The 228868-nt window shown below is 68.5% G+C and carries 222 protein-coding genes, 1 tRNA gene and 1 pseudogene (1 of these 224 only partly in view); 120 read left to right on the top strand and 104 right to left on the bottom strand.

From position 1 onward, the window contains the following. From ET475_RS05525 to ET475_RS05480, 10 genes are all read left to right on the top strand, one after another. Nucleotides 1-630, top strand: the 3' portion of a protein-coding gene (locus ET475_RS05525) for a metal ABC transporter solute-binding protein, Zn/Mn family (RefSeq protein WP_340638604.1). 348 nt of this gene lie to the left of the window's left edge; the window shows 630 of its 978 coding nt (coding positions 349-978); its start codon lies off the left edge, out of view; its stop codon occupies nt 628-630. 288 nt (nt 631-918) lie between these two features. Continuing rightward, nucleotides 919-1674: a metal ABC transporter ATP-binding protein gene (locus tag ET475_RS05520; protein WP_340638603.1), complete on the top strand. Its 756-nt coding sequence runs from the start codon at nt 919-921 to the stop codon at nt 1672-1674. Then, entirely contained in the window at nt 1671-2534 is an 864-nt protein-coding gene (locus tag ET475_RS05515) for a metal ABC transporter permease (RefSeq protein WP_129386932.1), read from the top strand. Before ET475_RS05520 ends, ET475_RS05515 begins: the two co-directional genes overlap by 4 nt. Nucleotides 2535-3748: 1214 nt before the next feature. Beyond that, complete coding sequence (gene efeU / locus ET475_RS05510; protein ID WP_165310772.1) at nt 3749-5326, top strand: iron uptake transporter permease EfeU; 1578 nt, start codon at nt 3749-3751, stop codon at nt 5324-5326. Next, complete coding sequence (efeO, locus tag ET475_RS05505) at nt 5313-6539, top strand: iron uptake system protein EfeO (RefSeq protein WP_129386926.1); 1227 nt, start codon at nt 5313-5315, stop codon at nt 6537-6539. The genes efeU and efeO overlap by 14 nt, the downstream gene beginning before the upstream one ends. Continuing rightward, nucleotides 6536-7834, top strand: a complete 1299-nt coding sequence (locus tag ET475_RS05500) for a Dyp-type peroxidase (protein WP_129386923.1) — start codon at nt 6536-6538, stop codon at nt 7832-7834. Before efeO ends, ET475_RS05500 begins: the two co-directional genes overlap by 4 nt. 161 nt (nt 7835-7995) lie before the next feature. Beyond that, on the top strand, nt 7996-8415 hold the full coding sequence (locus ET475_RS05495) for a Fur family transcriptional regulator (RefSeq protein WP_129386920.1): 420 nt from the start codon (nt 7996-7998) through the stop codon (nt 8413-8415). A 1-nt stretch (nt 8416) separates the two neighbouring features. Next, nucleotides 8417-9454 (top strand): permease, encoded by a 1038-nt coding sequence (locus tag ET475_RS05490; RefSeq protein ID WP_129386917.1) that lies wholly within the window; start codon nt 8417-8419, stop codon nt 9452-9454. Then, nucleotides 9444-10322, top strand: coding sequence for a TIGR03943 family putative permease subunit (locus ET475_RS05485; protein ID WP_242497781.1), 879 nt, complete (start codon nt 9444-9446; stop codon nt 10320-10322). The genes ET475_RS05490 and ET475_RS05485 overlap by 11 nt, the downstream gene beginning before the upstream one ends. Beyond that, nucleotides 10312-11781, top strand: coding sequence for a hypothetical protein (locus tag ET475_RS05480; protein WP_129386914.1), 1470 nt, complete (start codon nt 10312-10314; stop codon nt 11779-11781). The genes ET475_RS05485 and ET475_RS05480 overlap by 11 nt, the downstream gene beginning before the upstream one ends. A gap of 3 nt (nt 11782-11784) precedes the next feature. Here ET475_RS05480 and ET475_RS05475 read toward each other — a convergent pair whose 3' ends face one another. Beyond that, nucleotides 11785-12504: a glutamine amidotransferase-related protein gene (locus tag ET475_RS05475; RefSeq protein ID WP_129386911.1), complete on the bottom strand. Its 720-nt coding sequence runs from the start codon at nt 12502-12504 to the stop codon at nt 11785-11787. A gap of 259 nt (nt 12505-12763) precedes the next feature. On the opposite strand from ET475_RS05475, the gene ET475_RS05470 reads away from it, so the two are divergent. Further along, nucleotides 12764-13564 carry a DNA-3-methyladenine glycosylase gene (locus tag ET475_RS05470; protein WP_129386908.1) on the top strand — a complete coding sequence of 267 codons (801 nt, stop codon included), beginning with the start codon at nt 12764-12766 and terminating at the stop codon, nt 13562-13564. A 302-nt stretch (nt 13565-13866) separates the two neighbouring features. Here ET475_RS05470 and ET475_RS05465 read toward each other — a convergent pair whose 3' ends face one another. Then, a complete protein-coding gene (locus ET475_RS05465) occupies nt 13867-14706 on the bottom strand; it encodes a helix-turn-helix transcriptional regulator (RefSeq protein ID WP_129386905.1) in 840 nt (279 codons plus the stop codon). Between the two features lie 102 nt (nt 14707-14808). Between ET475_RS05465 and ET475_RS05460 the strand changes: the two genes are divergently transcribed. From ET475_RS05460 to ET475_RS05435, 6 genes are all read left to right on the top strand, one after another. Then, nucleotides 14809-15570 carry an SDR family oxidoreductase gene (locus ET475_RS05460; protein WP_129386902.1) on the top strand — a complete coding sequence of 254 codons (762 nt, stop codon included), beginning with the start codon at nt 14809-14811 and terminating at the stop codon, nt 15568-15570. Nucleotides 15571-16666: 1096 nt separating this feature from the next. Continuing rightward, on the top strand, nt 16667-16903 hold the full coding sequence (gene rpmB, locus ET475_RS05455; RefSeq protein ID WP_055987914.1) for a 50S ribosomal protein L28: 237 nt from the start codon (nt 16667-16669) through the stop codon (nt 16901-16903). After that, entirely contained in the window at nt 16903-17073 is a 171-nt protein-coding gene (gene rpmG, locus ET475_RS05450) for a 50S ribosomal protein L33 (protein WP_029145259.1), read from the top strand. Before rpmB ends, rpmG begins: the two co-directional genes overlap by 1 nt. Before the next feature lie 4 nt (nt 17074-17077). Continuing rightward, nucleotides 17078-17383 (top strand): 30S ribosomal protein S14, encoded by a 306-nt coding sequence (gene rpsN / locus ET475_RS05445; protein ID WP_129386898.1) that lies wholly within the window; start codon nt 17078-17080, stop codon nt 17381-17383. A 263-nt stretch (nt 17384-17646) separates the two neighbouring features. Beyond that, the gene (locus ET475_RS05440; protein WP_129386895.1) at nt 17647-17934 is read left to right on the top strand and encodes an HU family DNA-binding protein; all 288 of its coding nucleotides are present in this window, start codon (nt 17647-17649) and stop codon (nt 17932-17934) included. Between the two features lie 146 nt (nt 17935-18080). Further along, nucleotides 18081-20087, top strand: coding sequence for a bifunctional copper resistance protein CopD/cytochrome c oxidase assembly protein (locus ET475_RS05435; RefSeq protein WP_129393704.1), 2007 nt, complete (start codon nt 18081-18083; stop codon nt 20085-20087). Nucleotides 20088-20099: 12 nt separating this feature from the next. Here ET475_RS05435 and ET475_RS05430 read toward each other — a convergent pair whose 3' ends face one another. Further along, nucleotides 20100-21293: a hypothetical protein gene (locus tag ET475_RS05430; RefSeq protein WP_242497780.1), complete on the bottom strand. Its 1194-nt coding sequence runs from the start codon at nt 21291-21293 to the stop codon at nt 20100-20102. A gap of 99 nt (nt 21294-21392) precedes the next feature. Here ET475_RS05430 and ET475_RS05425 point away from each other — a divergent pair, with 99 nt between their 5' ends. Next, entirely contained in the window at nt 21393-22760 is a 1368-nt protein-coding gene (locus ET475_RS05425) for an ATP-dependent DNA helicase (RefSeq protein ID WP_129393700.1), read from the top strand. Nucleotides 22761-22781: 21 nt separating this feature from the next. Here the strand turns inward: ET475_RS05425 and ET475_RS05420 are convergent, their stop codons facing one another. Both ET475_RS05420 and ET475_RS05415 read right to left on the bottom strand, forming a co-directional pair. Then, nucleotides 22782-23435: a biliverdin-producing heme oxygenase gene (locus tag ET475_RS05420; RefSeq protein WP_129386892.1), complete on the bottom strand. Its 654-nt coding sequence runs from the start codon at nt 23433-23435 to the stop codon at nt 22782-22784. A gap of 81 nt (nt 23436-23516) precedes the next feature. Further along, nucleotides 23517-23822 (bottom strand): DUF2470 domain-containing protein, encoded by a 306-nt coding sequence (locus ET475_RS05415; protein WP_129386889.1) that lies wholly within the window; start codon nt 23820-23822, stop codon nt 23517-23519. A 101-nt stretch (nt 23823-23923) separates the two neighbouring features. Here ET475_RS05415 and ET475_RS05410 point away from each other — a divergent pair, with 101 nt between their 5' ends. From ET475_RS05410 to ET475_RS05400, 3 genes are all read left to right on the top strand, one after another. Continuing rightward, the gene (locus ET475_RS05410) at nt 23924-25216 is read left to right on the top strand and encodes a serine hydrolase domain-containing protein (protein ID WP_129386886.1); all 1293 of its coding nucleotides are present in this window, start codon (nt 23924-23926) and stop codon (nt 25214-25216) included. Further along, nucleotides 25213-26241, top strand: coding sequence for an EamA family transporter (locus ET475_RS05405; RefSeq protein ID WP_242497779.1), 1029 nt, complete (start codon nt 25213-25215; stop codon nt 26239-26241). Before ET475_RS05410 ends, ET475_RS05405 begins: the two co-directional genes overlap by 4 nt. Nucleotides 26242-26375: 134 nt before the next feature. Next, the gene (locus tag ET475_RS05400; protein ID WP_129386883.1) at nt 26376-27002 is read left to right on the top strand and encodes an NADPH-dependent F420 reductase; all 627 of its coding nucleotides are present in this window, start codon (nt 26376-26378) and stop codon (nt 27000-27002) included. A gap of 76 nt (nt 27003-27078) precedes the next feature. Here the strand turns inward: ET475_RS05400 and ET475_RS05395 are convergent, their stop codons facing one another. Genes ET475_RS05395 through ET475_RS05385 form a run of 3 tightly spaced genes read right to left on the bottom strand, consistent with a single transcriptional unit; the run spans nt 27079 to nt 28909 of the window. Then, nucleotides 27079-27864, bottom strand: a complete 786-nt coding sequence (locus tag ET475_RS05395; RefSeq protein ID WP_242497778.1) for a hypothetical protein — start codon at nt 27862-27864, stop codon at nt 27079-27081. Then, nucleotides 27861-28322 carry a DUF6114 domain-containing protein gene (locus ET475_RS05390; RefSeq protein WP_242497777.1) on the bottom strand — a complete coding sequence of 154 codons (462 nt, stop codon included), beginning with the start codon at nt 28320-28322 and terminating at the stop codon, nt 27861-27863. The genes ET475_RS05395 and ET475_RS05390 overlap by 4 nt, the downstream gene beginning before the upstream one ends. Next, nucleotides 28313-28909, bottom strand: a complete 597-nt coding sequence (locus tag ET475_RS05385; RefSeq protein WP_129386880.1) for a DUF6230 family protein — start codon at nt 28907-28909, stop codon at nt 28313-28315. The genes ET475_RS05390 and ET475_RS05385 overlap by 10 nt, the downstream gene beginning before the upstream one ends. Nucleotides 28910-29010: 101 nt before the next feature. Between ET475_RS05385 and ET475_RS05380 the strand changes: the two genes are divergently transcribed. The 5 genes from ET475_RS05380 (at nt 29011) to ET475_RS05360 (ending at nt 32994) form a co-directional block, all read left to right on the top strand. After that, entirely contained in the window at nt 29011-29607 is a 597-nt protein-coding gene (locus ET475_RS05380; protein ID WP_129386878.1) for a TetR/AcrR family transcriptional regulator, read from the top strand. A gap of 131 nt (nt 29608-29738) precedes the next feature. Continuing rightward, entirely contained in the window at nt 29739-30239 is a 501-nt protein-coding gene (locus tag ET475_RS05375; protein ID WP_242497776.1) for a universal stress protein, read from the top strand. Next, nucleotides 30236-30685 carry a fluoride efflux transporter FluC gene (locus ET475_RS05370; protein WP_129393694.1) on the top strand — a complete coding sequence of 150 codons (450 nt, stop codon included), beginning with the start codon at nt 30236-30238 and terminating at the stop codon, nt 30683-30685. The genes ET475_RS05375 and ET475_RS05370 overlap by 4 nt, the downstream gene beginning before the upstream one ends. Then, nucleotides 30682-31074, top strand: coding sequence for a fluoride efflux transporter FluC (locus ET475_RS05365; protein WP_129386873.1), 393 nt, complete (start codon nt 30682-30684; stop codon nt 31072-31074). Before ET475_RS05370 ends, ET475_RS05365 begins: the two co-directional genes overlap by 4 nt. Nucleotides 31075-31107: 33 nt before the next feature. Beyond that, nucleotides 31108-32994 carry a penicillin-binding transpeptidase domain-containing protein gene (locus tag ET475_RS05360; RefSeq protein WP_129386870.1) on the top strand — a complete coding sequence of 629 codons (1887 nt, stop codon included), beginning with the start codon at nt 31108-31110 and terminating at the stop codon, nt 32992-32994. Between the two features lie 57 nt (nt 32995-33051). On the opposite strand, the gene ET475_RS05355 is transcribed toward ET475_RS05360, so the two are convergent. Further along, entirely contained in the window at nt 33052-33444 is a 393-nt protein-coding gene (locus ET475_RS05355; RefSeq protein ID WP_129386867.1) for a HepT-like ribonuclease domain-containing protein, read from the bottom strand. Then, nucleotides 33441-33905 carry an XRE family transcriptional regulator gene (locus ET475_RS05350; protein WP_129386864.1) on the bottom strand — a complete coding sequence of 155 codons (465 nt, stop codon included), beginning with the start codon at nt 33903-33905 and terminating at the stop codon, nt 33441-33443. Before ET475_RS05350 ends, ET475_RS05355 begins: the two co-directional genes overlap by 4 nt. Before the next feature lie 63 nt (nt 33906-33968). Between ET475_RS05350 and ET475_RS05345 the strand changes: the two genes are divergently transcribed. Next, on the top strand, nt 33969-34829 hold the full coding sequence (locus ET475_RS05345; RefSeq protein ID WP_129386861.1) for a phosphotransferase family protein: 861 nt from the start codon (nt 33969-33971) through the stop codon (nt 34827-34829). Nucleotides 34830-35974: 1145 nt separating this feature from the next. Here the strand turns inward: ET475_RS05345 and ET475_RS05340 are convergent. The 8 genes from ET475_RS05340 to ET475_RS05305 form a co-directional block, all read right to left on the bottom strand. Beyond that, nucleotides 35975-36586: an alkylhydroperoxidase domain protein gene (locus ET475_RS05340; RefSeq protein WP_129386857.1), complete on the bottom strand. Its 612-nt coding sequence runs from the start codon at nt 36584-36586 to the stop codon at nt 35975-35977. Nucleotide 36587: 1 nt separating this feature from the next. Beyond that, on the bottom strand, nt 36588-37175 hold the full coding sequence (locus ET475_RS05335) for a CMD domain protein (protein WP_129386853.1): 588 nt from the start codon (nt 37173-37175) through the stop codon (nt 36588-36590). Next, nucleotides 37168-38199 (bottom strand): putative FMN-dependent luciferase-like monooxygenase, encoded by a 1032-nt coding sequence (locus ET475_RS05330; RefSeq protein ID WP_129386850.1) that lies wholly within the window; start codon nt 38197-38199, stop codon nt 37168-37170. The genes ET475_RS05335 and ET475_RS05330 overlap by 8 nt, the downstream gene beginning before the upstream one ends. Continuing rightward, nucleotides 38196-38924 (bottom strand): ABC transporter ATP-binding protein, encoded by a 729-nt coding sequence (locus ET475_RS05325; RefSeq protein WP_129386847.1) that lies wholly within the window; start codon nt 38922-38924, stop codon nt 38196-38198. The genes ET475_RS05330 and ET475_RS05325 overlap by 4 nt, the downstream gene beginning before the upstream one ends. Continuing rightward, nucleotides 38921-39778: an ABC transporter ATP-binding protein gene (locus ET475_RS05320; RefSeq protein WP_129386843.1), complete on the bottom strand. Its 858-nt coding sequence runs from the start codon at nt 39776-39778 to the stop codon at nt 38921-38923. The genes ET475_RS05325 and ET475_RS05320 overlap by 4 nt, the downstream gene beginning before the upstream one ends. After that, on the bottom strand, nt 39775-41577 hold the full coding sequence (locus ET475_RS05315; protein ID WP_129386840.1) for an ABC transporter permease: 1803 nt from the start codon (nt 41575-41577) through the stop codon (nt 39775-39777). The genes ET475_RS05320 and ET475_RS05315 overlap by 4 nt, the downstream gene beginning before the upstream one ends. 19 nt (nt 41578-41596) lie before the next feature. Beyond that, nucleotides 41597-42766, bottom strand: coding sequence for an ABC transporter substrate-binding protein (locus ET475_RS05310; protein ID WP_129386837.1), 1170 nt, complete (start codon nt 42764-42766; stop codon nt 41597-41599). Nucleotides 42767-43202: 436 nt separating this feature from the next. After that, nucleotides 43203-43982, bottom strand: coding sequence for a helix-turn-helix transcriptional regulator (locus ET475_RS05305; RefSeq protein WP_129386834.1), 780 nt, complete (start codon nt 43980-43982; stop codon nt 43203-43205). Between the two features lie 77 nt (nt 43983-44059). Between ET475_RS05305 and ilvD the strand changes: the two genes are divergently transcribed. Continuing rightward, the gene (ilvD, locus tag ET475_RS05300; RefSeq protein ID WP_129386831.1) at nt 44060-45976 is read left to right on the top strand and encodes a dihydroxy-acid dehydratase; all 1917 of its coding nucleotides are present in this window, start codon (nt 44060-44062) and stop codon (nt 45974-45976) included. 9 nt (nt 45977-45985) lie between these two features. Here ilvD and ET475_RS05295 read toward each other — a convergent pair whose 3' ends face one another. Next, a complete protein-coding gene (locus ET475_RS05295) occupies nt 45986-46438 on the bottom strand; it encodes a MarR family winged helix-turn-helix transcriptional regulator (protein WP_165310770.1) in 453 nt (150 codons plus the stop codon). A gap of 88 nt (nt 46439-46526) precedes the next feature. Between ET475_RS05295 and ET475_RS05290 the strand changes: the two genes are divergently transcribed. Further along, entirely contained in the window at nt 46527-47135 is a 609-nt protein-coding gene (locus ET475_RS05290) for an NADPH-dependent F420 reductase (protein WP_129386825.1), read from the top strand. Between the two features lie 46 nt (nt 47136-47181). On the opposite strand, the gene ET475_RS05285 is transcribed toward ET475_RS05290, so the two are convergent. Further along, complete coding sequence (locus ET475_RS05285) at nt 47182-47433, bottom strand: DUF2249 domain-containing protein (protein ID WP_207205415.1); 252 nt, start codon at nt 47431-47433, stop codon at nt 47182-47184. Beyond that, a complete protein-coding gene (locus ET475_RS05280) occupies nt 47430-48263 on the bottom strand; it encodes a class I SAM-dependent methyltransferase (protein ID WP_129386822.1) in 834 nt (277 codons plus the stop codon). Before ET475_RS05280 ends, ET475_RS05285 begins: the two co-directional genes overlap by 4 nt. A gap of 59 nt (nt 48264-48322) precedes the next feature. Between ET475_RS05280 and ET475_RS05275 the strand changes: the two genes are divergently transcribed. Further along, complete coding sequence (locus ET475_RS05275; protein WP_242497775.1) at nt 48323-48916, top strand: YdcF family protein; 594 nt, start codon at nt 48323-48325, stop codon at nt 48914-48916. A 30-nt stretch (nt 48917-48946) separates the two neighbouring features. Here ET475_RS05275 and ET475_RS05270 read toward each other — a convergent pair whose 3' ends face one another. Then, nucleotides 48947-49561, bottom strand: coding sequence for a TetR/AcrR family transcriptional regulator (locus ET475_RS05270; RefSeq protein ID WP_129386819.1), 615 nt, complete (start codon nt 49559-49561; stop codon nt 48947-48949). 145 nt (nt 49562-49706) lie between these two features. Between ET475_RS05270 and ET475_RS05265 the strand changes: the two genes are divergently transcribed. After that, on the top strand, nt 49707-51191 hold the full coding sequence (locus ET475_RS05265; RefSeq protein ID WP_207205414.1) for an FAD-dependent oxidoreductase: 1485 nt from the start codon (nt 49707-49709) through the stop codon (nt 51189-51191). A gap of 56 nt (nt 51192-51247) precedes the next feature. Here ET475_RS05265 and ET475_RS05260 read toward each other — a convergent pair whose 3' ends face one another. Beyond that, nucleotides 51248-52117 carry a LysR family transcriptional regulator gene (locus ET475_RS05260; protein ID WP_129386816.1) on the bottom strand — a complete coding sequence of 290 codons (870 nt, stop codon included), beginning with the start codon at nt 52115-52117 and terminating at the stop codon, nt 51248-51250. 78 nt (nt 52118-52195) lie between these two features. On the opposite strand from ET475_RS05260, the gene ET475_RS05255 reads away from it, so the two are divergent. Beyond that, entirely contained in the window at nt 52196-53413 is a 1218-nt protein-coding gene (locus ET475_RS05255) for an MFS transporter (RefSeq protein WP_165310768.1), read from the top strand. A 66-nt stretch (nt 53414-53479) separates the two neighbouring features. Here ET475_RS05255 and ET475_RS05250 read toward each other — a convergent pair whose 3' ends face one another. The 3 genes and pseudogenes from ET475_RS05250 to ET475_RS18070 form a co-directional block, all read right to left on the bottom strand. After that, nucleotides 53480-54172 carry a class I SAM-dependent methyltransferase gene (locus ET475_RS05250; protein WP_129386810.1) on the bottom strand — a complete coding sequence of 231 codons (693 nt, stop codon included), beginning with the start codon at nt 54170-54172 and terminating at the stop codon, nt 53480-53482. A gap of 333 nt (nt 54173-54505) precedes the next feature. Further along, the gene (locus ET475_RS18075; protein WP_242497881.1) at nt 54506-54976 is read right to left on the bottom strand and encodes a hypothetical protein; all 471 of its coding nucleotides are present in this window, start codon (nt 54974-54976) and stop codon (nt 54506-54508) included. A 140-nt stretch (nt 54977-55116) separates the two neighbouring features. Beyond that, nucleotides 55117-55386, bottom strand: a pseudogene (locus tag ET475_RS18070) (Panacea domain-containing protein); the annotation flags it as partial. 442 nt (nt 55387-55828) lie between these two features. On the opposite strand from ET475_RS18070, the gene ET475_RS17795 reads away from it, so the two are divergent. After that, nucleotides 55829-55999 carry a hypothetical protein gene (locus tag ET475_RS17795; RefSeq protein ID WP_165310766.1) on the top strand — a complete coding sequence of 57 codons (171 nt, stop codon included), beginning with the start codon at nt 55829-55831 and terminating at the stop codon, nt 55997-55999. Between the two features lie 91 nt (nt 56000-56090). Here the strand turns inward: ET475_RS17795 and ET475_RS05240 are convergent, their stop codons facing one another. Further along, nucleotides 56091-56756, bottom strand: a complete 666-nt coding sequence (locus ET475_RS05240; protein WP_129386804.1) for a hypothetical protein — start codon at nt 56754-56756, stop codon at nt 56091-56093. A 391-nt stretch (nt 56757-57147) separates the two neighbouring features. Here ET475_RS05240 and ET475_RS05235 point away from each other — a divergent pair, with 391 nt between their 5' ends. After that, complete coding sequence (locus ET475_RS05235) at nt 57148-57303, top strand: helix-turn-helix transcriptional regulator (protein ID WP_165310764.1); 156 nt, start codon at nt 57148-57150, stop codon at nt 57301-57303. A 536-nt stretch (nt 57304-57839) separates the two neighbouring features. On the opposite strand, the gene ET475_RS05230 is transcribed toward ET475_RS05235, so the two are convergent. After that, the gene (locus ET475_RS05230) at nt 57840-58190 is read right to left on the bottom strand and encodes a hypothetical protein (protein WP_129386797.1); all 351 of its coding nucleotides are present in this window, start codon (nt 58188-58190) and stop codon (nt 57840-57842) included. Between the two features lie 17 nt (nt 58191-58207). Beyond that, nucleotides 58208-58447: a helix-turn-helix domain-containing protein gene (locus ET475_RS18395; protein WP_129386794.1), complete on the bottom strand. Its 240-nt coding sequence runs from the start codon at nt 58445-58447 to the stop codon at nt 58208-58210. Nucleotides 58448-58591: 144 nt separating this feature from the next. On the opposite strand from ET475_RS18395, the gene ET475_RS17790 reads away from it, so the two are divergent. Then, the gene (locus ET475_RS17790) at nt 58592-58753 is read left to right on the top strand and encodes a hypothetical protein (RefSeq protein ID WP_165310762.1); all 162 of its coding nucleotides are present in this window, start codon (nt 58592-58594) and stop codon (nt 58751-58753) included. A 165-nt stretch (nt 58754-58918) separates the two neighbouring features. On the opposite strand, the gene ET475_RS05220 is transcribed toward ET475_RS17790, so the two are convergent. Continuing rightward, on the bottom strand, nt 58919-59215 hold the full coding sequence (locus tag ET475_RS05220; RefSeq protein ID WP_129386790.1) for a hypothetical protein: 297 nt from the start codon (nt 59213-59215) through the stop codon (nt 58919-58921). Here ET475_RS05220 and ET475_RS17785 point away from each other — a divergent pair. Then, nucleotides 59158-59463: a hypothetical protein gene (locus ET475_RS17785; RefSeq protein ID WP_479724280.1), complete on the top strand. Its 306-nt coding sequence runs from the start codon at nt 59158-59160 to the stop codon at nt 59461-59463. The genes ET475_RS05220 and ET475_RS17785 overlap by 58 nt on opposite strands. Before the next feature lie 219 nt (nt 59464-59682). On the opposite strand, the gene ET475_RS05215 is transcribed toward ET475_RS17785, so the two are convergent. Beyond that, nucleotides 59683-59756 (bottom strand) — tRNA-Gly (locus ET475_RS05215). A gap of 187 nt (nt 59757-59943) precedes the next feature. On the opposite strand from ET475_RS05215, the gene ET475_RS05210 reads away from it, so the two are divergent. Then, the gene (locus tag ET475_RS05210) at nt 59944-60780 is read left to right on the top strand and encodes an SDR family NAD(P)-dependent oxidoreductase (RefSeq protein WP_165310758.1); all 837 of its coding nucleotides are present in this window, start codon (nt 59944-59946) and stop codon (nt 60778-60780) included. Here ET475_RS05210 and ET475_RS05205 read toward each other — a convergent pair. Next, nucleotides 60720-61436: a TetR/AcrR family transcriptional regulator C-terminal domain-containing protein gene (locus tag ET475_RS05205; RefSeq protein WP_129386784.1), complete on the bottom strand. Its 717-nt coding sequence runs from the start codon at nt 61434-61436 to the stop codon at nt 60720-60722. The genes ET475_RS05210 and ET475_RS05205 overlap by 61 nt on opposite strands. A gap of 74 nt (nt 61437-61510) precedes the next feature. Between ET475_RS05205 and ET475_RS05200 the strand changes: the two genes are divergently transcribed. Together ET475_RS05200 and dcd are read left to right on the top strand one after the other, a co-directional pair. Then, on the top strand, nt 61511-62287 hold the full coding sequence (locus ET475_RS05200) for a tyrosine-protein phosphatase (RefSeq protein WP_129386781.1): 777 nt from the start codon (nt 61511-61513) through the stop codon (nt 62285-62287). A 42-nt stretch (nt 62288-62329) separates the two neighbouring features. Further along, nucleotides 62330-62935 (top strand): dCTP deaminase, encoded by a 606-nt coding sequence (gene dcd, locus ET475_RS05195; protein WP_129386778.1) that lies wholly within the window; start codon nt 62330-62332, stop codon nt 62933-62935. 3 nt (nt 62936-62938) lie between these two features. Here the strand turns inward: dcd and ET475_RS05190 are convergent, their stop codons facing one another. The 13 genes from ET475_RS05190 to ET475_RS05130 form a co-directional block, all read right to left on the bottom strand. Then, nucleotides 62939-63352, bottom strand: coding sequence for a type II toxin-antitoxin system VapC family toxin (locus ET475_RS05190; RefSeq protein WP_129386775.1), 414 nt, complete (start codon nt 63350-63352; stop codon nt 62939-62941). After that, nucleotides 63352-63588 carry a type II toxin-antitoxin system Phd/YefM family antitoxin gene (locus tag ET475_RS05185; RefSeq protein ID WP_129386772.1) on the bottom strand — a complete coding sequence of 79 codons (237 nt, stop codon included), beginning with the start codon at nt 63586-63588 and terminating at the stop codon, nt 63352-63354. The genes ET475_RS05190 and ET475_RS05185 overlap by 1 nt, the downstream gene beginning before the upstream one ends. A gap of 119 nt (nt 63589-63707) precedes the next feature. Beyond that, nucleotides 63708-64628, bottom strand: coding sequence for an NAD(P)/FAD-dependent oxidoreductase (locus ET475_RS05180; RefSeq protein ID WP_129386769.1), 921 nt, complete (start codon nt 64626-64628; stop codon nt 63708-63710). 2 nt (nt 64629-64630) lie between these two features. Next, nucleotides 64631-64951 (bottom strand): ferredoxin, encoded by a 321-nt coding sequence (gene fdxA, locus ET475_RS05175; RefSeq protein WP_129386766.1) that lies wholly within the window; start codon nt 64949-64951, stop codon nt 64631-64633. Next, nucleotides 64948-66306: an FAD-dependent oxidoreductase gene (locus ET475_RS05170; RefSeq protein ID WP_242497774.1), complete on the bottom strand. Its 1359-nt coding sequence runs from the start codon at nt 66304-66306 to the stop codon at nt 64948-64950. Before ET475_RS05170 ends, fdxA begins: the two co-directional genes overlap by 4 nt. Before the next feature lie 31 nt (nt 66307-66337). Next, nucleotides 66338-67099: a uroporphyrinogen-III C-methyltransferase gene (gene cobA, locus ET475_RS05165; RefSeq protein WP_129386760.1), complete on the bottom strand. Its 762-nt coding sequence runs from the start codon at nt 67097-67099 to the stop codon at nt 66338-66340. Continuing rightward, nucleotides 67096-68397 carry a sulfate adenylyltransferase subunit 1 gene (locus ET475_RS05160; RefSeq protein ID WP_129386757.1) on the bottom strand — a complete coding sequence of 434 codons (1302 nt, stop codon included), beginning with the start codon at nt 68395-68397 and terminating at the stop codon, nt 67096-67098. The genes cobA and ET475_RS05160 overlap by 4 nt, the downstream gene beginning before the upstream one ends. Beyond that, nucleotides 68397-69356 (bottom strand): sulfate adenylyltransferase subunit CysD, encoded by a 960-nt coding sequence (gene cysD / locus ET475_RS05155; protein ID WP_129386754.1) that lies wholly within the window; start codon nt 69354-69356, stop codon nt 68397-68399. Before cysD ends, ET475_RS05160 begins: the two co-directional genes overlap by 1 nt. Next, entirely contained in the window at nt 69353-70108 is a 756-nt protein-coding gene (locus ET475_RS05150) for a phosphoadenylyl-sulfate reductase (RefSeq protein WP_207205413.1), read from the bottom strand. Before ET475_RS05150 ends, cysD begins: the two co-directional genes overlap by 4 nt. After that, nucleotides 70105-71844: a nitrite/sulfite reductase gene (locus tag ET475_RS05145; RefSeq protein WP_422879940.1), complete on the bottom strand. Its 1740-nt coding sequence runs from the start codon at nt 71842-71844 to the stop codon at nt 70105-70107. The genes ET475_RS05150 and ET475_RS05145 overlap by 4 nt, the downstream gene beginning before the upstream one ends. 147 nt (nt 71845-71991) lie before the next feature. After that, complete coding sequence (locus ET475_RS05140; protein WP_129386748.1) at nt 71992-72666, bottom strand: sirohydrochlorin chelatase; 675 nt, start codon at nt 72664-72666, stop codon at nt 71992-71994. Between the two features lie 83 nt (nt 72667-72749). Then, the gene (locus ET475_RS05135) at nt 72750-73064 is read right to left on the bottom strand and encodes an NIPSNAP family protein (protein ID WP_129386745.1); all 315 of its coding nucleotides are present in this window, start codon (nt 73062-73064) and stop codon (nt 72750-72752) included. Next, a complete protein-coding gene (locus ET475_RS05130) occupies nt 73061-74026 on the bottom strand; it encodes an NADP-dependent oxidoreductase (RefSeq protein WP_129386742.1) in 966 nt (321 codons plus the stop codon). The genes ET475_RS05135 and ET475_RS05130 overlap by 4 nt, the downstream gene beginning before the upstream one ends. 108 nt (nt 74027-74134) lie before the next feature. Here ET475_RS05130 and ET475_RS05125 point away from each other — a divergent pair, with 108 nt between their 5' ends. Continuing rightward, nucleotides 74135-74527, top strand: coding sequence for a winged helix-turn-helix transcriptional regulator (locus ET475_RS05125; RefSeq protein WP_242497773.1), 393 nt, complete (start codon nt 74135-74137; stop codon nt 74525-74527). A gap of 98 nt (nt 74528-74625) precedes the next feature. Here the strand turns inward: ET475_RS05125 and ET475_RS05120 are convergent, their stop codons facing one another. Further along, nucleotides 74626-75504 (bottom strand): MarR family winged helix-turn-helix transcriptional regulator, encoded by an 879-nt coding sequence (locus tag ET475_RS05120; RefSeq protein ID WP_129386736.1) that lies wholly within the window; start codon nt 75502-75504, stop codon nt 74626-74628. 118 nt (nt 75505-75622) lie between these two features. Between ET475_RS05120 and ET475_RS05115 the strand changes: the two genes are divergently transcribed. Then, a complete protein-coding gene (locus ET475_RS05115; RefSeq protein WP_129386733.1) occupies nt 75623-76204 on the top strand; it encodes a MarR family winged helix-turn-helix transcriptional regulator in 582 nt (193 codons plus the stop codon). 18 nt (nt 76205-76222) lie between these two features. Here ET475_RS05115 and ET475_RS05110 read toward each other — a convergent pair whose 3' ends face one another. The 6 genes from ET475_RS05110 to ET475_RS05085 all read right to left on the bottom strand — a co-directional run bounded on the left by ET475_RS05110 (nt 76223) and on the right by ET475_RS05085 (nt 83654). Continuing rightward, complete coding sequence (locus tag ET475_RS05110; protein WP_129386730.1) at nt 76223-77641, bottom strand: DUF6716 putative glycosyltransferase; 1419 nt, start codon at nt 77639-77641, stop codon at nt 76223-76225. Then, nucleotides 77638-78510 (bottom strand): N-acetylneuraminate synthase family protein, encoded by an 873-nt coding sequence (locus ET475_RS05105; protein ID WP_129386727.1) that lies wholly within the window; start codon nt 78508-78510, stop codon nt 77638-77640. Before ET475_RS05105 ends, ET475_RS05110 begins: the two co-directional genes overlap by 4 nt. 91 nt (nt 78511-78601) lie before the next feature. After that, nucleotides 78602-79750, bottom strand: coding sequence for an acylneuraminate cytidylyltransferase (locus ET475_RS05100; protein WP_129386724.1), 1149 nt, complete (start codon nt 79748-79750; stop codon nt 78602-78604). Next, nucleotides 79747-81096 carry a polysialyltransferase family glycosyltransferase gene (locus ET475_RS05095; protein WP_129386721.1) on the bottom strand — a complete coding sequence of 450 codons (1350 nt, stop codon included), beginning with the start codon at nt 81094-81096 and terminating at the stop codon, nt 79747-79749. The genes ET475_RS05100 and ET475_RS05095 overlap by 4 nt, the downstream gene beginning before the upstream one ends. Continuing rightward, nucleotides 81093-82070: a glycosyltransferase family 2 protein gene (locus ET475_RS05090; protein WP_129386718.1), complete on the bottom strand. Its 978-nt coding sequence runs from the start codon at nt 82068-82070 to the stop codon at nt 81093-81095. Before ET475_RS05090 ends, ET475_RS05095 begins: the two co-directional genes overlap by 4 nt. 192 nt (nt 82071-82262) lie before the next feature. Then, the gene (locus ET475_RS05085) at nt 82263-83654 is read right to left on the bottom strand and encodes an MFS transporter (protein WP_422879939.1); all 1392 of its coding nucleotides are present in this window, start codon (nt 83652-83654) and stop codon (nt 82263-82265) included. A 348-nt stretch (nt 83655-84002) separates the two neighbouring features. On the opposite strand from ET475_RS05085, the gene dnaK reads away from it, so the two are divergent. The 6 genes from dnaK (at nt 84003) to ET475_RS05055 (ending at nt 89633) form a co-directional block, all read left to right on the top strand. Continuing rightward, nucleotides 84003-85895 carry a molecular chaperone DnaK gene (gene dnaK / locus ET475_RS05080; protein ID WP_129386715.1) on the top strand — a complete coding sequence of 631 codons (1893 nt, stop codon included), beginning with the start codon at nt 84003-84005 and terminating at the stop codon, nt 85893-85895. A gap of 4 nt (nt 85896-85899) precedes the next feature. Further along, nucleotides 85900-86529, top strand: coding sequence for a nucleotide exchange factor GrpE (locus ET475_RS05075; RefSeq protein ID WP_129386712.1), 630 nt, complete (start codon nt 85900-85902; stop codon nt 86527-86529). Nucleotides 86530-86546: 17 nt separating this feature from the next. After that, nucleotides 86547-87554, top strand: a complete 1008-nt coding sequence (locus tag ET475_RS05070) for a DnaJ C-terminal domain-containing protein (protein WP_129386709.1) — start codon at nt 86547-86549, stop codon at nt 87552-87554. Between the two features lie 93 nt (nt 87555-87647). Next, nucleotides 87648-88085, top strand: a complete 438-nt coding sequence (locus tag ET475_RS05065) for a heat shock protein transcriptional repressor HspR (RefSeq protein WP_129386706.1) — start codon at nt 87648-87650, stop codon at nt 88083-88085. Continuing rightward, nucleotides 88082-88279 (top strand): hypothetical protein, encoded by a 198-nt coding sequence (locus tag ET475_RS05060; protein WP_129386703.1) that lies wholly within the window; start codon nt 88082-88084, stop codon nt 88277-88279. The genes ET475_RS05065 and ET475_RS05060 overlap by 4 nt, the downstream gene beginning before the upstream one ends. A 511-nt stretch (nt 88280-88790) precedes the next feature. After that, on the top strand, nt 88791-89633 hold the full coding sequence (locus tag ET475_RS05055; RefSeq protein ID WP_129386699.1) for a helix-turn-helix domain-containing protein: 843 nt from the start codon (nt 88791-88793) through the stop codon (nt 89631-89633). A gap of 34 nt (nt 89634-89667) precedes the next feature. On the opposite strand, the gene ET475_RS05050 is transcribed toward ET475_RS05055, so the two are convergent. Then, nucleotides 89668-90861: an MFS transporter gene (locus tag ET475_RS05050; RefSeq protein WP_129386696.1), complete on the bottom strand. Its 1194-nt coding sequence runs from the start codon at nt 90859-90861 to the stop codon at nt 89668-89670. A 153-nt stretch (nt 90862-91014) separates the two neighbouring features. Between ET475_RS05050 and ET475_RS05045 the strand changes: the two genes are divergently transcribed. From ET475_RS05045 to ET475_RS05025, 5 genes are all read left to right on the top strand, one after another. Next, nucleotides 91015-92058 (top strand): phosphotransferase family protein, encoded by a 1044-nt coding sequence (locus ET475_RS05045; protein WP_129386693.1) that lies wholly within the window; start codon nt 91015-91017, stop codon nt 92056-92058. Beyond that, nucleotides 92058-93260, top strand: a complete 1203-nt coding sequence (locus tag ET475_RS05040; protein WP_129386689.1) for an acyl-CoA dehydrogenase family protein — start codon at nt 92058-92060, stop codon at nt 93258-93260. The genes ET475_RS05045 and ET475_RS05040 overlap by 1 nt, the downstream gene beginning before the upstream one ends. Before the next feature lie 640 nt (nt 93261-93900). Continuing rightward, a complete protein-coding gene (locus ET475_RS05035) occupies nt 93901-95247 on the top strand; it encodes an extracellular solute-binding protein (protein WP_129386686.1) in 1347 nt (448 codons plus the stop codon). Nucleotides 95248-95318: 71 nt separating this feature from the next. Continuing rightward, entirely contained in the window at nt 95319-96275 is a 957-nt protein-coding gene (locus ET475_RS05030) for a carbohydrate ABC transporter permease (protein ID WP_242497772.1), read from the top strand. Nucleotide 96276: 1 nt separating this feature from the next. After that, nucleotides 96277-97152 (top strand): carbohydrate ABC transporter permease, encoded by an 876-nt coding sequence (locus ET475_RS05025; protein ID WP_129386682.1) that lies wholly within the window; start codon nt 96277-96279, stop codon nt 97150-97152. A 119-nt stretch (nt 97153-97271) separates the two neighbouring features. On the opposite strand, the gene ET475_RS05020 is transcribed toward ET475_RS05025, so the two are convergent. The 3 genes from ET475_RS05020 to ET475_RS05010 are packed head-to-tail and all read right to left on the bottom strand — an operon-like array spanning nt 97272 to nt 99135. Next, nucleotides 97272-97883, bottom strand: coding sequence for an energy-coupling factor transporter transmembrane component T family protein (locus ET475_RS05020; RefSeq protein ID WP_129386679.1), 612 nt, complete (start codon nt 97881-97883; stop codon nt 97272-97274). After that, entirely contained in the window at nt 97877-98578 is a 702-nt protein-coding gene (locus ET475_RS05015; RefSeq protein ID WP_129386676.1) for an energy-coupling factor ABC transporter ATP-binding protein, read from the bottom strand. Before ET475_RS05015 ends, ET475_RS05020 begins: the two co-directional genes overlap by 7 nt. After that, nucleotides 98572-99135, bottom strand: a complete 564-nt coding sequence (locus ET475_RS05010; protein ID WP_129393681.1) for a biotin transporter BioY — start codon at nt 99133-99135, stop codon at nt 98572-98574. Before ET475_RS05010 ends, ET475_RS05015 begins: the two co-directional genes overlap by 7 nt. A gap of 73 nt (nt 99136-99208) precedes the next feature. Between ET475_RS05010 and ET475_RS05005 the strand changes: the two genes are divergently transcribed. The 3 genes from ET475_RS05005 to ET475_RS04995 are packed head-to-tail and all read left to right on the top strand — an operon-like array spanning nt 99209 to nt 100477. Then, a complete protein-coding gene (locus tag ET475_RS05005) occupies nt 99209-99796 on the top strand; it encodes a TetR family transcriptional regulator (protein WP_129386674.1) in 588 nt (195 codons plus the stop codon). Nucleotides 99797-99830: 34 nt separating this feature from the next. Further along, nucleotides 99831-100082 carry a type II toxin-antitoxin system Phd/YefM family antitoxin gene (locus tag ET475_RS05000; protein WP_129386671.1) on the top strand — a complete coding sequence of 84 codons (252 nt, stop codon included), beginning with the start codon at nt 99831-99833 and terminating at the stop codon, nt 100080-100082. Then, complete coding sequence (locus tag ET475_RS04995; protein ID WP_242497771.1) at nt 100079-100477, top strand: PIN domain-containing protein; 399 nt, start codon at nt 100079-100081, stop codon at nt 100475-100477. Before ET475_RS05000 ends, ET475_RS04995 begins: the two co-directional genes overlap by 4 nt. Before the next feature lie 85 nt (nt 100478-100562). On the opposite strand, the gene ET475_RS04990 is transcribed toward ET475_RS04995, so the two are convergent. Both ET475_RS04990 and ET475_RS04985 read right to left on the bottom strand, forming a co-directional pair. Beyond that, nucleotides 100563-102164, bottom strand: a complete 1602-nt coding sequence (locus ET475_RS04990) for a DUF4185 domain-containing protein (protein ID WP_129386664.1) — start codon at nt 102162-102164, stop codon at nt 100563-100565. 98 nt (nt 102165-102262) lie between these two features. Further along, complete coding sequence (locus ET475_RS04985) at nt 102263-103342, bottom strand: glycoside hydrolase family 172 protein (RefSeq protein WP_242497770.1); 1080 nt, start codon at nt 103340-103342, stop codon at nt 102263-102265. Nucleotides 103343-103394: 52 nt separating this feature from the next. Between ET475_RS04985 and ET475_RS04980 the strand changes: the two genes are divergently transcribed. The 5 genes from ET475_RS04980 (at nt 103395) to ET475_RS04960 (ending at nt 111335) form a co-directional block, all read left to right on the top strand. After that, nucleotides 103395-104486, top strand: a complete 1092-nt coding sequence (locus ET475_RS04980) for a LacI family DNA-binding transcriptional regulator (protein ID WP_242497769.1) — start codon at nt 103395-103397, stop codon at nt 104484-104486. Nucleotides 104487-104697: 211 nt separating this feature from the next. Then, entirely contained in the window at nt 104698-106182 is a 1485-nt protein-coding gene (locus ET475_RS04975) for an FGGY-family carbohydrate kinase (protein ID WP_129386658.1), read from the top strand. Then, nucleotides 106182-108719, top strand: coding sequence for a GH116 family glycosyl-hydrolase (locus ET475_RS04970; RefSeq protein WP_129393677.1), 2538 nt, complete (start codon nt 106182-106184; stop codon nt 108717-108719). Before ET475_RS04975 ends, ET475_RS04970 begins: the two co-directional genes overlap by 1 nt. Continuing rightward, nucleotides 108716-110350 (top strand): fucose isomerase, encoded by a 1635-nt coding sequence (locus ET475_RS04965; RefSeq protein ID WP_129386655.1) that lies wholly within the window; start codon nt 108716-108718, stop codon nt 110348-110350. The genes ET475_RS04970 and ET475_RS04965 overlap by 4 nt, the downstream gene beginning before the upstream one ends. Nucleotides 110351-110405: 55 nt before the next feature. Then, on the top strand, nt 110406-111335 hold the full coding sequence (locus tag ET475_RS04960) for a hypothetical protein (RefSeq protein WP_129386652.1): 930 nt from the start codon (nt 110406-110408) through the stop codon (nt 111333-111335). 135 nt (nt 111336-111470) lie between these two features. Here the strand turns inward: ET475_RS04960 and mgtE are convergent, their stop codons facing one another. The 8 genes from mgtE to hemE all read right to left on the bottom strand — a co-directional run bounded on the left by mgtE (nt 111471) and on the right by hemE (nt 121292). Next, complete coding sequence (gene mgtE, locus ET475_RS04955; protein WP_129386649.1) at nt 111471-112820, bottom strand: magnesium transporter; 1350 nt, start codon at nt 112818-112820, stop codon at nt 111471-111473. Between the two features lie 259 nt (nt 112821-113079). Beyond that, nucleotides 113080-114393 carry a glutamate-1-semialdehyde 2,1-aminomutase gene (gene hemL, locus ET475_RS04950; RefSeq protein ID WP_129386646.1) on the bottom strand — a complete coding sequence of 438 codons (1314 nt, stop codon included), beginning with the start codon at nt 114391-114393 and terminating at the stop codon, nt 113080-113082. 148 nt (nt 114394-114541) lie between these two features. Further along, entirely contained in the window at nt 114542-115528 is a 987-nt protein-coding gene (gene hemB / locus ET475_RS04945; protein ID WP_129386642.1) for a porphobilinogen synthase, read from the bottom strand. Nucleotides 115529-115570: 42 nt separating this feature from the next. Beyond that, the gene (hemC, locus tag ET475_RS04940; protein ID WP_129386639.1) at nt 115571-116482 is read right to left on the bottom strand and encodes a hydroxymethylbilane synthase; all 912 of its coding nucleotides are present in this window, start codon (nt 116480-116482) and stop codon (nt 115571-115573) included. Beyond that, on the bottom strand, nt 116479-117507 hold the full coding sequence (locus ET475_RS04935) for a ferrochelatase (protein ID WP_207205412.1): 1029 nt from the start codon (nt 117505-117507) through the stop codon (nt 116479-116481). Before ET475_RS04935 ends, hemC begins: the two co-directional genes overlap by 4 nt. After that, nucleotides 117504-118223: a hydrogen peroxide-dependent heme synthase gene (gene hemQ, locus ET475_RS04930; protein ID WP_207205411.1), complete on the bottom strand. Its 720-nt coding sequence runs from the start codon at nt 118221-118223 to the stop codon at nt 117504-117506. Before hemQ ends, ET475_RS04935 begins: the two co-directional genes overlap by 4 nt. A 370-nt stretch (nt 118224-118593) precedes the next feature. Next, nucleotides 118594-120195 (bottom strand): protoporphyrinogen/coproporphyrinogen oxidase, encoded by a 1602-nt coding sequence (locus tag ET475_RS04925; protein ID WP_129386630.1) that lies wholly within the window; start codon nt 120193-120195, stop codon nt 118594-118596. Continuing rightward, entirely contained in the window at nt 120192-121292 is a 1101-nt protein-coding gene (gene hemE, locus ET475_RS04920) for a uroporphyrinogen decarboxylase (protein ID WP_242497768.1), read from the bottom strand. Before hemE ends, ET475_RS04925 begins: the two co-directional genes overlap by 4 nt. A gap of 494 nt (nt 121293-121786) precedes the next feature. On the opposite strand from hemE, the gene ET475_RS04915 reads away from it, so the two are divergent. Together ET475_RS04915 and ET475_RS04910 are read left to right on the top strand one after the other, a co-directional pair. After that, nucleotides 121787-123100 carry a glutamyl-tRNA reductase gene (locus ET475_RS04915; RefSeq protein WP_129386623.1) on the top strand — a complete coding sequence of 438 codons (1314 nt, stop codon included), beginning with the start codon at nt 121787-121789 and terminating at the stop codon, nt 123098-123100. A gap of 85 nt (nt 123101-123185) precedes the next feature. Continuing rightward, nucleotides 123186-123593 carry a hypothetical protein gene (locus ET475_RS04910; RefSeq protein WP_129386619.1) on the top strand — a complete coding sequence of 136 codons (408 nt, stop codon included), beginning with the start codon at nt 123186-123188 and terminating at the stop codon, nt 123591-123593. A gap of 306 nt (nt 123594-123899) precedes the next feature. On the opposite strand, the gene ET475_RS04905 is transcribed toward ET475_RS04910, so the two are convergent. After that, nucleotides 123900-125285 carry a DUF2252 domain-containing protein gene (locus ET475_RS04905; protein WP_129386616.1) on the bottom strand — a complete coding sequence of 462 codons (1386 nt, stop codon included), beginning with the start codon at nt 125283-125285 and terminating at the stop codon, nt 123900-123902. A gap of 45 nt (nt 125286-125330) precedes the next feature. On the opposite strand from ET475_RS04905, the gene ET475_RS04900 reads away from it, so the two are divergent. After that, on the top strand, nt 125331-126479 hold the full coding sequence (locus ET475_RS04900; RefSeq protein WP_129386613.1) for an AI-2E family transporter: 1149 nt from the start codon (nt 125331-125333) through the stop codon (nt 126477-126479). Here the strand turns inward: ET475_RS04900 and ET475_RS04895 are convergent. Continuing rightward, the gene (locus tag ET475_RS04895; protein ID WP_129386610.1) at nt 126436-127026 is read right to left on the bottom strand and encodes a hypothetical protein; all 591 of its coding nucleotides are present in this window, start codon (nt 127024-127026) and stop codon (nt 126436-126438) included. The genes ET475_RS04900 and ET475_RS04895 overlap by 44 nt on opposite strands. A 130-nt stretch (nt 127027-127156) precedes the next feature. On the opposite strand from ET475_RS04895, the gene ET475_RS04890 reads away from it, so the two are divergent. Together ET475_RS04890 and ET475_RS04885 are read left to right on the top strand one after the other, a co-directional pair. Beyond that, a complete protein-coding gene (locus ET475_RS04890) occupies nt 127157-128338 on the top strand; it encodes a glycosyltransferase (protein WP_129386607.1) in 1182 nt (393 codons plus the stop codon). Continuing rightward, nucleotides 128338-129441, top strand: coding sequence for a glycosyltransferase (locus ET475_RS04885; RefSeq protein WP_129386604.1), 1104 nt, complete (start codon nt 128338-128340; stop codon nt 129439-129441). The genes ET475_RS04890 and ET475_RS04885 overlap by 1 nt, the downstream gene beginning before the upstream one ends. Here ET475_RS04885 and ET475_RS17780 read toward each other — a convergent pair. Next, the gene (locus ET475_RS17780) at nt 129435-129608 is read right to left on the bottom strand and encodes a hypothetical protein (protein WP_165310756.1); all 174 of its coding nucleotides are present in this window, start codon (nt 129606-129608) and stop codon (nt 129435-129437) included. The two genes, ET475_RS04885 and ET475_RS17780, sit on opposite strands and share 7 nt — an antisense overlap. A gap of 385 nt (nt 129609-129993) precedes the next feature. Here ET475_RS17780 and ET475_RS04880 point away from each other — a divergent pair, with 385 nt between their 5' ends. After that, nucleotides 129994-132192, top strand: coding sequence for an ATP-dependent Clp protease ATP-binding subunit (locus ET475_RS04880; RefSeq protein ID WP_129386601.1), 2199 nt, complete (start codon nt 129994-129996; stop codon nt 132190-132192). 10 nt (nt 132193-132202) lie between these two features. On the opposite strand, the gene ET475_RS18390 is transcribed toward ET475_RS04880, so the two are convergent. Both ET475_RS18390 and ET475_RS17775 read right to left on the bottom strand, forming a co-directional pair. Beyond that, nucleotides 132203-132541 (bottom strand): type II toxin-antitoxin system RelE/ParE family toxin, encoded by a 339-nt coding sequence (locus tag ET475_RS18390; protein ID WP_129386598.1) that lies wholly within the window; start codon nt 132539-132541, stop codon nt 132203-132205. Further along, complete coding sequence (locus ET475_RS17775) at nt 132542-132718, bottom strand: hypothetical protein (protein ID WP_165310754.1); 177 nt, start codon at nt 132716-132718, stop codon at nt 132542-132544. Between the two features lie 98 nt (nt 132719-132816). Between ET475_RS17775 and ET475_RS04870 the strand changes: the two genes are divergently transcribed. After that, a complete protein-coding gene (locus tag ET475_RS04870) occupies nt 132817-133689 on the top strand; it encodes a hypothetical protein (protein WP_129386595.1) in 873 nt (290 codons plus the stop codon). Nucleotides 133690-133758: 69 nt separating this feature from the next. On the opposite strand, the gene ET475_RS04865 is transcribed toward ET475_RS04870, so the two are convergent. Then, nucleotides 133759-135132 (bottom strand): glucose-6-phosphate dehydrogenase, encoded by a 1374-nt coding sequence (locus ET475_RS04865; RefSeq protein ID WP_129386592.1) that lies wholly within the window; start codon nt 135130-135132, stop codon nt 133759-133761. Nucleotides 135133-135196: 64 nt separating this feature from the next. Between ET475_RS04865 and ET475_RS04860 the strand changes: the two genes are divergently transcribed. Continuing rightward, nucleotides 135197-136993 (top strand): glycoside hydrolase family 15 protein, encoded by a 1797-nt coding sequence (locus ET475_RS04860; RefSeq protein WP_129386589.1) that lies wholly within the window; start codon nt 135197-135199, stop codon nt 136991-136993. An 8-nt stretch (nt 136994-137001) separates the two neighbouring features. On the opposite strand, the gene ET475_RS04855 is transcribed toward ET475_RS04860, so the two are convergent. From ET475_RS04855 to ET475_RS04840, 4 genes are all read right to left on the bottom strand, one after another. Next, complete coding sequence (locus ET475_RS04855; RefSeq protein WP_129386586.1) at nt 137002-138093, bottom strand: ABC transporter permease; 1092 nt, start codon at nt 138091-138093, stop codon at nt 137002-137004. Beyond that, entirely contained in the window at nt 138090-138974 is an 885-nt protein-coding gene (locus ET475_RS04850) for an ABC transporter ATP-binding protein (RefSeq protein ID WP_129386582.1), read from the bottom strand. The genes ET475_RS04855 and ET475_RS04850 overlap by 4 nt, the downstream gene beginning before the upstream one ends. Nucleotides 138975-139049: 75 nt before the next feature. Continuing rightward, nucleotides 139050-139760, bottom strand: a complete 711-nt coding sequence (locus tag ET475_RS04845; protein ID WP_129386578.1) for a response regulator transcription factor — start codon at nt 139758-139760, stop codon at nt 139050-139052. Next, entirely contained in the window at nt 139747-141000 is a 1254-nt protein-coding gene (locus tag ET475_RS04840; RefSeq protein WP_129386575.1) for a sensor histidine kinase, read from the bottom strand. Before ET475_RS04840 ends, ET475_RS04845 begins: the two co-directional genes overlap by 14 nt. Before the next feature lie 170 nt (nt 141001-141170). On the opposite strand from ET475_RS04840, the gene ET475_RS04835 reads away from it, so the two are divergent. The 3 genes from ET475_RS04835 to ET475_RS04825 all read left to right on the top strand — a co-directional run bounded on the left by ET475_RS04835 (nt 141171) and on the right by ET475_RS04825 (nt 143167). Continuing rightward, nucleotides 141171-141749 carry an NADPH-dependent FMN reductase gene (locus tag ET475_RS04835; RefSeq protein ID WP_129386572.1) on the top strand — a complete coding sequence of 193 codons (579 nt, stop codon included), beginning with the start codon at nt 141171-141173 and terminating at the stop codon, nt 141747-141749. Between the two features lie 281 nt (nt 141750-142030). Then, nucleotides 142031-142471, top strand: coding sequence for a VOC family protein (locus tag ET475_RS04830; RefSeq protein WP_129386569.1), 441 nt, complete (start codon nt 142031-142033; stop codon nt 142469-142471). Then, nucleotides 142472-143167, top strand: coding sequence for a winged helix-turn-helix transcriptional regulator (locus tag ET475_RS04825; RefSeq protein ID WP_129386566.1), 696 nt, complete (start codon nt 142472-142474; stop codon nt 143165-143167). It abuts the gene before it with no gap. On the opposite strand, the gene ET475_RS04820 is transcribed toward ET475_RS04825, so the two are convergent. The 4 genes from ET475_RS04820 to ET475_RS04805 form a co-directional block, all read right to left on the bottom strand. After that, nucleotides 143168-144010, bottom strand: coding sequence for an exodeoxyribonuclease III (locus ET475_RS04820; protein WP_129386563.1), 843 nt, complete (start codon nt 144008-144010; stop codon nt 143168-143170). It lies immediately after the preceding gene. Nucleotides 144011-144052: 42 nt separating this feature from the next. Continuing rightward, nucleotides 144053-144589, bottom strand: a complete 537-nt coding sequence (locus tag ET475_RS04815) for a YbhB/YbcL family Raf kinase inhibitor-like protein (protein ID WP_129386560.1) — start codon at nt 144587-144589, stop codon at nt 144053-144055. 168 nt (nt 144590-144757) lie between these two features. Beyond that, nucleotides 144758-146170: a Re/Si-specific NAD(P)(+) transhydrogenase subunit beta gene (gene pntB / locus ET475_RS04810; RefSeq protein WP_207205410.1), complete on the bottom strand. Its 1413-nt coding sequence runs from the start codon at nt 146168-146170 to the stop codon at nt 144758-144760. Further along, a complete protein-coding gene (locus ET475_RS04805; RefSeq protein WP_129386557.1) occupies nt 146167-147705 on the bottom strand; it encodes a Re/Si-specific NAD(P)(+) transhydrogenase subunit alpha in 1539 nt (512 codons plus the stop codon). Before ET475_RS04805 ends, pntB begins: the two co-directional genes overlap by 4 nt. A gap of 797 nt (nt 147706-148502) precedes the next feature. Between ET475_RS04805 and pyrE the strand changes: the two genes are divergently transcribed. Continuing rightward, nucleotides 148503-149081, top strand: coding sequence for an orotate phosphoribosyltransferase (gene pyrE / locus ET475_RS04800; protein WP_129386554.1), 579 nt, complete (start codon nt 148503-148505; stop codon nt 149079-149081). A gap of 14 nt (nt 149082-149095) precedes the next feature. On the opposite strand, the gene ET475_RS04795 is transcribed toward pyrE, so the two are convergent. Together ET475_RS04795 and ET475_RS04790 are read right to left on the bottom strand one after the other, a co-directional pair. Beyond that, nucleotides 149096-150136, bottom strand: a complete 1041-nt coding sequence (locus tag ET475_RS04795; RefSeq protein WP_129386551.1) for a PLP-dependent cysteine synthase family protein — start codon at nt 150134-150136, stop codon at nt 149096-149098. After that, the gene (locus ET475_RS04790; protein WP_165310752.1) at nt 150133-151038 is read right to left on the bottom strand and encodes an alpha/beta hydrolase; all 906 of its coding nucleotides are present in this window, start codon (nt 151036-151038) and stop codon (nt 150133-150135) included. Before ET475_RS04790 ends, ET475_RS04795 begins: the two co-directional genes overlap by 4 nt. 197 nt (nt 151039-151235) lie before the next feature. On the opposite strand from ET475_RS04790, the gene ET475_RS04785 reads away from it, so the two are divergent. From ET475_RS04785 to ET475_RS04735, 11 genes are all read left to right on the top strand, one after another. After that, nucleotides 151236-152099, top strand: coding sequence for an LLM class flavin-dependent oxidoreductase (locus ET475_RS04785; RefSeq protein ID WP_129386545.1), 864 nt, complete (start codon nt 151236-151238; stop codon nt 152097-152099). Beyond that, nucleotides 152096-153205 carry an LLM class flavin-dependent oxidoreductase gene (locus ET475_RS04780; protein ID WP_129386542.1) on the top strand — a complete coding sequence of 370 codons (1110 nt, stop codon included), beginning with the start codon at nt 152096-152098 and terminating at the stop codon, nt 153203-153205. The genes ET475_RS04785 and ET475_RS04780 overlap by 4 nt, the downstream gene beginning before the upstream one ends. Next, the gene (locus ET475_RS04775) at nt 153177-154052 is read left to right on the top strand and encodes a DUF1684 domain-containing protein (RefSeq protein WP_165310750.1); all 876 of its coding nucleotides are present in this window, start codon (nt 153177-153179) and stop codon (nt 154050-154052) included. The genes ET475_RS04780 and ET475_RS04775 overlap by 29 nt, the downstream gene beginning before the upstream one ends. Continuing rightward, nucleotides 154049-155047 (top strand): NrtA/SsuA/CpmA family ABC transporter substrate-binding protein, encoded by a 999-nt coding sequence (locus tag ET475_RS04770; RefSeq protein ID WP_129386536.1) that lies wholly within the window; start codon nt 154049-154051, stop codon nt 155045-155047. Before ET475_RS04775 ends, ET475_RS04770 begins: the two co-directional genes overlap by 4 nt. A 4-nt stretch (nt 155048-155051) precedes the next feature. After that, nucleotides 155052-155972: an ABC transporter permease gene (locus tag ET475_RS04765; protein WP_129386532.1), complete on the top strand. Its 921-nt coding sequence runs from the start codon at nt 155052-155054 to the stop codon at nt 155970-155972. Beyond that, the gene (locus ET475_RS04760; protein WP_129386529.1) at nt 155969-156745 is read left to right on the top strand and encodes an ABC transporter ATP-binding protein; all 777 of its coding nucleotides are present in this window, start codon (nt 155969-155971) and stop codon (nt 156743-156745) included. The genes ET475_RS04765 and ET475_RS04760 overlap by 4 nt, the downstream gene beginning before the upstream one ends. A gap of 224 nt (nt 156746-156969) precedes the next feature. Then, a complete protein-coding gene (locus ET475_RS04755) occupies nt 156970-158028 on the top strand; it encodes a LacI family DNA-binding transcriptional regulator (RefSeq protein WP_165310748.1) in 1059 nt (352 codons plus the stop codon). 109 nt (nt 158029-158137) lie between these two features. Then, on the top strand, nt 158138-159424 hold the full coding sequence (locus ET475_RS04750) for an ABC transporter substrate-binding protein (protein ID WP_129386523.1): 1287 nt from the start codon (nt 158138-158140) through the stop codon (nt 159422-159424). A gap of 67 nt (nt 159425-159491) precedes the next feature. After that, the gene (locus ET475_RS04745) at nt 159492-160382 is read left to right on the top strand and encodes a carbohydrate ABC transporter permease (RefSeq protein ID WP_129386520.1); all 891 of its coding nucleotides are present in this window, start codon (nt 159492-159494) and stop codon (nt 160380-160382) included. Next, nucleotides 160379-161296 (top strand): carbohydrate ABC transporter permease, encoded by a 918-nt coding sequence (locus ET475_RS04740; protein ID WP_129386517.1) that lies wholly within the window; start codon nt 160379-160381, stop codon nt 161294-161296. The genes ET475_RS04745 and ET475_RS04740 overlap by 4 nt, the downstream gene beginning before the upstream one ends. Further along, nucleotides 161293-162198, top strand: a complete 906-nt coding sequence (locus ET475_RS04735) for an ROK family protein (RefSeq protein ID WP_129386514.1) — start codon at nt 161293-161295, stop codon at nt 162196-162198. Before ET475_RS04740 ends, ET475_RS04735 begins: the two co-directional genes overlap by 4 nt. A 1051-nt stretch (nt 162199-163249) precedes the next feature. Here ET475_RS04735 and ET475_RS04730 read toward each other — a convergent pair. Continuing rightward, entirely contained in the window at nt 163250-164026 is a 777-nt protein-coding gene (locus tag ET475_RS04730; protein WP_129386511.1) for an HAD-IIA family hydrolase, read from the bottom strand. Between the two features lie 221 nt (nt 164027-164247). Between ET475_RS04730 and ET475_RS04725 the strand changes: the two genes are divergently transcribed. Both ET475_RS04725 and ET475_RS04720 read left to right on the top strand, forming a co-directional pair. Then, nucleotides 164248-165267 carry an SDR family NAD(P)-dependent oxidoreductase gene (locus ET475_RS04725; protein WP_129386508.1) on the top strand — a complete coding sequence of 340 codons (1020 nt, stop codon included), beginning with the start codon at nt 164248-164250 and terminating at the stop codon, nt 165265-165267. Continuing rightward, nucleotides 165267-165956, top strand: a complete 690-nt coding sequence (locus tag ET475_RS04720) for a VIT1/CCC1 transporter family protein (RefSeq protein ID WP_129386505.1) — start codon at nt 165267-165269, stop codon at nt 165954-165956. The genes ET475_RS04725 and ET475_RS04720 overlap by 1 nt, the downstream gene beginning before the upstream one ends. Before the next feature lie 39 nt (nt 165957-165995). Here the strand turns inward: ET475_RS04720 and ET475_RS04715 are convergent, their stop codons facing one another. Together ET475_RS04715 and ET475_RS04710 are read right to left on the bottom strand one after the other, a co-directional pair. After that, nucleotides 165996-166631 carry a metal-dependent transcriptional regulator gene (locus tag ET475_RS04715; RefSeq protein ID WP_129386502.1) on the bottom strand — a complete coding sequence of 212 codons (636 nt, stop codon included), beginning with the start codon at nt 166629-166631 and terminating at the stop codon, nt 165996-165998. Nucleotides 166632-166648: 17 nt separating this feature from the next. After that, nucleotides 166649-167917, bottom strand: coding sequence for an Nramp family divalent metal transporter (locus ET475_RS04710; protein ID WP_277985765.1), 1269 nt, complete (start codon nt 167915-167917; stop codon nt 166649-166651). A gap of 191 nt (nt 167918-168108) precedes the next feature. Between ET475_RS04710 and ET475_RS04705 the strand changes: the two genes are divergently transcribed. Then, the gene (locus ET475_RS04705) at nt 168109-168792 is read left to right on the top strand and encodes a TrmH family RNA methyltransferase (RefSeq protein WP_129386496.1); all 684 of its coding nucleotides are present in this window, start codon (nt 168109-168111) and stop codon (nt 168790-168792) included. On the opposite strand, the gene ET475_RS04700 is transcribed toward ET475_RS04705, so the two are convergent. After that, complete coding sequence (locus ET475_RS04700) at nt 168793-169089, bottom strand: hypothetical protein (protein WP_242497766.1); 297 nt, start codon at nt 169087-169089, stop codon at nt 168793-168795. It lies immediately after the preceding gene. Between the two features lie 159 nt (nt 169090-169248). After that, nucleotides 169249-170553, bottom strand: coding sequence for an MATE family efflux transporter (locus ET475_RS04695; RefSeq protein ID WP_129393671.1), 1305 nt, complete (start codon nt 170551-170553; stop codon nt 169249-169251). Nucleotides 170554-170846: 293 nt separating this feature from the next. On the opposite strand from ET475_RS04695, the gene ET475_RS04690 reads away from it, so the two are divergent. The 8 genes from ET475_RS04690 to ET475_RS04655 all read left to right on the top strand — a co-directional run bounded on the left by ET475_RS04690 (nt 170847) and on the right by ET475_RS04655 (nt 181295). Beyond that, entirely contained in the window at nt 170847-172166 is a 1320-nt protein-coding gene (locus ET475_RS04690; protein WP_207205409.1) for an ABC transporter substrate-binding protein, read from the top strand. Nucleotides 172167-172191: 25 nt separating this feature from the next. After that, a complete protein-coding gene (locus tag ET475_RS04685; RefSeq protein ID WP_129386489.1) occupies nt 172192-173157 on the top strand; it encodes a carbohydrate ABC transporter permease in 966 nt (321 codons plus the stop codon). Nucleotide 173158: 1 nt separating this feature from the next. Then, nucleotides 173159-173992 (top strand): carbohydrate ABC transporter permease, encoded by an 834-nt coding sequence (locus tag ET475_RS04680; protein ID WP_129386486.1) that lies wholly within the window; start codon nt 173159-173161, stop codon nt 173990-173992. Between the two features lie 118 nt (nt 173993-174110). Beyond that, nucleotides 174111-175847 carry a lipase family protein gene (locus ET475_RS04675; RefSeq protein ID WP_242497765.1) on the top strand — a complete coding sequence of 579 codons (1737 nt, stop codon included), beginning with the start codon at nt 174111-174113 and terminating at the stop codon, nt 175845-175847. Between the two features lie 19 nt (nt 175848-175866). Next, nucleotides 175867-177831: a M13 family metallopeptidase gene (locus tag ET475_RS04670; protein ID WP_129386481.1), complete on the top strand. Its 1965-nt coding sequence runs from the start codon at nt 175867-175869 to the stop codon at nt 177829-177831. Between the two features lie 265 nt (nt 177832-178096). Next, entirely contained in the window at nt 178097-178858 is a 762-nt protein-coding gene (locus ET475_RS04665; RefSeq protein WP_242497764.1) for a serine hydrolase, read from the top strand. A gap of 190 nt (nt 178859-179048) precedes the next feature. Then, on the top strand, nt 179049-180332 hold the full coding sequence (locus ET475_RS04660; RefSeq protein WP_129386476.1) for an MFS transporter: 1284 nt from the start codon (nt 179049-179051) through the stop codon (nt 180330-180332). A gap of 57 nt (nt 180333-180389) precedes the next feature. Further along, the gene (locus ET475_RS04655; RefSeq protein WP_129386474.1) at nt 180390-181295 is read left to right on the top strand and encodes a LysR family transcriptional regulator; all 906 of its coding nucleotides are present in this window, start codon (nt 180390-180392) and stop codon (nt 181293-181295) included. A gap of 4 nt (nt 181296-181299) precedes the next feature. On the opposite strand, the gene ET475_RS04650 is transcribed toward ET475_RS04655, so the two are convergent. Next, the gene (locus tag ET475_RS04650; RefSeq protein ID WP_129386471.1) at nt 181300-182535 is read right to left on the bottom strand and encodes a glycoside hydrolase family 1 protein; all 1236 of its coding nucleotides are present in this window, start codon (nt 182533-182535) and stop codon (nt 181300-181302) included. Between the two features lie 168 nt (nt 182536-182703). Between ET475_RS04650 and ET475_RS04645 the strand changes: the two genes are divergently transcribed. Both ET475_RS04645 and ET475_RS04640 read left to right on the top strand, forming a co-directional pair. Then, nucleotides 182704-183261, top strand: a complete 558-nt coding sequence (locus tag ET475_RS04645) for a quercetin 2,3-dioxygenase (protein ID WP_129386470.1) — start codon at nt 182704-182706, stop codon at nt 183259-183261. Next, the gene (locus tag ET475_RS04640; protein ID WP_129386469.1) at nt 183254-184039 is read left to right on the top strand and encodes an alpha/beta hydrolase; all 786 of its coding nucleotides are present in this window, start codon (nt 183254-183256) and stop codon (nt 184037-184039) included. The genes ET475_RS04645 and ET475_RS04640 overlap by 8 nt, the downstream gene beginning before the upstream one ends. 5 nt (nt 184040-184044) lie before the next feature. Here ET475_RS04640 and ET475_RS04635 read toward each other — a convergent pair whose 3' ends face one another. Together ET475_RS04635 and ET475_RS04630 are read right to left on the bottom strand one after the other, a co-directional pair. After that, nucleotides 184045-184854 (bottom strand): IclR family transcriptional regulator, encoded by an 810-nt coding sequence (locus ET475_RS04635; protein WP_129386468.1) that lies wholly within the window; start codon nt 184852-184854, stop codon nt 184045-184047. 39 nt (nt 184855-184893) lie between these two features. Beyond that, complete coding sequence (locus tag ET475_RS04630; RefSeq protein WP_242497763.1) at nt 184894-185490, bottom strand: carboxymuconolactone decarboxylase family protein; 597 nt, start codon at nt 185488-185490, stop codon at nt 184894-184896. A 41-nt stretch (nt 185491-185531) separates the two neighbouring features. Between ET475_RS04630 and ET475_RS04625 the strand changes: the two genes are divergently transcribed. The 7 genes from ET475_RS04625 to ET475_RS04595 all read left to right on the top strand — a co-directional run bounded on the left by ET475_RS04625 (nt 185532) and on the right by ET475_RS04595 (nt 194291). Then, a complete protein-coding gene (locus tag ET475_RS04625) occupies nt 185532-186428 on the top strand; it encodes an alpha/beta hydrolase fold domain-containing protein (protein WP_207205407.1) in 897 nt (298 codons plus the stop codon). A gap of 68 nt (nt 186429-186496) precedes the next feature. Continuing rightward, the gene (locus ET475_RS04620) at nt 186497-187309 is read left to right on the top strand and encodes an SDR family NAD(P)-dependent oxidoreductase (protein ID WP_207205406.1); all 813 of its coding nucleotides are present in this window, start codon (nt 186497-186499) and stop codon (nt 187307-187309) included. Nucleotides 187310-187339: 30 nt separating this feature from the next. Then, entirely contained in the window at nt 187340-188119 is a 780-nt protein-coding gene (locus tag ET475_RS04615) for an SDR family NAD(P)-dependent oxidoreductase (RefSeq protein WP_129386466.1), read from the top strand. Nucleotides 188120-188198: 79 nt separating this feature from the next. Further along, entirely contained in the window at nt 188199-189074 is an 876-nt protein-coding gene (locus ET475_RS04610) for a fumarylacetoacetate hydrolase family protein (RefSeq protein WP_129386464.1), read from the top strand. Between the two features lie 4 nt (nt 189075-189078). Then, a complete protein-coding gene (locus ET475_RS04605) occupies nt 189079-189921 on the top strand; it encodes a fumarylacetoacetate hydrolase family protein (protein ID WP_129386462.1) in 843 nt (280 codons plus the stop codon). 15 nt (nt 189922-189936) lie between these two features. Further along, nucleotides 189937-192633, top strand: coding sequence for a family 78 glycoside hydrolase catalytic domain (locus ET475_RS04600; RefSeq protein WP_129386459.1), 2697 nt, complete (start codon nt 189937-189939; stop codon nt 192631-192633). A 188-nt stretch (nt 192634-192821) separates the two neighbouring features. Next, nucleotides 192822-194291 (top strand): MFS transporter, encoded by a 1470-nt coding sequence (locus ET475_RS04595; protein WP_129386457.1) that lies wholly within the window; start codon nt 192822-192824, stop codon nt 194289-194291. A 15-nt stretch (nt 194292-194306) separates the two neighbouring features. Here the strand turns inward: ET475_RS04595 and ET475_RS04590 are convergent, their stop codons facing one another. From ET475_RS04590 to ET475_RS04565, 6 genes are all read right to left on the bottom strand, one after another. Beyond that, nucleotides 194307-194909 (bottom strand): PadR family transcriptional regulator, encoded by a 603-nt coding sequence (locus tag ET475_RS04590; protein ID WP_129386455.1) that lies wholly within the window; start codon nt 194907-194909, stop codon nt 194307-194309. A gap of 168 nt (nt 194910-195077) precedes the next feature. Next, a complete protein-coding gene (ligM, locus tag ET475_RS04585; RefSeq protein WP_129386453.1) occupies nt 195078-196481 on the bottom strand; it encodes a vanillate/3-O-methylgallate O-demethylase in 1404 nt (467 codons plus the stop codon). A gap of 71 nt (nt 196482-196552) precedes the next feature. Then, nucleotides 196553-197428: a formyltetrahydrofolate deformylase gene (gene purU / locus ET475_RS04580; RefSeq protein ID WP_129386451.1), complete on the bottom strand. Its 876-nt coding sequence runs from the start codon at nt 197426-197428 to the stop codon at nt 196553-196555. A gap of 11 nt (nt 197429-197439) precedes the next feature. Next, nucleotides 197440-198246, bottom strand: coding sequence for a methylenetetrahydrofolate reductase (locus tag ET475_RS04575; protein ID WP_129393664.1), 807 nt, complete (start codon nt 198244-198246; stop codon nt 197440-197442). A gap of 349 nt (nt 198247-198595) precedes the next feature. Next, a complete protein-coding gene (locus ET475_RS04570; protein ID WP_129386449.1) occupies nt 198596-200077 on the bottom strand; it encodes an aldehyde dehydrogenase family protein in 1482 nt (493 codons plus the stop codon). 33 nt (nt 200078-200110) lie between these two features. Further along, nucleotides 200111-201517, bottom strand: coding sequence for an alpha/beta hydrolase (locus tag ET475_RS04565; RefSeq protein WP_165310746.1), 1407 nt, complete (start codon nt 201515-201517; stop codon nt 200111-200113). Nucleotides 201518-201746: 229 nt separating this feature from the next. On the opposite strand from ET475_RS04565, the gene ET475_RS04555 reads away from it, so the two are divergent. The 6 genes from ET475_RS04555 to ET475_RS04530 are packed head-to-tail and all read left to right on the top strand — an operon-like array spanning nt 201747 to nt 206767. Then, entirely contained in the window at nt 201747-202961 is a 1215-nt protein-coding gene (locus ET475_RS04555) for an ABC transporter substrate-binding protein (protein ID WP_165310744.1), read from the top strand. Between the two features lie 2 nt (nt 202962-202963). After that, complete coding sequence (locus ET475_RS04550; RefSeq protein WP_129386441.1) at nt 202964-203725, top strand: ABC transporter ATP-binding protein; 762 nt, start codon at nt 202964-202966, stop codon at nt 203723-203725. Continuing rightward, nucleotides 203722-204399, top strand: a complete 678-nt coding sequence (locus ET475_RS04545; RefSeq protein ID WP_129386439.1) for an ABC transporter ATP-binding protein — start codon at nt 203722-203724, stop codon at nt 204397-204399. The genes ET475_RS04550 and ET475_RS04545 overlap by 4 nt, the downstream gene beginning before the upstream one ends. A 1-nt stretch (nt 204400) precedes the next feature. Next, on the top strand, nt 204401-205255 hold the full coding sequence (locus ET475_RS04540; RefSeq protein ID WP_129386437.1) for a branched-chain amino acid ABC transporter permease: 855 nt from the start codon (nt 204401-204403) through the stop codon (nt 205253-205255). After that, nucleotides 205252-206304 carry a branched-chain amino acid ABC transporter permease gene (locus tag ET475_RS04535; protein ID WP_129386435.1) on the top strand — a complete coding sequence of 351 codons (1053 nt, stop codon included), beginning with the start codon at nt 205252-205254 and terminating at the stop codon, nt 206302-206304. The genes ET475_RS04540 and ET475_RS04535 overlap by 4 nt, the downstream gene beginning before the upstream one ends. After that, complete coding sequence (locus ET475_RS04530; RefSeq protein WP_129386433.1) at nt 206294-206767, top strand: MarR family winged helix-turn-helix transcriptional regulator; 474 nt, start codon at nt 206294-206296, stop codon at nt 206765-206767. Before ET475_RS04535 ends, ET475_RS04530 begins: the two co-directional genes overlap by 11 nt. A gap of 818 nt (nt 206768-207585) precedes the next feature. Here the strand turns inward: ET475_RS04530 and menE are convergent. Genes menE through ET475_RS04505 form a run of 5 tightly spaced genes read right to left on the bottom strand, consistent with a single transcriptional unit; the run spans nt 207586 to nt 212677 of the window. Then, nucleotides 207586-209106 carry an o-succinylbenzoate--CoA ligase gene (gene menE, locus ET475_RS04525; RefSeq protein WP_129386431.1) on the bottom strand — a complete coding sequence of 507 codons (1521 nt, stop codon included), beginning with the start codon at nt 209104-209106 and terminating at the stop codon, nt 207586-207588. A gap of 45 nt (nt 209107-209151) precedes the next feature. Next, nucleotides 209152-209604, bottom strand: coding sequence for a MaoC family dehydratase (locus tag ET475_RS04520; protein WP_129386429.1), 453 nt, complete (start codon nt 209602-209604; stop codon nt 209152-209154). Between the two features lie 21 nt (nt 209605-209625). Then, entirely contained in the window at nt 209626-210816 is a 1191-nt protein-coding gene (locus ET475_RS04515; RefSeq protein ID WP_129386427.1) for an acyl-CoA dehydrogenase family protein, read from the bottom strand. Between the two features lies 1 nt (nt 210817). Further along, on the bottom strand, nt 210818-211705 hold the full coding sequence (locus tag ET475_RS04510) for an amidohydrolase family protein (RefSeq protein ID WP_129386425.1): 888 nt from the start codon (nt 211703-211705) through the stop codon (nt 210818-210820). A 54-nt stretch (nt 211706-211759) separates the two neighbouring features. Next, a complete protein-coding gene (locus ET475_RS04505) occupies nt 211760-212677 on the bottom strand; it encodes an SDR family NAD(P)-dependent oxidoreductase (RefSeq protein ID WP_129386423.1) in 918 nt (305 codons plus the stop codon). A gap of 96 nt (nt 212678-212773) precedes the next feature. Between ET475_RS04505 and ET475_RS04500 the strand changes: the two genes are divergently transcribed. Genes ET475_RS04500 through ET475_RS04490 form a run of 3 tightly spaced genes read left to right on the top strand, consistent with a single transcriptional unit; the run spans nt 212774 to nt 216408 of the window. Beyond that, nucleotides 212774-213235: a MarR family winged helix-turn-helix transcriptional regulator gene (locus ET475_RS04500; RefSeq protein ID WP_129386421.1), complete on the top strand. Its 462-nt coding sequence runs from the start codon at nt 212774-212776 to the stop codon at nt 213233-213235. Nucleotides 213236-213288: 53 nt separating this feature from the next. Beyond that, nucleotides 213289-214488: an MFS transporter gene (locus tag ET475_RS04495; RefSeq protein WP_129386419.1), complete on the top strand. Its 1200-nt coding sequence runs from the start codon at nt 213289-213291 to the stop codon at nt 214486-214488. Nucleotides 214489-214497: 9 nt separating this feature from the next. Then, complete coding sequence (locus tag ET475_RS04490) at nt 214498-216408, top strand: M3 family metallopeptidase (protein WP_129386417.1); 1911 nt, start codon at nt 214498-214500, stop codon at nt 216406-216408. Between the two features lie 10 nt (nt 216409-216418). Here the strand turns inward: ET475_RS04490 and ET475_RS18385 are convergent, their stop codons facing one another. Next, nucleotides 216419-217201, bottom strand: coding sequence for an IclR family transcriptional regulator (locus ET475_RS18385; RefSeq protein WP_129386415.1), 783 nt, complete (start codon nt 217199-217201; stop codon nt 216419-216421). Between the two features lie 136 nt (nt 217202-217337). Here ET475_RS18385 and accB point away from each other — a divergent pair, with 136 nt between their 5' ends. The 8 genes from accB to ET475_RS04445 are packed head-to-tail and all read left to right on the top strand — an operon-like array spanning nt 217338 to nt 226566. After that, nucleotides 217338-217844: an acetyl-CoA carboxylase biotin carboxyl carrier protein gene (gene accB, locus ET475_RS04480; protein ID WP_129386412.1), complete on the top strand. Its 507-nt coding sequence runs from the start codon at nt 217338-217340 to the stop codon at nt 217842-217844. Next, nucleotides 217777-219195 carry an acetyl-CoA carboxylase biotin carboxylase subunit gene (locus tag ET475_RS04475; protein ID WP_242497761.1) on the top strand — a complete coding sequence of 473 codons (1419 nt, stop codon included), beginning with the start codon at nt 217777-217779 and terminating at the stop codon, nt 219193-219195. Before accB ends, ET475_RS04475 begins: the two co-directional genes overlap by 68 nt. Next, nucleotides 219188-220651: a pyruvate/oxaloacetate carboxyltransferase gene (locus tag ET475_RS04470; protein WP_129393660.1), complete on the top strand. Its 1464-nt coding sequence runs from the start codon at nt 219188-219190 to the stop codon at nt 220649-220651. The genes ET475_RS04475 and ET475_RS04470 overlap by 8 nt, the downstream gene beginning before the upstream one ends. Continuing rightward, nucleotides 220648-221511, top strand: a complete 864-nt coding sequence (locus tag ET475_RS04465) for an HAD-IIA family hydrolase (protein WP_129386410.1) — start codon at nt 220648-220650, stop codon at nt 221509-221511. The genes ET475_RS04470 and ET475_RS04465 overlap by 4 nt, the downstream gene beginning before the upstream one ends. Before the next feature lie 12 nt (nt 221512-221523). Beyond that, a complete protein-coding gene (locus ET475_RS04460; RefSeq protein ID WP_129386408.1) occupies nt 221524-223335 on the top strand; it encodes a PEP-utilizing enzyme in 1812 nt (603 codons plus the stop codon). Beyond that, nucleotides 223332-224429: a PEP/pyruvate-binding domain-containing protein gene (locus ET475_RS04455; protein ID WP_129386406.1), complete on the top strand. Its 1098-nt coding sequence runs from the start codon at nt 223332-223334 to the stop codon at nt 224427-224429. Before ET475_RS04460 ends, ET475_RS04455 begins: the two co-directional genes overlap by 4 nt. Beyond that, entirely contained in the window at nt 224422-225747 is a 1326-nt protein-coding gene (locus ET475_RS04450) for a phenylacetate--CoA ligase family protein (RefSeq protein WP_129386404.1), read from the top strand. The genes ET475_RS04455 and ET475_RS04450 overlap by 8 nt, the downstream gene beginning before the upstream one ends. Before the next feature lie 15 nt (nt 225748-225762). Next, complete coding sequence (locus tag ET475_RS04445) at nt 225763-226566, top strand: SDR family NAD(P)-dependent oxidoreductase (protein WP_207205405.1); 804 nt, start codon at nt 225763-225765, stop codon at nt 226564-226566. 48 nt (nt 226567-226614) lie between these two features. On the opposite strand, the gene ET475_RS04440 is transcribed toward ET475_RS04445, so the two are convergent. Both ET475_RS04440 and ET475_RS04435 read right to left on the bottom strand, forming a co-directional pair. After that, a complete protein-coding gene (locus ET475_RS04440; RefSeq protein WP_129386402.1) occupies nt 226615-227799 on the bottom strand; it encodes a 4-hydroxybenzoate 3-monooxygenase in 1185 nt (394 codons plus the stop codon). A 230-nt stretch (nt 227800-228029) separates the two neighbouring features. Then, complete coding sequence (locus tag ET475_RS04435) at nt 228030-228776, bottom strand: IclR family transcriptional regulator (RefSeq protein ID WP_129386400.1); 747 nt, start codon at nt 228774-228776, stop codon at nt 228030-228032. Between the last annotated feature and the right edge of the window lie 92 nt (nt 228777-228868).

Genomic DNA, 228868 nt, shown 5'->3' with positions numbered 1-228868 from the left:
ACCGACGCGCAGGTCATCACCGCCGCCACACTCTCGCCCGAATACCCGGCCGACGGCGACCTCGACACACACGCCGACGACGCCGACCACGATCATGACCACCTCGAGGGCTTCAATGAGCACGTCTTCTACGACCCGGCCGTGATGGCCATGCTCGCCGAGAAGATCGCTGACGCCCTCGGCGAGATAGATCCCGGTGGGGCCGCGGCATACACGGCGAACGCGCAGACGTTCGCCAACGGCATCCAGCCCATCATCGGCGCCCTCGGGGATCTGAAGGCCGCGCATGAGGGCAACGGGGTGTTCGTCACCGAACCGCTGCCGCTCTACCTCACCGACGCGGCCGGCCTGGACAACAAGACGCCGTCGGAGTTCAGTGAAGCCGTCGAAGAAGGGCAGGATGTCGCGCCCGCGACGCTGCTGGACGCGCTGAAGATCATCTCGTCGAAGCAGGTGGCCGTCGTGATCATCAACGCGCAGGCCGCCGGGGCAGAGACCGACCGTGTCGTGCAAGAGGCGAAGGACAGCGGCATCCCGGTGCTGCAGTTCTCGGAACTGCTCCCCGACGGCGAGACCTACCTGACGTGGATGGCCGACAACGTCTCGCAGCTGGGCGACGCGCTGGGCTGACCCCGCCAACCCGCCGCACCGGTCTGCCGCAAACCCGCCGCACCGGCCGCCCGCAACCCGCAGCACCGGTCGCCCGCAATCCGCGCACGGGCCTTGCCGAGACAAGGGATTCCGGCCGAAACCGGGTGCGACGCCCCGGGTCTCGGCGAGAATCCCTTGTCTCGGCGAGAAGGGGTCGCTGGAGCCACACAGCATCAATGAGAACGGTTATCACTAAGGTGGAGGAGTGAGTACGTCCCCGAGCCGCCCCTCGTCATCGAGGGTGCCGCACTGCGCCGCGGCGATCGTGTGCTGTGGCACGACCTTGACCTGGTCGTGCAGCCCGGTGAGCTCATCGCCGTGCTCGGCCCGTCCGGGTCGGGCAAGACGACGATGTTGCGGGCGATCCTCGGGCTCGATCGGCTCAGTTCCGGCACCATCACCGTGCTCGGCGAGGGCGTGCGTCGCACCGGCAATCGCCGGGTCGGATACATCCCGCAGCAGCGTCCACTGCCCCGCGACACGTCGATGCGGGCGCGCGACCTTGTGCAGCTGGGCGTGGACGGACACCGCTTCGGCCTGCCGATCCCGCGCCGCGGCGAGCGTGCGCGCGTCGACGCGCTGCTGGCGGATGCCGCTGCCACCGATTTTGCCGACCGTCCGGTGGGGCTGCTCTCGGGCGGAGAGCAGCAGCGCCTGCGCGTCGCCCAAGCCCTGGCCGACGAGCCGCGGCTGCTGCTGGCCGATGAGCCGCTCACGAGTCTCGACCTGGCGAACCAAGAGGCCGTCGTGCGCATGATCGACCGGCACCGTCGCGCCCACGGCGCCGGCGTGCTCCTGGTCACGCACGACATCAATCCCGTGCTCGAGAAGGTCGACCGTATCCTGTACCTCGCCGGAGGGCGCTTCTCGCTCGGCTCGCCGCGCGAGGTGCTGCGCGCTGATGTGCTCAGCGACCTGTACGGCGCCGACGTCTTCGTCAAGCGCGCCGGGAATCGGCTCGTCGTGGTCGGCGCTCCCGACGCCGAAGAGACGCACCACCATCACGAGGACGACTACCTATGAGCTGGTCCGACATCTGGAACGCGATGTTCGGGGGCGCCGCCGACTACGGCGAGATCCTCGCCCTCGTGTCGAACTCGGTGTGGGCAGGCGCCGTGCTGGGCCTGGTCGGCGGACTCATCGGCGTGTTCGTGATGCAGCGCGACATGGCCTTCGCCGTGCACGGCATCAGCGAGCTCTCGTTCGCCGGTGCTGCCGGTGCCCTGTTGCTGGGGGCGGATGCTGTCACCGGATCGATCGTCGGATCACTCATCGCCGCGGGGATCATTGGGTGGCTCGGCGCTCGCGCTCGCGAGCGCAACTCGATCATCGGTGTGCTCATGCCGTTCGGCCTGGGCCTGGGCATCCTGTTCCTGTCTCTCTACCAGGGACGCAGCGCCAACCGCTTCAGCCTGTTGACCGGCCAGATCGTGACGGTGCAGAACGCACAGCTGGGGTGGCTCATCCTCATCAGTGCCGTGGTCCTGGTGGGGCTGCTGTTGATGTGGCGTCCGCTGCGGTTCGACTCTCTCGACCCGCAGGCCGCCGCCGCGCGCGGCGTGCCGGTGCGCTGGGTATCGCTGGTGTTCATGTTGCTGCTCGGACTCGTGGTCGCCGTCGCGGTGCACATCATCGGCGCGCTGCTCGTGCTTGCACTGGTGGTCACGCCCGCGGCGGCGGCAATGCGGATCTCGGCCGGGCCGGTCGCCGTGCCGGTGCTAGCCGCCGTGTTCGGCTTCGTCTCGGCGGTCGGCGGCATTCTGCTCGCCGTGATGGGGGAGTTGCCGGTCAGCCCGTACATCACGACGATCTCGTTCGTTATCTATGTCGTGTGCCGTCTGATCGGCCTGCGGCGCGACCGCGTAACCCGCTCGGCGGCGTAGCCGCAGCATCCAGCGGGGGGCTGGGCGGGCGGCGGCCTGGCGGAGCCGGCGGACGCCGTCTGGTTGTGTCGCTTCCTGGTGGGGAAGCGGCGATTTGGGCCGGCACGGAGGTGGGTGGCTTTGTCTGCCGTCCGGTTGTGTCGCTTCGCGGCGCGGAAGCGGCGACTTGGGCCGGCGTTTGGTGCGTGGGTGGGAGGCGACCTGGCGGAGCCGGCGGATGCCGTCTGGTTGTGTCGCTTCGTGGTGGGGAAGCGGCGATTCGGGCCGGCGTTTGGTGCGTGGGTGGGAGGCGATCTGGCGGAGCCGGCGGATGCCGTCTGGTTGTGTCGCTTCGCGGCGGGGAAGCGGCGATTTGGGCCGGCGTTGGGTGCGTGGGTGGGAGGCGAAACTGGCGGAGCTGGAGGCTGACGTCCGGTTGTGTCGCTTCGCGGCGCGGAAGCGGCGATTTGGGCCGGCGTTTGGTGCGTGGGTGGGAGGCGATCTGGCGGAGCTGGAGGCTGCCGTCCGGTTGTGTCGCTTCGTGGTGGGGAAGCGGCGATTTGGGCCGGCACGGAGGTGGGTGGCTTTGTCTGCCGTCCGGTTGTGTCGCTTCGTGGTGGGGAAGCGGCGATTTGGGCCGGCGTTTGGTGCGTGGGTGGGAGGCGATCTGGCGGAGCTGGAGGCTGCCGTCCGGTTGTGTCGCTTCGTGGTGGGGAAGCGGCGATTTGGGCCGGCACGGAGGTGGGTGGCTTTGTCTGCCGTCCGGTTGTGTCGCTTCGCGGCGCGGAAGCGGCGACTTGGGCCGGCGTTTGGTGCGTGGGTGGGAGGCGATCTGGCGGAGCCGGCGGATGCCGTCCGGTTGTGTCGCTTCGCGGCGCGGAAGCGACGATTTGGGCCGGCGTTTGGTGCGTGGGTGGGAGGCGATTTGGCGGGGCCGGCGGACGCCGTCCGGTTGTGTCGCTTCGCGGCGGGGAAGCGGCGATTTGGGCCGGCGTTTGGTGCGTGGGTGGGAGGCGATTTGGCGGGGCCGGCGGACGCCGTCCGGTTGTGTCGCTTCGCGGCGGGGAAGCGGCGATTTGGGCCGGCGTTGCGGTGGGCGGTTTTGTCTGCCGTCTGGTTGTGTCGCTTCGAGGTGCGCCCCCGCCGTCATACTTCGCCGTGGGCTGGACACCCCACCGGGGGTAAGGTTAGCCTTACCGTCGTTCCCCGCTCTCGCCCTCTCCCGGAAACCGCTCGTGCTCGCAACCTTCGTCATCGGCCTGCGTGAAGGCCTCGAGGCCGTGTTGGTCGTCAGCATCGTCGCGGCGTTCCTGAAGCGCAACGGCATCTCGCGGCGCCCGATGTGGCTGGGTGTGTTCGCGGCGGTGCTGATCTGCATCGGCGTGGGCGTGGGACTGCAGGCCTTCGAGCAGGCGCTGCCCCAAGCCCAGCAAGAAGGACTCGAGGCGATCATCGGCGTCGTCGCGGTGATCTTCGTGACCGCGATGATCGCCTGGATGGCCAAGAACGCCCGCGGGCTCAAGCGCGAGATCGAGGCCGAGGCCACGGAGGCGCTGGGCCGCGGCACCGGCTGGGCGCTGGCCGGTATGGCGTTCCTGGCGATCATCAAAGAGGGCTTCGAGACCGCCGTCTTCCTCCTGGCCACGCTGCAGGCCTCGACGAGCGTGTGGGCCGCCGGACTCGGCGCTCTGCTCGGCATCGCGGCCGCCTGCCTGGTCGGCTACGGGCTGTACACCGGCGGGGTCAAGCTCAACCTGGGCAAGTTCTTCCGCATCTCGAGCATCTTCCTGATCTTCGTCGCCGCCGGGCTCGTCCTGACGGCGCTGCGGCGCGCGCACGAAGCCGGCTGGATCACTATCGGCCAGCAGCACACCGTCGACCTGTCGTGGCTTGCCCCGATCGGTTCGATCCGGTCGGCACTGATCACCGGGGTGCTGGGCATCCCTGCCGATCCGCGCCTGATCGAGGTGCTCGGCTGGTTCGCGTACCTCGTGCCGATGCTGCTCATTGCGTTCTGGCCGCAGCGGTGGCGCCCGTCGCAGACAATGCGTCCGGTCGTGAAGTTCGCGGTCGCCGGGGGCCTGGCCGTCGCCGCGATCGTGCTCGCGCTGGTGATCCCGACCGGCACCGCCACGGTGCCCGCCACCGCGGCCCTGAGCCCCGCCGGCATCGCCACCCTGGCCGGCAACGGCGTTCCGACCCTGCACATCGCGGGAACCGCGGCATCCGACCCCGTCGTCTTCGGCAGCGCCGATGCGGCCGCCGACCAGAAGCACGGCGCCGCCGTCACCCGGTGGACGCAGAAGAGGGATGCCGCGACCGGCGACCGTCCGGCGACGGTGACCCTCGACGACCTGACGAAGCTGTTCGGCCGTATTCCGGTGGGCATCGACGCGCAGCAGAATCCCGGGCCGTTCGAGGCGGCCTGGACCGCGGCATCCACCACCGTCGCATGGACCGCGCACGGCGGCCTCGTGGATGCGAGCGAATCGCTGCACACGACCCTCACGCTGACCGGCGGAGGTCTGGCCGGTTCGCGCACCCTGACCCTGGACACGACGACGTGGTCGGTGCCCGAAGCCGTGGCGACCCAGCGCGCACGCGCGCTCGCCGCCGGCGACGTCCTGGCCCGCGAGCTCACCCTGTGGCGGGTGTGGCTGCCGCTGGCGCTTGGTGTCGCCGCCGCGCTGGTGGCCCTCTCGGCCTGGCGCGAACTGCGCGCCGCGCGCCGTGCGGCGCGGCAGGCGGCATCCCTCTCCGGCGCATCCGTGTCGGGGTCTGACCGAAGGAGCACCTCCTATGCCGTTCGTTGATCGCCGCTCGCGGCTCGTCGCCCTCTCCGCGGTGCTCGGCACCGCCTCTGCGCTGGCCCTGGCCGGGTGTTCCGGCACGTCGTCCACCGCCGACCCGAGCTCGAGCAGCGGCCCATCGACGGTCAACGTGACGCTCTCAGCGGGCTCCGACGGCGACGAATGCGCGGCCGACACGACCACGGCCAAGGCGGGTCCGGTCACCTTCTCGGTGACCAACGAGTCAGCCACCGGCATCATCGAGTTCGAGCTGCTGCAGGATCAGCGCATCGTCGGTGAGAAGGAGAACCTGGCGCCGGGCCTGGCCCCCGTCGAGTTCACCGTCACCCTCGACGGAGGCACCTACCAGCTGTACTGCCCGGGTGCCAGCAAAGAGCTCACCGACTTCACCGTGACCGGCAAGGCCGCGGCGGCCGCCACCGGCGACACCGCCGATCTGCTCACCGACGGTGCGACCGGATACGCGGGGTATGTCAGCGACCGGCTCGCCGACCTGCTCGACGGATCCAAGCAGCTGCAGGCGGCGATCGACGCCGGCGACCTCGACAAGGCCAAGACCGTTTACGCCGGCACGCGCCAGTTCTACGAGAAGGTGGAATCCGATGTGTCGGGCTTCATCAAGCCGGGGTCTGACCCGACCGACAACGCGGGCAACCTCGACTACCTGATCGATATGCGCGCATCGAACCTCGACCCCGAGGTCGGCTGGCACGGCTTCCACGCCATCGAGCGCGACCTGTTCCAGAGCGGCAAGATCACCGACGACACCAAGAAGCTGGCCGCCGAGCTCGTCGAGAACGTCACGACGCTGAACGACCTGTCCGGCGACCTGACCTTCAAGCCCGAAGACCTCGCCAATGGCGCCGCGGGCCTGCTCGAAGAGGTGCAGTCGAACAAGATCACCGGTGAAGAAGAGGCCTACAGCCACATCGACCTCGTCGACCTCGCCTCGAACGTCGAGGGCGCGCGCCAGGCGTTCGCCTACCTCGAACCGGGCCTGAAGAAGCTCAACGCCGATCTGACCGACCAGATCACGGCGCAGTTCGCCAACGTCGACGACGTGCTGGCCACCTACCGTGACGCGAACGCGCTGGGCGGCTACGTCAGCTACGACGACGCCACCAAGAAGGCCGCTGCGAACACTATCTCGCAGGCCGTGCAGGCGCTGCAGGATCCCCTCTCGCAGCTTGCGCAGAAGGTCGCCGCCGCCTCATGACCCGCACGCGTGACGACGCTCCGGCAGACGGCACAGAAGACGCCGTCCGTCGGGGCGTATCGCGCCGTGCGCTGCTCGGTGGGGGACTCGCCGCCGGCCTGGGCGTGGTCGCCGGGGTGGGCGGGGTGCTCGGCGCCCAGCAGATCTCAGCCGCGCACGCGACCGACGAGACGGTGGATCTGAGCCGCAGCATCCCGTTCTATGCGACGGCGACTCGGATGCCGCAGCCCGGCATTCGCACGATACCGCAGCGGTACTGCGTCTACATGACGTTCGACCTCGCGGCCGGGGCGGTCGCCCGCAGTCTGCAGGTGCTGCTCGCGCGCTGGTCTGCGGCCATAGCTCAGCTGCAGGCGGGCAAGACCGTGGGTTCGGTGGTGCCGGCCGCCGGCACCGGTGCGGGGCAAGACACCGGTGAAGCACTCGATCTGGGTCCGGCATCCCTCACCGTCACCGTGGGGCTGGGGCCCGGCGTCTTCGGCGACCGGTTCGGGCTGGCCGGCCACCGGCCCGCCACACTCGCCGAGCTTCCCGCGCTGCCCAGCGACCGGCTCGATCCGGCGCTGACGGGAGGCGATCTGTCGCTGCAGGCATGCGCCGACGACCCGCAGGTGGCGTACCACGCGATCCGCGACCTCGCCCGCATCGCCCGCGGCACCGCGACGGTGCGCTGGACGGTGCTCGGCTTCGGGCGCGCATCGGCAGGCCCTGATCAGACCACCCCGCGCAACCTGTTCGGCTTCAAGGACGGCACGCGCAACGTGTCCACAGATGCGGACTATGCGAAGTGGGTGCAGGCCGGCACCGACCAGGGCTGGATGGCCGGGGGCACGTATCAGATCGCCCGCAAGATCCAGATGAACATCGAGATCTGGGATGCCGACGACGTCGCCGACCAGCAGAAGATCTTCGGCCGCACCAAGGTCGACGGTTCGCCGCTGTCGGGCGGGCACGAGCACACCACCCCGGACTTCGCAGTGAAGGATGCCGCGGGCGCTTCCAAGATCGACGCACGGTCGCACATCGCCCTGGCCGCGCACGAGAACAACGACGGGGTGAAGATCCTGCGCCGCCCGTACAACTACACCGATGGGCTCAACCAGTACGGCCAGCTCGACGCCGGGCTGCTCTTTCTCACCTACACCAACGACCCCGACAACTTCGTGAGGCTGCAACGCCGGCTCGGGGCATCCGACCTTCTCAACGAGTACATCGCGCACGTCGGCTCGGCAGTGTTCGCGGTGCCCCCGGCCCCGGCCGCCGGCTCGTACATCGGCGAGGCGCTGTTCGCATGACCCGCCTCCACTTGTCTCTCGCCGCCGCCGCAGGCGCCGGTGCGGGTACAGCCGCAGCCGCAGCCACTGGCACCGGTGCGGTCGCCGCCACAGCCACAGCCACAGGCAGCCGAGGACCCGCTCCCAGGCCTTCCTCCGACAGTCCCGCCTAGACTCGGACCATGGCCCAGCGGAACACCTGGCAGCGCGAACGCGTGCGCGAGGCGCTCACCGACGCACGGGGGTTCGTCAGCGCGCAGACCCTGCACGCGACCCTGCGCGGGGAGAACACCGGCATCGGGCTGGCCACCGTGTATCGGGCGCTGGCCGACATGGCCTCGGCCGGCGACGCCGACTCGCTGCAGAGCCCCGAGGGCGAGAGCCTGTACCGCGCGTGCACGAGTCACGGTCACCACCACCACTTGATCTGCCGTTCGTGCGGACTGACCATCGAGATCGCCGGCAAGGGCGTCGAGGAATGGGCCCGCACCGCCGCTGCCGCACACGGCTTCACCGAGGCCGAGCACGTCGTCGACATCTTCGGACTGTGCCGGGAGTGCACCGCGACGCACGCCGAAGCGGCCGGGCCGGGCGAACACTGACGTGACACGTACGCAGGCCCCGGCATCCACCCCGCCGACGGCCCGGCTGTCGGCCACACCGGCGACCCGGCGCACCGTCGCGATCGGGCTCGGCATCGGCGCCATCGCCGCGCTGTTCGCCCTGGCCGCGCTCGTTCCCGGCTTCATGCCCGAGTTGCCCACCCGCGCGCAAAACGGCCTGACCCTTGCTCTCAGCGTGCTGATCGAGTCGCTGCCGTTCGTCGTGCTCGGGGTGGTGCTCTCGATCGTCGTGCAGGTGTGGATCCCGGCGGGGGCGATCGAGCGATGGATGCCGCGCCGCGCCTGGGCGCGCCGGGCGGTGCTGTCGCTGCTGGGCATGGTGATCCCGGTGTGCGAGTGCGGCAACGTGCCCTTCGCGCGCGGCCTGATGATGCGCGGGTTCAGCGTGCCCGAGACGCTGACGTTCCTGGTGGCAGCCCCGATCGTGAATCCCATCGTGATCATCACGACCCACCAGGCGTTCGGGTTCGGCGACGGCATCCTCATCGCGCGTCTTGTCGGCGGGTACCTCATCGCCAACCTCATCGGATGGATCTACAGCCGGCATCCCGACCCCGACGCGCTGGTGACCGAGCGGTTCCGCGACGCGTGCGAACTCGCCGCCGACGAACCCGGCGGCCGGTGGCGTCGCAGTCTCGCGCAACTCGTCGTCGAACTTCGGGCCGTGATGCCCGCGCTCGTGGTGGGATCGGCGGTCGCCGGGGCCGTGCAGGTGCTGGTGCCGCGCGACGCGCTGCTGGCGATCGGATCCAATCCGGTGTTCTCGATCGTCGCAATGGTGCTGCTGGCGATGATCGTGTCGATCTGCTCGAACGTCGACTCGTTCTTCGCGCTGTCGTTCGCCTCGACCTTCACGCCCGGCTCGATCGTCGCTTTTCTGCTGGTCGGGCCCCTCGTCGACGTGAAGATGCTGGCGCTGCTGCGCACCACTTTCACCACGAAGGTGCTCGTCGGCATGGTCGCAACCGTCTTGCTGGCGGCCTTCGCCATAGCGGTGGGGGTGAACCTTGTCGCGTAGAACCGCACTGTGGAACCGCTGGCTCGGGGTGGGACTGGCCTCGTGCCTGGCCGTGGTGACCCTGTGGCTGGCGGCGACCGGACGCCTCGCGCTCTACATCAACCCGTCGTCGAACTGGTTCGCCGTTCCGATGGCCGTGCTGCTGCTGGTGGGGGCGGCGCTGAGCTTTCTGCTGCCCCTGGGGGCCGAAGCCGACCACGGGCACGATCACCAGTTCGGGGGCGACCACGCCCACACGCCGCCCGCCACGCGAGAGCCGCAGGCCCGAGTCGACGCGTACCGGGAGGGGGTCGTTTCGACTCGCTCCGCTCGCTCAACGACCGGAGGGGGCACGGCTCACTCAACGACCGGGGGTCGCGCGGCTCGGCCGATGGGCGCCACGATCGGCGCGGTCGGCGGGGTCGCGGCATCCGCGGTCATGCTCTCGATCCTGCTGCTGCCGCCCGCGTCATTGTCGGCCGAGATCGCGCAGACCCGTGACGTGGGCGCGGCGCCCCTGTTCGCGGGGACGGATGTCGTGAACCTTGCGACGCGCGGAGACACGTCCGAGTTCGGCGTCGGCGACTGGGCGAGTGTGTTCGCCACCGCGACGAACCCCGATGCGTTCGAGGGCGACGCGGTCACCCTCACCGGATTCGTCACTCCCGGTGACGACGGCGCGTTCGACCTCACGCGCCTGGTCATCACCCACTGCGTGATCGACGCGCAGTCGGCGAGCGTGCCGATCGCTGCCGCGGTCGCGGCACCGGCGACCGGTGTGTGGGTCGAGGTGACCGGAACCGTACGGTCGACGACGGCCGGTGCGCTGCAGATCGCGGCGACCGCGGTGAAGCGCATCGCCGAGCCCAAGGATCCGTATGAGTACTGACGCCACGCGCAGCACCCGGCGCGCGGCGACGCGCCGGCGGCGCGGCCGATCGTTCCTGACCTCGTTCGCCGCCGTCCTGGGCGTGCTCGCCATCGTGGGGCTGGCCGGCGCGGCCGTCGGCGGCGCCCAAGGTCCCCGGGTCACCGGCGTACAAGTGGATGCCGCGGCCTCGGCTGCGGCATCCGGTTCCCGTTTGATCGTCACGATGAACCAGTCGCTGCACCCGATCACGGCCGACCAGGTCACCGTGACGCCCGCGGCCGACTTCACCGTCGACACCTCGGGTCGCAGCATGGGTGTGCGCTTCACCCTGCCGCTGCACGACGACACCGACTACACCGTGCGGTTCGCCGGTGTCACGGGCCTGGGCGGGGGCCCGGCCACGACGGTGACCCGCACTTTCCGCACGCCGCCGACGTCGGTCTATGTGCTGGCGCGCACCGGCGCCGACGACCGTATCGTGCGTACGCGGCTGGACGGATCCGATCCCGAGACGGTGTTCCGCACCGACCACATCGAGGACTTCCGCGCTACCAGCTCGCACCTGGTCATCTCAGTGCTCGACCAGCAGGGCCACGCCGTTCTCGTGGCCACCGATCTTGCGGGTCAGCATGCGCGCGAGCTGCCGCTCCCGGGCACCGGCACCATCACGCAGCTGCAGAGCGCCGATCGCGGCGAGCTCGTCGGGTACACCTACTCCGACGCGAACCTCGGCGAAGACGGCGCCCGCGAAAGCCGGCTGTTCACCGCGTCGCTGAAAGACAGCGCCGCCCAGACGTCGCCGACCGAGATCACAGTCGCGGGCGATGACCAGCGAGTCGCCGACTGGCGGTTCGTGCCCGACAGCGACAGCATGCTCGTCTTGAACTACGACGGGCGGATGCTGCTCGGCGACCCGTCGGGCGGCGGCACCACCGATCTCGGCACCGGCACCGCCATCGACGGGATAGCGCGCGGATCGTCGATCGCGGTCGTCCAACGCGCCGACGGCATGGTGACCGTCGATCTGACCGACGGAACGACCGCGCCGCTTGTCACCGCCCACGCCGACGGGCGCGCGGTGCCGGGGCATCTGGGCACAGTGACGCCGGTGCCCGGCACCGCGGGCGGCACGATCCGGCCGTACACCGTGCTCGACGTCGCCGGCGGATCGGGCGCGGGCGAAGGTGTGCCCGAGGGAACAATCGTCTACCGGGTCGACGCCGACGGCGCAGCCACTTCACTGCTCACGCTGTCGGTCGACGATGCCGTGCAGCAGATCTGCGTCTCACCGAGCGGGCAGTACGCGGCGGTCACCGTCGCGCCCGACAGCGTGCACAACGACTACGACGACTACCTTTCGCCGATGCCGCAGAAGCTTGTCACGCACGTGATCACGCTTGCCGACGGTGCCGAGGTGCACGCCTTCAGCGGCTTCGCGCCCTCGTGGTGTCAGGTGCCGCCCACGCTCGGGCAGTGAGGGTCACCCCCATGCGCGCACGAATGCGCGCAGCATCCGCCCGGGCTCGGTGACCGGAGTCGCGAGCACGCGCGCCGAGATCTCGTCGTAATCCTCGGCATCGAAGTATCCGCCGTCGCGGTAGAACGCCATGCGCTGGGTGAACGGCAGCGGAGTCGACTCGGGATGGAACTGCGTCGCGTACAGCCGGTCGCCCACGCGGTAGGCCTGTACGGGACAGACGGGGTTGGTCGCCAGCAGCAGCGCGCCCGGCGGAACGGCGCCCGAACCCTCCTTGTGCGCCGACAGAGCCACGAAGTGCGCGGGCAGATCGGCGGTGATCGGATCGCCGACGGCCGCTCCGGTGAGTCGCACCGGCGTCGGGCCGGTCGGCTCGGGGAAATCACGCGACACCTCGCCGCCGAGCATCCGGGTCACGACACCGATGCCGTAGCAGGTGAACAGGGCAGCGGTGTTCGCCGCCGCGGCTGCCGCCGCCACGACCTCGAGATCGGCTTCGACCCGGCGCTGGATCTCGCTTCTGGCGGTGTCGGTCACGTTGAAGGGGCTGCCGCCGACGAGGAATCCGGTCCATCGGTCGAGGGCGTCGGCGGGGAGGGGCTCGTGGGTGAGGTCGTGGAAATGCAGCGATGTCTCGGTGAGCCCGGACTCCGCCCGGAATGACGCGTACTCGGCGCGCGCCGCTTCGCGCTGCGGACGCACACACAGATAGACGAGCGGCATGGCGTGATTCTAGGCGGTGGCTCGCCGGCGGGGTGTGTCACAACTCAGTCTGTGTCGGTGCGGGCGTCGGGCTGGGTGGCGTGATTGCGCGGGTGGGTGGCGGCGCAGCAGGTTCGCAGACTGAGTTGTTGCACGGCTGGCGCCGCAGCCGCCGCCCGATGCCGCCCGGGGCCGGCCAGCGCCGGCCGATGCCGCCCGGGGCCGCCCGATGCCGGCCGGGGCCGGCGTATCGTGGACGCGGGCCCGTGCCCACCGCGCCATGAACGAACAGCTCCCTGACTCCGCCGCCCGCCGGGAGGGCGTCACCGTCTCTTCGCCGGCCGGTGTCGACACTTCCACAGGTGCCGCGCCGGTCGCACTCGCGCCCGCGCTGCGGCCTGCCACGCGCGAAGAGCTGACGGCGTTGCCGCTCGAAGTGGCACCGCGGCTGCTGGGCGGCATCCTCACCGTGACCATCGACGGGCAGAGGGCGGCTGTGCGCATCACCGAGGTCGAGGCGTACCACGGCAAGGGCACCGGCCCGGTGCCCGACCCCGGCTCGCACGCGCGCATGGGGTACACGAAGCGCAACGCGACGATGTGGGGCGAGCCGGGTCACTTGTATGTGTATTTGAGCCATGGCATCCACTCGTGCGCGAATGTCGTGTGCGGACCCGAGGGGGAAGCCGGCGGAATTCTGCTGCGCGCCGGTGAGGTCGTCGAAGGGCTCGAGCTCGCGCGTGCGCGCCGACCTGCCGCTCGCACCGACCGCGAACTCGCTCGTGGGCCCGGCCGGCTCGGCGACGCCTTGGGGCTGCGGCACGCTCTGCACGACGGCATCGACGTGGTCGACTCGACGCCGTTCGGCGGCGCCGTGGTGAGCCTGCAGATGCGCGACGAACCGCTTGCGGAGGTGGCATCCGGACCCCGTGTCGGCATCGCCGGTGTCGCCGGAACCGATGCGTTCCCCTGGCGATTCTGGATCCCCGGTGATCGCACGGTCTCGCCCTTCCGATGGGGGCGCGGGGCCGCCGAGGCCGCGGCGTCGGCGCGCCTGTCTCCTGGCGACCCCGGCCGTTGAGTGCCGGAGCGACTGACCCCGCCCGTTGGGCGCTGGAGCGACTGACCCCGCTCGTTGAGCGAGGGAGCGCCTGGCCCGGCCGTTGAGCGCCGGTTCGCCCGTCCCCGCCCGTTGGGCGCTGGAGCGCCTGACCCCGGCCGTTGCGCGAGGGAGCGGGTGACCCCGGCCGTTGAGTGCCGGAGCGCCTGGCCCGGCCGTTGAGCGCCGGTTCGCCCGCCCCGCCCGTTGAGCGAGGGAGCGCAGCGACCGAGTCGAAACGCGCCACGCAGCCCCCTCGCACTCCCGCTCTCCGCGCGGATGACTCAACCGCCGAAACGCTGCGTGCCGAGCACGGCCAGCAGCTCGAGCTTCTCGGCAGCCTCGGTGTGTGGCGCGGCGGTGAGCACGAGCAGTGCCTGCGACTGGTCTTCGGTGAACAGCACCTGACAATCGAGCTCGATAGCGCCCAGCTCGGGGTGGATGAGGGTCTTGTGGTCCTCGAAGCGCGCCGCGACCTCGTGCCTGGCCCAGAGCTCGGCGAACTCCGCGCTGGCCGTCTGCAGCGCGCGCACAAGTTCGCCGGCCCGGGAGCGGGGCCCCATGGCGCCGTAGGCGACGCGCAGGTTCGCAACGAGGGCACGGGCCTGCCGCGCGTGATCGTCCTCTGGATAGACAGCGCGCGAGGCCGGCTCGGTGAACCAGCGGTAGACGTCGCTGCGGTCCAGGCCGGTGCGTGCCGACACATCGCCGAACAACGACTGCGCCATCCGGTTCGCCACGAGGGGTTCGCCGAGATTCGAGAGGATGAGTGCCGGGGTGTCTTCGAGTCGGTCGAGCACGCGCAACAGGGCCGGAGCGACGTGCGGGAGTGAACTGCGTCGGTCGGGCGCCGAGTGCCCCGCCGTGCGGAAGAGGTAGTCGCGCTCGTCATCGGTCAGGCGCAGCGCCCTCGCCAGTGCGGCGAGCATCTGCTCGCTCGGTTGCGGGCCCCGACTCTGCTCGAGGCGTGTGTAGTAGTCAGCTGACATTCCCGTGAGCGCCGCGACTTCCTCGCGCCGCAGGCCCGGTGCCCGCCGCCGCGCACCGGAGGGCAAGCCGACATCGGTGGGCAGGAGCGCTGCGCGGCGACGGCGGAGGAAGTCGGCGAGTGCGGCGCGGTCCATCTGTCCAGTGTCCCGCGTGCAGGCGTCGTGAACCAGGGATCGCGGATCCCCTGATCATCGCGTCTCTTACGCCGCGAAGGGATGCCGCTGATCCTGGATCGCATGAACATCACAGGGAACACCATCTTCATCCCCGGCGCGACCAGTGGCATCGGACTCGCCCTCGCCATCCGCCTGCAGGCCGCCGGCAACATCGTGATCATCGGCGGTCGCCGCACCGAGGTGCTCGCCCAGCTCCGGATCGCGCATGGATTCGACGCCGTGCACATCGACACGGCGGATGCCGCAAGCATCCGCCGCGCGGCCGTCGAGGTGATCGCTGCGCATCCCGATCTGAACGTGCTCATCCCGATGGCCGGCATCATGCGCCTCGAGGACTGGCACGATGACGGCTTCCTGGCTGATGCCGAGCAGATCATCACGACGAACCTGCTCGGACCGATCCGCCTGATAGCGGCCTTCATCGAGCAGTTGCGCAGCCGACCCGATGCGACGATCGTCACGGTGTCGAGCGGTCTGGCGCATGCGCCGCTGCGGGTGACGCCGACGTACAACGCGACAAAGGCCGGCATCCATCAGCTGTCGGAGACGATCCGTCTGCAGCTTGCCGACACGAGCGTGAAGGTGCTGGAGCTCGTGCCCCCGGCTGTGGCGACCGAGATTCTGCCCGGGCAGAGCGGGAGCCCCTTCGCCATGCCCCTCGACGAGTTCGCCGATGAGACGATCCAGCTGATCGCCACGCAGCCCGACGCACACGAGATCCTCGTCGAGAACGTCAAGCTGTTGCGCTTCGGCGAGGTGCGCGGCGACTACGCGCAGACCGTCGAGATGCTGAATCGGTTCGACCCGCATGCGGCGGCGTGAGGGGCTTGGGCGCCAGAAACCCCAGGTCAGTTCGTAGGAAGTGACTTCCGGTCAGAAGTGGGCTATGGTCACTCGGAATACCCGCCAGCTTGATGAGGGAAGCGAGTATCACCATGGCAGACAAGCACAACGCCAAGAAGGCACCCCAGGCCACGCTCAAGGAGAAGCGTGCGCTGAAGAAGGGGAAGGCCGAAGAGAACACGGTCAAGGCGCGCAAGCGCTGACCGTCACGGCGGGGATGCCTGGTCTGTCGGGTGGGGCGACATTCCGGCATCCCCGACTCCCGGCGGGGGATGCTTCCGGTGGGGCGCGTGCTCTGGCGCGGTCGCTGTGGTGGGCGTCGGTGCCGCGCTGCCCCGCCGCCGCGCCGCAGCCGCGGGCTTGGCGCGTCGAGACTCATGGTTTCGCGTGAGACTTGGCGCAATGCGCGGTGTTTCGCGCGGTGGAGTGAGTTTCGCGGGGTGGGGGCGCGGAGCAGCGCCGGGAAGAGGGCTGAGTTCGCGTCGTGAACCGGTGGTGTGGCCGGCGAGGTGTTTTGGGTGGGCCGGTGGGCCAGGGCCCCGGGCTTTGCGCGTCGAGACTTATGGTTTCGCGCGAGACTGCGCGCAATGCGCGGTGTTTCGCGCGGTGGAGTGAGTTTCGCGGGGTGGGGGCGCGGAGCAGCGCCGGGAAGAGGGCTGAGTTCGCGTCGTGAACCGGCGGTGTGTTGCCGGCGAGGTGTTTTGGGTGGCCCGGTGGCCGGGTGGGCCAGGGCCGCGAGCTTGGCGCGTCGAGGCTCATGGTTTCGCGCGAGACTTGGCGCAATGCACGGTGTTTCGCGCGGTGGAGTGAGTTTCGCGGGGTGAAGCACCGCGCCGCGCAGCCCGTCGCGCAGCCGCGACCCGCGACCCCTGCCCCACGCCGGTCAAGGCGACACGCCCGGCCATGCTAAACTCGTTCTTTGTCTGCACGCACTCCAGCGCGCAGTTCGCGTTTCGTCTCACTTCGCTCAACAGGCGACCGGTGCATCCGGGCGCTGACGAGGGGTGTCGCGAGACGCAGACAAGGGATCTTGGGTGGCGCCGTCCGGCGTCACGGTACAGAAGGAGACATCACCATGGCTGCAGTGTGCCAGGTGACCGGAGCGGTTCCCGGCTTCGGTCACAACATCTCGCACTCGCACCGCCGGACGAAGCGCCGCTTCGACCCGAACGTGCAGAAGAAGACCTATTTCGTCCCGTCGCTGGGTCGTAAGATCACCCTCAACGTGTCCGCCAAGGGCATCAAGGTGATCGACGCCCGTGGCATCGAGTCGGTCGTGAAGGACCTCATCGCGAAGGGTGTGAAGCTCTGATGGCGAAGAAGGCCCAGGACGTCCGTCCGATCATCAAGCTGCGTTCGACCGCCGGCACCGGGTACACCTACGTGACGCGCAAGAACCGCCGCAACAACCCCGACCGCATCGTGCTGAAGAAGTACGACCCCGTCGTGCGCAAGCACGTTGAATTCCGAGAGGAGCGCTGATCGCATGGCCAAGAAGAGCAAGATCGCGCGCAACAACCAGCGCGCGGAGGTCGTCGCCCGTTACGCCGAGAAGCGTGCCGAGCTGAAGAAGCAGCTGGTCGACCCGGCCTCCACCGACGAGCAGCGCGAGGCCGCCCGTGTCGGCCTGCAGAAGCTGCCCCGCAACGCCTCGCCGGTGCGCCTGCGCAACCGCGACGTCATCGACGGCCGCCCGCGCGGCCACCTGTCGAAGTTCGGCGTCTCGCGCGTGCGCTTCCGCGACATGGCCCACCGTGGTGAGCTGCCCGGCGTGACCAAGTCGAGCTGGTAGAGCCCGATTCACCGAAGGCCGGAGCCCGTGTGGGTTCCGGCCTTCGTCATGCCTGCGGCATCCCGTCTGTCACATCAGTAACATCTGCCACACGAAAACCGCCGACACGCCGGGTGATTCTGCGACGGATGCCGCGAAATCCGCATGATTCCGCGGTTTCTTGGTACATTCGGACCCGGTCGCAAAGACCAGCCGGGGGGCACCAACGTCCTTCGGTTCCGTAGACAAAGGCGGCGGGTCCGCCGTCTGGAGGACACACCCATATGGCTGACAAGTCCATCACCAAGACCGAGCTCGTTGCGAGCATTGCCAGCGCGACCGGCCAGAGCCAGTCCACCGTCTCGAGCGTTCTGGACTCTCTCTTCGCCACGGTCTCCGAGGCCGTCGCCAAGGGCAGCAAGGTCTCGATCCCGGGCTGGATCGCCTTCGAGCAGGTCGCCACCGCGGCCCGCACCGGCCGCAACCCGCAGACCGGCGCCGAGATCAAGATCCCTGCCGGCAAGCGCGTGAAGGTCACCGCCGGTTCGAAGCTGAAGGCTGCCGTCAAGTAAGACGAACGCCGAAGAGGGGGATGCCGCAGGCCGCGGCATCCCCCTCTGGCACGCGAGCTCTGCCGAGGCGGCTGCACCGTCCCCGACCCGCTTAGGCTGGAGGGGTGACCCGCACATCCGCTTCCGCAGGCGTCGCCTCGGGAGGCATGGCACCCGCCCGCGCGCTGCGCATGGCCGGGCCTGCGCTCCTCGTCGTGGCCGCGCTTCTTGCGGCGCTGTGGGCGCTCGCCTACGGCGGGGGCGCCGCGCCGCTGCCGCTGGGAGACCCGGGGCCCTTCGTGCGCTGGGGACTGCCGCTGATCACGATGGTGGTGAACCTGTCGGCGGCAGGGCTCTGCGGCACGCTGGTGACCGCCCTGTTCGCCCTGCGCGCCGACGAGAAGCCCTTCGAACTCGCGCTGAGCGTGGCATCCCTCTCGGCCGCCATCTTCACTGTCGCCGCGGCCGCCACCGGGTTTCTCACCTTCGTCCTCACCTTCAACCCGACGGTGGGGCTCGACAACACGTTCGGCGGGCAGCTGGGCACCTGGCTGACCACGACCGAGGCCGGGCTGACCTGGCTGATCACAACGCTGGCCGGCGCGGTGCTGACGGTGCTGACCTTCGCCGTGCGCGGGTGGACGAGCACCCTGCTGGTGGCGATCGCGGCGCTGGCCGCGCTGATTCCGATGGCCACCCAGGGCCACTCCGGCGACCTGGCGTCGCACAACATCGCTGTGACGGCGATGGTCCTGCACATGGCGGGGGCCGCGGTGTGGGTCGGCGGCCTGGTGCTGCTGGTCATCGTGCGTCCGCTGCTTGACCGCGACCGCATGGCCGATGTGCTCGGGCGCTACTCGTCGATCGCCATCGTGGCCTTCGTCGTGGTCGCCGTCTCGGGCGTTGCGCGGGCTGTCATCGGCCTGGGCGATCTGAACGACCTGTTCGATTCGGGATATGGCACGCTCGTGCTGGTGAAGGCTTCAGCCCTCGTGCTGCTCGGTCTGCTGGGCACGGTGTACCGCACACGCCTGATCTCCCAGGTACGGCAGGATGCGGCATCCCGCCGTTTCTGGCGTTTCGTACTCGTCGAACTGGTGATCATGGGCATCGCGAGCGGTGCCGCTGTCGCCCTGGCCCGCACCCCACCGCCCGCGGGCGCTCAGGTGCCGTTGGCTGAGACGCCGGCCGAGATCCTCACCGGATCGCCCCTGCCCCCCGAGCTGACGATGGCACGCTGGTTCACCCAGTGGGACATCGACCTGCTGTGGGCGGTGCTGTGCGCGTTCGGTGCGTTCTTCTACCTTGCCGGGGTGTGGCGGCTGCACCGACGCGGCGACCGATGGCCGATCTATCGCACTGTGTTCTGGATTCTCGGCCTGGTGCTTCTCGCGTGGGTCACCAACGGGCCGCTGAACGCCTACCAGGACTACCTGTTCAGCGTGCACATGATGGGCCACATGCTGTTGACCATGGCGATCCCGATGCTCTTGGTGCCGGGGGCGCCGGTGACCCTGGCGCTGCGCGCCATTCAGAAGCGGCACGACGGCACGCGCGGAGCACGCGAGTGGATCATGTGGGCGGTGCACAGTCCGTTCGCGCGGGTGATCACCAACCCGATCGTGGCGGCGGTGATCTTCGCCGCGTCGCTGTGGGTGTTCTATTTCTCCGATCTGCTGCGCTGGGCGATGTACGACCATCTCGGGCACGAGTGGATGATCGTGCACTTTCTCATCTCGGGGTACCTTTTCGTGCAGTCGCTGATCGGCATCGATCCGGTCCCTTCGCGGCTGCCCTACGCCCTGCGGCTGGTCATTCTGATCCTCGTGATGGCCACGCACGCGTTCTTCGGCATCACGATCATGATGCACTCCGGACTCATGGTGGCCGAGTGGTTCGGGTCGATGGGGCGCACCTGGGGTGCCACGCCGCTGGCCGATCAGTATGTCGGCGGCGGCATCGCCTGGTCGGTCGGCGAGATTCCGACGCTCATCCTCGCGGTGATCGTCGGCATCTCGTGGGCGCGCGACGATGATCGCGTGCAGAAGCGCCGCGACCGGCATGCCGACCGCACCGGAGACGCCGAGCTCGTCGAATACAACGCGCGGCTGGCCGCCCTTGCCGAGCGCGATGCACACGCGGCCGACCGCGAGGCGCACCTGGGCTCGTCTTAGCGACGGGCAGCGTCAGCCGCCGGGCTCGCTCACCCGGATCGAGGCCGCGCCGTTCGCGCCGATGTCGATGGTGCCGACCATGGCGAACGGAACATCCTCGTCGATGTGCGTGATCGACCCGTCGTAGATCGACTGGATGTCGACGACGATGTGCGCGTCTCCCTTGGTCTCTGGGATCGCCCACCCCTCGCCGTCGGGCACGACGCTGACCTTGGGCGTCTTCTCGATCGACCACTGCGGCGGCTCCGCGATGCGGTTGTCGACGACGTACCCGAACGGGCACCCGGTCGGCTGCAGCACCTGCTGCGTGGCGCACTGATCGAGGAAGTCATCGACGCGGTCCTGCACGACGGCGACGAACTTGTCGGTCGGCGTCGTCTGCACCTGCACCGGCACGTTCTTCAGTGGGGCGTCCGAGAGCACGGCGACCCCTGCCGAGTACGAGATAGTGGTGTCCACGCGCACCGAATAGAGCCCGGGCGAGAAGACGAGCATCGGCACGGCATCGGCGGCCTGAACGGATGATCCGGCCAGGGCGAGTTGACGCTTGTCGAGCCGGAAGTTGTTGACCTGGAACGACATCGACCCATGCACCGTGAGGTCGATGACCGCGAGCGGGCTGCGGGCGAACCGCCAGGTGGGAACGAAACCGGCCCATCCCGACTGCTCCACCGAGAATGTCGTCGTGCCCGGGTATCGCTGGCCGGCCAGATATGACACGGTCACCTGGGTCACGTCTCCCGCCGTGGTCTCGGACTCGACGCGCACATCGGTCAGGGCCGACAGCGCCGAGCGGCGCAGCAGCGCCTCGGAGGAGTTCTTGGGCAGACCGGCCGCCTCGAGCTGAGACCGGTCGATGGCCACACCTGGAACGTGCAGCGCATCGGCGGCGTGCCCGGTCGACAGCAGCGACAGATAGTGCTGCACGAACGCCGACGGGCTGTACAGCGCCCGATAGAGAAAGAACCCACCCGTGCCCAGCGCGGCCAGCAACACCACCACGGTCACGACGATGGCGGTCAGATCGCGCGCGAGATGAGTGCGTCGGGGCGGGATGCCGGGGCCCGGGCGACTCGCCTGTGCGGTGGCTGTCGCGTCCCCGCCGAGTGCGCCCTCTCCGGCCTCGCGGACGGGAGGAATCGTGCCCGCGGGCGCGGCGGAGGAAGCGCCCGGGGGCGTCGATGCGTCCAGCGCCGCCTTCTCCACGGACCCAGTCTAAGAAAACCGGGCGTGCGCAGCCTGGGGAATGGCGCAAAGCGACAGCCTGTGGAGAATCTGCCGGGCCGCGGCATCCATCGCCGTACCATGGATCGGGTGAGCATCCCCGCCCTGTCCGCCGAGCAGGAGGAGGTGTACCGCCTCATCGAAGACACCCGCGACCATGTCTTCGTCACCGGACGGGCGGGCACCGGAAAATCGACGCTGCTGCAGCAGCTGGCCTGGACGACGAAGAAGCAGATCGCCGTGTGCGCACCGACCGGGGTGGCGGCGCTGAACGTCGAGGGGCAGACGATCCACTCGCTGTTCAAGTTGCCCATCGGCCTGATCGGCACCAAGGACGAACCGCAGTCCGACGCCACTCGCAAGCTGCTGAACGCCATCGACACGCTCGTGATCGACGAGATCTCGATGGTCAACGCGGATCTGATGGATGCCGTCGACCGTGCGCTGCGCACTGCCCGCGGGCGTCGTGCCGAACCGTTCGGCGGCGTGCAGGTGGTGATGTTCGGCGATCCCTACCAGCTGGCTCCGGTGCCGCCGCGCGGCGACGAGCGCCGGTACGTCGACGACCACTATCGCTCGTTCTGGTTCTTCGACGCGCACGTGTGGGCGGGGTCGGGTGCAGACGCCGACGGACTGCTGGATGTCGGCAACTACGGCGCCGAACTGCATATTCGCGAGCTGCGCGACATCCATCGGCAGTCCGACCCGGCGTTCAAGGCGATGCTCAACGCCGTGCGGCACGGTCGGGTGACCGCCGATATCGCGCAGGTGCTCAACGACACCGGCGCCCGCCGGCCGCCCGAGCCCGAGGCGGGCGAGCCGCCGATCATCACGCTGGCCACGCGCAACGACCGGGTCAACGCCATCAACCAGCGGCACCTGAACGCCCTGCCCGGGCGCGCGCAGACGGCGATGGCCGACATCAGCGGCGACTTCGGTCGGGGCGACGCGTACCCCGCCGACGTCGAGCTGCAGCTGAAGATCGGCGCGCAGGTGATGTTTCTGCGCAACGACGTCTCATCGCGCGGCGAGCCACCGCGGTGGGTGAACGGCACCATCGGCACGGTGACCCGCATCGCCGGCGATACCGTGCGCGTCGAGGTCGATGGCGAAGAGCATGACGTCGAGCCGACGGTGTGGGAGAAGTTCCGCTACGCGTATGACCCGAAGACCAAGGCGCTCACTCGCGACATCGCCGCGGAGTTCACGCAGTTTCCGCTGCGGCTGGCGTGGGCGGTGACGATCCACAAGTCACAGGGAAAGACGTACGACCGCGCGATCATCGACCTCGGTTCGGGTGCATTCGCACCCGGCCAGACATATGTGGCACTGTCGCGGCTGACCTCGCTGGAGGGCCTCTATCTCACGCGTCCGCTGCGGCCGCGCGACATTCAGGTCGACCCCGACGTGCAGCGGTTCATGGCCGGCGCGCGGGTCGCGGCATCCTGATCCCGCGGCGCCGAGGCGCGCTCAGGCGACGAGCTCGGCCTTGGCGCGAGCCAGGTCTTCGAACAGTTCGGTGTTGAAGCGGTAGGCCAGCAGCACCTCGTCGATGACGCGCTCGCGCTCCACGGCGTCCCAGGGGGCGGCATCCAGCTGCTCGCGGTAGACGTTCTTGAACTCGGCCGGATCGGCGATGTCATCGAAGAGGTAGAAACCGATGCCGTTGGTCTCGAAGCCGAATTGCCGCTTCATGACCTTGCCGATGTACAGACCGCCCGACAGGTCGCCGAGATAGCGCGTGTAGTGGTGAGCGACGAAGCCGCCTGCCCACACAGTGCCCACCTGCGAGATGCGCTCGACGTAGCGGCGGGTGGTCGGCAGCGGGGCGATGCTCTCACGCCAGTCGGACCCGATGAGGAACTCGAGGTCGGCTTCGAGTGCCGGGATGCGGGTGAGGCGGTCGCTGATGAACGGCGCCGCGATCGGGTCGTGGCGCATGCGCTCGGTCGCGGTCTCGAGCGCGGCGTAGATGTACCAGTGCTGCACAACCAGGGCCGTGTAGTCCTCGCGCGTGCCTTCGCCGCGCAGCAGGTCGGCCATGAATCCGGAGTGCTCGCTGCCGGAGTGGGCAGCGCCGGAGCGCTCGCGCAGGGCGGTGGAGAAGGAGATCGGATCGGTCATGCCTTCAATATAGCTGAAGATAAGGCATGCCTAAGCTAAGTTTCTGGATTCGGGATGCTGCGCCGGCCCGTGGCGCGACGCTCAGTGCGAGCGCGGCTCGAGCCCGAGGCGGGCGCACGCCTCGCGGTAGACGAGCACGACGGCCTTGCGCACCGCCGGGCGCTCCGCGATCGGGCCGTCCGGCCACGGCACGCGCACCGTCTGCGTCGCGGCATCCGGCGTGGTCGCCTCCCACTCGCCGGCATCGCCGTCCAATCCGATCATGCGGGCAGAGAAGGCGTCGGGTACGCCGAAGGCCCGCACGATGAGGAGGTTGTCGTCGGTGTGGTCGCCGTTCATGTGGCTCAGGATGGCGGTCACGGCGTCGGCTTCGAAACGATGGGGCATGTGGCAAGCCTACGAAACGCAGCGACACTCAAGCCCCGCTCAAGCCCAGACAGGGCCTGCGGGTGTGTTTGAATGCTTATGCACGATCACGGGGGGTGAGGATGCCGATCCGCACCGGAGTCAGACGCGTGGCCGCAGTGGCCGCGGTCGTCGTCGCGCTCACCCTTGGCGCAGCAGGGTGCTCGGGCGACCCCGCCGTGGCAGGTCTGGCCACGCTCGCTCCCGACCAGAAACTGCCCACCGACACGCAGAAGCAGCTCGAAAGCGCGGTCACCGACGCAATGGCGGCCACCGGCGCCTCGGGTGCGATCGTGGGGGTGTGGGTGCCCTGGAGCGGCTCATGGGTCGCCGGTGTGGGCACCGTGGCACCGGGCAGCAAGACCCCGGTCGACGACGACATGACGTTCCGTGCGGGTCCGGTGACCCGGGCGATGACGTGTGACGCACTGTATGAACTGGCCGCCGACGGAACCGTGCAGCTCGACGACTCGGTCACCGACTACGTCGGGGGGATCCCGAAGTACACCGACATCACGCTCGAGCAGCTGTGCGACAGCACGAGCGGCATCGGCTCGTACAACAGGATCCTGGGCGCGCAGTCGCTGACAAACCCGGCGCGCGAGTGGGACCCCCGCGAGCTGGTCGGCTACGGCGTGGGTCAGGTCTCCGGCGACATCGAGCCCGGAAACACCTTTCGCGACTCCGACGCCGGCTATCTGCTGCTCGGGCTCGCGCTCGAGCGCGCCAGCGGCAAGAGCGCGCAGCAGCTGTTCGACAAGCGCATCTTCGACCCGCTCGGGCTCGAGCACACCGCGCTGCCCGGCGACCAGTCGGCCGCGCCGGTGGTCGACTCGTCGACGCCGCTGCGCGGGTTCTACTTCGCATCCAAGACCAAATCGGGCGCCTACCAGTGTGACAAGGCGACCGAGATCACCGAGCAGTCGGCCAGCTACGGATTCACCGACTCGGGTGTGGTCACCGACATCCGCGACCTGGCCACGTATACCCGGGCGCTCGCCAGTCAGGCGCTGGTGAAGAGCAAGACCCGGTTCACCGAGGGCCTACCCCTCTCGTCGGGGTCGCCCTCGTGGTTCACCACCTCGGGTGGGGTGGTCGAGGCGGGCCCCCTCATCGGCCAGTACGGTTCCACGCGCGGGTACCTCACCAGCGCCTTCTCCGACCCCACCAGCGGCCTGACCGTGGCCGTCGTGCTGAACAACTCCGCAGCCGGACGGGGCGTGGTCGTCGACCTGGCCCGTGAGCTGGCCGCCATCGCGGCGCAGACGCCCGCCGCCGACGGAGAACAGGCGGTGGCCGTCGGGCTGCCGTGGACGGCCGAGCAATACCACACGACGATCGCTGACGCGGCGATCTGTACCACGGCGAAGAAGTGACCCGCAGTGCGCGCTCCGGCGCGTTCTGGGCGACCGGCCTGGTGGTCGCGGGGGAGCTGTGCATGGATGCCGGTGCGGCGATCGCCGTACTGGTCTTTCCCCGGGTCGGTCCCCTGGGGATGGTCATGCTGCGACTGGTGTTCTCGGCGCTGATCCTGCTCGCGCTCACCCGGCCGCGCCTGCGCGGGCACGGCCGTGACGACTGGCTGTCGGTGCTGGGCTACGGCGTGGTGCTGGCCACCATGAACTCACTCTTCTACCTTGCGCTGGAGCGGTTGCCGCTCGGCGTGACGGTGACGATCGAAGTGCTCGGCCCGCTCGTGCTCTCGATCGTCGCGAGCCGGCGGGCCTCGGCGTGGCTGTGGGCGGTCATAGCCTTCGCGGGGGTGCTCTGCCTGGGCGGTGGCGGATGGGATGCCATCGACCCGCTGGGCGTCGTGTTCGCGCTGGGAGCGGCCGCGAGCTGGGCGTTCTACATTCTCGCCGCCGCACGCGTCGGTCAGCGTTTCGCCAAGCTCGACGGCCTGGCGATTGCGATGAGCATCGGGGCACTGTTGTCGCTGCCCTTCGGCATTGTCGCCGCCGGGGCCGCGCTCGTGCGCCCCGAGGTGCTGGGGCTGGGTGCGGCGGTCGCGCTGCTGTCGAGCACCATTCCGTATGCCCTCGAACTCATCGCCCTGCGGCGGCTGCCCGCCTCGGCGTTCGCGATTCTGATGAGCATCTCGCCGGCCACCGCGGTGCTGGCCGGTTTTGTGCTGCTCGGCCAGCGGCTGACCGCACTCGAACTCGTCGGGATCGCCCTGGTGGTGGCCGCCGGCGTGGGCGCCGTGCGCGCCGGAGTCGCCGAGGCGGGGGCGCGGCATCCCAGCGCGGATGCCTCGACCGGGCCGCTGGCGACCCCCGGTGCCCTGGTGGCCGACCCGACCGGTCCGCTGGCCGCGCTCAACGGCCCGCTCACCGGCCCGATCGAGATGCTTCAGCCGCCGGACGAGCCCGAGGAACCCTTCGCCCAACCACTGGCGTGAGTCGGATTCTTCATCATCGCCGGAATAGGTGAGGCACCCCTCCGGTTCTACCTCCTTACCGGAGGCGCACCTCACCGTGACGTTCGCGATGGATGTTCGCCGGTCCACCGAAAGACACCGCAAAGGAGTTCGTCATGAGCAGCATCAGCATCATCGGCACCGGGAACATGGCCAAAGCGATCGGCGCTGCGTCCCTCAAGGGCGGCAACACCGTCGAGATCCTCGGCCGCGATCCGGGCAAGGCCGCGGCGCTGGCACGGGCACTCGGCGACGGTGCCACGGCAGGAACCTGGGGCGCCACCCCGACTGGAGACATCGTCATTCTCGCCGTGCTCTTCCCCGCCGCTGTGCCGGTGGTCACCGAGTACGGTGACGCGCTGGCCGACAAGATCGTCATCGACATCACCAACCCGTTCAGCGCGGATGTCACGGGTCTTGTCGTCCCCGATGACACCTCCGGAGCTCAGCTGATCGCCGAGGCAGCCCCTGCCAGCACCCATGTCGTGAAGGGGTTCAACACCCTGTTCCAGCCCATCGTGGCCTCGGGGCGCGCTGTGGATGTGTTCCTGGCCGGCGACGACCCGCAGGCCAAGGCGAGCGTTTCTGCGTTCATCACAAGCCTGGGGCTTCGTCCGCGGGATGCCGGTGGCCTGAACATGGCGCGCTGGCTGGAAGGCGCCGGGCTGCTGGAGGTCAACTTGGCACGCAACGGCGTGGGGTTCGACTTCTCGCTCGGCGTCAACGTCGGCGAGCCGAAGTGACGTTTCCGCGATCGGTCCGCGGGGCGGGCGCGTTCGCGGAACGGGGCGCCCGCCAGATCGCCTGACGGACGCCCCGTCACTCGTGCATGGTCTGGTCGGTGTTCGAGTAGCTGATCTCGTCGGCGGTCGAGCCGAGAAGGCCCAGCGTGACCCGGAGCAGCTTCGGGGTGAGGCCGTCGGCCGGCGGTGGGGTGTCGGCACCGAGCGTGAACGACTTTCCGCTCGGGGTGGTCGCTGTCAACGAGTTGACATACACGCTGACATCGCCGCGCAGGGTCATCTGGTCGGCGGTCGTGACGAGCTTGGGGCCGGTCTCGGCGCGCACGGTCAGGCTGAAACCGCTGATCGTGATGGTGTCGGCCCGCAGCCGGACAGCGGTCACGCGCGAACCGTCGGCCAGCTTGACCTTGACCAGGGCGATGCCCTTCAGCCCCGAGAATGACAGTGACTGAGAGCCCAGCTGTGCGGAAGGCTGGGTGAACACGGCGCTGTCGTCGTTCGTCACGATCGACCACGACGCGGAGTCGGCGGCATTCTTCGCGCCACCGGCGCCGTCGTCGCCTGCGTCATCCGGGGCGGTGCCGGAGCCCGGGTCGTCGCCCCGCGTGTCGGCGTCGCCGGGAGCGCCGTCACCGTTCGCGTCGCCCGCGCCGCCGCTGCCGCCGGGGTCGGCCGTGGCGCTCGCCGTCGCGGTGGGCGTGGCGCTGGGGGTGTCGGAGGGCGCGGGATCATCGCACGGCCAGATGATCGGGATGCAGATGTGAGCGGATGCCGGAGCCGCCGTGGCCACAGAAGACCCGGCCACAAGGCTGCCCACGACGGCGGCCACGCCGACCAGCGCAGTGGTACGGCGGCGCATCATGCGGCGGTGCCCGTCGTCGCCGAGTCCGCCTCGTGTGCCGCCCGCTCGTCATCCGCCGCACGGGCAGCCCGCGGCATCCACGCCACCACCAGCACGCCGCCGATGCAGCCCAGCAGCATTCCGAGCACGAAACCACCGAGGTTCACCCCGATGAGGGAGTACACCGCCACCACCAGCGCCAATACGCCGTAGAACACGTGGTGGGCGGGCATCGCGATCGCCAGCAGCCCGAGCAGCACGAGGGCGATCGGGATGACGGTGGCCTGGAAGCCCTCGATGCCCAGCTGCACGTGGATGTGGCCCATGTCGAGCTGACCCGAGAAGAACATCTCGATGCCGGCGAGTGCCACCAGTGCGCCGCCGATAAAGGGACGGCGGCGACGCCAGGCGCCGAACCGGCTCCACACGGACGGGGCCGCGGCGTCACGGCGGCGCTGCGGCGTCCTAATCAGAAGCATCCCTTCGATCCGTCCGTCAGCTTCATCGTCATCCCGCTGAGCGTGAACACCGAGGCCTGCGTGCTCCAGGCGGTCTGCTCGAGGTTGGTGATCTTCACCGTGTCGGCATCTTGGGCGAAGTCGCCGGCGGCGCCCTTGGCCTTCGTGTTAACGGTGGAGGCGTCGACGCCGATGCGGATGTCGCCGAACTCGGAGTCGCCCTTCAGCCCGGTCATCCCGATCTGCAGATCGGATGCCGTCGCCGGGGTCTTTCCGCCGCCGGCGGTGATGAGCAGCCCGACCTTGCCCAGAGGGGTGTCGGTGATGACCGACTGGCACAGATCGGTCAGGGTCGCGGACTTGATGTTCGCGATCGCCACGGCGTGGTTCGCTCCCTCGGTGTCTTGCGCGACACCCGCGTACTGCGAGAACCCGGTGCCGTTCAGCTGCGAGGCGCTGATCTGAAACTGCGTGCCCGACACCGCGAACGAGACGGGCACCGCACCCTGGGCGACCCCGGTCGTCAGCAGTGTGACAGCGGCGGCGACGGGGACGGCGGTGAGAACGACCCGCCCGGTGTGCGAGCGGGCGAAGGAACGAAACGACATCGAGGCCTCCTGGATCACGGCGCGGCATCGTTGCTGCGCACCCCACCGAGCCTAAGAGTTATTGACCACCAGTCAATAAGAACGGGGATTAGTCTTCTTTCATGTCCGCCGATCGCCGCCGCCGGCTGACGCCCGACGAGCGCCGCGCGCAACTTGTCGCCCTCGGCGTCAACTACCTCGCCGAGCACCCGCTTGATGAGCTCACCATCGACGAGCTCTCGGTGCAGGCCGGCGTGTCACGCGGGCTGGTCTTCCATTACTTCGGCTCGCGGCAGGGACTGCACCACGACGTCGTGCTCACCGCGCGCGACAGTCTGCTGCGGGCAAGCGAGCCACGGCCCGAACTGGCCGCACCCGAGCGGCTGCATGACACCCTCACCCGCATCGTCATCTTCGTGCGCGAACACCGCGGCACCTTCTACTCGCTCGTGCGCGGCGTCGCCAGCGGCGACCCCGCCATTCGTGAGGTCATCGACCAGTCGCGCGATGAGAACGCACGCCGGCTGCTGGAGGTCTTCCTCGAACTGGGCACCGACGAAACCGAGCTGCTGCGCGTGGCCGTGCGCTCCTGGGTGGGCTTCGCCGAAGAGGTGCTCGTCGAGCTGGCCGTGGAGGCAGACCACCCCGTCGACGAGATCGTCGGCTTTCTCGAGCGCACCGTGCGCGGCGTGGTCGCCGCCGTCGGGCATGCGCACTGAGCCGCTGTGGCACACTGGACTCAGGCGGTGGTGGGGCTCACCGCGAACAACCTCGGCGCCGCCGACAACGGTCCCTGTCTTGATCGCCGCACGTCTGCGGCCAGACAGGAGCGCGAATGAGGAAGGACCCCATGACCGAAGGCACGATCCTCGTCGGAGTGCAGAAGGGCTTGCCCGATGCCGTGTTGCGCGAAGCAGCACGCCTGGCACGCGACCTCGGTCTCGACCTCGTCTGTGCACACGTCGACCTCGAGCGGTTCACCGTCGGTGAGCGGCTCGACGGCTCGGCGCTGACCCGGTCGATCGACCCCGATCTGCCCGACGAGCGTGAGGGCGAGTTCGACGCGTCGCTTGCCGGGCACATCGACGATGTGCTCACCGGCAGCGGTGTGGAGTGGACCGGCCGCGAACTCGCGGGCGATCCCGGGCGCGCGCTCGGCCACCTCGCCGAGGTCGTCAACGCCCGATACATCGTGGTCGGCACCCGTGAGGCATCCATGCGCGAGACCTTGCGCGAGTTCTTCCAGGGGTCGGTGGCCAGCCACCTCGCCCATCGGCAGCATCGCCCGGTGCTCGTGGTGCCGCTCAAGCCGATCGCCGACGACGAGCCCCTTCCGTGGGACGTCGCGTGACCGCCTCGGCCACGACCCGCCCGGTGCATCTGCGTTGGTCGTCGGTCGGTCTGGTCGTGGTCGGAGGCTTTCTGGGTACGCTCGCACGCTACCTGCTGTCGATCACCCTGCCCGAGTGGGGTGGGATGCCGTGGCCCATCTTCCTCATCAACGTGGTGGGGGCGTTCATCCTGGGGTGGCTGTTGGAGTTCCTCGCGCGTGGGGGCCCCGACGCCGGACGCCGCCGTGCCATGCGCCTGTTCGCCGGCACCGGTGTGCTGGGCGGGTTCACCACCTACTCGACCTTCGCGGTGGGCACCGATGGGTTGTTCGTGACCGGGGACGTCTGGCCCGGGATCGTGTATGCCGTGGCGACAGTGCTCGTCGGAGCCGCGGCATCCATCGCCGGCATTCTCTTGGGCGCGCGCAGCTCACGTGCCCGCGGCGTCGCGGAACCTGACTCGTGACGGGCGTGTGGCTCGCGCTGGTTGTTGCACTCGCCGGCGGGGTGGGCGCCGCGTGCCGCATGGTGCTCGACGGGGCGATGAAGAGGGCCGTGCGTGTGGCGTATCCGCTGGGAACGACCGTCATCAACGTGTCAGGGTCGCTCGTGCTGGGCTTCGTCACGGCGCTGGGCGCGGGGCTCGGCCCGTGGGCGGTCGTGCTCGGAACCGGCTTGATCGGTGGGTACACGACGTTCTCGACCGCCAGCTACGAGACGGTGCGGCTCGCCCAGGAAGGGCGCTGGCGCGCCGCCGTGGGCAACGCGTTCGGGATGCTGGTGGTCGCACTGGGCGCGGCGGCCCTGGGCCTGTGGCTCGGGTGGCTGGTGGCCGGCAGCGGCGTCGGGTTTTGACTTAGGATGAGCCGCTGCACAAGCATTACCCATATGCCGAAGAACTCTGCGTCCCGTTGGACCGTGCGACTGGTTGCGGCTGCGATCATGTGTGTGCTCGCCTCGTCGCTGTCGGCATGCAGCTTCACGGATCAGCCGGAGACGACGGCACTGCGTGACGCGCTCGTGTCCGGAGACTTCAGCCATGTATTGCTGAACGGGGCGTCGGTGCAGCAGGTGGGCACGGAGTACGCAGACATCGTGGCGGGCCTGAACAAGATGAAGCCCACCGTGAAGATCGACGCGCCGAAGGTCGAGGACGACCGCGGCACCTCCCTCGTGCACTGGAGCTGGCCCACAGGCGGCGAGAACTGGACCTACACGACGACGGTCACGACCACGAAGAAGTCCGACAAGTGGTACGTCGACTGGGCGCCGGCGGTCATCCAGGGCGACCTCGTCGCCGGTGACGTGCTGCGCGTCACGACCCATGCGCCCGAGCGTGCCGACATCCTCGGCGGCGATGGCAGCCCCCTGATCACGAGCCGGCCGGTCGTGATCTTCGGCATCGACAAGAGCCACGTCACAGCCGACCAGGCGGTGACCTCGGCGGGGGCGCTGGCGAAAGTGGTCGGAGTCGACGCCGACGACTTCGCGGCGCGCGTGAAATCCGGCGGCGAAAAGCAGTTCGTCGAGGCGATCACCTACCGAAAAGCCGCGGTCCCCTCGGCGGCTGCCGATTTGTCTGACATTCCCGGCGCCCTGGCGGTATCGAGCTCTCAGCAGCTCGGACCGTACCGGGGCTTCGCCGGTGCGCTGTTGGGCTCGGTCGGTCCGGTCACCGCAGAGATCATGGAGAAGAACCCGGGCACATACCAGGCCACCGACACCGTCGGCCTCAGCGGCCTGGAGCAGCGTTATGACAGCGAATTGCGCGGGACTCCCGGGGTGGAGATCAGCCGGGTGCCCGCCAGTGGCGACGCCACGACGCTCTTCACGGCCGAGCCGAAGCCGGGGGCGCCACTGCAGACGACCCTCGACGAACGCCTGCAGACCCTGGCGGAGACGACGCTGCACGACATCGGTCCGGCCAGCGCCCTGGTGGCGATCCGGCCGAGCGATGGCGCGATCCTGGCGGCGGCGAACGGGTCGGGAACGGGCGCGTTCGACGCGGCCCTGGCCGGGCAGGTGCCGCCCGGGTCGACGTTCAAGATGTTCGATGCGCTCGCACTCCTGCGTGCCGGACTGACTCCTGACTCGAAGCTCGACTGCACGCAAGACGCCGTCGTCGACGGCTATCGGTTCGTGAACGACTCGTGGTACCCCTCGTCGGCCGTCGGCAAGATTCCCTTGCAGACGGCGATCGCCCAGTCGTGCAACACGGCGATGATCAACGCCCGCAGCAAGATCGGCGATGTCACCGCGGCCGCGCAGAGCCTGGGCTTCGGCATCGCCAAGGTTCCGGGCATCGACAGCTTTCCGGGCCAGATTCCGCAGGCGGCATCCGATACCGAGGCCGCCGCTGCGGTGATCGGGCAGGGCAAGGTGCTCGCCTCGCCGGTGGCCATGGCGGCCGGGATCGCCTCGATCCAAGCCGGGCACACCGTCGTGCCGATGCTGGTTGCTTCGCAGCCGGCGAAGGTACCAGACGGGGTGACGCCCTTGAGCGCCGATGAGGCCCGGCAGCTGAAGGCCATCTTCCGCCAGCCGGTGGTCGATGGCACCGCCGTCGGGCTGAAGGACGTGCCCGGCACGCCCGTCATCGCCAAAACCGGCACTGCCGAGTTCACCCGAGACGGCAAGACTCTGGTCCACGCGTGGATGGTCGCCGCCCAAGATGACCTCGCCGTGACCGTCTTCGTCGACACGGGCGAGAGCGGAGCCGACACCGCCGGCCCCATCGCGAAGGAATTCCTGACCGGGGCGCAGCCGGCACACTGACGCGCGGCGGCGCGGGCCCTGGTGCTCCTCGAGTCTCAGCGGCTCAAGTGACGCTGTTCACCCCTCGCCGAGTGCGGCGTCGATGCCGTCAAGAACGCGCGGCAGCGACGCGTGGATCACCCTTACGGTGATCTCAGGGTCCAGCTGCCCGTACCCGTGTGCGACGACATTGCGAATGCCGGTCAGCCCGCGGACGTCATCCACCGCAAGCTTGTCACGCACTTCACCGGGCAGTCGTTCCACCAGTGCTGCCGCACGAATGATGATCGCTTCGACACGCAGCATCGTGTCACCCGATCTGTCATCGAGATCTGACACCGTCAGGTCGCCGAGGCGGACGATCGCGGCGCGCACTTCGTCGACGCGCTCGTGGTGCGTGGCGGAGGCTGCACGATCACTGCGAGGCGCCGCCCGGAACGGCGTGGCCTCGCTCGAGCCGTCGTCGGTCATAGCGGAACCGCCGTCGCCAGGATCTCGTCCATCGCTTCGCCGCGACTGCCGTCGAGCACGAGATCGACAGGAAAGCCGAGCAGGTCAGCCGCATGTGACGAGAACGCGTACATGCGAAGCGGATCAGCTCCCGGAGCCGGCGTGGCGACGATGTCCACATCGCTGTCCGCCCGGTCCAAACCCCGCACCATCGAGCCGAATACGCGAAGATTAGTCAACCCATGGTCGGCTGCGAGCGCGCGAAGCGTCTCGGCATACAGCTCCACAGGAATGCTCGGGCGCAGTTGCGCAGCAGCCAGCAGACGCCGTGCGAGCGCGTCGCTCACGGGCCGTGCGCCGCTCTCGATCGCGGAAACCGCAGATTGGCTGGTCCCCGCTCGGTCAGCCAACTCATACTGACTGAGCCCGACGTCGATTCGAGCGCGACGGATCAACTCTCCGAGCCCGCGATCCTCTGTCATATCAGAATGATATCTCGGTAGGGGGTCAATGTCCTCCTCGGCGAGCTCCGATACGTTGATCGCATGACGATGGAGACGCGCTATCGCCGCCCAGATGACGACCTGATCGAAGCGGTCGTTCGAGATGCGCTGTGTTCTCGCGGCATCCACCGCAACACATGGGAGTTCATCGAGTCGGGCAGCAGCAGCGTCGTGGTGCTGGCTGCAGATACCGCTGTTCGCGTCGCCCGGGATGCCAAAACGGGTGCCGAATTGTGCCGCGCCCAGGCACTGGTGGATCGGCTCCCAGAGTTGCCGTTCGGTGTCCCGCGAAGCGTGGGTGAGCCTGTCTCGCGCGGTCAGATCGTTGCTGTTCCCACACGCCGCCTCGACGGAGAACCGCACCCGCACGGGTCGGGCGAGGCCGATACATTGCGTGGCCTCCTTGATGTGATCCACTCTCTCGACCCAGCCCCGCTACGTGAGTGGCTGGCACCGGCTCGCTCCTTTTCAGGTGGGGTCGCGTGGCACGAGGTGATGATCGAGCAGGTTTTACCTCGCCTTCCGGCCCATGTGCGCGGCGAGGCGTTGCGGCGGATCTCGGCGCTGGCAGCCCTGAGGCCGCCCGTCCTGACGGTGAATCACGGGGACCTCGCCGGCTCCAACATCTTGTGGCGGCGCGGTCGCGTGACCGGTGTGCTGGACTGGGACCTGGCCGCAGAAGATGATCCCGCCGAAGATGTCGCGAGCCTCGCAGGCTGGCACGGGTGGGATCTCGTCTCAGATCTCGCCGACCCGGACACCGTCGCACGAGCAGCAGTCTTCCGCGCCTCATTCCCCCTTCAGGTCATAGCGTTCGCTCTTGTGCACGAGCGATCGGACGACGAAGTCGAACGGGGGGTCCACCGGGCGGTGCGCGCCATGGAGATCTCAACACAGACATGACGCACCTCGGTACGCGCATAGCTCATCCACACGCGCAGCGAGTCGAGACGGCAGCCGAACGTTCCTTTCGACCGGGCACAGGCGTGGAAAGCACGCCCAGCGGGCGGGGCGGTTGGAAAGCCACGAACGTGTCGGTGGGTTTCTGGCAGGGCGTGCACGTACTCAGTCTGTGCGCACGTGCCCCGGGGGCGCGTTCGCGCCGTGGCGCTGGCGGACCGGCACGGGGCGCGCGGCCAGACTGAGTCGTTGCACGGTACCGCCGCGAACCCGGGGCTTCGCGGCGGTCGGTGGTCGGCGGCGTCGCCACGCGGCAGCCAGCGGGGTTAGTCCGCGGCGCGGAGCGCAGCGGGCCCCGGCGGGCGAACGCCCTCGGCCACCAAGCAGGGCGTGCACCAACTCAGTCTGGGTCACGCCCACCGCGAGCAGTCCCCGCGGAATCACGCGCGAGGCGCGCCGGGGCGGGGCGGCGAGACTGAGTTATGACACGGTGGGTCCGGGAGAGGCGGCGGCGGCCGCAGCTTCCGCTCGGCTACCGAGCGGGGCGTGCACCAATGCAGTCTGGGTCACGCCCACCGCGAGCAGTCGCCGCGGAATCACGCGCGGGGCGCGCCGGGGGCGGGGCGGCGAGACTGAGTTATGACACGGTGGGTCCGGGAGAGGCGGTGGCGGACGCAGCTTCCGCTCGGCTACCGAGCGGGGCGTGCACCAATTCAGTCTGGGTGACGCGCACCGCGAGCAGTCCCTGCGGAATCACGCGCGGGGCGCGCCGGGGGCGGGGCGGCGAGACTGAGTTATGACACGGTGGGCCCGGGAGAGGCGGTGGCGGACGCGCGTTTCGACTCCTCGCTTCGCTCGTCGCCTCGATGGCCGGTACGGGCGTGGAAAGCATGACCAGCAGGTGGGGGCGGTTGGAGACCCACGAACGTGTCGGCGGGTGTCTGGCAGGGCGTGCACGTACTCAGTCTGTGCGCGCGTGCCCAGGGGGCGCTTTCGCGCCGTGGAGCGGGCGGACCGGCGCGGGGCGCGCGGCCAGACTGAGTTGTTGCACGCTGGGGTTGCGAACCTGGTGCTTCGCGGGTGCTTCGCCGGGCTTCACGGTGCTTCGCCTGGCTTCGCGGGGTCGCCGGTCCGCGGCGGCGGCGCCGCTACGCGGCAGTCGGCGGGGTCGGCTCGCCCAGCGAGAGCATGAGCCGGTTCGCCCAGTTGAAGAACGCCGCGCTCTGGATCAGATCGACGACCGCTTGGTCGTCGAGGCCCACAGCGCGCAGCGCCTCGACATGCGCGGGGCCGAAGGCCGACGGCGTCGCAGTCAGGGCAGCTGCGGCCTCGATGATCGCGGTCCAGCGTTCGTCTTGATCGCCGTCGATGCCGAGATCGAGCAGTCGCTGCACGTCATCGCGCCGGGAGGGCGCCTGAAGCGAGGCGAACCGCGAGTGCACAGATGCACAGAAGAGGCATCCATTCGTCCGTGAGGTGGTGGCGGCCGAGAGTTCGCGCTCTGCTCGGGCCAGGCCCGCGTCGGTGTTGTAGAAGATGTCGTTGTCGGCGCGGGTGCGCGCCCCGAGCACCACCGGGTCGCGCACGAGCAGCCGGAAATACGGGCTCGCCGCCCGCGAGCGCTCGACGAGAGCGGTGTAATCCTCGTCGGTGAGTTCGCTCTCGGGCTTGGGTTCGAGCCACGGCACCCAGCCGAGCTCCTCTTGGGTGAAAGCGTTCGGGCGTGTGAGATCGGGGTAGCGGATGACGTGCTCGGTCATGTCAGATCGCCTTCTTCAGGACGGTGAGTCCGGTGATGACCCGGAGCTGAAAGTGGATGAAGGCCACGAGCTGCGACACTGTCACGATGCCGTCGGTGCTCCACCCGGCCTCGAGCAGAGCCTGCAGGGCGTCGGGGCTTGCATCCCGCGGCCGGAAGGTGAGCAGATGCGCATGTTCGAGGGCCGCTGCGAGCCGCGTGCCGACGGCATCACGAAGGGCCGGCGAGGCGGTGAAGTGCAGTCCCGCCTCGTCTTCGGCGCTCAGGGGTCCAGCGGGGTAGGTGCCGTATGGTCCCGTCGTTGTCGCGTCGGGGAGCGCGTCGTCGATGGACGTCGCCACGGCCGGATCCAGATCAGCGAGCAGCCCGCGGTAGTTGGCCGCGAGCTGCTCGGCCCGGCTCAGTGCCGCCACCCAGAACGCGATCGCGGCGCGCTCGACGGCGCTGGCACGTGCCAGGTCGCCGGGGTCGGTGATCAGGGCGTCGTAAGTCGTCTGCGCATCGCTGCGGGCGACCGGACGCTTGGCACGCAGCGCATCGAGCGGGCTGCCCACGTCGATGCCGACGAGGGTGTCGATGAGATCAGTCATGGTTCTCCTGGGCGTCGGCGGCTCGGCTCCAGCCGAGCGCGGGGGCGATTTCGGTCGCGATGAGTTCGAGCGATCGCAGCAGCACCTCGTGCGGCGGATCGATCGGATGGGTCTGGAAGACGACATCGCTCGCATCGCGCACGACCTGGTCTTCGCCGAGCTCGGCGATGATCTGCGCGGGCGTGCCCACATGCAGGTCGAACAGGGCGGCCAGCTCGCGGTTGTCGGCGCCGGCGGGAACGTCGATGTGCAGGGCCCGCGCTGCGGGCAGCGATCGCTCGATCCCTCGCTCGAGAAGGCGCTCAGCTGTGCTCTCATCCTCGACGACCACGAGGTTGCGCGAGGCGAACACCCGGGGCTCGGCGCCCTCGGGCAGGTTCTCTCGATAGGCGTCGACGACGAGACGCTGCGTGTCGCCGAGCGCTGCGAAGCCGCTGCCGGTGGTGTGCGGCTGCGTCTTGGAGAGCATCAGGCCGAAGCCGGCGGCGCCGATGCGCGCGGCGCCCTCGGACGAGAACGTGGCCTGCCAGAGCGTGTCGACCAGCTGCGGGGCGGCCGGATACAGCGCGCCGCCATCGTCGGTGAGGATGTCGCCGCGCAGCGCGGAGACGAGCTGACGCAGATGCTCGGCGAAGATCGCCGGGCGGTCTTTCGGGTCATGCCCGAACGGAGGGAAGGAACTGGGCGTGCCCCCGCTGCCCACCCCGAGCTCAAGGCGGTCACCGGAGAGCAGCGAGAGCACCGCGGCATCCTCCGCGACCCGCAGAGGCGCCTCCAGGGGAAGGGTGATGATGCTCGTGCCCAACACCAGACGTGAGGTGAGCAGTGCCGCCTGGGAGAGCAGCACGAACGGCGAGGGCAGTCCACCCTCGGCTTCGTGGAAATGGTGCTGCGCGACCCAAGCGGTGTCGAAGCCCACCGACTCGGCCGTGGTGATCTGCTCGAGAGCGAGGCGGTAGCGCTCGGCGGCCGTCGTCTCGTCGAGCACTCGCGTGAAGAATCCCAGCCTTTGTCGTGCCGTCATCGGTCACCGCTCTTTCCCAGGTACGCCTCCTGGATTCTCGGATCGTCGAGCAGTTCCGCAGCGGAACCGGTGACGGCGATCTCGCCGGTCGCGAGGACGTACCCTCGACTCGCGATCGACAGGGCGAGCTCGGCCTGCTGCTCGACCAGGAGCACGGCGATGCCGAGTTCGGAGTTGAGTCGGGCGATCTCGTCGAGCACCTGGTCGACGAGCTTCGGCGACAGGCCCATGGTGGGCTCGTCCATGCAGATGAGGCGCGGCCGGCTCATCAGCGCCCGGGCGAACGCGAGCATCTGCTGCTCGCCGCCGGAGAGCGTCCCCGCCTCTTGCCGGCGACGTTCGGCCAGTCGGGGGAAATACGTGCGCATCCGCTCGATGTCTTCGGCGATGCCCGCGCGGTCCCGCCGCGTATGGGCGCCGGCGTACAGATTCTCATCCACGGTCATCTGAGGGAACACACGACGCGCTTCGGGAACGCTGGCGATCCCGGCGCGGATGCGCTTTGTCGTGGTGCGATGGGTGATGTCGGCGCCATCGAAGGTGATGACGCCCGACTTGGCTTTGTTCAGGCCCAGGATGGTTTTCATCGTCGTGGACTTGCCCGAGGCGTTGCCGCCGAGCAGGGAGACGATCTCACCCTCGCCGACCTCGATCGACACGCCTCGCAGGGCGTGGAAGGGGCCGTAGTACACATCGACAGCGTCCAGCGTGAGCAGAGCGGTCATCGGGCGTCCTCCCCACCGAGGTGCCGTCGCCGGCCCAGGTACGCTTCGATCACCGCAGGATCGCGGCGCACAGCCTGCGGTGCCCCCTCGGCGATGATTCGCCCGCCGTCCATCACTATCACCCGATCCGACACGGTCATGACCAGGTCGAGCTTGTGCTCGACGAGCAGGATCGTCTGGCCTTCGGCCTTCAGCTGCAGAAGCTGCGCCAGCACCTCGGCGGTCTCGGACTGGTTCATGCCCGCGGTGGGCTCGTCGAGCACGAGCAGCTTCGGCTTGAGAGCGAGCGCGCGGGCGATCTCGGTGCGCCGCCGGTTCGCATAACTGAGCGAATACGCGGGGTCGTCGCGCCGCGGTCCGAGCCGCGCCTCGAAGCGATCGATCTCGGTCTCGACGATCGCGTCGATGCTCCGGCGCTCGCGGCGGGCAGCCGGAGTGCCGAAGATCGCGACGAACAACTCGGCCAGCAGCGGTATCCAGCGCAGCAGGAACAGATGCGAGAGCCGGCGGAACGGGCGGTGCGCCCGAAGGGTCGAATGGATGCCGACCTCGATGTTGTCCGCGACCGACAGCGTGGCGAACACACGGCCGTTTTGGAATGTGCGCGCGATGCCGTGCTCGGCGATGTCGACACTGCGTGCGCGATCGATGCGAACGCCGTCGAGGGAGATGGAGCCGGCGTTCGGGCGCAGCGCGCCCGTGACGAGGTTGAGAGTCGTGGTCTTTCCCGAGCCGTTCGGCCCGATGATCGACACCACCTCGCCGGGTGAGACGTGGAACGAGACGCCGCCGACGGCCTTGAGCCCCTCGAAGTGACGCTCGAGGTCGTCCACCTGCAGCAATGCGTCGCTCATGAGTTCCTCACCAGGATCCCGCCCGGACGGAACCGCACCACGAGGATCAACACGAATCCGTAGACGATGATCCGCCACTCCGGGGCGAAACGCAGCAACTCCATCGCCCCGATCAAGATGATCGATCCCACCACGGCGCCGTACGGCAGGCTGATGCCGCCGAGGATGACGATCGTCACGACCAGCAGCGACATCAGCATCGTGAAGATGGTCGTGTCGATGTAGGTGTACTGGTGCGCCAGCAGCGAGCCGCCGATGCCGGCGAAGAACGCCGAGACGGCGAAAGCGAGCGCCTTGTAGTCGCGCACACGCACGCCCGACGCGAGCGCCGCCACCTCGTCGGAGCCGACCGAGGAGATCACCCGCCCGAGATGCGACCGACGCAGCCGCCACATGATCAGCAGCGTCAGCATGAGGATCACGAAGTCGATGAGGTAGTAGGCCAGCGGAGTGTTCAACGGGATGCCGCCGATCGAGGGGACCGGGATGTTGTAGATGGCCTGCGGCACGATCAGCTGGATGACGGCGACGATCGCGATGCCGAGGCCGAGCGTCGCGATGGAGATGTAGTGGCCTTTGACGCCCCAGATGGGCGATGCCAGCACCGAGGCGATGACCGCGGCGATCAGCCCCGCCAGCGGCAGCGCGAACCAGAACGGGATGTGCACGTAGACGCTCAGCATCGCCGACGCGTAGGCGCCGATCGCGATGGGCCCGGCTTGGCCCAGGGCGAGCACCCCCGCCTGCCCGGCCGTGACGGTGAAGCCGGCGGCGATGATGGCGTAGACGAGCACCTGGGTGCCGGTCGTGAGCAGGTAGTTGTTCGCGACGAGGGGGATGACCACTCCTCCGGCAAGGATGGCGGCCACCCACACCCATCGGGGGATGCGCAGCGGCCGCCCCTTGCCGAGGAAGGTACCGGTGAGCGGCTCGCTGGAGATCAGCGGTATCTTGCCCAGCAGGCCGCCCGGTCGAACGATGAGCACGACGATCAGAATGACGAAGACGATGATCTGGCGCGCGGCATCGCCGAACGCATAGATGCCGAACGCTTCGAAGATGCCGAGCACGAAGCCGCCGATGACCGCGCCGACCAGCGACCCCAGCCCTCCCAGAGTCGCCGCGACGAAAGAGGTCATGCCGATGTTCAACCCCGAGGTCGGGTTGACCACGCCGATGTACAACGAGAAGAAGATGCCGGCCAGTCCGCCCAGGGCCGAGGCGATCACGAATGACAGATTCTGCACCGGCCCCACCGGGATGCCCATCTGCAGCGCGGCCTCTTGGTCCTGCGCGGTCGCACGGATGGCGCGTCCGGTCTTGCCGTACTTGAGGAACAGTGACATCGCGACCATCACGACAGCGGTGACCCCGAGCATCACGATGTCGGAGGTGCCCACCCGCATGTTCCCGATGTGCAGATTGGAGGTGGGCAGCACCTGCGGAAACACGCGGAACTGCGCCGAGAACGCCAGCTGCGAGGCGTTGTCGAGGACTTGCGAGACCGCATACGTCGACAGCATCGCCGCCAGCGGCAGGTACTTCGCCAGCGGGCGGACGACCGAGATGTTTATCACCAGGCCGAGCAGGGCGCAGATGACCAGCACCAGCGGCAGTGCGATCCAGAACGAATAGCCGAGAGTGACGACGAAGAACCACGCCAGCATGGCGCCCAGCCCGAAGAAGGAGAACTGCGCGAAGTTGACGACGTTCATGACGCCGAAGACCAGGGAGACGCCGACTGCTCCGAGGGCGTAGACGTTCCCTCGGAGCAGGCCGGCGATCAGTGTGTCGAGCATGGTGTGGCGCGGGCCCCGATCAGCCGTTGTACGTGACCCACGCGCCGTCCTTCAGGATGGCGGGGGTGAACTGCGGGTTCAGGATGCGTCGGGTCTGGGTGTCGAACGTGACCTTGCCGTAGACGACGCTCGGGACGTCCTTGATCTCGCTGAAGCCCTTGAGGATGCCTTCGCGGGTGATGCCGCCGGCCTTCGCCGCAGCGACCGCGATATTGAGCGCGTCGTACGCGCCCGCCTCGAAGTTCGTGACGTCCTTGTCGTCGGGGTACTTCGCTTGGAACGCCTTCACGAACTTCTGGACGTCGGCGTCGGGGTTTGACGCGATGAACTGGGCGGGGATGATCGAGCCTTCGGCATCGGGCGTCTCGTCGAAGGACTGCTCGTCCTGCCCGCCGTAGAACGTTCCCTTGTAGCCGATCGAGCGCAGTTGCGTGACGAGCTTGGCCGAGTCGGGTCCGTAGCCGAGGTGGGCGAATGCCTCGGGGGAGCCTGCGGTGGCCTTCGTCAGCGACGGCCGGTAGTCGTCAGACGTGGGGTCGACCGCCTCGGCATCGGTGATCTTCAGTCCGATCTTGTCGGCCTCGGCCTTGAAGGCCTGGTAGGCAGGGATGCCCCAGTCCGAGGTGTTCAGATAGGTCAGGCCGATCGAATCGACGCCCTGCTCCTTGATGTAGTCGGCCTCCCAGACGTATTCGTCCGCCGTTGTCGTCGAGCTCGACCATTGGTATTGGCTGCCCTTGTCGGTGAAATCGGCGTTCGAGTTGTTGAAGCCGTACTGCAGGAGCTTGCCGGCCGTGTAGATCGGTGAAGCGGGGATGGATGCCGCCGACGAGTAATCGCCGAACACGAGGATGACGTCCGGGTCGCCGACGAACTTCTGCGCGACGGTGACCGACTGCTTGGGATCGGACTGCGAGTCTTCGTACTTGAGGGCGACGGGGTGCCCGTTGATGCCGCCGTTCGCGTTGACCTGGTCGACGGCGAGGTCGAAAGCCTGCTTGAACTGCTCGCCGTACTGTGCATATTGGCCGGTCTGCGCCGCCGATACGCCGAAGTAGACGGGGCTGTCGGACGAACCGGAATCGCTCTCGGCCGCGTTCGTGGCGGCGAGGCTGCAGCCCGCGAGCGTCATGGCCGCCAAGCTCGCAACGGCACTGGCGAACAGCGTGCGTCGGATGATGCGTGACATCGGATGACTCCTTGGAATGCGCGAAGCGGGTGATGCACCGGGGGAGCTGATTCCTCACCGGTACCTGATCACAGTGACATCCGACGGCAGAGAGCTCACGCTGTGTGTCGGATTGCGACGTCATGCAACGTCATAGATCCGTGGCGCGGAGCGCAGCGGGCCCCGGCGGGCGAACGCCCTCGGCTACCGAGCAGGGCGTGCACCAACTCAGTCTGGGTCACGCCCACTGCGAGCAGTCCCCGCGGAATCACGCGCAAGGCGCGCCGGCGGCGGCGCGGCGAGGCGGAGTTATGACACGGCCGGTCGGGCAGAGACGGCGACCGGTCGGGCGGAGACGGCGGCCGAGCGGGCGGAGACGGCGGCCGAGCGGGCGGAGACACGGCCGGTCGGGCAGAGACGGCGGCCGCGCGATGCGACCCCGCGCTTCGCGCGCAGCTCAACGCCCGGGCAGGGGCGTGTAGAGCACGACCTGCAGGTCGGGGCGGTCGGAAGGCCGCAGCTGGTGGTGCTCGAACGTCTCGACCGTGCCGTCGGGCAGGTGGAACACGCGCTCGCGCGACTCGAAGCCGCCGATGTCGTATGACTCCCAGCCGGCGCGGAACTCGGGGCTGGCCTCGATGAGCGCCCGCACCAGCTGGGCGGCCTGCGGCTCGGTCGCCCGGCCCACCTCGGCGCGGAACTCGGCGAGAAAGCGCCGGCTCGTGACGTCCCAGTCGTCCAGCAACGTGCGCACGTACGGATCGGTGAACACCAGCCACAGCAGGTTGCGCTCGCCGCGGGCCACCGCCGCGATGCGCGGGTACAGACGCTCGTAGGCGGTGTTCCATCCGGCCATGCCCCAGTCGGGTGCAAGGGCGTATGCCGGGTGGGGCAGGGCGTCCATCAGGCGTTGCAGGTGCGCGGGCGCCTCGTCGACCCGGGCCGGGCGCGGCGGGGCGTAGCCCGCCAGTCCCAGCGCGTAACGTCGCTCGGCATCGGTCAGGCGCAGGGCGTCGGCGACCGCCAGCAGCACCTGACGAGAAGGGTGGATGTCGCGGCCCTGTTCGAGCCACGTGTACCAGGTCATGCTCACACCCGACTCCACCGAGACCTCTTCGCGCCGCAGGCCCGTGGTGCGTCCGCGTGATCCGGGCGGCAGGCCGAGCGCGGCGCGGTCGAGCCGCTCGCGCCGCGAGCGCAAGAACGCGCCCAGTTCGGTGCGTCGCGGATCGGCCATTCTTCCAGGGTAGTGCTCGTACTACTAGTGGTAGCGCCGTCTGTTGAGTCATCCCACCACTACCTGATAATCAGACAATGCCCGTTCTGCGTTCTCGTACCGTCACCCATGGCCGCAACATGGCCGGCGCCCGCGCCCTGATGCGCGCCTCCGGCGTCGACGCCGGCGACTTCGGCAAGCCGATCATCGCGGTGGCCAACAGCTTCACCGAGTTCGTCCCCGGCCACACGCACCTGCAGCCGGTCGGGCGTATCGTCAGCGAGGCGATCAAGCAGGCCGGCGGCATCGCCCGCGAGTTCAACACGATCGCCGTCGACGACGGCATCGCGATGGGCCACTCCGGCATGCTGTACTCGCTGCCCAGCCGCGACCTGATCGCCGACTCGGTCGAGTACATGGCCAACGCGCACCAGGCCGACGCGCTCGTGTGCATCTCGAACTGCGACAAGATCACGCCCGGGATGCTGCTGGCAGCCCTGCGGCTGAACATCCCGACCGTGTTCGTCTCGGGCGGGCCCATGGAGTCGGGTCGGGCCGTGTTGCAGGACGGCACCGTGCGCACCCTCGACCTCGTCGACGCCATCAGCGACGCGGTCAACGAGAGCATCTCCGACGCCGACATCCTGCGCATCGAAGAGTCGGCGTGCCCCACCTGCGGCTCGTGCTCGGGAATGTTCACCGCGAACTCGATGAACTGCCTCACCGAGGCGATGGGCCTCGCGCTGCCCGGCAACGGCTCGGTGCTCGCGACGCACACCGCGCGCCGCGCGCTGTACGAACGAGCGGGCTCGCTGGTCGTCGACATCGCGCATCGCTACTACGACGGCGACGACGCCTCGGTGCTGCCGCGCAACGTCGCCACGCGCGACGCCTTCGACAACGCCATGGCCCTCGACATCGCCATGGGCGGGTCGACCAACACGATCCTGCATCTGCTCGCCGCCGCGCACGAGGCCGGCGTCGACTATGGCCTCGACGACATCGATGCTGTGTCGCGCCGTGTGCCGTGCCTGGCCAAGGTCGCGCCCAACGTCGCCGGCGACCGCATCTATTACATGGAGGACGTGCACCGGGCCGGCGGCATCCCGGCCATCCTTGGTGAGTTGCGGCGCGGCGGGCTGCTGCACGAAGACGTGCACGCAGTGCATGCCCCGAGCCTGGGCGAGTGGCTCGATGCGTGGGACATCCGCGGTGGAAAGGTGTCGGACGAGGCGCGCGATCTGTGGTTCGCCGCCCCCGGCGGGGTGCGTTCCTCCAGCGCGTTCAGCCAGTCGGAGCGCTGGCTGGCGTTGGACGAGGATGCCGCATCCGGATGCATTCACGACGTGGCGCACGCGTACTCGGTCGACGGGGGTCTGGGCGTGCTGCGCGGAAACATCGCGGTGGACGGCGCCGTCGTGAAGACCGCCGGCGTCGACCCCTCGATCTGGACGTTCCAAGGCCCGGCCGTCGTGTGCGAGTCGCAGGAAGAGGCCGTCGAGAAGATCCTGAACAAGCAGGTCGGCGAGGGCGACGTCGTGGTCATCCGCTACGAGGGCCCCAAGGGAGGGCCCGGCATGCAGGAGATGCTCTACCCGACGTCGTTCCTGAAGGGGCGGGGCCTGGGCAAGAAGTGTGCGCTGATCACCGATGGACGCTTCTCGGGCGGAACCAGCGGACTGTCGATCGGGCACATCTCGCCCGAGGCGGCCTCGGGCGGCGTGATAGCGCTGGTCGAAGACGGCGACATCGTCTCGATCGACATCCCGAACCGGTCGCTCGTGCTCGAGGTGCCCGACGACGTGCTCGCCGAGCGGCGCCGGGCACTGCTGGCCGCGGGTGGCTATCAGCCACGCAACCGCGTGCGGCAGGTCTCGGCCGCGCTGCGTGCGTATGCCGTGATGGCGCAGTCGGCCGACAAGGGCGCGGTGCGCGACGTCGATGCCGTCGAGCGGGCGATGGCCCGCGCCGCCGCCGACGACGCCATCGCCGAGGTGGAGCCGGCCGCGCTCTGAGTCGGCGCCCTACGGTGTGTTCGATGCCCGCAAGGCGGTGACGACCTTCTCGAGCGCGGTGCGCACGACGGACAGTTCGTCGGGGCTGAGCACGTTCAGAAAGTTCGACCGCACGAGTTCGACGTGACCGGGAAGCGTTTCGGTGACCCGCGCACGGCCCCGGGGGGTCAGTCGTGCCGTGACGCCGCGGTCGTCGCCGACCGATGCCGTGCGTTCGACGAGCCCCTCCTTCTCCAATCGCCCGACCTGATAGGTCAAGCCGCTTCGTGAGATGACGAGCGCATCGGCGAGCTCGTTCATCCGCAGCCCGTCGGGCGCGTTGACGAGCGTCGCCAGCACCGAGAACTTGATCGGCGTGAGGGTGTGCTCGGCCAACTGCGTCGACACCTTCCGCTGCATGAGGTCGCCGGCCGTGACGACGGCGAAGTACGCCGCGAGCTCGTCCGGATTGAGTTCTGACATGGGCGTCTTCCGATCATGCGATTCGAATTCGAATGAGTGGTATCGTGTGGTGTAGTTCAAGTTCGAATAACATTCTAGAGGAGCAGTCATGAACATCGCAGTCCTCGGAACCGGCCACATGGGCACGACCCTCGCCGGTGGGTTGCTCGCGGCGGGGCACACCGTCACGTTCGGATCGCGGCATCCCGAACAGCACACCGATCTTGCCGCCCCCGTTGTCAGCACCGTCGAGGCGATCGGCAGCGCCGACATCGTCGTGAACGCGCTGGCGGCGTCGGCATCGTTGCAGGCGCTTGGGCCGCTGGCCGACGAACTGGCCGGCAAGGTCGTGCTCGACATCGGCAACGCTGTCTCGCCCGACTTCGAGCTGCTCTACCCCGACACGAGCCTCGGCGAGCGTCTGCAGCAGGCGCTCCCGGCCGCAAAGGTCGTGAAGTCGCTCAACACCCTGCCGGGAACGGTCACCGTCGCGCCGCAATCGGTCGCAGAACCCACGTCGGTGTTCTTGTCGGGCGACGACGCCGACGCCAAAGCGCTCGTCGGCTCGCTGCTGGCGGATCTGGGGTGGGATGCCGCTCGACAGATCGATCTCGGCGGCATCGAGACAGCGCGCGGGGTCGAGCACTACTTCTTGCTCTTCGTCGCGATGATGCAGCGGTTCCGCGGCGCAGACTTCAACATCCGCGTCGTGCGCTGAGCGCGGGGCGGTCGGCGTCAGCGGCACCCGAGCGTCGACAGCGTGCTCAGGCCGTGCGGCTGACTCGGGCGCGCCAGAGCTCGGGGCCGGACTCGAGCTCTTCCCAGCCCGAGGCCCCCGGCCGTTCGGCCTGCAGCATGTAGCGGATGCCCACCGGGTCGTGGTCGGCCACGAGCACGAAGCTGCGCTCGGCCGCGAGGGCGTCGAACGCGCCCATCGTCATGTCGGCGCAGCTCATCTCGCCGCGCACGCGCGCGTCGACGATCTGCTCGCCGGCGAAATCGGCCGTCTCGGTCATGGTGCCTCCTCAGTGTCGGGGGTGGATGCCGCGGCCCGGCGCGCGATGATGGCGATGGCCGCGATGTGCTTCTCGTTGCGCCGGAACGCCGCGCGCATGGTGTTCACGCGGCGCCGTACGTCGGCGTCGCGCAGATAGGTGCCGGCGATGTGCAGGGTACCGCGCAGGCCCTCGTCGGCCAGCAGTCGCCGAAAATGCAGCAGCCGCATCGGAGCGTGCACGACATGTTCGACCTCGAATCCGTGCGCGGCGAACAGTGCGATCCACTCGGGCGTGGTCTGCGGGCGCGTGTTGACCTTCTGCGAGCGCACGAGCGACAGGCGCACGTCCTCGGCCGTCTCGATCGGGATGTCATCGGGCACGAGAGCGAGCTCGTGCACGGCGTAGCATCCGCCCGGTCGCAGAATGCGTGCCACTTCGTCGAGGATCTCGCCCTTCTGCGCGTTCGTGTGCATGGTGAGCATGGCCTCGGTCAGCACGACATCGCACGAGGCATCCGCGAGTCCGGTGCTCTTGGCCTCGCCGATGGTCACCTCACCGCGTGCGCCGAGGGATGCCGCAGCGAGAGCGGCCGCATCCGCGTCGTTCTCCACCCCGATGTACGAGGCAGGGCCGGCCTCCAGCAACAGCTTCGCCGTCAGACCCAGGCCGGGGGCAAGCTCGACGACGTCGGCATCGCGCAGCGGCAGCATCCCGACCAATCGTGTGGTCAGCTGCTTGCCACCCGGGCGCAGCACCTTCTTGCCCAGCCGCGCGAGCAGCCAATGCGCGGGTAGGTCTTCGGCGCGCCGGCCGGCGAGGGGAACCTGCGCTGCCGCGTGATCGCTCATGACTTTCACGCTACAAGCGCCAGGCGGGGTCGGGGCCGGATCGCGCATACTCTGGACTCGTGCGCGTGCGGCTGATCACGATCCCCGTTCTGGTGGTCGCCGCCGTGCTCGGGTGGGGTGAGGCCATCAGCTGGCGCGCGAGCCGGCGTGAGTTGGGCGAGGGGATGCCGCACTCTGGCCGCGAAGCGGTCGTCGTGCTCGGATTCGGCAACAAGCCGGGTCGCGCGAACTTCGTCAACCGGTATCGTGTGCGCGCCGGCATCCGTTCTCTGAGCACCTCGACGTCGGTGCTCGTACTCTGCGGGGGAGCCGTGGCCGGCGCACAGCCCGAAGCCGACATCATGGCCGGCTACGCCCGCGACGAGCGCGACTATACCGGCCCGATGCTGATCGAGCGTGAGAGCACCACGACGTGGGAGAACATCCGCAACGCGATCGGGCTCATCGAACCGTACGACACGATCAAGATCGTCTCGGATCCGCTCCATGCGCAGAAGGGGCGACGGTATCTGTGGATGCTGCGCCCCGACTTGGCCGCCCGGCTCGTGCGAGGCCGCGATTACCGCTTCGGTGAGCTGATATTGCTCAAGCCGGTGGCCGCGGTGGTCGGTCTCGTGGGGTTGCGGCGGGCCCGCCGGAGCGGCCCGCGCTGAGACGCACCACTCGGCCAGGCTTCGCCCGGTTCAGCCGCGGTCAGCGGCGCGCACGAGCGGCAGGAACAGCTCGTCGACGATCGACCGGATGCGCGCCGGCTTCAGGGGTCCGAGGTCCATGATCAGGTCGTGGCGGGCCAGGTCGAAGGGCAGGGCGAGCACCGCCGCCGGAATGCCCTGCAGATCAATCTCGCCACGGTCGTGCGCGCGGCGGAAGACGGCACGGTCGCGTGGTCGCAGCGAGTCGCCCATCACGCGGTCGCGGGCCTGAGTGGGTGTGAGACCGGCGTCGGCGAGCAGGCCCGAGAAGGCAGCGCCCGCGGCGATGGCGAAGTAGCCGGCGCGGGAGTCGCTGATCGCGGTCAGCAGCGCGATGAGGTCGCTGCGCAGTGCGCCGGTGTCGGGATCGGCGACGGGATGCATGCGGCGATAGTGCTCGATGGCGGCGAGAGTGAGCTCGTCTTTGTTCGCCCACCGACGATAGAGCACAGCCTCGCTGGTCGCGGCCCGCGTCGCGATGGTGCCCATCGTCAGTCGCGCGTACCCCGTCTGCACGAGCTCGTCCCAGGCGGCCTCGAGAAGCGCTGCCTCGAGTTCGGCGCCGCGCCGGCGACGTCGTGTGGGGAGGGATGCTGCAGTGACCATTCGTCCACAATAGATAGATTTGCCTTTCTTAGCAAAGGAGCCTAATCTCTCTAAGAGAGGGAAACCTATCTTGTAAGTCCCTCCTCTGGAGTATGGAGATGATCGAGATGACTCAGCTTTCGTCGACGCGTGATGGTCGCGCCCGGTGCTGATCGTGGGCGCGGGCCCGACCGGCTTGACGCTGGCCTGCGAGCTGGCGCGCCGCGGCGTCGCCTTCCGGCTGATCGAGGCGGCCGCGGCGCCGCAGCCCGGTTCGCGCGGAAAGGGCATTCAGCCCCGCACGCTCGAGGTCTTCGACGACCTCGGCATCGGCGCCCGCGTGATCGCCCATGGCCGGATGGCGATGCCGATGCGCTCGACGGCCCCCGACGGCACCGTCACCGTCGGGGGTGACGTGCCCGAGTCGCTGCGCGGCCGCTCCGACATCCCCTACCCGGCAAGCCTGATCACACCGGAGTGGCGCGTCGAAGAGGCCTTGCGCGAACTGCTCGCGCAGCTGGGCGGGTCGGTGGAGTTCGGCACGCCCCTTGTCGCTCTCGCGCAGGAGGAGGGTGCGGTGACGGCCACGCTCGAGACGCGCGACGGTGACGAAACGGTGGTAGCCGGCTGGGTGGTCGGCTGCGATGGCGGGCACAGTGTCGTACGCAAGCAGTCCGGCATCGCTTTCGAAGGCGAGACCCGTGAAGACGTGCGCATGCTCGTGGCCGACCTGCGCGTCGACGGCCTCGATCGCGACGCGTGGCACATGTGGCGACACGCCGAGGGCGCGGTCAGTCTGTGCCCGCTCCCGTCCACCGAGCTGTTCCAGTTTCAAGCGAGCATCGGGCCGGGGCAGAACCTCACCCTCGAGCCGGCCAATCTGCAGGACATCCTCGATCGACGCAGCGGGGGCCGCGGCATCCACCTGCACGAACCGGAATGGTCGACACTGTGGCGTGCGAATGTGCGTCTGGCCGAACGCTATCGCGAAGGTCGGGTGTTCCTGGCCGGCGACGCCGCGCATGTCCACTCGCCCGCCGGCGGTCAGGGGATGAACACCGGAATTCAGGATGCCGCAAACCTGGGCTGGAAGCTCGCGGCGGTGTTGCAGGGCGCCGATGCGGTGCTGCTGGACAGCTACGAGGCCGAACGGCGGCCGGTCGCGGCCGGGGTTCTCGGCCTGTCGAACGAGCGGCTGAAGCAGGCCCTCGCGCAGAAGGGGATGACCACTCGTCGAGATGCGAGCACGATCCAGCTCGGTGTCGGGTATCGCGGATCGATGCTGGCGCACGATGACCGCGACGAGACCGCCGCGCTGCGGGCGGGAGATCGGGCCCCGGATGCCACCGGCTTGGCCACCGTCGATGGTGAGCGCCGGCTGTTCGAGCTCACAGCAGGTGGCAGGTTCACGCTGCTGACCTTCGGGCGGGCGCCTGAACTCGACACCACCGGGGGTGACCTTCGGATCCTGCGCGTCGCCCCGCGGGCGAGCGAGTCGGGCCAGATCGTCGATACGGCTGGTCATCTCGCCGAGGCGTATCGACCGACCGACCACACGCTCGTACTCATCCGCCCCGACGGGTACATCGGCCTCATCTCGGATGCCGGCGACGCGACCGCCGTCTCGAGGTACCTCGCCGCGATCGAGTGACCCGGCGCGCCGATGGTCTGTGCACGTCAGCAGCGCACGCCGGCCTGACCCTCGCCTCAGGCCGGCGGCACGAGGCGTGCGACGAACGCGGATGCCGCGGCGGTCGGCTGTGGGCGGGTGATCGCGGTCAGTTCCCACCCGATCTGCACGTCGAGGGGAACCTTGACGACCCCGGGCACATCGCCCGCGAACATTTCGGGCAGGATGGCGACGCCGAGTCCGGCCGCGACGAAGGACGGAATAAGGCCCGTCTCTCCGATCTCGGTCGCGATATCGCGCACGATGCCGTGGCGGCCGAGCGCGGCATCCAGCACCGTCCTGTTGCCGAACCCCGCGGGGGTGTCGATGAAGCGCTCGTCGGCCAGCGCCGCGATCGGCACGTGACGATCCCCGGCGCGCGCGTGGTCGGTCGGCAGCAGGGCGACGAACGTGCTCGTGGCGAGTGGGTGCATCGTCAGCCCGGGCGCGGCCGTGGCCGGCAGCCCGAACAGGGCGACGTCGAGGCGGCCGCGGCTGACGTCTTCGGCGAATCCGGCCGAGCCGATCGGCGAAGAGCGCAGTCGCAGATCGACGAGGGGATGTGCGTGGTGGAAGTCGCCGATGATGCGTGGCAGATCGAACGGCCCGAAGTTGGCGAACACGCCGACCCGCAATTCGCCGCGCAGTGAGCCCTGCGGGTCGGCGGCCGTGAGGGCACGTGTGCCGGCGTCGAGGAACTCGCGCAGGCGCGGGATGATCTCCTCGCCGGCCGCAGTGAGGCGGACACCGCCCTGATCGCGATCGAAGATGTCGGCGCCGAGCTCCTTCTCCAGCGCACGGACGCCGGCAGACACCGTCGACTGCACCGCGAACACACGGCGCGCAGCCCGAGTGAAGTTCAGCTCTTCGGCGACGGCGATGGCGTACTCGGCCTGGCGGGTGTCCATCGAGTAATCGTATTACTCGATCATTGCTATGCAATGCGTTCGTTGGACACGATTGAGTGGGGAGTCGAGCATGGATCCATGACCACCACGACCATCACCGCTCCCGCTGTCGCGCCGACCCGCGGCATCCCTCACGGAATCTCCTTCTGGATGATCGCCACTGTCTTCCTCACTCAGATGGCGTTCTGTGCCGTGCCCACGCCGCTCTATGCGATCTATCAGCAGCGCGACGGGTTTCCCACGCTCGTGCTCACCGTGATCTTCGTCGTGTACGCGGTCGGCGTGATGCTGAGCCTGTATTTGGCCGGGCATCTGTCGGATCGGCTCGGGCGGCGACGGATCATTCTCGCCTCGCTCGCGCTGAACCTGGTGGCCGCGGTGCTGTTCCTGGTCTGGAACGACGTGGCCGGGCTGATCGTCGCCCGCTTCATCTGCGGTCTCGGGATCGGCATCCTCACCGCGACAGCCACGGCGCACATCGCGGAACTCGGCGTGGCGGCCGGGAGGTCGCCGCTGCGCTCGGGGATCGTCTCGACTTTTGCGAATCTGGGCGGGATCGGTATCGGGCCGCTCGTGGCCGGAGTGATGGCGACGTTCATCGTGCAGCCGTTGGTGGCGCCGTATGTGCTGTTCGCGGTGCTGTTCATCGCCGAGGGCCTGGTCGTGCTGTTCGTGCCCGAGACGGTGGAGCAGTCGGCCGAGCGCTTTGCGTATCGCCCGCAGCGGATCGCCGTGCCGGCTGCGGCGCGTGGGGCGTACATCGCGGCGGCCGCGGCGGCCTTCGGTGCGTTCGCGGTGTTCGGTACGTTCACCGGGCTGAGTTCGACCTTTCTGGTGGGACTTCTCGGCGTGCGTTCGCACCTGCTGGGCGGGGTGGTGCCGTTTCTCGTGTTCATGGCTGCCGCGCTTGCGCAGATCGTGACGGTGCGGATGGCGATCCGCGCGCAGATGATGCTGGCCCTCACGGCCGCCGTGTTCGGGTTCGCCGGGCTCGCTCTCGGGGCTCTGGCAGCGTCGCTCGTGCTGTTCTTGATCGGCTGCGGCCTTGCCGGTGCCGGGGTCGGCATCGTGTTCCGCGCATCACTGGGAACGGTCGCCGGGCTGGCGGATGCCGCACGCCGGGGAGAGGCGCTCGCCGGGATCTTTCTTGTGGCCTATGCCGGAATGACGATCCCGCCGCTGCTGACCGCCGCTGCGCTGACCGTCTGGCAGGTCGCGACGGTCGTGGTCGTGATCGCGGTGCTCATGGCCGCGCTCGTCGTGGGATCGGGGTGGCGGATGCTGCGGGAAGCGTGAGTGGCACGGTATCCACCCCTGGGGTCTCCGGAACGGTGGCCCCGCGGCGCCACCGTCGTCAGGCCTTCACTTGTCGGCGTGGGCTCGCAGGATGACGAAGATGGGATCCGAGCGGTAGCGCTCGTAACGCTCTGGGTCGACGGTGCGCATGGCCTCGTCCGGCTGCGGTTCCAGCATCCTCTCCAGCACGAATCCTGCGTCGATGATCTCGTTGATCAGAGTGCTCATGGTGATGAGCTGGTACTCCATCGTCGCTTCGCCCAGCGAACGCGTTACCCAGCGCTCATCAAAGTATGAGCCCCCGAAATAACCCCAGTCGGCGGTGGGATGCGTTGTGGACAGCACGATCCAGCCTCCGGGACGAAGCACGCGGCGGATCTCGGCCAGGAATCGCGGTCGATCGTTCAGATGGTGGATCACCAGAGCGCAGACCACGCCGTCCAGCGAGTCGTCCGCCAGGAATTCGAGCGGCAGGTCCAGGTCATGCTGCACAATCGTGGCCTCGGGCGCTGCCCGAGTCGCAGCATCCACCAGGACTTCGCTGCCGTCGACACCAGTGACCTGCGCACCGGCAGCGCTGAGGATCGCTGCGAGTTGGCCTGCGCCGCAGCCCAGATCCGCGACCTTCAGGCCTGCCACCTCTCCGACCATCCGGAGCATGGCCGGCCGCTCGTGCAGCGAATTCAGTCCGGCCTCGGCGGCACGGGCAGCGAAGATGACTCCTGCATCGCCGTGGTACGCGTTGTCGTGCTCGGTCACGGACCGAGTCTAGGAGGTGTCGCTTGAGAGACCTTTAACCTTGTAGAGGGGCTGACGGGAATCGAACCCGCGCTGTCTGCTTGGGAAGATGGTTCTGGGTCGCTCGCGCGAGTGCGCTCAAGTGCGGCCCAGTGTGATTCTGTAGTCGCGATCCCAGGTCAGAAGGACAAATCGAGCCCTCAACGGCGCACGTGACTGTGTCCGAGTAGGTTCTAGTACGGCCCCGTAGTGGCACGTCAATGGCACGTCAATGGCACGATATCAGAGGTCGGCGGCACGATGAGGGAACTGCTGCAATCGATCTCGTCAAGCGCACGCCACCCTCTGCAGGGGTCACGTGTTGTGGAGCTTGCTTGGCCATACTTCGTGCTTTGGGTCCCACCAGATGATGTGGAATTCATGACCTGCTCGAACTCCGTATAGGCGCTTGACCCCGTCGATTTCGAGACGCACCATATGGTCGAGCCCTTCGTACCGGTTGACGAGTCGGTCGGTGGCCTTCGAATTTGGGCACGCAGCCATGTCACTGTAGGTCTTACACAGGCGCTGGCCCGGCTTGAACAGTTCCCCCGCTGTCATTTGCTCGACTTGAGCCATGACGTCGAGTAGTCGTGAATGGTCTTCTTTCGAGATGTCGAGCAGGGACCAATCGCCATCGTGATCGACGAGATCGAAGAGGAAGCGCACCTTGCGCTGATTCTCATCTGAGGGGACGGGGGTCGCCGCTTTCGGAACGCGAACGACGTCCGCGGCCAGTACCGCATGTGGCGTCTTCCTCGCGCCCTTGAACGGATTCTGCGACACCTTGGGTGTCTTGGAGCGGCCCAACGCCGAGCCGTCCTAGACCAACGACCGTAGTACTCGGCCATCGCCGCCTTGGTAATCTCGGTCTCACACCTCGCCCCCGCCGGCAGGCCGCCTCGTGCGTTGCGCCAAGGGTCTTCGGCGTGGGTCAACTGGCTCAACTCCATTGCGCTGTGGGAGCCGTAGAACTTGAGGACGGAGTCGACCGTGGTCTTCTCATCCTCAGAGAGTATTTTCGGTTCTGGCGTGATGTCGCCGGCAGCGACGGTGAATCGCCCGCGGTGATAAGCGTAGAGGCGCTTGACGACGGGTCCGTTGGCCCAAGCCTCGATCACGTTGTCGAACAGTGGGCGTTCCTCCCAGACGAGGTGCCACGCCTGCGAGTAGTAGACGAGCTTCTGCAGCTTCATCGCCGTCATGCTGCCAGCGCCGCGGAGTATGTACTCTGCAACGTCACGAACGTCTGCCATCTTTCTCGCCTCCTCGGGACGGGCCCAGCGTAACAGTTGAGCCTGATCGAACCATGCACCTGAGCCACCAAAAACAGTACTGACGGGGTCCGACATTCCCTCGCCGAGAACAACCTGGGGAGATCCGATCGAACAACGAGAGAGCCCCCGCGGGGACCGGGGTGGTCCGCCACGGGGGCGCCGTCCGTTCATGCCCGATCGGACGGCCGGGGCAACCTCGAGCAGCACGAGGGCCCCTGGGACTCGGGCATCACCGCTGAGGCGGTGAGCAGGGTGCCCGAGCCGAGGTCTTCAGTCAGGGAGGACCGTGGCGGCGACGTCGGGGGCTGGTCGTAGTCTGGTTGCCCCTTGACGCAGGGTCTGGGGAGATTGGGGAAACAGAATGGCGAAGTACCGGGTGCAGAAGAATCCGTTCAAGTCGAGCGACTATGAGGAGGTCGAGGCCGATGGGTTCATCGAGGACGGCAGCTACACGAAGTTCGTCGTCGGCGCTGGTGACGTTGTTCTCGCAGTGCCGACGAAGCTGGTCACGAAAATCACGGTGATCGACTAGCGCTCACGGAAGAATTTCCTCGTGTGAGGGCCCGGGGCTTCGTTCTGGGCGGAGTGTGCACGACGCGCACGCGCGCCACGTGGCTCCGGGTCTACCGGGATACTCCCCCGAGTGAGAAGTACCCGCTGGATAGGTCGTGCTCGATTTGAGCGCGGACATTTGTGACGACGCGGAGTAGTGAATCCAGTTGCAGAATGACGGCGAAGCGAATGCTTTCGACGTCGGCGAGATTGTCGAGGCGCTTGCGCCTCTCGTCGTCTTCGTGGAGGAGGGCGCCGTAGATGTAGTCCATGGTGATCTGGTGGCTGCCGAGGAGCTTATTGGGGCCGAGACCGTTGTCGGCTTCCAGACGCCCTGCGTACATTGGCGCTCTGCCCGCGGGCATTACGAGCTCGTTGCCTCGGACTACCTGGGCGACGTATGCAGCGAGCGGACGCCTTGCGATTGCCTGCTCGCGGGTGACCATCGCCTGGAGAGCCTTCACGACGCTGGGAAGGTAGCAATCCTCCTTCGTGAGGAAGAACACTCGGCATTCTGCGATCACGCCATCGAGAGTGTACTTGTCGAGCATCGGCTTGCGCAGTGTGGGCGATCGCCAGGGCCCGTTCTCACTGTCGCCTTCCCAGATGATCGTGAGTGCGATCTCGCCGCGGTCGGGGTCGCGCAGGTCGACGATTGGCTGACCCACGCCGGGCGCCGAGCGGGCGAGGAACTTGCGCAGTCGACGCTGTGCGCTCATGGTCCGGGTGTTGTCCACGAATGCCATCATGCCCGTTAACGAAGCCCGGCTTCCTCATGTGAGGGCGGGGTTTCGTTCTGGGTTTGCCCATACGTGCACGCGTGATGTCGGAGGTCGGTCGTAGCCTGGAGAGCTTGGGTACCGGAGCCTGGGCGAGAGGCGGGTGGCAATGAAGGGCGTGCGGTGTAGAACGAAGAGGGATGCGATCCCATCTCGGGAAGAAGCGGCCGCGATCGCGCGTCGTGTGGCAAAGGGGGCGTCTGCACAGCTGTGCCCGTACTGCGGGTGGTGGCACGTGGTGGGCTTCGGGTCTGCGATTGAGCATCCGTCAAAACCTCGACGGCCACGGTAGCCGGCAGTGTGATGATGGCCGTGCGCGATGGGTCGTGGGTTGTCGAAGGTGATCGAGGTGGCTGAGACTCTGGGCGTCGGCCGCGATTGGGTCTATCGCCGCATCGAGTCCGGTGAGCTGCCGGTGGTGGAGTTGGGCGCGACCGGGAAAAACCAGCGCGTACTTGAATCGGATCTCGACGCGTTCATCGAAGCCCGCCGCCACGGCGCCTGATTCAGCTTGTAGCCCGGCAGAGGCCCCGCGGTCTTCACTTGACTGCGGGGCCCTGGGTTGTTCATGACTCACTGGAAGCCATCTTCACTCTGGTGTTCGCGATGGCTCGGCGAAGTCAATCGCCTCGGCTGGTCTGCGGTGTATGGGCGCCTGCCGCACCAGGCCGACATGCTGGCGCTCCACGCGGCCGTCGTCCCGGATCCCGCACCCGCTGATGCACCAGCCGCTGACGGGATCGAAGCGATGCGCCGTGCCCCGGCTGCTGGGGATCATGGTTCGGCCTCGTCAGGGTGCCATCGTGTCGGGCAGTGCTTACATGTGCGGCGTCCGTCTGGTTCGAGTGGCATCCAGAGCTGGTGTCTTGGCGCGCATGTGCTGGCGGATTCGCTCATCGTCCGCGGGCGTCGGTTGCCGGTGAAGGTTTCCGCGGCTCTGCGGTCGACGGCGCATGCTCTGCGTCGTGGTTCCAGTTCGGATGGCGGTTGCAGGTTCGGGCGGGCGCACCTGCGCGCTCCTCCTCTTCTTCTTCTTCCTCCTTATTCCTCAGGCCGACGTTGAGCGTCGGGTGTTTCGACCACTGAACGTCGGGTGTCTGCGCTGAGTGGCAGACCGGCTCCATCGCACAGCCAATACCGGGTGTTGCGCCCCGGGGCGTCCGTGGCGGCGACCTCGAGCACGCGCTTAGACGTGAGTGTCTGGACGGCGCGCTCGACGGACCGATAACCATTCGAGTTGAGCGGCGCTCTCAGCGCGCCGGCGAGCGCGTCGCGGCCGCCGTAGAACACCGGCCGCCGGTCTGTGTCGAGTGCGATCGCTGCCATGTAGACGAAGACAAGTGTGGGTGCGTGGTCGAGGCCCGCCCGCGCCGCGACTGCGTAGGCGCTCATGACGAGGCGGGTACCCATCAGCTCTCACGAGGGAGTGCTGCGATGCGCCTGTCGAGCTGTTCCTCTGTGATGTGGAGGAACTCCGCGATCCGCGCCCGCGGCACGAGCCAACGTCGGCCGAGCCGTGCCGTGGGGATGACGCCAGATCTGACTGCGTGGGACGCGGAATCGCAAGAGAGCCCGGTCAGGCGCGCCAACTCGTCGACGGTGCACGTCGCAGTCGGACTCAGGGTCGGTGGGGCAGCGACTGCGGTCATGTCACACCGCCTGCAGCTTCGTCAGGAGGGTGCGATAGAGGAGGGTAACCTCGCCGCGGGGGATCCGCTGGCCGGACTCCCACCGCCAAAGCGTCGCGGTGTCAGCCCGTCATCAAGCTCGACAACGGCAGCGACATCATCGCGGTGCCGATCATCGACGCGAAGGAACTCGCCGACAGCATTGTCACCATGACGGTCAAGCACCTGACGTTTGTTGACATGGGACGTGACTGTCTGCGGTCAGCCCTCGACCCCAAGGACCTGTGGCGCCAGAAGTACGCGCACCTCTTCGGGGAGGAGCGATGACCCGTCAGCTAACCCCATGCAGTCTGGCACGGACCGCCGACGCGACCGAGGTCAGGGCGCTTGAGAAGGACGGTGCGCTGTGAGAACGACGACCATCCCCGAGTGGGCCGAGATGACCCTGACGAAGAGCCTGGACTCGGTGGACGGGTTTCCCTGCGCCGTTCACTACAGCAGCGGGGGCAAACCGAGAATGCCTGGCTCCAGCAAGTCGACGTGATGACGCCCGGCGGTCAGCGGCGAGGCATGCCTGAAGTGGTGATAAGCGGCGAGGAATACACCGTCAGGTTCCGCCCCGAAGACGCGGGCGAGATCCGTGCAATCGCTGCTGCTCTTGGCCGCGTCGCTGATACCTTTCAGGTCGCGGTAGAAGAGGCCGAGCGCGAGCGAGCCGCTGGAGCCCGGCGATGACGAAGCAGCGGAAGACCAGCCGTGCGTCGTTCGGGTCGGCGCGTCAGCTGCCATCGGGCCGGTGGCAGGTGTGCTACCCGGATCTGGCCACAAGGAAGCTGATGACTGGGCCGCGCACGTTCGCTACGAAGCGCGAGGCGACGGACCACATCGCCGAAGTGCGGCGCCGCGCGTTCGGTGACTACGCGCGCGGGTGGATCGACAACGGCGGCACCCGCGGAAAGCTCGCACCCAAAACAACCGAGCTGTACCAAGACATCCTCGATCACGCTGGCGACCATCGCCGGCGCCTCTCAGCGTGAGCTGATGGCTCGCGCCGGCCACCGGACAAGCCGCGCCGCGGGCATCTATTAGCACGTCGCCGAGGGTCGTCTCGCCGCTATTGCCGACCAACTGGACGCGCTCATCACGGGTGCCGGATCTGCGCGCAATGGCACGCCGATGGCACGCGCCCGTGATTCTGAGAATCGAGACTCACCGCAGGGAGGTCGAGAATTGCCGGCCTAACAGGGATTCTTTGGTGGAGGGGCTGACGGGAATCGAACCCGCGCTGTCTGCTTGGGAAGCAGAAGTTCTGCCATTGAACTACAGCCCCACGCGCACCGAAATGCGCTTCGGCCAGCATAACAGGACCATCGCAGACCGCCTCTCACGCCGGCACAGTTCAAAACTCATCCCATCCATGACCGCACGCCCCCAGAAAGGCCGCTGTCGGCTCGCAGGGGCCCGAATCGAATGAGTTTTGAACGCCCCGCGGGCGAGTACCGGCCAGAATGGCCTGCATGACCGCTGATTTCGCCGGGCGCACCGCGCTGGTCACCGGCGCGACCGGCGGCATCGGCCTCGAGATCGCCCGGGCGCTCGCCGGCGGCGGTGCGCGGGTCATCCTCGCCTGCCGCGACCGTGCCAAGGGCGAGAAAGTCTCCGCGGGCATCCCCGGCAGCATGGTCGCCGACCTCGACCTCGCCCGCCTCGACTCTGTTCGCGCATTCGCCCGCGCCCTCGACGAGCCCATTCACCTGTGCGTGCTCAACGCGGGCATCGTGCTGCTGGGCGACCGCGTTCGGCACATGACAGTCGACGGCTACGAACGGCACTGGCAGACGAATTTCCTCGGTCACGCGGCCCTGGTGCGCGGCATCCTGCCCCAGCTGCGCGCCGGCAACGCGCGTGTCGCGCTGCAGTGCAGCGTTGAGGCAGCCCTGGCGCACCTGAATTGGGATGACCTGCAGGGCGAGCGTCGCTACGGCCCGTTCCGGGCGTACGGCCAGTCGAAGGTCGCGCTCGGGCTCTTCGGGCTCGAACTGGCCCGCCGCGAGCCCGCGCTCCACGTGGCCTTATGCCACCCCGGCATCGCGCCCGATACGGCGATAGCGCCGGCGCTGCGGGCGATGCTGCCCGCCTCGCTCGTGCAGTGGGTGACCCGTCACCTCGGCAACCCGCCCGCGCAAGCGGCGTTGCCCGCGATGATGGCGGTGACGGCGGATGCCGCCTCCGGCACCTTCTACGGACCCGGTGGCTTTCTGCAGTTCTGGGGTGCGCCGAGGCAGCTGCGTCTCTACCGGTCGCTGCGCGACGAGGCAGCCGCGCGTAGAGTGTGGGCGCTGGTCGACGAGTGAGCAAGCCGCGACTCGAGCCCGCGGATGAGCACGTCGAGATCGAACGCGAACTGCTCCTCGTCGAAGGTCGAGAAGCCGGTGTCGTCGATGCGGTGCAGCAGCGCGTGGTCTGCGGCATCCACCGTCGCCAAAGCCTCGTGCAGCTCGGCGCGCTGCGGATGCCCGCCGGCGCGCGCGTTGAGCAGCACGCCGCGCGCATGTGCCATCGCGACGTCGGCGACCAGGGCTATGGCCCGCACCGCGGAGTCTTCGTCGAAGCCCGCGTCCACGAGTCGTGCGAGCACCTCTTCGGCCGGGCGCAGCGCTGCCGCCCGTGTCGAGGGATCGAACCGGATGTGCGTGACGACGGTGGCAGAGCCCAGCAGGATGTCGCGCATGGCCGTGGCGACAAGGCGCAACGCATCGCGCCAGTCGGCGCCGTGCGGAATCGCCAGCACCTCGAAACGGCTCGTGAAGGCGTCTTCGGCCAGCAACTGCAGCAGGCCTTCGCGCCCGGCGACGTGGTAGGTGACCGCCTTGCGATCGACGCCGAGCTGGTCGGCGACCGCCTGCACGGTGAGCGTGGCCGGGTCGAGTTCGCGGGCGGCGGCCACGATGGCGTCACGACCGAGGCCGGCACTGATGCCGCGCCCGCGTCGACGTATCGGACTGCTCATGGGGTTCCCGCCTGTGTGGTGATCCTTCGACGGTAGTCTCGGCTAGCGTGATCTGACGAACCCGAGGAGGCCGCATGACCGCGCTGTTCGACGGAACGTACAACTCGCGCGATACCGGAGCAATCCCGCTGCGCAGCGGGGGACAGACCCGTTCGGGCGTGCTGTTCCGTTCCGACGCGTTGGCCACGGTCACCGGCACCGGCCTGGTCGAACTCGATGAGAGCCCCATCGGCACTATCGTCGACCTGCGCACCGACACCGAGCGGGCGACCGCGCCGAACCGGCTGCCGTCGCGACCCGTGCGCACCGAGCTGCTCTCGGTCATGGAAGGTGCGGCGCCGGGCATGGCGGCGCCCGCCGAGATGACGAGTGAGGCGGTGCACGCGGTGCTGCAGGAGATCCCCACGCTGGGCGATCTGTACATCCGGATGCTGGGCACGGCCGCGGCATCCTTCGCCCGCGTCGCTCGCCTCGTGGCCACCTCGGCCGATTCCGACAAGGCAGGCGTGCTCGTGCACTGCACCGCAGGCAAGGACCGCACTGGTGTCGCTGTCGCACTGCTGCTCGACGCGGTCGGTGCACAGCGCGACGCGATCGTGGCCGACTACGCGGCCAGTGAGCGCAATCTCGCCGGAGAGTGGGCTGAACGGATGCTGGAGGGCGTCGCGCGGATGGGCGTGCCGATGCTGCCCCAGATCACGGCGCTGGTTTCGGCCACCCCGCCCGATGCGATGCAGACGACGTTGCGCTGGCTCGACGATCAGGGCGGGTCGGCGGCGTATCTGCGCAAGGGGGGGGGGGGGCTCAGCGACGACGAGCTCGGGATGCTGCGGGAGCGCTTCGCCGGCTGACGCGGGTTCTTGGCACTGATCGGGGCTCGGTAGGCTGGCGACGTGCTGCTCAGCGACCGAGACATCCGCCGACAGATCGACGACGCGCGCATAGCGCTGGACCCGTGGGACGCCGACATGGTCCAGCCGTCGAGCGTCGATGTGCGTCTGGACCGATACTTCCGCCTCTTCGACAATCACAAGTACCCGTTCATCGATCCGGCCGAGGACCAGCCCGACCTCACGCACCTGATCGAGGTGGCGCCCGATGAGCCGTTCGTGCTGCACCCGGGCGAGTTCGCGCTCGGCTCGACATTCGAGCAGGTGACACTGCCCGACGACATCGCCGCGCGGCTGGAGGGCAAGTCGTCGCTGGGCCGGCTGGGACTTCTCACCCACTCCACGGCGGGGTTCATCGACCCGGGATTCTCGGGGCACGTCACGCTTGAGCTGTCGAACGTCGCGACGCTGCCGATCAAACTCTGGCCGGGCATGAAGATCGGTCAGCTGTGCTTCTTCCAGCTTTCGTCGGCGGCCGAGTCACCCTATGGCTCGGGCCCGTATGGCAACAGGTATCAGGGCCAGCGTGGACCCACGGCATCCCGGTCGTTCCAGAACTTTCACGTGACCAACGTGGGCGCCCGCGACGATGGGGCGCTCGGCGGCTGAGGCTCAGCCGGGCAGGACTTCCACCCCTGAGTCGCGGGCGGCCTGCGCGAGCTTCGCGTCGAGCGTCGCCAGCGGGCAGCCCGCCGTCTCAGCGAGCACGAGGTAGCTCGCGTCGTAGGCGCTCAGACCCGTGCGCAGAGATGCGGCGACGAGTGCTGCGCGGGCCGGCGGCCGTTCCGGTGTCTCGACGTTCAAAGCGTCGAGGATGTCGATGGCCTGAGTAACCTGTGCGTCGGTCAGGCGGCCGCGACGGCGCGCGCTGACGATCGCGTTGGAGGTCTCGTACCGCCACAGGCTCGGTGCCAAGATGACGTCGCGGTTCGAGATCGCAGGATTCAGCACGGCGTCGGCAGCGTCGTTCGTTTCATCGGGCAGAAGCCACGCCAGGGTCAGCGACGTGTCAAGGACGAGAGGCATCAGTAGCGGCGCCCGTCATCGATGAGTTCTCGGATATCGATCAGCTCTTGGGGGAGGGATGCGCGGAAGCCGCGGACCTTCTCGATGAGCCCGGCGGGGTCTGGTCGCGCGTCGACGGGCGTGAGTCGAGCGACATCGTGGCCATGTTTCGTGATCGTGATCGACTCGCCTGCTGCTGCTCTCTCAAGGAGGGCGGACAGGTGCGTCTTCGCGTCGTAGGCGCTGACTCTGCTCATGTACGTAGACTAGTCTACGACCAGTCGTTTTAGCCGCTATCCGCGTATGCCTCGGGATATCTCTGCACGCCCACCGATAGCGCGGCGGCCGCGCGGAGGTGGGATGCCGCGCCGCGGCGTCAGTGCGAGGTGACGACCCCGACCGCGTCGTGCACGATGACGGCGGCGGCGCGTGCACCAGCGCCGGCGGCGACGATGAGCTGCTGCGGGCCCGCGGTGATGTCGCCGGCGGCGTAGACGCCGAACTCGCTCGTGCGACCCGACCCGTCGGTGAGGAGGTGGCCGTTCTCGTCGCGGTCGGGGACGATGCCGTCGAGAAAGGCCAGATCGACCGTCCATTCGGGGCGGATGAAGCCACCGTCGACGGGGATGCCGCGTCCATCGACCAGCTCGACGCTTTCGATCCGCCCGCGCTCGCCGACCAGGGCGGCCACCGGCGTGCGCTCGACCGTCACCCCCGCGGCGGTCAGCTCGGCCTCGGCGACCGCATCGATCACCGCGGCCCCGTGGGTGAACACGGTGAGCTCGTCGGTCCAGCGCGCGATCAGGCGGGCCCGGTCGGCGAGGTCGTCGGATGCCCCGAACAGCGCGAGGCGCCGTCCGCGCTGCTCCCACCCGTCGCAGGCCGCACAGCTGAAAAGGCTCATGCCGTAGAACGAGATGAGGTCGGGAACGTCGGGCAGTGTCTCATGCAGGCCGGTGGCGATGAGCACGTTCTGTGCGAACACCACATCGGTGGCCGCCCGCTGGCCGATCTCGGCCACAAACACGCCCTCATCACGACCGAGGCGGAACACCCGCTGACGCGCGCGGTAGTGCACGGTCGGATAGGCGGTCAGCTCTTCGCGCGCTATGCGCTTGAGCTCGTTCGGGGCTATGCCGTCGCGGGTGAGGAACCCATGCACCGACAGCGTCGCGGCGTTGCGCGGACGGTCGGCGTCGACGACGGTGACCTCGGCGACCGACCGACCCAGATTCAGCGCCGCCGACAGCCCGGCGGGGCCGCCGCCGATGATCAGCACATCCTGCAGTTCCGACATCCCTATTCTCCTTGCGGTGGCAGAGCGGCGACCAGCGGGTGGTCGACGTGGGTGGGACCGAGCTTCTGTGCGCCGCCCGGCGAGCCGAGGTCGGAGAAGAACTCGACATTCACCTTGTAGTAGTCGGCCCACTCTTCGGGCAGGTCGTCTTCGTAGTAGATGGCCTCGACGGGGCACACCGGTTCGCACGCGCCGCAGTCGATGCACTCGTCGGGATGGATGTAGAGCGAGCGCTCGCCCTCATAGATGCAGTCGACGGGACACTCGTCGACGCACGCGCGGTCTTTGACGTCGACGCAGGGCAGAGCGATGACATACGTCATCGCGCGAGCACCTCGGACGAGGCGATCTCGACCTGCTCGTCGCGGTCGACGACCTTGACCCGCTCACGCCGGTGCTCATGGTTCTCGCCCAGGGCGCGCTCGTGCGCGTCAAGGGCCAGCCAACCGCTCCAGTCGGTGTGGACCACGCCCCGAGAGGCGAGCAGCTCGAGCACGTCGCCGGCCACCGGCGCCGTCAGCAGCCCCGCCTGCGCGTCGTCGACGACGTGGCCGATCGTCTCGAGCGCGTCGGATTTCGTGCTGCCGATCAGTCCCACCGGCCCGCGCTTGACCCACCCGGTCGCGTACAGCCCCGTCTCACCGACGACACGCCCCTCGGCGTTGGGTACGACGCCGCGCGCTTGGTCGAAGGGGGCGCCCTCGACCTGCGTGCCGTAGTACCCGATGGCCCGGTACAGCGCGCCCACCTGGTACTCGCGGAACTCGCCGGTCGTCTGCAGTGCGCCGTCGGCGCCGGGACGGGTGCGCTCGAATCGCACCGCCGTGACGCGATCGTGGCCGAGCACGGCGACCGGGGTGTGCCAGAAGTGCAGATGCAGTCGCCGCGATGCCTGCCCGACCTCGCGCTCGCGCCACGAGTTCAGAATGCGCTGCATGACCTTGACCTGGTTGCTGGCGGGCACGGTGTCGGCATCCAACGCGAAATCGTCGTCGTCGAGGATGATGTCCAGGTCGCGTACCTCGCCCAGCTCGCGCAGTTCGATCGGAGTGAACTTGATGCCAGAGGGACCGCGGCGGCCGAACACGTGCACATCGGTCACCGCCGACGATTCCAGCCCAGCCAGCACGTTGTCGGGCACATCGGTGGTGCGCATGTCTTCGCCCCGCTTGGCCAGCACGCGAGCCACGTCGAGGGCGACGTTGCCGTTGCCGATGACGGCGACCGACTGCTGGTCGAGCGGCCAGGTGCGCGGAACGTCGGGGTGGCCGTCGTACCAGGCCACGAAGTCAGCCGCGCCGTACGAGCCGGGCAGGTCGATGCCGGGGATCGGCAGGGCGGCGTCGCGCAGCGCGCCGGTGGCCAGGATCACGGCGTGGTAGCGCTCGCGCAGCTCGTCGAGGGCGATGTCGCGACCGACCTCGATGTTGCCGAGGAAGCGGATGTCACCGTCGTGCAGCATGTGGTGCAGCGAGTCGATGACCCCCTTGATGCGCGGGTGGTCGGGTGAGACGCCGTACCGGATCAGTCCGTACGGGGCCGGGAGCGACTCGAACAGGTCGATCGTCACCTCGCCGCCGGCTTCGGCCACGGCGGTGCTGAGCAGGTTTCCGGCGTAGATACCGGCGGGGCCGGAGCCCACGATCGCCACACGCAAAGAGAGTGCAGAACTCGTCACGTCAATTGCCTTTCGGGTTCGACAGGGAAGGTCAGGATGCCGCGGCCGCCGCGGGTGCGGCGAGACGGTCGGTGGCGGCGTGTGCGAGACGCACGACATCGCCGATCACCACGACAGCGGGGTTGCGAACCTGCCGAGCGGCTGCGTCGTACACGATGGTGGCCAAGGTGCCGATGGTCACCCGCTCGGCGGGCCCATACCCATCTTCGACGATTGCGACGGGGCAGGCGCCGCCGCGCTCGCCCTGTGCGAGAACGTGGGCGGAGTGGGCGAGCGTGCCGATGCCCATCAGCAGCACCACGGTGTGGTCGCGCCCGCCGGGCACCGTCTCGATCTGATCGTGCCCACTCACCACGCTGAACCCGGTGGCGATGCCGCGATGGGTGAGCGGAATGCCGGCCACGGCCGGCACCGACACCGCGCTGGTCACCCCCGACACGACCGACACCTCAACGCCGGCGGCCACACAGTGCAGCTGCTCTTCGCGTCCCCGGCCCAGCACGAACGGGTCGCCGCCCTTCAGGCGCACCACGCGGGCGCCGGCCCGCGCGAAGTTCACGAGCATATCGTTGATCACATGCTGCGGCACCGCATGGTGACCGGGCAGTTTGCCGACATCGACGATCTGCGCGGTGATCGGCTCACCGGCGGTGATGAGCTCGTCGAGCACCTGCCGTGCCCCCAGGCGGTCGGCGATGATGACGTCGGCTTCTCGTAGCAGGCGCAGCCCGCGCAGGGTCAGCAGCCCGGCGTCGCCGGGCCCGGCCCCGACGAGATCGACGCGTCCGCTCATCGTGCGCGCTCGTCGGCGAGAACGGTGACGGCTGCCAGCGTGGCGCCGTCATCGGGGTGAATGAGGATGAGCGAACCGCTCTCCCGGCTGATCGCATACGGTTCGAGCGGTAACTCGGCGGCGAAGCGCAGCCGCACTCGTCCGATGTCGTTGGCCTGCAGTGCCGAGGCCGGCTCGTGTCCCAGGGTGTCGAGGTCGCGCCGCGACACTATCTCGTCCACACGCGCCTGCACCGTCGCGGTGCCGTGCTTGGCCAGCACCCGGTCGCCGACCTGCAGGGGCCGCTCGTCGAGCTGGAAGACCTCGACGAGCGCGTCGCGACGGGTGGCCGGCGCGCCATCGGTGGTGATCACGGTGCCGCGCGGCGCGTCGAGCTCGTCGGCGAGGGTGAGGGTGACCGACTGCGGGGCACGGGCTTCGGATGCCGCCCGCCCGGCGACCTGGATGCCGGTGACCTGCGTCGTGGCGGTGCCCGGCAGCAGGCGCACGCGCTCCCCCACGCGCACGCTGCCCTCGGCGACGCGCCCGGCGAAGCCGCGGTAGTCGCGGTAGTCGTCGGCGCGGTCGGCCAACTCGGTGGCAAGCGCGCCCTGCGGGCGCAGCACGAACTGCACCGGCAGTCGAAAGCGGCGTTGGTCGGCCTCTGCCGAGGTCGACGGCAGTGCCTCGAGAAGTTCGACCAGCGTCGGGCCCTCGTACCAGGGCGTGCGCGCGGACCGGGCCACGATGTTGTCGCCCTCCAGCGCCGAGACCGGGACCACGTGCACATCGTCGCGGCCCAGCGCGGCGGCGGCATCCCTCGCCTGCTGTGCCACCTGGGTGAATGTCGGCTCGTCGAACCCGATCAGGTCGATCTTGTTCACCGCGATGACGATGTGCGGCACGCGCAGCAGCGCGACCACCGCCAGGTGCCGGCGGGTCTGCTCGAGCACTCCCTTGCGCGCATCGACCAGGAGCACCACGGCGTCGGCGGTGGCCGAACCCGTCACCATGTTGCGGGTGTACTGCACGTGCCCGGGGCAGTCGGCGAGGATGAAGGTGCGCCGATCGGTCGCGAAATAGCGGTAGGCCACGTCGATGGTGATGCCCTGCTCGCGCTCGGCGCGCAGCCCGTCGGTGAGCAGCGCGAAGTCGAACTCGCCCAGGGCGAAGCCGCGGTCGCGCGAGGTGCGGGTGACCTGCTCGAGCTGGTCGGCGAGGATGGCCTTGGCATCATGCAGCAGCCGGCCGACCAGGGTCGATTTGCCGTCGTCGACCGAGCCGGCCGTCGCGAACCGGAAGAGGGTGTTCGCAGTCATCAGAAGTACCCGTCCTTCTTGCGGTCTTCCATGGCGGCCTCGCTGATGCGGTCATCGGCGCGGGTCGCGCCGCGCTCGGTGATGGTCGAGCGCGCCACTTCGTCGAGGACCGCGGCGATATCGGCGGCGTCAGAGGCCACCGCCCCGGTGCAGCTCATGTCGCCCACGGTGCGGTAGCGCACGACGCGGCGCTCGACGGTCTCGTCGCCGCGGGGCTGTGAGCTGTCGCCGACCGCCCGCCACATGCCGTCGCGGCGGAACACCGCGCGCTCGTGGGCGTAGTACAGCGGTGCCAGCTCGATGCGTTCCCTGGCGATGTACCGCCACACGTCGAGCTCGGTCCAGTTCGAGATCGGAAAGGCCCGCACGTGCTCGCCGGGCCGGTGCCGTCCGTTGTACAGGCTCCACAGCTCGGGGCGCTGGTTGCGGGGGTTCCACTGCCCGAACTCGTCGCGCAGCGAGATGATGCGCTCCTTGGCGCGTGCCTTGTCTTCGTCGCGGCGCGCGCCACCGAAGACGGCGTCATGCCCTCCCGCGGCGATGGCATCCAGCAGCGGCCGGGTCTGCAACGTGTTGCGCGTGCCGTCGGCGCGCTCGGTCAGGCGGCCGTCGTCGATGTAGTCCTGCACGTGTGCGACACGCAGGTCGAGACCGAGTCGTGCCACCGTGCGGTCGCGAAAATCGAGCACTTCGGGAAAGTTGTGGCCCGTGTCCACATGCAGCACCGGAAACGGCACGCGCGCAGGGAAGAACGCCTTGGCGGCCAGGTGCAGCACGAGTGCCGAGTCCTTGCCGCCCGAGAACAGCAGCACCGGTCGGGCGAATTCGGCCACGACCTCGCGGATGATGTGGATGGCTTCGGCCTCGAGCAGATCGAGGGTGTCCAGAGCCGATGCCGCAGCGGCGGCATCGGGCGCATCGAGGTCGTCGAACTCGTCGATCGAGGTGATCAGGGTCATAAGTGCAGTCCGCATTCCGTCTTGGCCAGGCCCGCCCAGCGGCCGGCCCGGGGGTCTTCGCCGGCGGCGACCGGGCGGGTGCAGGGCGCGCAGCCGATCGAGGGGTAGCCCTGGGCGACGAGGGGATTGACCGGCACCTCGTGCACGGTGGCGTAGTCGAGCAGGTCGTCGAAGCTCCACGCGGCGACCGGGTTGACCTTGACCAGGCCGTTGCGCTCGTCCCAGGTGATCAGGGGCGTGTCGGTGCGGGTGGGGCTTTCGTCGCGGCGCACACCGGTGATCCACACGTCATAACCCTGCAGCGCGCGGTGCAGCGGCTCGACCTTTCGGATCGCGCAGCACAGGTTGGGGTCGCGGGCGAAGAGGTCTTTGCCGTGCGCGGCCGTCTGCTGCGCGATGGTGAGCTCGGGGCGCACATCGACGACCGTGACATCGAGCCGCTCGGCGACCTCGTTGCGGGTGAAGGCGGTCTCGGCGAAGTGATAGCCGGTGTCGAGGAAGAGCACATCGACGCCCGGTAGCTGCTGTGCGACAAGGTGCGGCAGCGCGCCGTCGGCCATCGAGCAAGCGACCGCGACGCTGCGCAGCGGAAAGTTCTCGGCCACCCACGCCACCACCTGCGTGGGTGTGGCCTCGGGGCCGGGCAGCTCGTCGGGGGCGACACCGTGCGGCGCGTCGCCGAGCGCGTGCCGGCCGGCGACGGCGAGCGCCTGCAAGGCCGCGGCATCCCGCGTGCGCGTGGCCGTGCTCACTGCAGTGCCTCGTCGGAGGCTTCGTGCGCCCACTGCGCGAAGGTCTGGCCGGGTTCGCGGTCGGCGAGATAGCGGCGGATGACGCGCTCGGCATAGTCGGCGATGCCGTCGGCGGGCACCTTCAGGCCGCGCACGGTGCGGCCCAGGCCCGCCTCGGGACGCCCCTCGGTGGCCAGGCCTCCCCCCAGGTGCACCTGGTAGCCGGGCACCTGGTTGCCGGCGGCGTCGGTGATCAGCTGCCCCTTCAAGCCGATGTCGGCGACCTGGATGCGTGCGCACGAGTTGGGGCAGCCGTTCACATGCAGCGTGATGGGGCGGCCGATCTCGGGCTCGAGGTCGCCCAGGCGCTGCTCGAGCTGCGTGATCGCCTGCGCGGCGTTGACCTTCGTCTCCACGATCGCGAGCTTGCAGAACTCGATTCCCGTGCACGCCATGGTCGCGCGGCGGAACATGCTGGGATGCACCGACAGGTCGAGTTCTTCGAGCCCGGCGGTGACGGCGTCCACTCGCTCTTCGGGCACGTCGAGCACGAGGATCTTCTGGAACGCGGTGGTGCGCACGCGGCGCGACCCGTTGGCCTCGGCGAGCTCGGCGACCGCCGTCAGCGTCGACCCCGAGACCCGGCCGACAAGTGTGGAGGCGCCGATGAAGTAGCGGCCGTCCTTCTGCTTGTGCACGCCCACGTGGTCGGGCGCGCCGACCGGCTCGGGCGCGGCGGGACCGTCGGGCAGCGGCGCGTCGAGGTATTCGGTCTCGAGCACGTTCCGCAGCTTCTCGGGACCCCAGTCGGCCAGCAGGAACTTCATGCGGGCCTTGTTGCGCAGTCGCCGGTAGCCGTAGTCGCGGAACAGGCGGGTCACGCCGTACCAGACCTCGACGACGCGCTCGGGCGGCACGAAGGCGCCCAGACGCTCGCCCAGCCGCGGCACGGCGGCCAGGGCCCCGCCCACCCACAGGTCGTAGCCGATGCCCAGTTCGGGGTGCTCGACCGCCACGAACGAGCAGTCGTTGATCTCATGCACGACGTCTTGGCTGGGGTGCCCGGTGATCGCGGTCTTGTATTTGCGCGGCAGGTTCGACACGCTCGGGTCGCCGATGTAGGTGTCGACGATGCCGCGCAGCTGCGGCGTCGGGTCGATGAGCTCATCGGCGGCGATGCCGGCCACCGGAGAGGCGAGAAACGCGCGAGGCACATCGCCGCACGCCTCGGTCGTCTGCAGGCCGACGGCCTCGAGCCGGCGCCAGATCTCGGGCACGTCTTCGATGCGCACCCAGTGAAGCTGCACGTTCTGTCGGTCGGTGACATCGGCGACATCGCGCGCGAACTCGGTCGAGATGCCACCGATCACCCGCAGCTGCTCGGTGGTCAACTGACCGCCGTCGATGCGGATGCGCATCATGAAATAACGGTCTTCGAGCTCGTGCGGTTCGAGCTGGGCAGTGCGTCCGCCGTCGATGCCGGGCTTGCGCTGCGTGTACAGCCCCCACCAGCGGAAGCGCCCGTGCAGGTCGTCGCCGGCGATGGAGTCGAAGCCCTGCTTGGCATAGACCTCTTCGATACGGCGGCGCACGTTGAGTCCGTCGTCTTCGAGCTTGAACGCCTCGACAGGGTTCTGCGGCGTGGTCCCGTCGATCTTCCACTGCGCATTCGGCTTCTGCGGCGCGCGGCTGGTGCGGGTGCGGGCGCCGCGCACCGTCCCGGCACCGGTGGGCGCCGTCGTGGTGGTGGTGTCGATGGTCACGACCGCCCCCTCTGGACGTGCGGAAACAACCCGCTGAAGAATTGGATGACACCGAGAGTAGGAACTTTCGCGTCGGTTACGGCGTCGGATGACGTTGCGATGCCTTTCGGCGACACACTTCGTCATGTGACGTGCGAAACGTCACTGTGGTGTGCTGCGGTGATCTGCCGCGGCGGCGGTGAACCGGGCGACGACGAGGTCGATGAGCGCGTCGGGCACCTCCTGCCCGTCAAGCAGCGGCGCGGTCACGGTGTGGCCAGGCGCCTGACGCGTGGCCAGGTCGTGGAAGAAGCCGTGCGCGAGCAGGTAGGGAACCACGAGTGCATCGGGATGTCGCGCCGCGACATCGGGCAGCGTCGGCGTGCGGGCGGCCAGATATGCCAGGTGCACGGGGGCGTCGACGCGTTCGCGCAGCAGGGCGGCGGCCCGCTCGCATGCCGGGGCCGATGCGGGCTCGCGCGATCCCGCGGCCGCGAGGATCACCGGCCGATGGTCGGGGATGCGATCGGCGAGCACCTGGGCCAGGCGGGCGTCTGGTCCCAGCGGCGGCGCGACCACGGCATCCGGCCGTCCGGCCACGGCCGTCTGCAGGTCGACGCGCACATGGAACCCCGTCGACAGCAGCAGCGGCACCACGACGAGCGGCCCCCCGGTCGCTCGTACCGCGGATGCGGCATCCGGCTGCTGCACGTCGACGAAAGCGGCCCGCACCTCGATGCCGGGAAGACGTGCGGCGACGCCGTCGACCAGCGCGGCGATCGCAGCCGCCCCCCGCACCGAGGAGGTGCCGTGCGAGACGGCGAGCAGGGCGGGCATGGTGTTCAGGATGCCAGGCGATTGTTGCGGCGCGGTTTCGTGCGTCACACAACGCCTTGCATCGCCCGCCCTGCGCGCGGGGATCAGGCTGTGGTCGTCGCGGTGGTGATGACGGCCCGCTCCACGTCCATCAGCTCTTTCACCGCCGGCCCGATCGTGTCGATCCACTCCGGGTCTTGGTAGATGGCGGCGTAGGCGCGCTCGCGGTCGCTCTCGTCGTGGAAGGCGCGAATCCAGATGTACGCGTCGTCATCGTCTTCGACCAGCAGCGAGCCGGTCACCTCGACCCCGCGGGCCCGGACGAAGGGAATGACGACCCGATCCATGATGTCGGCAAGCTCGGCACGCCGACCCGGAAATGCGACGTATCGGCGGATCTCGACGAGCCGGCCGGTCATCGTGCGACCTCGAGCACGATCTTGCCCTGCGTGTGTCCGGTGGCCACTGCGTCGTGCGCGGCCCCGGCCTGCTCGAGCGGGAACGTCTGCTCGACGGCCACGCGCAGCCTGCCCGCGTCGACCAGTTCGGCGATCGCGGCGAGGGCGGTGTGGTCGGGCTCGACCAGGATGCCGGTGGTGCGCACACCGCGTGCCTCGGCGGCGGCCGCCACCTCGGGGCTGATCCCACCGGGCACCCCGATGTAGAGGCCGCCGGGGGTGAGGATGCCGATGGAGGGCACCCCGGTCTGTGCGACATCGCCCACCAGATCGATGACCACGTCGACGTCGTCGAGCTGCTCGTCGAAGCGCGCGGAGCGGTAGTCGACGAACTCTTCAGCGCCGAGCCCGCGCACGAACTCCTCACGGGCGCCGCTGGCGGTGCCGATCACATGGGCGCCACGGGCGACGGCGATCTGCACGGCGAGATGCCCGACCCCGCCGGCGGCGGCGTGGATGAGCACGCGCTGCCCGGCTTCGACGCCGGCGGTGTCGACGATGGCCTGCCAGGCGGTGAGCGAGGCAAGCGGCAGGGCCGCGGCATCCATATGCCCGATGGTGCGCGGCTTGCGGGCGAAGTGCCGCGACGGCGCGGTGACGTACTCGGCGTAGGCGCCGGCCTCGCGCGGGAACCACGGCATGCCGAAGACCTCGTCGCCGGGCTTGAGTGTGGTCACCCCGAAGCCCACCGCGTCGACCACACCCGAGACATCCCATCCCACGGTGAACGGAAGAGGCCGCGGAACCCCCGACACGCCCCCGCCGGCGCGGGTCTTCCAATCGACGGGGTTGACCCCGGCCGCGTGCACGCGCACGCGCACCTCGGTGGGCAGCGGCACGGGGACGGCGACCTCGGCGATATGCAGCACCGAAGAGGGCCCGAAGGCGTCTTGCCTGATCGCCCGCATCGTGTCGTCGGTCATTGTCAGCTCCTTCTGGACGGCGTTTCCGTCCGACGACACCGACCGTATGCTTTCGGTAGTGGTTACCCGCAAGGGCACCCAGTATCCAATGGGAAGCATGGAGGCGTCGTGGAAGCCTGTCCGACCGGAACGCACGATGTGCACAACGTGTACGCGGCGCAGTGTCCCTGCCGTGCCCTGCTCGAACTGCTCGCGAACAAGTGGACGGCGCTGGCGATCGGGGCCCTGGAAGCGGGGCCGATGCGCTTCGGAGCGCTCAAGCAGCTGCTGGCCGGAGTGAGTCCCAAGGTGCTCACCCAGACGCTGCGGCGACTCGAAGACTCCGGCATGGTCGCTCGCACGGTGTACCCGGCGGTTCCCGCTCATGTCGAGTACGAGCTCACCGCGCTGGGTCGAAGCGTCTCTGAGCCGCTGCGCGGTCTGCGCGTGTGGGTCGAGCACCACCTCGACGACGTCGTGGGTGAGAACCGCGACCGCGACCTGACTCTGCTCGAGAGCTGAGGTGTTCCTGGCGCGGTGGATGCCACCCGTGACGCGGTGAGGTGGCAGAAGGGGCGGGAATCTTATGTTGATTCCCTCTGCCACCTTGTGTGGTCGACTCAGTCGACCGGGGGAGTGGATGCTGCGGGCCGAGCGTTCGCGGCGGTGAAACCGGCCGCGAAGCCGCGCTCGTACGCGCCCTCGGCACTGCGCGGGTTGCGCATGCCGCGGCCGTGGTGACGGCGCTCGAACTCTTCGCGCAGGTACGCGTGGTGGCCGGGACCGAATCCACGGCGGCCAGGTCCGAAGCCATGCTCGAACTCGGCGCGCGCGTCGAAGTCCCCTCCGGCCTCGCCGATCCGGCGTTCGCGGGCGTTCCACCCGCGCTGGTAGGCACCGCGCGGGTCATGCCCACGGCGGCGCTCGCCGAACTCGCGGCCGTAGCCGCCGAATCCGTGACCGCGACCATAGGGTCCCCAGCCGGCGCCGCGCTCGTCGCCGTTCGGGCGTGCACCGCGCCGGGCACCGCGGCGCCCACGGCGCGGCGGCAGCGGCTGGGATTCGTCCCAGCCCAGGCCGCGCGCGATGGACTCGAGCGAGCCCTTCAGCTGAGCGAACTCGTCGTCAGAGAGCGTGCCGGTGACCTTCGCGCGTACGGCCTCGACCTTCTCGGTGAGACGATCGAGCGCGCTGCGGCCCTCGTCGGTGACCTTCCAGGTGTCGCCTTCGCGCGCGATCCAGCCGCGGCGGGCCAGTCGGGCGACACGCTTGCCGCCCGGGGTGAGCCGATCGGCCATCCAGGGGGCCTCGACCGTGCCGGCTGCTGCGTTGAGCAGCATCCAGTCGCGGCGGGTGAGGTCGGCGCCCTCAAGCGCCGAGGCGAACTCGCGAGCGATCAGCCGGTCGACCAGGCGCAGCCAGGCGCCCAGCGGTCGGGGATCGGTGGGAGTGGAACCTTCTTCGGGCGTCGATGCGCCCTGTTCAGGTGTGGTGTTCATGAGAAGTCCTTTCGGGTCGGCGGCATCGTGGCCGCCGGATCAAACTATGTCCATTGACATGTATATGTAGTGTGACATGCAGGAGCATTACATGTCAAATCGCATGTAAATTGGAGGCATGTCTGATGCATCGCCCGATCCTGCCGACGTCATCGCCGCAGCGCTCGCCCGGCTGCGGGCACGTCGCCTTCCGCCTCCGGGCGCCGGCGGCGGAAGGCATCACGGTGACCCGAGCCACGGCGACCTCCACCGCGGCATCCATGCCGACATGCACCAACGGGGGCGCCGCGGCATTCCCGACCCGTTCGATCCGCGCACAATGCCGGCACCGGGAATGCCCTGGTCGGGGGCACACGGACGTTTCGGCGGGCCCGCGCGTGTGCGTCTGCTCGAGGCGCTGGCCGCGGCATCCACACCCCTCTCGGTCAGCGAACTCGCCGAACGGATCGGGGTCGATCAGCCCCGGGCATCCCGGCTCGTGCAGCAGTGTGTGGGTCTCGGGTTCGTGCGCCGTGAGGCCGATCCCGACGACGCCCGGCGCACGCGCATCGTGCTGACCGAGCAGGGGAACGCCGTCATCAGCGGGTTCCGCGGCAACCGCCGCGCGGCGATCGAAGACGCCCTCGCCGAGTTCACTGACGCCGAGCGGGCGGAGCTGGCGCGGCTGCTGACCAAGCTCGCCGACTCGTGGGGGCGGTGAGCGGCCCAGGCACGCGGCTCAGCGCCGCACCCTGCGACGAATCGGGTCTTGGTAGAGCGCCGGAGTGACAGTGATGTCGCCCGATTCGTCGCTCCACGACAGGGCGCGTCCACGGTTGCGGTACCGACGCAGGCGCACGACGATGCCGGCCAGCGGCACGCCGATCGCAAGAGCGAGAGCACCGGTGAGGGTGCGGTCCTCATGCCCGAGCACGCTCTTGCGCTCGAACGCCAGATGCAGCGCTCCCCCGCGCGGCGGTGGAACCGGCCGTGGTGCTAGAGCACCACGGCGGCGCTGCTCGACAAGCTCGCAGACCTGCGTCCACCAGGTCGATTCCGCCGGGTCGTGAAAGTAGTTGTCGGTCATCCATTGCGCGGCAGGATGCCGGAACCGCCGTGCTATCACGTCGTCGGCGTCGCCGAACAGCCCGCTGCCGCGGAACACCGTGTTCAGCAGTGTCTTGCGCACGCCGAACATGTCCAGAGCAATCACCGGCACGCCCAGCGCGATGGCCTCGACGGCCGCGGTCGATCCCACCGTGACCAGTCCCTCGGCGGTCTGCAGCGCCGTGCGCATGGGCTCGTACGACACCACGAGATTGCCGGGTCGCTCGTGCATGAGCTCGACCAGCCGGGTGCGTTCGAAGTGCGTCTCCGTCTCGTTCTCGCGTGAGCGCAGCTTGAGCACGACCCGCCGGTCGGGGCGGGACCGGGCGGCTGCCACGAGCAGGTCGGCGAGGCGCTGCCGGTCGTCCCGGGTGCCCGGCACTATCGCCTGCGCGGCGAAGACGAGATCGGTCCCGCCTGCGGCGGGCAGGCGGCCACGGGCGTACGGCAGCGTCGCCAGGCCCAGGGGCACGTCGATGTTCAGGCGTGCGCACAGATCAGAGAACGCGTGGCGCTCGCGCAGCGAGTGCACCACGAGCAGGTCGCAGTGGCGGCGGTAGGTGGCAGCCCCGCGCTGGGCGGGGATGGAGATGCCGGGTAGCCCCGCGACGACGATGGGCCGCCGTTCGAGACGGTCGATTTCGCGCTGCACGAGACGCACGAACTGGCCACGCCCGGCGATGAGCACGACATCGGGTCGCAGGGCGCGCAAGCGCGGCACTATCCCCCCGTGCGCGACCCGCGACACCGAGCGCGCCGCCGGCTCACCGACGCCCAGCGTCGTGCCGGCCAGCGCCGCACGCTCCTGCGCCCGGCTGACCGTCAGCGGGGTGCGCACTATCAGCATCCGCGGGTCGATCCCGTCAGCCGAGTCGAGCATCGCGGCAGCCCACTTGACGTACGAATCGGCGTCGGCGATCGCCACGACCCTCATCGTGGCGCCGCGTCGCAGCACGGTCGGTTCGCGCCGGGAGGCGGCATCCGGTCCGGAGACGGACCGCGTGCCGACGTCATCGACACCGGGTGCGGGACGAGCGGCGAGCAGGCTCATGCCGGTACGCGCCGCAGCTTCGCCTTGGGCGCGAGCTCGCCCGGGAAGACCCGCTTCACGCCGTCACCGAGGGCGGTCTCGACGATGCGGATGTCGCGGACCAGGTGTTCCAGGCCCGCCGGCTCGAGCGATGCGGCGTGGTCTGAGCCCCACATGGTGCGATCGAGGGTGATGTGGCGCTCCACCGCGACCGCGCCCAGCGCGACGGCGGCCAGCGAGATCTGCAGGCCGCGCTCGTGGCCCGAGTACCCCACCGGAATGCCCGGGTAGCGGTCGCGCAGCGTCGCTATCGTCTTGATGTTGGCCTCTTCAGGCTCCATCGGGTAGGTCGAGGTCGCATGCATGAGCACCAGCCGGCCGGTGTCGAGCGCACCCAGCGCCCGGTCGATCTCGTCGATCGTCGACATGCCGGTCGACAGGATCACCGGCTTACCGGTCTCGCGGATCGCCGCGAGCAGCTCGAGGTCGGTGACTGAGGCTGAGGCCACCTTGTGCGCGACGACGTTCAGGTCCTCAAGGAACGCGACCGAGGGCACGTCCCACGGCGAGGCGAACCAGTCGAGCCCCGCCATCGTCGCGTAGTCGCTGATCTCCACATACGCGTCGCGCCCGAACTCGACACGGCGCCGATACTCGAGGTAGGTCATGGTTCCCCACGGCGTCTCGCGCGGGGTGTCGCGCATGTGCTCGGGGGTGGAGATCTCGGGCGTGCGCTTCTGGAACTTCACGGCGTCGGCGCCCGCACGGGCAGCGACGTCGATGAGGCGCTTGGCCAGTTCGACATCTCCGTTGTGATTGAGGCCGATCTCGGCGATGACGTAGGCGGGATTCCCGCCGCCGATGGTGTGCGAACCGATTCTGACGGTCATTTCTGTGTCCTCTCAACGTGACACTTCGAGAGTCGGCGTTGCACGTGAACGCCGCCCCACCGGGCGGTGACGTGGCCGTGACGGGATGCCGTCAGTCGGTCGACAGCCGGTCGACGAGTTCGCGAACGGCGCCGGACCCGCCGGGGCGCGCGAGCACCACACGCGCCTGCGCACGCACGGCGGGATGCGCGTCGGCAACGGCGATCGGCCACCCGACCAGTGCCATCGCCGACAGGTCGTTGATGTCGTTGCCGAGGTAGGCGACATCGTCCAGGGCCACCCCGACCGCACTGGCCCACGCCCGCAGCGCGGAGGCCTTGTCGTCCACCCCCTGGCGCACGTCCGCGCGCAACTTGGCCGCGCGGGCGGCCACGACCGGGTTGGTCTCGGTCGACAGGATCAGGACCGGGATGCCGCCGCGTCGCAGGATACCGACGCCCATTCCGTCGGACCGGCTCACTCGCACGAGTTCCCGTCCGTCCTGATCGACGAGCGCGGTGTCATCGGTGTGCACGCCGTCGAAGTCGGTCACGACGGCGCGCGCGGAGATGCGGGCCGGCTCCTCGACGAGAGGGGCGAGGGCTGATGCCCGCGCCAGCTGTTCCACGTCGTCGATCTCGATCGCGGTCCGCTCGGGAACCTCGACGATGCCGACCCGACCGAAGAAGCGATGGCCGGCGGTGCGGAACCCCGCGGCATCGAACACGTAGAAGGCCCCGGTCTCGAGGTAGTGCGGCTCGCGGTCCTGCCTGCGGGGGCGGTGGGATGCCGCATGGTTGATCGGTTCCGCGATGCCGTCGTCGCCGCGCCGCCAGAGGAAGCCGTAGGTCTCGTGCGCCGAGAAGATGCTGTCGTACCGTCCCGCGCGCACGGCGGCCACGGCATCCTGCACTCTCTCGGAAGGGATGAACGGCGACGTGGCCTGCAGGAAGGCGACGATGCCCACGTCGATGCCGTGGGCAGCAAGGGTCTCGAGCGCGTGCAGCACGGCGCTCTCGCTGCTTGCGGTGTCTCCGGCGAGGTGGGCCGGGCGTCGTATCACGCGGGCGCCGGCGTCGGCGGCGACCGTCGCGATGGCGTCGTCGTCGGTGGTGACCACGACCAGATCGACGTTCGACGCGGCCTGTGCCGCGCGCACCGCCCGTGTGATGAGAGGGACCCCGCCGACGCGGCGCAGGTTCTTGCCGGGCACGCCCTTGGACCCGCCCCGGGCGGGGATGATGGCCGCGACGACGCTCATCGACCGGTCACCGCCTTCCAGGCACGCCGGGTGCGCCGGCCCGCCCCGCGCATCGCGAGGCGGGCCTCCTCGGCGTGGCCGACGCCGCCGGTGCCGATGAGGATGTGCGTGATCATGCCGCGCGGGGCGCCGGGCAGACGCAGTTCGGCCAGGCGCCGAGCGCTGAAGTAGCGGCTGCGCTCACCGGGGTCGAGCCCGTCGAGAAGTGCCTCGGCGCGGGGGCGCAGATGTGCGGCGGTGCGCGGCTGCATGCAGTAGCCGACAGCGTCGACGAGGTGCTGCAGGCGACCGGGTGCGGCGAAGGCCGTATCGGGTCGGTTGGTCGCATCGACGATGGTCGCGGGGATGCGGTTGCTGTTCTCGAACGGCCGGAGGGCGGCGAGCACCGTGGCGTTGCCGACGGCCTCGGTGGGCGTTCCGTACAGCGCGCGCACGGTCGGCAGCGCGGTGGAGAAGCCGGCGACCACGGCGACCGCGTCGAGCCGGCGGGTGAGCACTTCGGCGGGGGCGTCGCCGGGGTAGGGCTCGAAGGCCACGCCGTGGCGTCGCGCCCGTCCATGCACGCTCTCGGCGAGCGCCGGCGGCGCGGTCGGATGCGGCTTGAACACAATGCGCCGCGCCCCGTGCTCGACGGCGCGGTCGACCATCTCGGCCTGCATCGCCGTCTCTTCGTCGACGGTGACCAGGCCGAGCGCTGCGAGGTACTGACCGAGCACGAGCGCGGCGGGAGCGCCGTGTGGGGTGTGGTCGCGCTCGGCCGAGGCGTCGTCGATCTCGGCGACCACCGCGGCGAACGCGGGTGCGGGAATCGCGACCGGGGCTGCCCCGACCTCGGCGAACAGCAGTGGGACCAGTCCCGGCACCACGTCGGGGTAGAGCACGCTCTGCACGCGCCCGGCGATGGTGCGCGGCAGCCGGGTGCGAACAGGGGCGTAGGTCATCAGTCCGTCGCCGATGACGGTGATCCGCGCCCGCCGGAACGTCGAGAGCAGGGTGCGGGTCGGTGCGACCTGGGGCGTCTGCACATAAAGGTCCAGTCGGGCAGGATCCAGGTCCCACGCGTGGGCGAGCAGGCGCTCCCACGCCGGCAGCTCTGTCTCGCGCGGAGCCCACGCCGTCGGATGCAGGGGATCCAGCAGCGGGTTCAGTGGCACCACGCGATCGAATCGGTTCCGCAGCGATCGCAGCTGCGGCGACTCGTCGAGCCCTCGGTTGGTCTCTGGCACGGCCGCAGAATTGATCGGAACGAGCACGCGCTCGTCGTCGGGCGGCACGAGCCCCGCATCGATTGCCGCGATCGCCGTCATCAGCCCGTACGGGGTGTGCAGGGCGAACACCTGGGTCACGCGCGGCCCATCCTTCGCACGTGGCGGGCCAGCACCCGGCGCCGGGGATCGCTCAGCCGCGGGAGGGCGGCTTCCACCTCGTCCGGGTCCAGGCGCGCCAGCAGCTGGCGGATGACCCCGACCAGCTCGCCGCGCACTGCCATGCTCATGCCCCGCGAGCGGATGAGGTGGTGCGAGCTGACGGCGAGGGCGGTCGCCGTGATCTTCGGGCGGAAACGCTCGGCGTCGGCATCCTGCTCCACGATGTCGACGACCTGGATGAGCGCCCGTCCGAAATCGAGCTGTCGGCGGTCGAGCACCTGGGTGAGCGAGCTCGAGACGCCGCGCCGATACAGCAGGTGCGGGGCATCCACGACGGCGAAGGATGCCGCCTGCAGGTGCAGGCGCCAGATCCATGGTCTGTCCTCGGCGGTGAACAGCCCGGGCGGGAACTCGGCCAGGCCCTCGTCGAGCAGGCGGCGGTGGAACATCCCGGCCCAGGCGTAGGGGTAGTCGACCATCGTCGATTCGTCGGGCGGCAGTATCGCGTCGCGCGGCGAGACGGCCACGCCGCGCCACGGGAACGGTGCGCGCACGAGCGCCCGGCGGGTCTCGGTGACGGTCACGTGGTCGGTGCGCACGAAGTCGCACCCGAGGTCACGGAGGGCGGCGGCCAGGGCGGCGAGCCGGCGCGGGGCCATCCAGTCGTCCCCGTCGATGAAGCAGAAGGCATCGCCCTCGACGTGCACCAGCCCCTGGTTGCGGGCGCTGGCGAGTCCCACCGGGGTGGGGTTGGTCAGGACTTCGGCGTGCTCGAACCTCTCCGCATAGTGCGCCATGATCGCGCCGGTGTCGTCACGGGACCCGTCGTCGATCGCGACGAGCTTGAGGGCGTCGGGCTGATCGAACTGCCGCAGCAGCGTCTCGAGCGTGGTGCCGACGAACTCGCCGGCGTCCTTGGCCGGCAGAATGGCGGTGGCTATGGGGCTGGGCACCCTGCGACCGTGTCACGTCGCGGTGACCGTCCGGCGACCTCCCGGTGAACACACGGCGACGGATGCGGATCGGCTCATCGAGCCGGCGCGCGGATGCTGCGCCCCGGCGGCCGAAGGGATGGCCGGGCTTCGGCATCCCGACCCCTGTCGGCACGAAATCGCGAACACCGTGTGCGCGAAGTGTGCCCGGGATCAGAGGCGCACGTGCTTGGGCAGTCGCACGAACAACAGCAAGATGAGCCCGGCCAGCAACACGATCATGATGCCGAGGATGCCCCAATAGGTCGCGCCGAACCACGCGATCAGCAGCGCCCACAGTCCCGGTGCGAGGAAGCTGGCAACCCGGCCGGTGGTGGCATACAGGCCGAAGATCTCGCCCTGCATACCCGCGGGGGTCACGCGCGCCAGCAGGGAACGGGATGCCGCCTGCGCCGGGCCGACGCAGGCCGAGAGGATGAGCCCGCAGATCCAGAACGGCAGCTGGCCGGCGTCGTGCAGGAAGAAGACGACGAGCGCCATGGCGATCAGGATGCTCAGCGCCGAGATGATGACGGCGCGCGCGCCATAGCGGTCGTCGAGGCGCCCCGCGAAGATCGTCGCGATGCCGGCGACGACGTTGGCGGCGATGCCGAAGATGATGACCTGGTTGCTCGAGAATCCGAAGACGACGGCGGCCAGTACGCCGCCGAATGCGAAAACCCCCGCCAGCCCGTCGCGGTACACGGCGCTTGCCAGCAGGAACCAGAACGTCGGCCGGTGGCTGCGGAACAGCCGGATGATGTCCTTGACGAGTTCGACGTAGCTCGCGAAGAAGTTCACGCGCTTCGTGCCCGGCATGGTGGGTGGCTCGGGCACGTTCAGGACGAGAGGAATCGCGAAGACGACCGTCCACACCGCGCAGCCGACGGCGATGAGCCGATAGGCCATGCCGCCTGAGGTGTCGATGCCGAACCAGTGCGCAGCGTTGAGCACGACGACGATCGCCAGCGCGATGATGCCGCCGATGTAGCCCATACCCCAGCCCAGGCCACTGACCTTGCCGATGGTCTTCGGTGTGGACACGCTCACCAGGAGCGCGTTGTAGTTGACGCCGGCGATCTCGCTGAACACCGAACCGATCGCCACCGTGACCGCACCGAACCAGAAGTAAGCGGGGTCGGCGTGCACGAAGAATAGCGCGAACTGTGTCAGTGCCAGCAGCGCCGTCGCCACCAGCAGCCAGCGCTTCTTGCGCCCAGCGCGGTCGGCGCTCTGTCCGAGGGCAGGCGCCAGCACGAGGATCGCGATGCCCGCCCAGAACGTCACGAACCCGTATCCACTGGACAGCTCCGCCAACGCCCGCTCTTTGACCGGGTCAGAGGCATCCAATGCGGCGATGTCGGCGGGAAGGAATGTGTCGGAGACGAGGTACAGCGACACGAACACGAACGTGAGGATGACGGAGTTGAACGGCTGTGTCGCCCAGTCCCACATCGCCCACGACCACACACGCTTGCCGGGCACCGGTTCGGGCGCATCGGGCGTCGTCAACGCTGCGGTGGAAAAGCGCGGGTCGGGGGCATCGTGGCCGGTCACACCGCTCAGGCTACGGGAAGGACGAGGCGGGATGCCACAGCTGCGGGATCTGCCGCGCGTGCGGAACTCGCCGGCGGCCGCTCCCTGGCGCGGCTCGTCGACGCCGACCTCGCCGTCGGCTCGGTGCCGACCGAGCTCGGAACGGACGGGCTCGCGTCCTTCCGCCCGCGCGCAGAGCGCTGACGGGTCCCCTGGGGAATGCCAAACTTGAGCCGGGTGTTATCAACTTTATTGACAGCGCGAGAGCGCTGACATACACTTGAGTCATCGCGGCTCAAGATCGGGCCGCGAGATGACTTCATCAGCGATAACCGGGCCGCGGCATCCGTTGCGACCCCCGGACAGAAAGAGAAACACATGGCACGTGCAGTGGGAATCGACCTCGGTACGACCAACTCGGTCGTCTCCGTTCTCGAGGGTGGCGAGCCGAAGGTCATCGCCAACGCCGAGGGCTTCCGCACGACCCCGTCGGTCGTCGCGTTCACCAAGGATGGCGAGGTGCTGGTCGGCGAGACCGCCAAGCGCCAGGCCGTCACGAACGTCGACCGCACCATCACCTCCGTCAAGCGTCACATGGGCACCGACTGGAAGACCCAGGATGTCGACGGCAAGGCCTACACGCCGCAGGAGATCTCGGCGCGCATTCTGCAGAAGCTCAAGCGCGACGCCGAGCAGTACCTGGGTGACACCGTGACCGATGCCGTCATCACGGTTCCTGCGTACTTCAACGACGCCGAGCGCCAGGCCACGAAGGAGGCCGGCGAGATCGCGGGCCTGAATGTGCTGCGCATCATCAACGAGCCGACCGCGGCCGCCCTGGCCTACGGCTTGGACAAGGGCAAGGAAGACGAGCTCATCCTGGTGTTCGACCTCGGTGGCGGCACGTTCGACGTGTCTCTGCTCGAGGTGGGCAAGGACGACGACTTCTCCACGATCCAGGTGCGCGCCACCGCCGGCGACAACCGGCTCGGCGGCGACGACTGGGACCAGCGCGTGGTCGACTGGCTGATCAAGCAGTTCAAGGACACCACGGGCGTCGACGTCTCGGGTGACAAGATCGCGCTGCAGCGTCTGAAGGAGGCCGCCGAGCAGGCGAAGAAAGAGCTGTCGAGCTCGACGTCGACCAGCATTTCGCTGCCCTACCTCTCGCTGACCGAGTCGGGCCCGGCGAACCTGCAGGAGACCCTGACCCGCGCCAAGTTCGAGGACCTCACCAAGGACCTGCTCGACCGCACCAAGAAGCCGTTCGCCGATGTCATCCGCGAGGCGAACATCAAGGTCGCCGACATCGACCACGTCGTGCTTGTGGGCGGTTCGACCCGCATGCCTGCCGTCAGCGAGCTCGTCAAGAGCGAGACCGGCAAGGAGCCCAACAAGGGCGTGAACCCCGACGAGGTCGTCGCCGTGGGCGCCGCGCTGCAGGCGGGCGTTCTCAAGGGCGAGCGCAAGGATGTGCTGCTGATCGACGTCACCCCGCTGAGCCTCGGTATCGAGACCAAGGGTGGCATCATGACCAAGCTCATCGAGCGCAACACCGCCATTCCGACCAAGCGCAGCGAGACCTTCACCACGGCCGACGACAACCAGCCGTCGGTTGCCATCCAGGTCTTCCAGGGTGAGCGCGAGTTCACCCGCGACAACAAGCCGCTGGGCACGTTCGAGCTCACCGGCATCGCGCCGGCTCCGCGCGGCATCCCGCAGGTCGAGGTGACCTTCGACATCGACGCCAACGGCATCGTGCACGTGTCGGCGAAGGACAAGGGCACCGGCAAGGAGCAGTCGATGACCATCACCGGCGGCTCGAGCCTGCCCAAGGATGACATCGAGCGCATGGTGCGCGAGGCTGAGGAGCACGCGGCTGAGGACAAGAAGCGCCGCGAGGCCGCCGACACCCGCAACCAGGCCGAGACGCTCTCGTACTCGATCGAGAAGCTCATCAAGGACAACGATGACAAGCTGCCCGCCGATGTGAAGGAGAGCGTGCAGGCCGATGTCGACGCTCTGAAGACGGCCCTGGCCGGCGAAGACGACGACGCGGTGAAGACTGCTTTCGAGAAGCTCAACGAGAGCCAGCAGAAGCTGGGCGAGGCCATCTACCAGTCGGCGCAGGCTGCCGGTGAGCAGGGCGACCCGAACGTCGCCGACCCGGGCAACGGCGACGTGCCGAACCCCGAGGAGGATGTGGTCGACGCCGAGGTCGTCGACGACGAGGACGAGAACCCTTCGGCAGGCTCAGGAGAGGCGAAGTAGGGACATGACCGAGAAGGACTTCGACGACAACGACGAGGTCCGTCCGGACGCAGAGGGGTCGGAGGCGCACGCCTCCGACCCCGACGCGCAGGACGGAACCGACAACCCGACCGGGGCCGCCAGCGCCGAAGGCTCGGACGATGAGTGGACGGTGGATGACATCCTCGGTACCGCGCAGAATCCGGATGCCGCGGCCGAAGACGCCAAGCTCGCCGACCTGGAGTCGACGCTGCTGAACGATCTCAAGCGCCTGCAGGCCGAGTACGCGAACTACCGCCGCCGCACCGAGGAGCAGCGCCAGGTCGAGATTGACCGTGCCAAGGGTGAGGCGGCCAAGGGGCTGCTGCCCGTGCTCGACGACCTCGACCGTGCCGAAAAGCACGGCGACCTCGAGGAGGGCAGCGCGTTCGCGCTCATCGCCGAGAAGGTGCGCGGCACCGTGGAGCGGCTGGGCGTGACCTCCTACGGCGCGGCCGGTGAAGCGTTCGACCCGCAGCACCACGAGGCCGTCTTCCAGCAGCCGACCCCCGGAACCACCGAGCCGACCGTCTTGGAGGTCGTGGAGACCGGATACCGGCTGGGTGACGTCGAGCTGCGCCCCGCGAAGGTGGTCGTCGCCGTTCCGGCGGATTGACCGCGGAGGGAGCATCCATGGCCAGTCAAGACTGGTTCGACAAGGACTTCTACAAGACGCTCGGTGTGTCCAAGGACGTCAGCGATGCCGAACTGAAGAAGACCTATCGCAAGCTCGCGCGCAAGTATCACCCGGATTCCAACCCGGGTGATACCGCCGCCGAGTCGAAGTTCAAAGAGATCAGCGAGGCGTACTCGGTGCTCTCTGACAAAGAGCAGCGCTCCGAGTACGACCAGATCCGCGCGATGGGCTCGGGCGCCCGCTTCACTGCGGGCGGCCAGGGCGCCGGCGGCTTCGAAGACGTCTTCAGCATGTTCGGCCAGGGCGGCCGGGGCGGTTCCGGCGCCCGCTTTCAGCAGTCGGGCAACTTCGAGGACATCTTCTCGATGTTCGGCCAGCAGGGCGGCGGATTCGGCTCGGGCCGGTTCGGCGAGCCCTCCGGTGGCTACCGCGGATACGGCGGCCCGCAGAAGGGGGCGGATGTCACGGCGCATACGACGCTCGACTTCGTCACCGCCGTCAAGGGCGAGACGATCTCGCTCTCGGGTGAGAACGGCAAGCCCTTCAAGGTGAAGATCCCCGCCGGGGTGTCCAACGGCCAGAAGATCCGGCTGCGTGGGCGGGGGCATCCCTCACCCGATGGCGGAGAGAACGGCGATGTCGTCGTGACAGTGACGGTGCGCCCGCACCCGGTGTTCACCCGCGACGGGCTCAACCTGCGCGTGACGGTTCCGGTGACCTTCACCGAGGCGACGCTGGGCGCCACGATCGAGGTGCCCACGCTCGGCGGCGACCCGGTGCGGCTGCGTGTCGCGCCGGGCACTCCGTCAGGCCGCGTGCTGCGTGTGAAGGGCCGGGGCGTGGAGAGCAAGAAGGGCACCGGCGACCTGCTCGCCGAGGTGCAGGTGGCCGTGCCGTCGCACCTCGACGACGCGGCCCGCGAAGCGCTTGAGCGCTTTCACGAACTCGAACCGAAGGAGAACCCGCGCGCGGAGTTGATGTCCAAGGCCGCGTCTGGCCGTTGAGCCGGTTGTGGGTGTCGGTCGTTGAGCGAGTGAAGCGAGACGAAACGCCCCCGACCCGCGAGAATGGCACCAGAGCCGAGGAGGTGAATCCGGATGTCCGACTACCAGCCTGACGAGAACGCCCCGATCTTCGCTATCGCGGCGGCCGCCGAGCTGTCGGGAATGCACCCCCAGACCCTGCGCCAGTATGACCGGATGGGGCTCGTCGTGCCCGCCCGCACCAAGGGCGGATCCCGCCGGTACTCGCTGCGGCACGTCGCCCAGCTGCGTGAGGTGTCGCGCATGTCGGCCGACGGCATGAGCCTTCCGGCCATCGTGCGCATTCTCGAGCTCGAAGAGCACGTGCGCGAGCTGCACATGCGCGTGCAGATGCTCGAAGAGCGGGTGCGTGTCGAGGTCGAGAACAGGCCCGGGGCGCGCGTGTTCGCCGCCGGCGCGACCGGCGCTGTCGTGCCGCTGCGGCACGGGCGGCGCGTGCGTCGCTCGACCGACATCGTCGTGTGGCGGCCGCAGCGGCCCGACGAGCGGTGAGCGGCTCCGAGCCGTTCACCTATCGCGTCACCAAGGCGGGCGACGTTCTCATCTCGCGCGGCGGCCGGCTCGTCACGACGCTGCGCGGCTCGGCGGCTGCCCGCCTGGCGGCGCGGCTCGGCGACGATGAGGCATCCGATCAGGCGCTGCTGCAGCGCGCCACCGGCAACTACCGGCGCGGCAACGAGCGCTGAGGCCGCCGCCCCGCCTCAGCCGCCCCGCCGCGCCCGAGCCGGACCCGCCCGCCGCGGCCCCGCCCGAGCCGGCCCCGCCGCGCCGGCGGCGTTCGGCTCGCAGGACGTTTTTGCGATCCCGGGCGTGTCGTCCGGTGTGTCGCGCCGTTGTGAGCCGTTCATCCTGCGAGCTGAACGGCGGGATGCCGCGACCGGCGCCGCCGCGCCGCTGTGCGCCGCCCATCCTGTGAGCCGTTCATCCTGCGAGCTGAACGGTGGGATGCCGCGACCGGCCCCGCCACTCCGGGTGCCCGATAGGGGGTAGCCTCTCCCGCCTGCCCGGTTCGAGCATCCTCGCGCCTGCCCGGTGCGGGGCGCGGCGCGGCGTGCGGGGCGCGGAGTGCCGGGGGCCGGGGGGCGGAACGCGCCCCGAACCCTCCGGGCACGTGGGCCCCCCAACACGACCACCCGCGCGCATCGCCCGCGGAGGGCGATCGGGAATAGGGTCACCGGGGCGGCGGTTGCCCCCGGCATGGCGACGATCGACCCGGGAGTGCTGGACGACGTCCTCTCGCGCGTCGAGGTGCGCCCGGGAACCAGCCGGCGCACACCCGTGTCGGCGGGCGGTGTGCTGCCGGTGGCATCCGGTGTCGTCACCCTGATCTATGTGGTCGACGGTGCCGTCGGTGTCGACGCGCCCACGGCGCCGAGCACTCTCTGCGCCGGCGACGCGCTGCTGTCGATGGGACTGCGCCCGCTGGTTCTCGTCTCGGCCGGTGGCGCACGGGTGATGACGGTCGACCTGGAGCTGTCGGGCGCACCCGCCATGGCAGAGATGCCGCCGCTGGCATGGGTCACGGGTTTCGCCGACCGTGAGCCGGCCGCCGCGGCGCTTGCCGCGAACCTGGGCGCGGGCGAGAACGCGGCATCCGCACAGCGTTCCGGTGACCCGGTCATCTGCCGGTTGATGGTGAGCACGGTCCTGTTGTCATTGATTCGCGCCTGGGCACAGCTCGGATGCGTGCCGCAGGGCTGGGCACAGCGTCGCGACCCGTACCTCGATCGCGTGGTCGAGGCGATCCACGACGATCCCGGCCGCGACTGGAGCCTTGAGCTGCTCGCCACGATGGGGGCGATGTCGCGTTCGGTGTTCGCCGAGCGCTTCCGGCGTGCTATCGGCATGTCTCCGGCCGGCTACGTCACCGAGGTGCGGATGCGGCGGGCCAAGGATCTGCTCGATGCCGGGCTTCCCGTCTCGGCGACCTCCCGGCGACTGGGGTACGGCTCCGACGAGGGGTTCAGCCGTGCGTTCCGCCGGCACACCGGGCTGGCACCGTCGGCATGGCAGCGTCGCCGCGACGCCGTGCCGGCCTGACGCACCGGGCCGCGGCATCCCTCACCGGCATCCCTCACCGGCGTGCCTGGTTCGAGAGCCCGAACAACGCGGCGCCGGCGATGAGAAGCACGGCGCCGACGATGTAGTTGGCCTCGACGCCGATGCTGTCCACGAGGATGCCGCCGCCTCCCGCCGCGAGCATGATGGCCGCCTGAAAGCCGGTCACGACCAGGCTGCCGCCGGCCTCCAGCCGATCGGGCGAGCGGCGCGCGACCCAGGTGTTGACGACGATCAGCCACGACGCGAAGAAGAATCCCCAGACCGTCACCGCGACCGCGACCATCGTCACCGATGTGGGAACGAGCGCGAGCAGCGCGATGGAGCCGGCGATCACGACCGGCACGAGCACCGCCAGCAGACCGAACGTGCGGTCGACGATCAGACCTATCGCGATGTTGCCGATCAGGCCACCGGCGCCGAACAGCGCCAGCAGCAGGACGACGGTGGTGGCATCGACGTGCGGAAGACGCTCCAGCGCCAGTCGCACGTAGGTGTAGGCGAGGAAGTGCCCGAGCACGATCAGCACGTGACCGGCAAGACCCAGTCCGATGCCCGGGCGGCGGATGGTGTCCAGCAGGATCCGGATGCTGCCCGCCCGCGCCGCCGGCACCGCCGGGAGCAGCGTGCGCAGCGCGACGGCGAGCAGAGCCGTGACGACACCGGCGACGGCGAACACCGTGCGCCAGTCGGCGAGTTCGGCCAGGAACACCCCCAGCGGAACCCCGCCGACCGTCGCCAGAGACGCGCCCGCCGAGGTGAACATGACGGCGCGGCCGATCCGTGCCGGTCCGGACAGGCGCGCGGCGACGGTGATCGACATGGCCCAGAACGAGCTCAGGGCTGCCCCCAGCAGGAACCGTGCGACCAGCACGAGCAGCAGGTTCGGAGCGATGGCGACGATGAGGTTCGACGCTCCCGCGGCCAGGGCCATCCAGACCAGCAGAGTGCGGCGGTCCAGCCGCGGGAAGATGAGGCCGACCGTGGGTGCCACGACGAAGCCGACCAGCGCGGTCACGGTCACGGTCTGGCCGGCCTGCCCCGGGGTGACCCCCAACTCCGTGGCCATCTGGGTGAGCACGCCGTTCGGAAGGAACTCGGCCGTCACCAGCAGGAAGCTCATCAGCATGAGCGCGACGAGCCCGCCGTATCGCATCCGCTCGGCGGTGGTGGCGGACGCAGTGGTCGAGATGGGCGCGGTCGTTGTCATGCTTCCACTCTCATTGGGTGAGGGATGCTGCGCCCGACCGGGCGTCCGAAGCATCCGACCGATCGTCCGGGCGGGAGATCGGGGCGCGCGAGCGAGTCGATACATACCGGGCAGTCGGTATGCTGTAGACGTCCCTACGACGAGGAGGTCTGGATGCCGCACCCCACCGATCCGCCCGGTCTGAACGTGTCAGGTCTGCGCGCGTGGCTGGAGCGCGAGCATCCCGAACTTGGCGGGGGCCGACTGGCGGCATCCGTCATCGCCGGCGGCAAGAGCAACCTCACCTACGCCGTCGAGGGCGCCGCCGTGCCGCTGATCGTGCGACGCCCGCCGCTCGGCCATGTGCTGGCCAGCGCCCACGACATGCGGCGCGAGCACCGCGTCATCGCGGCACTGCACGACACCGCGGTGCCGGTGCCCGTGGCCATCGACCTTGTCGACGACACCGCGGCCGACGCTGTCACCGGCACGGTCTTCTTCGTCATGGAACGATCGCCCGGGCGCACTCTGACCCAACACAGGCAGAACGACGAGTTCACGCGCACCGGGCTGCGCGCCCTGAGCACGGCCCTGGCCGAGCACCTCGCCGAGCTGCATGCGGTGGACGCCGTCGCCGTCGGCCTCGCCGACTTCGGACACCCCGACGGGTACATTGACCGGCAGCTGTCGACGTGGCAGCGCCAGCTCGACGCCTCGCGCTCCCGCGAGACGCCGATGCTCGATCGGCTGCAGGCAGCACTGCACCGCGACGTTCCCGAGACGCACGCAACCGGCATCGTGCACGGCGACTATCGCCTCGACAATGCCCTCGTCGAGGGCACCGGCGACGCGCCGCGCGTCTCGGCGATCCTCGATTGGGAGATGGCCACGCTCGGCGACCCCCTCGTCGACCTCGGCATCCTCAGCCTCTACTGGAACCTGGCCGAGCTGCCCGGCGCCGGCCGCATCGTGCCGAGCGCCGTGGATGTGGATGCCGGGTACCTCACCTTCGACGCGCTCGTCGAGGCATATGCGCGCCGGTCGGGGCGCAGCATCCCGGATCTGCATTGGTACCGGGCGTTCGCGGCCTACAAACTCGCAGTGATCGTGGAGGGGATTCACTACCGCTACCGCATGGGCGAGACCGTGGGAGAGGGTTTCGAGCACATCGGCGACCTCGTGGAACCGCTCGCTACGGCAGGAATGGAGCTGATCTGATGGACTTCGCCCCCGATGAGCGCACCCGCGCGCTGACCGAGAAGGCCGGTGTATTCCTCGACGAGCATGTACTGCCGGCCGAGTCGGTGCTCGCGCAGCAGCTGGCCGCCACGCCGGAAGAATGGTCGTTCCGACCCATCGTGCGCGAGCTGCAACGCGCAGCGAGAGCGCAGGGGCTGTGGAATCTGTTCCTGCCGGGAGAGGCGGGCGCGGGCCTCACCCAGCTGCAATACGCGCCGATCGCCGAGATCACCGGGCGCAGCCCACAGCTGGGCCCCGTCGCTTTCAACTGCAACGCGCCCGACACCGGAAACATGGAAGTGCTGAACGACTTCGGCACGCCCGCGCAGAAGAGCGCGTGGCTCGAGCCGCTGCTGGCCGGCGACATCCGGTCGGCCTTCTGCATGACCGAGCCCGATGTCGCCTCGTCGGACGCGACCAACATCGGCACGCGCATCGAGCGCGACGGCGATGAGTATGTCATCACTGGGCGAAAGTGGTGGTCGACCGGGGCCATGAACCCGGATGCCGCGATCTTCATCGTCATGGGCAAGACCGACCCCGACGCGCCGCGGCACCGGCAGCAGTCGATGATCCTCGTGCCGCGCGACACTCCGGGCGTCACGGTCGTGCGAGCGTTGACGGTGTTCGGGTACGACGACCGCGACCACGGCGGGCACGCCGAAGTGGTCTTCGACCACGTGCGGGTGCCGGCCGAGAACATCCTGGCCGGGGAGGGCGAGGGATTCGCCATAGCGCAGGCGCGACTGGGCCCGGGCCGCATCCATCACTGCATGCGTGCCCTCGGCATGGCCGAGCGAGCGCTCGAGCTCGTGCGCGAGCGGGCCGTGTCTCGTGTCGCGTTCGGGCGCACACTGGCCGAGCAGGGGGTGGTGCGCGAATGGGTGGCCGAATCGCGCATTCAGATCGAGGCGCTGCGGCTGCTCGTGCTCAAGACCGCATGGCTGATGGACACCGTCGGCAACCGGCAGGCGATGACCGAGATCCAGGCGATAAAGATCGCGGTGCCGCGCGCCGTGCAGCAGATTCTCGACCGCGCGATCCAGCTTTTCGGCGGGGCCGGAGTGTCGGGCGACACCCCGCTGGCCGCGATGTGGGCAGGCGTGCGCACGCTGCGGCTGGCCGACGGCCCCGACGAGGTGCATTTGAGCTCGCTGGGCAAGGCGCAGTTGCGGCGCTGAGCGGGGCCTGGGCGGGGCCTCGGCGGCGGATGGGCCGCGGATGGGCGGGGCCCGGGCGGCGGATGGGCGGATGTCACTGCGCGGCCGACGTTCGGCTCGCAGGAACTTTTCGCGATCCCGGGCGTGTCACCCGGCGTGTCGGGCTCGCCGGTGCAGATCTTCCTGCGAACCGAACGGGTGGCGGGCCGGATGCTGCGGCTCAGCGCACGCCGCGAGCGGCCAGGGCGTCGCCCAACTCGTCGGCGTGCGCGGCATCCCGTGCCCTCATCCTTTCCGTGTGTTCAGCTCGCAGGACGTTTTGGTGGGATGGGGCGTGTCGACAGGCATGTCGGGGCGCTTTGCTTGGTTGGTCCCGTGTGCTGAACGGGCGCCGCGGGGTGGATGCCCGAGGGCCGACCGTGCAAATATGAAATCGATTCCTGTGACCGCACCGTGCGGTGCCCTATGAACACGGACTTCTGAAACAGATCGTCTCGACCAGCGGGCCGTTGCGGATGAAATCGATTTCGTCTACTCTGGCCGATGACGAGGTCAAGGACGACTCGCATGCGTTTTCTGGTCGTCCGCTCGGCGCCCACATGCCGGTGTCAACCGGCCACAGTAACGGCTCGCGAACGAGCCGCGTTCCTGAGGAGGACGAATGCGCAAGACCAAGGGCAGGATCATCGCCGCCGGCGCCGCGATGCTCGCCGCGGGCATGGCACTCTCCGCGTGCTCCGGCGGTGGAGGCGACAGCGGCGACGCCGGTGGCGTGCAGACCATCACGTTCTGGCATCGCACTTTCACGCCACCAGAGAACGAGTGGTACAAAGACATCGTCAAGCAGTTCAACGAGTCACAGGACAAGATCAAGGTCGTCGACACCGAGGTTCCCGCTGACGCGTGGGACCAGAAGATGAAAGCGGCACAGGCCGCGGGTAAGGCGCCCGACATCTACACCCACTCCGGGCCGATCCAAGACGCGGTCAACGCCGGTCAGCTCTACGACCTCGGTGAGGTGGTCGACAAATCGGCGCTCGATGAGATTCTGCCGATTGCGCAGTCGGTGTCGGAGATCGGCGGCAAGTTCTACGCGTATCCGCTTCTGGTCGAGGCTCAGACGGTGTTGTTCTGGAACAAGGACATGCTGAGCGCGGCTGGCGTCGACCCCGACCAGGGGCCGACGACGTGGGACGAGCTGATGGCTGCGTGCGCCAAGATCAAGCCGACGTTGAAGGCCGGCCAGTACTGCATCTCGCCGGCCATGGATGCGGCGACGTTCGCGTGGTCGACGGTTGGTCAGCAGTACAACTTTGCGGGCCACACGGCGCTGACCGATGACTGGACCAAGCCAAACATCGACAACGACGGTTACCGCGCGCTGATGAACGAGTACAAGCAGCTGTGGGACAACGGCTACATGCCCAAGCAGGCGCTTGCTGCCTACGTCGAGGGTAAGGACTTCGGCGAGAAGAAGGTCGCTTTCAAGGTCTCGGGTTCGTGGATGATGTCGGAGATCGGGTCGGACTTCAAAGACCTGCTCGACAAGACCGGCGTCGGCGCGTTCCCGGATGCTCCACAGGCGGATGGGCGCACGGCAACGACGCTCGGAAACTTCAAGTGGGTCATCGACGCCAAATCGAAGCATGCGGATGCCGCGGGCCAGTTTCTGCAGTGGGCGATCGCCGGCGATCCGAAGAACGTGCTGCCATTCTTCGTGAACACGCAGTTCACGAAGATACCGGTGCGCCAGTCCGTGCAGGACGCGCTCGCGAACGACGAGAATGCGGCCAACGCGCCGTGGTCGGACATCCTCATCAACAAGATCGCCCCGACTGCGATCCCCGAGCCCACGTATCCGTGGGACGTGTCGCTCGCCGTTGGAACTGCGATGGAATCGGTGATGAAGGGAGCTGCATCACCGGATGCAGCCATCAAGACGGCGAACGCAGCCATCGAGAAGGTCATCAAGCAGAACGATCTGCCCAGCAAAGCGCCGAAGAACTGACGCCGTGACAGCGGTTCGGGAGCCGACGCCGGTTCCCGAACCGCTGATCCGCCCCGAAGACGAGGTGAGAAATGACCGTGACGCACCCCACCATGACCGAGACGGAAGCGCTGATCGTTCCTGACGCGCGCGCCGCACGGCATCGGCATCGGCGATATCTGTATCGTGACGGGAAGATCGCATACTGGCTGCTGCTTCCGGCGGTGGTGCTGCTGGCGATCTTCGTGATCTGGCCCGCGATCTACGCTGCTTACCTGTCATTCCACGACTGGAGCTTCTACAAGGCGCCCGAGTTCGTCGGCTGGCGCAATTACGCTAACGTCCTCACCGATCCGCTCTTCTGGGCAGCGATCGGTCGCGGATTCGTCTTTGTCGCAATGACCGTCCCTCCGATGCTGCTCCTGGCGTTCGGCTTCTCGAGCCTGGTCGTCGCGGTCTCCCGGCACTTTGCCAGCACCTTGAAGGTCTCGATCTACCTTCCGACGATCATCTCAACGGTCATCACGTCGATCATCTTCGTGGTCATTTACGACTATTCCGGTGGTCTGCTCAACGCCTTTCTCGGACTCTTCGGCATCGATCCCGTCGCCTGGCTCGGCGACCCGAAGTGGGCGTTGTTGGCGATCGCCATCCCTGCCATCTGGCTCGGCATGGGTCTCACGTCACTCATCATGGTGGCCGCGATGATCGACATTCCCACCGAGTACTACGAGGCAGCCGCGATGGAGGGTGCGAACTGGTGGCAGAAGACCTTCTTCATCACGATTCCGCAGATGAAGAACATCATCCTGTACCTCCTCGTCACCGGGTTCGTCGCAGCGATTCAGCAGCTCGACTTGCCGCTGGTGATGACTCAGGGCGGGCCGCTCGATTCGACTACCTTGCCGAACCTGTTCATCTTCAACCACTTCACCAACGACGTGAACGTGGGGTACTCGATCGCCGCCGCGCTTCTGCTGTTCGTCGTGCTCGGCACCGTGTCGGCGCTCATCTTCCGTTTCGTCAACTCCGAGAGGCTGGTGGATTGACATGGCCGTCGTCGCACAGGAAGTCGCCGCGATCCGTCGTCGTCCGCAGCGCACCACCTCGTGGTGGCTCTATGCGATCGGCAAGACCATCGTCGGGGTGGTCTTCATCGTCGCCTCGCTCTTCCCGCTGCTCTGGCTGGTGATCGCGGGGTTCAAATCGAAGACCGAGGTCATCTCGACCCCCTTCCAGTTCTTTCCGGAGGTGTGGAAGTGGGAGAACTATGCGCAGATCCTCGGCGATCCCACCTTCCTCCTGACCATGGGATGGACTTTCCTTGGTGCAGTGCTGTTCACAGCGCTCGCCCTCACCGTCAACTCGCTGGCCGCTTACGCCTTCGCGCGCCTCGACTTCCGCTTCAAGCGCACGCTGTGGACCGTCGTCATCACGACGATGTTCATCCCCGGCATGACGATCTTGCTCACGAGCTTCATCGTTGTCACTGATCTGGGCATGCTCGACAGCCTTGCCGTCCTGGTCATCCCGGGTGCTGCCACCGCGGCGATGATCTTCTTCATCCGGCAGTTCTATCTCAGCATTCCGTCGAGCCTCGAAGAAGCGGCGATGCTGGACGGCTGCGGGCGACTGCGCATCTTCTTCTTTTTGTTCCTGCCGCTCTCCAAGCCCCCGTTCGTGGTGATGGGCATCACCGCGTTTCTGGCTTACTGGAACTCCTATGTCTGGCCGATCCTGACCATCACCAGCCCCGAGAGGTTCGTCGTGCAGCAGTTCCTTGCGACGTTCCGTACCGGGCGGGGTAGCTCCGAGCTTGGCCTGCTCATGGCGGGATCTGTCTTGGCCGCGGCGCCGGAAATCATCCTGTTCCTGATCTTCCAGCGCCAGATCATCGGCAACATCAAGATGGCCGGGCTGAAGTAACGGGGCTGTCGTGTTCAGTTCGCAGGACGCTTTCGCAATCCCGGCGTGTAGGCCGGCGTGTCGGTGGCAGGGGCCCAGATCTTCCTGCGAGCTGAACGCGTGGGGCAGGATGCCGCGGCTCAACGGACGCCGCGAGCGGCGAGAGCGTCCCCGAGCTCGTTGGCGTGCTTGAGTGCCATGACGAGGTAGGGCACGGCGAATGTTCGCACGCCTGGTCGCGCGCCGCGGGCGCGCTGCGCTTCGCGCACGTCGTGCGCGAAGCGCCCCATGACTGGCAATGTCGACAGGGTGATTGTCAGCATGAGTGCCACGCGTGCCGGATCGATGCGCAGGGCGGCGAGCGGTGCGAGTCCGCGCTCGACAGCGTCCAGCAACGCTGTCACGCGGGTCGTCAGCGCCAGGAGCGCTGCCAGCAGTAATGCTGCGACCACCCGCGCCGTGTTCAGCACGGCCGGCAGTGGCCCGAGGAAGATCACCTGACCCACGAGCATGAGCGCAACAACCCATTTGAGTGCCCACAGCTGGGTGCCGAGGACGCGGAGACCCAGCATCCCGTCGCGCAGTCCGGCAAACATATACACGAGCAGGCATGTGCATGCGGCCATCACCGCGGACCACGGTTCGGTCGGCAGGAGTGACACCGCAAGCACCAGCATGACGAGGAGTGAGAGCTTGGGCCCAGCAGGCATGCGATGCAGCAGCCCGTCGCCCGGGCGATAGAGACTCAGCACTGCAGGCTCGCCTCATACGTTGCGGCGACCTCGGCGGGTTCGCCGACCGCGCGCACGCGCCCGTCGGCGAACAGCACGGCGACCTCGCAGCGCTGGGCGAGCGCCATGTCGTGCGTGGCCACGACGAGCCGGTGGTCCGTCTCGGCAAGCAGGTGGTCGGCGACCAGGCGAGCATTGCGCGCGTCGAGATAGGCCGTCGGCTCATCGGCGATCACCAGCTCGGGCTCGCGCACGAACGCCCCGGCAAGGGCGAGCAGCTGCTTCTGTCCGCCCGACAGATCGTATGCGGAACGCTCTGCCAACTCGGTCAAGCCGAAACGAGCGAGGGATGCCGCGACTTGGGCGCTGTCGGCGGCTTTGTCGGCGGCGTCCCGTCGCCTCCGCCGCTGTGGTCGGAGCGAGAAGGCGACGTCCTCGGCCACCGTCGGCATGACGATCTGTGCGTCGGGGTTGCTGAAGACGACCGCGACGCGGCGTCGCACCTCGGCAACATCTCGTGCGGGGTCGAGTCCCAGCATGCGAACGCTGCCGGATGCCGCGGGTACGAGACCCGCGAGCAGGCGGGCGAACGTCGACTTGCCTGAGCCGTTCTCGCCGATCACCGCGACAGTACGCGCGTCCACGTCGAGCGTGACGCCGCGCAGCGCCTCGACCTCGCCGAGGCGTACGACGACGTCGCGCAGCGAGATCACCATGTGCGACGGAATGCCCGCGGGTAGGCGCGGACAAGGGTCATCGTGACCGCGGTGGCCAGCACCGCCTTGATCAGGTCGCCCGGAATGAACACCAGGCTGGTCAGGAACGTCTCACCCAGGGGGAGTCGGGTGATCCATGCCTGCAACGGAATACCGAAGGCGTATACGACGAGAATGCCGCCGAGGACGACGCCCGCGAAAGTGCGCCACAGCTGTGGCTTGTGGTTCCTGGCATGCACGATGAGCCCGATCACGAGCGCCCCGGCGACGAAGCCGATGAGATACCCGGCAGACGGACCGACGAATACCGCGACGCCACCGCGTCCGCCGGAGAGCAAAGGAAGGCCTAGCGCCACCAGGGCGAGGAACACCGTCATCGACAGAGCACCCAGCCAAGGGCCGAGGATCGCACCGGCGAGCATGACTCCGAGCGTCTGCGCCGTGATTGGAACCGCGCCGAAGATCGTGAAGCCGCCAGGCAGCCCGAGTACCGCGATAACGGCGGCGAAGACGGCGACGCGCGCGATGTCCGAGGTCGCGAGACGGCTGCGAGTCATGGTGGGAGCGTCAGTCATACGGAATCCTTACCTGAACAGTGTTCACCTGAACGCCGTTCACTATAGTGGGATTATGGCCTCCAGCGAAACCGTGCGCCGACACACACAGGATGATGTCGCACGTACGGCGTTGCGCCTGCTCGATGATGTGGGGCTCCCAGACCTGACAATGCGGCGTCTAGCGGCAGCGTTGGACGTGCAGCCGAGCGCGCTGTACCACCACTTCCCGAACAAGCAGGCGCTGCTGGCCGACCTCGCCGATCGCATCGTGTCGCCGCGCCCGGTGGCCACGACGTCGGGCGAATGGGATCGCGACGTGCGTTCCGCGGCTGCGGCGCTGCGTGATGGGCTCCTCGCCTATCGCGATGGTGCCGAGGTTGTTGCGAGCACGCTGTCGATGGGGCTGGGCGCGGATGCCGCGCTCCGTCGCCTCAGTGATTCGATCGCTTTGGGCGGCTTCGATGAGGCGACGACGCGACGTGCGGCGACGGCGCTGCTGCACTTCGTGCTCGGCCATGTCTCGCACGAGCAGCAGCGGCTGCAGTACGACAGCCTTGGTGTGGTCGTGGGGCGTGGTCCAGATGCCTCGGCCGACGCCTTCGCATTCGGGGTCGACCTGCTCGTCGAGGGTCTGCGGGCGCGGGTCGTCAGCTATCTCTAGATAGTAGTAGACAAACTGGCTCTATCATGGATCTATGAAGACGATCACCGTCGGGCAGTTGCGCCAGAATCCCACGGAGATGCTCGCCGATGTCGAATCGGGAGCGACTTATCGCATTACGCGACACGACCGTGAGGTTGGTCGCGTCGTGCCGCCGGGGTCCGGCGCGGTGCTCACGCCTCCGAAGAAGCCCGGACCAGCCCGGACGTCCCGGCTGGAACAGATGGACGTCGAGACCGCAGAGTCGCTTGATGCACTTATCGACGAGATGAAGAGCGACTGGTGACGGACCACTTCTATCTTGACTCTTCGGTGGCGATCCGGATCCTTTACGGACAGTCGGCGCTGGCCTCCGCCTGGTTCGAGAAGGCCACTGCTGATGCGGTGGTCTTCTCTTCGCGCCTCTTGCGCACGGAGTTGACCCGGGTACTGCGCCGTGACAACAAACCACTTCGCCGACGGGACGAGATCCTCGACTACATCAGTACCGTGTCGATCGACGACACGATCCTCGCTGAAGCTGAGGCGATCATTCCGCACGTCAAGACCCTGGACGCGATCCACTTGGCATCGGTGATCCGGAGCGGCCTCGATGCGACCATCGTGACGCACGATGCCACCATGCGCGCGGTCGCTTCGCAGATTGGCTATGCCACGCTCGATCCTGTAGACCCAATGTGACCGTCGGGTCTACGGGCGTTTCTGGCATCACCTCCGCGTACGGCGCGGACCTGCTCGCCTGCAGGCGCCCGGGCAAGCGTACGTCTCATTGTCGGACGACGGCCACGTCATCTGCCTGCAGCCAGATGTCGCCGCTGTTGGTCCAGACCCCGGCGTACACCTGAACAGTCTCGTTCGTTCCGCTGTCGAAGTCGACCGTGAAGCGGGTCCACGCGCCGACAGAGACGAAGTGCGCTTCGGAGATCACGGCGCCCGAGGTGGTCCGGGCGCCGAAGTAACCGTTGTCGCTGTTGGTCGAGGTGCGGATGAACCCGGTCAGCCGATACTTCCTGTGCGGTGCGACCGCGATGTTCTGGTAAATGTTGCGCCACCCGGTGTTGTAGCGCACGAACGCATTGTGGTCACCGCTGAAGGCACTCGCCGGTGCGTTGTCGATGCCGCAGTTGTCCGTGCACGACCACGCTCCGTCACCCATCGCGACGCCCCGCTCAAAGCTCGGGTCGGTCACCAGGTTCGGGTTGATGATCTTGCCGTTGCGGTCGAGCTGCATATGCATCAGGTAGACGTTGTATGGACTCCACGACGACATCGTGAAGTAGATGTCACCGTTGCGGTTCCACGGGTGTAAGAACCCGCCGTACAGCCCCGGATAGTCCGCCGCGTGCGCCACCGTCTGCGGCGACGACCACGGCCCCTGCGGGCTCTTCGCGGTGCGCAGCACGATGTCGGGACCCGACAGCGTCATCATCAGATATCGGTGGGTGTAGGCGTCGTACTGCACCGACAGCTCGCTGATCGGTGCCTCGACGATGGGCGTGGCATCCGCCTCGCTCTTGCTCCAGCGCCGGCCGTCCCAGTAACGGTATGCGCCCTTGTCGAGCAGTCGACGTTCGGGCACCCGTGCGAGGGATGCCGGACCGTTGCGCCCGTTCTGCGTGCCGAAGACATACACATATCCGTCGCGACGCGCGTACGCCTGCATCTGGAACGGATCCGTGCCATCGTCGTTGTTCTGCCAGGCGGTGTCGGACACCGTCCAGGTCTCGCCGTCGTCGTCGGAATAGGCAAGGCCGGCCTCGTTTGTGTCCCACTTGCCCGGGTCGCCCCACTGCTTCACTGACATGAAACCGAGATACTGGCGGCGGCCGACGGAAATGCCCGCGGTGGGGATCGTTGTGATCTCATCGCCGTTGATCTTCTTGGAAGGGATCAGCTGTTTGGCGACTCCCTCGGGTGACTGCGGCGAGCTTTGCAGAAGCATCCCGTCGGACAACTCGCGGTCACTGGACCGCGCCAGCACATTGCTGCGCCAGTTGCCGTTGGCCGGTGCACCGCCTCCTGGACCCGCCCAAGCGTTGCCGAACGTGTCGCCGAAGGCGGCGAGTACCTGCCCGTGGCCGTCATCCCAGAGGATGCCGAGATCCGTTGCTTTGATGTCCCACCGGCCAGCGGTGTTGTTTGGCGCGTCGGGACCGGTGAGCTTCTCGACGACGGTGGCGGGGGTGGAGTCAGCGGCCATCGTGGTTGCCGCGGTTGCGGCATCCCCCGCCCCGGTCCCCCTCGTCTGGATATGGGTGGTTCTATCGGGTTCCGGTGACTGTGCGGTGGCGAACCCGCCTAGCAACGTCCCCGTGATGGCGATGCCCGCGATCGCGGTGGCGGCGACCGTTCGTTTCAGAGGCGTCATCGTCTCTCTCCTTGTTTCCAGCCCGCCCCGATGGCGGGCACGCGGTTGCGTCAGGAGATGTTCGGGTTCATCAACCGACCGTTGCCCCGCACTCGCCTCTACGGTTCGCGAGGCGGGGTGGCGCCGATGTCGGGCACCGGGGTGGCCCCTAGGTGTACCTCCAGTTCGTCGGCGCTCGGCGTTTTGGGTCGCCTGGCCGTTGGTCGGTCGAGGTAGAACATCGCCGTCGAGGCGATGTCATCGCGCAGTGGCAGATAGCGCCATCCGCTGCGCCAGCCGAGCGCCTGGATGTCGACCCTGGGGAGCCCCGTCGCGAAGTGGATCGGGTCGGCGACATGCCAGCGGTACATGCCGAACCGCTGCTGCGAGACGTAGAGCCCGTCGGGGCGGATGACCTGCGGCATCCCGAGATACGGCGTCGAGAAGGCCGTGTATCCCTGCCCGGGTACATCAAAGTTCCAGGCGCCGCCGAAGTAGTCCTCCGTCCCGGTGCCGCAGATCGTGGGGTGGTCGGTGTCGTCGTCCATGTAGAACTTGATCTCGCCCTCACCCCACCAGCCGTTCGAGTTCACGCCCCAGGCGATGTAGGTGCCTACGTAGTGGCCCTGCCCCTCGATGCCCTCCAGGATCGTGTGTGGTACAAGCTCGTCAAGCGGGTTCGACCGATGCCATTGCGCGTGGAAGTACCCCTCGCCCGCATAGTCGCCGCCGGTCTCGTAGGTGACCTGATAGTAGACGCGCACGTCGACCGTGGAGGTGTTCTCGATCGTGAGGCGCGCGCCGGTGCGGAACGGCATCGGCCAGTACGAATTGAACCCGCCGTGCGGGTTGGCGGCGATCATCTGCGAGTTCACCTGCGCGAACACGCCCCAGCCGTTGCAGAAGAAATCTCCGTACGGCACCTCGACGGCGGGGTCGGATGCCCCATCCCAGTAGGCGCGCAAGATCAGAGTGCGCCAGTTGTCGGTGTGCGTGGTGATCCAGATGTGCGTGATCTTGCCGGCGCCGTCAATGTTCGCCAGATCGAACGTCTCACCGGCCTTGACGTCGACGCTCGGCGAGATCTTCCAGCCGGGGCCAAGATCGCGGGCGCAGGATGCCCCGGTGCCGTCGGTCGCTCGGGCGCCACCGCCGACCGAACCGTCGAAATTCTCGGGGGAGATGGACCGGGTCTGCACCGCGCAAAGGCTGCTGAGGGATGCCGGGAACGTCATAGGAGTGCACTTCCTTGTGGCCGAGCGCAACGAACCGCTCTTCTGTAATCGATTTCATCACTGTATTGTGGTCGCAATGCGCTGTCAACGCGCAGTGACAGCGACACGGGTGGGAGACATGGCCACGATCTACGAAGTGGCGAAAATGGCGGGGGTCTCGCCGGCGACCGTCTCGCGCGTGTTCAACGGGATCGGAGTCTCCGAGGCCAAGACTCAGGCAGTGCGCGATGCCGCTCGGCAATTGCGGTTCAGTCCGAATCGGACGGCACGGTCGCTGCGGCGGCAGGAGTCCGAGGTGATCGCTTTGGTCATCCCCGACATCGAGAACCCCTATTTCACCGAGCTCGCGCGCGGCGTCGAAGATGTCGCGCAGAAGGCCGGCTACTCCGTCGTGCTATGCAATTCCGACGCGCAGGTCGAGAAGGAGGCCCGGTACTTGCAGATTGCGATCGCCGAGCACATGGCCGGTGTCATCCTGGCGGCGGCGGCTGATCACACGAATCTTGACGACATTCTGGCGACGGGGCGACCAGTGGTCGCGGTCGACCGCGGTACCGGTTACGACATTGACGGCGTTGTGATGGCAAACCGTTCGGCGGGCAGGGCCGCCACGGAGAACCTGGTGGATGCGGGCTACCGCCGTATAGCGTTCATCGCAGGCCCCGAACTCATCGAAACGGCGCAGGAGCGCGCGCAAGGCTGGCGGGCCGTGATGGCTTCGCGCGTCCCGGACGCCCCGGTCGATGAGCTGCTGCGATACTCGAGTTTCCAGGTCGACGGCGGACGCGGCGCGATGGAGGAGCTTCTCGCACTCGCCGAGCCCCCCGATGCGGTGGTTGCCGGTAACAACCTCATCGGCGTGGGCGCGATCCAGGTGCTCACGGAGCACGGGCTGACTCCGCCGCGACTCGGCGTGGCGGTGATCGGCTCGCTCCCGTTCACGACGCTGTCGCCCAGCGCGGTGACTATTGTGCGGCTACCGGCGCGGCACATGGGGGTGACTGCGGCGACGCTTCTGCTTGAACGGATCGGCGGCGACGGCCAACCCTCCCGCACCGTGGTGCTGCGCAACGAGGTGCAGCCGGCCACGGCTGTGCGCTCGGCCTGACCGCGGTCGGGTGTCGCGTCCCTGCGCATCCGACGAGTTGACCCCCTGAAGCGCGACTTGTCCTGTGGTTGCGCGATGTCGCGTTTAGTCCAGCGCAACGCGTCGACAATTCGGGCAACGCGTGGACAACTCAGGGAAAGCGATTGTGGATGAAATCGATTTCGGGTAGCGTGAACCGCATTCCAATGGCGACCCGATCCAGGAGGATGCAATGCGCTGCACGCTCGGTGTCGACATCGGCACGTCCAGCAGCAAGGGCGTGCTCGTCGATGATTTCGGGGAGATCGTCGCCAGCTCTGTCGTCGCCCATGGCGTGCAGCGTCCGCATGCTGGCTGGGTCGAGATGGACGGTGAGACCTGGTGGACCGAGTTCGTCGCGCTCGTGCGAGACCTGGTGCACACGGTTGCCGATGACATCGATCTCATGGCCGTGGGTGTCAGTGGCATGGGTCCGTGTGTGCTGCTCGCCGACGAGCACGACGCCCCGGTCCGGCCCGCCATCCTCTACGGGGTCGATGCCCGCGCCGGATCACAGATCGAACGGATGACGGCCGACCTCGGCGACGACACGATCGTGCGGTTCGCCGGCTCGCACCTGAGCTCACAGGCCGCCGGCCCCAAGATCGCCTGGGTTGCCGACGAAGAGCCGCGGGCCTACACCCGTGCACGGCGTCTGTTCATGCCGGCGTCTTTTCTGGTGCGCAAGCTGTCCGGCGCCTACGTGCTCGACCACCAGTCGGCGAGCCAGACGACGCCGCTCTATGACATCGAACACAACGTATGGCACGAGGAGTGGTGGGATCGCTACGCCCGCGGCATCGAGCGCCCCGAGCTGCACTGGGCGGGCGAGGTCGCCGGCACCGTGACCGAGCAAGCGGCGCGGGTCACCGGCATCCCACCCAGCACGCCCGTCATTACCGGCACCATCGACGCATGGAGCGAGGCCGTGAGCGTGGGTGCACACGGGGTCGGCGACCTGATGCTCATGTATGGCACGACGATGTTCCTCATCGCCACCGGCGAGACCGCTCTGCGTACGCCGTCGATGTGGACCACCGTCGGCGCCTACCCCGGCACCCGCAATCTCGCCGGGGGCCTTGCCACCAGCGGCGCGATCACGGCGTGGCTGAAAGAGATCACCGGTGCCGACTACCCGGAGCTGCTCGCGGAGGCCGAGGCATCCGGCCCGGGATCGCGAGGCCTGGTGATGCTGCCGTACTTTGCCGGCGAGCGCACACCGATTCTCGACCCCGATGCGCGGGGCGTCCTCGCTGGACTCACTCTCGACCACACCCGCGGCGACCTCTACCGAGCAGCTCTCGAGGCCACCGCGCTCGGGGTGCGGCACAATGTCGAGACGATGCGGGCCGCCGGTGCCGACATCCGGCGCATCGTCGCCGTCGGCGGCGGCACGCAGGGCGCACTGTGGCTGCAGGTAGTGTCGGATGCCACGGGTCTGACCCAGCAGGTTCCGCAGACGACGATCGGCGCGAGCTACGGGGCGGCCTTTCTCGCGGCCCAGGCCGTCGGCACACCGGACATCACCGAGTGGAACCCGATTGCGCAGACCATCGAACCCGATCCCGTCGCCGCGGTCGTCTACGAAGAGCTCTTCGATCGGTACCTGCGCCTGTATGCCGGGACGAAGGACGTCACCCACGAACTGGCCGGCGTGCAGAAGGCGGGTCTCTCGTGATGCGCCGGACCTGCGGCATCCCGCACACCGCCACCCGTGCCGCGTTTCCGCTCGGCGGCATCGGCACCGGCAACGTGTCGCTCGGAGCGCGCGGCGAGCTGCGCGACTGGGAACTCGAGAACCTCCCCGACAAGGGTCGGCGCAACCCGAACTCGTTCTTCGCGATCCACGCGAGACCGGCGGGCCAGGCCCCCGTCACGCGCGTGCTCGAGGCGCGACTGAACGGGCCGTATGACTGGGATGCCGGGGCTCCGTTCGACGCGCTCGCCGGGCTTCCGCGCCTGGACGCGGCCACCATGCACGGCGAGTACCCCGTGGTCGACATCGACTTCGCTGACGATACGCTGCCTGTCGAGGTGTCGCTGCGCGCATTCACTCCGCTCGTTCCCCTCGACCCGGACGCATCTGGCATCCCGGCGGCGGTGCTGAGGTACACCGTCACCAACCCCGGACCCGCGCCGGTCGACGTCACTGTCGCAGGGTCGATCAGCCACACCGCCGGTCGCGGCGAGGGTCCCTTCGGCTTCCGCGGCACCCAGCGCGTGCGCTGGCGCGACGATGGCGATGTGCGCGGGCTCGACTTCGACATCGATCTGCCTGAGGACGACTTCGGCTACGGCACCCTGGCATTGACGACGCGGGACGACTCGACCACGGCGAAGCCGCAATGGGTCACGGGATTCTGGCCCGACGGGGCGCGGCTGTTCTGGAATGACCTGGCCGCAGACGGCCATCTTGACGCCGAGCCGCGGCTGACCCTGGAGGACCACCCGCGAGGACTGTTCGCCGAGGGCGACACCGGCCGGCCGATGACCGAAGAAGAGGTCTTCCAGACGCTGCCGCGCATCCGCACCGGGTCGCTCGGCATCGTGCACGAGATCACCTCCGGCTCCAGCCGCGACTTCGAGTTCGTGCTCAGCTGGTCGTTCCCGAACCGGCATCGCGGCTGGCTCGGCCACATCATCACGAAGGATCCGCACGCCGATGAGGTCGTGCGCAATCACTACGCGAGTCTGTGGCCCGACGCCTGGGCCGCGGCATGCCATCTCCACGAGAACCTGCCGGCCCTCGAGCAGGCGACCGACGCGTTCGTCGAGGCGCTGTACGGCGGTTCGCTCGACCCGGTGATCGCCCAGGCCGCGGGTGCGAACATCGCCGCCGTGCGATCGACGACCTGCTTCGTCGTCGACACGCCGAATCCCGCCCTCGGTGACGGCCCGGTCTTCGCGGCCTGGGAGGGCTCGTTCGACCACGGCGGTTCTTGCGAGGGCACGTGTACGCACGTGTGGTCGTATGCACAGACGGTCGCGTGGCTGTTCCCCGGACTCGAGCGCAGCGCGCGCCGAAACGAGTTCCTGCTGGAGACCGATGATGCCGGCGCGCAGAAGTTCCGCTCGAACCGCGTGTTCGACTCGCCGGGCTGGTTCATGGGCCCCGCCGTCGACGGCCAGCTCGGTACCGTCATCCGCCTTCACCGGGAATGGCGTTTCAGCGGCGACGACGACTTCCTGCGCGAGCTGTGGCCGGCCGCCGATCGTGCGCTCGCCTACGTCGTTTGTGAGTGGGACCGTGACGGCGATGGGCTCGTCGACGGTGAGCTGCACAACACCTACGACATCGAGTTCCACGGCGTCGAGCCGCTCGCGAACGGGATGCTCGTGGCGGCGCTGCGCGCCGGGGCCCGGATGGCGCGCCATCTCGGTGACGGCGAGCGGGCAGACGAGCTCACCGCGCAGGCACGCCGCGCGGCTGCGCGCATGGACGAGCTGCTGTGGAACGGGCAGTGGTATCGACAGGTCATCGACGATGTCGACGCGCACCGCTATCAGTACGGCGAGGGCGTGCTCTCCGACCAGCTGCTCGGGCAGTTCCACGCGCGGCTGAACGGGCTCAGCGATATCGTGCCCGCCGAGCGGGTCGACAGCGCTCTGGGCGCGATCGTCGAGCACAACTTCCGTGACGAGCTGACGGGGCATGAAAGCACGCAGCGCGTCTACGCGCTGAACGATGAAGGCGGACTGCTGCTGGCCTCTTGGCCGACCGGCGGGCGCCCGGCGATCCCCTTCGTCTACTCCGACGAAGTGTGGACAGGAATCGAGCACCAGGTCGCGGCATCCCTCGCCTATGCCGGCCGCGTCGATGATGCCCTGCGCATCGAGCGCGCACGGGCGGCGCGCTACGACGGGGTCGTGCGCAACCCGTGGAACGAGATCGAGTGCGGCAACCACTATGCCCGTTCGCTGTCGTCGTGGGGCGTGCTGCTCGCGTTCACGGGGCAGCAGTGGGATGCGGCATCCCGCACTCTCTCGTTCGATCCCGCGGCCCCCGGATCGATGCACGCGCTGTTCACGACCGGCACCGCGTGGGGCCGCGTCTCGATCGAGGGGGACAGTGTGACCCTGCAGGCCGACGGCGGGACGCTCGATGTCGACCGCCTCATCGTGCGCGGGGCTGCGGCATCCACCCCTGTTCATCTTGCGGCCGGCGAGCACATCTCGCTGACCGCCACCGACCCCGACCTCAAGGAGGCACCATGACCGACTACACCTTCCCGACGCCTACGGCCCGGCCCGCGGCCGAGCCGCAGACGGTCTACCTGATCACGTCAGGCGACCTGCGCGAATCGGCCAACGTCGCCGGGTGGCCGGTGCAGGAGGCGACTGAAGCCGCCGTCACGGCCGCCTTCGAGCAGCTCGGCTGGAGTGTGGTGCGCGCGTTCGGCGTCGACGCGGAGCGCGGGCACGGGTACATCCGCAGCCAGCGCATGGGCATGGAGGTGTTCAAGAACATCCCCGACGACGCGCCGCTGGTGGTCGCCATCGCGAACTGGCAGTATTCGCACCACGTGCTCGCGGGACTGCGCACGCACCGCGGCCCGATCCTGACCACCGCGAACTTCGCACCCGACTGGCCGGGGCTCGTGGGTCTGCTCGGCCTGAACGCGGGCCTGACCAAGATGGGCAAGGACTACTCGACGATCTGGTCGGTCGACTTCACCGACGACTGGTTCCGCGCGGGCCTGAAGGAGTGGGTCGAGACCGGCCACATCACGCACGACGCGTCGCACGTCCACGAGCTGCCCGCACTGCCCGACTCGGCCGAAGTTCAGCTGGGGCGCGCCCTTGCCGCGCAGCTGGTCGCCGACAAGGCCATCATCGGCGTGTTCGACGAGGGCTGCATGGGCATGTACAACGCGATCTTCGACGACGAGCTGCTGAATGCGACCGGCATCTACAAGGAACGGCTGTCGCAGTCGGCGCTGTACGCCGAGATGCTCGAGGTGGGCGACGCGGAGGCCGACGCCGCATACGACTGGCTGATCGAGCGCGGCATGACGTTCAAGTACGGGCAGGATGCCGCGACCGAGCTCACGCGCGATCAGGTGCAGTGGCAGCTGAAGATGTACATCGCCGCGCTGCGCATCGCCGACGATTTCGGCCTGGATGCCGTGGGTATCCAGTATCAGCAGGGGTTGAAGGACCTCGTCCCGGCGTCGGACCTGGCCGAGGGCATCCTGAACTCCACCGACCGTCCGCCGGTGTTCTCGCGCGACGGGTCTCGGGAGCTGCACGCGGGACGCGCGTTCCCGCACTTCAACGAGGCAGACGAGGGCGTCGCGGTCGACGCCCTGGTGACCAATCGGGTGTGGACGGCAATGGGTCTGAACCCCGACACCACTCTGCACGATGTGCGCTGGGGCGAAGAGTTCGACGGCGAGTTCGTGTGGGTCTACGAGATCTCCGGCTCGGTGCCCGCCTCGCACCTGGGCGGCTGGGACAAGGCGGAGGGCTGGCGTCAGGGGCACGTGTTCTTCCCCGCCGGCGGTGCGACGATCAACGGGGTGTCAAAGCCCGGTGAGGTCGTGCTCTCGCGCATCTACATCGCCGAAGGCGGGCTGCACGCCGACCTGTTCCGAGCCTCGGTCGTCGAGCTTCCCGACGAGGAGAATCAGCGTCGCAAGGACGCCACGAACCCCGAGTGGCCGATCGCCAACGTCGTGCTGCACGGCCAGAGCCGTGACCAGTTCATGGCGCGCCATAAGGCCAACCATGCGCAGCTCGTCTACGCACCGGATGCCGTCACCGCCGACAAGGCGCTGGTGGCCAAGACGGCGATGCTCGACGGGATGGGCATCCGGGTGCACCTCGTCGGCGACGTGAACCTGTAGAAGGCGGGCCGCGGCGGGCCGCGGTGTGCAGCCGGGGGGAAGAAGTGAGAGCGGGATGCTGCAGCAGGCGATGATCGACGAGACCGGCTGGCTGCGGCCTGTTCCCGGCAGCGGCCCGCGTGAGCCCCGCTGGGGGCACGCCGACGGGATGCAAATCGGTCTGCACCCGCTCGGCGGGCCGCGCGGGCTCATCCGCATCTTCACGCCGTATCTCGACCATCCGCGGGACCGCCTGGTGAACTTCATCGCGGTCGAGCCCGTCCCGGCGGGCCAGACCGAACGCGGATACTCCGAGCTCGAGCAGTCGCACCTCGACGACGTCCCCGGGTTGCGGTTCTGGTCGGCCGACGACCCGTCCAACCCGCGGCCACGTGACGGCGACGACCCCGCACGCGGTGTGGTCGACGGAGACACCCTGACTGTCAGCATCCTCAGCGAGCCCTTCGCCAACGGCGCAGACGTGTGGGTGACGGCGACGTTCACCCGCGACCGGCCGCATGAGGTGCAGGTAGCCGCGTTCGCACGCGAACGATCGGTGCCGCTTGAGACCTGTGTCCTGACTGCCACGATGGGCAACTGGGCGCGGCTGCGTGAACTGGAGCTGGCCGGCCGCACCGCACGTGCGAGCGAGCTGTGGCCAGACTATCGCGGCATCGCCTTCGCTCCGCATGCCTCATTCGGCGTCGACGAGCTGGTGCGCGAGGGTGACGAGATCGTCGTGCGGGCCCGGCCCGACGAGGAAGACCCGGTGGGGGCCGCCTACGCCGAGGGCACGGCGGAGCATTGGCACTACGTCGGGCGGCGCGGCGCGCAGGAGTGGCGGGCGGCCGATGCCGACCCGGCGCTGCGCGCGCAGGTCAACGGGCGCCACACCTACTGGATGAGCGAGCACCCGCTGCCGGGCGGCATCGCGTTCGAGAACGTCGAACTCGTCGAGCCGTTCCGGCAGGGACGTGCCTTCACGTTCCGCGTCGAGCCGCTCTGAGCGGCTCAATCAGATCGGTTCGCAGGATGTATTCGTGATCCCGGGCGTGTCGCGCGGCGTGTCGGCATGGTTATCGCAGATCGTCCTGCGGGCCGAACGCGGCAGGGTGCCCGCCCGCGCCAGACCGACCGGTCGTCAGATCCCGAGCACGGCCTTGGCGATGAGGAAGTAGATGACCAGACCCGTGGCATCCACGAACGTCGTGATGAACGGGTTCGAGAACACGGCCGGGTCGACGTGGATGGCCCGGGCCACCAGCGGCATGATGCCGCCGATGGTCGCCGCCACCGTGCACACGGCGGCCAGGGTGAGCCCGATGACGAGCCCGATCGGAAAGGCATAGATGGCTCCGGCGATGACGAAGCCGAGGCATCCCAGCGCCAACCCGAGCAGGAAGCCGACGCGCAGCTCGCGCCCGAGCACGCGCAGGATGTCGCGCGGCCGCACTTCGTCGAGCGCGAGCGCGCGGGTCACCGTGGTGGCGGCCTGGTTGCCGGTGTTTCCGCCGGTGCCGATCAGCAGCGGCACGAACAGGGCGAGCGCGGTCAGCTGCGCGAGCGTCGCCTCGAAGATCTCCAGCACCTGCACGGTCAGGGTCGCCCCGACCGCGAGCACGAGCAGCCAGACGACCCGTGAGCGTACGAGCCGTGTGATCGGGGTGCTCAGGTACGGACGTCCCAGCGGCTCGACGCCACCTTGCCGGGCGGCATCCTCACTCTCTTCGCGCTTGAGGATGCGCGCGGCATCGTCGAGGGTGAGGATGCCGACCAGTCGGCGTTCGCTGTCGACGACGGGAAGTGCGAGCAGGCTCATGTCGGCGCACAGCCGGGCGGCCTGCTCGGCGTCGCTGGTCGCGGTCGCCGTGTGCGGCTCGCTCATGATCTCGCGCACCCGCGCGTCGTCGGGCGCCGACATGAGGTCGCGCAGGCTCACGACGCCCACGACCTCGCGGCCGTGGTCGGTGACCGGCAGCGTGTAGACGGTCTCGGCGGTGCCCAGGGCGGCGCGGATGCGCGCCATCGTCTGCGCCACGGTCAGATCGGGGTGGGTGGTGACGTAGTCCGGGTTCATCCGGCGCCCGATGGCGTTCTGCGGGTAGCCGAGCACGTCGGCCGTGAGCTGCCGCTCGCGCTCGGGCAGCCCGAGCAGCAGGGCGCGGGCGACGGCGGCGGGCAGCTCGTCGAGCAGCCACACCCGGTCGTCGGGGTCGAGGTCGGCGAACATCGCGGCGACCTCGACTTCGCGCAGTTGGCGCACGAGGTCGGCCTGCACGGCGGGGGCGAGCGCCTCGAACACCGCGAGCGCACGGTCTTTGGCCAGCAGGCGGAACAGCACCGCGCCGTCGCGCGGACTCATCCGTTCGATCGCGGTGACGACGTCGTGCGGGTCAAGCCCGGTGAGGGCATCGGATGCCGCCACCAGATCGCCCTGCTCGATGTGCAGTGCGAGGTCGTCGATACGGTCGGTGAGTTCCTGGATGGTCATGGCGAGGCCTCCTCGTGCGGCCGCAGCGCAGTGCAAGAGCACGCGCGCGGCGCGGGTGGGATGAGAGGGGATGCCGGACACGGCACTCCCCAGACCTCGAACGGATCAGGAGTTCAGGGTGGAGGCGGTGTCCGGCAGTGGATGACGACTGTCACTACTCATGGGTGCACCACCTCGCTTTCCTGGTCGCGGCTGTGTCGTGAATCGACGACGCCAAAGAGCAAGCCTAGCCGCTCTGCGCGTGCGGTCGTGACCGCGGTCAGGCAGGGACCGCCGCGGCCGCCGCCCGCGCCGCCGCCGGCAGCGCCTCAAGCACGCGCGAGACGGCGTCGTCGTCGTGCGCGGCGCTGACGAACCAGGCCTCGTATGCGCTCGGCGGCAGCGAGACGCCGGCATCGAGCATCGCGTGGAAGAACGGCCCGTACCGGAAGGCTTCCTGCTTCTGCACGCCGGCATAGTCGGTCGCAAGGGTCGGACGGAACTGGATGCTGAAGAGATTGCCGGCGCGCGAGAGCACATGGTCCACGCCCGCTGCCGTCAGGGCCTCGTCGGCGGCGGTGGAAATGACGCCCGCGACCTCATCGACCCGTGCGTACACCGCCGCGTCGGCCGCGCGCAGCGTGGCAAGGCCCGCGGCGACCGCGACGGGGTTCCCCGACAGCGTGCCGGCCTGATAGACCGGTCCGAGCGGGGCGAGGTGCACCATGATCTCGCGGCGCGCGCCGAGGGCGGCCAGCGGCATCCCGCCTCCGATGACCTTGCCGAAGGTGACGATGTCGGCGGCGACGGGCTCGAGTCCCAGCCAGCCGGCCGCGGATTCGCGGAATCCGGTGAGCACCTCGTCGACGATGAGCAGCGCGCCGGCGGCGTGCGCGGTCGATGCGAGGAATGCATTGAACCCGGCGGCAGGCGCGACGACCCCCATGTTGGCGGCGGCTGCCTCGACGATGATCGCGGCGATCCGGTCACCGTACGACGCGAAAGCGGCCTCGACGGCGTCGCGGTCGTTGTAAGGCAGCACGAGCGTCTGCGCCGCGATTTCGGCGGGCACACCGGCCGATGCGGGCAGGGCGAGGGTGGCCAGTCCGCTGCCGGCATCGGCCAGCAGCCCGTCGGAGTGTCCGTGGTAGTGTCCGGCGAACTTCACGACGAGCGAGCGACCGGTCACGCCGCGCGCCAGCCGAATGGCGGTCATGGTCGCCTCGGTGCCGGTCGAGACGAGCCGGATCTGCTCCACGACCGGGGTTCCGCCAACGGCGACCGGGGCCAACCGGTCGATGACCGCCTCGGCGAGCTCGGTCTCGGACGGCGTCGAGGCGCCGAACGACAGGCCACTGTCGACAGCGGCGTGCACGGCATCGAGCACCGCGGGATGCGCGTGCCCCAGCAGCAACGGCCCCCACGAGCACACCAGGTCGACGTACTGCCGGCCTTCGACGTCGACGACGTACGGGCCGTGCCCCGACACCAGGAACCGGGGCGCGCCGCCCACCGAACGGAAGGCGCGCACGGGGGAGTTCACCCCTCCGGGGATGACCGCGGATGCCTCGGTGAAGGCGGTCTCGTTGCTCATGCCGTCTCTTTCCGCGGCGCTGAGCGCCGCATGTCACAGAAATCGCGGGTGCGACGCGGGCCGGTCGGCATCTTCTGTGACACACCCCGGGGCGCGTCACAGAAAGTGCGGGATGCGGCATCCCGAACCCGCATCGTGTGGGACGCGGTCACGCGGCGGCCTCCGCGGCCGCCAGCTCCAGGGCCCAATACGTCAGCACGGCGCCGGCGCCCGCGCGCAGAATGCCGGTCACGCTCTCGCGGATGGCCCGGTCGCGGTCGATCCACCCGTTGGCGGCAGCGGCCTCGATCATCGCGTGCTCGCCCGAGACCTGGTACGCCCACACCGGCACCTGCGCGGTCGCGGCGACATCGGCGAGCACGTCGAGGTAGCTCATCGCCGGTTTGACCATCAGCACGTCGGCGCCCTCGGCCTCATCGAGCGCGGCTTCGCGCAGCCCCTCGATGCGGTTGGCGGGGTCCTGCTGATACGTGCGGCGATCGCCCTGCAGCTGCGAATCGACCGCCTCGCGGAACGGGCCGTAGAACGCCGACGCGTACTTGGCCGCATACGCGAGCACCGCTGTGTCGGCGAAGCCGTTCTCGTCGAGCGCTTCGCGCACGGCGGCGACCTGGCCGTCCATCATGCCCGACAGGCCCAGCAGCTGGGATCCTGCCTGCGCCTGCGCCACGGCCATGTCGCGGTAGCGCTCGAGCGTCGCGTCGTTGTCGACGGCGCCGCGTGCGTCGAGCACGCCGCAGTGCCCGTGGTCGGTGAATTCGTCCAGGCACAGGTCGGTCTGCACGACCAGGGCGTCACCTGCTTCGGCGGCGGCGACTGCGGTGGCACGGTTGAGGATGCCGGAGGCCTCGGTGGCGCCCGATCCGATGGCGTCACGCGTGGCCGGGATGCCGAACAGCATGATTCCGCCCAGACCCGCGGCCGCGGCATCCCGCACTGCACCCTTCAGGGAGTCGAGCGTGTGCTGCACGACGCCGGGCATCGAGCTGATCGGAGCTGGCTCGGTGATGTCTTCGCGCACGAACACCGGCAGGATGAGCTGCGCGGGGTGGATGCGGGTCTCGGCGACCAGGCGTCGCATCGCGGGGGTGGTGCGCAGGCGGCGGGGTCGGATGACCGGATGCTGGGTGCTCATCGGTTCGCTTCCTCCTGCGGGTCTCGCCCCGCGATCGAGATGTCAGTCGAGGTCGTCGGCGCCGGCGTCGCGCAGCGCGGCCACCACCTCGCGGGCGGCTTCGTCGGGGTCTCCGGTGGTGACGGATGCCTCGACCTGGCGGTGCCCGTCGAGGCTGTAGACGGCGGCGTGCAGGGTCAGCCGGCCGCCATCGATGCGGGCGGTGGCGCCGACCGGGGCGGAGCATCCGGCCTCAAGTCCCGCCAGCACACCGCGCTCGGCGGCTGCGCACTCGGCGCTGCCCGGGTCGGCGATCTGTGCCAGAGCGGCCGCCAGCGGGGTGCCCGAGGCGTCGGCCTCGCGCACCTCGATCGCCAGGGCGCCTTGCGCAGGGGCCGACGGCCATACCTCGAGCGGCATCGGCTCGGCGTTCACCTCGGTGCGGCCCAGCCGGTTCAGCCCCGCGGCCGACAGCACCACGGCGTCGAGCCGGTCGTCGCCGTCGCTGTGCAGGCGGGCCAGGCGCGAGTCGACGTTGCCGCGGATGTCGATGACCGTCAGGTCGGGGCGCACCGCACGCACCTGGGCGACGCGACGCGGAGATCCGGTGCCGATGCGCGCTCCGGCGGGCAGGTCTTCGAGCGGTGTGCCGTCGCGGGTCACGACGACGTCGCGGGCGTCTTCGCGGGGCGGCACAGCCGCCACGACCAGGCCCGGCGAGGGCGCCGTGGGCAGATCCTTGAACGAGTGCACGACGACGTCGCACTCTCCCTCGCGCAGGGCGTCGCGCAGGGCGGTGGCGAACACGCCGGTGCCGCCCAGGCTCGACAGCGATGCGCGCGAGGTGTCGCCGTGCGTGGTGATGCGCACGATCTCGACGTCCACACCTCCGAGCGCCGCCGCCAGGGCGTCGGCCACCTGCTGCGTCTGCGCGGTCGCGAGAGCGCTGCCGCGTGTGCCGACCCGTAGGGTCATCGCGCCACCGCGACCGGCTCTTCGGCAGACACCGGGGCGTGATCGGGCCACGGGCCGAGCGCGGTCAGGTGCGGGCGCTGGGCGTCAGGCACGTCGTTCAGCCGCTCCTCGATGAGGTCGACCAGCCCCGATACGAACGCCGGGTGCACGCCCGGGGTCGACACGCGCGCGAAGCCGATGCCGAGCTCGGCGGCGGTCTCGGCCGCCTCGGTGTCGAGGTCCCAGAGGACCTCCATGTGGTCGCTGACGAAGCCGATCGGCACGACGATGACGTGCTGGGTGCCCTCGGCAGCCAGCCGCCTTATCTCGTCGTTGATGTCGGGCTCGAGCCACGGCGTGCGCGGGTCACCGCTGCGCGATTGGTACGCGAGCGAGTACGGCAGCCCGGGGGCAGCCTCGGCGGCGATGACGTCGGCCACGGCGAGGTGCTGGGCGACATACGCGCCGCCGGGGCCGTGCTCGGGACCGGATGCTGCCGCCGCTGCCGTCGGGATGGAATGGGTGACGAACAGCACGTGGGTCTGAGCTGCGGCATCCTGCACCGCCGTCTTCACGCCCTCGATGAACGGCGCGACAAAGCCGGGGTGGTCGAAGAACTCGCGCAGCCGGTCGATCGTAACCGCCGGGAACTCGGCGACGACGTCCTCGAAGTTCTCGCGGTACTGGCCCACGCCCGAGTACGAGGTGTACGCGCTGGTGACGACAGCGAGCAGCCGGTCGTGGCCGGCCTCGTGCGCGTCGCGCACCGCGTCGGCGAAGTACGGGTTCCAGTTGCGGTTGCCCCAGTACACCGGCAGGGCGATGCCCCGCGCGGAAAGCTCGGCCTTCAGCGCCGCCTGGAGCGCGCGGTTCTGCGCGTTGATGGGGCTGACACCGCCGTTGTGGCGGTAGTGCACGGCGACTTCTTCGAGTCGTTCGTCGGGGATGCCGCGGCCGCGGGTGACGTTGCGCAGGAACGGGATGACGTCGTCCTGGCCCTCGGGTCCGCCGAAACTGGCGAGAAGAATGCCGTCGAAGTCGGTCACGACAGCACCTCGGCGACCTCGGCAGCGGTGATGACGTGGCCGGTGAAGAACGGCGTCTCTTCGATGACGTGGCGGCGCGCGTCGACGTAGCGCAGGTCGCGCATCATGTCGACGAGGTCGGTGAGCTCGTCGCTTTCGATCGGCACGACCCACTCATAGTCGCCGAGGGCGAAGGCCGCGACGGTGTTGGTGAGCACGCCGGTGTAGCCGGCGCCGGCGCGGCCGTGCTCGGCGAGCATGCGGCTGCGTTCGTTCTCGCGCAGCAGATACCAGTCCTTGCTGCGCACGAACGGGTAGACCGCCAGCCACGGCTTGGGCTCGAGACCGCGCACGAAGGCGGGCACGTGCGACCGGTTGAACTCGGCGGCACGGTGCACGGCGACGAACGTCTGGCGCGGGGTGAGTGCGGCGATCGCCGGCACGCGGCGCAGCGTGCGCAGCGCCGCCTGCAGTGCGCGCGGGCTGTCGCCGTGCAGCCAGAACAGCAGGTCGGCGTCGGCGCGGAAGCCCGAGACGTCGTACGTGCCACGCACCGTGACCCCGGATGCTTCGACCTGGGCGATCGCGGCCTCGAGGTCGCGGCCTGCCGAACTCAGCGCGTCGGCGGGGACGGCGGCGCCGGTCGGGCGCGCGAACGCTGCCCAGAGGGTGTAGACGGCGGGGGCTTCGGAGGATTCGGATTCGGGGGACACAGCACGATCGGGCACGGCATCCATCATCCGTCCGTCGGATGGGAAACCCCAAAAAACCTTCAGGTCATCTGCAAGATCTGGGGGCGGTGTGCGAGCCGGAGGCGGGTTGAAACGGCCGGGCGGCGCGGTGCGGTGCGGCTCGCAGGACGTTTTTGGGATCCCGGGCGTGTCGCCCGGCGTGTCGGCGGGTTGTGGCGCGTTCATCCTGCGAGACGAACGATGCGGGCCGGCTGCGGTCGCCGCGCGAGCCGAAGGCGGGTCGAAACGGCCGGGGCGGAGTGGCGGGGGCGGCACTGTGCGGCTCGCAGGACGTTTTTGGGATCCCGGGCGTGTCGCCCGGCGTGTCGCCGGGTTATGGGCCGTTCATCCTGCGAGACGAACGGTGCGGGCCGGCTCAGCGGGAGGCGAGGCGGGATGCCGCGGCCCGCGCATCGGGCACGACCGAGGCCAGGCCCGTGCCGGCCACCCAGGCGCCGGTCACCTCGAGCCCGGGCACGGCGGCGACGGCGTCGCGCACCGCGGCCACGCGCCCGGCCTGGCCGCGGGTGGCGAGCGAGACGGCGTTGGTCCAGGTCGATCGGGCGAACCCGACGACCTGCGGGGTCTCGAGCGGCGTGCCCAGCAGGGTTGCGGCATCCTGCACCGCCAGCGCGTGCAGCGCGGCGTCGTCGACGTCGGCCGCCCGGCTGCGGTGACCGGCCTGCCCGTACGAAAGCCGCACGACGTGGCGCCCACGACCTGCCTGTTCGGCGACCCAGTCCCACTTGATGCTCGCGTGGGTCAGCGCCTTCGCCTCAACGAGCTCGTGCGCGTCGTCGGCGACGAGCAGCCCGGTGCCGCGGGGTGCGGCATCCAGCTCCGGCGCGTCGAGCACGAGCGTTGCCAGGTCGACCCGGGTGGGTACCGGCCAATCCGCGGCGGGGATCGCCCCGCTCAGCAGCCGCACCGCGGCCGACTGCGCCGTGGCGACGATGACGGCGTCAGCGCGCAGCGTCTCAGCCCACACGCCCGCCGCGCTCTGCACAGGGCCCGGCCCGCCGCCCGCCGCGCTGTGCACAGGGCCCGGCCCGCCGCCCGCCGCGCTCTGCACAGCGCCCGGCCCGCCGCCCGGATGCCGAGACAAGGGATTCTTCCCGAGACCGAGTGCGTCGCCCTGGGTTTGGACGGGATTCCCCTGTTTCAGCGAGGGGGAGGCGGGGGATGCCGCGGTGCCGGCGCGCGCGGCGACCGCGACGTCGACGAGCCAGGTGCCGCCCTCGCGACGGATGCCGCGGACCGGGGCATCGACGAGCACGCGCCCGCCGCGCGCGGCGACGTCGTCGGCCAGGGCCGACATCAGAGTCCACATGCCGCCGCGCAAGCCGCCGGCCGCAGCCCCCGGCTTGGCGACCGCACCGCCGCGCAGTTCGCGCACGGCCCGGGCGAGCGACCCGGTTCGATCGAGCGCGGCGCGCAGCCCCGGCGCGATGGCGTCGACCGCGAGCTCGTCGGCCGGCGTCGAGTAGACGCCGTTGGTGACCGGCGACACGAGCCGGTCGAGCACAGCCTGCCCCATCCGTGCGCGCACGAGCTCGCCCAGGGTGTCGGGCACCCCGCGCAGCGGCTCGTCGAGATCGCGTGCGGCGCGGTTCGCGGCATCCTGTCCGATCGCCGCGACCACCTCGGGCGAGTGTGGATCGGTCGGGATTCCCAGCATCCCGCCCTTCGGTGCCGGCACGGTGCGGTCGGGCAGGTGCAGCCACGATCCGGCGATGTGTGGCCAGACGATGCGATCGGAAAGCCCCAGCTCGCCGATCAGAGCCGCGACGGCGCCGCCGCGGGTCGCGAAGCTCTCGGCACCCGCGTCGAGGGTGAGGCCGGCGACGGCGTGCGCAGCGACGCTGCCGCCGAAGGTCGGCTTCGCTTCGAGCACGGTGACGTCGGCGCCGGATGCCGCAGCCTCGCGTGCGGCGACGAGCCCGGCCGCCCCGCCGCCGATGACGACGACGTGGGTCACTCCGCACCGACCTCGTGGACGAGTTCCACAAGCCGCGTGAGCACGGCTGGGTCGGTGTCGGGCGGAACGCCGTGGCCGAGGTTCACGACGTGCGCGGGGGCGCGGCGCCCGCGCCGAATGACATCACGCGTGTGCTCGGCGAGCACGTCCCAGGGCGCGGCCAGCAGGGCGGGATCGATGTTGCCTTGCAGCGGCACCGAGTCGCCGAGGCGCCGGGACGCCTCATCGAGCGGCAGGCGGTAGTCGATGCCGACGACGTCGGCTCCGACATCCTTCATCTCGGTTAGGAACTCACCCGTGCCCAGCCCGAAGTGCACGAGCGGCGCACCGAGCTCGTGCGCATGGGCCAGCGCGCGGGCCGAGGCAGGGGCGACATGGCGCGCGTAGTCGGCACGGCTCAGCGATCCGGCCCACGAGTCGAACAGCTGGCCCGCGCCGGCACCGGCCAGCAGCTGCGCACGCAGGAACGCGCCGGTGATGTCGGCGCACCAGCTCAGCAGCCGCGCCCAGGCGTCGGGGTCGGTGTGCATGAGGCGCCGGGCAGCGAGGTGGTCGCGGCTGGGCCGCCCCTCGGCGAGGTAGGCGGCCAGCGTGAACGGCGCCCCGGCGAAGCCGATGAGCGGCGTCGCGCCCAGCTCAGCCACGGTGCGGCGCACACCCTCGCGGATCGGGTCCAGTGCGGCGTCGGAGGCGTCGAGCGTGCCGGCCTCGATGAGAGCGTCGACATCGGCGGCTGTGCGCACGGCGCGGTCGAAGACCGGGCCGGTGCCTGCCTGGATCTCGACGCCGACGCCGGCCAGCCGCAGCGGGATGACGATGTCGCTGAAGAAGATCGCGGCATCCACCCCGTGGCGTCGCACCGGCTGCAGCGTGATCTCGCTGGCCAGGGCGGGGTCGAGGCAGGTGTCGAGCATGCCGAGCCCCGTGCGCAGTTCGCGATACTCGGGCAGCGAGCGGCCGGCCTGGCGCATGAACCACACCGGCAGGGTCGCGCCGCGCACGCCGCGGTACGCCTGCACGAGAAGGGAGCTGGATGTCGCGCCCGACGTCAGCGGATGGTCGGCGGGCAGCACGGCGGGGCGGGGGTCGGCACTCACGCGGCCGATTCTCGCAGACCTGGATGTGAGCGGCGCTCGGTGCAGGCCGTGCGAAACGGCGGAATTGCCGTGGGCATCGGGTCGCCACGCGGGGGTGTGCGGTGCCCGGCGTGAGGTGTGCGGCGTGGTGTGTGCGGTGTGGGGTGTGCAACAACTCAGTCTGTGAATCGGGGCCGGGCACGGCCATGCGCGCAATCGCGCGGTTCTCGACGCTCTGCGTGACATCGCAGACTGAGTTAGTGCTCGGGTGCCGGTCTTGACACGTGCATCGATGCCCGTCCGAGGCCACCGGGCTGGTACCGCGCGGGCTGGTGCAGCGAGGCCCGGCTGGGCACAGCGGGGCCGGGCTGGTGACGCCGCGAGCCCCGGCTGGGCACAGCGGGGCCGGGCTGGTGACGCCGCGAGGCTGGGCGGGGCGCAGCGGGTCCGGCCCGGTGACGCCGCGAGGCATGCCTGGGTGGGGCGCTCATCCGAGCGGGGTATCCTTCAATCCCGTGCTCCTCTGCTTCTCGTCCAGCCATCGCACCGCAGCCCTCGACACCGTCGAGCGGCTGGAGCGCCGTGCCGACGAGGTGATAGCGCGACTTGCCGAGCCGGCCGACGGCGTCAGTGGGAGCGTTGTGCTCTCCACGTGCAACCGGTTCGAGGTCTATCTCGACCTGCAGGACGCCGCAGCCGGCGAGGGCGCGCAGGATGCGGCATCCGATCACCTCGTCGACGCCGTCGCCACCGCGACCGGGCTCGCCTCGCACGACCTGCGCGAATCCGGCATTCTGCTGCACGGCGAAGCCGTCGCCGAGCACGTGTTCTCGGTGGCCAGCGGACTGGAATCCATCGTCGTCGGCGAAGGCGAGATCGCCGGTCAGGTGCGCCGCTCTCTGGAAGGGGCACGGGAGCGCGGCACCGTCACGCGCGAACTCGAGCGCGTCTTCCAACTCGCCTCGCGCACCTCACGCGGCGTGAAGAACAACACCGAGCTCTCGCGCGCTGGCCGCTCGGTCGTGCGCCTCGCGCTTGACATGGCCGAGACGCGCATCACCGATTGGGCGCAGACCCGGGTGCTGCTGGTGGGTACGGGCCGCTATGCGGGGGCGAGCCTGGCCGCCCTGCGCGATCGCGGCGTCACCGATGTCAGGGTGTATTCGCGCACGGGCCGCGCCGCCGGCTTCGTGGCGAACCACGACATCGCGGCGGTCCCGCTCGATGGGCTCGAGCAGGCCATCGCCGACAGCGACATCCTCGTCGCGTGCAGTGTCGCGCCGACCGTGATCGTGGATGCCGCAATGGTCGAGGCCGCGCGAAATCTGCCCGGAGCCCTGGAGCGGCGTCTTGTCATCGACCTCGGCCTGCCGCGCAACGTCGATCCGGCGGTGGCCACGCTGCCCGACACCGAATTGCTCGACCTTGAGACGCTGCGCGCGCATGCGCCGCTTCCCGAGCTGGGGGCGACCGACGAAGCGCGCGCCCTCGTCGAGGGGGCGGTCGCCGAGTATCGGCGCGCGAGTGCCGAAGACGCCGTCACCCCCGCGCTGGTCGCCCTGCGCTCGCATGTGTTCGATGTGCTCGACGGCGAGATCGCGTGGGCGCGCAAGCGCGGCGACACCACGCCCGAGACCGAGGCCGCGCTGCGGCACTTGGCGGGGGTCCTGCTGCACGGCCCCTCGGTGCGGGCACGCGAGTTGGCCGCCGATGGTCGCGCCGGCGAATTCGCCGACGCCGTCACTGCACTGTTCGGCGTCGAGCCCGCGGCCGGTCGCCTGGTGGCCACCGTGCGCGCCGACGACGAGCACGACGAAGCGGCCAGCTGAACCCGACTGCCCCGGCCCGCGGCATCCCCCATACGGGGCGTGCGCGAGCGTAGACGCCGCCGCCGCGCCAGAGGACAATCGCCGTATGGCGACGCTCGACGATGTGCGCGCGATCTGCGCCGAGTTTCCCGACGTGACCGAGACCACGACTCCGCACGGCGCGGCGGCCTGGCGTACGAAGGCCGGTCAGGTGGTTTGGGAGCGCGGACCGCGCAAGGCAGACCTCGCCGCGCTCGCGGCCCTCGGGCGCACCTGGCCGGAGGGTGTGGTGGTCGGCATTCGCACCGACGGCCTCGACGGGAAAGCCGCGCTGCTCCAGACCTTTCCCGGCACCTTCTTCGACACCCCGCATTTCGACGGATGGCCGACGGTGCTCACCGAGCTGGATGGCATCGACCTCGACCTACTGCGCGAGACGATCACCGACGCGTGGCTGCTGTACACCACCGCGAGCACGCGCGATGAGTGGTTGCGGGCGCATGGCCTCGGCTGAGTGAGGGGGATGTCGCACAAGGGGCGGGTCGGGCGCCCGCGGACCCGCACGTTCTGTGACACGGCCACTGGGGATGCCATGCAAGGGGTGGGTCGGGCGCCCGCGAACCCGCACGTTCTGTGACACGCGTGAGGGGGATGTCACACAAGGGGTGGGCCGCAGGGCGATGAACCCGCACGTTCTGTGACACGGCCCACTGGGGATGTCACACTAAGGCCGGGTCGGGCGCCCGCGAACCCGCACGTTCTGTGACACGCCCCGGCAACGGGGAGGCGCAAGAGGCTGCACAACCCGCCGACCGGCAGGTCACCCGGCCGAGGGGATGCCGGGAGCCACGGCCGCCTCGAAAAAGGCGTCGTAGTCTTCGCGCGACACCGCCGCATACCCGTACGCCCACTCCAGCAGCGGCTCGGCGATCGCGCGTCCGCCGCCGACGTACCCCGACACGACCGCGACGGCCGGCGACTGCGAATGCGCCCGTGCCAGAACCGCCGCGCACGCCTGTGCGTACCGTGCGAACGGCACATCATCGAGCGTCTCGATGTCGATGCCGCCCTTCATGTCGTGGAATTGGCGCACGTACAGTTCGATGCCGGCTTCTGACCGCAGGTGCCCCAGGAAGGGGTCGGATGCCGCCTGCAGAATCCGTTGCAGGGCGACGACGCGTCCGCCCTGGCCGTGCTGCTCGATGTATTCGTCGAGCTCCGGCGGTTGCACGAGGCCACCGTGCTCGACGAGCACACTGCGCCCGGCCTGCTTGGCCTGCAGCAGCAGAGTGTTGCCGTCTCCGTCTTCGAAGACGATCAGGTAGCAGCGGGTGCCCACACTTCCCACGCCCACCACCCGGCGGGCGACATCGGCGACGGTGAAGTTCTGCAGCAGCATCCGAATGTCGACGCCTGCCGAGTGCACATACCGTTCCATCTCGGCACGGATGCCGCGCACCACCTCGGCCGGTGCGTGCGTCATCGCCGGCGGGTTCTCAACGAACACCCGGCGCCCGGCCGCGTCGATCTCGGTCGTGCGACGGGCGGCGCGTTCCCCGGTGCGCTTGCGCGCGTCTCGAATGGCCGCACGCAATGCCCGGCGCGACGCGCCATCGAGCGTGTCGTCGGCGGCCGTGGCCGCAAAGTGCGTGTAATACCGCTGCGTCGGCGACCGCCGCAGGCTCGCACGCAGCGCTCGCGCATAGGTGCGCACTGCGCCGCGCGCGGCATCCTGAACCACCGCATCGTCGCGTGAGGACACCTGCCCGGCGATGACGATGCTGGTCACCAGGCGCTTCAGATCCCATTCCCACGGCGCCCACGCCGCCTCGTCGAAGTCGTTCAGATCGAACAGCAACTCGCGGGCAGGCGAGGCGTAGAACCCGAAATTCGACACGTGCGCATCGCCGCATGATGCCACGCGGATGCCGCTGGACGGGCCGTTCGCGAGGTCGGCGGCCATGAGTGCGGCCGTGCCGCGGTAGAACGTGAACGGGCTCGCGCTCATCCGTTCGGTGCGCAGCGGCACAAGCTCGGGCACGCGGTCCTCGTTCTGCCGCGCGATGATCCCGAGCGGGTCGCGCCGCCGGTCGCCCAGGCGTGCGAGCTCGCGGCGCGGTACCCGCTGTCGCACGGCGCGCCCTGCCGCGACGCGCTCAGCCAGAGTGGGGAGGGGCTGCCACGTCGGCGCCGACGGATCGCTCATGCGCTCATCATGGCACCGGCGGCATCGCGCCGTTACGCTGGCCGGATGAGACGACGCGTCGATCCGGCACCCCCGCCCCCGGCACCTGCGGCGCCGAGCTTGTTGTCGCCGTCGCTGCGCATTCTGCTCACGATCGCCGCTGCCGTCATCGCGCTGGCGGGGCTCTGGTTCGCCCGTGAGGTCGTCGGGCCGCTCGCTCTGGCCGTCGTCATCGTGATCATCTGCCATCCGCTGCGCCACCCGCTCGAACGCCATGGCTGGCCGCGCTGGGCGGCGACGGCGGCAGTGATCCTGCTCGCCTACATCGTGCTGATCTTCTTGGCCCTGCTGTTGGTTTTCGCCGGGGTGCAGTTCGTGCACCTGGTGGCCGACTACGCGGGCGATCTCGAGGCGACCGCGCGCGCCATCGTCGCGTGGCTGTCAGAGCTGGGCCTGGACACCCAGGTCTCGGGCGCCATGGCGTCGATCTTCGACGCCGGCACCATCGTCTCGTCGATCACGAGCCTGGGTGGCACCGTGATCGGGGTGCTCACGGCCCTGTTCTTCGTGCTCGCGTACGTGATCTTCATGGCCGTCGACGGGGCGCGGTACGCGCGTGCCGAAGAAGCCTTCGGCCGCGGCATCCGCCCGACCGTGGATCGGTTCCGCCGCTTCAACACCGGCGTGCGCCGCTACTACGTGGTCAACGCGTCGTTCGGCGCGATCGTGGCGATCCTTGATGGACTGGCGCTGTGGTGGCTGGGGATCCCCGCGCCGATAGTGTGGGCGATCCTCGCGTTCGTGACGAATTTCATCCCCAACATCGGCTTCATCATCGGTCTGATCCCGCCGGCGCTGCTGGCGCTGGTCGTGGGCGGCTGGCCGCTGATGCTCGGCGTGATCGCCATCTACATCGTCGTCAACGTCGTGCTGCAGGTGCTCGTGCAGCCGAAGTTCGTCTCTGATGCGGTGAGTCTGAGCCTGACGCTGAGCTTCTTCTCGGTGATCTTCTGGACGTTCATCATCGGCCCGCTCGGGGCCATTCTGTCGATCCCGCTCACCTTGCTCGTGCGTGCGCTGGTGCTGGACGGTGACCCCGACGCGCGGTGGATGAGGTGGTTGAGTGGGGATGCCGCGTCCGCGGCCGACGACAAGGGCGAGATCGTGCCGGTCAGCTCGGATCCAGGCGCAGCACCGCGGCTTCGCCGACGGTGAGGTCGTCGACCAGCCGCAGGGTGCGGGCGAGGTCGTCGAGCGCGCCGGTGAGCGTGCCGAACCGCTCGCGGTCGCTTCCCACCGCGGTCAGTGTGACGAAGTGGGTTCCGGCATCCCACGTGTACGTGGCGAACGGTGGTGTAGACGGCGTCGGCGGCAACGGCATGAGCAGTCGCTCGCCGTTGCCCAGGTGCGGGTTGCGAAACGTCTCGGTGTCGTCATACTCCATCGGCATCATGGCCCGGGTGGCGCGTACCTGAGGGGTGGCCTCTTGCAGCTGCGCCATCGCGACCAGCAGCTCGGGGTCGTCTTTCCACACCCACACCAGCACGCGCCCCTCGGCCTTGCGCATCAAGAACGGCGTCGCCTGACTGAGCATCCACGCGAACGCCCCGCCGCCGGGGCGCGCCTGTGCGCCCATCGCGCCGTTCGCCTGCTGCAGCAGCATCCGGATCGCCGCCTTGCGGTGCCGCCGCCCGCGCAGCCCGAGCGAACCGGTCACCGGAACCCAGAGAGCAGAGGATGCGTCGGCCTGAAGTCGCGCCATGCGATCAGCGTAGGCGCGCGACCTGGGTATCGCCCCGAACCTCCCAGAGAAGGTCGGCGTGCGGCGTTAGAGTGGATGCCGGTGCGCGACCACCGTCGCACATCGAGCAGAGAGAGGCACCCACTCCACCGTGACTCCCGCCGCACCCGCGCGTCCGCTGACGGTCCTGATCGGCGCCGACACCTTCACCCCGCACGTCAACGGGGCAGCACGCTTTGCCGAGCGGCTCGCCGCCGGGCTGGTCGAACGGGGCCACAACGTGCACGTCTCGGCGCCCAGCGCCGGCCACCGTAACCACGGCACCTTCGTCGAACAGATCGAAGGCCAGCCCGTCACCGTCCACCGGCTGCCGTCGTGGCGCTGGCCCCCGCACGACTGGCTCACATTCGTGCTGCCGTGGCTGAGCAAGCACTATGCGCGTCGCGTGCTCGACGAGGTGAAACCCGACGTCGTGCACATTCAGTCGCACATCGTCGTCGGGCGCGGGCTCGCGCGCGAAGCGCGCAAGCGCGGCATCCCGATCATCGCCACCAACCACGTGATGGCCGAGAACATCATCGACTTCACGACGCTGCCGCCCTTCCTCGACAAGGTGCTGCTCAAGCTCGCGTGGGACGACGCCGAACGCACGCTGAAAATGGCCCGCGCGGTGACCACTCCCACGCGCAAGGCTGCCGACTTTCTCGAGGCGACGATCGATCTCACCGGCGTCATTCCCATCAGCTGTGGCATCGACAAGGCGAACTACACGCCCGATCTCACCCCGCGCACGCATCGCCGAGTACTGTTCGTGGGGCGGCTGACCACAGAGAAGCACGTGGATGTCACGCTCGAGGCGATCGCGAAACTCGCCGGTGAGCTCGACGTCGTCTTCGACGTCGTCGGCGGGGGCGACCAGCGTCGCCATCTCGAGCAGCTCACCCAGAAGCTCGGAATCGGCGATCGCGTGAGGTTCCACGGCAAGGTGCCCGAAGACGAACTGCGTGCGGCCTATACGCGTGCCGACGTGTTCGTGATCTCGTCGATCGCCGAACTGCAGTCCATCGTGACGATGGAGGCGATGGCGTCGGGCTTGCCGATCATCGGCGCAGACGCCGTGGCACTGCCCCACCTCATCCACGACGGCGAGAACGGATACCTGTTTCCTCCGGGCGATGTCGACGCGCTCGCCGACCGGTTGCGCACGGTGCTGACGGCTTCTGACGAGGAGTACCTGCGCATGCAGCAGGCATCGCTCGACGGCGTCGAGATCCACGACATCCGCCGAACACTCGAGACGTTCGAGAAGCTGTACCGGGGCGAACCGCTCTGATGCGTCTGTTCTTCGACGCGCGCTACATCCGCACCGATTTTCACGACGGCATCAGTCGATACTCCGCCGATCTCGCGGCGGCGGTGTTCGCTCAGGCGCCCGCGCGTGGGGTCGAGGTCGTGTTCCTCATTTGGGACGACGCACAGCGGATGCTGCTGCCCGACGGTGCGCGGGTTCTCAAGATCCACGCGCCCACCGCGCTGCGCGAGCCGCTGACCGCGCTGATTCTGAACCGGTATCGGCCCGACGTCGTCTTCTCGCCGATGCAGACGATGGGTACCGTGGGACGTCGATTCCGGCTCATTCTCACGCTGCACGACACCATCTACTACCGGCACCGCACCCCGCCGCGTGACCTGCCCGGCTTCGTGCGACTCGGGTGGCGGCTTTTCCACCTGTCGTATGTGCCACAGCGGCTCACGCTGAACGCCGCCGATGTCGTGGCCACCGTCAGCGCAACCAGCAAGCGCCAGTTCGCGCAGGTGCGATTGACCAAACGACCGGTCGTGGTGATCCCCGATGCTCCACAGCAACTGGCCGAACTGCTGCCGGCGGGTGTCGAGGTCGTCGGTGGCGCGCAGAACCTCGTCTACATGGGCTCGTTCATGCCGTACAAGAACGTCGAGGCGCTCATCCGCGGCATGGCCCGGTTGCCCGGACGCACCCTGCACCTGCTCAGCCGCATCGCACCGGCCCGGCGCCGCGAGCTTGAGGCCTTCGTCCCCGACGGGGCATCGGTGGTGTTCCACGGCGGGGTCACCGACGCCGAGTACGCCCGGCTGCTGGCCGATGGCGCGGTGCTGGTGACCACCAGCCGTGACGAGGGATACGGCCTGCCCATCGCTGAGGCGCTGGCCATGGGAGTTCCCGCCGTTGTCAGCGACCTGGAGATCTTCCATGAGGTCGCCGGGCCCGGCGCCGTGTATGTGGATGCCGACGACCCCGCTGATTTCGCCGCCGCGGTGGCCGGTCTCGATGACGATGCGACGCGTGAGGCGCTGGTGGCAGCAGGGAGTGCGCACATCGCGCAGTTCAGCTGGCCGCGCTCGGGCGCGGCGCTTCTCGATGTCGTCGTCGAGCTGGGCGGCGCCGCTTCTCAGTAGCTCGCGGCCGTCAGAACGGAGCGGGGTCGCAGTTGTGCGGCGATCTCGGCGTAGATCTCCCGCATCCCCAGCTGGGTCGAATGCGTCAGCGCACCGCGCCCGTCGCGGTCTGCGCGCTCTTCTTCGCGCCGTGCCACCAGGTCTGCCACGCGTGCGAAGAACACCATCTCGGCCGCGAATGCCCGTCCCGCCGAACTCTGCGCCTCAGAGAGGTTCTACACGAGCTCATCCAGCTCTGATACCACGGCAGAGGCATCCGCAGCCGTCGACTCCGACATCTACGCCACCTCCTCGTCGCCTTGATCAAGCTACCTCTATAGTATCGAAAAGAAATACGAATTACAAGCATTCTCTGCCGTGCAGTGACGCGGATAGAGGGAGCGCCATGATATGCGCCATCGACACCAGAAGTGACATGACCATCGAAAACGCGTCTCATCAGCATTGCCGAGAGTCGGCGGTCTTGCCGCGGCATCCCGTCCTTGCTAAACTTGAGCCACAACGACTCAAGTTTGCAAGAGCGCTTGAGTCCCGCAGCTTTCAAGGAGACAGATGAACGCACAACCGCAGCCCGGACAGGAGGAGCAGCAAAGCCCCCTCGAGCAGTTCGGCATCAACCTCACCGATCGTGCTCGGCAGGGCAAGCTCGACCCGGTCATCGGGCGTGACAGCGAGATCCGCCGCGTCAGCCAAGTGCTGACCCGGCGTACCAAGAACAACCCCGTGCTCATCGGCGAGCCTGGCGTCGGAAAGACCGCCGTGGTCGAGGGCCTGGCCCAGCGCATCGTCGCGGGCGACGTCGCCGAGTCGCTCAAAGACAAAGAGCTCATCGCCCTCGACATCTCGGCGCTCGTGGCCGGCGCCATGTACCGCGGACAGTTCGAGGAGCGCCTGAAGAGCGTGCTCAAGGAGATCACCGAATCCGAGGGGCGCGTGATCACCTTCATCGACGAACTCCACGTGCTGATGGGCGCCGGCGGCGGCGAAGGGTCGGTCGCGGCATCCAACATGCTCAAGCCCATGCTGGCCCGCGGCGAACTGCGCCTGATCGGCGCGACGACGCTCGACGAGTACCGCGAGTTCGTCGAGAAGGATGCCGCGCTGGAGCGCCGCTTTCAGCAGGTTTACGTCGGCGAGCCCAGCGTGGAGGACACGATAGCGATCCTGCGCGGGCTGAAGGGCCGTTACGAGGCGCACCACGGGGTCACCATCAGCGACAGCGCGCTGGTGGCCGCCGCAGCCATGTCGAACCGGTACATCCCCAGCCGCCAGCTGCCCGACAAGGCCATCGACCTGATCGACGAGGCGATGAGCCGGCTGAAGATGGAGATCGACTCGAGCCCGGTCGAGATCGACCAGCTCAAGAGAGCTGTCGACCGGATGCGGCTGGAAGAGCTCGCGCTGAAGAAGGAGAAGGACGACGCCTCGAAGGAGCGCCTGGCCAAGTTGCGTGAGCAGATGGCCGAGTCTGAAAAAGAGCTCAGCGGGCTCGAGGCCCGCTGGGAGCGCGAGCGTGCGGGCCTGAACCGCGTCGGCGAGTTGAAGAAGCAGCTCGACCAGGCGACGACCGACCGTGACCGCGCGCTGCGCGAGGCCGACTACGCCAAGGCGTCGCGGCTCGAGTACGAGACCATCAAGAAGCTGCAGCAGCAGCTGGCCGAGGCAGAGCAGGCCGAAGCGCAGCCCGCCGAGCCGCGCATGGTCAACGAACAGGTGACCGACGACGACATCGCCGCCGTCATCGCATCATGGACCGGCATCCCGGTGGGGCGGCTGCTGCAGGGCGAGACCGAGAAGCTGCTGCACCTCGAGTCCGAACTCGGCAAGCGCCTGATCGGGCAGAAGGAGGCTGTCAAGGCCGTCTCCGACGCCGTCCGCCGTTCGCGGGCGGGCATCAGCGACCCGAACCGGCCGACCGGTTCGTTCCTGTTCTTGGGCCCGACCGGTGTCGGCAAGACCGAGCTGGCCAAGGCTCTGGCCGAGTTCCTGTTCGACGACGAGCACGCCATGGTGCGCATCGACATGTCGGAGTATGGCGAGAAGCACTCCGTCTCGCGCCTGGTCGGTGCCCCTCCCGGATACATCGGATACGAACAGGGCGGCCAGCTGACCGAGGCCGTGCGGCGGCGTCCCTACTCGGTCGTGCTGCTCGACGAGGTCGAAAAGGCCCACCCCGAGGTGTTCGACGTGCTGCTGCAGGTGCTCGACGACGGGCGGCTGACCGACGGCCAGGGGCGCACGGTCGACTTCAAGAACGTCATTCTGATCCTCACCAGCAACATCGGCTCGCCGATCCTGATCGACCCGATGCTGACGACCGCGCAGAAGCGTGAGCAGGTCATGGGGCTCGTGCGCTCGTCGTTCCGGCCCGAGTTCCTCAACCGGCTCGACGACATCGTGATGTTCCAGGCGCTCACCGAAGACGACCTCGCCCAGATCGTCGAACTGTCGGTCGACCAGCTGCAGCAGCGGCTGCACGAGCGCCGACTCACCCTCGCGGTGACGCCCGACGCCCGCGCGTGGCTGGCCCGCCGTGGCTACGACCCGGTGTTCGGGGCACGGCCGTTGCGCCGACTCATCCAGAGCGAGATCCAAGACCGCCTCGCGATGGCGATCCTGGGTGGGACGGTGCACGACGGCGACGTGGTGCGGGTGGATGTCGCCGCCGACGACTCGTCGCTGGTGCTCACCAGCGACGGCCCGGCCACAGGCCCCGACGACGATGTGATCGAGGCAGAGCTCGTCGACTGACGCGCGCTGCTCAAGGAAGGTGGCGTGGTGCGTCTCGCATTTCATGAAGAATTCTGAGGACGTCGACAACGGTCCCATTCACGCGGTAGAACACAATGTGACGGGGGTCGGCTACGCCGCTCGTGGCAGCGCTTGCTTTGAGATGGCGGACGCGCACGTCCGCACCAAGGTCGCTACGCGCAGAGGAGCCGGTGTCGAAAGGATCGGCCCGAATGTCTGTGAGCGCCTGCTCTATCAGATCGGCGTACCTCTGCATCGCCGTACCGCCGAAGCGAAATGCGCTGTACTGAAGTGCCTCCCGCACATCTGCCCGGGCGGTCGCAGATACGCGAAGCCGGTACAGCGTCACTTATGCGACTGACTTCGCCGTGACGCCCCGTGCTGCCTCTTGCATCCACGCACGGACATCTTCGAGGTCCTCGCATCGGCCGGCTTCGATGTCGTCGATGCCCATCTGCACGGCAGCACGAAGCGCGCCGACCTGATCTGGATCGGTGCCGAACTCGCCGTGCGCGTTCTTCGCCATGCCTCGATTGTAGACGCGGGTACCGACATGGATAGACGGGATTCCCGACAGCTCCATGGATCCGTCGTGATGTCGCCGCCTTCTGCCACGATCGAAGCATGCGCCGTCACCTGCACTGGGTTCTCCTGCTTCTCGCCGCTCCGGTCGCGTACGTCGTGTTCATGTGGTTCGCGTCGGTAATGCTGCACCGCTCGATGCAGACGCACGATATCGGCTGGGGACTGGGCGAGTTCGCCGCAATTCTCGCTGCGGTTTTCGTGCCTGTGATCCTCCTCATCCGATCGATCGTGCACATGGTTCGCACCTACCGACGGGCACAGCGCGCCAAGGGCCGTTACACGAAGACGGAGCAGCGGATGCTCGAGCGCGGAGCGCACGCGGCGAATGCCTGGGAACATGCGCGCCTCGTTCGCGCTGAGCTGCTCGCACACAGAGTGCCCGGCACGATCCGGCAGTGGGATGTCGTGCCTTATCCCGACGAGGTGTTCTTCGCGCGGTTGATGCTCACCTACGCGAGATATTACGGGACGGATGTCGCATACCGGCAGACCTCGACGTTCGCGTTCGGGCGGCCCGCGTTCGTCGTCGGCGCACTCGCCGTCGGCGCCATCGCGAATGCCAGCGCGCGCTCACGCGCCACTGCGCAGGCCTCGCCGCAGTGGCGGGACTGGCAGCCGACGGCGGTGTACGTCTCCAACCGCCGGATCGTCGTCGATGTCGGTGGGCAATGGCTGTCGTTCGACTACTCGACGATCGTCGCGATGTACCCCGAGGCCGGCTCGTGGACACTCATCTGCCAGTTCCCAACAGCGGTGCCGCTGCTGCTCTCGGGTGATGAGGCGCCCATCGCGGCCGTGTTCGCCGTGATGCAGACGTACGGCGCAGAGGCGTTGCGTGATCACCCCGGCCTGCAGGCTCTCAACACGCCGGCAACCCAGCCCTCGCTTCCGCCCGTCGGCAAGGCTCGCTGACGGCCCACAGTTGTGTACCGGATGACGCGCTTACGTCTTATTCCGCGGCCACACGGCACCGGCCGCGGGTCAGACCTGCGAGGTCGCCCACTCCGTGGGGCCGGTCGAGCCGGCCGGGTAGTCCTCGAGGGGAACCTGGCCGCGACCCCAGGCATCGAGCACCGGCTGGATGATGCGCCAGCACTCCTCGGCGGCATCGGCCCGCACCGACAGTGCGACATCGCCGTCGAGCAGCTGCGAGAGCACCTCGGTGTAGGCCAACAGGGTGCTCTTGCCGATTCCGGTCGAGAGCGATTCGCGGCGCAGTGCGAACGGGTCGTCGCCACCGTTGACGTTCAGCTCGATCTCGATGCGGTCGGGGCTGAGCCCGATGCGCAGCAGGCCGCCGTCCGAGGGAGCACCGGTCAGCCCGTCGGGAATGTGCCGCACCGGCTTGAACGTCACGACGATCTCGGCGTTCTTCTCGCCCATCGCCTTGCCGCTGCGCAGCGTGAACGGCACGCCCGCCCACCGCGAAGTGCGCACCTCGCACACGATCTCGGCGAGAGTCTCGGTCTCGCGCGAGGGATCAACGCCCTCTTCTTCGACATACGACGGAAGCGTGCGCTCGCCGATCGTCCCGGCGGTGTAGCGCGCTCGGCGCGAGTTGCGCACGGGATTGTCGTCCCAGATGTGCGTGGCGCGCAGCGCGGCGCTCTTCGCATCGCGCAGGTCGATCTCGTCGAGGTCGACCGGCTCTTCCATCGCGAGCACGGCCAGCACCTGCAGCAGATGGCTCTGGATCATGTCGACCATCGCCCCGGCCTTGTCGTAGTACCGGGCGCGCCCCTCCAGGGCCAGCGATTCGTCGTAGCGCACGAGCACCGACTGCACATGGTCGGCCGACCAGACCGGCTCGATGAGCCGGTTCGCGAACCGCACGCCGAGGATGTTCAGCAGCGTCGGTCGGCCGAGGAAGTGGTCGACACGAAAGATCCGGTCTTCGGGTACGAGCGAGGTCAGCGTCTCGTTCAGCTCGCGGGCGCCGGCTTCGTCGCCGCCGAACGGCTTCTCCAGTGCGAACAGCGTGTCGTCGGGCAGCGTCACCTTCTGCAGTGCGTCGCAGGCGGCCACCGTGACCGCGGGGGGCACCGCGAAGTACATGACCAGCGATCCCTCGACGCCGTCGAGGAGCTTCTTCAGGTCGGAGACCTTCGTGATGTCGGCCTGGGTGTACGTGGTGTCACCGACGCGGTCGACCATGTCGGCGGCATCCGCCGACGCGAAGGCGTCGTGCACGGCGTCCTTCCAGCGGCGGGCGGTCCAGGCATCCGTCCCCGCTCCGCGCAGCGCCACCTGGCGATCGGGTTCTCGCTTGAGCAACTGGCCGAGAGCGGGCAGGAGCAGGCGCGAGGTCAGATCGCCGGATGCTCCGAAGATGAGGAAGGTCGTGGTCTTCGGCATGGGTTTCACGATAATCCGCCTGGGCCACACCGCAATGGGGCACCGCGGTGCCAGACTCGACACGATGTCCGTTCCCATCGAAGACTATGCACTTCTGAGCAACTGCCGCACCGCCGCCCTGGTCTCGCGCGACGGGAGCATCGATTGGCTGTGCGTTCCACGTCTGGATTCCGGGTCGATCTTCGGCGCCTTGCTGGGGGATGAAGAACAGGGATGCTGGAGCCTGCGCCCCGTCGACGCGAAAGCCACCGCCACCCGGGCCTATGACGACGACACCTTCATTCTCGTCACCCGATGGGAGACCTCGTCGGGGGTGGCTGAGGTGCGCGACGTCATGCCGATCGGCAAGCACGGCAGCATCGCCGAAGACCGCGTCGACATCGTGCGGCGCGTCGTGGGGGTCAAGGGCCTGGTGGAGTTCGACCACGAACTGCGGATGCGGTTCGATTACGCCCGCGCGATGCCCTGGGTGCGCCAGACCGGCACGGCCGAGAGCCCCGAGCTCGTGGCCATGGCCGGTCCCGATGCGGTGGTGCTGCGTGGCGCGCGCGCGACCGCCGCCGGCCACGCGCACCGCGGCAAGATCGCCGTCGCCGCCGGTCAGAGCGTCGATCTCACGCTGACCTGGTTTCCCTCGCACCATGAGCCGCCGGAGCGGATCGATGTCGACGAGGTCGTCGATCGCACTCGACGCTGGTGGCAGGACTGGGCCGACAAGATCGTGCACGACGGGCCGCACCGCGACACCGTCGTGCGCTCGCTGCTGATTCTGCGCGCTCTGACAAATCATGTGACCGGCGGCATCGCGGCGGCCGTGACCACCTCACTGCCCGAGGACTTCGGAGGCGTGCGCAACTGGGACTACCGGTACGTGTGGCTGCGCGATGCTGCACTGACGCTGGAGGCGCTGCTCGACCACGGCTTCGTGAAGGTCGCCGCACAGTGGCGGGAGTGGCTGCTGCGCGCGGTGGCCGGCGACCCCGCCGACCTGCAGATCATGTACGGCCTGGCCGGCGAGCGCGACCTCGTCGAGCGTGAGTTGGCAAGTCTTCCGGGCTACGCCGGATCGAAACCCGTGCGCATCGGCAACGGTGCTGCCCTGCAGTATCAAGCCGATGTGATCGGCGAGGTGCTGGTGACGCTCTCGGCGGCGCGGGAAGCGGGCCTGGACGAGTCGGAGTTCTCGTGGCCGCTCGAGAAGGGACTGGTCGCGCAGGCAGCCGAACAGCTTGACCGGCCCGACAACGGGCTGTGGGAGATCCGCGGGGAGCCGCACATGTTCACGCATTCGCGCGTGATGGTGTGGGCGACGTTCGACCGGGCCGTGCGTGCGGTCGAGGACCACGATCTCGAGGGGCCGGTCGAGAAATGGCGGGAACTGCGTGACCGCGTCAAAGCCGAGATCGACGAGCACGGCGTGGCCGATGGTCACTTCACGCAGTACTACGGAACGACCGAGGTGGATGCCTCACTGCTGCTGCTCCCGCAGGTCGGTTTCTGCGCGCCCGATGATGAGCGCATGCTCGCCACCGTCGCGCAGATCGAGAATGACCTGTTGCAGGACGGCCTGCTGCGTCGCTATCGCAACGCGAGCGGTGTCGACGGACTGGCGGGGGAGGAGTCGCCGTTCCTCGCGTGTTCGTTCTGGCTCGTCGAGCAATACGCCGCCACCGCGCGACTGCACGATGCGCGCGCGCTGATGGACCGGCTCTGCAACCTCGTCAACGATGTCGGCATGCTCTCGGAGGAGTACGACATCGCCGGAAAGCGGCAGGCCGGCAACACGCCCCAGGCGTTCTCGCACCTGGCGCTCGTGCGCGCAGCCGACGCCTTGGCCCGCGCACGCCACAAGCCGCGGTAGGTGAGCGGCTACGCCTTCAGCGCCTCGCCGAGCTTGACCCGCGCGCCCATGCGCAGCAGCGAGTTGCGGTAGATCTTCGATCCGACCAGCACCGCGGCCACGCACGTCGCGACCAGGATCACCAGCGAGAGCAGCGGCTCCCACCACTGCGCCGTGCCCAGGTAGAGGCACAGCGGCATCGCCACCGGCGCCGAGAACGGGATGTACGACATGACGCCCACCACGACCGGGTTGCCGTTGAAGATGATGACCAGGATGTATGGCGCGAGAATCAGCATGGTCAGCGGCATCGTCGTCGAGCCGATGTCTTCTTGCCGCGAGACCATGGCCGCCGCGCCCGCGAACAGAGCCGCCAGCAGTACGAACCCGAACAGGAAGAACACCGCGAACCACACCATCGGGCCGCCCAGGCCCGCCAGCACCGCGTTCTGACCGGTCACGCTCAGCCCGACGATGGCTATCGCCACCAGCACGACGATCTGCGCCATCGCCAGGATCGTGTTGCCGATCACCTTGCCGGCCATCAGGGCGCGCACCGGGATCGCCGAGATGAGGATCTCGACCACACGGGTCTGCTTCTCTTCCACGACCGACTGCGCGATCGTCGAACCGAACATCGACGCCGACATGAGGAACACGACCCCGAACCCGATCGCGACGAAGTAGCGCAACAGTGCGTCTTCGGGGCTCGCGTTCAGCAGCTGCACCGTCGGCGACACGCTCAGCTGAGCGACCAGCTCTTGTGGGATGGCATCGCGTGCCACGATCTTCACGTGCACCGGCGAGTCGGCATCGGGCACTATCGCGGCATCCGCCTTCTTACTCTTCACGAGGGCGACAGCGTCGTCGGCCGAATCGGCGGTCGTGACATCCAGGTTCGTCATCTCTGACACGACCGCGGCGGTCTGACTCGTCACCGCCACCGGGGTCTTCGACGGATTCGCCGCCGCGAACCCGCCCCAGATGACGCCGGCCAGGGCGATGGCGAGCATGAACAGCGTCGAGATGATGAACACCTTGCTGCGCAGCTTCGAGGCGATCTCGCGCTCGGCGACGAGCCAGACGCTCTGGGCGAGGGACGGTGTGGTCGGAGTGCTCACTGGATGACCTCCTTGAAGATCTGGGCGAGGGAGGGATGCCGCGGGGTGAAGCTCTGCACGTCGGAGGTCTCGACAGCCCGGCTCAGCACCCGCTGCGCGGTCTGCTCGCTGTCGACATCGAACACGGCCGAGCCGGCGGCGAAGTCGACGACCTGCACGCCCGGTTCGACGCGCAACCATCCGGCATCGCCGGTGGTGCGCAGCTCATAGCGGTTGCCGGCGTACCGGGCGCGCAGCTGGTCGCTCGACCCGGCCGCCCGGATCGTGCCGGCGGCGATGATGACGAGGTCGTCGCACAGGCGCTCGACGACATCGAGCTGGTGTGAACTGAACAGCACCGAGACCCCCTGGGCGGCGCGCTCCTGCAAGACGCCGGCGACCACGTCGACCGCGAGCGGGTCCAGACCCGAGAACGGCTCGTCGAGGATCAGCACTTCGGGATCGTGCACCAGCGCCGCCGCGATCTGTGCGCGCTGCTGGTTGCCCAGCGACAGCGTCTCGACCTTGTCGTCGAGGCGCTCGCCGAGTCCCAGCTGCTCGAGCAGCGCGGTCGCGTTGGCATCAGCCTCGGACTTCGCATACCCGTGCAGACGCGCGAGGTAGGCGATCTGCTCGGCGACCTTCATCTTCGGGTACAGGCCGCGTTCCTCCGGCATGTACCCGAACCGCCGCCGGTCGCCGTCGGTGATCGGCGCCCCGTCGAGAAGCACCTCGCCGCCATCGCCGTCGAGCACCCCCAGCGCGATGCGCATGGTCGTCGTCTTGCCGGCGCCATTGCCCCCGACGAACCCGGTCAGGCGGTTCGGGGCCACGTCGAAGCCCACATCGTCGAGCACCCGGCGTCCGCCATAGCTCTTGGTGATGCCGCGCAGCTGGAGCATCCGTCCTCCTTGTTCGGTGTGCTTCCACGCTAGGGGCGGGGCCGGCGCGGCCACCTCCCCCGCAGGGAGGATTTCTCACCCGGCCAGCCCATGCCGGTACGCCAGCACGACGGCCTGCACCCGGTCGCGGGCGCCCAGCTTGGCCAGCACATTGGACACATGCGTCTTGACGGTGGCTTCACCGATGTACAGGCGCTGCGCGATCTCGGCATTGCTGAAGGCATCGGCCATCAGCTGCAGCACCTCGGTCTCGCGCTCGGTGAGCGGGTCGCCGGGCGACCAGCGTGCCGGCTCGGGAGGGGATGCCGCGGCGCGCGGACGGGCCGGGGAGGCGACATCCCGCCCCCCGCCGCCGGCAAAGCGCGCTATCACCCGCCGCGTCACCTCGGGCGAGAGCAGCGCATCACCGGCGGCGGCCACGCGCACCGCGCGCACGAGCTCTTCGGGCCCCGCGTTCTTCAGCAGGAACCCTGCCGCTCCCGCCGCCAGGGCGTCGAACAGGTAGTCGTCGCGATCGAACGTCGTCACGATGAGCACGGCGGCGGCGATGTCGGGGTCGGCGACGATGCGCCGGGTGGCCTCCAGGCCGTCCATGTCGGGCATCTGCACATCCATGCACACGACGTCCGGGCGCAACTCCCGCGTGGCCGCCACTCCTTCGGCGCCCGTGGCCGCCTCGCCCACCACCGCGATGTCGTCGTTCGCTTCGAGAATCAGTCGGAACCCCGCCCGCATCATGGCGTGATCGTCGACGAGCAGCACGCGCAGCGGTTCAGGCACCGGCATCCCCCCGCCCGGTCGTCGTGGCCACGGCCGCGGGGGCGGGAACGGAGGCACGCACGAGAAAGCCGCCGTCGCCGAGCGGACGCGCCTCGACGGCTCCGCCGACGGCCGCTGCGCGTTCGCGCATGCCCACCAGGCCGAGTCCCCGCCCGACCCGGGCGACTCGCCGTCCGGTGTTGGTGACCTCAAGTTCGATCCCCCACTGCTCGTAGCGCAGGCGGACGTCGGCGGCGGCATCCTCTCCCGCATGCCGACGGGCATTCGTCAGCGCCTCCTGCGCGATGCGGTAGAGCGAGACCTGCACGGTGTCGGGCACGGGCCGCGGATCACCGACGAGAGTGAACAGTGTCGGCAGACCGGCATCCGTCGATTCGGCGACAAGGTCGGCGATCCCTGCCAGCCCGACCGTGCTGGGGGCCTCGCCGTCGGTGTCGGAACGCAGGGTCTCGAGCAGGTGGCGCAACTCGTCGAGAGCGCTGCGGGCGGATGTCTCGACCTGTGCAAGCGTGCGAGCTGCGGCATCCGGATCCTTGATCATGATGGCGCGGGCGGCGCCGGCCTGCACGCCCATCAGTGAGACGTGGTGGGCGACGACATCGTGCAGTTCGCGCGCGATGCGCACCCGCTCGAGCGCGACCGCCTGCGCGGCGGTGCGTTCGCGTTCGCGCTCGAGTTCGGCAGTGCGCTCTTCAAGTGCACGCCGCTGCAGCCGGCTCGCCCACGCCCGCTCACCGAAGAAGTAGGCCCCCGCGAAGTAGAGCACGTTGATGAGGATGTTCAGCAGGGCATAGGCCACGAACGGCGAGAACGCGCCGGCACGAGAGAAGTCGTCGTCGGCGGGATGCGTCGCCTCGACGAACGTCGTGGTGAGCAGCCAGATGAACATCCCCACGGTGATGCCGATGCGCACCCACGCAGCCCTGCGCCGATCCGGCGAGACGGCCCCGACGGTGTAGAACCCGATGAACATCGCGATGCTGCCCGCATACAGCTCGGGCACGTGCGCCGACATCGCGGCGAAATACGCGGTCGCCGTGACGACAGCCGTCACACTGGGCCAGCGGCGCCGCACGGCGATGGCGCCGGCGAGCACCACCGCGTAGACGACCGCCGCCCACATCGGCGCCTGGTCGTCGCCGTAGATGCCGGCGACGGCGCCGAGGCCCGCGCTGATGACGGTGCCCACGCCGATGGTTGCCGCCAGGGCATAGTCCTGTCGTTGCAGACGAAGGTCGACGTGCATGCCTCCACCGTAGGAGGGATGCCGCGCGCGCACCTCCCCCGCCGGACGGAGAAGGGAATGTTGCCCTACATGACCATTCATGGGAACGCATCACAGGAACGTGGACTTGACTGTTGGGGGCGCCGCCGACCCGGGGCGCCGACTCCCAGACATCGAAGGACGCTCTCCCCGTGACCCAGTACACGATCGGCTACATCGTCGGCAGCATCTCCTCCACCTCGTTGAACCGCAAGCTCGCCAAGGCGCTGGCCGCCCTCGCACCCGAGAATGTGGAGCTGCACGAGATCCCGATCAAGGATCTGCCGTTCTACTCGCCCGACCACGACGCGGACTACCCGCAGGTCGCCCGTGAGTTCAAGCAGGCCATCGCCGATGTCGACGGAGTCATCATCGTCACGCCCGAGTACAGCCGGTCGATCCCGGGCGTGCTCAAGAACGCGCTGGACTGGGCTGCTCGTCCGTACGGCCAGGCGTCGCTGGACGGCAAGCCCACCGCGGTGATCGGCACGTCGGGCGGCCCGATCTCGACCGCCGCGGCCCAGCAGCACCTCAAGGCGATCCTCAGCCACTACAACGCCCCCACGCTCGGCCAGCCCGAGGGTTACATCCAGGCCCTTCCGGGCCTGTTCGGCGACAACGGCGAGGTCACGAACGAGGGCACCGCGGCGTTCCTGCGCGCGTACCTCGACGCCTTCGTCGCGCTCGTCGGCCGCTACGTCGACGTGAAGGACGCCTCGGTCGCCGCCTGAGACACCCGCACGAAGGGCCGGGATGCCGCATCCCGGCCCTTCGGCCGTGTTCGGGGTGCCGCATCCCGGCCCTTCGGCGTGTTCGGGGTGCCCCATCCCGGCCCTTCGGCGTGTTCGGTTCGCAGGAAGATCTGCGGGCGGGGCGTTGTGTGCGGCGTGTCGCGGGGGTGTGCGCAGATTGTCCTGCGAGACGAACGTGTGGTTGTCGGCGGATGCCGCAAAAGAACCTTGACGAAGGGCTTGTTATTTGCAACCATACTTGTAAATAACAAGGAGGCATCATGGCCACCCACCTCTTCGTGAGTCTGCCGACCAGCGATCTCGAGCGCAGCACGGCGTTCTACACCGCCCTCGGCACCACGATCAATCCGACGTTCACCGACGAGAACGCCACCTGCTTCATGTGGGACGAGAACATCTTCTTCATGCTTCTCAAACGTGAGTTCATGGCGACGATGACCGCGAAGCCGCTCGCCGACCCGGCTCAGACCGTGCAGGTGTCGCATTCCTTCAGTCGCCCGTCGCGCGAAGATGTCGACCGCATCGTCGAGGCGGGCCTGGCCGCTGGCGGCAGCGAGCCGCAGCCGGCGCAGGACTTCGGCTTCATGTACATGCGCGACCTCGACGACCCCGACGGCAATTCGCTGGGCTTTCTGTATTCGGTGCCCGACGAATCCGTGCCGGAAGACGATCTCGCCGACCAGGTGCAGGGCACCGCCTAAGTGGGCGCCCGCACCTACGGCCAGTACGGCGGCGTCGCCACCGCCGTCGAGCTCATCGGTGAGCGGTGGGCGCTGCTGATCGTGCGCGATCTGCTCGTCGGTCCGCGGAGGTACACCGATCTCAAGCGGGGGCTTCCGCGCATTCCGACCAACATCCTCTCGGCGCGTCTGAAGGAGTTGCAAGACGGCGGCGTCGTGCGCCGCGTGCCGATTCGGCGGTGCGGGTTGGTGTACGAGCTCACCGACTATGGCTGCGAGCTCGAGCCGATCATTCTGGGGCTCGCGCGCTGGGGACTGCGTGCCCTCGGCGAGCCCGGTGACGACGACGTCTTCAGCCCCGATTCGCTCACCGTCGCGTTGCGCGCGGCGTTCCGGAAGGATGCTGCACTCCCGGCCGACTACGAGCTGCGCGTCGGTGACATCGCCCTGCGCGTGCAGGTCAACGGTGCTCTGCACATCACCCAGCTGGCGCCGCCCGCCCCGCCGGTCGGTGGCACCCTGCCGGCGGGCGACCCCGACATCACGATCGCGGCCGGCAGCGGCATCCGACATCTGCTCACCGGACAGAAGGATGCCGCAGCCGCTCTTGATGCGGGAGACGTCACCGTCGTGGCGGGTGACCCCGCGTTTCTCGAACGATTCGCCACGACGTTCCGCATCGACGGCACGCCGGCGACCGCCACTGGGGGTGGCTGATCAGCCGAAGATCATCGGAACGTCGTCGTCATCACCCGCGCCGAAATCGGTGTCGACGACGACCGGCACGTGATCGCTGGGGATTTCGCCCTTGCGTTCGTCGCGATGAATGGATGCCCCGGTCACAGCGTCGGCGAACGCCCGGGAACCGAGGATGAAGTCGATGCGCATGCCCTGATTGCGGGGAAAGCGCAGCTGCTTGTAGTCCCAGTAGGTGTACCCCGTCGGCACGAGCGGACGCACCACATCGGTCAGACCGGCCTTCTCGAGGGCGTGGAAGGCCTCGCGCTCGGGCGGGGAGACGTGCGTGGACGTGCCCACGACCACGGCGGGGTCACCGTTGTCGGCATCGGTCGGGGCTATGTTGTAGTCGCCGACCAGCGCCATCGGCAGTTGTGCATCACGCGCGAGCTCGCCGGTGACGTGCGCGGTCAGCGCGCCCAGCCACTCGAGCTTGTACGCGTAGTGCGGGTCGTCGAGGCTGCGACCGTTGGGCACGTACAGGCTCCAGACCCGCACCCCGTCGATGAGGGCGCCCAGCGCCCGGGCCTCTTGCGGCGCACCCGGCCCGTCGTGACCCTTCGCGAAGCCAGGCATGCCGGGAAAGGCGGTCTGCACGTCGTCGACCGGCAGCCGACTGGCGATGGCGACGCCGTTCCACTGGTTCAGACCGTGCGCATGCACCTCGTAACCGGCGTCTTCGAACGGCCCGTACGGAAACTGGTCGGGTCGGCACTTGATCTCTTGCATGGCCAGCACGTCGACGTCTTCACGGACGGCGAACTCCACGGTGCGGGCGACACGGGCGCGGATCGAGTTCACGTTCCAGGTGGCCAGGCGCATGCCTCCAGCCTACGGCCGCCCACCGACGCTGCCGGTGTGCGCTCAGTCGCTGCTGGCGGTGCCCACCAGGATGCCGCGAGCCAAGGTGTGGAAGTGCCGGTTGAAGCCCAGCACCGCCGGCGTGGAGCCCGGCGCGATGTCGAGGTGCGAGACATCCAGCGCGTCGACGACGAAGAAGTAGCGATGCGTTCCGGTGGTCTGCGGAGGAGCCGCACCGAAGTAGCGCTCGGCACGGGCCTCGTTCGGCAGGGTGATAGCCCCCGGCGGCAGCGAACCGCTCTCACCGTTGCCGGCATCGGCGGCCAGCTCGGCGACCGAGGGGTCGAGGTCGTATACGGCCCAGTGCCAGTAGCCCGACCCGGTCGGCGCATCGGGATCGAAGCACGACACGGCGAAACTGCGGGTGCCCTCGGGCGCCCCCGACCAGCTCAGCTGTGGCGACCGGTCGGCACCGCCCGCGCCCGAGCCCCAGCACTGCTTCGGCAACGGCTCGCCGTTGGCGAAATCGGTACTCGTGACCGTCATCGACGCGAACTGCTTCAGCCGCGCCAACTCTGCATACGGGTCGTACTCGAACATCCCGTCCTCCTTCGTCGCAGTCCTGCCGCCCACGCTACCCGCTGGCTCCGACGCGTTTCGACTCGGCGCCGGCGGCGCCTCGCTCAACGACCGACGGAGGCAGGCTCAATGACCGGCGGCGTCTTGCTCAATGACCGGCGGCGCCTCGCTCAACGACCGGCGGAGCCGTCACAGCGCCGCGAGGATGTCCTGCACGCGCTCCTTCGCGTCGCCGAAGAGCATCTGCGTGTTGTCGCGGAAGAACAGCGGATTGCCCACACCCGCATATCCCGACGCCATCGACCGCTTGAACACGACGACCTGCCGGGCCTCCCACACCCGCAGCACCGGCATTCCGGCGATCGGCGAGCCGGGATCCTCGGCCGCCGCCGGATTCACCGTGTCGTTCGCGCCGATGACCAGCACGACGTCGGTCGCGGCCAGGTCGTCGTTTATCTCGTCCATTTCGAGCACGATGTCGTAGGGCACCTTCGCCTCGGCCAGCAGCACGTTCATGTGCCCGGGCAGGCGCCCGGCCACGGGATGGATGCCGAACCGCACCTGAACGCCGCGCTCGATCAACCGCCGGGCCAGATCGGCCACAGCAGACTGCGCCTGGGCGACGGCCATGCCGTAGCCCGGTGTGATGACGACGGTGGATGCCGCTTCCAGCACGCGCGCCACCGCCGCGGCATCCGTCTCCTGCACCTCGCCCTGCGACTCCTCGCCGCTGCGGGGCGCCTCGATGCCGAACCCGCCGGCGATCACCGAGAGGAACGAGCGGTTCATCGCCTTGCACATGATGTACGACAGGTAGGCACCCGACGACCCGACGAGCGCTCCGGTGACGATCAGTAGGTCGTTGTTCAGCAGGAACCCGGCCGCCGCGGCCGCCCACCCCGAATAACTGTTGAGCATCGAGATCACGACCGGCATGTCGCCGCCGCCGATCGAGGCGACAAGATGCCAGCCGAGTGCCAGCGCGAGCGCCGTGACCACCACGAGCAGCCAGAGCTGCGGCGTGATCACGTACCAGACCGTGAGACCGACGAACACGACCAGGGCGCCGACGTTGAGCACGTTCTTGCCGGGCAGCATGAGCGGGCGCGACGACATCCTCGCCGACAGCTTGAGGAAGGCCACGATCGACCCGGTCAGCGTCACGGCGCCGATGAACACGCCGATGAACACCTCGGCGTGGTGAATGCCCAGCAGGTTCTGCGGTATCCCCTCGGCGTGCAGGGCGCCGTTCCACCCGACCAGCACCGCGGCAGCACCCACAAAGCTGTGGAACAGCGCGATGAGCTCGGGCATCCCGGTCATCTGCACGGTGCGGGCCCGCCACAGTCCGATCACGGCACCGATCGCGACAGCCACGATCAGCAGCGTCAGCCCGAGTATCGCCGAAGGCTGCCCCCAGGCATCCGCGATCATCAACCACAGTGTCGCCAGCAGCGCGATGGCCATGCCGATCATGCCGTAGACCACGCCGCCGCGGGCGCGTTCCTGGCGGCTGAGCCCAGCCAGGCTCAGAATGAACAGCAGCGCTGCGACGATGTATGCCGCGCCGGCGACGGCGCCGGCCACACTCGCCGCAGTCACTGCTGCGGTCCCTTGACGAACATCGACAGCATGCGGCGGGTGACCGCGAAGCCGCCGAACACGTTGATGCTGGCCAGCAGCACGGCCGCAGCCGCCAGGATCTGCACGGCCAGCCCCGGCGCGGTCAGCTGCACCATGGCGCCCACGATGATGATGCCGCTGATCGCGTTGGTCACGCTCATCAGCGGCGTGTGCAGGGCGTGCGAGACGTTGCCGATCACGTAGAACCCGACGACCACCGACAGCGTCAGCACGAGGAAGTGCTCGGGCAGCGGCGGCGGCGCGAACGCGCAGATCGCGAAGAGGGCTGCCATGCCCAGGGCGATCAGGCCCGATTTCGCCGCGCGCGACATCCCCGGTTTCGCAACGGGGGATGCCGCCGGCGCGGCCGCGGCCGCAGGTGCGGGCGCCGCCGAGACCGGAACGGGCGGCGGCGGCCACGTCACGGCGCCGTCGCGCGTGACGGTCACGGCGCGCTGCACGATGTCGTCGTCGTCGATGACGAGACTGCCGTCTTTGCCGGGGGTGAGCAGCGTCAGCAGGTTGACGAGATTCGTGCCGTACAGCTGGGAAGCCTGGGTGGGCAGCCGCCCCGCCAGATCGGAGTATCCGAGGATGACGACGCCGTTGTCGGTGACCACGCGCTCGCCGGCGACGGACCCTTCGACGTTTCCACCCTGGGCGGCGGCCATGTCGACGATCACGCTGCCCGGGCGCATGGCCGCGACATCGGCGGCCGTGATCAGCCGCGGCGCCTGCCGGCCCGGTATCTGCGCCGTCGTGATGATGATGTCGACCTCTCGCGCTTGCTCGGAGTAGATCTCCGCGGCGCGCTTGTCATAGGCCTCGGTCGTGGCTTTGGCATAGCCGTCGGTGGAGCGCTCGACCGCGACATCCACCGGCAGATACGTGCCGCCGATCGAGGCCACCTGGTCGGCGACCTCGGGCCGGGGATCGGTGGCGCGCACTATCGCGCCCATGCTCGAGGCGGCGCCGATCGCGGCCAGGCCCGCGACGCCGGCCCCGGCCACCAGCACCTTCGCCGGCGGCACCTTGCCGGCGGCGGTGACCTGGCCGGTGAAGAAGCGCCCGAACTCGTTGGCGGCCTCGACGACGGCCCGGTACCCCGCGATGTTGGCCATCGAGCTGAGCACGTCCATCGACTGCGCGCGCGAGATGCGAGGCACGGCGTCGAGCGCGAGCGCCGTCACGCCGCGGGCGGCGAGGCTTTCGAGCAGCTCGGGGCGCAGCGCGGGGCTCAGCAGGGCGGCGATGGTCGCCTCGGGGCGCAGGCGTGCGATCTCGTCGTCGGTGGGCGCGCTCACCTTCAGCACGACCTCGGCGCCCCAGGCCGTCTCGCGGTCGACGACGGTTGCGCCGGCGGCGGTGTAGGCGCTGTCGGGAAATGAGGATGCCGCTCCCGCACCGGCCTCGACGGCCACCTCGTACCCGAGGGCGATGATCTTCGTGACGGTGGCAGGGGTGGCGGCGACGCGGGTCTCGCCGGGGTGTTCAGCAACGATGCCGAGGCGCATGGGACGTGCTCCGTAGTCGGGTCAAGTCGGGTCGGGCCAGGTCGGGTGGGATCGGGTCCGGCTCGGATCGGATCGGGCGTCGGCGAAACCGGCGCCTGCGACCGACTATAGGGGCGGGCTCGGCGGGCGCGGGCCATCTGCCCGGCGATCGTGCCGAAGAGCGCGGCGTCGGCCGGCGTGGTCCGGCGGCGGGCGACGCGCGCTAGGAGCGGCGGCGGGCGCGGAAGCCCCGCTGCCGGCGCCGCGCCGTTCAAAACTCAGCCCATCCGTGCCCGAGGGGCGGCGGAACGGCCCGTTCGGGCCGTTCGATGTCGAAATGAGCTGCGTTTTGAACGCACGGGGCCCGCGTGCCCCACGCCGCGCCGCGGCCTGCCCGCCGCCCGCCCGCCCCGCCGCGGCCCGCCCGCCCGCCCCGGTCTGCGCGCCGCTGCCCGCCGCCGTCGCGCCGTTCAAAACTCAGCCCATCCGTGCCCGAGGGGCGGTGGAACGGCCTGTTCGGGCCGCGCGAAGTTGAAATGAGCTGCGTTTTGAACACCCCGGGGCCCGCGTGCCGCACGCCGCGCCGCGGCCTGCCCGCTGCCGCCCGCCCGCCCCGGCCTGCCCGCCCGCCCGCCCCGCCGTTCAAAACTCAGCCCATCCGTGCCCGAGGGGCGGCGGAACGGCCCGTTCGGGCCGTTCGATGTCGAAATGAGCTGCGTTTTGAACGCCCTCGTGCCGCGACCCCGCCCCGGCGTCTGCGAGCCCGCGCCGCGCGAGCCCCGCCGAGCCGCGGCACGCCGCCCCGTAAACTCGACACCATGACCGTCGCCTCCACGCCCGCGCTCGAAGCCGACCGCCAGGCCCTCATCGGGCTGATCCAGGACGAGGCGGTGTTCCACGGTGATTTCACGCTCTCGTCGGGCAAGAAGGCGACGTACTACGTCGACATGCGCAAGCTCACCCTCGACCACCGGGCCGCGCCGGCGATCGGGCGCATCATCCTCGATCTCATCCGCGACGTCGACGGCGTCGTGGCGGTCGGCGGGCTCACGCTGGGCGCCGATCCGATAGCGAACGCTGTCATCCACGAGTCGGCACGCACCGATCGGCCGCTCGACGCGTTCGTGGTGCGCAAGGAGCCCAAGGACCACGGGCGCGGTCGTCAGGTGGAGGGGGCGGATGTCGCGGGTAAGCGCGTCGTCGTCGTCGAAGACACATCGACCACCGGTCAGTCGGCACTGAAGGCGGTCGAGGCGCTGCGCCGCGAGGGCGCCGAGCCGGTGGCGGTCGCGGTGATCGTCGACCGCAAGACCGGAGCCCAGGGTGCCGTCGAGTCAGCCGGGCTGCAGTGGCTGGCGGCTATCGACCTCGACGACCTGGGCCTGGCCCCGCAGTAGTCCGCAGCACCGGCTCAGGCGAAGCGATCGGCGATCTCGCCGAATCCGTTCTCACGCAGCCATGGGGCGTTGTACTCCCGCGTCAGGTAGTCGCGACCGCTGTCGGCGGCGAACGACACGATGACGTCGTCGGGCGAGGCCGTGCGCGCGATCTCGAGGGCGACCAGCAGGCTCAGGATCGACGACGTGCCCAGCAGCAGGCCCTCGGTGCGTGCCACTTCCCATCCGAACGCTATGACCTCGGCCTTCGTGCGGGTCTCGAGCCGATCGAGCACGTCGAGGTCGTAGTTCGCCGGAAAATCCCGCTCGAGCTGCTCGAAGCCCCGGTGCCGCTCGATGTAGGCGCGTGCGTTGGTCTTGTCGGCCTTCTCGGCGAAATCGGTCGCTATCACCTGCACGTCGGGGTTCTGCGCCTTCAAATGAGCGCCGGTGCCGCTCACGGTGCCGCCGGTGGCCACCGCCGCGAGAAAGTGTGTCACCCGTCCGCCGGTCTGCGCCCAGATCTCCGGCCCGGTCGACAGGGCGTGCGAGTGCGGATTCGAGGTCGCCGACTCCTGGCGTGCCCACCAGTTCGACGGGTCTTCGCGCTCGTACCGTTCGGCGATGGCCGCCCAATGGTCGGGATGCCCCGCCGGCACGTCGCTGCGGCCGGGCACGATGTCCACGCCCAGCAGGCGCAGCAGATTCGCCTTCTCTGGCGAGAGCGTCGGGTTCGCGACGATCGTCACCGGATGCCCGGTGGCCTGCCCGGCCAGGGCGTAGCCGATCGCTGTGTTCCCCGCGCCGAAGTCGACGATGCGCTGCCCGGGCTTCAGTTCTCCCGAGCCGATGGCCTCGCGCACGATGTTGATGCCGATACGGTCTTTGCTTGATCCACCCAGGTTGTACGCATCGAGCTTCACGTACACGGGGGCTGCGGCATCCTTCGCTACCCGGTTGATGCGCACGAGCGGGGTGTTGCCGACGAGCCCGAACGCGTCGTCGTACACGCGTGCGGCGGCAGGGTCGGGAAAGTCGGGCAGATCGACGGTGTTCTCCAGGGCGACGGTGCTCACAGGTTCTCCTTCTGCGGGTGTGCGGTCTCGAGGATGCCGCGCACGAAGCCGAGCACGGCTCCCTGCGCGGCGCTGCTGAGGTAGCGGGGGCTCTCATGATCGGCGCGCTCGAGCGTGAGCAGCTGGACATCTGCCCCGACCCAGCTGAGGGCGTCGAACAGCTGCCGCTGCGACGACTGGATCTCGACCGAGTCGCGCGTGCCCGACAGCAGCAGGAACGGGGGCAGATCGCGGGCATCGAGCTGGTCGAGATGGAAGCGCGGGTCGGCGTCCCAGGCCTCGCGCAGCGTGATCGAGGCGAAGTCGTCGGTGCCGATGAAGGGGCGGAACGGGTCGTTGCCGTACTCGCCGGGGGCCAGGCCGCGGTCCCAGAACCCGCCGGGGTACTGTTCGGTCGGGTAGCGATGGGTGAGGTAGCGCGACTCGGGGCTCAGCGGCGCGAACCACGAGACCACGCCGCCCAGCGGCACCGCCAGGCGCGCCTGTGCGGTGCCCTTGGTCGCGGCCAGCGCCGAGAGGTGTCCGCCGGCTGAGGCACCGCCGAGGACGATGTGCTCGGCACGGATGCCCAGCGCGTCCTGCTGGGCGTGCACGTACGCGACCAGGTCGAACACGTCGTCGAGGTTGCGCGGATACGGCTTCTCGGGGGTGAGGGTGTAGTTGGCGCTGATGGTGGTCAGACCCTGCGACGCGAGCCGCGAGGCGACGGACAGCCGCTGCTTGTCGCCGGCGCGCCACCCGCCGCCGTGCAGATGCACGAACACGGCACCGTCGTACAGCGGCGCCCAGGGCGAATCCGCCGGATAGACATCGAGATGCTGCGCGATGCCGTCGTGGTCGGTGTAGACGACATCGGCGAGCGTCGGTGCGCGCAGTGACGTCGGCGCGGTGAGAGTCGGCATGATTCCTCCCGATCGGGGTCGGGGACAGGATGCCTCAGCCGCACGCCGGCCGAAGAGAAGAAGACGGCAGAAGACCGGATGTGACGACATCCGACGAAGTATGACGCGAGTGGTCGTCGTGTGTCGTCACCGCGTGCGCCGGGACGGCATCGCTCGTAACGTCCCAAATCACCCACCCGTACTCGAAAGGAGCGGACATGGCCTCGTTCGGCTGGACCATTCCGACGCGACGCGCCACCGGCGATCACCATCGCGCCGTGTCGCGCTATGAGCAGATCGCCCGCGGCGCCGACCAGGCCGGCTTCGACACTGTCTACCTGCCCTGGGACGACGACGGTGACAGCACGCTCGTCGTCGCCGGCGTCGTGGCTCGAGCCACGCGGCTGGCGCGGGTCGTCGTCGAGACGCACGCCGGTGCGGGCAGTCCGGTGTATCTGGCCAAGCTCTTCGCGAGCGCGCAGCGCGCGGCATCCGGCCGTCTGGATCTCGCCCTGCGCGCCCGTGCCGGCGCGGCGTTCGAAGCGTCGATCGGCGGTGGCCTGGGCCAGACGGACGCCACCGCCCGACTTGTCGAGTTCGCTGCCACTTTCCGCGGGGTCTGGAACGAGCACGAGGTCGCGCTCGACGACGACAGCGCGCCGTTCGAGGCGGACGGCCGTTTCTTCCAGGTGGCAGGAGGGGGACTGCGTGGCATCCTCTCCGGCGTTGCACGGCCACGCTTCTACCGTCCCGCCGACGAGACCGGCCCGGCCGAGCTGTACGACACGCTGATCGCGCGCACGCCGACCGACGGACAGGCGCTGGCCGTGCGCATCCTCGTGCGCGAGACCGCAGACGAGGCGCTCGCCGAGAACACCGGCGATCCGGCCGACGGCATCGTCGGCAGCTACGCCCAGGCCATCGAGGCGCTCGGCGAAGCCATCGACAACGGCGCCGACCAGATCATCTTCCGCGCCGACGACCCGATCGGCGAGCTGTACCGGGTCGCCGAGAATGTGCTGCCGGCCCTGGATGCCGGGCGCCGGGCCGAACGCGACGCCGATGAGGAGGCCGCAGCATGACCGAGTTCTTCTGGCGGATAGCGATGGAGGGCGACCACGCGAGTCTGGCCACCGCGAACAAATACGGCCGCGGCAACGCTCGCGGCATCGCGACCGGAAACATCGCGCCGTTCCGCCGCGACGGCGCGGTCGATGAGACCTTCAGCTACATCGACCATGCGCTGTTGGTGGCCAAGGCGACCGAGTCGGCCGGATTCACCGGCGGCCTGCTGCCCTCGTTCCCGTCGACCGAAGACCCCTGGGCGTACGCCAGCGCACTGTTGGCCGGCACCGACACGTACCGGTTCATGGTGGCTTACCAGCCCGGATTTCTGCACCCGCTCGAGGTCGCGCGCGCCTCGGCGACCTACCAGCAGCTCTCCGGCGGCCGGCTCGTGTTCAACGTGATCACCGGCGGCGGCGGCCCCGCCCAGCTCTGGTGGGGCGACCGGGTCGCACACGATGACCGGTATGCGCGCACGAAGGAGTTCCTCGACATCATCAAGGGCGTGTGGTCCGGCGACCCGTTCAGCTACGACGGCCGGTTCTTCACGACGCGGGATGCCGCACTGCCGGCGCAGCTGCAGGGCGCCGCATTCCCCGAGCTGTACTTCTCCGGATCGTCGGATGCCGCCATCGACGCGGCCGGAGCCCACGCCGATTTCTACCTGTCGTGGCTGGAGCCACGCGCCGCGCTCGCGGAGAAGTTCGAGAAGGTGCGCGAACGCTCGGCGCTGCGGGGGCGCACCCCGAAGTTCGCCCTGCGCATCGAGGTGCTCGCCCGGCCCACACCCGAACTCGCGTGGGCGGCGGTGGAGCGGGCGTGGCAGCACCCGCTGGGCGGCCGAGCAGACGCGAAGGGCGACTCGGTGGGTGCCTCGCGACAGGCGGGCATCGTCCCCACCAGCGGCGACTGGCGTGATCTTCAGATCGAGCCGAACGTCTGGGCGGGCTTCAACACGCTGCGCGCCGGCCCCGCGCTCGGTCTTGTCGGCTCGTACGAGCAGGTCGCCGAACGTCTGAGCGAGCTGGTCGATCTCGGCGTCGACTCGTTCATCCTTGCATCCACCCCGCACCTTGAGGAGGCTTACCGTGTCGGTGAAAACGTCCTTCCCCTCGTCGGCTGAACCGGTCGCAGACGCGGCGGAGTTCGCGGCATCCTGGCGTGAATGGCACGACGCACTCGACGAGGGGCGTCGCGACCCGCACGGTGTGCTGGCGTTCACCGGACTCGTCTGGCTCACGCCCGAGGCGCAGCGCATCCCCGGCGTTCCCGGTGTCTATCGGGTGGCCACCGGTGACGCGGTCGTCGAGGCGGTCGCGGCCGACGGCCTGTTTCTGGCCGATCAGGAGATCGACGGCCCGCTTGTGCTCGGCGGTGCGGGACCGCACCTGCTCACCTTCGACGGCGGCGAGATCGAGATCGCCCGACGCGGCGACCACGTGATCGCGCGGCCGCGGCTCGAGGACAGCCCGTTTCTGGCGGCCTTCGCCGGCACGGATGCGTGGCCTGCGGATGCCGCCTGGCGCGTGCCCGCCCGCTTCGAGGCGTGGGAGACAGCCCGTGCGGTGACCGTGGATGCCGTGACCGGGCGGTTCGAGCACGAGCTGGCCGCCGTGGGCACGCTCCACGTCGAGATCGCTGGCACCTCGTATGCGTTGACGGCGTTCGCGGGCTTCACCCCGGGCACCGTGCGCCTGCCGTTCCGCGACGCGACAAGTGGCACCGACAGCTACGGCGCCGGTCGTACCGTGACGGTCGAGATCGACCGCGACGACGTCACCGTCGACTTCACCCGCGCCACGAACCTGCCCTGCGCGTACAGCGATTTCGGCACCTGCCCGCTGCCGCCGGCCGGCAATCGCATCACGGTTCCGGTGACCGCCGGCGAGAAGACCCCGACCCTCCGTCTCACCGCACACGCCGACGGCCGCGCCGTCGTCATCGACACCACCCGGAAGGACCACCCATGACCGCCTCACGCGCGCTCAGCGCTCTCGCCCTGGTCGCGCTCGCCGCCACCGGCCTCGTCGGCTGCGCCGCGGCATCCGCCGACAGCGGCGACGCCGCGAGCATCACCGTGCGCATTCCCGATCCCGGCAACTCGGGAAGCCTCGCGCTGGGAAAGAAGGACGGCAGCCTCGACAAGGCGCTCGCCGCCGTCGGCGCGAAAGTGGCCTGGACGGGCACCGCGGGCGCCTTCGCGCCGGCGGCGCTGTCGCTGAACGCCGGGGAACTCGACGTGGCCACCGGATCGATCACCTCGGCGGTCATGGCGCTGGGCCAGACGCCGAGTTTCGAGCTGTTCGCCGCGGCAGCCCCCGACGACAACGGCGAGGGCATCCTCGTCAAGGACGGCTCGGGAATCGAATCGATCACCGACCTGGTCGGAAAGAAGGTCGCCGTGTGGCACGGCTCGACCAGCGAGTACTTGCTGCTGAAGGCCCTGGAGCAGGCCGGGCTCGCCGATGACAGCGTGGAGCGCGTGTATCTGCAACCCGCGCAGAGCGCGGCGGTCTTCCACTCGGGCAAGGTCGACGCCTGGGCGACCTGGTCGAGCTTCTCGATCACCGAGCGTGCCAGTCAGGACGAGCACTTCCTCGTGACCGGCAAGCAGATCGGCTCGCAGAACTACTCCGTGCTTGCCGTGCGCAACGACTTCGCCGATCAGCATCCGGCCGTGGTCGCGGCGCTGTACGACTACATCCACGCGAAGGATCTCGACCGCATCGCCGACCCCGAGCCGTACCTGAATGTGTTCCGCACTTCGGGAGCCGACGCGCTCGACGCCGCGGGCGTGCAGATCGCCGCCGACGACACCCGTGCAGCGCACCCGCTGCAAGCCATCGGCGCGCAGCAGCTGGCCGATTTCGCCGAGGTTGCGAAGTTCTACGCCGACCGCGGGATCACCGACGGCACCGTCGACGTGGCCGCACACGTGCTCGACGTCACGACGCTGAAGGGGTGAGAACATGACCGACGTGCTCGACGGGAAGGCCCCGATCGTCGCGGTCACGGATCGGGCATCGGATGCCGCGGGCCGGGCGCCGGCGGCGAGTGCCGCTGCTGCGGCGCCGGCCACCCAACTGATCACTCCACGTGCGGTGCACCGGCACCGCGAACGCTCGGCCGCGGGCGCGGTCGCGGCGCGCCTGGGCGGGCCGGCGCTGATCGTGGCGATCTGGTGGGTGGCCACCGCGACCGGGCTGCTCACACCCGATGTGCTGGCCTCGCCCGCCCAGGTGGGAGCGGCCGCTGTCGAACTGTGGACGAACGGGCAGCTGCCGCAGGCGCTCGCTGTCTCGTTGGCGCGCGCCGGCGGCGGACTCGCGATCGGCGTGTCGATCGGTCTGCTTCTCGGGCTGATCGCCGGGTCGACACGATCGGGTGACGCCATCTTCGACTCGGCGATGCAGACCCTGCGCGCCCTGCCGTTCCTGGCCCTCGTGCCACTGTTCATGGTGTGGTTCGGCATCGGCGAGACGGCACGCATCGCCCTCGTCGCGGTCGCGACCACGTTCCCCATGTACGTGTCGGCCTCGGGCGCGGTGCGCGCCACCGATGCGAAGCTGCTCGAAGCGGCATCCGTCTTCGGGCTGTCGCGTTGGGCGACCGCCCGACAGATCATCCTCCCCGGTGCCCTGCCCGGATTGTTCTCGGGTCTGCGGCTGAGTGCGACGCTGAGCATCATCGCGCTGATCGCGGCCGAGGAAATCAACGCCCTCGCGGGGCTGGGATATCTGATGTCCGAAGCGCTGAACTACTCGCGCACCGACATCCTGACCGTCTGCATCCTCATCTACGGCGCCTTCGGGCTCATCGCCGACACCCTGATCCGCGGGCTGGAACGTCTGGCGACCCCGTGGCTGCGGCGAAAGGGGGCTCGGCGATGACCGCCGTCGTGACCGACAGCGCGAACACTGCCACCGCGGACACCGACCGTGGGAACACCGACCGCGCGAGGCCCGACACCGCGAAGACCGACCGCGCGAAGCCCGCAGTGTGGCTGCGCGACGTCGACAAGCGATTCGGCGACCGCGTGATCCTCGATCGCGTCGGGCTGCAGATATCGCGTGGCGAGTTCGTCGCGCTGCTGGGCGCGAGCGGGTCGGGTAAAACAACGCTGCTGCGCATGCTCGCCGGTCTCGACAGCGCCGATGCCGGTCAGCTGTTGGTTCCGCGTGCGCGCACGGTGGTCTTCCAAGAGCCGCGCCTGCTGCCCGCGCAGCGGGTTCTGGCCAATGTCACGATCGGCATGCGCGGGCGCGATGTGGTCGACACCGCCCGCAAGGCCCTGACCGAAGTCGGCCTCGCAGCGCACGAGCGCGCGTGGCCGGTGACGCTGTCAGGCGGCGAGGCGCAGCGCGTGGCGCTGGCGCGGGCGCTGGTGCGCAGCCCCGAGCTGCTGCTGCTCGACGAGCCGTTCGCCGCCCTCGACGCGCTGACCCGGCTGAAGATGCAGGATCTCGTCGCCGATCTGTGCGTGCGACACGGACCGGCCGTGCTCCTGGTCACGCACGACGTCGACGAAGCGCTGCGGCTGGCCGATCGCATCATCGTGCTGCGCGACGGACACTTCATCCGCGACCACCGCGGCATCCGCGCCGGCGATGGCCCGACGCGTGCCGACCTGCTCGACGCGCTGGGAGTGCATGCCGCCGGCTGAGCGGCCCGGTCGCGTCGTTTGCCACCGCCCCGACGTGGCCGCCGAACGCTCACCATCTGAACCGCCAGGCGATTCAGATGGTGAGCGTTGCGCCGGGGATGCCGCTGGCGCCGGCCAGAAGGAGAGCTCGACACCGTGCGACCGAGCGCGGCGGCGCCGTCGAGCAGCGCACGGCCAGGTGCGGCGAGCAGAGCACGGCCAGGTTTGGTAACGTTGCCGAAAACGTGCCAGATCGGACCGCCATGGAAGACGTACCGACGCTCGACGCCGCGCGCCGGCGCGCGACGATGAAAGATGTCGCCGCGCGCGCCGGCGTGGGCCTGTCGACGGTCTCGCGCGTGGTCGCGGGCAAGGGCGGTGTGGCGCCCGCCAAGGTGCGCGCGGTCGAGCGCGCGGTGCGTGAGCTGAACTTCAGCCGCAACGACTCGGCGCACACACTGCGCACCGGATCATCGGCCACGATCGGCATGGTCGTCACCAACATCTCCGATCCCTTCTTCTCGGCGCTGATCAAGGGCGTCGAAGAGCAGGCCCGCGCGCGCGATCTCGTCGTGCTGGTGGCCTCGGTCACCGACGAGCCGGCCGAGGCAGAGCGCGTCATCCGGCGGCTCCTGCGCCGCAGCCTGGACGGGCTCATTCTGGTGGCGCCCGAGGGCGCCGACCTCGCCTTCCTCACGAACGAGAAGCGCGACGGCACGCCGATCGTGTTCGTCGACCAGCCACCCGACGGGCCGCTGGCGGCCGATCTCGTCGTCGTCGACAACGAGGGCGGGGCCGCCACCGCCGTGCGCCACCTGTACGAAGCCGGGCATCGGCGCATCGCGTGCTTCGCCCACGCGTCGGGCCGCTACACCTCCGCCCGCCGCGAGGCCGGGTACTACCTGGGCCTGCGCGAACTCGGACTGCCGCACGACCGTGCACTGGTCGTTTCGGTCGACGACGACGTGAATGCGTGCGCCGAGGCGCTGCTCGAACTGGCGCGACTTTCCGAGCCACCCACCGCAGTGTTCTCCACGAACGGCCGCACCACGCGGGCGCTGCTGGGCGCGCAGCGACTGCTCGGCTCGCAGCTGGCGCTGGTCGGGTTCGACGACTTCGACCTGGCCGAGCTGATGGTTCCGCCCACCACGACCATCGCGCAGGATCCCGTGGCCATCGGCACCGCCGCCGCCGATCTGCTGCTCAGTCGCATCGACGGGCGGGGCGGTCCGACCCAGCGCATCATCCTGGGCACGCGGCTGGTCGAGCGCGGCTCGGGCGAGATGCCACCGCATCACGATTAGGTCACATGTCTGGTCACCGGCATCCCGCGCCTTGCATCTGGCAACGTTTTCAGTTTTCATAAGTTGAGCCGGCGGAATTGCAGGCGGAAATCATCCAATGGAGGATCACATGCGGAAAGCACTCGCAGCGGTCGCGGGCCTGGCCGTCGCCGGGCTCGCGTTGGCCGGTTGCGCCGGGTCGAACGACAACGGCGACAAGGGCGACGCGAACGACGCCAGCCAGGTCGAGGTGTTCACCTGGTGGGCATCCGGTTCTGAGAAGGCGGGCCTTGACGCTCTTGTCAAGGTCTTCGACCAGCAGTTCCCCGACACCAAGTTCGTCAACGCGGCCGTGGCCGGTGGTGCCGGATCGAACGCGAAGAACGCGCTCGCCTCACGACTGAAGGCCAACAACCCGCCCGACTCGTTCCAGGCGCACGCCGGGGCCGAGCTCACCGATTACATCGAGGCAGAGAAAATCGAGGACCTCAGCGACTTCTACAAGGAGAACGGGCTGACCGACGTCTTCCCGTCGACCTTGCTGGACCGCCTGACCGTCGACGGCAAGATCTACTCGGTGCCCAGCAACATCCACCGCGCGAACGTCACCTGGGTCAACACCGACCTGCTGACCAAGGCCGGCATTGACCCGAAGGTCGCCCCCGCCGACCTGGACGCGTGGCTGGCCGACATGCAGAAGCTGAAGGACAACGGGGTCGAGACCCCGCTGTCGGTGGCCACCGACTGGACCCAGGTGCAGCTGTTCGAGAACGTGCTTCTCTCGGTGCTCGGCGCCGACGGCTACCAGGGCCTGTGGGACGGCACGACGAAGTTCGACTCGACCGAGGTCACCACCGCCATCGACTACTACTCGCAGCTGCTGAGCTTCGCGAACACCGACGGCACCGGGCAGGACTGGCCGGTCGCCACCGACATGGTCATCGACGGCACGGCCGCCTACAACGTGATGGGCGACTGGGCGCTGGCCGAGTTCGACGCCAAGAACATGACGTACGGCAAGGAGTTCACCACCTGGCCGACGCCGGGCACCGACGGGACGTTCGACTTCCTCGCCGACTCGTTCACGCTTCCGGTGGGTGCCCCGCACGCCGCCGGCGCCAAGAACTGGCTGAAGACGATCAGCTCGGCCGACGGGCAGAAGGCGTTCAACCTCGCCAAGGGCTCGATCCCCGCGCGCACCGACGCCGACCCGGCCGACTACCCCGAGTACCAGCAGGGTGCGATGGCCTCGTTCGCGAAGGACACCGTCGTCAGCTCACTCGCCCACGGCGCGGCCGTCAAGGTCTCGTGGCTGAACGACATCACCTCGGCGATCGGTCAGTTCGTCTCGACGAAGGACGCCGGCACGTTCCAGAGCGCTCTCGTCGACGCACAGACCAAGGGTCTGGGCCAGTAACAACCATTCCGTGCGCGGGGCGGCGTGAAAGCGTCGCCCCGCGCGCATCCTCACCTCTGGAGGACCGATGCGCAAAGGCATCCGCAACTGGGGCCCGCCGCTGCTGCTGATCTCACCGACCATCGTGCTGGTCGGCATCTTCGTCTACGTTCTCATTGGCGTGAACATCTCCACCGCCATGACGAAGGACTCGGCGCTGACAGCATCTGAGTTCGTCGGACTGCAGAACTTCACCGACCTGCTCACCGAGCCGCGTTTTCTGCACTCGCTGGCCAATCTCGGCATCTTCACCGTCTTCTTCATGGTCGGCACGATGCTCTTCGGCTTCATCTGGGCATGGATGCTCGACAAGGGCGTGACCGCCGAAGGCGCATTCCGCTCGATCTATCTGTTCCCGATGGCGGTCTCGTTTGTGGCATCCGGTGTCGTGTGGCGCTGGCTGCTCAGCTCTGCCCAGGGCGACCGCGCGTCGGGCCTGAACCGCCTGCTGCAATCGATCGGCTTGGGCAGCCTGCAGAACGATTGGTACAACGCCCCGTACTGGGGCATGGCAGCGATGGCGATGCCCGCCATCTGGCAGCTCGCCGGCTACGTCATGGCGCTGTTCCTCTCCGGCTTCCGCGGCATCCCCGAAGAACTGCGTGAAGCTGCCCGAATGGACGGCGCGAGCGAGTGGAAGCTGTACCGCCATGTCATCTTCCCCCAGCTGAGCCCGGTCGCCCTGTCGGCCCTGGTCATCGTCGCGCACATGTCGCTGAAGGTCTTCGACCTGATCATGGCCGTCACCGGATCGGTGTACATCACCGAGGTGCCGGCCACCTACATGTGGGTGGCCCTCACCGGTGCCGAATACGGCAAGGCGTCGGCGATCGCCACGATCCTGCTGCTGCTCGTGTGCATCTTCATCGTGCCGTACCTCATCTATACGGCTCGTGCGGAAAGGAAGGCCCGGCGATGACTGTCGCAACCGGAATCGAACGCCGCACGAACCTGGCCGGCAACATCCCGACCGCACACAAGGGTCGCGCCCGCGCGGGCCGCACCGTCAAGTACGTGCTGCTGCTGCTGTTCGTGGTCATCGTGCTCATGCCGGTGTACGTGCTGCTGGTGACGAGCCTGAAGGGGCCGTCCGACGTGTCGGCGGTGACCTCCTGGCGTCTGCCGTCGCGCTGGCCCTGGCAGGCCGGCCCCGACGGAGCGACCGGCTTCGACAACTGGACGATAGCGTGGCAGACCCTCGCCGCCCCGATCGGCCGCACGTTCCTGCTGGCGATCCCGGCCGCGATCATCTCGGCGATGCTCGGCTCGATGAACGGCTTCGTGCTCTCGCGCTGGAAGTTCCCCTACGCGAACATCGTGTTCACGCTGATCCTGTTCGGCATGTTCATCCCCTACCAGGCGATCATGGTGCCTCTCGTGCAGATGAAGACGTCGCTGGGCATGCCCAGCAGCATCGCGACTCTGCTGATCGTGCACATCATCTACGGTCTGCCCATCTGCACGCTGATCTTCCGCAACTACTACGAGGGTGTGCCCAACGAGCTCATGGAGGCCTCGCGGGTCGACGGCGCCGGCATGCTCAGCTCGTACTGGCGCATCATCCTGCCGCTGTCGCTGCCGGGTTTCGTCGTGACGATCATCTGGCAGTTCACCTCGGCGTGGAACGACTATCTGTTCGCCCTGTTCCTGTCCGACGCGAACCAGGGCCCGGTGTCGCTGTCGCTGGTGAACCTGTCGCAGGGCGCGCAGCTGTCGAACTACGGCGCGTCGATGGCCGGTGCGCTCATCGCCTCGCTGCCGACGCTTGTCGTATACATCATCCTGGGCAAGTACTTCATCGGCGGACTGATGAGCGGGTCGGTCAAGTCGTGACCGATCTCGCTCTGGCCGTCGACCTGGGCGGCACGAAGGTCGAGGCCGCCCTCGTCGACGACGCCGGAGCGGTGGTGCCGGGCACCCGGCACCGGCGGCCGACGGGTCCCGACGTCACCCCCGATCGACTGCAGGCGGCGCTCATCCAGGTGGTGCGCGGCGCCGCGCGCAACGCCGACGGGCCGGTGCGCGGCATCGGAATCGGCAGCGCCGGACCCATCGATCACGCCGCCGGAACGATTGCGCCGGTGAACATGACGAGCCTGCACGGGATGCCGCTGCGCGACGTGGTCGCCGACGCGGCGGCACGCGCGGGGCTCGGTGACGTTCCGGTGTGCCTCGGGCACGATGGCGGATGCCTCGCCCTGGCCGAGTCGTGGGTCGGAGTCACCCGCGAGGCCCGCGTGTCACTGGCCTTCGTCGTCTCGACCGGGATCGGCGGCGGATTCCTCATCGACGGCAGACTGTTCGCCGGAACCACCGGCAACGCCGGGCACCTCGGCCAGATGCACTCCGACGGCGGACTCTCGCTCGAGCAGGTCGCGTCGGGACCGGCGAGCGTCGCCTGGGCGCGGGCCCAGGGCTGGGCGGGCGACACGGGCGAAGAGCTCGCGCAAGCCGCGGCATCCGGCCACACCATCGCACGCGCGGCCGTCGAACGCTCGGCCGGCGCGATCGGGCGGGCGCTGGCCGACATCGCGGCGCTCGTCGACGTCGAGGTCTTCGCGGTCGGTGGCGGATTCTCGCACGTGGCCGAGGACTACGTCGAACTGATCGGCGCTGCGCTGCGGGATGCCGCATCCCTGGCCTACGCGCGCGCCGCGCGCGTGGTGCGCAGCGGGCTGGGCGGCGACGGTCCGCTGATCGGCGCCGCCGCGCTGGTGCTGCGGTCGGGGTCCTGAGCTGCGGTCGGGGAGCGTGTCACAGTAGGTGCGGGTGTTGGCTCCGGGAAGCCGCCGGTTGTGTGACACGGCGTAGGGGCGTGTCACGGTAGGTGCGGGATGCCGGTGGAGAAGCCGCCGGTTGTGTGACACGGCGTAGGGGCGTGTCACGGAAGGCGCGGGGGATGCCGGTGGGGAAGCCGCCGGTTGTGTGACGCGGTGCTCAGGGTGGGGTGGCAGCTGCGTGCGGTGGGACCTGCGGGATCCATCCGAGGGCATCTGTGCGTGTCACAGTAGGTGTGGGTTTGGCTCCGGGAAGCCGCTGGTTGTGTGACACGGTGCAGGGGCGTGTCACGGTAGGTGCGGGCTCAGCCCGAAGAGGTCGCCGGTTGTGTGACACGGTGCTCAGGGTGGGGTGGTGGCTCCGTGCGGTGGCAGCTGCGGCATCCATCCGGCGGCATCTCCGCGTGTCACAGTAGGTGCGGGTTTGGCTCCGGGAAGCCGCCGGTTGTGTGACGCGGCGCGGATGCGTGTCACAGAAGGTGCGGGCTTGGCTCTGCGAAGTCGCCGATTGTGTGACGCGGTGCTCAGGGTGGGGTGGCAGCTGCGGCATCTATGGTGATGGCCGCTATGCGTGTCACAGTAGGTGTGGGTTTGGCTCCGGGAAGCTGCCTGTTGTGTGACACGGCGTAGGGGCGTGTCACGGTAGGTGCGGGTTGTGGGCGAAGAGGTCGCCGGTTGTGTGACGCGGTGCTCAGGGTGGGGTGGTGGCTCCGTGCGGTGGCAGCTGCGGCATCCATGGTGATGGCCGCTATGCGTGTCACAGTAGGTGCGGGTTTGGCTCCGGGAAGCCGCCGGTTGTGTGACACGGCGTAGGGGCGTGTCACGGTAGGTGCGGGATGCCGGTGGGGAAGCCGCCGGTTGTGTGACACGGCATCCGTGGATGTCGCAGAACGTGCGGGTGCTGTTCAGTCGCGGTGGTGGCGCCGAATGTACTGCACGATGAATGCGACGAGCGTTCCGGCCAGAACGAGCGTCGTCACGGCGAAGAGCAGGTTCTGCTCGGGCGCGCTCATGTCTCGACGAGATCGGCGACCGAATCGACGATCTCATCGGGCCGGAACGGATATCGCTCCACATCGGCCCGGTCGCTGATCCCGCTGAGCACGAGCACGGTGTGCAGGCCGGCCTCGATGCCCGCGATCACGTCGGTGTCCATGCGGTCGCCGATCATGCCTGTGTTCTCGGAGTGCGCGCCGATCTGATTCATCGCCGAGCGGAACATCATCGGGTTCGGCTTGCCGACGACATAGGGCTCGCGTCCGGTCGCCTTCGTGATCAGGGCGGCGAACGATCCAGTCGCCGGAACGACACCCGATGGGGTGGGGCCGGTCGAGTCGGGGTTCGTGATGATGAAGCGCGCGCCCGCGTTGATGAACCGGATCGCCATCGTGATGGCCTCGAACGAATATTGCCGCGTCTCGCCCACCACGACGTAGTCGGGTTGGGTCTCGGTCATGATGAATCCAGCCTCGTGCAACGCTGTCGTCAGGCCTGCTTCGCCGATCACGAATGCCGAACCGCCCGGCATCTGCGACTTGAGAAACTGGGCGGTGGCAAGCGCCGAGGTCCAGATCCGTTCCTCCGGAACGTCCAGCCCCGAACGGCCGAGGCGCGCTGCGAGGTCGCGGCGCGTGTAGATCGGGTTGTTCGTCAGCACGAGAAAAGGTGTGCCGGCGTCACGCCACTGCGCGAGCAACTCGGCCGCACCCGGGATGGGACGGTTCTCGTGGACGAGCACGCCGTCCATGTCGGTCAGCCAGCAGGCGATATCGGCACGGGTCCGCATGCGGCCAGCCTAGCCGGGGCGGTGGGCTCACCGCGCGGCGCCGCCCCTCACCGCGCGCGGCCACGGCGCACCGTGCACCGCGCCCGACCCGGCGCAAACCGCGCGCCGCCGCCCCTCACCGCGCTCGACCCCCGCTCACCGCGCGCGATCTCGCCCACGTCACTGGGCGCGTCGCGAGGCGGGTCCCGCCGCTGGTCGCCCACACGCAATAGGCTCGAAGCGTGGCGCGGACGGCCTGGGATCCTCGACGCCTGCCCGACCTGACAGGCAGGCGTTACCTGGTGACCGGCTCCACGCGCGGTCTCGGATACTTCGCAACCGAGCAGCTCGTGCGTGCGGGCGCCCACGTGATCCTCACCGGACGCAACCCGAACCGGCTCGCGGCTGCGCACGCCGCCATCGAGAGACGGGTTCTGGATGCCGCGGCGCGCGGCTCGGGCGCTGAAGCGGCGGGCGGCGGCGAGGCGCGGCATCCCACTTCCGGCAGCCTCGAGACGCTGCTGCTGGACACCAGCAATTTCGGCTCCATTCGAGCGGCGGCAGCCACCGCGCGCACCCGCGGCCCCCTGCACGGCCTGCTGCTGAACGCGGGCATCGTGCATCCGCCCCGTACCCGCCAGACCGTGGGCGGACACGAATTGGTGTTCGCCACCAACGTGCTCGGCCACTTCTCGCTGGCCGGTGAGCTGCTGCAGAACCTCGCCGTGGTGGGCGGCCGAATGGTGTGGATCGGCAGCATGTCGACGCTGCTGGGCGACCACGAGCCGGTCGACCCCGAGCTGGTGAACGACTACACGCCGTGGCGGGCCTACGTGCAGTCGAAGGTCGCGACCACCGTGCTGGGCCTGGAGGCTGATCGGCGTTTGCGCGAGGCCGGCGTGCCGGTGGCGAGTCTGGTGGCGCATCCGGGATATGCGATCAGCGGACGCACCGCCGGGGTGCGCGGCGTGAACGAGCCATCCCGCATGACGCGGTTCATCGACAACCTGCAGGCGCCGATCTCGCAATCGAAGGAGCACGGGGCGCACGCGCTGGTGCGGGCACTGGCCGATGCCGACATCGAGGGCGGGCAGTTCTGGGGTCCGCGGTATCTCGTGCATGGAACCCCGCACCGCACCACCCCCGCCAAGCTGCTGCGCGATCCGGCCCTGGGCACGCGCCTGTGGGACTACTGCGAGAACGCGACGCGGGTGCGCTGGCCGTTCGAGAAGGCCGCCCGCGCCCGGCGGCGGCTGCGCTGATGGTCAGTACCACCTCGCCCCGGGAACGGTGGTGGGATGCCGCGACCCTGCGTTCCTGGGCGGTCGATGCGAACGACGGCATCATCGCCACTGCTGGCATCCTCGAGGGGTTCGCCGGCGCAGGCGCCTCTGACAACGTGCTCGTGGTCGCCGCCGCGGCCGCGACTGTCGCCGGCGCTCTGTCACTGGGCGGCACGACGTGGGCCGAGGCATCGGCCGAGCGCGAGGCGCAGTTGATCATCGCCGCCGAAGAGAGCGCGGCGCTGGCCGCGCATCCCGACGACGAGATAGCCGAGTTGACCGCATACTACGAGCGCAAGGGGCTGGATGCCGCACTTGCGCGCCAGGTCGCCGAGCAGCTGTCCGAACGCGACGCGTTGCGCGCACAACTGGAGAGCGAATACGGCATCGACGACGTGATGAGCATCGGCGAGACGGTCGGGGCCGGTGTCGGAGCGGGAGTGGCGTTCTTGGTGGGGGCGATCATTCCGCTGCTGATCACGATCTTCGTGCCCGGCGCCCTGGAGACGTGGGCGATTCTCATCGTGGTCGCGCTGTCGCTCGGCCTCATCGCGGTGATCGCCGCGCGCACCGGTCGGGTCTCGCTCACCCGCACTCTCGTGCGCTCGCTGAGCGTGGGCGTAGGCACCATGATCGTCAGCTGGCTCGTCGGGGCGTTGGTCTTCTGAGCCCGGCCGCGCCGCGGGCGCGCGCCGGTTGCCCGCGGATCAGGCCGTGAGCCAGACGGCATCGGCCGCGCCGGTGGGAACCGGCCGGGTGGCCCCGTCCACGTGCACCACGCCGGGGGCGCCCACCTCGACTTCGACGCCGATGTGCAGTCCGGCATCCTGCATCGCTCGCAGCACCTGCGGGTCACGGTCGCTCACGCGCAGCACTCGTCCCCGGTGTCCGGGCTCGGCGTCGCCGAGCAGCACGAACGCGGGGCGATGCACGTGCCCGTCGGCGTCGGGAATGGCGTCGCCGTGCGGATCGACCACGGGATGCCCCAGCAGCTCGTCGATCCCGGCGAGCAGGCGGTCGCTGAGAGCATGCTCGAGCACTTCGGCCTCGTCGTGCACTTCGTCCCACGCGTAGTCGAACTCGCGCACGAGCCAGGTCTCGATGAGTCGATGCCGCCGGATGATCGCCGCCGCGCGGCGCTCGCCGGCCGCCGTCAGTGCGATCGGCCCGTAGAGGCGGTGCGAGACCAGCCCCTGGGCGGCGAGCTTCTGCACCATCTCGGTGACACTCGAGGGAGCCAGCGACAGGTTGGCGGCCAGTTGCGACGGAGTGATCTGCTCGTCCTGCCACTCGGTGTGGTGGTAGATCGTCTTCAGGTAGTCGTCCGCGGCGGGAGAAGCCATCTTCCCAGGGTAGAGCGTCACTCGGCGGCCAGCAGAAGCACCAGCATCCCGTTGAGAACCACGAGAGCGAGGGATGCCGCGGCACCGAGCACCGTCGTGGTGACACGGTTGCGGAACCGGCCGAGCAAGGTGCCTCGCGAGGTGAGAACGACGAGGGGGATCAGCGCGAACGGAATGCCGAACGAGAGCACGACCTGGCTGAGGACCAGGGCCTGTGTCGGGTCGGCGTCCAGGCCCAGCAGCAGCAGCGCGGGGATGATCGAGACGAGCCGGCGCACCAGCAGTGGAATGCGGGTGCACAGCAGTCCGTGCATGATCTCGGCACCGGCATAGGCGCCGACCGAGGTGCTGGCCAGGCCACTGGCCAGCAGACCCACCGCGAACAAGGTCGCCACGACCGGTCCCAGATCGTCGTGCAGGGCGGCGTATGCGCCGGCCAGTGTGTCGGTGCCCGCGACGCCGGCGAGATTGGCGGCGGCCAGCAGCAGGATGGCCACGTTCACGGCTCCGGCGATGAGCATCGAGATCGACACGTCCCAGCGGGTGGCGCGCAGCAGACGGGGGATCGGCGTCGGGTCTGCCCCGAACCTGTCGCGGGTCAGTGCGGAATGCGCATAGATCGCGTGCGGCATGACGGTCGCCCCGAGAATGGATGCCGCCAGCAGCAGCGATCCCGAGCCCTCGAACCGTGGCACCAGACCCCCGGCAACGCCCGCCGCCGACGGCGGAGCCACGAACACTCCGGCCACGAACCCGACGGCGATCACCGCGACCAGCCCGATGATGACGAACTCGAAGGTGCGCGCACCGTGGCGGGTCTGCACCACCAGCAGCCCGAGCGAGACGAGCGCGGTGACTGCTCCGCCCCACACCAGCGGCAGGCCGAACAGTAGCTGCAGGGCGATGGCGCCGCCGATCACTTCGGCCACATCGGTCGCCATCGCGACCAGCTCGGCCTGCAGCCAGTAGGTGCGCCGCGCCCACGGTCGGCGAATGCTCTGGCCGAGCACTTCGGGCAGGCTGCGGCCGGTGACCAGGCCGAGCTTGGCGGACAGGTACTGCACGAGCCACGCGATGAGGTTGGCCAGCACGACGACCCAGACCAGCAGATAGCCGTACTTCGCGCCGGCGGTCATGTTGCTCGCGACATTGCCGGGGTCGAGGTAGGCGACGCCGGCGACGAGGGCGGGGCCCAGCATCCATACCCGCCGACGGCTCGGCGAGGGCGCCCGCCCGCCGGCGCGGGTCGGGGTGGCGCCGGGTGCGCCGGGCGCGTGGGATGCCACCGCCCCTCGTATGCGGCGTGTCGCCTCCCCACTCTTCGGGACGCTCGGGACCGCTTTCGGCATACCGAAATCGTAGCTCTGTTTTCGGTACGCCGAAAGGTGGGTTTCCTCCCCGGGTCGCCGCGCACGTCCAGTCGGCGCGGGCGGGGCGGGGCGGGCCGCGGGTGCCGATGTGCGGTTAGCCTGGAGCGGTGACCGACGAGCCGACGACCGACCGCAGCGAGCCCGTCGAGCAGGTCGGCGACGCCGCGCCCGCGGGCGACCGGCCAGCGCCCACGCACGGGGTCGGGCCGTGGCCGGGCGGTGAGACGCAGTGGCCGAGCGACCCGCGCTACGACCCAGACCTGCTCGCGCACGGCGACCGTCGCAACGTGATCGACCGGTACCGGTACTGGAGCATGGACGCCATCGTTGCCGAGCTCGACACGCGGCGGCATCCCTTCCATGTCGCCATCGAGAACTGGCAGCACGACATGAACATCGGGTCGATTGTGCGCAGCGCGAATGCGTTTCTCGCCGACACCGTGCACATCGTGGGGCGCCGCCGTTGGAACCGCCGCGGCGCCATGGTCACCGACCGCTACCAGCACGTCGAGCACCACGAAGACGTCGCCGCCTTCGCGCGGTGGGCGGATGCCGCATCCTTGCCGATCATCGCCATCGACAATGTGCCCGGATCAGTGCCGGTGCACGACGCCGAGCTGCCCGAGCGGTGCGTGCTGTTGTTCGGTCAAGAGGGGCCGGGGCTGTCGCCAGAAGCAGTGGATGCCGCGTCGGCCGTGGTCGAGATCACGCAGTACGGCTCCACCCGGTCGATGAATGCGAGCGCCGCGGCCGCGGTGATCATGTATGAATGGTGTCGGCGCTGGGCCTGATCAGGCCTGGTCTGCGCCGAACACGCGCTTGGCGATCGCCTGCACATCGCGGTCGAGCGTGTCGAAACGTTGGTCCAGGCGATGGATCTCGGCGCGGACGCTGCCGATCTCGGCGGTCACCGTATCGCGCACGCTCGCGATTTCGCTGCGCACACTGCCGACCTCGCTGCGCACGCCGCTGATCTCGCTGCGCACGACCCGCACGAACATCGTCGACATGAGCGTGAGCATGCCGAACAGCCCAGCGGCAAAGACGCCGATGAGCGTCCATACCTGAGGTTCGTTCACAGTCAGCACCCCTTCATTCTCGCTCGGATGTTCCGATTCTGCCAGCGATGGTGTGGCGACCATGTGACGACCGTACGGAACGCGGCGGATCTGTGGAGAGCGAGTGACGGGCGCAGGCTGGGGAGGAAAAGTCCACGCGCACGCACGTGGTGCCCACGGGGGTGCGAGCTACGCCGGCTGCGTCATCCACGCGGGCCGGCGAATGCGCCAGCCCAGCGTGACCAGGCGCGCCAGCATGTAGACACCGAAGAACGCGACCGCCAGCCAGGCCAGTCCTGCCGCGCCACCGGGATGCCACAGCCACAGCCCGATGAGCACCGGCACGTACACGACGAGGTTGAGCCCGCCGGCGATTGCGAGGTAGCGGGCGTCGTTGGCCCCGATGAGCACGCCGTCGAGCACGAACACTATCCCGCAGATCGGCTGGGCCACTGCGAGTACTATCAGCGCGGGCTGTACCATCGCCGCGACCGCGGCGTCGCCGGTGAACACCAGCCCGATCCACGCCGACAAGCCGCCGATCACGACGCCCACGATCACCCCGAACCAGGCTCCCCACGCCAGCGTGCGGCGGAGCACGCGGCGCACCTCGCTGGTCGAGCCCGAACCCAGCCCCTTGCCGATCAGCGCCTGCGCGGCGATGGCCAGAGCGTCCAGGGCGAACGCCGCGGTCGAGAACATCGTGAAGGCGACCTGCCAGCCGGCCAGCTCATGCGTGCCGAAGGCCGTTGCCACCGCCACCGTCGACAGCAGCGCCAGTCGCAGTGAGACCGTGCGCAGGAACATCCACACGCCAGAGCGGGCCGAACCGCGCACGCCCTCGCGTTGCGGACGTACCGAGGCACGATGTCGGTGCGCCAGCCGCCCCACGACCACCACATACGCACCGACCATCGCCCACTGCGCCACGACCGTGCCGGCGGCCGAGCCGGAGATGCCCCAGCCGAGACCGTAGATGAACGCCCAGTTCAGCAGTGCATTCGCTGCGAAACCGGTGCCGGCGATCCACAGCGGCGTCACCGTGTCTTGCATTCCGCGCAGCAGCCCGGTGGCGGCGAAGACGATCAGCATCGCCGGAAGACCCCACATCGAGATACCGAGATAGGCCTCGGCATCGGCGGCGACGTCGGCGCCCGCACCGAACATGCCGACCAGCGCGGGCGTGCCGAGGTAGCCGGCCAGGGCCAGCAGTGCCCCGAGCCCGAGGGCGAGCCACATGCCGTCGATGCCCACCGACACGGCGCGCGTCGGGTCACCGGCGCCGAAACGTCGGGCCACCGCCGGGGTGGTCGAGTACGCCAGGAACACCATGAGCCCGACGATCGTCTGCAGAATCGCGGATGCCACGCCCAACGCCGCGAGCGGCACGACGCCCAGGTGCCCGACGAGCGCGGAATCGATGATCAGGAACAGAGGCTCGGCGATGAGAGCGCCCAGCGCCGGAACGGCGAGCCGCAGGATGTCGCGGTTCATCGTGTCGGCCGGGCTCACATACCGAGCCTACGGGGAGGGTTGCGGCCTGCCCAGTATGCGCATTCGCTTGGCGTCTGTTCAGAGGAGCCTGACAGCCCGAGCCGTCGCGTCCACTCGCGACTAGCGTCGCGGGTGCGAACTGATTCCAGTCCGTCCTCGCCACGCCGGCCGTCTTTCATACCCGACTCGACGCGACACAGGCAACGCACACGCGAGGAGAGTGCATCATGCATGCGCAATGGATCGGTCAAGGAACCCGCGGTCGTCCCCGGCCCCTTCGCACGATCGCCGTGGTGGCGATCGCGGGAGCAGCGGTGGTGGGGCTGAGCGCCTGCAGCGGCGGCTCGGGCGGTGGAGGTTCGGGTGGCTCGACCGGCAACGCCGCCGGCAGCACCCCCAGCGCCGCACCGGGCAACGCCGAGAAGGGCACCATCACCTGGTGGGCCAGCCCCATCACCACCAGCGGCACCGATCCACGTACGGTCCTGATCAGCGCGTTCGAGAAGGCGCACCCGGGCATCACCGTCACGCTGCAGTCGGCCCCGAACGACACCGACACGAACCGCGCGACGCTGACGACGCAGATCTCCGGCGGAGGCGGCCCCGACGTGTACATGGGCGACGTCATCTGGCCGGCCCAGTTCGGCGCGCATCAGCTGGCCGTGCCGCTGTCGCAGTACCTGCCGCAGAGTTACTGGAACACCTTCGCGTCGGGTCTGGTCGACGGCGCCACCTATCAGAAGCAGGTGTACGGCGCCCCGTTCTTCGAGGATCAGGGCTTCTTGTATTACCGCAGCGATCTGCTGAAGAAAGAGGGCCTGTCGGTGCCCACCACCTGGGAACAGCTGGTCTCTGACGCGAAGAAGGTGCAGGCAGCCGGCGACGTGAAGTACGGCTACGTCTTCCAGGGTGCCGACTACGAGGGCGCGACCTGCAACTACATGGAGTTCCTGGCCGACGCCGGCGGGACCGTGCTCAACGACGACCAGACCGCCTCGACGCTCGACTCGGATGCCGCGGTGAAGGCACTCACGTTCGAGCAGTCGTTGGTGACCGACGGTATAGCGCCCAAGGCCTCGTCGACCTACCAGGAAACGCAGGCGATGAACGCTTTCGTCGCCGGTGACGCGCTGTTCCTGCGCAACTGGGACTACGCGTACGGGCAGTCACAGGGCAGCGGTTCGAAGGTCGTCGGCAAGGTCGGCGTGGCCCCGATGCCCACCTTTGCGGGGCAGCCGACCCCGGGGTACTCGAACATCGGCGGCTGGAACCTGTACGTCAACCCGCACAGCAAGAACATCGCCGCTGACCTGACCTTCATCCAGTGGATGACCGGCACCGACGCGCAGACCACGCTGGGTACACAGTTCAGCGAGATCCCGACCAACGCCAGCGTGCGTTCCTCATCGGCGGTGCAGGGCAAGAACCCGGTGCTGGCGATCGTGTCGCAGACAAAGCTGGTTCCGCGGCCGGCGCAGACGCCGGATTACCCGCAGGTGAGCAAGGCCATCTACACGGCCGTCAACGGTGTGCTGGCAGGTTCGGCGCAGCCCAAGAGCGCGATAGCCACGGCCAGCAAGCAGATCGATTCGGCACTGTCCGGCGGCCTTTAGCGGGCCCGCGCCGACGAGGCTGACCGTGACCGGTCTGCAGACGGCCGAAGGCACCCGCGCCACGCGCGCGCGGGTGCCGCGTCCGCCGCGCCATCGTCCCGATGCGCTGCACCGTGCGCAGGCGCGCCTGGGCTGGCTGTTCTCGGCGCCGGCGCTCTTCGTGATCGGGGCGGTCACCGTCTTCCCTGTCGTGTTCTCGGTGGTGCTCAGCCTCAGCCACGTCAATGTGCTGGGCAGCGGGTTTCGGATCGACGGGTTCACCCTCGACAACTACGGCACGATCTTCACCGCGCCGGTCTGGCAGTACGCGCTGGTGTTCACCGTCGGCTACACGGTGATCACCGTGGCCGTCGAACTCGTCTTGGGCACGCTCATAGCGTTGGTGCTGGAGAGACTCGAGGTCTTCCGCGGGTGGATGATGGCCATTCTGCTGATCCCGTGGTCGCTGATCACGGTGATCTCGGCCACGCTGTGGGGCTACATCTACGATCCGACCAACGGCATCGCCGACGCCATCTTCCAGTCGTTGGGCCTGGGCTCGCCGGTGATCCTGGGCACTCCGGCATCCTCGATCGTCGCGATGATGATCGCGGATGTCTGGAAGACGACGCCGTTCGTCGCGATCATCGTGCTGGCAGGGCTGGTGATGCTGCCGCGCGACGTGTACGAAGCCGCAGAGATGGATGGCTGCACGGGCTGGCAGACGTTCTGGCGGATCACCGTGCCGCTGCTGCGACCGACCATCGCGCTGGCTGTGTTGTTCCGGGTGCTGCAGGCATTCGGCGTGTTCGACCTGCCGTTCGTGCTCACCCAGGGTGGGCCGCAGAACGCGACGACGTCGCTGGCGATCCTGGGGTATCAGGTCATGTTCAGCGATCTGAAATTCGGGGCCGGCGCGGCCGTGGCCACCACGACCGCGGCCCTGGTGGTGATCGGCTGCCTGCTGTTCCTGCGGGTGGTCCGCGCCCAGGTGTCGGAGACCGAGGACTGACATGCGCAGGCGCACGACGGCCGGACGCTGGGGACTGGCGATCAGCACGGCGGTGATAGCGATCTTTGTGCTGGCGCCGATCTACTGGATGGTCGCGACGAGCTTCAAGACGCCCGCGGCTGTTTCGGCCGCGCCGCCCCAGCTGTTCCCCTCGCCGGCGAGCGTGGAGAACTATCTCATCGCGTTCGTCGACCACGGCTTCGGCCGCTACATCCTCAACTCGGTGATCGTCTCGGTCGCCGCGACCGCGCTGGTTCTCGTGCTGGGCACTCTGGCCGGTTACGCCCTGGCCCGGCTGGGGATGCGCGCCACTTTCACGATCATGGTGCTGCTGCTGGTGCTGTCGGTGTTCCCGCTGATAGCACTCATCGCACCGTTGTACCTGCTGATGCGCACGGTGGGCTGGCTGAACAGCTATGAGGCGCTGATCATCCCGTATACGGCACTGAACCTGCCGTTCGGCATCTGGATTCTGCGCAATTACTTTCTCGGGGTGCCCAAGGAAGTGGAGGAGAACGCGCGGCTCGACGGAGCATCGGCGATGCGCACGTTGTGGTCGGTCGTGCTGCCGATGGCGCTGCCGGGGCTGTTCACCGCCGGTATCTTCGCGTTCACCGCCTGCTGGACCGAGTTTCTCATGGCGCTGTCGTTCAACAGCGCCGACGAGTTCCGCACCATCCCGGTCGGCATCGCCCTGTTCGGCAACGCACACGTCACTCCGTACGGCGCCATCTTCGCCGCCAGCGCGGTCGCGGTGGTGCCCATCGCGATCCTCGTCCTGGTGTTCCGCCGCTCGGTGGTCTCGGGGCTCACCTCGGGGGCGGTGAAGGGCTGACGCCGCTGCATTCGCCCGCCGACATTGGTCGGCCTCGCCCGATACTGTTCACGGGGAGGCGTAGATGCGACGGAACGTCGGAGGCAGAACCGCGCTCGGCCGAGAATTGCGCAGAGGGATGCCGCGCTGGGCACGCGTCGCAGCATCGGTGCTCGCGCTGCTCGTCGGGGCGGCCATCATCACGCGGCCGACGACGTCTCTGGCGGTGCTCGCCCTGCTCATCGGTGCGGGCTTCGCACTCACCGGAGTGCTCGTGCTCGTCGACGAGAACCGTCGTGGGCACGTCGCGCTCGGGCTGGCGTGGATCGTCGTCGGCGCCGTGCTGCTCGCACTGCCGGGGCTCACCGTGCGCGCCACGGCGCTTTTCGTGGGGATCGCGCTGATCGTCGACGGTGCGGCATCCGTCGTCGGTGCCTTTTCGCGACGGATCGGTGCCGACGAGCGGATCTCGCGCGCGCTGCTGGGAGTGGCCGGCGTCGTGTTCGGCGTGCTGGCGCTCTCATGGCCCGACGTCACCTTGCTCGTGGTGGCGGTCGTCTTCGGTGCACGCCTGGTGATCCTCGGCCTGGTCGGGCTGTGGCGGCTCTGGACAGCAGGCAGCGCACCGAACCGCGGCATCCCGAACCGCGGCGTCCCGAATCGCAGCCTGCCGCGGCGGTGGCTGCGCACGCTGGGCGCCGTGCTGGCCGTCGTGGTGGCGGTGGCCGCGGCCGGAATCAGCAGTGCTCTGCACGGTGGGTCGATCGCCGTCGATGACTTCTACGCGGCCCCGCGCACAGTGCCCTCCGAGCCCGGGCAGCTGATTCGCGCCGAGCCGTTCACGCGCGACGTGCCTGCCGGGGCACGGGGGTGGCGCATCCTGTACACGACGACGGGCGAAGACGACCGTGCAGCCGTCGCGAGTGGTCTGGTCGTGGTCCCCGACGGCGACGGTCGTTGGCCGGTGATCGACTGGAACCACGGCACCACCGGATTCGCGCGCCAGTGCGCACCGTCGCTGCAGGAGCACCCGTTCGAATCGGGCGCATTGTTCCTGCTGCCGCAGATCATCGAGAACGGGTGGGCGCTGACGGCCACCGACGACATCGGCCTGGGTACCGCCGGGCCGCATCCCTACCTGATCGGGGTGCCCACCGCGCACGCGTCGCTCGATGTCGTGCGCGCAGCCCGGCAGCTGACCGACGCACACCTGGGCGACCAGACCGTGGTGTGGGGGCATTCGCAGGGTGGGGGAGGCGCGCTGTGGACGGGAGCTCTGGCGAGCTCGTATGCGCCGGATGTGCCGTTGTCGGGCGTGGCCGCGCTGGCCCCCGCCGCCAATCTGCCCGCCTTCGTCGAGACCATCCAGACCATGGTGGGCGGCAGCATCTTCGGGTCTTTCGTGGCGTCGGCCTATACGGCCGCGTACCCGGATGTGACATTTCGCGAGTACATCCGCCCGGGAGCAGAGGTCACCGTCCGTGCGCTGGCCTCGCGGTGCCTGGCCGAGCCAGGCACCGCCGTCTCGGTGCTCACGCTGCTGGGACTCGCGCGCGATCCCGAGCTGTTCGCCCAGAGCCCCGAAACGGGTCCGTTCGCCCGCCGCCTGGCACAGAACATTCCCCCCGCCGTGGGAGATGCGCCGCTGCTGATCGCGCAGGGGAGCGCCGATTCCATCATCCTTCCCGCCGCGCAAAGCGCCTACGTCGATGACCTGTGCGCGGCCGGCCGCGCGGTCGACTACCGCAGCTATCCCGGTCTGGACCACCTCGCGCTCGTCGCCGCGGATTCTCCGCTCGTGCCCGAGCTGATGCAGTGGACCCGCGACCGGTTCGACGGGGTTCCGGTGGCTGCGGGATGCGAGCGCCGCGGCTGAGCGGCATATCCTGGAACGCATGACCGAAACCTCCCGATCGGGTCTGGAGACGAGCGCTTTCAGCGCCGACATCCGCCCGCAGGACGACCTTTTCCGCCACGTCAACGGCAGCTGGATCGAGTCCACCGAGATCCCCGATGACAAGGCGCGCTGGGGCTCGTTCCATTTCCTCGCCGAGCAGGCCGAGATCGACGTGCGCGCCATCATCGAAGAGTCGCAGAACGCCGAGCCCGGCACCGAGACGCGCAAGATCGGCGATCTGTACGCGAGCTTCATGGACACCGAGCGCATCGCCGCGCTGGGCACCGAGCCGATCGCCGCGCAGCTGGCCGCCGTCGATGCCATCGATTCGATCCCTGCCTTTCTCGCGGCCGTCGGCCGTCTCGAGCGCGACGGCGTGGGCGGGCTCATCGACCTGTACGTCGAACCCGACCCGGGAAACCCCGAGCGCTACGTGCCCTTCTTCATCCAGAGCGGCATCACCCTGCCCGACGAGAGCTACTTTCGCCTCGACAACTTCGCCGACACCCGCGACGCCTACCGCGCGCACATCGCGCGTCTGCTCGAGCTGGCCGGCGTCGCCGAGGCGGCCGATGCCGCAGACCGGATCTTCGCCCTCGAGACCGAGGTCGCATCCCACCACTGGGACAACGTGCGCAGCCGTGACGCCGTCGAGACCTACAACCTCAAGACGTGGGACGAGGTGCAGGAGCTGGCCGGCGTCGACCTGACGCCGTGGCGCGATGCGGTCGCGGCCGGGCACGATGACGCATTCGCCGAGATCGTCGTGAGCCAGCCGAGTTTCATCGAGGGGCTCGGTTCGCTGCTGGTCGCCGAGCGTCTCGACGACTGGAAGGCGTGGCTGCGCTTCAAGATCGTGCACGGTGCCGCGTCGTTCCTCACCGACGCGTTCGTCGATGAGAACTTCGCGTTCTACGGCACGCAGCTGACCGGGGTGCCGGTCAACCGCGAGCGCTGGAAGCGCGGCGTGGGCATCGTCGAGGCGGCGTTGGGTGAGGCGGTGGGCCGCGTCTACGTCGAGCGGCACTTCCCGCCGGCGGCGAAAGAGGCCATGGACGAGCTGGTCGCCCACCTCATCGAGGCGTACCGCGCGTCGATCTCGGCGCTGGAGTGGATGAGCCCCTCCACCCGCGAACGTGCCCTGGCCAAACTCGACTCGTTCACCCCGAAGATCGGCTACCCGGTGAGCTGGCGCGACTACTCGACGCTGCAGATCGACGCCGGCGACCTGGTCGGCAACGTCCGTCGTGCGCACGCATTCGAGCATGACCGTCAGCTCGCCAAGGTCGGGCAGCCGATCGACCGCGACGAGTGGTTCATGACGCCGCAGACGGTCAATGCCTATTACAACCCGCTGATGAACGAGATAGTGTTCCCGGCGGCGATCTTGCAGTACCCGTTCTTCGATGCGCAGCGGGATGCCGCAGCCAACTACGGCGGCATCGGCTCGGTCATCGGACACGAGATCGGGCACGGGTTCGACGACCAGGGCAGCCGGTTCGACGGCGACGGCAAACTCGCCGACTGGTGGACCGACGCCGACCGCGCCGCCTTCGAGGAACGCACCAAGAACCTCATCGCCCAATACGACGCGCTCGTGCCGGTCGGGCTGAGCGAGGAGCACCACGTCAACGGTGCGCTCACGATCGGCGAGAACATCGGCGACCTGGGTGGGCTCGGCATCGCCATCAAGGCGTATGCGCTGTCGCTGGATGGCGCGCAAGCCCCCGAGATCGACGGGTTCAGCGGCATCCAACGACTGTTCCTGAGTTGGGCGCAGGTGTGGCGACAGAAGGGGCGGGATGCCGAGACCATCCGGCTGCTGACGATCGACCCGCACTCGCCCAACGAGTTCCGCTGCAACCAGATAGTGCGCAACGTCGATGCTTTCTACGACGCGTTCGAGGTCACCGAGAGCGACACGCTGTGGCTGCCGGCCGATCAGCGTGTGACGATCTGGTGACGAATCGCCGTCACGGCAGGTCGGCGGCATCCCGTGCCTGACAATTGAAGAGTCGCGCGCGCAGCAGCGCGCGTGAATCCCCCTCGAACATCGTGGAAGGACACCAGTGGGCACGCCCCCAGAGCCCCAACGGGACACGGCGCCGCTTCGGGGGACGCGGCGTGGAAACAGTCGACTGCCGAGGAGGGCGGCAGTCGGCAGACGCACCTTCAGCTCGACGCTGAAGGCGCTGGACGAACTCGCCCGCTCGGGCGCGCAGGTCTCGGTGCGCATCGACGACCTCGACCGCGGCACGCCCGTGCTCAGCGGCGACGATTTCGTCACACTGCCGGTGGCAGGTCTGGGTGTCGTTCCGCTGCTGGTCGAGGTCGCGGCCCAGATCGAGGCGGGCACCCTCGACGCCCTCGAGATCGTCGACCGCAACGCTGTCGACCGAGTCGAGGGCGGTGGAGTGTGGCAGCACCTGAAGGCGCCGGCGCTGCCGGTCGCCGACCTCGCCGTGCTCGCCGCCGCCGCCGGCGACGGAACCGCGGCCAACGCCCTGATCACGCGCGTCGGCTTACCGGCGGTGCGAGCACGTATCGAGCAGCTGGGGCTGGCGCGTACGGCGCTGCTCGACCGCTTCCGTGACAAGCGGGGGCCGGATGACGCACCGCACGTCGCGCTGGGCACGACGCGTGAGTTCGCACAGCTGTTCGCCGCCCTCGTGAACTCCGAGGTCGTCAGTGCGGGCGTGAGCGCCCAGGTGGCCGAGTGGCTGAGCCTGAACCACGATCTGTCGCTGGTGGCCTCGGCGACGGGGCTGGACCCTTTCGCCCACTTCAACGACGAGCACGGGTTGCTGTTCATCAACAAGACCGGTCAGGCGCCGGGCGTGCGCGCCGAGGCGGGCGTGATCGCCGGCCCCCGGGCCGGTCTGTCGTATGCGCTGACGGTGTGCTTCGACGATCTGTCGATCTCACACCGGCTGCGCGCGCACGACGCCTTCCGGGTGCTGGGTGTCGAGCTCATGGAGTTCGTGTTCTGACCGGCCATGCGGCTGCAGCTGCGCGCCGAGCGCGATTGTCGTGGGCCGAAGCCCCGAAGGATCGACGCTCAGCGCGGCTGTGCTGTCATCTCACTCAGCAAAAGTGACTTTCAAAATGCGCCGAACCGTGGTACACATGTGAGCGAAGCGGCCGCGATGGCCGTACCCGACGGCAAGGAAGCCCACTCGCATGACCACACCTGCATCCGCTGCGGCGGACACCGACACCTCCGAACAGAGCTGGCCGAATCCGCGCGGCGGGTTCCTGTTCTTCCTCGGCCTCGCTGCCATCGGCATGGGAATGGGGCAACTCGTCCCCGCCGTGCTGACTCTGACGCTGAAGGCCAACCTCATCGATCCGGACAACGCCACGACGATCCTGTCGGTCGCGGTCGCCGTCAGCGCCATCTGCGCGCTCATCGCCGCGCCGATCTTCGGCCGGGTCAGCGACCGCATCACCTGGCGCACCGGGCGGCGTCGCCCGCTGCTGTTCCTCGGCGCGATCCTGTTCGCGATCGGTGCGCCCGTGAGCTATGCCGCGCCCGGCGTCGGCATGCTCGTGGTCGGCGGCATCTTCACGATGCTCGGCGCCGCGGCTGTGATGGTCGCCTGCACGGCCATCCTCGCCGATCAGTACGAGCCCAAGCGCCGTGGCCCGGCGTCAGCCCTCGTCGGACTGAGTCTGCCTGTGGGCGCTGTCATCGGCCTGTTCCTGGCCAATCTCGTCTCGGGCTCTCTGCTGGCCCAGTTCCTCATCCCGGCGGGCATCGCGGTGGTCGGCGCCATCTTGCTGGCGATCCGGCTGAACGACCGCGTCATCACGAAGGCCGAGGTCCCCACCCTCACCGCGCGCGACTTCTTCGGTACGTTCTGGGTCAACCCGGTCAAGCACCCCTCGTTCGGCTGGGCATGGTGGAGCCGACTGCTGATCTTCTTCGGCGTGGCCGCCGTGCAGGCCTACCAGGCCTTCTACCTGATCCTCGCGCTGGGCTACTCGCCCGAGACAGTCTCCGGTGCCGTGTTCCTCTCGACCCTGGTCCTCACCGTGTTCGCGCTCGTCTTCGCGCCTCTTGCCGGCAAGATCTCCGACCGCATCGGACGTCGCAAGCCGTTCGTCGTGGCCGCGGCGCTCATCTTCGCGGTGGGGTTGGTGGTGGTCACCTTCGCCCACGATTTCCCGATGTTCCTGGTCGCGATGGGCATCATCGGACTCGGACAGGGCGTGTACATGGCGGTCGACCTCGCGCTGGTCAGCGAGATCCTGCCGAACCAGAAGGACATCGCCAAGGACATGGGCATCATGGGTCTCGCGTCGTCGCTGCCGTCGTCGCTCGTGCCGGCGGTCGCTCCGGTGCTGCTGGCCATCGGCGCCTCTGCGACGAACCCGCAGAACTTCCCGGCGCTGTTTCTCACCGGCGCCATCGCGGGACTGATCGGAGCCATCCTCATCCTGCCGATTCGCGGCACCCGGTAGCGTCGGCGTCGCTCCGGTCACGAGTAGGCTGTGCCTAACAATCGTGACCGGAGCGACATGGACGTCAGCATCCCGACCCTGCGCTACTTCTGCGCTCTCGCCGACCACCTTCACTTCGGTGCGGCCGCCGAGAGCCTGAACATCTCGTCGCCCTCTCTCAGCCAGCAGATCTCGCGACTTGAGCGGCTGGTCGGCGAGCGGCTGTTCGATCGCACGTCTCGTGAGGTCGCCCTCACCGATGCCGGCCGGGCCCTGCTGCCGCAGGCGCGTCGCGTAGTCGATGCCCATGACGAACTGACCGCCTGGATCGCCGCGCGGCACGGCCGGACATCACCGGCACTGCGCATCGGTCTGGTCGCTGCCGGGGCCGGACCGCTCACCACTGCGGCGATCATGAGTGCCGTGCAGCAGATCCCCGACCTGCGGCTCGAGATGCGCAAGGTGGGATTCTTCGACGCCGAGGCGGAGCTGACCGCCGACCGGGTCGACGCGGTTTTCGCGCCGGCGCCGCTGCCCCTTGACGAACGCAGTGTGCAGGCCACACCGCTGTGGAGCGAACCGCGCGTGCTGATCGTCTCTGCGGCGCATCCGCTGGCGGGGCGGGATGCCGTCACTATCGGCGAACTCGGCGACGAGACGTTCATCGCCGTGTCCGGGGGCGATCCCGACGCCCTCGCGTGGTGGCTCGTGGATCCTCGACCAGACGGCACGCATCCGGCCGTCGGCGCCTTGGCGCAGGACATGGACGGAATTCTCGAGCTCGTCGCCGCGGGCGTCGGGGTGAACATCGCCGCCTCATCAGCGGCCACGCACTATCGGCGCCCGAACATCGCATTCATTCCGATCGTCGACATCGAACCGGCCACTGTCCTGCTGTGCACGCGGCGACGCGTGTCGCCGACGGTCGCCGCGTTCGTCGAGATAGTGCTCACCGAATCGCAGAAGCCGGTCGCCGGCGCGTGAGCGGTCAGGACAGGTGACGCCGCACGATGTCGGCATAGACGCGCGCGCTCGGCTTCGGGGTGCGCGCAAACGTCTCGCGGTCGACGGTATGCAAGCCCAGGTGCCGGGAGTAGCCGAAGATCCACTCGAAGTTGTCCAGCAGCGTCCAGTGGCAGTACCCGAGCACCGGCACTCCGTGCTCGATCGCCGTGAACAGCTCGGCGATGGCCGGCTCGAGCATTCCGGCGCGGAGTGCGTCATCGTCGGTGCTGACCCCGTGTTCGGTGACGAGCACGGGGACCCCGCTGATCTGATGGGCGTATTCGACCGCGCCGCGCAATGACCCCGGCTCAATGGCCGTCCCCATCTCGTTGACGGGAACGCCGGATGTCGGAGGTATCACGCCCTCGGGTCCATAGACGAGACGCTCGTAGTTCTGCACCCCCACGAAATCGTCTTCGGCGGCCAGCTGCAGCCAGTAGTCGTACACCTCGGCGCGCTTGCGGTCGCGGAGGGCCTCGCCGCCAGCGATCGCGACGTCGTCGACCATCGCCAGGCTCAGACCCACCGGCAGATCGGGGCGATGGCGCTTGATCACCGTCCGTGCCGCGCGATGCGCGGCAGTCATGCCGGCGCGCATTCCGGCGAAGTCTTCGGGCAGCATCACGTTGCCCGCCCGATAGCGTTGCACTCCGGCGGCGGTGCTGGCAGCCTGAAGCGTCGCACGCTCGAGTTCGGCGACGATCGGCGGCAGATCGGCCCACGTCAGCATTTCGGGCAGATCGGGTTCGTTGAAGGTGATCGCCACGGCGATGCGGTCGCCCAAGCGCCGCATCACGGTGTCGACGAACCGTGCGAACAGCATCGGTGCCTCGGGGTCGAGCCAGGCCGAGCGACGTGCGAACCAGTGCGGCGCGGTGAAGTGGCTGAAGGTCACCAGCGGCGCGAGGCCGCGGGCGCGGCATCCATCGACGAACGCCTCGTAGTGGGCGAGGGCGTCCGGGGAGAACTCACCCTCAGTGGGCTCGACGCGTGCCCATTCGATGGAGAAGCGGTAGGCGTTCAGGCCCATCTGCTGGGCCAGGTCGAGGTCGGTCTCCCACAGCTCCCAGCTGTTGCAGGCTTTGCCTGAAGGGGTCTGGAAAACGGTGGGAGACACGTGCTCCAGAAACCAGGTGTCGCTGTGGATGTTCTCGCCCTCGTTCTGGTGGCCGGCAGTGGCCACCCCCCACAGAAAGTCGATGCCTGCGGTCTCGCTCATCCGTCAGGTCTACCACAGTCGACGGATCAGATGAAAGTCACTTTCGTACAATGAATAGTCTGCCGTGATCGATAGGCCCTGCCTAACGGGCTGTAGGCAGATCGAACTGGCTTCGGACCGCCCGATCTCGCACTATGAAGACAGCCGTATCAACAAGGAGGTTGAAAGATGTCCCTCGACGAAGCCACGTCAACGACGCACCCGCACGCCGGAATCCTGCCCGGAAAACCCGCCCCGTTCTTTCTCGCGCCCGGTGGCGGTGAGAAGAGCGTCGTGTTCGACACGCTGTTCACCGTGCTGCTGACCGGCGACGAGACGAACGGGCAATACGACGTGTTCACCTGTGATGGCAACGCGGGCCAGATCATCCCCGCGCACGTGCACCTCGACACGAACGAGATCTTCTTCATCACCAACGGCGCCGTGCACGTCTGGATGGACGACGAGAACGGCTTCAAGCGCGACGAGGTGCTCACCCCTGGCGGGTTCGGGTACGTGCCGCAGGGGGTGATCCATGCGTTTCGCATTGAGTCGGCCGACTCGCGCATTCTCGGGGTGAGCACCGCCGGATTCGGGCGGTTCTTCCATGAAATGGGCAAGGCGACCGACAAGCCCGGCATCCCCGCCCCCGACGAGTTCTTCGCCCCGTCGATCGAGCAGATGATGTCGGCGGGCCAGGCGCACGGCACGATCTTCCGGCCGGACTACTCGTTCCTCGATGACTGACGGCCCGCGCGTACTCCGCGACCTGGTCTTCGCCGAGAACGTCGGCTTCCGGCCGCTGAGCCTCGACCTGCATCTGCCCGCCGTCCCCGGCGCTGCGCTGGTCGTGTTCCTCCATGGCGGGGGGTGGCGCGCGGGCAGCCGACGCGTGCTGTGCCCGGCGATCGAGGCCGGGCAGGCGTTCCCGCGGATCGTCGCCGCAGGCCTGGCCGTGGCATCCCTCGACTATCGACTCAGTGGAGAGGCGCGGTTTCCCGCCCAGATCGACGATGTTGCCGCGGCACTGGCCTGGCTGCGTGCGCACGCTGACGGCTACGGGGTGGACGCCTCGCGCATGGTGCTGTGGGGCGAATCGGCCGGAGCGACCCTGGCTGCGCTGGCGGGGCTCGAAGACCCAGGGGTGCGAGGCGTCGTGGACTGGTACGGGCCGGCCGACCTGCCCGCGATGGCCGAGGCGCTGGGGCAGGCAGACGACCCGACCACTCGGGAAGCCGGATGGCTCGGGCATCCACTGTCTGCCGACCCGGCACGTGCTCGAGCGGCCAGTCCCGTCTCGCACGTGCGCGCCGGTGCCCCGCCGTTCCTCATCTGCCACGGTCTCGCCGACGAAGCTGTTCCGCCCGCGCAGAGTCAGGCGCTCGCCGCGGCACTGCGTGCGGTGGGTGCGCCGGTCGAGCTCACGCTCGTGCCCGGCGCCGGCCACATGTGGCACGGCGCCGATGTCGATCGGTTGTCGCTGGTGGATGCGGCGGCCGCGTTCTGCACACGCGTGTGCAGATGAGCCCGTCAGGCCGAGCGCAGGCGCAGCGAGACATCATCAGCCGTGCTCTGCAGCGCGTGCAGCAGGGGACCGCGCAGCGAGGCCAGGCTGTGTCGATTGGCCGCAACCGCGATGTTTATCGCTGCAGCGGGCCGCGAATCGCGCCCGAACACCGGCACGGAAACCGAGCGCAGCCCCGCGGCGACCTCTTCATCTTGCAGCGCGTATCCCTGCGCGCGGATCTCGGCCAAGCGCGCGACGAGCTCTTCCGACGACGTGGCGGCGTTCGGCCCGGCTGCGGCGCTGAAATCATAGTCGGCAAGCGTCTGCCGCACCTCGTCGGGCGAGAGGTAGGCCAGCAGCAGCTTGCCCATCGACGTGTAGGCGGCCGGCAACGTCGAGCCCACCTGGATGTTCGCCGTGACCAGATCGGAATTGCGCATTCGCGCAAGGTAGAGCACTTGGTCACCCAGCAGCACTCCCAGATTCACGGTCTCGCCGATCTGCTCAGCGAGATGGCGAAGCGGCTGCTCACTCAGCTGCACGAGGCCCGAACCGCGCAATGCTGCCGAACCGAGGGTGAGCACGGCGACGCCGGGCTGGATGCCGCCGTCGGGCAGTCGCTCGAGAAAGCCCTCTTCTTCCAGCGTCGCCACCACGCGGAATGCCGTCGGCATCGGGATGCCGGTGCGGTCGCAGATCTCGCGCAGCTTGAGCGAGGTGGTCGTCTCGTCGAACAGTCGCAGCACGTCGAGCCCTTTGGCGAGAGCTTCGATGCGATATCGGTTGCCCGTCTTGGCGCCGGTCGAGGCCTGAGTCTGAGCAGAAGCTTTCATAGAGCGAAACCGTATCTCCGATCAGGGGTTCGCGGCAAATCACACGCGGAAGACGCGCAACTGCAGCGCCAGAGTCGAGTAGTACCCGACGAGGGTGGTGAGTTCGACGACGGCGGCCGTGCCGAGATCACGGGATGCCGCGGCCCACGCGGCATCGTCGAGGTCGCCGTCCAGCAGCGCCAGCACCGTGCGAGCCACGGTGTGCTCGATGCCGCTGAACGGGGCGGCGTCGGAGTTCCTCGTTGCTGCGATCTCGGAATCGGTGAGGCCGACCGCACGACCGATGGCCTCGTGCGATTCTCGCTCGAAGGCGCTGTTCCAGCGCGTGGCCACCAGCAGGATCGCGAGTTCGCGGGCGCGATCGCTGAGCGAGGTGCGGTACCGCACGGCGGCTCCGACCTCTTGCAGCGCGGTGCCCAGCGCGGGCGAGAACAGCATTGCGTTGAACGGCCCGCGCAACGAACCGTCGGCCGCGGTCAGGTCGAAGTGCTGAGCTCCCTGCGCCCGGGGCCCGGCCGCTATCGCGTCGTACAGCGTGCGCTGGGCGGCATCGAGTGCATCGGGCGTGAGTCGGGGAAGTCTCGACGACATGGCCACCTCGTCTTTCGTCATGTCGCGAGCTGCGACATACTCCATTGTATAAAAGTAACTTTCATTGAGTGATGATTGGATGCCTCATGACCGACAATGCTGCGACCATCGAGACCAGCGACACCGCGCTGCGCGCGGCCGACCACGATTTCACCGTGCGCACCTACCCGGCGCCCACGCCGAACGGCACGATGTTGGTGTGGGCCCACGGCGGAGCCTTCGTCTTCGGGGAGTTGGCGATGCCCGAAGCGGACCTCACCGCGCGCGAGCTTGCCGCACGGGGAACCACGGTGGTCTCGGTTGACTACACCCTCGCGCCCGGTGAAGTCATCTCACTGCTGCCAGCGCCCGACATCGAGGGCATGCCCACACCCGAACAGCTCATCGCCGTGGGCGGTGACCGTCCGCGCGCGCCGTTCCCCGTCGCCTCGCTGCAACTGGTCGCCGCCTTCGACTGGGCCCAGCAGAACGCTGCCCGATTCGGTGCCGACCCGCTGCGGGTGGGCATCGGCGGTGCGAGCGCGGGCGGCAATCTTGCCGGCGGGGCCGCGTTGCGCCTGCGTGATCGCGGCACATCGCCTGCACGCACGGTGCTCGTCTACCCCGTTCTGCATGCCACGGTGCCGGCGCCCGACGCCGAGCTCGCCGCGATCATCGCGCAGCTGCCGGCCGGAATGGGCTTCCCTCCCGAGATCACGAAGGCGCTCAACGAGAACTATCTCGGCGGCCACTCGGCGGCTGACCCGTATGCCTTCCCTGGGGGTCACGACCTGACCGGTCTCACCCCCACTCTGGTCATCACCGCCCACCAAGATGAGCTGCGACCGTCCGGCGAGGCCTATGCCGCCGAGCTCGAGGTTGCTGGCGTGGTCGCGCAGCTCGTGGATGAGCCGAACATGCACGGGTTCCTCAATGCGCCCGGAGACCCCTCGGCCGTGCGCAGCTATGACCGGATCGCGGCCTTCTTGGCTGACGAGGTTTGACGAACAGGTACCGACGAGATACTCTCATTTACAGAAAGTGACTTTTATTAAATGAAGTGGTGGGTTCGATGGTGATCAACGCCGAGATCGACGGCACGCACGCGGCCGCGGTAGGGACACGCGATGCAGCCTGGCTCGGTCTGACGGGTGCTCGGGTACTCGTGGCAGGGGGCGGCGGGATCGGCGGAGCGTGTGCTCTCGCGTACGCGGCCGCCGGAGCATCCGTCGCCGTCGTCGATCGCGAACAGAGCGTGCTCGACGCGGTCGCCGTCGCGTTCGATGAGGCAGGGGTTGCCTGCGAACTTCTCCGCGCCGACCTGACCGAGCACGGCGCCGGCGCCCGGGTCGTGGCTGACGCGGTCGAGCGCCTGGGCGGCCTCGACGTGCTGCTGCACGCGGTCGGCATCAACGATCGCCGGCCTATCCTCGCGTTCACCGAGGACGAGTGGGACCACATCCTGCGGGTGAACCTGTCGACGCTGTTCGGTCTCGCCCAGGCAGCCGGCCGCCACATGGTCGAGCAACGTTCGGGGCGCATCTTGGCTCTGTCCAGCGTCTCCGGACTGCTCGCGCATCACTCGCACGGGCCTTATGCGGCATCCAAGGGCGGCATCAACCAGCTGCTGCGGGTGATGGCTCGCGAGTGGGCCGACGCCGGGGTCACCGTCAATGCGCTGGCACCCGGGTACATCGAGACGCCGCTGACGGCGGGCGAGCTCGCCAAGCCGGGAAAGCGCGAGAGTCTCGAAGGCCTGGTACCCGCGGGGCGCCTGGGCACGCCTGAAGAGGTCACCGGCCCCGCGCTGTTCCTCTCGTCGCGGCACGCGGGTTTCATCACCGGTCATGTCATGTACATCGACGGCGGCCGCACCCTGGTCTGACCGTCACACGCAAGAGAGAGAAGGTCGAAGATGTCCGAGATCTATCCCAGGTTCGCCGGCAAGACGGTGCTGGTCACCGGCGCCGGCACCGGATTCGGCGCCGAGATCGCCACCCGCGCCGCTGAGGAGGGCGCGACGGTGGCCGTGCACTACAACAGCTCGAAGGCCGGTGCCGAGCGCACGCTCGAGCGCGTTCGTGAAGCCGGCTCTGACGGCATCATCGTGCAGGCGAACATCGCCAAGTGGGATCAGATCACGGCCATGGCCGACGAGGTGTGGCGGCAGTTCGGCGGCCTGGACGTGCTGATCAACAACGTCGGCGACATGTCCAGCGAGCAGCAGGGATGGCGTGAGCTCACGCAGCAAGCCCTCGATGACGTCATCGACGTCGATCTGAAGGGCACCCTGCTCATGACACATGAATTCGGCGGGCGCATGCACGCCGATGGGCATGGTGCCATCGTCAACGTCGGCTCCACCGTCGTCGTGAACGGGTCGCCCCGGGCGCCGCAGTACGCGGCGGCCAAGTACGGCATCCTCGGCGTGACCAAGTCGTACGCACGGGCACTGGCACCCCAGGTGCGGGTGAACACCTTCGCCCCCGGATTCATGGAGACCGAGCGCCTCAAGAGCCGAGAGGACTGGAAGAACGGGCGTCGGGAGCAGGTGCTCGCCCAGACGCCGATGGGTGTGATCGCCACTCCGGCCGATGTCGCGGGTACCTGTCTGTGGCTGGCCACCGACGAATCCGCCCACCTCACCGGCGGTTACATCGTCGCCAACGGCGGCAACACGATGGTCGGCGCGTAGCACCTCCCCCGCATTCGGGCGCCCTGGCGTTCATCCCGCGGGCGCAGCGAGTCGAAACGAACAAACAGGAGACAACCCCATGAAGCTCATCACCTTCGACGGCGGCCGGGTCGGCCGCCTGGAACTCGAGGAGGGCCTCGTCATCGAACTCGACGTCCCCTCCACCCGCGAGTACTTCGAGCGCGGCGGCGACGTACGCGAGACCGGCGAACGGCTTGCCTATGCTGACGTGAAGCTCGAGGCGCCGATTCGCCCGAAGAAGTTCTTCCACACCGCGGGTAACTTCATCGACCACCACAACGAGCTCACCGCGGTGGACTGGTCGCATCCCGTGCACAAGGGCATCGTGTTCTTCCAGAACCTCGATGCCATCATCGGGCCCGACGACGACATCGTCTATCCCGAGGGACTGACAAAGGAATTGGACTACGAACTCGAGATGGCCATCGTCATAGGCAAGAGCGGCAAGTTCTTCGACGCCGACGAGGCTGAAGACTACATCGCAGGGTTCACGGTCTTCAACGACATCACCGCGCGCGACATCCAGCGCAAGGAGATGGAATCGGGGGTGTTCTCGTTCTCGAAGGGGATCGACACGTTCTGCCCGATCGGACCGTGGATCGTCACGAAGGACGAAGTGCCCGACATGCACAACATGGCCATGGAGCTGCGGGTGAACGGCGAGGTGCGTCAGCAGGGCAACACGAACCGCACCCGCATCAAGTGGCCGCACCTGGTGGCGTACCACTCGCCGCAGAACTTCAGCGCCGGCGACCTGATCACCACCGGCACCATCTCGGGTGTCGCCGCCGTGCAGCCGGACCCGTTCGACTTCTACCTCAAGCCCGGTGACGTGGTCGAGGCCGAGATCGAGGGCATCGGCGTGCTGCGCAACCGCGTCATCTCGTGGCAGGACCGCTACGGCGAGCCGGCCCCGCAGCGCGTGGACTGGTGATCGCGTGAAGCTGGCCAACCTCGCCGGTCGTGCCGTTCTGGTCATGAAAGACGGCGCGGTCGACATCGCTGCAGCATCGCAGGGCCGATTCGGCCCCGACCCCCAGACCCTTTTCAATGACTGGGCTGCGTTCACTCGGTGGGCGCAGGGCGGGGCAGAAGCGGCATCCACTCCCGTCGTACCGTTCGATCCCGCGATACTGGATGCCCCGGTTCCGCGCCCGCGGCAGGTGTTCGCGATCGGACTGAACTATGCCGAGCACGCCGCCGAGGCGGGGTATCCGCCCGACGCGATGCCTGTGACATTCACGAAGTTCCCCAGTTGCATCGTCGGGCAGCGTACCGTCGTATCGCTGCCCGAGGGGCATGTGGACTGGGAGGTCGAACTGGTCGTCGTCATCGGCCGCGAGGGCTTTCAGCTCGGCCGCGAGCAGGCTTGGGACCACGTCGCCGGGCTCACGATCGGGCAGGACCTGTCTGAGCGGGTCACACAGCTGCAGGGTGCGGCGCCGCAGTTCAGCCTGGGCAAGTCGTTTCCCGGATTCGGGCCCACCGGCCCGTGGCTGGTCACACCCGATGAGTTGGCCGACCGTGACGACCTGGCGATCGGATGCCGTCTGTCGGGGGAGCGGATGCAGTCCTCGCGCACATCGATGATGCTCTACGACGTGCCCGAACTGCTCGTGCGACTGTCAGCAGTGTGTGCGCTGTTGCCGGGCGACATCATCTTCTCGGGTACCCCTTCGGGGATCGGCAACCGGCGCACTCCGCCGAGGTTCATCGGCACCGACGACGTGCTGGTCAGCGAGATCGAGGGCATCGGCACGCTGACCACCCGATTCGCCTGACCGCGAAAGAACCCCATGACCGTCTGCCGTGACCTGCGCGTCGAGTACCTGACGGCGCCGATCGGTCTCGGCACGGCCGTGCCTCGTTTCACGTGGCTGGTCGATCACGACCAAGCAGCCTTCGAGGTGCAGGTGTCGGATGCCGCAGGCCCGGTGTGGGCACCGGGACCCGCCGATTCGCATGAGACAGCGCTGATCGAATACCGCGGCACGCCCCTGCGCTCGAACACGGTGTACACCTGGCGGGTGCGCAGCCGTACGACCGCGGGCGCGTGGACCGCCTGGGCCGAGTCGACGTTCGAGACGGCACTGCTGCACGTCACCGACTGGCAGGCGGCATGGGTCGAGCCCGAGCAGCAGGACGCCCTCGTCGAGCGGTGGAGCATTCTCGACTGGATCCGCGGCCTCGAGCCGGAGGGCGCACCCGAACAGCGGCTGCGCCCGCCGCAGCTGATCCGGCAGCGGTTCACCCTGGATGCCGCACCGGTGCGTGCACGTCTGTATGCCACCGCACACGGCGTGTATTCCGCGTTCGTCAACGGTGCGCGCGCCGACGACCAGGTGCTCGCGCCGGGATCGGATGCCTACCTGCGCCGCTTGTCGGTGCAGTGCTACGACGTGACCGCGCGGTTGCACGAAGGCGAGAACGTGCTCGCGCTCGCGCTGGCCGACGGGTGGTGGGCGGGGCGGATCGGATTGACCGGGTCCAGCGCCCAGTTCGGTACGCGCACCGCCGCCATCTGGCAGGTGCACATCGACCACGCCGACGGTACGAGTCAGGTCGTAGCATCCGGTGCCGACGCGCGCAGCGCTCCCGGTCCGTGGGCGTACGCCGACCTTTTCATCGGCGAGCGGTTCGACCGGCGCGCCGACCCCGATGGCTGGAATCGGGTCGGATTCGCCGACGACGAGTGGCGGCCGGTGCGCGAGACCGGGCACGATCACACCACGTTGCGCCCTTTCGCGGGGGAACCGGTGCGTCGCGTGCACGAGCTGAGGGCTGTGTCGGTCGTCGAGACCGCGGCGGGGTTCGTCGTGGACTTCGGCCAGGTGATCGCCGGCCGGGTGCGGGTGCGGCTGTACAAGACCACGCCCGGCCAGCAGGTGGTCATCGAGCACACCGAGACACTCGCCGCCGACGGCTCGTGGTTCGACAACATCGTGGGCATCAACAAAGACCAGGCGGACGTCTTCATCGGCGCCGGCGGGGACGATCAGTGGGAGCCCGAGTTCACTTTCCACGGCTTCCGATATGTGCGCGTCCGCGGAATCGACCGGCTCGATTCGAGCGACATCGTCGCCGTGGTGCTGGCCAGTGACCTCGAGCAGACGGGCGGGTTTGCGGCATCCGACCCGCGACTGCAACGGCTGCACGACAATGTCGTCTGGAGTCAGCGCGGCAACTTCCTGTCGATCCCGACCGACTGTCCACAGCGCGAACGCGCCGGCTGGGCCGGCGATCTGCAGGTTTTCGCCGCCGCTGCGACCAACAACGCCCAGGTGGTGCCGTTCCTCTCGCGCTGGCTCGACAACCTGCGCGCCGACCAGCTGCCCGACGGACGGGTGCCGATCTTCTCGCCGCGCTCGCCGTTCGATGCTCAGGCCGCAGCTGATGCGAACGGGGTCGGCTCGATCGTCGCCGCCGCCGGCTGGAGTGACGCCATCGCGATAGTGCCCTGGACGCTGTATGAGCGCACCGGGGACCGCCGCCTGCTGGAGGACAACTACGCCGCGGTGTGCCGGTGGATCGCGTACCAGCGTGAGACGGCGGCATCCGAACTGCCGACGCGACTGCACGGCGTCGAGCTGACAGCTGCCCAGCGCCGCCACCAGGCGCTGCTCTACAACACGGGGGAGCAGTTCGGCGACTGGCTGACCCCGTCGACCCTGCGCGGGCGACCCCTGCACGAGGCCATCGGCATAGCGCCGGCGCTGACCGGCGAATACATCGCGCCGATGTTCCAGGCGCAGACACTGAGCCTTGCCGCGGCCATGGCCGGAGTGCTCGGCCGATCGAATGAGGCAGCGGAACTCACCGATCGCGCGGCCGAAGTGCGCGCCGCCTTCGCGGCCGAGTATGTGGATGCCGCAGGCGATCTGCCGGTGCGGTTGCAGGGACTCTACGTCCTTGCTCTCACCTTCGACATGGTGCCGCCCGCGCGCCGGTCGGCGACCGCCGCGCGGCTCGTCGAGCTCGTGCACGCCCGCGGCGACCGTCTGGACACCGGGTTTCTCTCCACGCCGTATCTGCTCGACGTGCTGTGGGATCACGGGTACCCGGCTCTCGCGCGCACGCTGCTGTGGCAGCGTGAGATGCCGTCGTGGCTGTACGAGGTCGACCACGGGGCGACGACGATCTGGGAGAACTGGGACGCTGTCTCGCCCGAGGGGGTCATCCGCCCGGCCTCGCTCAACCACTACGCACCGGGAAGCGTCGACGACTGGCTGTATCGGCGCGTCGCCGGCATCCGCTCCACCTCGCCCGGCTACCGGACGGCGGTGATCGAGCCCGACCTCGACTCGGGGCTGCAGCACGTGCGCACCCAGGTGGGTACTCCGTATGGGCGCATCGGGGTGGAGTGGCAGCGCGGTGCGGACGCGGCATCCGTCACCGTGGACATTCCCCACGGCATCGCTGCCCGGCTCGTGCTCCCCGGGCATGACGTGGTGCTGCCGGTGGGGCACAGCAGCCACACCGCCGAACCTTCCTGAGGAATTCGCACGAACCCGGCCAACCGGGCTTGTGCGGTGGTAAGTTTCCGACCGCCTGGCAGCCTCGGCGTTGCCCGCGACATCCCGCCCGAAGCCGCGTGTGACACCGGTCCTGACCGGACCTGATCACGACGCAGTGAAAGGGGAACGGACATGTACGGCACGGTTTCCACGCGCGGGACGACATCATGAGCGGCACGGTGGGCGCCGTCGGCCCTGCCAGCCGGCGCAGACTCGGCGAGCCCATCCCCGAGGCATCCCGCTACGTGATGGCACGGCTCGATCGCATTCGCACCTGGTCGCTCTCACCGGCTTTCCTGGTCATCGTCGGGCTGGGATTCCTGTTCACGTTCTACGACATCTTCGACATCAACGTGTCGTTCGTGCAGACCTGCGTGCAGCTGGTGCCCGGCTGCACCCCCGAGAGCGCGCTCGCATCGCTGCCGCTGCCGACGCTGCTGAACCTGGTCGGGTACGTCGTGGGCACACTCGTGCTCTCGCCACTGTCCGACCGGATCGGCCGGCGCAACATGCTGCTGATCACGATGCTGATCACCGGACTCGGCTCGCTGTACACGGCGCTGGCCGGCGATTACGTGAACTTCACCATTTCGCGGATCGTCACCGGCATCGGCATCGGCGCCGATCTGGCGATCGTGAACACGTACATCGGCGAGGTCTCGCCCAAGCAGTCCCGTGCGAAGTTCACCACTGTGATCTTCATCATGTCGGCGTTGGGCGCCTTCTTCGGCATCTGGCTCGGGCTGTTCCTGACCACGGCGCCGGAACCCTGGCCGGCCGGTCTGCCGTTCGCGCTCGGGCTGGAGACCGGATGGCGCTGGATGTACGCGATCGGGGCGATCCTGGCCGTGATAGCGATAGTGCTGCGGTTTCAGCTGCCCGAATCGCCGCGCTGGCTGCTGCAGCGCGGCCGCATTGCAGAGGCTGAGAAGATCGCGGCGGCCATGGAGGAGCGCGCTGCCCGGCGCAACGCTCTGGCCGAACCAACCCTGGAGGGCGTGCCGACGCACTGGCCGCCCGCGCGAAGCGTGCCCTACGCCGACATCTTCGGCAACCCGGTGTATCTGCGGCGGATGATCCTGCTGTTCTTCCTCTGGTTCTTCGGGTACATCACCGTGTATGCGTATGCCGCCGGATTCACCTCGGTGCTCACCTCGCTGAGTTTCAGTCCTCCCGAGGCAGGAGTTGTCGCCGCCGTGGGCACGCTCGGGTTCGTCGGCGAGGCGATTGTGATGTCGTTCATCGTCGAGAAGCTCGAGCGCCGGTACTGGCTGCCGGTTGCCACGGTGGTGACGTTCATCGGCGCCGTCATCATCGCCGTGGGCGGGCAGTCGCTCGCGATGGATTTCATCGGCGCGATCCTCATCTTCGCCGGATTCAACCTGTGGGTCTCACCGACCTATGCGCTGACAGCCGAGAACTTCCCGACGCGCGCCCGCTCGACCGGATTCGCGATCGTCGACGGCGTCGGCCATCTCGGCGGCGGCATCGGGATCATGGTGCTCGCACCGCTGATCCCGCACCTGTCGGTGACCTGGGCGCTACTGCTGATCTCGTCGTTCCTCATCGTGGCGTCGGTGCTCGCCCAGTTCACCGTGCACACGAGAAACCGGGTGCTCGAGGAGGTGTCGCCGTGAGGCGGACTTCTGCGCTCACGGTCGGGCCGCGGCATCCACCCTCTCGAGCCGGTCGACGAGCGCCAACCCCCGGCGCGCCCACGCGATCTCGCCGCGTGCCCGCTCGGCCAGTCCCTCGTATGAGAAGCGCTTGTACTCGATGGCGGCCTCGTGCTCGTCGGGTGGGATGACGGCCAGACGCCGATTGAGCATCATGCTGTCCATGCGCTCGATGTGATCGAGTTCGCCCTGGAACGCCTCGAGCTCGCTCTCCCAGTACGCGATGTGCCGGTGCAGAAAGTCGCGGGCCGCCTCGGGGGTCGTGTTCTCAAGGTAGGCGGCACGCAGGTGCGCAGGGTCGCGCACCCGCTGGTAGTCCAGGGGTGAGGCCATCCACTCCTGGTAGGCGCGGTCGCCCGCCTCGGTCACGTGGTAGACCCGTCGCATCCCGCGCTGTCCGCGCAGCTGCTCTTCCCCCTCGATGAGGCCGTCGGCCTGCATCTTGCGCAGCTCGGGATAGATCTGCGAGTCGGGCGCATGCCAGACGTGTCCGACCGACTGTGAGAACTGCTTCTGCAGGTCATAGCCAGAGAGTGGGCCGACCCGCAAGATGGCCAACAGTGCGTAGCGCAGGCTCATGCCGCTCCTTCCGCCTCCGCATCGAGGTTATCGGGCCGTTCGGTTCGCAGGAGATTTCGTTGCAGCCGGTACAACACGCCGGGCGACACGCCCGGGATCGCGAAAGCGTCCTGCGAGCTGAACGCGGCGGGGTAGGGATGCCGCAGCCCCGCCGCGTTCGAGACCCGGTCAGCTCTCGGTGTAGCCGGTGCGCCAGCCCCCGTGGTAGCTCTGTCGGACCACTGTGGAGTACGGCACCGGGCTGACCACTGCACGCACGGGCAGTTGCACATGCGGCTCGACGGTGGCCTTGGTGGTGTTCGGGTCTTCGCCCCACAGCACCGTGACCTCGGCGCCCTCGGGCACGTCGGGGTTGACCGTTGCCAACGACAGGGCACGGCGCTCGTTCGCGCTGTAGCCGGTGAACATCGAATATCCGACCACGGTGCCGTCGGCGTCGGTGACCGCGTCGTAGTTCGCCGATCCGTAGTTGGCCAACGGCAAGTCGAAGAACTTGTAGCTGGGGCCTTCGACATCGAACAGCGAGCCGTAGATCTTCGTCATGTCCTCGGCGTTCCACGCGAGCGTCACCTTGCGCCGCTGCGTGGCCGGGTCGATCTTCTCCAGGGCGTCGCGGCCGATGAAGTCGTGGTCGAACTTGACGAACGAGCCGTACCCGAGCTCCCACGGGGTCAGGTAGTAGTCCTCGATGTTCTCGGACACGAACGAGCCGGCCAGCGTTCCGGTCGCCTCATAGCTGTCGATGCCGAGCCACTCGCGGTAGCCGCGCTCGGCCTCACCGGTGTAGATAGCCGGCAGCGGCGAAGGGATCCACCCCGACTCGAGCGTGTTCGAGGGATACGCGCGCGATCCGGTGGGCAGCAGCCCGAACTCGGCGCCCGCCTCGACGATGGCGTCGCGAATCGCGTCGTGGTCTTCATACGGCCCCCAGACCTCCAGTCCCGGTGCACCGGCCATGCCGTGACGCAGCGTGCGCACCTGCCGGCCGGCGATCTGCATGGTCGACATGGTGAAGAACCGCAGCTGCTCGAGCGGGCCGCCGTTGAGCTTCTCAATGACCTGCCAGGCATTCGGCCCCTGGATCTGAAAGCGGTAGTACTGCCGCGACACCGCGTGCCCGTACGGGCGTGAGGGCGAGCGGCGGTCGACGGTGACGTCGAGGTTGGCGTAGCCGCCGGTCTCGCCGTGATACATCAGCCAGTTCGACGCCGGCGCGCGGCCGACGTACACGTACTCGTCCTCGGCCTCGTGGAACAGGATGCCGTCGCCGATCACGTGCCCCTGCGAGGTTGTCGGCACATACTGCTTGGCGCGATCGACGGGAAAAGTCGCCACCGAGTTGATGGCGGTGTCGCTGATCAGCTTGATGGCGTCGGAGCCCTTGAGGAACACGTTGTCCATGTGGTGCGTCTGGTCGTAGAGCACGGCCGTGTCGCGCCAGGCCTTCTGCTCCTTGATCCAGTTCGTGAAATCCGCCGGCACGACCGGGTAGATGTACGACCCGATCTGCGAGTTGCGCAGCAGGTCGACGGGATTGGTCTCGTCGATGAGCTGCTGAAGGTTGTCGGCCATGGGAACCTCTCTGTTCATGGGGTGGGTGGATGCCTCGGGTCGAGGCATCCCGTCGTGTGTCGGCCGCTGCGTCAGTCGAACACGATGGTCTGGTTTCCGTGTCGGATCACGCGGTCTTCGGCGTGCCATTGCACGGCGCGGGCGAGCACTTCGCGTTCGACATAGGCGCCGCGGGCCTGCAGATCGCTCGCGGTCATGGAGTGGTCGACGCGGGCGACGTCCTGCTCGATGATGGGGCCCTCGTCGAGGTCGCGGGTCACATAGTGCGAGGTCGCCCCGATGAGCTTGACGCCGCGTTCCTTCGCCTTGCGGTAGGGCGCGGCGCCGATGAAGGCGGGCAGGAAGGAGTGGTGGATGTTTATCACCGGCACCCCGACCTTCTCGAGGAAGTCCTCGGAGATGATCTGCATGTACCGGGCCAGCACCACGAAGTCGACGTTGCCCTGCACGAGCTCGAGGATCTTGGCCTCGGCCTCGGACTTGTCGGGGCCCTGCGAGGGCACGTGGAAGAACGGTACGCCGAAGGTGCGCACGTCTTCGGCGGTGTTGGTGTGGTTGCTGATGACCATCGGGATGGTCACCGGCAGCTCGCCGCGCCGATGCCGCCAGAGCAGTTCGAGCAGGCAGTGGTCGCTGGTGGAGGCGAGGATCGCCATGCGCTTGGGGATCGACTGATCACTCAGCGTCCACTCGACCCCGTACGGGTCCAGCGTCGCCTGGATGTCGGCCTCGATGGCGGGAATGGCAGCGGCCAGGTCGGCACGGTGGAACACGACCCGCTGGAAGAACGCCCCACCGGCCGGGTTGTCGGAGTACTGGTCCAGCGAGACGATGTTGCCCTCGTTGCGGGTGACAAGACCGGTGACGGCCGCCACCAGCCCCGGCTGGTCGGGGCCGTGTACGATCAGGCATGCGTGGTCGCGCAGGGTCTCATTGTGGACAGTCACTCGGGGCCTCCTCAGGCTCGTTCCGCGACGAACCCGCGGGCCCAGTTCGCGGTGGCCAGCAGTCCGCCGAAGGTGTAGAAGTGGAGCTTGACGCTACCCGATGCCGGGTCCTGCGCAAGCAGGGCCGACAGATCGGTCACGAACCGGTCAGGACCGGCAGTGCCCATCAGGTTGGTCAGGCTGAATCCATACTTCTTCACGATCATGGCATTCGCGCCGATGCCGAAGCGTCGGGCGAAGCCGAGGAGTCGCTTGATCCCCGCCGGCCCCGGGGTGCCGATGCGGATCTGCGTGTCGATCCCGCGGGAGCGCACCTGGTCGATCCAGGCGGTGACGGGGTCGGTGTCGAACGCGAACTGGGTCAGAATGACAGCATCCAGCCCCTGCGCTGTCAGCGCGGCCGACTTGTCACCCAGGTGCTGCCAAAGCACATCGGTGGGGATGTCGGGATGTCCCTCGGGATAGCCGGCGATCGACACCTCTTTCACGCCGTAGTCAGGCAGGATGCCGCTGCGGATCACGCTCAGCGAGTCGGCGTACGGCCCCTCGGGGGTGGCCGGGTCGCCACCCACGCAGAAGATGTGATCGGTCGCGCCGACCCCGTGCAGCGCCGACAGGAACTCTTCGAGCTGGGCCTGCGACGCGATGCGGCGGGCCGAGATGTGCGGAACCGGCGTGAAGCCCAGTTCTTTGACCCGCTTGGCGGCCGCGACCCGCATCTCGAGGTCTTCGTTGCCCAGGAAGGTCACGTTGATCTTGGTGCCGGCCGGAATCGCCTGTGCCGCCTCTTCGAGCCCGGGGACGTCTTTGCCGGTCATCTCGAGCGAGAAGCCGTCGAGCAGCTGCAGGGCGGCGGTGGTGTCGGGGGCGGGGGAGTGAGCTGCCACGTCGGGTCCTTCCGGGTCACAGGGAGCGCGTCGCTGCGCTCACTCGTTACATTACCTATGGCCATAGGTAATGACAAGAGGGAGTTTGCCTGCGGGGCATGTGCGGTCGCGGCATCCCGCATTCTCCCGGTGTGCGGCGTGTTCACCCCGCAGGACGAACGTGCCCGGGCGGCCGAAGACCCCGGCGTGTTGCGGGGCCGGTGACAGATCGTCCTGCGAGCTGAACGGCGGATGCCGCTCAGCTGGCGGCGCCCTCCGCTCAGCCGGCGGCGCCCTCCGCTCAGCCGGCGGCGCCCTGGGCCAGATTGAACACGATGGAGTGCGACCGCTGGTACGACTCCATGGCTTCCGGGCCGCCCTCGCGTCCCCAGCCCGACGACTTCACGCCGCCGAACGGCACCGACGGGTCCATCAGCGCCCAGCCGTTGATCCAGGTGATGCCCGCCTGCAGCCGGGCTGCGACGCGGTGCGCCTTGGCGAGATCGCGGGTCTGGATGCCTGAGGCCAGGCCGTACGCCGTGCCGTTGGCCAGCACCACGGCCTCGTCTTCGCTCTCGAACGGCTCGACGGTCAGCACCGGGCCGAAGACCTCCTCGGCCACTGCCTCCGCGTCGGCCGGCAGATCGGCCAGCACCGTCGGGCGGAAGTAGAACCCGCCGCCGAGATCGGCCGTCTCGCCTCCGACGATGACCGTGGCACCGGCATCCTTGGCCCGTTGCACCATGCCCGTGACCTTCTCGAGCTGATCGGCGCTGGCGAGCGGGCCGATGACGGTCGCCGGGTCGGACGGATCACCGAACGGCACCTGCGGCACCGCTTCGCGCAGAATGCCCAGCACCGTCTCGTAGATCGGTCGCTCGACCAGCAGCCGCGGACCGGCCATGCAGAACTGCCCCGTGTTGAACACGAACGCCGAGATGACCGTCTGAATCGCCTGATCGAGGTCGGCATCGGCGAACAGGATGTTCGCGGCGTTGCCGCCCAATTCGGCCGTGAACGGGGTCAGCGCTGAAGCGGCGAGGGATGCCGCATGTGCGCCGACCGCGGTCGATCCGGTGAAGGCGACCTTGTCGACGTCGGGGTGCGAGACGAGGTGATCGCCGATCGCCGAGCCCGAGCCGGTCACCACGTTGTAGACACCGTCGGGCACGCCGGCCTCGGCGAGGATCTCGGCCATCAGCAGCGCCGAGAGAGGCGTGGTCGATGCCGGCTTGTGCACGATGGCGTTGCCGGCGATCAGCGCGGGCGCGATCTTCGAGCTCGACAGGATCAGCGGAAAGTTGAACGGCGTGATCGCGGCGACCACGCCGAAGGGCTCCTTCTTCACATAGGCGTGGGTGTCGCCGGTGGTCTCGCGCACCGCGCCGTCGAGGTGGTGGCCCAGGCTCGCGTAGTACTCGAAGAGCTCGGCCGCGTTGTTGACGTCGACGAACTGCGCGAGGGTGATCGGCTTGCCGACGTTCACTGATTCGGCACGTGCAAGCTCGTCGGTGCGCTCGCGCATGAGCTCGTACGCACGCTGCAGCACGCGCGCACGCTCGCGGCTGGAACGCCCCGACCATACGCCGGAGTCGAACGCCGCGCGGGCTGCGGCGACGGCGGCATCGACGTCAGCGGTCGTCGCGCGCGCGACATCCGTGATCTTGTGTCCGGTGGCGGGATTTATCACGTCTTGGCGCGCGCCGTCGGAGGCGTCACGCCAGTCGCCGCCGATGTACAGCCGCCCGGGAGCGAACCCGGTCGTGGTCTGGGGAATGGTCATTTCTTCTTCTCCTCGTCGAGAGTGGGATACCGCTCAGCGGCGCGACGGGTGATGGTGCCAGGTGTAGCTGCGTGCGTTGACGAACGTCGCAGGGTGGTACTCGATGAAACTGCTCGTCCCGACGCCGGTGGCATTTGCGGCCCGCGTGAGCGAGCGTGCTGTCGTGCTCGGCCAGTGCCCGCTTGACACGCGGGTGTGCACGACGTTCAGGGCGCCCACGATCTCGGACGGAGTGAAGTTGCAGTGCCCGATCGACTGCGTGAATGCCTGGCGCAGCAGGTGGCCGCGCCCGGCACGGTTCACCTGGTCGCGGTACAGGTTCTCGTAGGTCACCGGCGCGAGCTGGTCGCTGATGGTGTGCAGGGTGAGTTCGGGCACCGTGATCCGCCCGGTCACGGTGGATGTCGCCGTGAGGTTGCGCAGGGCCGTGGGGTCGGGCGCGATGTCAGCGGTGCGGGTCAGCGTGCGCAGGTCGGCATCGAGGTTCAATCCGGCTGCCTTGTACAGCGTGCGGATCTGCCGGTATTTGTCCGACTTCTTGATGAGTTTCGCGTAGTCGACGCCGACGTTCCACGAGGCGTTACCGCCGGCGGACTGCTCGATCGAAGGGCGGCCTGAGATGGTGAAGCTCAGCATCGGCGGCAACCATGCGGCCTCTTGCGACTCTTGCTCGGCAGCGGATGTCGGCGGGGTGTCGCCGCTGATCCAGTCGGGTACTTGCATGAGCGCGGCCGCCAAGGCGATCCGGGCTCGCCCGGTCGCAGTCTGCTGTCCCGCGGTCACGGCGCCGGACAGAGCCGAGATCGCTGCCTGTGCCTGAGCGCCATCGGCGTAGTCCACGAGTTGGATGTCGGGATCGTCGGCCAGCAACTGCGCGATGGCGTGTTCGCCGTCGAGTTGGTAGTTGTTGAGGTTCACTCCGCCACCGAGCAGACCGCAAGTGGTGAGGGCTCCGTCGATGCGTCCCTTTGCGCGCTCAGCCTCCTGAGCGCTGATGAGTCCGCCCATCGACGTGCCCAGAGCAAGCACCTGGCGCGGATGGCCGATCACGCGTTTCGCTGCGGCCAGCGCAGCAAACTGATCGTCGGTCGCCGATGCCAGAGCCCACAGGCTCGGCCCGCTGTAAGACGACCCGACCAGCGCATAGCCAGCCCCGAGCAGTGCCGCCTGAGTGTCGGGATTCGGCGCATCAGAGGGGGACAAGGTGCCGAACCCGTGGCTGTACAGCACGAGAACGCCGTTCCACACAGCAGGTTTGTCGGCGACCCAGGTCGCCCCATCGCTGAGGGTGCCGGTGAAGTGGGTCGGCGCGGCGGCGGTGGGGGTCGCGGTGGTGGGGGTCGCGGTGGTGGCTGCAGCCTGCGCGGCAACGCCGCCGGTGAGCACGAGCGCCGCCGAGGTGGCGATCGTGGTGAAGGCGCGGGTGAATCGTCTGGTCATGCGAACTCCTTCGTCCGACTGTGGGTGACGATCCCAATTATCAGGATCCCTGAGAATTGCACAAGGGGCATCTGTGCGCAGTGCACGGTGCGTACAGAGCGGATGTCACGACCCAGCATCGTTCCCGCAACGGGTCTTGACGGCGACCGTCGCTGAGTTCATACTTCCTGATAGTCAGGCAACCTGATATCTGGCCCGGCTCCTGAATTCAATGACGAATCGAGTGACGATGAAGTCCAAGACCCTGCTTGCCGTCGCTGCGTTTGCGACGGCATCTGTCACTGCGCTTGCGCTGTCCGGTTGTTCGGGCAACGGGGGCCAGTCGCCGACCGGCGATGCCGGCGGCACCATCAAGATCGGCGCGGTGATGCCGCTGACCGGTCCGCTCGCGGCCCTCGGCGCCGGCGACAAGGAGGCCGCCGAACAGGCGGTCGCCGACATCAACAAGGCCGGCGGCATCAACGGCCGTCAGGTCGAGCTGACCGTCGCCGACGATAAGACCGATCCGACCGAGTCGGTGAAGCAGTTCAACCAAATGGCCGCAGACAACAGCTACTCCGCGATGCTGGCCAGTTCGATGACCTCCGCAGCCGCCGCGGTGAGCTCGAGCATCACGCAGTACAAGATCCCGACGATAGCGCTCAGCCCGGTCGACCAATACGTCGACGGCAGTAACCCCTATGCGTTCACCTCGCCTGGAAACACGGCGATCTACGCCGCGGCGCTCGTGGACTACTGGAAGGCGAACGGCGTCAAGACGGTGGCCGTCGCCTATACCGGTACCGATCTCTATGGGCAGAACGGCGAGAAGTCGACCAAGAGCCTGGCCGAGGCCGCGGGCATGAACATCGTGCTCGACGAAGCCTACGACCCTGCGGCGACCGACTTCACCCCGCTCATCACCAAGGTCGTCGCCGCCAAGCCCGACGCCTTCGTGCAGTGGGGATCGGGACCGGCTCCCGTGATCATCACGAAGCAGATCGCCGGCAAGGGCGTTCCCTTCTACGTGACCGGATCGCAGGCGTCGAACCTGTGGCTCGAGCCGTCGGGGGATGCCGCCGAGGGAGTGATCGGCGCCACCACAGCAGCACTCGACCCCGACAGCCTGCCCGACGGCGCCTATAAGGACCTCGTGATGGCCGTCGCCCAGCCGTGGCGCGACCAGAACAAGGGCGTGAACCCGCCCGAGTTCGCATATGGCGGCGCGACGGCCATCGAGCTGTTGAAGAACGCGATCGAGAAGGCCGGCTCGACCGACCGCGGCAAGATCCGCGACGCCCTCGAGGCAACCGACCTGCTCACGCCCAACGGGCACTACCACTACAGCAAGAGCGACCACATGGGACTGGACGCAAGCGCCATCGGCATCATGGTCGTCAAGGACGGCGTGTGGAAGGCCACCGACTGGCAGGTCGACAAGTTCAAGACGGACGCGCCGAAGTAGTCATGCTCGACGTGGAGCGGCTGTCCCGGACTTTCGGGGGCGTCTACGCCAACCGGGATGTCTCCCTCACGGTCGCCGACGGCGAGCTGCGAGGCGTGATCGGCCCGAACGGGGCGGGCAAGTCGACGTTGTTCACGATGATCAGCGGACACCTGCACGCCCAATCGGGCCGGATCACGCTCGACGGTCAGCACATCGACCGCCTTCCGCCGCACCGGCGGGCGCAGCTGGGCGTTGCCATCGTCTTCCAGGGCGCGCGACTTTTCCCCGGGATGTCGGTGCTGGCCAACGTCGCGGTCGGTGCGACCTCGCGCACCCGCGCCGGAGCCGTCAGCGCGGCCCTGCGCCTGCCGCGACACCGGCGGGAGGAGCGCGAGATCTTCGCCGACGCCCACGAGGCGCTGGCGCGCGTCGGCCTGTCGGAGTGGGCCGACCGCGACGCCGAGCAGCTGCCGCTGGGCCAGCAGCGACGTCTGCAGCTGGCACGGGCGCTGACCGCGAGCCCGAAGCTCCTGCTCCTGGACGAACCCGCCTCCGGACTGCGTGCGAACGAACGACGCGAGCTGTCGCACCTGATCCGCGAACTGCACCGCGACGGTATGACCATCATGCTCATCGAGCACGACGTGTCGATGGTCACCAGCCTCGCCGACCGCATCACGGTCCTCGACCTCGGTGAGGTCATCGCCGACGGCACGCCCGATGAGATCCGCCGTGACCCGCGGGTGATCGCCGCATATTTGGGTAAGGATGCCGCTGCATGATGCTCTCCATCGACGACCTCGTCGTGCGCTACGGTGCCGCCACGGCGCTCGACGGCGTGTCGCTGACCGTGGGCGACGCTGAGCTCGTGGCGCTGGTCGGCCCCAACGGGGCGGGCAAGACGTCTCTGGTCAATGCGATCTCGGGGATAGTGAAGCCCGTATCGGGACGGATCGAGGTCGGCGGACGCGTCGCGCAGGTACCCGAGGGACGGCAGATGTTCGGCGAACTCAGCGTCGAAGACAATCTGCGCCTGGGCGCCTGGCGGCATCGCCCCAAGACCACCGCTCCGGTCTACGAGCTACTGCCCGATCTTCGGCGGTTGCGCACCCAGCGCGCCGACACGCTCTCGGGCGGGCAGCAGCAGATGGTCGCGGTGGGGCGGGCGCTGATGGCACAGCCCGATCTGCTGGTCGTCGACGAGCTGTCGCTGGGCCTCGCGCCAATGGTCGCAGCCCAGCTGGTCGAGCACCTTGCCGAGCTCAACCGCACGCGCGGCACCGCCGTGCTGCTGATCGAGCAAGAGATCGGCCTGGCCTTCGAGCTGTGCTCGCGCGCCTATGTGCTCGAGTCGGGACGCATCGTCGCCGAGGGCCCGACCGAGCAGTTGCGCCATGCCCCCGAATTGCAGGACGCCTACTTCGGCGGTCTCGATGTCGCCGGAGCGGAGGACTGACATGCAGGCGTTCCTCACCTATGTCATCTCGGGTCTGGCACTAGCCGGCTCGTTCGCCCTGATCGGCAGCGGCATCGTGGTGGTCTACCGCGTCACGCACGTGCTCAACTTCGCGCAGGGCATGCTCGCGGTGTTCGGCGCGATGATCTCCTACAGCCTCTTGGGCGGGATGCTGCCGCACGGCCTTGCCGAACTGGTGGCGGTGCTGTGCTGCGCGGTGATCGGCGTGGCCATCGGCATCGTCGCCATCGGCAAGCCCGGCACGCCGCCCATGATCGCGCTGCTGATCACCCTCGGCCTGGGCATGATCGCCGCAGCGGTGGTCATCGCGGTGTGGGGACAGACGCCGGTCTCGCCGCCCGGCGTGACCGGGAGCGTCGACATCTTCGGCGTGAGCCTGGAAACCCAGCGACTGCTCGTCTTCGTGGTGGCACTTGTCACCTTCGCGCTCCTGAGCCTGTTCTTCGCCCGCACCGACATCGGCAAGGCCCTCACCGCTGCGGCATCCAACCCCCGCGCGGCGAGGCTGGTGGGCATCAACACCCGAGCCATGGGTCTGGTCGCGTTCGGCATCGCGGGCATCCTGGGCGGCCTTGCCGGCGTGCTGATAGCGCCGACGACGGCGATCTCGGTGTCGTCCGACCTTCCCCTCGTTCTCAGCGGATTCGCCGCCGCGATCTTCGGCGGCCTGCGCAGTCCGTGGCTGACGTTTCTGGGGGCGGTGATCCTCGGCGTGGTCGGCCAGCTCGTGGCCGCCTACGGCAACGGCTCGTATCAGACCCCGATAGCGCTGCTGATGATGCTCGTCATCATGATCGTGCGAGCGCGCAGCATGACCACCGAGGAGGCCAAATGAGCACCAGTGCCGTGCGCATCCGGCCGATTCTGCGCCCGGTGCGCTGGATCGCGGCCATCGTCGTGTTCGTGATCCTCGCGATCATCCCGCTGGTGCTGAACGATCTGACGTTCTTCGTGCAGACGGTGCTGGCCGCCGTCGTGGTCACCGGACTCTCGCTGTTCATGGGGTACGCCGGTCAGGTCTCGCTCGGGCAGAGCGCGTTCGTCGCCGTCGGCGGCCTGAGCGTGGCCGCCCTCACCGTCAACCTCGGGGTGCCGCCGCTGCTCACCCTCGTGCTGGCGCCCATACTGGGTGCGGCGGTGGCGGCGCTGATCGGCTGGCCACTGCTGCGCCTGCGCGGACACTACCTCGCCTTCGGCACGCTCGCAGTGCTGCTGATCATCCAGACCGTGATGGCCACCGTGCCGTTCCTCGGCGGCGGCATCGGCATCTTCGGCATCCCGCCCCTCTCGATCGGCCCCGTCGTGTTCAGTGGCCAGCTGCCCTACGCGTACCTCGCGCTGGCGGCTCTGGCCGGTGCCATGGCGGTCGCACACAATCTGGTGAACTCTCGGTTCGGCCGCGGCATCCGGGCCCTTGCCGGCAGTGAGAGCGCGGCGGCATCCAGTGGCGTGGCGGTGCTGCGCAGCAAGGTGGTCGTCTTCGCCATCGCCGGCGCCTTCGCGGGCCTGGCCGGCGGCATCGGCGCCTTCTTCACGCCGTTCGTCAGCCAGGAGTCCTACCCGCCGCTCGCGTCGTTCGGCTACGTCATCATGGCGATGGTCGGGGGGCTCGGCACGCTGTGGGGCGGTGTCGTGGGCGCTGTCGCGCTGAGCCTGTGGCTGCAGTTGCTCAGCGCCCTGGCCGCGCTGCCCGGACTGCCCCCGACGGCCGGCCCGATTCTGCAGTACGCCGGATACGGTGTTGTGCTCGTGGTCTTCTTGCTGCTGCTGCCGCGCGGGATAGTACCGTCGGTGGCGGATGCCGTGAACCGATGGACCGCGCGGCGCCGCCCGCCGGCGCCGCCGGTACCCACGCCTGAGGAGGTCGCCGCAGATGCCCGATAGCGCACCATCATCGGTCACCACGGCGACCGAAGCGCCCCCGGTGACACTGCTGTATCTCATCAAGCAGGTCGAGCTTGCGGTGCGCTCGCGCCTGGACGAGCTGGCGGCGGCGCACGGCATCACAACCATCCAGTACACCGCGCTGACGGTGCTCGAGCGGCATCCCGGGCTGATCGCCGCGCAGCTGGCGCGCACGTCGTTCGTACGCGCACAGAGCATGACGCAACTGCTGGATGCTCTCGAGTCACGCGGGCTCGTCCAGCGGGTGCGCGATCCCTCGTCGCGGCGGCAGCTGCGCATCTTCCTCACCGACGCCGCACACGAGCTGCTCGACCGCATGCGCGAACCCGCCGCCGAGATCGAGCGCGATATGACGGCGGCGCTCACGCTCGGCGATGTCGAAGCACTGAGTGGGATGCTGCAGTCCTGCCGGATCGCCCTGGCCGGCGCCGCGGCGCGCTGAGCGGTGCGCGGTGCGCCGCGCGTGGCGCGCGGATCGGTTGCGCGGTGCGCGGTGCGGGTTGTCGCCGTCGTGCTGGGCGCCGTCGCGACGTCGTAGGATCCCCGCAGCATCCATGCTCGTTCTTCGGTCGTCGCATATTGCCCCTCCGGGTGCGTTGAGGGGGCCGTTTGTGACGACTGAATTCTGGGGCTGCGGGTTGAGTCGTCGCATATGGCCCCTTGTGGTGCGCTGAAGGGGCCATTTGTGACGACTGAATTTTCGGGCTGTCGGTTGGGTCGTCGCATATGGCCCCTTGTGGTGCGCTGAAGGGGCCATATGTGACGACTGAGTGCATACTTACTCCCCCGGGGGTATGCCGGCGGATGCGGGGGATGCCGCAGCGTGCGCCGTGCGGCGCGATGAGCGGTGCGGGTTGTCGCCGTCGTGCTGGGCGCCGTCGCCATGTCGTGGGATCCCCGCAGCATCCATGCTCGTTCTTCGGTCGTCGCATATGGCCCCTCGGGCTGCGTTGAGGGGGCCGTTTGTGACGACTGAATTTTGGTGCTGCGGGTTGAGTCGTCGCATATGGCCCCTTGTGGTGCGTTGAGGGGGCCGTTTGTGACGACTGAGTGCATACTCACTCCCCGCGGGGGATGCCGGAAGTGGGATACCGGGGATGCCGGAAGTGGGATACAGGGGGATGCCGGAAGCGGGATACAGGGGGATGCCGGAAGGGGGATCCCCGGGAGGATGCCGGGAGGATGCCGGGAGGATGCCGGGGATGCCGGCGGCTGCACGGCGCGCGCGCCCGCACACGCGACGCCGAATGCCGCCGGTGTCTACTCGCCGAACTGCGTGCGCAGATCGCCCTTGCGGATCTTTCCGCTGGCGGTGCGGGGCAGTTCGTCGACGAACCTCACGTCGCGCGGGATCTTGTACTTCGCCAGCCGACCCTGCAGCCGCTCGATGACCTCGGCCGCGGTCAGCGACGCGCCCTCGTCGAGGGTCGCCACAGCCACCGGCACCTCGCCCCACTTCGGGTCGGGCATCCCGATGAGGGCGACGCCCGAGATCTCGGGAATCTGCATGATCGCCCCTTCGACCTCGGCGGAGTAGATGTTCTCGCCCCCAGAGATGATCATGTCCTTCAACCGGTCGACGACGAACAGGTAGCCGTCTTCGTCGAGGTAGCCGAGGTCGCCGGTGTGCAGCCATCCGTCGACGATCGTCTCGGCCGTGGCCTCGGGGCGCCGCCAGTACTCGGTGATCACGTTCGGTCCGCTCACCAGAATCTCGCCGACCTCGCCGGGCGGGCACATCCGCCCTTCTTCATTGACGACCTTCACGTCGGTGAAGAAGTGCTTCAGGCCCGACGATCCCATCTTCTCGACGCTCATATGCGGCGGCATCGCCGTCGCCCCCGGCGACGTCTCGGTCATGCCGTATCCGCACGAGAAGTGCAGCCCGCGCGCTTCGTAGGCCTCCAGCATCCGCTTCGGCATCGTGGAGCCTCCGCAGGTCAGATGGCGCAGGCTCGACAGATCGGTGGTGGCCCAGTCGGGGTGCTCCTCGATCAGCTGGTACGTCGTGGGCACGCCCGAGAGCATCGTGACCTGCTCCCGCTCGATCGCGCGCAGAACGTCGCCCGGCTCGAACTTCTCGTGCAGCACGACCGTGCCGCCCTGCAGCAGAATCGGCAGGGCGCCCATGCCGAGCGAGGCGACGTGGAACATCGGCGAGATCAGCAGCACGCGTTCGCCCGCGCCGATGCCGTAATCCACGAGCGCGTTGAAGGTGTTCCAGGTGAGATTGCCGTGCGTGAGCACGGCCCCCTTCGGGTATCCAGTGGTGCCCGAGGTGTACAGGATCAGCGCGGGGTCATCGAGAGCGACCAGGTGGTCCCGGTAGTCGGGCGCACCCGACGCGACGACCTCGTCGTAGTCCTCGACGCCCGGGATGTCGCTGCCGCCCACGCAGATGCGCCGGCGGGCAGAGCTCGACCAGGTGCCGGCACGGGCGAGCTCGAGCAGCGCGCTCTGGAAGATGAGCGTGGTGGCCCCCGAATTGTCGACGGCGAACTCGATCTCGGGCGGGGCCAGACGCGTGTTCAGCGGAACGAAGATCGCCCCGATCATCGTGGTGGCAAACAGCGCCTCGAGGAACGACGGGTGGTTGTTGCCCAGGTACGCCACCCGGTCGCCGGCGCGCACCCCGCGGGTGTGCAGGGCGTCGGCGAGCCGCACGATGCGCTCATCGAGCTCGTCGTAGCCGATGCGCTGGTCGCGAAACGTCACCGCGGCGTCTTCGCGCATGCGCTGCGCGCGCCGGTTCACCCAGGTGCCGATGCCTTGGTTGAGCATGTCTCTCCTTCGTCGTTGAAGAATGGATGCCGCGCCCCGCCGGGCTCAGGCGTAGAAGCGGCTGAGCCCCCGGGCGACGACGGCGGGCTTGGTGCCGCCCTCGACCTCGATGGTCTGATCCACGGCGATCTGATAGCCGCCGGCGACTTCGGTGACCTCGGCGATCACGGCCTTCATCCGCACGCGGGCGCCCACGGCCACCGGCGAGACGAAGCGCACCTTGTCGAGCCCGTAGTTGACCTTCGTGCTCACTCCCTCGACCTCGAGCAGCTCGGTCCACATCGGAATCGTCAGCGACAAGGTCAGAAAGCCATGGGCGATCGGTCCGCCGAACGGGCCGTCCTTCGCGCGTTCGGGATCGACGTGAATCCACTGGTGGTCGTCGGTGGCGTCGGCGAAGGTGTTCACGCGGTCCTGGGTGATCTCGATCCAGCTCGAGAAGCCCAGGTCGTGCCCGACGAGGGTGGGAAGGTCGGTGTAGACGACGGTGGTGGTCATGTTCTCTCCTGTCGATGTCGTTCAGATGAAGGCCGAGGAGCCGGTCAGTGCCCGCCCGACGATGAGGGCGTTGATCTCGTGCGTGCCCTCGTACGAATACACGGCCTCGGCGTCGGCGAAGAAGCGCGCGACGTCGTTCTCGAGCAGAATGCCGTTGCCGCCGCACACTTCACGGGCCCACGCGACCGTCTGCCGGGCCAGGAGCGCTGTCTGCATCTTGGCCAGGGCGGAGTTCTCGTCGCGGTAGTCGCCGGCATCCTGGCGGGCAGACAGCTGCACGGCCAGCGCCAGCGATGCCACAGCGTTGCCCAGCATCCGTGCGAGCTTCTCCTGCACGAGCTGGAAACCGGCGATCGGCCGGCCGAACTGCTCGCGCTCGCGCACATAGCGGGTGGCTGCCTCGACGGCGCCGGCCTGCAGTCCCGCGGCGATCCAGGCGACATCCGATCGCATCGTGCGCAGCACCGCCGACACATCGCGCCATCCGTTGATGTTCTGCAGCCGCGCGGTCTCGGGCACACGCACCTCGGTCAGAGTGATGTGCGCATTCTGCATGGGGCGCAGCGATGCCTTTCCGCCGATCGTGTCCACAGTCACGCCGTCGGCATCGCGTGGCACAAGGAACACCTTGACCTGCCCGTCGGCGACGTCGCGGGCGAACACGGCGATGACGTCGGCGGTGACGGCACCGCCGATCCAGCGCTTGGCGCCGTCGATGAACCAGTCATCGCCCTCGCGACGGGCTGCGGTGGCCAGGCCTCCGGCGATGTCCGACCCGTGGTCGGGCTCGGTGAGGGCGAACACGCCCTTCAGCGCGAACGAGCGGATGCGCGGCTCGAGCACGGCGACCTGCTCGGCCGAGCCGCCCTGCCCCACGATCGCGCGGAACAACCCGGATTGCGCGTTGTACATCGTCGCCACCGACACGTCGGTGCGTGCGAGCAGATACGTGCGAAACCCGGCGAACATGCTCGAGCGGGCTTCGGCCTCGTCGACCCCGTCGGGGTCCATCAGGTGCAGCGGAACGAGCGCGCCCAGCACACCCTGCGGCATTGTCGCGGTCTCCCACGCGTCGGTCAGCAGGGGGTGGATGTCGCGCTCGAGCACCGTGCGCAGCTCGCGCAACGCGGCTTGCGCGGCGGGACTCAGGTGCGTCTGGGCGAACCCGTACGGGTCGATGCCGATGACGGCATCTGCGTCGATCGCGGGCATGTCAGCCTCCCAGCCCCAGTAGGCGCGCGGCGTTGTTCTTCATGATCCCGGGCAGTGCCTCGGGCTTGAACAGTGCGGTCTTCTCGGCGTCGCCGATCCACCGGTCGGGGGTGATCAGCGGAAAATCCGAGCCGAACAGGATGCGCTCGCGCAGGTACGAGTTCGCGGCCCGCACGAGTTCGGCGGGGAAGTACTTCGGGCTCCACCCCGACAGGTCGATCCAGGTGTTGTGCTTGTGAGTCGCCACCGAGAGGGCCTCGTCCTGCCACGGCACCGAGGGGTGGGCCATGATGATCTGCAGGTCGGGAAAGTCGGCCGCCACGCTGTCGAGCAGCATCGGGTTCGACAGGGCCAGCCCAAAACCGTAGCCGCCGGGCATGCCGGCACCGATCCCGGTCTGACCGGTGTGGAACAGCGCCGGGACGGCGGCATCCTGGATCGCGGCATACAGCGGATAGTACTGCTCGTCGCTCGGGTCGAACCCCTGCACGGTGGGGTGGAACTTGAACCCGCGCACCCCGCTCTCATCCAGCAGCCGCCGGATGCGATCGAGTGCATCGGGCCGCCGCGGATCGACCGATCCGTAGGGGATGAGGATGTCGTTGTGGCGCGCCGCCCCGGCGGCGATGTCGGCGCTGTCGACCGGCGGGTGGTGCAGCTGCGTCTCGGCGTCGACCGTGAACACGACGGCGGCCGTCTTGCGCTCGCGGTAGTACGCGGCCACCGAATCGAGGTCGGGCCGTGGCCCGCTCGTGCTGAAGTAGGCCGATGCCGCCTCGCTGAGTTCGGCCGGCATCGACGAGTGTCCGTGCGCGTCGACCTCGATGTGCACGTGCGTGTCGATCGCCGTCAGCGCGTCGACGTCGATCGCGGGTTCGTAGCGGGCCATGGATGCCTCTTCTCGGTCGTTGAGCGAGCGAAGCGAGTCGAAACGACGTCGCTACTACCGCTGCAATTCGTCGGGCAGTGGCGGAAAGCTCTCGCCGACCGACTGCCGGTGTGCGGCGATGATGTCGGGCAGGGCGTCTTCGAGCGCCTCGACGCTCCACCCTCCCTCGTGATACGCGTTGAAGACCGGCTCGGGGTGCGCCCAGATCTGCAGCCGGTCACCGCCGACACCGATCGCCTGTCCGGTGATGCCGGCAGCGGCATCCGACGCCAGAAACGCGACGAGCCCCGCGACGTCGTCGGCGGTGCCGAAGCCGAGATCGTGGCGGAAGAAGGCCGGCAGCGTCTGGCCGGCCTGCTCGGCCTCGACGGCCGCGGCGAAGTAGGGGATCGTCGCGGTCATCGCCGTGGCCGCGACGGGGATCACCGCGTTCGCGGTGATGCCGGCCTTGCGCAGCTCCATCGACCAGGTGCGCACCATGCCGACGATCGCCGCCTTCACACCGGAGTAGTTGGTCTGGCCGAAGTTGCCGCGCTGGCCGGCGGGGGAGCCGATGGCGATGACGCGCCCGGCGATCTCGTGTTCGCGCATGTACCCGACCGCTTCGCGCACGCACGTGAAGGTGCCGCGCAGGTGCACGTTCACGACCGTGTCGAAGTCGTCGTCGCTCATCTTCCACAGCACCTTGTCGCGCAGCACGCCGGCGTTGGTCACCACGATGTCAAGGCGTGAGTACGACTCGACGGCGGCCTGCACGAGCCGCTGGGCCGTCTCGGTCGAGCCGACCGGCGCGACGACGGCCGTAGCCTTTCCGCCCGCGGAGGTGATGGATGCCACGGCCTCGGCCGCGGTGGCCTCGTCGACGTCGTTCACGATGACCGCGGCGCCCTGCCGGGCCAGTTCCTGCGCGTATGCCAGGCCCAGACCGCGGCCCGACCCGGTGACGATGGCGACCTTGCCTTCGAGTGACATCGCTGCTCCTTCGCTCTTGCGTTATTCAGATGAAATCGCAGATCATTGAAAATGTCAAAGGTTGTGTTCTGGCAGGATGGCTGACGAGGAGGCGCGATGGGTGAGACGGCACAGACCACTGCTTCACCGTTGTGGGCGACATCGGTGGGAAGTGATCCGGCTTTTCTGCTCGCGCGCGCCAACGCGTTGTCGCTGGCCGATGCGACGGCATCTCTCGCCCCGCATGGACTGAAGGTGCGGTCATACTCGGTGCTCGCCCTGGCCTGCGCCGATGCGCGCCCCACGCAGCGCGAGCTCAGCGAGTTCCTGCGCCTGGACCCGAGCCAGATCGTGAGCGTGATCGACGATCTCGAGCGGCGCGGATGGGTGCGCCGCGAGCCCGACCCGAACGACCGCCGGGTCAATGTGGTCGTGGCCACCGACGCCGGCCGCGCCGCGTGCGCCACGGCGCGGGACGCCGTCGACGCCGACCAGCGCACGCACTTCGCGGTACTCGATGACGACGAGTTCGAGACGTTCACGGCGCTGCTGCGCCGCCTCGCCGGGGTTGACGGCTGATTTATCACTACGCAGATAGTGAAACGGATCGGGCGCGAGTAGCGTTGCTGAACATGTCCGACCGCGCGCCAGCATCCCGTTCCCTGCCGGTGCTGGTGATCGTCATCATCCTGTCGGCGACGATGCTGCGCGGGCCGATCCTCTCGGTCGCGCCCGTCGCGCGCACGATCGGCGCCGATCTGCAGGTCGGGGCCGGTGTGGTCGGTCTGCTGACCACCATCCCGGTGCTGTGCTTCGCGGTGTGCGCGCCGCTGGCGATAGCGATCATCCGGCGTGCGGGGGCGGATGTCGCACTCTCACTGACCCTGGGCGGTGTCGTCGTCGGCAGCGTTCTGCGCTCGCTGGACGGCATCGTGATGGCCTTGATCGGCACGGCGGTGCTCGGCGCGTTCGTGACGATCGGCAACGTCGTGCTGCCGATCATCATCGCCCGGGAGTTCAGCGCACGCCGCGCCCACACCATGACCGGCGTCTACACGGCCGCGCTCAACGTCGGCACCATGATGGTCACCGTCGGCACGGCGCCGCTGGCCGACGTGGTGGGGTGGCGCTGGGCGGTGATGTCGTGGTCGGTGCTCGGGCTGGTCTCGCTCGCGGCCTGGATAGCGCTGCGCGGCGTGCGCGCGGCCTTCGCGCCCAAGCCCGGACCGCGCCCCGACGCCGACGCCCCGCGCATCTCGGTGCTGCGGCATGGCCCGACCTGGCTGCTCGCGGCCGCCTTCTGCGGGCAGGCGTTCGCGTTCTACGCCATCACCGCGTGGCTGCCGACCCTGCTGACCGACCAGGGTTTCAGCAGCAATGCGGCCGGAGCTATCGCCGCGATCTTTCAGGTGGGCGGCATGATCGGCAGCCTGCTGCTGCCGGTGATCACGCTGCGCTCGTCGATTCTCGTGGGCGCCCTGTGCGTGGGGATCGGCTGGCTGGCCGTGCCGCTCGGGTTTCTGTTCGCACCGTCGCTATGGCTGGCGTGGTGCATCATCGGCGGGCTCGCGCAGGGCGGCGGCATCACGGTCGTCTTCATCATGATCAACGCCTTCGGCGACGACGAGCACACCACCGCAGGCCGTTCGGGCATCGTGCAGGGCCTCGGCTACGCCGTGGCTGCAGCCGGCCCCCTGGTGCTGGGCGCGCTGCATGAGGTGACGGATGCCTGGACCCTGCCCCTTCTCGTCGAGTTGGTGGCCGTGCTGCTGTTCCTCGTGCCCGGGGTGATCGTGGCCCGGCATCTGCGCACCCCCGCGCGGGCGGCGTAGTCTTCTGCGGTGACTCCCGAACCTCTTCGCCTGCCCGACGCCGCCGACACCCTCACCTGGATCGGCACCCGCTGCGATGGCGAACTCGCTCGTGCCCGCGAACTCGCCGCCGGCCTGCGCGCGACGCCGCCGACCGACGCGCTGGACGTGCTGAACGCCTGGAACGACATCGAGATCGCCGTCGCCAATGCCGCGGCCGCGGCATCCGTCTACTCCCAGACAAATCCCGATCAGGCCGTGCGCGACGCCGCCGACCAGGCCATGCAGCGCGTCGATGCCTTCCACACCGACCTCGGCCTGGACCGCGAGCTGTACGACATCGTCAGCACCGTCGACGGGTCGGGCCTCGACGCCGACGCATCCCGCCTGCTCGCGCGCATCCTGCGCGACTTCCGCCGCGCGGGCGTCGACCGTGACCAGGCCACCCGCGAGCGCCTGCGCGAGCTCGCCCAGCAAGAGCTGCTGGCCGGGCAGGAGTTCAGCAAGAACATCCGGGCCGGGGTCCGCACGATCCGGGTGCGTCCCGACGAGCTCGCCGGCATGCCCGACGACTGGATGCGCGCCCACGAACCCGGCGACGACGGTCTTGTGGCCGTCACCACCGACTACCCCGATTCGGTGCCCCTGGCCACCTTCTGCTCCGTGGCATCCACTCGCCGCGCCATGACGGCGCAGCGTCTGAACATCGCCTGGCCGGCCAACAATGCCGTGCTGCAGCGGTTGCTGACGCTGCGCACCGAGCACGCGCGGCTGCTGGGCTACGCGAACTGGGCCGACTACGACGCCGAGGTCAAGATGATCGGCGACGGCGCGGCGATCGGGGTCTTCATCGACAAGATCGCGGATGCCGCAGCCGAGAGCGCACAGCGCGACAAAGCTGTGCTGCTGCGCCGGCTGCAGCACGACGTGCCCGACGCGAGCGACATCGACACCGCCGACGTCAACTACTACTCCGAGCTCGTGCGCAAAGAGGACTACGCCGTCGACGCCCAGCTGACCCGTACGTTCTTTGCGTTCGAGAAGGTGCGGCAGGGGCTTCTCGATGTCACCGGGCGCCTTTTCGGCCTGAGCTGGCAGCGCGTGGACGCGCCCCGCTGGCACGAGGACGTCGCCTCATACGATGTGCTGCGCGACGGGGAGCGCATCGGCCGCATCCACCTCGACCTGCACCCGCGCGAGGGCAAGTACAAGCACGCGGCGCAGTTCGACCTCGCGTCGGGCGTGCGCGGCCGGCAGCTGCCCGAGGGGGTGCTCGTGTGCAACTTCGGCACCGGGCTCATGGAGCACAGCCAGGTCGTCACGCTCTTCCACGAGTTCGGGCATCTCATCCACCACGTGCTCGGCGGCGACCAGGAATGGGTGCGCTTCTCGGGCGTGGCCACCGAGTGGGATTTCGTCGAGGCCCCGAGCCAGATGCTGGAGGAGTGGGCGTGGGATGCCGCGGTGCTGGCCACGTTCGCCACCGATGACTCCGGCCGCACCATCCCCGCGGATCTCGTCGAGCGGATGCGCGCCGCCGACGACTTCGGCAAGGGCTTTCATGCGCGCACGCAGATGTTCTATGCGGCGCTGTCGCTCGGTATTCACGAGTCGGTCCCCGCCGACCTGACCGAGGCGGTGCGCGCGGCGCAGGCGGCGTACTCGGTGTTCCCCTACATCGACGACACGCATTTCCACTGCGCCTTCGGGCACCTCGACGGCTACGGCTCGGGCTACTACACCTACATGTGGTCGCTCGTGATCGCCAAAGACATGTTCAGCGCCTTCGACCGTGCCGACATGTTCGCGCCGCAGGTCGCCGCCCGCTACCGCGACCGGGTGCTGGCCCGGGGCGGGACGGGGGATGCCGCTGACCTGGTCGCCGACTTTCTGGGTCGGCCGTACACCTTCGACGCATACGCGGCCTGGCTCGCCGAGTGAGACGAGGCGCTCAGGGGCGGTCGGCGTGTGGCAGTGCGCGGCGCAGCGTGCGCGATGCAGACTGCGCAGCGGTGGTCAGCGCTCTGACGTAGTGGCTAAGATCCGGCTGGCGGAATCGAGCAGTCGGAACGGCGACGGTAAATGCGGCCACCGCGCTCCCTGCTGATCCTTGGATGCTGACGCCGACGCCGGTGACGCCAACCTCGGTCTCATCGCTGTTGAAGCCATAGCGCGCGCTACGTGTGTGCACGAGTTCATTCTGGAGCTCGGATAGTGACTGCACTTTGGCGGACCCCCAGGGGGCGAGCCCGGTAGGATGCCTCCGTTCCACTTCTGCCCACGGAAGCGCAGCCAGGATCGCCTTGCCACCCGCCGAGCAGTATGCAGGCATGTAGCCACCTATCCGTGCCGCCACGCGCAACGCTGCGCTGGATTCGATCCCGTCGATGAACTGGATGTCTGAACCCGCCAGGACCATGAGTTGAACGGTGTCGTCCACCTCGTCGTGGAGCCGCTGCAGCGTCGGGCGGCTCGCGCGACGGAGCTCGTCCAGTGAGACTTGGTCTACGACACGTCGAACCAACTCGGGTCCTGCGCGGTAGCTCCGGTCGCTTTCCTGGACAGCGAATCCGCGCGAGGTGAGGGTGGCCAGGAGGCGGTAAGCAGTCGAGGGGACGACCCCGAGACGTCTGGATGCCGCTTTCACCGTGAGAGAGTCACTCTCCCGCAGGTGCAAGAGCAACTGAAGAGCGCGATCGACGGATGTGACGATCCCCGCGTCCTCATTTCGCACAGCGCAACTATCTCACAAACTATTGCGCATGACGAACGAATTTCGTACTTTCATCTCAGGTGCGCTGCGCGCGAGCGTCGTCCGCCAATCTCGCCGCTTCGGTGCGGCTGCGCGAACAAAGTGATGCAGGAGCTACATGGACGTCGATTTCGAAGAGTTGGCGATGTTCCTCGAGGCACTCGAGGCATCGGACTTCACGCACTTTATTTTTGAGAAGGGCGACGCGCGTATCGAAGTGCGCCGCGGATCCGCGTCCGAGCCGCTCGCCTCGGCATCCACGCCGACGGTCGTTGCACCATCGGTGGCCGTGCCGACGAAGTCACCCGCCGCGGCGCCGGCCTCCGCGATATTGAGCGCACAAGCACCTGCGTCGACAGCGGCGCATGCGGTCGCGGGCGACATCGAGATCACCTCGCCCCTGCTGGGCACCGTCTACCTGTCTCCGAAGCCTGGCGAACCCCCGTTCGTCGAGATCGGCGCGCGCGTGAGTGCGGGAGCGCCCGTGTGCATCATCGAGGTCATGAAACTGATGAACTCGGTCGAGGCTCCCGTAGACGGCACGATCGTGGATCGGCATGTCTCCGACGGCGAACTCGTGGAATTCGGGCAGGTCGTGTTCACCATCCGACCTGACGGGCAATGACATGACCCGCATGTTTGTCGCCAACCGCGGTGAGATCGCAGTTCGCATCGTGGACGCTTGCGGCAGGCTCGGAATCGAGACTGTTTTGGGTGTGTCGGCCGCCGATCGTGACACGCTCGCCGCCCACCGTGCCGACCGCGTCGTCGTGCTGGGCGGGCCTAAATCCGCGGACAGCTACCTGTCGATCCCCACGGTTGTGCACGCGGCCGCGAGCACGGGGTGCACGGTTGTGCACCCCGGTTACGGCTTCCTCTCCGAGCAACCCGCGTTCGCCGCGGCCTGCGCCGAGAACGACCTGGTCTTCGTGGGACCCTCCATCGAGCAACTGACGGCGCTCGGCGACAAGCTGCGCGCCCGCGCCCTGGCTGAATCGCTCGACGTGCCGCTGGTACAAGGCGGCCGCGCAGACACGCTCGAAGAGGCGCACACTCTTGCTGCCGACATCGGGTTCCCCGTGCTCATCAAGGCTGCCTATGGCGGCGGCGGGCGCGGCATGAAGCTTGTCGAAGATGCTGCCGAGCTGGCCTCCGCCTGGCAGGTCGCCAGCTCAGAGGCAATGGCCGCGTTTGGCGACGGCACAGTGTTCGTGGAGAGCTATATCCGTGATGCCAAGCACGTCGAAGTGCAGGTGCTCGGTGATCGACACGGCAACCGCTTGCATCTCGGCGAACGTGAGTGCTCGGTGCAGTACCGATATCAGAAGGTCGTCGAAGAAGCACCCTGCGTGGCGCTGCCCAGCGACATCCGGACTCTCTTGCATGCCAGTGCGCTGCGTATCGCGACGGAGCTGAACTATGTCGGGCTGGGTACCGTTGAGTTTCTGTATGACACGGAGCGACGGCAGCTCAGCTTTCTCGAAGTGAACCCGCGGTTGCAGGTGGAGCATCCGGTCACCGAGGCGGTGACGGGCGTCGACCTCGTGCGTGAGCAGATCCTCGTCGCGCTCGGTGAGCCGCTCAGCCTCACGCAGGACGATGTCACAGTGCAAGGCCACGCCATTGAGGCGCGTATCACCGCACAGGACCCGGCGACAGGACTCATGCCCTCGCCTGGCCGCATCACTCGGTGGCGTCCGCCGGTCTCGGGCGACGTGCGCTTGGACTCGCACATCTATGAGGGCTACGTATTCCCGCCGTTCTACGATGCGCTGATGGGCAAGCTCATCTCATTCGGTGCCGATCGCGGCAGCGCCGTCGCGGGCATGAGCCGTGCCCTCGGCCGCTTCCAGATCGGTGGCGTTCGCAGCAACCTGCCGCTGCTGCGCGAGATCATAAGGCACCCCGACTTCGCAGAAAACGCGGTTACCACCCACTGGCTGGCCACGATTGTGGAGGAATTGGTCCATGGCTAACATCTCTCTCGTCGATGTCTCGCTTCGTGACGGTAACCAGAGCCTTTGGGGCGCCACGGGTGTCACGAATCGGCTGGCCGCCTCGGTGGCTCCCGCGATGAATAGAGTTGGTTATCGCGCCATCGAGATGTTCTCCAGCACGACGATGGCAACTGCGGTTCGCTTCGGAGCCGAGGACCCGTGGAAGCGCATCCGCGCCGTGCGGGCCGCCGCTCCCGACGTCACCCTCGGTTTCCTCACCACCGGAAAGCGATTCATCACGTTCGGTCGTACGCCGGACAACTTATTCGAGCTCGCCTTCGATCTGCTGCGACGCAATGGCGTCACCAGGTTGTGGGTGATCGATCCGATGCACAACATGCAAGATACGATCCGTACGGCTGAGATGGCCAAGCGTGTGGGGTTCGAAGAGGTCGTTGGTGGTCTGTGCTACAGCATCAGCCCTGTGCACACTGACGAATACTACCTCGCCAAGATCGCCGAGCTGGATGCTTCCGATGCGATCGACAGCGTGTACTTCAAGGATCCTGCGGGGTTGCTTACCCCTGATCGCGTGCGTGACCTCGTACCTCGTCTGCGGGGACAGCTGACCCGCACGCCTTTCCGTGAGATGCACACGCATGCCAGTACCGGGCTGGCTCCGGTCACCCTGCTCGAGGCCGCCGACCAGGGCATGGACATCCTGCACACCGCCCTCCCACCCCTGGCGTACGGCAATTCGCATTCCAGTGGCATCCGTGTGGCCGAGAACCTACGCGCGCGGGGGCATACCGTCGACGTTGACGACGACGCCATGCGCGAGGCATCCGCGATCTTGACTCGGCACGCGAAGCTGCACCGGCTGCCGGTCGGCGTCCCGGCCGAGTACGAGGAGGCCTACTACCGGCACAACATCCCCGGCGGTGTGATGAGCACACTAGAGCGCCAGCTTGCTGAGATCGGTAAGAAGGACCTGCTCCAAGCCGTCATCGAAGAGAGTGTGCAGGTGCGTCGCGACCTCGGATGGCCGATCGTGGTCACCCCGTTTGCGCAGTACATCGTGACGCAGGCAACCTTAAACATTTTGACCGGTGAGCGCTATGCGCAGATCTCTGATGAAGTCATCGATCTGTTGCTGGGCGATTTTGGACCACTTCCCGGCGACATCGACCCTGGCCTGCTCGACCGCGCAAATGCTTCGTCGCGCGCTCGTCGGCGTGGTGAGCCGACTCCCGAAGCGCCAAGCCTGACGGAACTGCGCGAGCGTTTCGGGCGCGATACCAGCGATGAGGATCTCCTGCTCCGCGCGGTGATGCCCTCCACCCAGGTCGACGCGATGGTCGCGAAGCGTGAGGCAGGTCCCGCCCAGAGTCTGCGCGACGTGCTGGCAGCGTTCGAGGCGGGGCCGAAGCTGACTGCGTTCAGTTTCACGACCGGCGACACGAGGGTCTCGGTGACGCGGAATGGTGCGTCATGACTCCTGTCTCTGGAGCGTTGAACATGGTCGACGCATGGGTGATCGACGTCGACGGGTGCCTCGTCAGCACGTCGCGCGCGGGAGGGCAGGGCGGTACGCCCATCCCAGGTGCAGTGGAGTTCATCCGTGCAGTACGCGACAGTGGTCATGCGATGCGCGTGGTCACGAACGCGTCGGCGTGCACGCCACACCGATACGCCCAGCAGCTCCGCGAAATGGGATTCGACCTGAGCGACGACGAGTTCATCACGGCAGGGAGCGCCGCTGCCGCGTACATCGCCGCGACGCATGCGGGCGCACGCGTTCTCGCGATCGCCGAAGAGGGCATCGTCGAACCGCTCGCCGCCCTTGATGTCGACGTGACAGTGGATGACGCAGAGGGCGTGTCCGTCGTTGTCGTCGGTGCGGTGGACATCTTGGACATGTCACGGCTCGGGGCCGCCTGCCACGCGGTCGCCGACAATGGCGCAGCTCTCTATGTCACTGTCAACACGCCCTGGTTCCATGGCGGCCGCGGTCGGTCGGTATGCACATCGGCCGCGACCGCGCACGCCATTGCGTGGGTCACCGGCGTCGAGCCTGTCGTACTAGGCAAACCCTCCGACGCGCTGGCCGCAACTCTGCGCCGTCAGCTTGGTGGGGACGCGGTCGCCATCGCCGTTGTCGGAGATGCTCCGGCCGAAGTCGCTCTGGCCCGCGAGATGGATGCTCTGTCGATCGGTGTCCTTACGGGCGCACTGACCCGTAAGGCTGTCGCCGACGCCTCCGATCGGACGCGCACCCCCGACGTCATCGTCGACTCCATCGCGGACCTCACCGACCACATCGCCCCCGCAGACAGCACTCGACCCCACGTGTAAAGGAGCACTTCAATGGCCGATACCCGTTTCCCCTTCTTCCGCGAGTGGCCCCCGCCGGCCGGCGCTGAAGACTGGGCGTCCATGTACCCGTATTTCACCACTGCTCAGCCCGAAGGAAAGGATGTCGAGGACGCGCGCCTGTGGTTCGCCGACACGATGCACTGGTCGCGGGCGGTGCATCCGCTGGACAGCATCGGCGCCGAGGCAGTGTACCTGGGGGCGGGGCAGAGTAGCGCGCGCATCTTTGCACTGCCCACCTCGCTCGGTCTGGACATGCGGATCGTCAATGGGTACGTGTATATCTCGCCGACTGGCGTCACCGATCCCGACCGGATCAACGAGCGCCTAGCGCACTTCCAAGAGCGGGCCGGCTACTACTACGCCAACTGGGACATCCTGTACTCGCAGTGGAAGGACAAGATGCTTGAGTTGGTCAAGCGCATGCGTGCCATTACCTTCCCGGCGCTGGCAGAGTATGAGCCGCTCGAGGTGGTGACCGAAGCCCGCGGCCGGTCGACCGCATGGGATCTGATCAGCGGCTATCACGAACTCATCGAGGAGTTCTTCCTCGCCTGGCAGCACCATTTCGAGTTCCTGAACCTCGGCTACGGCGGTTACATCACGTTCTTTCAGACGTGCAAGCAGTTCTTTCCCGAGATCACCGATCAGTCCGTGGCACGCATGGTCGCGGGCGTCGACGTGCTCGCCTTCCGCCCCGACAATGAGCTACGGGGCCTAGCACGCACGGCCGTCGATTCGGGCGTGGCCGACGTCATCGTCGAGATGCGTGACCCAGACGCGGTGGCCGCGGCGCTGGATGCGACCCCGGCTGGCCGCGACTGGCTCGCCAAACTAGAGAAGGCGAAAGATCCCTGGTTCAACTACTTTGCCGAGTATGGGTTTCTGCACGACCAGGACACCTGGCTCACCGACCCGAAGATCCCGTTCGACGGCATCATCCGTTACATCGGGATGCTCCGGGAGGGCGAAGACATCACCCGAGACGTTGATTCGCTACGCGATGAGCGCGATGAGATCGTCGATGAATACCGTTCGTTGCTTTCGCCTGACGAGCAGGCACAGTTTGACGAGATGCTGGGTCTGGCGCGCAACGTGTTCCCGTTTATCGAAGAGCACAACATCTACGTTGAGCACTGGACGCACTCGGCGTTCTTCGACAAGATCCGCGAGTTGGCGAAAGTCGTTACCGACGCCGGGTTCCTGCTCGATCCGGAGGACATCTTCTACCTCAACCGGTTCGAACTCGATGAGGCGCTCAACGACCTCGTCGCGGCCCATGCGATCGGTGTCGCACCGCGGGGCGCACAGAAGTGGCAGGCCGAAGTGGAGCGGCGACGCGTCATCATGTCGGCGCTGCGGGCTGCTCCCGCACTGCCTGCATTGGGAACGCCGCCCGACGAGATCACTGACCCGTTCGCGATCATGAACTATGGAGTTACCACCGACCGGATCCGTGACTGGCTGGGCGCGGGCGGTAGTGACGGCGATCGACTTACCGGAGCCGCTGCAGCTCCCGGCGTCGTCGAGGGTCCGGCGCGCATCATCCTGACGGAGAAGGACCTGCCCTCGCTACAGCCGGGTGAGATCCTCGTCGCACCGATCACCGCACCATCTTGGGGCTCGGGGTTCTCCATCGCGGCGGCGGTGGTCACCGACATCGGCGGGATGATGTGCCATGCGGCCATCGTCTGTCGCGAGTACGGCCTGCCGGCCGTGGTAGGCACCGGCTTTGCGACCTCACGCATCACGACCGGCCAGCGGATCAGAGTCGACGGCGGCGCAGGGCAGGTGGTGCTGGCATGATCACGGTCGATTTCAGCTCGCCAGAGGCGCTGGACGTGCAGTTGGTCGGGGGCAAGACGCTGGGACTTGCTCGTATGACGCAGGAAGGACTTTCGGTGGCACCTGGGTTCGCAGTGACCACCGACGCACACCGGGCGTTCCTCGAGGGCTCCGGGATCAACGAGCGGATCGGTGAGATTCTGCTCTCGCACGATCTCTCCGACCAAGAGCAACTCATCGTGGTGGCACGACTGATCGAGCGGGAATTTTCCGCAGCGACGGTCGCTGACGATATCGCGGATGCGATCGGCCTCCGGTATCGCGAACTTGGTGACCGGCTCGGAATTGGAGATGTCTCGGTGGCTGTGCGCTCGAGTGCGACGGCCGAGGACACCGCCGAGTCGAGCTTCGCCGGAGAGTACGAGACATTCCTCGGCATCGTCGGCGTTGACGACGTCGTCGAGCACGTCAAGCGGTGCTGGGGAAGTGCGTTTACCCCGCATGCCCTCACATATGCGCTCGACCGCGAACTGTCGCCGCTGGAGGTCTCGATGGCCGTGGTCGTGCAGAAGACCGTTAAGGCTCGGTCGTCGGGTGTGATGTTCACGGTCAGTCCGAGCACCGGTGACCGCTCACGCATCGTGATAGAGGCGAGCTGGGGTGTGGGACTCGCCGTCGTCGGCGGCGAAGTCAGCCCCGATCGGTTCGCGATCGACAAGATCAACTTCGGTGTCATCGAAAAGAAGTTGGGTGACAAACGCATTGAGTATGTCGACGGGCATACCAGTCGCGCGGTGGACGACGAGCGGGTCGCGCGGTTCTGCCTCACTGACGACGAGGCGATCGCGATCGCACGCCTGGGCAAGGTGCTCGAGAAGCTACACAAGGCGCCACAGGACATCGAGTTCGCCGTCGACCGCGAGGTCCCGGGGCCCGACAACATCATGCTGCTGCAGTGCCGACCCGAGACAGTATGGGTGGCGAAACAGGCCGAATCCCGAACGGCTTCGATCCCGCTGATGGATCGAATCACATCAAACGTATTCGGCGTGGCCACCGGTGCGATACCGACGGGCAAGCGGTCGTCGCTGCCGGAGGGGCACACACATGGCTGAGATGGAGGGGATGCGGGATCCTCGCGACTGGGCAACCCGGCAATCTGACCTCGCCGCGCAGGTGCCGGATCTGTTGAGGCGGCTCCGAGGCGCCTCAATAGCGTGGCGGGAGCGGCTCGCCGGTGTCGAACCGGGGCAGTTCGGTACGGTCGATTCTCTCGCCGACCTGCCGTTCATGACGAAGGGAGAACTGCGTGCGATGCAGGCCGATGCCACCCGGGAGCAGCCGCTGGGTGGGCTCCAGGTGGCGGCCACGCGCGACCTCGTGCAGGTCATTTCATCGTCGGGCACGACAGGAGATCCGATGTTCTTCGGCGTCACCGTAGCGGACTGGACGGCGTGGAAGCGGGCGGTGGGCTCTGCGTTTGCGACCGCGGGCATCGGCCGTGGCAGCCTGACCGCTCACACCACAGGAATGCCCATGGTCGCTGGTGGCATCGCGTATGCCGATGGCATCCGCGAGGCTGGCGGAACACTGGCGTGGGTGGGGGGTCAGACCATGACGCGGATGGTCGCCATGATTAACAGGCTCGGCGTAAACACACTGTTGGGGACCGCGTCCTTTGCAACTTTCTTCGCCGAGAAGTGTGAGGCGGAACTGGGGCGACCTGCCCGCGAACTGGCCGTGCGGACCGTGATCGCCGGGGGAGAGCCCGGTCTGGGCGCGCCCGAGATCCGCGAGCGCATCGCGGACGTCTGGGGGGCCACGAGGGTCAGCGAGATCATGGGGCTCGGCGACGTGCTGCCGGTCTTGTGGGCTGAGTGTGCCGAAGGGCACGGGATGCACTTCACGGCCGCGCCGCACGTGCTCGTTGAACTCATTGATCCCGAGACCGGGGCCCACTTGCCGTGGGAGCCCGGTGTCACGGGCGAAGCCGTCTACACGACCATCGATCGCGAGGCATGCCCGGTGGTTCGGTTCCGCTCGCGCGACCAGCTGTCCGTCACCGGCGTCGCGTGTCGATGCGGGCGCACAACCCCCACGGTGCGCTGCATCGGCCGCACTGACGACATGCTCATCTACAAGGCGATGAACGTGTATCCGTCGGCGATTCGCGACATCGCGATGCAGGTTGGCGGTAGCGCCGTTGGCTCGCTGCGAGTCCGGAAGGACAGCAACGATCAGGTTCGGTTCGATGACCCCATCCCGCTCGAGATCGAGCTCGCTGCTGACGACAGCGAGGCGGCGCGCCTGGCCGCTGAGATCGCCGAGGCCGTTAGGCAGGAGTTGCGCGTGCGAGTCTCTCCCGAGGTCCTCGCACCTGGCAGCATCCCGCTCGGTGAATACAAGAACGCGCTCACCTACGCCAAGCAGTGAGTGGCTGCACATGGCGTGGACCTGAGTGACCAGCAGTACCACGGTGATCGAGTAAAGGAGACTCAGATCATGTCGTCCTTGCAGGGAAAAGTCGCTGTCGTGACCGGCGCCGGAGCGGGTCTCGGCCGTTCCATCGCCATCCGGCTGGCAGCGCGTGGTGCCCGCGTTGTCGTCGCCGACATCGCTGACGAGGCTGCCGCCGAGACCGCGCGGTTGATCGCTGAGGAAGCTGGCGAGGCGCGAGCATTCCACGTCGATGTGACGTCGTCCGCCGACTCCGTCGCGCTGGTCGCGCATGCGGTGCTGATGTACGGCAGACTCGACGTCGCCGTGAACAACGCAGGAGTGGCTCCGCCGCCGCATCCGATTGCTGAGGTCCCTGCCGATGTCTGGCGCCGTACACTCTCCGTGGACCTCGACGGAGTGTTCAACGGCATCCAGGCGCAGATCCCTGCAATGGTGGAACACGGCGGAGGTGTCATTGTGAACATCGCGTCGATTCTCGGCACGGTCGGTTTTCCGGGCCTCGCACCGTACGTTGCAGCGAAACACGCCGTGATCGGCCTCACCAAGCAGATCGCGGTCGACTATGCAAAACAGGGCATCCGTTCCATTGCAATCGGGCCCGCCTTCATCAAGACGGGATTGGAAGCGGTGTTCGACGATGCGACGCGGAAAGCCTTGGACGAGGCGCACCCGATCGGTCGGATGGGAACACCTGGTGAGGTAGGCGAGGTCGTCGCCGCAGTCGCCGAGGACGGATGGTCGTTTGTGAACGGTGCGTATTTGCCGATAGACGGCGGTTACCTCAGCCGCTGATGGACCTGTCGCACATCTCGTGCGTAGCCGCGCGATGATCACTACATATCAGCCTCCCAACTCCAGCGGCCACCCCGTGTAGGCCTCGGCGAGATACGTGCGCCCGGCGCGCGAATCGGTGACCGATCGCAGTTCGCCCAGCTGCCGCATCCGGTCGAAGTCCGACGCCTCGGGCATCTGGTGCAACATGCTGGTCATCCACCACGAGAAGTTCTGGGCCTTCCAGATGCGGTGCAGCGCCGTCTGCTCATAGCCGTCAAGCAGCCGGGGATCGTTTTCCAGAAGAAAAGCGCGCAGCGCGCCGTGAAGCAGTAGCACGTCGGCGATGGCCAGGTTCATGCCCTTCGCGCCGGTCGGGGGCACGGTGTGCGCGGCATCCCCCACCAACACGACGCGTCCGCGGCGCAGCTCGCGCGCCACGAAGCTGCGGAACTGCAGCATGTCGCGTTGGAAGATCGGGCCCTCGTGCAGCGTCGTGCCCGGCACACGCGACTGCAGGATCTCCCACAGCTGCTCCTGGGTGTACGAGGCGGGGTCGACGTCGGGGTCGCATTGGAAATACATCCGCTGCACGGTGTCGGATCGCTGGCTGATCAGCGCGAAGCCGTTCGGTGAGTTGCTGTAGATGAGTTCGGGCGCACTGGGCGGGGCTTCGCAGAGGATCCCGAACCACGCGAAGGGATACTCCCGATACAGACCCGCGCGCGAGCCCGACATCGCCCGGCGGACCACGGAGTGTGAGCCGTCGGCGCCGATCACGATCTCGGCGGCGATCTCGGATTCTGCGCCGTCGGGGCCGGTCACGACCACGCGCGGGCGCTCGCCGTCGACATCGTCGACGCGCACCGCGGTGGTCTCGAATCGGATGTCGGCGCCCGCCGGCACGAGCGTTGCCAGCAGATCCTGCAGCACGAGATGCTGCGGATACAGCCACACCCCGCGGCCGACCAGGTCCGCGAAGTCGATGCGGTGCCCGGCGCCGTCGAAGCGCAGCTCGATGCCGTCGTGGCGCATTCCGACCTGGTGCGCGTGCGTGTCGACGCCGGCGGCCACCAGCGCCTCGACGGTGCCCTCTTCGAGGATGCCGGCGCGGATCGTCTGCTCGATCTCGTCACGCGAACGGCTGTCGACGACGATCGAGTCGATGCCGGCGCCGCGCAGCAGCTGGGCGAGCAGCAGCCCGGCGGGGCCGGCGCCGACGATGGCGACCCGGGTGTGGACGGTGGTGGTCATGGCGTCTCCTTCGACGTGCGGGGCGACTCTCATTCTGGGTGACGCGGGAGGCGACGGGGCTTGGTTTCTCGTTCAACAAGAATCCGGCGGGAATTTGGCGCCTCTCTGCCCCGCGTGCGGGCCCGGTTGGCGGCGCTGCGTGTTCACAACGCAACTCATCCGGTGCCTCGAGGGGTGAAACGGCCCTATCCGGGCCTCTTGCGCACAGATGGGATGAGTTTTGAGCGGGCTCACGCCTGTAAGGCGCCCTGGATGTCGCGGCTTGCGCGATGCAGCGCCTCCAAAGGTGCCTCGACCGCAGCGTCGCGGGCGATCACCACCGACAGAGCGGCCACGACGGCGCCCGAGGCATCGCGCACCGGCACGGCCAGACCGGTGGCGACGTCTTCGATGTATCCCGGGGCTATCGCATGCCCGAGCCGACGGATCTCGGCGAGCTTGCGCCGCAGCGCCGCCGGCTCGGTGATCGTGGCGCGGGCCAGTGCCGCCAGCGGACCGGTCAGGATGCGCTCCTGCAGTTCGGCCGGCGCGTGAGCGAGCAGCACCAACCCCGAGCTGGAGGCGTGCAGAGGCAGGCGGCCGGCGATCCGAGTGATGTTGGAGGTGGCATCCGGGCTCGACAGCCGCTCGAGGAAAAGTGCCTCACCCTGTTCGAGGATGGCCAGCTGGGTGTGCTCGCCGACCCGCGCCTGCACGCGCTCCATCGCCGGCATCGCGGCTTGACGCAGGCGCAGCGCCGCCGACGAGCGGGTGGCCAGCTCCCAGAGGCGCATGCCCACGCGGATGCGGTGGTCTTCGTCGCGCTCGAGCAGCCCGGTCTCGATCAGCTCACCGATGAAGCGGTGCGCCGTCGACGACGGCAGGCCCGCACGGCGGCCGATCTGCGACGCGGTCTGCACCGTGCGTGTCGGCGTGAAGGTCTCGAGCACCCGCAGCAGACGCTCGGTGACCGAGTCGCCCGTCGGGGAGTTCGCCATGCGCCCACCTTCTCATGACGCATGCGCCGTAGAATCGTTGGGGTACTGACGATATAGTGGGTGCGCACGTCCCGACGGATCGAAGGAGATCG

The organism is Microbacterium protaetiae (assembly GCF_004135285.1).
GTDB lineage: Bacteria > Actinomycetota > Actinomycetes > Actinomycetales > Microbacteriaceae > Microbacterium > Microbacterium protaetiae.
Note: the sequence above shows the minus strand (reverse complement) of the source record. Positions and strands in the feature narration are given on the sequence as shown.

Coding starts and splice junctions, on each gene's coding strand:
- ET475_RS05120 (WP_129386736.1), bottom strand. CDS start 75,504: ATGAACACCACACCTGAACAGGGCGCATCGACGCCCGAAGAAGGTTCC.
- ET475_RS17780 (WP_165310756.1), bottom strand. CDS start 129,608: ATGGTGTTCTTCGCACGCGTGGCAGACCTGGTGGCACGGCGCGAAGAA.
- ET475_RS05140 (WP_129386748.1), bottom strand. CDS start 72,666: ATGCCCGCCCTGCTCGCCGTCTCGCACGGCACCTCCTCGGTGCGGGGG.
- ET475_RS05515 (WP_129386932.1), top strand. CDS start 1,671: ATGAGCTGGTCCGACATCTGGAACGCGATGTTCGGGGGCGCCGCCGAC.
- ET475_RS05210 (WP_165310758.1), top strand. CDS start 59,944: ATGACCGCTGATTTCGCCGGGCGCACCGCGCTGGTCACCGGCGCGACC.
- ET475_RS04905 (WP_129386616.1), bottom strand. CDS start 125,285: ATGAGCGATCCGTCGGCGCCGACGTGGCAGCCCCTCCCCACTCTGGCT.
- ET475_RS04765 (WP_129386532.1), top strand. CDS start 155,052: ATGACCGACGTGCTCGACGGGAAGGCCCCGATCGTCGCGGTCACGGAT.
- cobA (WP_129386760.1), bottom strand. CDS start 67,099: ATGAGCGGACGCGTCGATCTCGTCGGGGCCGGGCCCGGCGACGCCGGG.
- ET475_RS05205 (WP_129386784.1), bottom strand. CDS start 61,436: ATGAGCAGTCCGATACGTCGACGCGGGCGCGGCATCAGTGCCGGCCTC.
- ET475_RS05015 (WP_129386676.1), bottom strand. CDS start 98,578: ATGGTGATCTCGCTGCGCGACGTCGTCGTACGCCTCGGCGAGGTCGAG.
- ET475_RS05035 (WP_129386686.1), top strand. CDS start 93,901: ATGCGCAAGACCAAGGGCAGGATCATCGCCGCCGGCGCCGCGATGCTC.
- ET475_RS05360 (WP_129386870.1), top strand. CDS start 31,108: ATGCCGAAGAACTCTGCGTCCCGTTGGACCGTGCGACTGGTTGCGGCT.
- ET475_RS04565 (WP_165310746.1), bottom strand. CDS start 201,517: ATGACCAGACGATTCACCCGCGCCTTCACCACGATCGCCACCTCGGCG.
- ET475_RS05280 (WP_129386822.1), bottom strand. CDS start 48,263: ATGAGCGATCACGCGGCAGCGCAGGTTCCCCTCGCCGGCCGGCGCGCC.
- ET475_RS04495 (WP_129386419.1), top strand. CDS start 213,289: ATGTCCGACCGCGCGCCAGCATCCCGTTCCCTGCCGGTGCTGGTGATC.
- ET475_RS05065 (WP_129386706.1), top strand. CDS start 87,648: ATGTCCGACTACCAGCCTGACGAGAACGCCCCGATCTTCGCTATCGCG.
- ET475_RS05355 (WP_129386867.1), bottom strand. CDS start 33,444: ATGACCGACGACGGCTCGAGCGAGGCCACGCCGTTCCGGGCGGCGCCT.
- ET475_RS04660 (WP_129386476.1), top strand. CDS start 179,049: ATGACCACACCTGCATCCGCTGCGGCGGACACCGACACCTCCGAACAG.
- ET475_RS04600 (WP_129386459.1), top strand. CDS start 189,937: ATGACCGTCTGCCGTGACCTGCGCGTCGAGTACCTGACGGCGCCGATC.
- ET475_RS04900 (WP_129386613.1), top strand. CDS start 125,331: ATGAGACGACGCGTCGATCCGGCACCCCCGCCCCCGGCACCTGCGGCG.
- ET475_RS04815 (WP_129386560.1), bottom strand. CDS start 144,589: ATGTTCGAGTACGACCCGTATGCAGAGTTGGCGCGGCTGAAGCAGTTC.
- hemB (WP_129386642.1), bottom strand. CDS start 115,528: ATGAGCACCCAGCATCCGGTCATCCGACCCCGCCGCCTGCGCACCACC.
- ET475_RS17775 (WP_165310754.1), bottom strand. CDS start 132,718: ATGGCGAAGAACGCGCACGGCGAGTTCGGCACCGATCCAGATCAGGTC.
- ET475_RS04475 (WP_242497761.1), top strand. CDS start 217,777: ATGTCTCCGACGGCGAACTCGTGGAATTCGGGCAGGTCGTGTTCACCA.
- ET475_RS05110 (WP_129386730.1), bottom strand. CDS start 77,641: ATGAGCCTGCTCGCCGCTCGTCCCGCACCCGGTGTCGATGACGTCGGC.
- ET475_RS04780 (WP_129386542.1), top strand. CDS start 152,096: ATGACCGAGTTCTTCTGGCGGATAGCGATGGAGGGCGACCACGCGAGT.
- hemL (WP_129386646.1), bottom strand. CDS start 114,393: ATGAGCAACGAGACCGCCTTCACCGAGGCATCCGCGGTCATCCCCGGA.
- ET475_RS05180 (WP_129386769.1), bottom strand. CDS start 64,628: ATGTCGGAACTGCAGGATGTGCTGATCATCGGCGGCGGCCCCGCCGGG.
- ET475_RS04465 (WP_129386410.1), top strand. CDS start 220,648: ATGACTCCTGTCTCTGGAGCGTTGAACATGGTCGACGCATGGGTGATC.
- ET475_RS04620 (WP_207205406.1), top strand. CDS start 186,497: ATGGTGATCAACGCCGAGATCGACGGCACGCACGCGGCCGCGGTAGGG.
- ET475_RS04470 (WP_129393660.1), top strand. CDS start 219,188: ATGGCTAACATCTCTCTCGTCGATGTCTCGCTTCGTGACGGTAACCAG.
- ET475_RS04610 (WP_129386464.1), top strand. CDS start 188,199: ATGAAGCTCATCACCTTCGACGGCGGCCGGGTCGGCCGCCTGGAACTC.
- ET475_RS05100 (WP_129386724.1), bottom strand. CDS start 79,750: ATGAGCGTCGTCGCGGCCATCATCCCCGCCCGGGGCGGGTCCAAGGGC.
- ET475_RS05220 (WP_129386790.1), bottom strand. CDS start 59,215: ATGGCAGCTGACGCGCCGACCCGAACGACGCACGGCTGGTCTTCCGCT.
- ET475_RS05315 (WP_129386840.1), bottom strand. CDS start 41,577: ATGCTCGACACACTGATCGCCGGCCTGCTCCGAGGGAACGTCTACGCC.
- ET475_RS04675 (WP_242497765.1), top strand. CDS start 174,111: ATGCCGCGCTGGGCACGCGTCGCAGCATCGGTGCTCGCGCTGCTCGTC.
- ET475_RS04720 (WP_129386505.1), top strand. CDS start 165,267: ATGGTCAGTACCACCTCGCCCCGGGAACGGTGGTGGGATGCCGCGACC.
- ET475_RS04965 (WP_129386655.1), top strand. CDS start 108,716: ATGACCGACTACACCTTCCCGACGCCTACGGCCCGGCCCGCGGCCGAG.
- ET475_RS05345 (WP_129386861.1), top strand. CDS start 33,969: ATGACGATGGAGACGCGCTATCGCCGCCCAGATGACGACCTGATCGAA.
- ET475_RS05005 (WP_129386674.1), top strand. CDS start 99,209: ATGGCCTCCAGCGAAACCGTGCGCCGACACACACAGGATGATGTCGCA.
- dnaK (WP_129386715.1), top strand. CDS start 84,003: ATGGCACGTGCAGTGGGAATCGACCTCGGTACGACCAACTCGGTCGTC.
- ET475_RS05470 (WP_129386908.1), top strand. CDS start 12,764: ATGAACGAACAGCTCCCTGACTCCGCCGCCCGCCGGGAGGGCGTCACC.
- ET475_RS04960 (WP_129386652.1), top strand. CDS start 110,406: ATGCTGCAGCAGGCGATGATCGACGAGACCGGCTGGCTGCGGCCTGTT.
- ET475_RS05000 (WP_129386671.1), top strand. CDS start 99,831: ATGAAGACGATCACCGTCGGGCAGTTGCGCCAGAATCCCACGGAGATG.
- ET475_RS04510 (WP_129386425.1), bottom strand. CDS start 211,705: ATGGCCCGCTACGAACCCGCGATCGACGTCGACGCGCTGACGGCGATC.
- ET475_RS04540 (WP_129386437.1), top strand. CDS start 204,401: ATGCAGGCGTTCCTCACCTATGTCATCTCGGGTCTGGCACTAGCCGGC.
- ET475_RS04670 (WP_129386481.1), top strand. CDS start 175,867: ATGACCGAAACCTCCCGATCGGGTCTGGAGACGAGCGCTTTCAGCGCC.
- ET475_RS04590 (WP_129386455.1), bottom strand. CDS start 194,909: ATGAGCCTGCGCTACGCACTGTTGGCCATCTTGCGGGTCGGCCCACTC.
- ET475_RS04615 (WP_129386466.1), top strand. CDS start 187,340: ATGTCCGAGATCTATCCCAGGTTCGCCGGCAAGACGGTGCTGGTCACC.
- ET475_RS04570 (WP_129386449.1), bottom strand. CDS start 200,077: ATGACCATTCCCCAGACCACGACCGGGTTCGCTCCCGGGCGGCTGTAC.
- ET475_RS05130 (WP_129386742.1), bottom strand. CDS start 74,026: ATGACCGACGACACGATGCGGGCGATCAGGCAAGACGCCTTCGGGCCC.
- ET475_RS17795 (WP_165310766.1), top strand. CDS start 55,829: ATGGCGAAGTACCGGGTGCAGAAGAATCCGTTCAAGTCGAGCGACTAT.
- ET475_RS05340 (WP_129386857.1), bottom strand. CDS start 36,586: ATGACCGAGCACGTCATCCGCTACCCCGATCTCACACGCCCGAACGCT.
- ET475_RS05425 (WP_129393700.1), top strand. CDS start 21,393: ATGGATCGGGTGAGCATCCCCGCCCTGTCCGCCGAGCAGGAGGAGGTG.
- ET475_RS04680 (WP_129386486.1), top strand. CDS start 173,159: ATGCGCAGGCGCACGACGGCCGGACGCTGGGGACTGGCGATCAGCACG.
- ET475_RS04870 (WP_129386595.1), top strand. CDS start 132,817: ATGCGCCGTCACCTGCACTGGGTTCTCCTGCTTCTCGCCGCTCCGGTC.
- ET475_RS04535 (WP_129386435.1), top strand. CDS start 205,252: ATGAGCACCAGTGCCGTGCGCATCCGGCCGATTCTGCGCCCGGTGCGC.
- ET475_RS04530 (WP_129386433.1), top strand. CDS start 206,294: ATGCCCGATAGCGCACCATCATCGGTCACCACGGCGACCGAAGCGCCC.
- accB (WP_129386412.1), top strand. CDS start 217,338: ATGGACGTCGATTTCGAAGAGTTGGCGATGTTCCTCGAGGCACTCGAG.
- ET475_RS05475 (WP_129386911.1), bottom strand. CDS start 12,504: ATGCCGCTCGTCTATCTGTGTGTGCGTCCGCAGCGCGAAGCGGCGCGC.
- ET475_RS04515 (WP_129386427.1), bottom strand. CDS start 210,816: ATGCCCGCGATCGACGCAGATGCCGTCATCGGCATCGACCCGTACGGG.
- ET475_RS05290 (WP_129386825.1), top strand. CDS start 46,527: ATGAACATCGCAGTCCTCGGAACCGGCCACATGGGCACGACCCTCGCC.
- ET475_RS04645 (WP_129386470.1), top strand. CDS start 182,704: ATGTCCCTCGACGAAGCCACGTCAACGACGCACCCGCACGCCGGAATC.
- hemQ (WP_207205411.1), bottom strand. CDS start 118,223: ATGGATGCCGTGCCCGATCGTGCTGTGTCCCCCGAATCCGAATCCTCC.
- ET475_RS04500 (WP_129386421.1), top strand. CDS start 212,774: ATGGGTGAGACGGCACAGACCACTGCTTCACCGTTGTGGGCGACATCG.
- ET475_RS05395 (WP_242497778.1), bottom strand. CDS start 27,864: ATGATGCGCCGCCGTACCACTGCGCTGGTCGGCGTGGCCGCCGTCGTG.
- ET475_RS05040 (WP_129386689.1), top strand. CDS start 92,058: ATGGACTTCGCCCCCGATGAGCGCACCCGCGCGCTGACCGAGAAGGCC.
- ET475_RS04695 (WP_129393671.1), bottom strand. CDS start 170,553: ATGAACCGCGACATCCTGCGGCTCGCCGTTCCGGCGCTGGGCGCTCTC.
- ET475_RS05415 (WP_129386889.1), bottom strand. CDS start 23,822: ATGCCCCATCGTTTCGAAGCCGACGCCGTGACCGCCATCCTGAGCCAC.
- ET475_RS04595 (WP_129386457.1), top strand. CDS start 192,822: ATGAGCGGCACGGTGGGCGCCGTCGGCCCTGCCAGCCGGCGCAGACTC.
- ET475_RS18395 (WP_129386794.1), bottom strand. CDS start 58,447: ATGACCGCAGTCGCTGCCCCACCGACCCTGAGTCCGACTGCGACGTGC.
- ET475_RS04730 (WP_129386511.1), bottom strand. CDS start 164,026: ATGCGGACCCGTGCCGATATCGCCTGCTGGCTGACCGACATGGACGGC.
- ET475_RS05135 (WP_129386745.1), bottom strand. CDS start 73,064: ATGACCGGCCGGCTCGTCGAGATCCGCCGATACGTCGCATTTCCGGGT.
- ET475_RS05305 (WP_129386834.1), bottom strand. CDS start 43,982: ATGGCCGATCCGCGACGCACCGAACTGGGCGCGTTCTTGCGCTCGCGG.
- ET475_RS05055 (WP_129386699.1), top strand. CDS start 88,791: ATGGCGACGATCGACCCGGGAGTGCTGGACGACGTCCTCTCGCGCGTC.
- ET475_RS17785 (WP_479724280.1), top strand. CDS start 59,158: ATGACGAAGCAGCGGAAGACCAGCCGTGCGTCGTTCGGGTCGGCGCGT.
- ET475_RS05010 (WP_129393681.1), bottom strand. CDS start 99,135: ATGACTCGCAGCCGTCTCGCGACCTCGGACATCGCGCGCGTCGCCGTC.
- ET475_RS04975 (WP_129386658.1), top strand. CDS start 104,698: ATGCGCTGCACGCTCGGTGTCGACATCGGCACGTCCAGCAGCAAGGGC.
- ET475_RS05440 (WP_129386895.1), top strand. CDS start 17,647: ATGGCTGACAAGTCCATCACCAAGACCGAGCTCGTTGCGAGCATTGCC.
- ET475_RS05335 (WP_129386853.1), bottom strand. CDS start 37,175: ATGACTGATCTCATCGACACCCTCGTCGGCATCGACGTGGGCAGCCCG.
- ET475_RS04805 (WP_129386557.1), bottom strand. CDS start 147,705: ATGCGCCTCGGCATCGTTGCTGAACACCCCGGCGAGACCCGCGTCGCC.
- rpsN (WP_129386898.1), top strand. CDS start 17,078: ATGGCCAAGAAGAGCAAGATCGCGCGCAACAACCAGCGCGCGGAGGTC.
- ET475_RS05380 (WP_129386878.1), top strand. CDS start 29,011: ATGTCCGCCGATCGCCGCCGCCGGCTGACGCCCGACGAGCGCCGCGCG.
- ET475_RS04860 (WP_129386589.1), top strand. CDS start 135,197: ATGTCCGTTCCCATCGAAGACTATGCACTTCTGAGCAACTGCCGCACC.
- ET475_RS04545 (WP_129386439.1), top strand. CDS start 203,722: ATGATGCTCTCCATCGACGACCTCGTCGTGCGCTACGGTGCCGCCACG.
- ET475_RS05435 (WP_129393704.1), top strand. CDS start 18,081: ATGGCACCCGCCCGCGCGCTGCGCATGGCCGGGCCTGCGCTCCTCGTC.
- hemC (WP_129386639.1), bottom strand. CDS start 116,482: ATGACCCTACGGGTCGGCACACGCGGCAGCGCTCTCGCGACCGCGCAG.
- ET475_RS04550 (WP_129386441.1), top strand. CDS start 202,964: ATGCTCGACGTGGAGCGGCTGTCCCGGACTTTCGGGGGCGTCTACGCC.
- mgtE (WP_129386649.1), bottom strand. CDS start 112,820: ATGACCATCCAGGAACTCACCGACCGTATCGACGACCTCGCACTGCAC.
- ET475_RS04785 (WP_129386545.1), top strand. CDS start 151,236: ATGGCCTCGTTCGGCTGGACCATTCCGACGCGACGCGCCACCGGCGAT.
- efeO (WP_129386926.1), top strand. CDS start 5,313: ATGCCGTTCGTTGATCGCCGCTCGCGGCTCGTCGCCCTCTCCGCGGTG.
- ET475_RS05500 (WP_129386923.1), top strand. CDS start 6,536: ATGACCCGCACGCGTGACGACGCTCCGGCAGACGGCACAGAAGACGCC.
- pyrE (WP_129386554.1), top strand. CDS start 148,503: ATGACCGTCGCCTCCACGCCCGCGCTCGAAGCCGACCGCCAGGCCCTC.
- ET475_RS05105 (WP_129386727.1), bottom strand. CDS start 78,510: ATGACCGTCAGAATCGGTTCGCACACCATCGGCGGCGGGAATCCCGCC.
- ET475_RS05185 (WP_129386772.1), bottom strand. CDS start 63,588: ATGAGCAGAGTCAGCGCCTACGACGCGAAGACGCACCTGTCCGCCCTC.
- ET475_RS04440 (WP_129386402.1), bottom strand. CDS start 227,799: ATGACCACCACCGTCCACACCCGGGTCGCCATCGTCGGCGCCGGCCCC.
- rpmB (WP_055987914.1), top strand. CDS start 16,667: ATGGCTGCAGTGTGCCAGGTGACCGGAGCGGTTCCCGGCTTCGGTCAC.
- ET475_RS05160 (WP_129386757.1), bottom strand. CDS start 68,397: ATGACTGCGAACACCCTCTTCCGGTTCGCGACGGCCGGCTCGGTCGAC.
- ET475_RS05330 (WP_129386850.1), bottom strand. CDS start 38,199: ATGACGGCACGACAAAGGCTGGGATTCTTCACGCGAGTGCTCGACGAG.
- ET475_RS04555 (WP_165310744.1), top strand. CDS start 201,747: ATGAAGTCCAAGACCCTGCTTGCCGTCGCTGCGTTTGCGACGGCATCT.
- ET475_RS04450 (WP_129386404.1), top strand. CDS start 224,422: ATGGCTGAGATGGAGGGGATGCGGGATCCTCGCGACTGGGCAACCCGG.
- ilvD (WP_129386831.1), top strand. CDS start 44,060: ATGCCCGTTCTGCGTTCTCGTACCGTCACCCATGGCCGCAACATGGCC.
- ET475_RS05375 (WP_242497776.1), top strand. CDS start 29,739: ATGACCGAAGGCACGATCCTCGTCGGAGTGCAGAAGGGCTTGCCCGAT.
- ET475_RS05465 (WP_129386905.1), bottom strand. CDS start 14,706: ATGGACCGCGCCGCACTCGCCGACTTCCTCCGCCGTCGCCGCGCAGCG.
- ET475_RS04880 (WP_129386601.1), top strand. CDS start 129,994: ATGAACGCACAACCGCAGCCCGGACAGGAGGAGCAGCAAAGCCCCCTC.
- ET475_RS05400 (WP_129386883.1), top strand. CDS start 26,376: ATGAGCAGCATCAGCATCATCGGCACCGGGAACATGGCCAAAGCGATC.
- ET475_RS04840 (WP_129386575.1), bottom strand. CDS start 141,000: ATGCACGTCGACCTTCGTCTGCAACGACAGGACTATGCCCTGGCGGCA.
- ET475_RS05260 (WP_129386816.1), bottom strand. CDS start 52,117: ATGGACACCCGCCAGGCCGAGTACGCCATCGCCGTCGCCGAAGAGCTG.
- ET475_RS04850 (WP_129386582.1), bottom strand. CDS start 138,974: ATGCTCCAGCTGCGCGGCATCACCAAGAGCTATGGCGGACGCCGGGTG.
- ET475_RS05255 (WP_165310768.1), top strand. CDS start 52,196: ATGACCACCACGACCATCACCGCTCCCGCTGTCGCGCCGACCCGCGGC.
- ET475_RS05025 (WP_129386682.1), top strand. CDS start 96,277: ATGGCCGTCGTCGCACAGGAAGTCGCCGCGATCCGTCGTCGTCCGCAG.
- ET475_RS04640 (WP_129386469.1), top strand. CDS start 183,254: ATGACTGACGGCCCGCGCGTACTCCGCGACCTGGTCTTCGCCGAGAAC.
- ET475_RS04845 (WP_129386578.1), bottom strand. CDS start 139,760: ATGCCGGTGCCTGAACCGCTGCGCGTGCTGCTCGTCGACGATCACGCC.
- ET475_RS04740 (WP_129386517.1), top strand. CDS start 160,379: ATGACTGTCGCAACCGGAATCGAACGCCGCACGAACCTGGCCGGCAAC.
- ET475_RS04865 (WP_129386592.1), bottom strand. CDS start 135,132: ATGCCGAAGACCACGACCTTCCTCATCTTCGGAGCATCCGGCGATCTG.
- ET475_RS04630 (WP_242497763.1), bottom strand. CDS start 185,490: ATGGAGTATGTCGCAGCTCGCGACATGACGAAAGACGAGGTGGCCATG.
- ET475_RS05460 (WP_129386902.1), top strand. CDS start 14,809: ATGAACATCACAGGGAACACCATCTTCATCCCCGGCGCGACCAGTGGC.
- menE (WP_129386431.1), bottom strand. CDS start 209,106: ATGCTCAACCAAGGCATCGGCACCTGGGTGAACCGGCGCGCGCAGCGC.
- ET475_RS04505 (WP_129386423.1), bottom strand. CDS start 212,677: ATGTCACTCGAAGGCAAGGTCGCCATCGTCACCGGGTCGGGCCGCGGT.
- ET475_RS05200 (WP_129386781.1), top strand. CDS start 61,511: ATGACCGCGCTGTTCGACGGAACGTACAACTCGCGCGATACCGGAGCA.
- ET475_RS04745 (WP_129386520.1), top strand. CDS start 159,492: ATGCGCAAAGGCATCCGCAACTGGGGCCCGCCGCTGCTGCTGATCTCA.
- ET475_RS05320 (WP_129386843.1), bottom strand. CDS start 39,778: ATGAGCGACGCATTGCTGCAGGTGGACGACCTCGAGCGTCACTTCGAG.
- ET475_RS05420 (WP_129386892.1), bottom strand. CDS start 23,435: ATGACCGATCCGATCTCCTTCTCCACCGCCCTGCGCGAGCGCTCCGGC.
- rpmG (WP_029145259.1), top strand. CDS start 16,903: ATGGCGAAGAAGGCCCAGGACGTCCGTCCGATCATCAAGCTGCGTTCG.
- ET475_RS04715 (WP_129386502.1), bottom strand. CDS start 166,631: ATGGCTTCTCCCGCCGCGGACGACTACCTGAAGACGATCTACCACCAC.
- ET475_RS05050 (WP_129386696.1), bottom strand. CDS start 90,861: ATGACAACGACCGCGCCCATCTCGACCACTGCGTCCGCCACCACCGCC.
- ET475_RS04770 (WP_129386536.1), top strand. CDS start 154,049: ATGACCGCCTCACGCGCGCTCAGCGCTCTCGCCCTGGTCGCGCTCGCC.
- ET475_RS05230 (WP_129386797.1), bottom strand. CDS start 58,190: ATGAGCGCCTACGCAGTCGCGGCGCGGGCGGGCCTCGACCACGCACCC.
- ET475_RS05385 (WP_129386880.1), bottom strand. CDS start 28,909: ATGTCGTTTCGTTCCTTCGCCCGCTCGCACACCGGGCGGGTCGTTCTC.
- ET475_RS05030 (WP_242497772.1), top strand. CDS start 95,319: ATGACCGTGACGCACCCCACCATGACCGAGACGGAAGCGCTGATCGTT.
- ET475_RS05390 (WP_242497777.1), bottom strand. CDS start 28,322: ATGCTTCTGATTAGGACGCCGCAGCGCCGCCGTGACGCCGCGGCCCCG.
- ET475_RS05310 (WP_129386837.1), bottom strand. CDS start 42,766: ATGTCACGCATCATCCGACGCACGCTGTTCGCCAGTGCCGTTGCGAGC.
- ET475_RS04820 (WP_129386563.1), bottom strand. CDS start 144,010: ATGCGCCTGGCCACCTGGAACGTGAACTCGATCCGCGCCCGTGTCGCC.
- ET475_RS04575 (WP_129393664.1), bottom strand. CDS start 198,246: ATGACCGGCAAAGACGTCCCCGGGCTCGAAGAGGCGGCACAGGCGATT.
- cysD (WP_129386754.1), bottom strand. CDS start 69,356: ATGACCCTGATCACCTCGATCGACGAGTTCGACGACCTCGATGCGCCC.
- ET475_RS05270 (WP_129386819.1), bottom strand. CDS start 49,561: ATGGTCACTGCAGCATCCCTCCCCACACGACGTCGCCGGCGCGGCGCC.
- ET475_RS05045 (WP_129386693.1), top strand. CDS start 91,015: ATGCCGCACCCCACCGATCCGCCCGGTCTGAACGTGTCAGGTCTGCGC.
- ET475_RS04625 (WP_207205407.1), top strand. CDS start 185,532: ATGACCGACAATGCTGCGACCATCGAGACCAGCGACACCGCGCTGCGC.
- ET475_RS05410 (WP_129386886.1), top strand. CDS start 23,924: ATGCCGATCCGCACCGGAGTCAGACGCGTGGCCGCAGTGGCCGCGGTC.
- ET475_RS04895 (WP_129386610.1), bottom strand. CDS start 127,026: ATGGCGCGACTTCAGGCCGACGCATCCTCTGCTCTCTGGGTTCCGGTG.
- ET475_RS04910 (WP_129386619.1), top strand. CDS start 123,186: ATGGCGACGCTCGACGATGTGCGCGCGATCTGCGCCGAGTTTCCCGAC.
- ET475_RS05115 (WP_129386733.1), top strand. CDS start 75,623: ATGTCTGATGCATCGCCCGATCCTGCCGACGTCATCGCCGCAGCGCTC.
- ET475_RS04655 (WP_129386474.1), top strand. CDS start 180,390: ATGGACGTCAGCATCCCGACCCTGCGCTACTTCTGCGCTCTCGCCGAC.
- ET475_RS04520 (WP_129386429.1), bottom strand. CDS start 209,604: ATGACCACCACCGTCGTCTACACCGACCTTCCCACCCTCGTCGGGCAC.
- ET475_RS04885 (WP_129386604.1), top strand. CDS start 128,338: ATGCGTCTGTTCTTCGACGCGCGCTACATCCGCACCGATTTTCACGAC.
- ET475_RS04435 (WP_129386400.1), bottom strand. CDS start 228,776: ATGGCGAACTCCCCGACGGGCGACTCGGTCACCGAGCGTCTGCTGCGG.
- ET475_RS05325 (WP_129386847.1), bottom strand. CDS start 38,924: ATGACCGCTCTGCTCACGCTGGACGCTGTCGATGTGTACTACGGCCCC.
- ET475_RS04460 (WP_129386408.1), top strand. CDS start 221,524: ATGGCCGATACCCGTTTCCCCTTCTTCCGCGAGTGGCCCCCGCCGGCC.
- ET475_RS04990 (WP_129386664.1), bottom strand. CDS start 102,164: ATGACGCCTCTGAAACGAACGGTCGCCGCCACCGCGATCGCGGGCATC.
- ET475_RS05495 (WP_129386920.1), top strand. CDS start 7,996: ATGGCCCAGCGGAACACCTGGCAGCGCGAACGCGTGCGCGAGGCGCTC.
- ET475_RS05295 (WP_165310770.1), bottom strand. CDS start 46,438: ATGTCAGAACTCAATCCGGACGAGCTCGCGGCGTACTTCGCCGTCGTC.
- ET475_RS05070 (WP_129386709.1), top strand. CDS start 86,547: ATGGCCAGTCAAGACTGGTTCGACAAGGACTTCTACAAGACGCTCGGT.
- ET475_RS04455 (WP_129386406.1), top strand. CDS start 223,332: ATGATCACGGTCGATTTCAGCTCGCCAGAGGCGCTGGACGTGCAGTTG.
- ET475_RS05480 (WP_129386914.1), top strand. CDS start 10,312: ATGAGTACTGACGCCACGCGCAGCACCCGGCGCGCGGCGACGCGCCGG.
- ET475_RS04790 (WP_165310752.1), bottom strand. CDS start 151,038: ATGCCGACTCTCACCGCGCCGACGTCACTGCGCGCACCGACGCTCGCC.
- ET475_RS04750 (WP_129386523.1), top strand. CDS start 158,138: ATGCGGAAAGCACTCGCAGCGGTCGCGGGCCTGGCCGTCGCCGGGCTC.
- ET475_RS05350 (WP_129386864.1), bottom strand. CDS start 33,905: ATGACAGAGGATCGCGGGCTCGGAGAGTTGATCCGTCGCGCTCGAATC.
- ET475_RS05285 (WP_207205415.1), bottom strand. CDS start 47,433: ATGACCGAGACGGCCGATTTCGCCGGCGAGCAGATCGTCGACGCGCGC.
- fdxA (WP_129386766.1), bottom strand. CDS start 64,951: ATGACGTATGTCATCGCTCTGCCCTGCGTCGACGTCAAAGACCGCGCG.
- ET475_RS04650 (WP_129386471.1), bottom strand. CDS start 182,535: ATGAGCGAGACCGCAGGCATCGACTTTCTGTGGGGGGTGGCCACTGCC.
- ligM (WP_129386453.1), bottom strand. CDS start 196,481: ATGGCCGACAACCTTCAGCAGCTCATCGACGAGACCAATCCCGTCGAC.
- ET475_RS04970 (WP_129393677.1), top strand. CDS start 106,182: ATGCGCCGGACCTGCGGCATCCCGCACACCGCCACCCGTGCCGCGTTT.
- ET475_RS04635 (WP_129386468.1), bottom strand. CDS start 184,854: ATGAAAGCTTCTGCTCAGACTCAGGCCTCGACCGGCGCCAAGACGGGC.
- ET475_RS04830 (WP_129386569.1), top strand. CDS start 142,031: ATGGCCACCCACCTCTTCGTGAGTCTGCCGACCAGCGATCTCGAGCGC.
- ET475_RS05190 (WP_129386775.1), bottom strand. CDS start 63,352: ATGCCTCTCGTCCTTGACACGTCGCTGACCCTGGCGTGGCTTCTGCCC.
- ET475_RS04760 (WP_129386529.1), top strand. CDS start 155,969: ATGACCGCCGTCGTGACCGACAGCGCGAACACTGCCACCGCGGACACC.
- ET475_RS05075 (WP_129386712.1), top strand. CDS start 85,900: ATGACCGAGAAGGACTTCGACGACAACGACGAGGTCCGTCCGGACGCA.